The organism is Sphingomonas kyeonggiensis, assembly GCF_030812785.1.
GTDB lineage: Bacteria > Pseudomonadota > Alphaproteobacteria > Sphingomonadales > Sphingomonadaceae > Sphingomonas > Sphingomonas kyeonggiensis_B.
Map to the genome: position 1 here is coordinate 388,716 of NZ_JAUSTJ010000003.1, position 230,686 is coordinate 619,401.

The 230,686-nt window shown below is 67.8% G+C and carries 149 protein-coding genes and 4 pseudogenes (2 of these 153 only partly in view); 75 read left to right on the forward strand and 78 right to left on the reverse strand.

Going from position 1 to position 230,686, the window contains the following annotated elements; genetic code table 11:
• Window positions 1-102, reverse strand: partial view of a GntR family transcriptional regulator gene (locus tag J2W22_RS19690; RefSeq protein ID WP_307119980.1) — the start only. It extends 642 nt beyond the left edge of the window; only the first 102 of its 744 coding nucleotides appear in the window; its start codon is at window positions 100-102; its stop codon lies beyond the left edge, outside the window.
• A 232-nt stretch (window positions 103-334) separates the two neighbouring features.
• On the opposite strand from J2W22_RS19690, the gene J2W22_RS19695 reads away from it, so the two are divergent.
• Together J2W22_RS19695 and J2W22_RS19700 are read left to right on the forward strand one after the other, a co-directional pair.
• The gene (locus J2W22_RS19695; RefSeq protein ID WP_307119981.1) at window positions 335-2,992 is read left to right on the forward strand and encodes a TonB-dependent receptor; all 2,658 of its coding nucleotides are present in this window, start codon (window positions 335-337) and stop codon (window positions 2,990-2,992) included.
• Window positions 2,993-3,170: 178 nt separating this feature from the next.
• Complete coding sequence (locus J2W22_RS19700) at window positions 3,171-6,392, forward strand: PAS domain S-box protein (protein ID WP_307119982.1); 3,222 nt, start codon at window positions 3,171-3,173, stop codon at window positions 6,390-6,392.
• Window positions 6,393-6,396: 4 nt separating this feature from the next.
• Here the strand turns inward: J2W22_RS19700 and J2W22_RS19705 are convergent, their stop codons facing one another.
• Window positions 6,397-7,506 carry a tetratricopeptide repeat protein gene (locus J2W22_RS19705; protein ID WP_307119983.1) on the reverse strand — a complete coding sequence of 370 codons (1,110 nt, stop codon included), beginning with the start codon at window positions 7,504-7,506 and terminating at the stop codon, window positions 6,397-6,399.
• A 106-nt stretch (window positions 7,507-7,612) separates the two neighbouring features.
• Window positions 7,613-8,413: an SDR family NAD(P)-dependent oxidoreductase gene (locus tag J2W22_RS19710; RefSeq protein WP_307119984.1), complete on the reverse strand. Its 801-nt coding sequence runs from the start codon at window positions 8,411-8,413 to the stop codon at window positions 7,613-7,615.
• A gap of 82 nt (window positions 8,414-8,495) precedes the next feature.
• Here J2W22_RS19710 and J2W22_RS19715 point away from each other — a divergent pair, with 82 nt between their 5' ends.
• The gene (locus tag J2W22_RS19715; RefSeq protein ID WP_307119985.1) at window positions 8,496-9,491 is read left to right on the forward strand and encodes a LysR family transcriptional regulator; all 996 of its coding nucleotides are present in this window, start codon (window positions 8,496-8,498) and stop codon (window positions 9,489-9,491) included.
• Window positions 9,492-9,602: 111 nt separating this feature from the next.
• Here J2W22_RS19715 and J2W22_RS19720 read toward each other — a convergent pair.
• From J2W22_RS19720 to J2W22_RS19740, 5 genes and pseudogenes are all read right to left on the reverse strand, one after another.
• Window positions 9,603-10,631 (reverse strand): annotated as a pseudogene (locus J2W22_RS19720) (FAD-dependent monooxygenase); the annotation flags it as partial.
• Entirely contained in the window at window positions 10,585-11,376 is a 792-nt protein-coding gene (locus J2W22_RS19725) for an SDR family NAD(P)-dependent oxidoreductase (RefSeq protein ID WP_307119986.1), read from the reverse strand. The pseudogene J2W22_RS19720 and the gene J2W22_RS19725, both read right to left, overlap by 47 nt.
• A 47-nt stretch (window positions 11,377-11,423) precedes the next feature.
• On the reverse strand, window positions 11,424-12,302 hold the full coding sequence (locus J2W22_RS19730; RefSeq protein WP_307119987.1) for an alpha/beta fold hydrolase: 879 nt from the start codon (window positions 12,300-12,302) through the stop codon (window positions 11,424-11,426).
• 10 nt (window positions 12,303-12,312) lie between these two features.
• Window positions 12,313-13,212, reverse strand: coding sequence for a methyltransferase domain-containing protein (locus J2W22_RS19735; protein WP_307119988.1), 900 nt, complete (start codon window positions 13,210-13,212; stop codon window positions 12,313-12,315).
• Between the two features lie 492 nt (window positions 13,213-13,704).
• Window positions 13,705-16,011, reverse strand: coding sequence for a TonB-dependent siderophore receptor (locus J2W22_RS19740; protein ID WP_307119989.1), 2,307 nt, complete (start codon window positions 16,009-16,011; stop codon window positions 13,705-13,707).
• An 86-nt stretch (window positions 16,012-16,097) separates the two neighbouring features.
• Here J2W22_RS19740 and J2W22_RS19745 point away from each other — a divergent pair, with 86 nt between their 5' ends.
• Genes J2W22_RS19745 through J2W22_RS19755 form a run of 3 tightly spaced genes read left to right on the forward strand, consistent with a single transcriptional unit; the run spans window position 16,098 to window position 18,251 of the window.
• Window positions 16,098-16,388, forward strand: a complete 291-nt coding sequence (locus J2W22_RS19745; protein ID WP_307119990.1) for a ketohydroxyglutarate aldolase — start codon at window positions 16,098-16,100, stop codon at window positions 16,386-16,388.
• Window positions 16,385-17,956, forward strand: a complete 1,572-nt coding sequence (locus J2W22_RS19750; protein ID WP_307119991.1) for a PepSY-associated TM helix domain-containing protein — start codon at window positions 16,385-16,387, stop codon at window positions 17,954-17,956. Before J2W22_RS19745 ends, J2W22_RS19750 begins: the two co-directional genes overlap by 4 nt.
• Window positions 17,946-18,251, forward strand: a complete 306-nt coding sequence (locus J2W22_RS19755) for a DUF3325 family protein (RefSeq protein WP_307119992.1) — start codon at window positions 17,946-17,948, stop codon at window positions 18,249-18,251. Before J2W22_RS19750 ends, J2W22_RS19755 begins: the two co-directional genes overlap by 11 nt.
• A 22-nt stretch (window positions 18,252-18,273) precedes the next feature.
• Here the strand turns inward: J2W22_RS19755 and J2W22_RS19760 are convergent, their stop codons facing one another.
• The 10 genes and pseudogenes from J2W22_RS19760 to J2W22_RS19805 all read right to left on the reverse strand — a co-directional run bounded on the left by J2W22_RS19760 (window position 18,274) and on the right by J2W22_RS19805 (window position 44,778).
• Window positions 18,274-20,835, reverse strand: coding sequence for a sensor domain-containing protein (locus J2W22_RS19760; protein WP_307119993.1), 2,562 nt, complete (start codon window positions 20,833-20,835; stop codon window positions 18,274-18,276).
• A 129-nt stretch (window positions 20,836-20,964) separates the two neighbouring features.
• Window positions 20,965-21,678, reverse strand: coding sequence for a TorF family putative porin (locus J2W22_RS19765; RefSeq protein ID WP_307119994.1), 714 nt, complete (start codon window positions 21,676-21,678; stop codon window positions 20,965-20,967).
• Window positions 21,679-21,749: 71 nt separating this feature from the next.
• Window positions 21,750-23,867 (reverse strand): annotated as a pseudogene (locus J2W22_RS19770) (putative bifunctional diguanylate cyclase/phosphodiesterase); the annotation flags it as partial.
• Window positions 23,868-24,023: 156 nt separating this feature from the next.
• Entirely contained in the window at window positions 24,024-26,567 is a 2,544-nt protein-coding gene (locus J2W22_RS19775) for a hypothetical protein (protein ID WP_307119996.1), read from the reverse strand.
• A gap of 211 nt (window positions 26,568-26,778) precedes the next feature.
• Entirely contained in the window at window positions 26,779-27,147 is a 369-nt protein-coding gene (locus J2W22_RS19780; protein ID WP_307119997.1) for a hypothetical protein, read from the reverse strand.
• A gap of 188 nt (window positions 27,148-27,335) precedes the next feature.
• A complete protein-coding gene (locus J2W22_RS19785) occupies window positions 27,336-30,662 on the reverse strand; it encodes a TonB-dependent receptor domain-containing protein (RefSeq protein WP_307119998.1) in 3,327 nt (1,108 codons plus the stop codon).
• A 71-nt stretch (window positions 30,663-30,733) separates the two neighbouring features.
• Window positions 30,734-31,690 (reverse strand): FecR family protein, encoded by a 957-nt coding sequence (locus J2W22_RS19790; protein WP_307119999.1) that lies wholly within the window; start codon window positions 31,688-31,690, stop codon window positions 30,734-30,736.
• Complete coding sequence (locus J2W22_RS19795) at window positions 31,687-32,241, reverse strand: RNA polymerase sigma factor (RefSeq protein ID WP_307120000.1); 555 nt, start codon at window positions 32,239-32,241, stop codon at window positions 31,687-31,689. Before J2W22_RS19795 ends, J2W22_RS19790 begins: the two co-directional genes overlap by 4 nt.
• Before the next feature lie 284 nt (window positions 32,242-32,525).
• Window positions 32,526-42,851, reverse strand: a complete 10,326-nt coding sequence (locus tag J2W22_RS19800; RefSeq protein ID WP_307120001.1) for an autotransporter-associated beta strand repeat-containing protein — start codon at window positions 42,849-42,851, stop codon at window positions 32,526-32,528.
• 295 nt (window positions 42,852-43,146) lie between these two features.
• Window positions 43,147-44,778, reverse strand: a complete 1,632-nt coding sequence (locus J2W22_RS19805; protein WP_307120689.1) for a Na+/H+ antiporter — start codon at window positions 44,776-44,778, stop codon at window positions 43,147-43,149.
• A 558-nt stretch (window positions 44,779-45,336) separates the two neighbouring features.
• On the opposite strand from J2W22_RS19805, the gene J2W22_RS19810 reads away from it, so the two are divergent.
• From J2W22_RS19810 to J2W22_RS19825, 4 genes are all read left to right on the forward strand, one after another.
• A complete protein-coding gene (locus J2W22_RS19810; protein ID WP_307120002.1) occupies window positions 45,337-45,753 on the forward strand; it encodes a response regulator in 417 nt (138 codons plus the stop codon).
• Between the two features lie 158 nt (window positions 45,754-45,911).
• On the forward strand, window positions 45,912-47,786 hold the full coding sequence (locus J2W22_RS19815) for a PAS domain-containing sensor histidine kinase (protein ID WP_373423003.1): 1,875 nt from the start codon (window positions 45,912-45,914) through the stop codon (window positions 47,784-47,786).
• Window positions 47,783-48,430, forward strand: coding sequence for a response regulator transcription factor (locus J2W22_RS19820; RefSeq protein ID WP_307120003.1), 648 nt, complete (start codon window positions 47,783-47,785; stop codon window positions 48,428-48,430). The genes J2W22_RS19815 and J2W22_RS19820 overlap by 4 nt, the downstream gene beginning before the upstream one ends.
• Before the next feature lie 330 nt (window positions 48,431-48,760).
• Entirely contained in the window at window positions 48,761-49,204 is a 444-nt protein-coding gene (locus J2W22_RS19825) for a hypothetical protein (protein ID WP_307120004.1), read from the forward strand.
• 16 nt (window positions 49,205-49,220) lie between these two features.
• Here J2W22_RS19825 and J2W22_RS19830 read toward each other — a convergent pair whose 3' ends face one another.
• From J2W22_RS19830 to J2W22_RS19880, 11 genes are all read right to left on the reverse strand, one after another.
• On the reverse strand, window positions 49,221-50,228 hold the full coding sequence (locus tag J2W22_RS19830; RefSeq protein WP_307120005.1) for a hypothetical protein: 1,008 nt from the start codon (window positions 50,226-50,228) through the stop codon (window positions 49,221-49,223).
• Window positions 50,225-52,783, reverse strand: coding sequence for a fimbrial biogenesis outer membrane usher protein (locus J2W22_RS19835; RefSeq protein WP_307120006.1), 2,559 nt, complete (start codon window positions 52,781-52,783; stop codon window positions 50,225-50,227). Before J2W22_RS19835 ends, J2W22_RS19830 begins: the two co-directional genes overlap by 4 nt.
• Complete coding sequence (locus J2W22_RS19840) at window positions 52,758-53,516, reverse strand: fimbrial biogenesis chaperone (protein WP_307120007.1); 759 nt, start codon at window positions 53,514-53,516, stop codon at window positions 52,758-52,760. The genes J2W22_RS19835 and J2W22_RS19840 overlap by 26 nt, the downstream gene beginning before the upstream one ends.
• A gap of 31 nt (window positions 53,517-53,547) precedes the next feature.
• On the reverse strand, window positions 53,548-54,114 hold the full coding sequence (locus J2W22_RS19845) for a hypothetical protein (protein WP_307120008.1): 567 nt from the start codon (window positions 54,112-54,114) through the stop codon (window positions 53,548-53,550).
• Entirely contained in the window at window positions 54,111-54,695 is a 585-nt protein-coding gene (locus J2W22_RS19850; protein ID WP_307120009.1) for a hypothetical protein, read from the reverse strand. Before J2W22_RS19850 ends, J2W22_RS19845 begins: the two co-directional genes overlap by 4 nt.
• Before the next feature lie 13 nt (window positions 54,696-54,708).
• Window positions 54,709-55,272 carry a hypothetical protein gene (locus J2W22_RS19855; RefSeq protein ID WP_307120010.1) on the reverse strand — a complete coding sequence of 188 codons (564 nt, stop codon included), beginning with the start codon at window positions 55,270-55,272 and terminating at the stop codon, window positions 54,709-54,711.
• Window positions 55,273-55,312: 40 nt separating this feature from the next.
• A complete protein-coding gene (locus tag J2W22_RS19860; protein WP_307120011.1) occupies window positions 55,313-55,864 on the reverse strand; it encodes a hypothetical protein in 552 nt (183 codons plus the stop codon).
• Between the two features lie 68 nt (window positions 55,865-55,932).
• Complete coding sequence (locus J2W22_RS19865) at window positions 55,933-56,493, reverse strand: hypothetical protein (protein ID WP_307120012.1); 561 nt, start codon at window positions 56,491-56,493, stop codon at window positions 55,933-55,935.
• Window positions 56,494-56,610: 117 nt separating this feature from the next.
• Window positions 56,611-57,210 carry a hypothetical protein gene (locus tag J2W22_RS19870; RefSeq protein ID WP_307120013.1) on the reverse strand — a complete coding sequence of 200 codons (600 nt, stop codon included), beginning with the start codon at window positions 57,208-57,210 and terminating at the stop codon, window positions 56,611-56,613.
• Between the two features lie 405 nt (window positions 57,211-57,615).
• Entirely contained in the window at window positions 57,616-59,412 is a 1,797-nt protein-coding gene (locus J2W22_RS19875; protein ID WP_307120014.1) for an IlvD/Edd family dehydratase, read from the reverse strand.
• Window positions 59,413-59,422: 10 nt separating this feature from the next.
• Window positions 59,423-60,568, reverse strand: coding sequence for an aldose epimerase family protein (locus tag J2W22_RS19880; RefSeq protein ID WP_307120015.1), 1,146 nt, complete (start codon window positions 60,566-60,568; stop codon window positions 59,423-59,425).
• Window positions 60,569-60,713: 145 nt separating this feature from the next.
• Between J2W22_RS19880 and J2W22_RS19885 the strand changes: the two genes are divergently transcribed.
• The gene (locus tag J2W22_RS19885; protein ID WP_307120016.1) at window positions 60,714-62,021 is read left to right on the forward strand and encodes a sugar MFS transporter; all 1,308 of its coding nucleotides are present in this window, start codon (window positions 60,714-60,716) and stop codon (window positions 62,019-62,021) included.
• A 73-nt stretch (window positions 62,022-62,094) separates the two neighbouring features.
• Here J2W22_RS19885 and J2W22_RS19890 read toward each other — a convergent pair whose 3' ends face one another.
• Window positions 62,095-62,835 carry a FadR/GntR family transcriptional regulator gene (locus tag J2W22_RS19890; protein ID WP_307120017.1) on the reverse strand — a complete coding sequence of 247 codons (741 nt, stop codon included), beginning with the start codon at window positions 62,833-62,835 and terminating at the stop codon, window positions 62,095-62,097.
• A 158-nt stretch (window positions 62,836-62,993) separates the two neighbouring features.
• Here J2W22_RS19890 and araD1 point away from each other — a divergent pair, with 158 nt between their 5' ends.
• The 8 genes and pseudogenes from araD1 (at window position 62,994) to J2W22_RS19930 (ending at window position 75,002) form a co-directional block, all read left to right on the forward strand.
• Window positions 62,994-63,986, forward strand: a complete 993-nt coding sequence (gene araD1, locus J2W22_RS19895; protein WP_307120018.1) for an AraD1 family protein — start codon at window positions 62,994-62,996, stop codon at window positions 63,984-63,986.
• Window positions 63,986-64,915, forward strand: coding sequence for a Gfo/Idh/MocA family protein (locus tag J2W22_RS19900; RefSeq protein WP_307120019.1), 930 nt, complete (start codon window positions 63,986-63,988; stop codon window positions 64,913-64,915). The genes araD1 and J2W22_RS19900 overlap by 1 nt, the downstream gene beginning before the upstream one ends.
• A gap of 55 nt (window positions 64,916-64,970) precedes the next feature.
• Window positions 64,971-66,527, forward strand: a complete 1,557-nt coding sequence (locus J2W22_RS19905; RefSeq protein ID WP_307120020.1) for an alpha-N-arabinofuranosidase — start codon at window positions 64,971-64,973, stop codon at window positions 66,525-66,527.
• Complete coding sequence (locus tag J2W22_RS19910) at window positions 66,527-67,519, forward strand: arabinan endo-1,5-alpha-L-arabinosidase (protein WP_307120021.1); 993 nt, start codon at window positions 66,527-66,529, stop codon at window positions 67,517-67,519. Before J2W22_RS19905 ends, J2W22_RS19910 begins: the two co-directional genes overlap by 1 nt.
• Before the next feature lie 4 nt (window positions 67,520-67,523).
• Window positions 67,524-68,543 (forward strand): annotated as a pseudogene (locus J2W22_RS19915) (glycoside hydrolase family 43 protein); the annotation flags it as partial.
• A gap of 2 nt (window positions 68,544-68,545) precedes the next feature.
• Complete coding sequence (locus J2W22_RS19920) at window positions 68,546-69,898, forward strand: glycoside hydrolase family 27 protein (RefSeq protein WP_307120022.1); 1,353 nt, start codon at window positions 68,546-68,548, stop codon at window positions 69,896-69,898.
• Window positions 69,899-70,023: 125 nt separating this feature from the next.
• The gene (locus J2W22_RS19925; protein WP_307120023.1) at window positions 70,024-72,921 is read left to right on the forward strand and encodes a TonB-dependent receptor; all 2,898 of its coding nucleotides are present in this window, start codon (window positions 70,024-70,026) and stop codon (window positions 72,919-72,921) included.
• Between the two features lie 38 nt (window positions 72,922-72,959).
• Complete coding sequence (locus J2W22_RS19930) at window positions 72,960-75,002, forward strand: MGH1-like glycoside hydrolase domain-containing protein (protein ID WP_307120024.1); 2,043 nt, start codon at window positions 72,960-72,962, stop codon at window positions 75,000-75,002.
• A 2-nt stretch (window positions 75,003-75,004) separates the two neighbouring features.
• Here J2W22_RS19930 and J2W22_RS19935 read toward each other — a convergent pair whose 3' ends face one another.
• From J2W22_RS19935 to J2W22_RS19960, 6 genes are all read right to left on the reverse strand, one after another.
• On the reverse strand, window positions 75,005-75,802 hold the full coding sequence (locus J2W22_RS19935) for a MetQ/NlpA family ABC transporter substrate-binding protein (RefSeq protein WP_307120025.1): 798 nt from the start codon (window positions 75,800-75,802) through the stop codon (window positions 75,005-75,007).
• 8 nt (window positions 75,803-75,810) lie between these two features.
• Window positions 75,811-76,476, reverse strand: a complete 666-nt coding sequence (locus J2W22_RS19940) for a methionine ABC transporter permease (RefSeq protein ID WP_307120026.1) — start codon at window positions 76,474-76,476, stop codon at window positions 75,811-75,813.
• The gene (locus J2W22_RS19945) at window positions 76,473-77,438 is read right to left on the reverse strand and encodes a methionine ABC transporter ATP-binding protein (RefSeq protein WP_307120027.1); all 966 of its coding nucleotides are present in this window, start codon (window positions 77,436-77,438) and stop codon (window positions 76,473-76,475) included. Before J2W22_RS19945 ends, J2W22_RS19940 begins: the two co-directional genes overlap by 4 nt.
• A gap of 359 nt (window positions 77,439-77,797) precedes the next feature.
• The gene (locus J2W22_RS19950; RefSeq protein ID WP_307120028.1) at window positions 77,798-78,727 is read right to left on the reverse strand and encodes an alpha/beta hydrolase; all 930 of its coding nucleotides are present in this window, start codon (window positions 78,725-78,727) and stop codon (window positions 77,798-77,800) included.
• 5 nt (window positions 78,728-78,732) lie between these two features.
• Window positions 78,733-81,816, reverse strand: coding sequence for a TonB-dependent receptor domain-containing protein (locus J2W22_RS19955; protein WP_307120029.1), 3,084 nt, complete (start codon window positions 81,814-81,816; stop codon window positions 78,733-78,735).
• The gene (locus J2W22_RS19960; RefSeq protein WP_307120030.1) at window positions 81,813-83,156 is read right to left on the reverse strand and encodes a dicarboxylate/amino acid:cation symporter; all 1,344 of its coding nucleotides are present in this window, start codon (window positions 83,154-83,156) and stop codon (window positions 81,813-81,815) included. The genes J2W22_RS19955 and J2W22_RS19960 overlap by 4 nt, the downstream gene beginning before the upstream one ends.
• Window positions 83,157-83,372: 216 nt before the next feature.
• Between J2W22_RS19960 and J2W22_RS19965 the strand changes: the two genes are divergently transcribed.
• The 3 genes from J2W22_RS19965 to J2W22_RS19975 all read left to right on the forward strand — a co-directional run bounded on the left by J2W22_RS19965 (window position 83,373) and on the right by J2W22_RS19975 (window position 99,724).
• Window positions 83,373-85,157 (forward strand): sensor histidine kinase, encoded by a 1,785-nt coding sequence (locus J2W22_RS19965; RefSeq protein ID WP_307120031.1) that lies wholly within the window; start codon window positions 83,373-83,375, stop codon window positions 85,155-85,157.
• Window positions 85,154-86,497, forward strand: coding sequence for a sigma-54-dependent transcriptional regulator (locus J2W22_RS19970; RefSeq protein ID WP_307120032.1), 1,344 nt, complete (start codon window positions 85,154-85,156; stop codon window positions 86,495-86,497). Before J2W22_RS19965 ends, J2W22_RS19970 begins: the two co-directional genes overlap by 4 nt.
• Before the next feature lie 183 nt (window positions 86,498-86,680).
• On the forward strand, window positions 86,681-99,724 hold the full coding sequence (locus tag J2W22_RS19975; RefSeq protein ID WP_307120033.1) for a hypothetical protein: 13,044 nt from the start codon (window positions 86,681-86,683) through the stop codon (window positions 99,722-99,724).
• A gap of 124 nt (window positions 99,725-99,848) precedes the next feature.
• Here the strand turns inward: J2W22_RS19975 and J2W22_RS19980 are convergent, their stop codons facing one another.
• The 6 genes from J2W22_RS19980 to J2W22_RS20005 all read right to left on the reverse strand — a co-directional run bounded on the left by J2W22_RS19980 (window position 99,849) and on the right by J2W22_RS20005 (window position 119,222).
• Window positions 99,849-102,566 carry a M16 family metallopeptidase gene (locus J2W22_RS19980; RefSeq protein WP_307120034.1) on the reverse strand — a complete coding sequence of 906 codons (2,718 nt, stop codon included), beginning with the start codon at window positions 102,564-102,566 and terminating at the stop codon, window positions 99,849-99,851.
• A 68-nt stretch (window positions 102,567-102,634) separates the two neighbouring features.
• The gene (locus J2W22_RS19985) at window positions 102,635-106,051 is read right to left on the reverse strand and encodes a TonB-dependent receptor (protein ID WP_307120035.1); all 3,417 of its coding nucleotides are present in this window, start codon (window positions 106,049-106,051) and stop codon (window positions 102,635-102,637) included.
• A 110-nt stretch (window positions 106,052-106,161) separates the two neighbouring features.
• Window positions 106,162-107,109, reverse strand: coding sequence for a FecR family protein (locus J2W22_RS19990; RefSeq protein WP_307120036.1), 948 nt, complete (start codon window positions 107,107-107,109; stop codon window positions 106,162-106,164).
• Window positions 107,106-107,564 (reverse strand): RNA polymerase sigma factor, encoded by a 459-nt coding sequence (locus J2W22_RS19995; RefSeq protein WP_307120037.1) that lies wholly within the window; start codon window positions 107,562-107,564, stop codon window positions 107,106-107,108. The genes J2W22_RS19990 and J2W22_RS19995 overlap by 4 nt, the downstream gene beginning before the upstream one ends.
• A gap of 184 nt (window positions 107,565-107,748) precedes the next feature.
• Window positions 107,749-118,638: an autotransporter outer membrane beta-barrel domain-containing protein gene (locus J2W22_RS20000; protein WP_307120038.1), complete on the reverse strand. Its 10,890-nt coding sequence runs from the start codon at window positions 118,636-118,638 to the stop codon at window positions 107,749-107,751.
• 338 nt (window positions 118,639-118,976) lie between these two features.
• Window positions 118,977-119,222, reverse strand: coding sequence for a hypothetical protein (locus tag J2W22_RS20005; RefSeq protein WP_307120039.1), 246 nt, complete (start codon window positions 119,220-119,222; stop codon window positions 118,977-118,979).
• Between the two features lie 189 nt (window positions 119,223-119,411).
• Between J2W22_RS20005 and J2W22_RS20010 the strand changes: the two genes are divergently transcribed.
• The 7 genes from J2W22_RS20010 (at window position 119,412) to J2W22_RS20040 (ending at window position 127,038) form a co-directional block, all read left to right on the forward strand.
• Window positions 119,412-120,122 (forward strand): response regulator transcription factor, encoded by a 711-nt coding sequence (locus J2W22_RS20010; protein ID WP_307120040.1) that lies wholly within the window; start codon window positions 119,412-119,414, stop codon window positions 120,120-120,122.
• 5 nt (window positions 120,123-120,127) lie between these two features.
• Window positions 120,128-121,435, forward strand: a complete 1,308-nt coding sequence (locus tag J2W22_RS20015; protein ID WP_307120041.1) for an ATP-binding protein — start codon at window positions 120,128-120,130, stop codon at window positions 121,433-121,435.
• Window positions 121,436-121,518: 83 nt separating this feature from the next.
• Window positions 121,519-122,214, forward strand: a complete 696-nt coding sequence (locus tag J2W22_RS20020; protein ID WP_307120042.1) for a carbonic anhydrase — start codon at window positions 121,519-121,521, stop codon at window positions 122,212-122,214.
• A complete protein-coding gene (locus J2W22_RS20025; RefSeq protein ID WP_307120043.1) occupies window positions 122,211-123,719 on the forward strand; it encodes a SulP family inorganic anion transporter in 1,509 nt (502 codons plus the stop codon). Before J2W22_RS20020 ends, J2W22_RS20025 begins: the two co-directional genes overlap by 4 nt.
• 162 nt (window positions 123,720-123,881) lie before the next feature.
• Window positions 123,882-124,697, forward strand: coding sequence for a TorF family putative porin (locus J2W22_RS20030; protein WP_307120044.1), 816 nt, complete (start codon window positions 123,882-123,884; stop codon window positions 124,695-124,697).
• Window positions 124,698-124,834: 137 nt separating this feature from the next.
• The gene (locus J2W22_RS20035) at window positions 124,835-126,373 is read left to right on the forward strand and encodes a tryptophan halogenase family protein (protein WP_307120045.1); all 1,539 of its coding nucleotides are present in this window, start codon (window positions 124,835-124,837) and stop codon (window positions 126,371-126,373) included.
• Window positions 126,370-127,038: a DUF6445 family protein gene (locus J2W22_RS20040; RefSeq protein ID WP_307120046.1), complete on the forward strand. Its 669-nt coding sequence runs from the start codon at window positions 126,370-126,372 to the stop codon at window positions 127,036-127,038. Before J2W22_RS20035 ends, J2W22_RS20040 begins: the two co-directional genes overlap by 4 nt.
• Window positions 127,039-127,219: 181 nt before the next feature.
• Here J2W22_RS20040 and J2W22_RS20045 read toward each other — a convergent pair whose 3' ends face one another.
• Both J2W22_RS20045 and J2W22_RS20050 read right to left on the reverse strand, forming a co-directional pair.
• The gene (locus J2W22_RS20045; protein ID WP_307120047.1) at window positions 127,220-129,295 is read right to left on the reverse strand and encodes a hypothetical protein; all 2,076 of its coding nucleotides are present in this window, start codon (window positions 129,293-129,295) and stop codon (window positions 127,220-127,222) included.
• A gap of 85 nt (window positions 129,296-129,380) precedes the next feature.
• Window positions 129,381-131,930, reverse strand: a complete 2,550-nt coding sequence (locus J2W22_RS20050; protein WP_307120048.1) for a TonB-dependent siderophore receptor — start codon at window positions 131,928-131,930, stop codon at window positions 129,381-129,383.
• 245 nt (window positions 131,931-132,175) lie between these two features.
• Between J2W22_RS20050 and J2W22_RS20055 the strand changes: the two genes are divergently transcribed.
• Window positions 132,176-133,399, forward strand: a complete 1,224-nt coding sequence (locus tag J2W22_RS20055) for an MFS transporter (protein ID WP_307120049.1) — start codon at window positions 132,176-132,178, stop codon at window positions 133,397-133,399.
• Between the two features lie 145 nt (window positions 133,400-133,544).
• Here J2W22_RS20055 and pgmB read toward each other — a convergent pair whose 3' ends face one another.
• The 4 genes from pgmB to J2W22_RS20075 all read right to left on the reverse strand — a co-directional run bounded on the left by pgmB (window position 133,545) and on the right by J2W22_RS20075 (window position 138,875).
• The gene (pgmB, locus tag J2W22_RS20060) at window positions 133,545-134,186 is read right to left on the reverse strand and encodes a beta-phosphoglucomutase (protein WP_307120050.1); all 642 of its coding nucleotides are present in this window, start codon (window positions 134,184-134,186) and stop codon (window positions 133,545-133,547) included.
• A complete protein-coding gene (locus J2W22_RS20065; protein ID WP_307120051.1) occupies window positions 134,183-136,405 on the reverse strand; it encodes a glycoside hydrolase family 65 protein in 2,223 nt (740 codons plus the stop codon). Before J2W22_RS20065 ends, pgmB begins: the two co-directional genes overlap by 4 nt.
• Window positions 136,406-136,598: 193 nt before the next feature.
• The gene (locus J2W22_RS20070; protein ID WP_307120052.1) at window positions 136,599-137,633 is read right to left on the reverse strand and encodes a LacI family DNA-binding transcriptional regulator; all 1,035 of its coding nucleotides are present in this window, start codon (window positions 137,631-137,633) and stop codon (window positions 136,599-136,601) included.
• A gap of 219 nt (window positions 137,634-137,852) precedes the next feature.
• A complete protein-coding gene (locus J2W22_RS20075; protein WP_307120053.1) occupies window positions 137,853-138,875 on the reverse strand; it encodes a LacI family DNA-binding transcriptional regulator in 1,023 nt (340 codons plus the stop codon).
• 189 nt (window positions 138,876-139,064) lie between these two features.
• Between J2W22_RS20075 and J2W22_RS20080 the strand changes: the two genes are divergently transcribed.
• From J2W22_RS20080 to J2W22_RS20105, 6 genes are all read left to right on the forward strand, one after another.
• The gene (locus tag J2W22_RS20080; RefSeq protein ID WP_307120054.1) at window positions 139,065-141,896 is read left to right on the forward strand and encodes a TonB-dependent receptor; all 2,832 of its coding nucleotides are present in this window, start codon (window positions 139,065-139,067) and stop codon (window positions 141,894-141,896) included.
• Between the two features lie 60 nt (window positions 141,897-141,956).
• The gene (locus tag J2W22_RS20085) at window positions 141,957-143,456 is read left to right on the forward strand and encodes a tryptophan halogenase family protein (protein ID WP_307120055.1); all 1,500 of its coding nucleotides are present in this window, start codon (window positions 141,957-141,959) and stop codon (window positions 143,454-143,456) included.
• Window positions 143,457-143,563: 107 nt separating this feature from the next.
• Complete coding sequence (locus J2W22_RS20090) at window positions 143,564-145,330, forward strand: alpha-amylase family glycosyl hydrolase (protein WP_307120691.1); 1,767 nt, start codon at window positions 143,564-143,566, stop codon at window positions 145,328-145,330.
• Complete coding sequence (locus tag J2W22_RS20095) at window positions 145,327-146,946, forward strand: alpha-amylase family glycosyl hydrolase (RefSeq protein ID WP_307120056.1); 1,620 nt, start codon at window positions 145,327-145,329, stop codon at window positions 146,944-146,946. The genes J2W22_RS20090 and J2W22_RS20095 overlap by 4 nt, the downstream gene beginning before the upstream one ends.
• Window positions 146,947-146,956: 10 nt before the next feature.
• Window positions 146,957-149,041 (forward strand): glycoside hydrolase family 97 protein, encoded by a 2,085-nt coding sequence (locus J2W22_RS20100; RefSeq protein WP_307120057.1) that lies wholly within the window; start codon window positions 146,957-146,959, stop codon window positions 149,039-149,041.
• Window positions 149,038-150,504 carry an MFS transporter gene (locus J2W22_RS20105; RefSeq protein WP_307120058.1) on the forward strand — a complete coding sequence of 489 codons (1,467 nt, stop codon included), beginning with the start codon at window positions 149,038-149,040 and terminating at the stop codon, window positions 150,502-150,504. Before J2W22_RS20100 ends, J2W22_RS20105 begins: the two co-directional genes overlap by 4 nt.
• 120 nt (window positions 150,505-150,624) lie before the next feature.
• On the opposite strand, the gene J2W22_RS20110 is transcribed toward J2W22_RS20105, so the two are convergent.
• A complete protein-coding gene (locus J2W22_RS20110; RefSeq protein ID WP_307120059.1) occupies window positions 150,625-151,809 on the reverse strand; it encodes an MFS transporter in 1,185 nt (394 codons plus the stop codon).
• Window positions 151,810-151,826: 17 nt separating this feature from the next.
• Window positions 151,827-152,108 (reverse strand): UBP-type zinc finger domain-containing protein, encoded by a 282-nt coding sequence (locus J2W22_RS20115; RefSeq protein ID WP_246426039.1) that lies wholly within the window; start codon window positions 152,106-152,108, stop codon window positions 151,827-151,829.
• Between the two features lie 188 nt (window positions 152,109-152,296).
• Between J2W22_RS20115 and J2W22_RS20120 the strand changes: the two genes are divergently transcribed.
• The gene (locus J2W22_RS20120) at window positions 152,297-152,812 is read left to right on the forward strand and encodes a Dps family protein (RefSeq protein ID WP_307120060.1); all 516 of its coding nucleotides are present in this window, start codon (window positions 152,297-152,299) and stop codon (window positions 152,810-152,812) included.
• 68 nt (window positions 152,813-152,880) lie between these two features.
• Here J2W22_RS20120 and J2W22_RS20125 read toward each other — a convergent pair whose 3' ends face one another.
• From J2W22_RS20125 to J2W22_RS20140, 4 genes are all read right to left on the reverse strand, one after another.
• Window positions 152,881-153,489 (reverse strand): hypothetical protein, encoded by a 609-nt coding sequence (locus J2W22_RS20125; protein WP_307120061.1) that lies wholly within the window; start codon window positions 153,487-153,489, stop codon window positions 152,881-152,883.
• Window positions 153,490-153,579: 90 nt separating this feature from the next.
• Window positions 153,580-154,416, reverse strand: coding sequence for an alpha/beta fold hydrolase (locus tag J2W22_RS20130; RefSeq protein WP_307120062.1), 837 nt, complete (start codon window positions 154,414-154,416; stop codon window positions 153,580-153,582).
• A 188-nt stretch (window positions 154,417-154,604) separates the two neighbouring features.
• Complete coding sequence (locus J2W22_RS20135; RefSeq protein ID WP_307120063.1) at window positions 154,605-154,919, reverse strand: hypothetical protein; 315 nt, start codon at window positions 154,917-154,919, stop codon at window positions 154,605-154,607.
• Between the two features lie 43 nt (window positions 154,920-154,962).
• Complete coding sequence (locus J2W22_RS20140) at window positions 154,963-155,541, reverse strand: outer membrane protein (protein WP_307120064.1); 579 nt, start codon at window positions 155,539-155,541, stop codon at window positions 154,963-154,965.
• Between the two features lie 247 nt (window positions 155,542-155,788).
• Here J2W22_RS20140 and J2W22_RS20145 point away from each other — a divergent pair, with 247 nt between their 5' ends.
• Entirely contained in the window at window positions 155,789-156,832 is a 1,044-nt protein-coding gene (locus tag J2W22_RS20145; RefSeq protein WP_307120065.1) for a cupin domain-containing protein, read from the forward strand.
• 394 nt (window positions 156,833-157,226) lie between these two features.
• Here the strand turns inward: J2W22_RS20145 and J2W22_RS20150 are convergent, their stop codons facing one another.
• The 5 genes from J2W22_RS20150 to J2W22_RS20170 form a co-directional block, all read right to left on the reverse strand.
• Window positions 157,227-157,592 (reverse strand): response regulator transcription factor, encoded by a 366-nt coding sequence (locus J2W22_RS20150; protein WP_307120066.1) that lies wholly within the window; start codon window positions 157,590-157,592, stop codon window positions 157,227-157,229.
• Between the two features lie 66 nt (window positions 157,593-157,658).
• A complete protein-coding gene (locus tag J2W22_RS20155; RefSeq protein WP_307120067.1) occupies window positions 157,659-158,315 on the reverse strand; it encodes a response regulator transcription factor in 657 nt (218 codons plus the stop codon).
• A complete protein-coding gene (locus J2W22_RS20160) occupies window positions 158,312-159,829 on the reverse strand; it encodes a sensor histidine kinase (RefSeq protein WP_307120068.1) in 1,518 nt (505 codons plus the stop codon). Before J2W22_RS20160 ends, J2W22_RS20155 begins: the two co-directional genes overlap by 4 nt.
• A gap of 80 nt (window positions 159,830-159,909) precedes the next feature.
• Window positions 159,910-160,563 (reverse strand): sensor histidine kinase, encoded by a 654-nt coding sequence (locus J2W22_RS20165; protein ID WP_307120069.1) that lies wholly within the window; start codon window positions 160,561-160,563, stop codon window positions 159,910-159,912.
• 102 nt (window positions 160,564-160,665) lie between these two features.
• Complete coding sequence (locus J2W22_RS20170; protein ID WP_307120070.1) at window positions 160,666-161,487, reverse strand: TylF/MycF/NovP-related O-methyltransferase; 822 nt, start codon at window positions 161,485-161,487, stop codon at window positions 160,666-160,668.
• Between J2W22_RS20170 and J2W22_RS20175 the strand changes: the two genes are divergently transcribed.
• The gene (locus J2W22_RS20175) at window positions 161,479-162,330 is read left to right on the forward strand and encodes a polysaccharide pyruvyl transferase family protein (protein WP_307120071.1); all 852 of its coding nucleotides are present in this window, start codon (window positions 161,479-161,481) and stop codon (window positions 162,328-162,330) included. The genes J2W22_RS20170 and J2W22_RS20175 overlap by 9 nt on opposite strands.
• Here the strand turns inward: J2W22_RS20175 and J2W22_RS20180 are convergent.
• Window positions 162,308-163,081, reverse strand: a complete 774-nt coding sequence (locus tag J2W22_RS20180; protein WP_307120072.1) for a 2OG-Fe(II) oxygenase — start codon at window positions 163,079-163,081, stop codon at window positions 162,308-162,310. The genes J2W22_RS20175 and J2W22_RS20180 overlap by 23 nt on opposite strands.
• A gap of 132 nt (window positions 163,082-163,213) precedes the next feature.
• On the opposite strand from J2W22_RS20180, the gene J2W22_RS20185 reads away from it, so the two are divergent.
• From J2W22_RS20185 to J2W22_RS20195, 3 genes are read left to right on the forward strand one after another with little or no spacing between them, the layout of a single operon-like run.
• Window positions 163,214-163,981, forward strand: a complete 768-nt coding sequence (locus J2W22_RS20185) for a hypothetical protein (RefSeq protein WP_307120073.1) — start codon at window positions 163,214-163,216, stop codon at window positions 163,979-163,981.
• Window positions 163,981-165,015 carry a glycosyltransferase family 2 protein gene (locus J2W22_RS20190; RefSeq protein ID WP_307120074.1) on the forward strand — a complete coding sequence of 345 codons (1,035 nt, stop codon included), beginning with the start codon at window positions 163,981-163,983 and terminating at the stop codon, window positions 165,013-165,015. The genes J2W22_RS20185 and J2W22_RS20190 overlap by 1 nt, the downstream gene beginning before the upstream one ends.
• On the forward strand, window positions 165,012-166,472 hold the full coding sequence (locus J2W22_RS20195) for a lipopolysaccharide biosynthesis protein (RefSeq protein ID WP_307120075.1): 1,461 nt from the start codon (window positions 165,012-165,014) through the stop codon (window positions 166,470-166,472). The genes J2W22_RS20190 and J2W22_RS20195 overlap by 4 nt, the downstream gene beginning before the upstream one ends.
• A gap of 204 nt (window positions 166,473-166,676) precedes the next feature.
• Here the strand turns inward: J2W22_RS20195 and J2W22_RS20200 are convergent, their stop codons facing one another.
• Window positions 166,677-167,570, reverse strand: a complete 894-nt coding sequence (locus tag J2W22_RS20200; protein WP_307120076.1) for an SDR family NAD(P)-dependent oxidoreductase — start codon at window positions 167,568-167,570, stop codon at window positions 166,677-166,679.
• 76 nt (window positions 167,571-167,646) lie between these two features.
• The gene (locus J2W22_RS20205) at window positions 167,647-168,330 is read right to left on the reverse strand and encodes a TetR/AcrR family transcriptional regulator (protein ID WP_307120077.1); all 684 of its coding nucleotides are present in this window, start codon (window positions 168,328-168,330) and stop codon (window positions 167,647-167,649) included.
• 137 nt (window positions 168,331-168,467) lie between these two features.
• On the opposite strand from J2W22_RS20205, the gene J2W22_RS20210 reads away from it, so the two are divergent.
• Complete coding sequence (locus tag J2W22_RS20210) at window positions 168,468-169,748, forward strand: spinster family MFS transporter (RefSeq protein ID WP_307120078.1); 1,281 nt, start codon at window positions 168,468-168,470, stop codon at window positions 169,746-169,748.
• Window positions 169,745-171,361: a carboxylesterase/lipase family protein gene (locus J2W22_RS20215; protein WP_307120079.1), complete on the forward strand. Its 1,617-nt coding sequence runs from the start codon at window positions 169,745-169,747 to the stop codon at window positions 171,359-171,361. The genes J2W22_RS20210 and J2W22_RS20215 overlap by 4 nt, the downstream gene beginning before the upstream one ends.
• A gap of 491 nt (window positions 171,362-171,852) precedes the next feature.
• Here the strand turns inward: J2W22_RS20215 and J2W22_RS20220 are convergent, their stop codons facing one another.
• The 5 genes from J2W22_RS20220 to J2W22_RS20240 all read right to left on the reverse strand — a co-directional run bounded on the left by J2W22_RS20220 (window position 171,853) and on the right by J2W22_RS20240 (window position 179,540).
• On the reverse strand, window positions 171,853-173,451 hold the full coding sequence (locus tag J2W22_RS20220; RefSeq protein ID WP_307120080.1) for an AMP-binding protein: 1,599 nt from the start codon (window positions 173,449-173,451) through the stop codon (window positions 171,853-171,855).
• Between the two features lie 64 nt (window positions 173,452-173,515).
• Window positions 173,516-175,771 (reverse strand): TonB-dependent receptor, encoded by a 2,256-nt coding sequence (locus J2W22_RS20225; protein ID WP_307120081.1) that lies wholly within the window; start codon window positions 175,769-175,771, stop codon window positions 173,516-173,518.
• Window positions 175,772-175,948: 177 nt separating this feature from the next.
• Window positions 175,949-176,689, reverse strand: coding sequence for an EF-hand domain-containing protein (locus J2W22_RS20230; RefSeq protein WP_307120082.1), 741 nt, complete (start codon window positions 176,687-176,689; stop codon window positions 175,949-175,951).
• Between the two features lie 130 nt (window positions 176,690-176,819).
• Complete coding sequence (locus tag J2W22_RS20235; RefSeq protein ID WP_307120083.1) at window positions 176,820-177,938, reverse strand: hypothetical protein; 1,119 nt, start codon at window positions 177,936-177,938, stop codon at window positions 176,820-176,822.
• Window positions 177,939-177,980: 42 nt separating this feature from the next.
• On the reverse strand, window positions 177,981-179,540 hold the full coding sequence (locus J2W22_RS20240; protein WP_307120084.1) for a sulfatase family protein: 1,560 nt from the start codon (window positions 179,538-179,540) through the stop codon (window positions 177,981-177,983).
• 457 nt (window positions 179,541-179,997) lie between these two features.
• Between J2W22_RS20240 and J2W22_RS20245 the strand changes: the two are divergent.
• The 3 genes and pseudogenes from J2W22_RS20245 to J2W22_RS20255 all read left to right on the forward strand — a co-directional run.
• Window positions 179,998-180,396: pseudogene (locus J2W22_RS20245) on the forward strand (TonB-dependent receptor plug domain-containing protein); the annotation flags it as partial.
• A 565-nt stretch (window positions 180,397-180,961) separates the two neighbouring features.
• Entirely contained in the window at window positions 180,962-182,659 is a 1,698-nt protein-coding gene (locus tag J2W22_RS20250) for a TonB-dependent receptor (RefSeq protein WP_307120692.1), read from the forward strand.
• Window positions 182,660-182,748: 89 nt separating this feature from the next.
• Window positions 182,749-184,614, forward strand: coding sequence for a family 43 glycosylhydrolase (locus J2W22_RS20255; RefSeq protein WP_307120085.1), 1,866 nt, complete (start codon window positions 182,749-182,751; stop codon window positions 184,612-184,614).
• A 599-nt stretch (window positions 184,615-185,213) separates the two neighbouring features.
• Here the strand turns inward: J2W22_RS20255 and J2W22_RS20260 are convergent.
• A complete protein-coding gene (locus J2W22_RS20260; protein ID WP_307120086.1) occupies window positions 185,214-186,134 on the reverse strand; it encodes a Gfo/Idh/MocA family protein in 921 nt (306 codons plus the stop codon).
• A 118-nt stretch (window positions 186,135-186,252) separates the two neighbouring features.
• Here J2W22_RS20260 and J2W22_RS20265 point away from each other — a divergent pair, with 118 nt between their 5' ends.
• From J2W22_RS20265 to J2W22_RS20285, 5 genes are read left to right on the forward strand one after another with little or no spacing between them, the layout of a single operon-like run.
• Entirely contained in the window at window positions 186,253-188,055 is a 1,803-nt protein-coding gene (locus J2W22_RS20265) for an IlvD/Edd family dehydratase (protein ID WP_307120087.1), read from the forward strand.
• Window positions 188,055-188,909 (forward strand): SMP-30/gluconolactonase/LRE family protein, encoded by an 855-nt coding sequence (locus J2W22_RS20270; protein ID WP_307120088.1) that lies wholly within the window; start codon window positions 188,055-188,057, stop codon window positions 188,907-188,909. Before J2W22_RS20265 ends, J2W22_RS20270 begins: the two co-directional genes overlap by 1 nt.
• 12 nt (window positions 188,910-188,921) lie before the next feature.
• Window positions 188,922-190,076, forward strand: coding sequence for an aldose epimerase family protein (locus J2W22_RS20275; RefSeq protein ID WP_307120089.1), 1,155 nt, complete (start codon window positions 188,922-188,924; stop codon window positions 190,074-190,076).
• A gap of 11 nt (window positions 190,077-190,087) precedes the next feature.
• Entirely contained in the window at window positions 190,088-191,227 is a 1,140-nt protein-coding gene (locus J2W22_RS20280; RefSeq protein WP_307120090.1) for a cellulase family glycosylhydrolase, read from the forward strand.
• Window positions 191,227-192,153, forward strand: a complete 927-nt coding sequence (locus J2W22_RS20285) for a family 43 glycosylhydrolase (protein ID WP_307120091.1) — start codon at window positions 191,227-191,229, stop codon at window positions 192,151-192,153. The genes J2W22_RS20280 and J2W22_RS20285 overlap by 1 nt, the downstream gene beginning before the upstream one ends.
• Window positions 192,154-192,321: 168 nt before the next feature.
• On the opposite strand, the gene J2W22_RS20290 is transcribed toward J2W22_RS20285, so the two are convergent.
• The gene (locus tag J2W22_RS20290) at window positions 192,322-193,026 is read right to left on the reverse strand and encodes a FadR/GntR family transcriptional regulator (RefSeq protein WP_307120092.1); all 705 of its coding nucleotides are present in this window, start codon (window positions 193,024-193,026) and stop codon (window positions 192,322-192,324) included.
• 187 nt (window positions 193,027-193,213) lie between these two features.
• On the opposite strand from J2W22_RS20290, the gene J2W22_RS20295 reads away from it, so the two are divergent.
• The 4 genes from J2W22_RS20295 to J2W22_RS20310 all read left to right on the forward strand — a co-directional run bounded on the left by J2W22_RS20295 (window position 193,214) and on the right by J2W22_RS20310 (window position 197,476).
• The gene (locus J2W22_RS20295; protein WP_307120093.1) at window positions 193,214-194,857 is read left to right on the forward strand and encodes a sodium/sugar symporter; all 1,644 of its coding nucleotides are present in this window, start codon (window positions 193,214-193,216) and stop codon (window positions 194,855-194,857) included.
• Window positions 194,848-195,717, forward strand: a complete 870-nt coding sequence (locus J2W22_RS20300; RefSeq protein ID WP_307120094.1) for a 2-dehydro-3-deoxygalactonokinase — start codon at window positions 194,848-194,850, stop codon at window positions 195,715-195,717. The genes J2W22_RS20295 and J2W22_RS20300 overlap by 10 nt, the downstream gene beginning before the upstream one ends.
• A complete protein-coding gene (locus J2W22_RS20305) occupies window positions 195,714-196,343 on the forward strand; it encodes a 2-dehydro-3-deoxy-6-phosphogalactonate aldolase (protein ID WP_307120095.1) in 630 nt (209 codons plus the stop codon). Before J2W22_RS20300 ends, J2W22_RS20305 begins: the two co-directional genes overlap by 4 nt.
• A 92-nt stretch (window positions 196,344-196,435) precedes the next feature.
• Window positions 196,436-197,476, forward strand: coding sequence for a glycoside hydrolase family 43 protein (locus tag J2W22_RS20310; protein WP_307120096.1), 1,041 nt, complete (start codon window positions 196,436-196,438; stop codon window positions 197,474-197,476).
• Window positions 197,477-197,719: 243 nt separating this feature from the next.
• Here the strand turns inward: J2W22_RS20310 and J2W22_RS20315 are convergent, their stop codons facing one another.
• A complete protein-coding gene (locus J2W22_RS20315; RefSeq protein ID WP_307120097.1) occupies window positions 197,720-199,048 on the reverse strand; it encodes an MFS transporter in 1,329 nt (442 codons plus the stop codon).
• Between the two features lie 162 nt (window positions 199,049-199,210).
• Between J2W22_RS20315 and cyoA the strand changes: the two genes are divergently transcribed.
• From cyoA to J2W22_RS20395, 16 genes are all read left to right on the forward strand, one after another.
• On the forward strand, window positions 199,211-200,395 hold the full coding sequence (gene cyoA, locus J2W22_RS20320; protein WP_307120098.1) for a ubiquinol oxidase subunit II: 1,185 nt from the start codon (window positions 199,211-199,213) through the stop codon (window positions 200,393-200,395).
• A gap of 13 nt (window positions 200,396-200,408) precedes the next feature.
• A complete protein-coding gene (gene cyoB / locus J2W22_RS20325) occupies window positions 200,409-202,409 on the forward strand; it encodes a cytochrome o ubiquinol oxidase subunit I (RefSeq protein ID WP_307120099.1) in 2,001 nt (666 codons plus the stop codon).
• Between the two features lie 3 nt (window positions 202,410-202,412).
• Complete coding sequence (cyoC, locus tag J2W22_RS20330) at window positions 202,413-203,042, forward strand: cytochrome o ubiquinol oxidase subunit III (RefSeq protein ID WP_307120100.1); 630 nt, start codon at window positions 202,413-202,415, stop codon at window positions 203,040-203,042.
• Complete coding sequence (cyoD, locus tag J2W22_RS20335) at window positions 203,039-203,440, forward strand: cytochrome o ubiquinol oxidase subunit IV (protein ID WP_307120101.1); 402 nt, start codon at window positions 203,039-203,041, stop codon at window positions 203,438-203,440. The genes cyoC and cyoD overlap by 4 nt, the downstream gene beginning before the upstream one ends.
• A gap of 44 nt (window positions 203,441-203,484) precedes the next feature.
• Window positions 203,485-204,147, forward strand: coding sequence for an SURF1 family protein (locus J2W22_RS20340; RefSeq protein ID WP_307120693.1), 663 nt, complete (start codon window positions 203,485-203,487; stop codon window positions 204,145-204,147).
• Entirely contained in the window at window positions 204,144-205,436 is a 1,293-nt protein-coding gene (locus J2W22_RS20345) for an ATP-binding protein (protein WP_307120102.1), read from the forward strand. Before J2W22_RS20340 ends, J2W22_RS20345 begins: the two co-directional genes overlap by 4 nt.
• The gene (locus J2W22_RS20350) at window positions 205,433-205,966 is read left to right on the forward strand and encodes a response regulator transcription factor (RefSeq protein ID WP_307120103.1); all 534 of its coding nucleotides are present in this window, start codon (window positions 205,433-205,435) and stop codon (window positions 205,964-205,966) included. Before J2W22_RS20345 ends, J2W22_RS20350 begins: the two co-directional genes overlap by 4 nt.
• A gap of 397 nt (window positions 205,967-206,363) precedes the next feature.
• Window positions 206,364-207,968 (forward strand): SulP family inorganic anion transporter, encoded by a 1,605-nt coding sequence (locus J2W22_RS20355; RefSeq protein ID WP_307120104.1) that lies wholly within the window; start codon window positions 206,364-206,366, stop codon window positions 207,966-207,968.
• Complete coding sequence (locus J2W22_RS20360) at window positions 207,961-208,575, forward strand: ParB-like protein (protein WP_307120105.1); 615 nt, start codon at window positions 207,961-207,963, stop codon at window positions 208,573-208,575. The genes J2W22_RS20355 and J2W22_RS20360 overlap by 8 nt, the downstream gene beginning before the upstream one ends.
• Before the next feature lie 102 nt (window positions 208,576-208,677).
• The gene (locus J2W22_RS20365; RefSeq protein WP_307120106.1) at window positions 208,678-209,082 is read left to right on the forward strand and encodes a hypothetical protein; all 405 of its coding nucleotides are present in this window, start codon (window positions 208,678-208,680) and stop codon (window positions 209,080-209,082) included.
• A 66-nt stretch (window positions 209,083-209,148) separates the two neighbouring features.
• Window positions 209,149-210,498 (forward strand): glycoside hydrolase family 28 protein, encoded by a 1,350-nt coding sequence (locus tag J2W22_RS20370; RefSeq protein ID WP_307120107.1) that lies wholly within the window; start codon window positions 209,149-209,151, stop codon window positions 210,496-210,498.
• Between the two features lie 223 nt (window positions 210,499-210,721).
• Window positions 210,722-212,314, forward strand: a complete 1,593-nt coding sequence (locus J2W22_RS20375; RefSeq protein ID WP_307120108.1) for an ArnT family glycosyltransferase — start codon at window positions 210,722-210,724, stop codon at window positions 212,312-212,314.
• The gene (locus tag J2W22_RS20380; RefSeq protein WP_307120109.1) at window positions 212,271-212,906 is read left to right on the forward strand and encodes an RNA polymerase sigma factor; all 636 of its coding nucleotides are present in this window, start codon (window positions 212,271-212,273) and stop codon (window positions 212,904-212,906) included. The genes J2W22_RS20375 and J2W22_RS20380 overlap by 44 nt, the downstream gene beginning before the upstream one ends.
• Window positions 212,907-212,939: 33 nt before the next feature.
• Window positions 212,940-213,902, forward strand: a complete 963-nt coding sequence (locus J2W22_RS20385; RefSeq protein WP_307120110.1) for a FecR family protein — start codon at window positions 212,940-212,942, stop codon at window positions 213,900-213,902.
• Window positions 213,889-216,270, forward strand: a complete 2,382-nt coding sequence (locus J2W22_RS20390) for a TonB-dependent receptor (RefSeq protein WP_307120111.1) — start codon at window positions 213,889-213,891, stop codon at window positions 216,268-216,270. The genes J2W22_RS20385 and J2W22_RS20390 overlap by 14 nt, the downstream gene beginning before the upstream one ends.
• Before the next feature lie 212 nt (window positions 216,271-216,482).
• Window positions 216,483-217,631 carry a glycosyltransferase family 2 protein gene (locus tag J2W22_RS20395; RefSeq protein ID WP_307120112.1) on the forward strand — a complete coding sequence of 383 codons (1,149 nt, stop codon included), beginning with the start codon at window positions 216,483-216,485 and terminating at the stop codon, window positions 217,629-217,631.
• Window positions 217,632-217,734: 103 nt separating this feature from the next.
• Here the strand turns inward: J2W22_RS20395 and mprF are convergent, their stop codons facing one another.
• From mprF to J2W22_RS20410, 3 genes are all read right to left on the reverse strand, one after another.
• A complete protein-coding gene (gene mprF, locus J2W22_RS20400; RefSeq protein WP_444875421.1) occupies window positions 217,735-220,317 on the reverse strand; it encodes a bifunctional lysylphosphatidylglycerol flippase/synthetase MprF in 2,583 nt (860 codons plus the stop codon).
• Complete coding sequence (locus J2W22_RS20405) at window positions 220,314-220,742, reverse strand: DUF2147 domain-containing protein (RefSeq protein WP_307120114.1); 429 nt, start codon at window positions 220,740-220,742, stop codon at window positions 220,314-220,316. The genes mprF and J2W22_RS20405 overlap by 4 nt, the downstream gene beginning before the upstream one ends.
• Before the next feature lie 75 nt (window positions 220,743-220,817).
• Entirely contained in the window at window positions 220,818-221,549 is a 732-nt protein-coding gene (locus J2W22_RS20410) for an AcvB/VirJ family lysyl-phosphatidylglycerol hydrolase (RefSeq protein ID WP_307120115.1), read from the reverse strand.
• Window positions 221,550-221,667: 118 nt separating this feature from the next.
• Between J2W22_RS20410 and J2W22_RS20415 the strand changes: the two genes are divergently transcribed.
• The 3 genes from J2W22_RS20415 to J2W22_RS20425 are packed head-to-tail and all read left to right on the forward strand — an operon-like array spanning window position 221,668 to window position 224,150.
• On the forward strand, window positions 221,668-222,135 hold the full coding sequence (locus J2W22_RS20415; protein WP_307120116.1) for a PDZ domain-containing protein: 468 nt from the start codon (window positions 221,668-221,670) through the stop codon (window positions 222,133-222,135).
• On the forward strand, window positions 222,104-222,787 hold the full coding sequence (locus J2W22_RS20420; RefSeq protein WP_307120117.1) for a winged helix-turn-helix domain-containing protein: 684 nt from the start codon (window positions 222,104-222,106) through the stop codon (window positions 222,785-222,787). Before J2W22_RS20415 ends, J2W22_RS20420 begins: the two co-directional genes overlap by 32 nt.
• A gap of 1 nt (window position 222,788) precedes the next feature.
• Window positions 222,789-224,150, forward strand: coding sequence for a sensor histidine kinase (locus J2W22_RS20425; protein ID WP_307120118.1), 1,362 nt, complete (start codon window positions 222,789-222,791; stop codon window positions 224,148-224,150).
• A 165-nt stretch (window positions 224,151-224,315) separates the two neighbouring features.
• On the opposite strand, the gene J2W22_RS20430 is transcribed toward J2W22_RS20425, so the two are convergent.
• The 5 genes from J2W22_RS20430 to J2W22_RS20450 form a co-directional block, all read right to left on the reverse strand.
• On the reverse strand, window positions 224,316-224,660 hold the full coding sequence (locus tag J2W22_RS20430) for a hypothetical protein (RefSeq protein WP_307120119.1): 345 nt from the start codon (window positions 224,658-224,660) through the stop codon (window positions 224,316-224,318).
• Complete coding sequence (locus J2W22_RS20435) at window positions 224,657-228,022, reverse strand: glycosyltransferase (RefSeq protein ID WP_307120120.1); 3,366 nt, start codon at window positions 228,020-228,022, stop codon at window positions 224,657-224,659. Before J2W22_RS20435 ends, J2W22_RS20430 begins: the two co-directional genes overlap by 4 nt.
• Window positions 228,023-228,335: 313 nt before the next feature.
• On the reverse strand, window positions 228,336-228,461 hold the full coding sequence (locus J2W22_RS20440) for a hypothetical protein (protein ID WP_307120121.1): 126 nt from the start codon (window positions 228,459-228,461) through the stop codon (window positions 228,336-228,338).
• Between the two features lie 85 nt (window positions 228,462-228,546).
• Window positions 228,547-229,938: a PepSY-associated TM helix domain-containing protein gene (locus J2W22_RS20445; RefSeq protein ID WP_307120122.1), complete on the reverse strand. Its 1,392-nt coding sequence runs from the start codon at window positions 229,936-229,938 to the stop codon at window positions 228,547-228,549.
• A protein-coding gene (locus tag J2W22_RS20450) for a TonB-dependent receptor (RefSeq protein WP_307120123.1) crosses the window boundary here: on the reverse strand, window positions 229,926-230,686 show its final stretch. Its footprint extends 1,513 nt past the window's final position; the window shows 761 of its 2,274 coding nt (coding positions 1,514-2,274); the start codon falls outside the window, past its right edge — the gene reads right to left on this strand; the stop codon is at window positions 229,926-229,928. The genes J2W22_RS20445 and J2W22_RS20450 overlap by 13 nt, the downstream gene beginning before the upstream one ends.

A 230,686-nucleotide genomic window follows, 5' to 3' on the forward strand; every position in this document is an offset into this window, starting at 1 on the left:
GTTGTCGCGCAGCGCCTCGCGCAACGCGTTCTCGAGCTGCCGGTATAGCGGCCCTCTCCCCGGGCCATCGAGCGGCCTGATCTTTTCTGCCAGCAGCGGCATCGCTTCCCCATAATCGGCTGTGCGCCTTATGCAACACTAGTACCACTAACGTACCATTGTCAGCAGAAAATTGCACTGGACTGTAATCCCAATGTAAGAATCCGTCTTGACGACCCCCATTGGCTGAGGAATGGTACGGGTATTGGTACGCGACTGGTCTACCAGCGACGTACCACAAAGAATCAAAAGAAGCATAAGCAAGTTCAGAAACATCTGACCAAGGGGATGAGACATGGGGATCCGGGGATTTCTTATCGGCACGGCCAGCGCCATGGCGCTGCTCACCGGCGCCGCGCACGCACAGACCAGCGACACCACTGCCCAGCCCGCCGATGAAGGCGAGATCGTCGTCACCGGCTTCCGCGCCTCGCTCGCCCAGTCGATCGATGCCAAGCGCAAGGCCGATTCGATCATCGACTCGGTCTCGTCCGAAGATGTCGGCAAGTTCCCCAACACCAACGTCGCCGAAGCGCTGACGCTGGTTCCGGGCGTCACCGTCGATCGCCAGTTCGGCCAGGGCGAGAAGGTCTCGATCCTCGGCACCGATCCGGCGCTGAACCGCACCCTGCTCAACGGCCAGACCGTCGCTTCGGCCGACTGGTTCATTCTCGATTCGCCGGGCCGCACCTTCAACTACGCGCTGCTCGCGCCGCAGCTCGTCAACCGCGTCGACGTCTACAAGTCGCCCGAGGCGCGCATCGACGAAGGATCGATCGGCGGCACCGTCAACGTGCTCACCCGCAAGCCGCTGGAGCTGAAGCCCTTCGTGGTCGCCGGCTCGCTCGGCTATCTCTACAACGACCGCTCGGAGAAGGGCGACGTCCAGGGCTCGGCGCTGGTCAGCTGGCACAATGCGAGCAAGACCTTCGGCATCCTCGCCTCGTTCCAGCGCGCCAAGGATCGCCTGCGCCGCGACGGCCTGGAGAGCTATGGCACGATCACCGCGGACTTCTGGGCCGGCAAGAACGACGCCGGCACCAGCTCGATCACCACGGGCAACTGCACCGCCACCTGCGCGACCACGCTGACCGCGAACCCGGGGGCCAAGTTCCCGAACGCCTTCGGCACTTCCTATTTCGAGCAGAACCGCGAGCGCCTGACCTATTCGGCTACCGCCCAGTGGAAGCCGGTCGACGAGTTGACCATCACTGCCGACTGGCTGCGCATCGACGCGACCTATGACAATCTCAACCAGTCGATGTACGCCTTCCCGGGCAATGTCTGGAACAGCGCCGGTTCGCTGACCGGCCTGACCGTCGACAACGGCATCGTCACCAAGGCGAGCTTCAAGAACGCGCTGTCGGTGCTCGATGCGCAGTACCGCGTCGCCGAGATGCACTCGCAGACATTCCGCGGCCAGATCGGCTGGGACGACGTGCATTGGGACCTGAATGTCGAGGGCGGCGTGTCCGATGCGGACGGCGGCACCAAGAAGCAGGTGTTCCTCGAGTTCCTCAACTGGGCCGACTATACCGTCGATATCAGCGGCGCGCCCGACAAGCCCGGCACGCTGACCTATGGCAGCAACGTGCTCGGTAACCCCGCGGCCTTCGCCACCGATCCGGGCTGGAGCGGCAACCTCGTCAACAAGCCCACCACCGACAAGGAGCGCTACGGCCAGGTCGATCTCGGCCTGAAGTTCGACGGCTCGCTGAAGCGCTGGTCGTTCGGCTACAAGTATCGCCACCACGAGACCGGCCAGGAATATGCCGGCATCGCGCTGACCGGCCTCTCGGTGCCGGCGAGCAATTTCGACACCCGCCCGGTCAAGGACAATTACCTGTCGGGCTTTGACGGCATCAACGACCAGATGGCCGGCCGCTTCATCATCAACGGCGATTCGATGGTGGACTATGTCCAGGGCCGTCCGAACCTGCCGACCCCGTCGATGTTCGCCGCCGCCGAGTTCACCGCCGGCAACTGGAACATCAAGGAAGACATCCAGGCGCTCTACAGCCAGATCAACTTCGAGCAGGGCGCCCTGCGCGGCAATATCGGCGCGCGCTATGTCCACACCAAGACCGAGAGCGCGGGCTTCGTCTGCAAGCCGGGTGCCGCCTGCAACGCGCAGGCCGACTGGATCTGGCAGACCACGACCCGCTCGTACGACAATGTCCTGCCGAGCGTGAACATCGCGGTCGCGCTGCAGAAGGACCTGACCTTCCGCTTCGCCGCTGCGCAGGTGATCGCGCGGCCCAACTATGCCGACATGTCCAACTATTTCTGGCTTTCGGACCAGATCGGCACCGGCGGCGGCGGCAACCCGAACCTGAAGCCCTACGAATCGACCAACTACAATGCGTCGCTCGAATGGTATTTCGCGCCGCGCGCGATCCTGGCGGCCGAGGTGTTCTACAAGGACATCGGCAACTACATCCTGCAGAAGACTGCCCGCGAGCAGTATTTCAACCAGTTCGTCGGCGCCGTGACCACCTACAACATCAGCCGGCCGTTCAATGCGGGCTCGGCCAATGTGAAGGGCTTCGCGATCGCCTATCAGCAGAGCCTGCCGCTCGGCTTCGGCCTGCTCGCCAACTACACCTATGCGGACGGCAAGGGCGAGGCGGGGGCGGACCTGCCCTACAACTCGAAGCACCAGGCGAGCCTCAGCCCGTTCTTCGAGAGCGGTCCGGTCGCCCTGCGCGCAACCTATACGTGGCGTTCGAAGTACTTCACCGGTATCGACCGCGGTGACCAGATGTACGTCCGCGACAGCGCCAATATCGACGTGTCGGCGACGTACAACATCACCAAGGAGATCGGGCTGACCGTCTCGGGCATGAACCTGACCGACAGCCAGTACTACGCCTATGCCAACACGCAGGCGCTGCCGCGCGGCGTGTACAAGAACGGCCGCAAGCTGCTCGCGACCGTCAATGTGAACTTCTGACCCTCCAACCCCTGGGCCGGCGGCCGGACGCGCAATCGTCCGTCCGCCGGCCCTTTTTCTTTGCAATCATGCGCCGGCCGCCGAGCCGCCGGACCACCGGATTCGGATAATGCTATCCGTAGTGGCACCGAAGCATGGTTTATCAATCCGTTCATCTCACTGAATTTACTGGTTTTCGATGCTTCAGCACGCGCTCCCCCCGGAACGGGCCGAAAGTCACGACACCAGCACGCCGCCGACCTGGGACAGGGTAAGGCGGCTCGAGGCGCTTGCCCGCGCCCAGGTCCGGCTCGCCGAGACGCAGCTCGACCTTGACCATTTCATGCAGGTGGTGGTCGAGGAGCTCGGCCTCCTGATCGAAGGGGCCGGCGTGGTCGTCGAGCTGATCGACGGCCGCGATCTTGTTTACACGGCGGCGAGCCCGTCGATGCGGACGTTCCTCGGATTGCGGGTGAAGCGGGCGGGCAGCCTCTCGGGCCTTTGCGCGGCGCAGGGCGAATTGCTGCTCAGCAACGACACCGCGACCGACGATCGGGTCGACCGGGCCGCCTGCCAGCGCACCGGCGTGCGGGCGATGATCTGCGCGCCGCTTCTCGACGACGGGCTGGCACGCGGCGTGGTCAAGGTCTGCGCTTCGACGCCGCACCGCTTCGGCGAGGACGATGTCCAGGCGCTGCGCCTGCTCAGCGCCATGCTCTCCGCCGAGATGCGCAAGCAGCTCCGCTTCGACGAAACCGAACGCGATCTCGCGCAGCGGACGGCGGCGGTGGAGCAGCTCTCCCGCGAGGTCGGCGAGCGCGCCGCTCTCGAGGCCTCGCTGCGGGCGAAGGAAGAGCGCCTCTCCGGCATCATCGGCAACGCGCACCAGGCGATCGTCACGATGACGAGCGAGAGCATCATCACCTGCTGGAACCGCCAGGCCGAGCTGACCTTCGGCTGGTCCGAGCAGGAGGCGATCGGGCGCGACCTGGCCGAGCTGATCATCCCGGCGGAATTGCGGGACAGCCACCGAGCGGCGCTTTCCCGTTTCGTCGCGACCGGCGAAGGCACGCTGATCGGGAGCCGGATCGAGGTCCAGGCGCTGCATCGCACCGGGAAGTCCATGCCGGTGGAACTCGCGATCAACGCGGCGCACACCCAGGAGGGCTGGGAATTCACCGCGCTGCTGCACGACATCTCCGAGCGCAGGAAGCGGACCGAGCAGTTCGAGAACGCGTTCAACCACGCGCCGATCGGCATGGCGCTGGTATCGGCCGAGGGCGGCTTCCTCCGCGTCAACGAGGCGTTCGTGCGCATCGTCGGCTATGCGCCGGACGAGATCGCCGGGCTCGACTTCCAGACGATCACGCATCCCGCCGATCTGGAGGCGGATCTTGCGCAGCTGGCCGACCTGATCGCCGGCAGGATCGGCAGCTACAAGATGGACAAGCGCTATGTCCACAAGACCGGACGCGAGGTCTGGGTGCGGCTCTCGGTGTCGATGGTCGAGGCCGAGGACGGCAATCCTCCCCATTTCATCGCGCAGGTCGAGGACCTGACCAATGCGCGCGAAGTGGAGAACCGCTACCGGCTGATGGCGCGCAACTCGACCGACATGATCACGACGACCGATCTGGAGGGGCGCATCACCTTCATCTCGCCTTCGTGCGAGAAGATCATGGGGCTCAACCCCGCCGACCTGCTCGGCCGGCCGGCGTTTGATTTCGTGCACGCCGAGGATCTTCCGGCGCTGCGCCGCGAATATGGAACGCTGATCCGCACCGGCACCGCGGAGCGGGTGCGCTGGCGCTCGCAGCGCGCCGATGGCGAGTGGATCTGGCTCGAATCGAGCATCGGCATCCTGCACGACGCGCAGGATGCGGCGATGACCGGCTTCATCGATGTCGTCCGCGACGTGACCGACCGCAAGCGGCGCGAGGACGCGCTGGCCGCGGCGACGCTCAAGGCGGAGCAGGCGGTGAAGTCGAAGTCGGACTTCGTCGCCAATGTGAGCCACGAGCTGCGGACGCCGCTCAACAGCATCATCGGCTTTTCCCGCCTGCTGGACGAGGCGCCGGAGCTGCGCGACGAGACGCGGCAGCGCGTGCGGCTGATCCACAATGCCGGCCAGGCGCTGCGCGGCGTGATCGACAATGTGCTCGACTTCTCGAAGCTGGAGGCGGAGGCGCTCGAGCTGAACTCCGTCTCGTTCGACCTGCACGCATTCGTGCGAGAGACCGTGGCGCTGATGGAACCGCAGGCAGCCGCCCGGGACATCGACCTGCGTGCGCTTGTCGGGTCGGACGTCCCGGCCTGGATGGAAGGCGACGATGCCCGGCTGCGCCAGGTGGTGCTCAACCTGTTGTCGAACGCGATCAAGTTCACCCATGAAGGCTCGGTGACGCTCACCGCCTGGACGACCGGGAAGCGGAGCGACCAGCGCCTGCGCGTCGAGGTGCGCGACACCGGTGCCGGAATCCCGGCGGAAAAGGCCGCGACTTTGTTCAACCGGTTCGTCCAGGCGGGGCCGGCGATCGGCGCGCATTATGGCGGCACCGGCCTTGGTCTCGCGATCAGCCGCCAGCTGATCGAGCTGATGCAGGGCGCGATGGGCCTGTCGAGCGAAGTCGGCCAGGGATCGACCTTCTGGTTCGAAATTCCGTTGCGCGAAGGGCGCCCGATCGCCGTGCGGGGCAAGGCCGAGCGGCGACCGCTGCTCGACTTTTCCGGCAAGCGGATCCTGGTCGTCGACGATGTCGACCTGAACCGCGAGCTCATGCTGGCCACGCTGTCGCGCTACGGGTTCGACGTGTCGCTTGCGGCCGACGGGGCGGAGGCGGTCGAGGCGGTGCTCGGCGGCAGCTTCGATCTGGTGCTGATGGATTGCCAGATGCCGGTCATGGACGGCTTTGCGGCGACCAAGGCGATCCGCGCGGCGCAGGCGCCGCAGAGTTCGGTGCCGATCGTCGCGCTTACCGCGAGTGCCCAGGCGGCGCATCTCGACCGGTGCAGCCAGGCCGGCATGAACGACCAGCTCACCAAGCCGCTTGACGAGCGCCAGCTGGAACGGGTGCTGGCCGAGCAGCTGCCGCCGGCGGAAGAGGAGGCGCGGCCCGAGGCGGCTGTCGCGGAGACGCCGGCTGCGGCGCCCAAGCCCTCGCTCGAAGCGCGCTATCTCGCGCGCAAGATCGCCACGCTGACCAAGATCGCCTCCGCGCTCGAACAGGGCGCGATCAGCGATGCGGCGAGCGACGAGATTCACGCCCTGGCGCACCAGCTCGCGGGGATCGCCGGCATGTTCGGCCAGCCGGAACTCGGCGACCTGGCAAGCCGGCTCGAGGAAGGGCTGGAGCGCTGGTCGTGCGAGGAGCGGCTCGAAGAGGTGCGCGCTCTCTACCGCGAACTGCTGGCGGCCTGCTGACCGGCTACTGCGCCTGCCCATAGGATGCATAGTCCGCCGCGACCTGCGCTTCCATCCGCGTCGCGGCGGCGAGGTCCGCTTCCGCATCGGCAGTGCGGCCGAGGCGTTTGGCCGCGATCCCGCGGCCATAGAGCGCCGACGCCATCTTCGCGTCGCCCTTCACCGCCTTGTCGTACAAGGTCCAGGCATCCTGCCACCGCTTCTGCTGGAGCGCGACCAGGCCGGCGCTGTCGTAGCTGTTGGGTTCCGCTGCCAGCGCCAGGGCCTGATCGCATTGCGCACGGGCCTTGTCGAACTCGCGTTTCAGATAGGCGGCGCGCGTCCAGCAGGCGGAATTGAAGCCGACGGCGTATTTGGGTGCGCGCGCGGTGAGCGCATCATAGTCGCGCACCGCATCTTCGTGCCGTCCCAGATCCTGATAGAGGCCGGCGCGCCGTTCCAGCGCGATGGCAAGGGTCGGATCGATCGCCAGCGCGGCGGTGAAATCGGCGATCTGGCTTTCGGCCGGTCGCTTCAGCACGCCGCGGACGATGCCGCGACGATAAAGGGTGAGCGCGTGTTCGGCCGTATCCGCCATGCCGGCCTGAATCGCCCGGTCGAAATCGGCGAGCGCTGCCGGCCATTGCTGCTCGCTGCCGACGATCCGCGCGCGGACCGAATAGGCATAGCCGTTGCCGGCATCGAGCTTGATCGCCTTTTCCACCGCGATACGGGCATTGGCCTTGTCGCTGCGCCGCAGCTGGGCGTCCGCCAATCCCGCATGCACCATGCTGCGCCACTGGGCGGTGAAGCCGGACACGCCACGCGCGGCATCGAGCCTGGCCATCGCCGGATCCTGCGGGGCTTCGGCGATCTTGAGCGCACCGGTGAAGTCGGCCGCCGCATCGTCGGCCGCGTCGTTCCGCAACAAGGCTGCGCCACGAACCGCCAGCGCCCGGGCCCGAGTCGCATCGGGCACCCCGAAATCGGCCGCGATCAGTTCGCGGCACGCCGACACTTCCTGCTTGAGGCAGCGCTCCTCGTAGAGTCCGCGGACATAGTCCGACATGCGGCCCTGGGCGGCCGCAGTCCCGCTGACCAGCAGCGCAATCGAAACACAGGCGATCCGGATCATAAGGCCCCCCTCATCGGCAAAACGCCATTCCAGCCGCGATGCATAGCAAGGACGTCCGGAGCGGTCATTCAACCATGTAAGGGGGGCGAGGCATCTCCGCTCGCCGTCAGAACGCCGAGCGCACCGTGCCGCCATCGACCCGGATCGTCGCGCCGCTGACATAGGCTGCGAGCCCGCTGGCCAGATAGGTGACGGCAGCCGCGATCTCTTCCGGCCGGCCCAGGCGGCCGACATCGTTCGGCACCAGATCCTTGACGCAGCCGCGCTCGATCTCCTCCCAGCTCTCGCCCCAGCCCTGCTTGGGGGCAATCTCTTCGAGCAGTTTGCGCACCGACGGCACCAGGATGGCGCCCGGCGCGACGATGTTCGAAGTGACGCCCGTGCCCTTGAGCTGGCGGGCGAGCGACACGGCCAGATTGTGGCGTGCGGCGAGCGAGGCCTGATAGTCGGGATGCATGGTCGCCGGCTGCTCGGCGAGCCCGCCGCCGATCTGGATGACGCGTCCCCAGCCGCGCGCGACCATCGGCGGGACGATGCGCTGGATCATCCGGACGGCCGAGAAGACATTCACCTCGAAGGTCTCGGCCCATTTGTCCGGCGTCGCGCTGTGCCAGTCGAGATGATGATAATAGCCGGCATTGTTGACGAGGATGTCGATCGCGCCGCCGGCAAGGGCCTGCTCCGCGACGGCATCGGCGCCTGCGTCATTGGCAAGGTCGCCGATCGCGATATCGGCGACGCCGCCGGCTGCGACGATGTCTGCCGCGACCTTGCGGGTCCGCGCTTCGTCGCGGCCGTGCACGACCACCGCGGCGCCCTCGGCGGCGAGCATGCGGGCAATGGCTTCGCCAAGGCCCGACGATGCGCCGGTGACGAGCGCCCGGCGCGTTTCCAGTTCGGTCTTCATCCTCAAATCTCCTGATGCTTGCGATGCACTGGAGATGGGCCCAGATGATTGCCTTGATTAGCTTGCGCAATCGGGATGGGTTATGCGGCAGAACGGCACAATCGGCCGGAACGGCATCGGCGAGCTGATGGCCGCCATCCAGCTTGCCGAGCGGCGCAGCTTCCGCGCGGCCGCGGACTATCTGGGCATCTCGCCCACCGCGCTGAGCAGCAATATCCGGGCGCTGGAGGACCGGCTGGGCGTGCGGCTGTTCAACCGGACCACGCGCAGCGTCTCGCTGACCGCCGCGGGCGCCGAGTTCATCGCGCGGGTGGCGCCGGCGCTCGCCGAGATCGAGCGTGCCGCCGAAGAAGCCGGCAGCCGCTCCGGCGCACCTTCGGGCCTGCTGCGCATCAACAGCTCGGTGACCGGGGCGCATCAGGTCCTGGCCCCGGTGCTGCGCGATTTCAGCCGGCGCCATCCGCTGGTCTCGATCGAGCTCACCACCGAGACGCGGCTCGTCGACATCGTGCTGAACGGATGCGACGCCGGCGTCCGGCTGGAGGAATCCGTCCCCGCCGACATGGTCGCGGTGCCGCTGCCCTTCGGCCTGGATTTCTGCGTGGTCGCCGCGCCGGCCTATCTGCGCGAACACCCCGCGCCGGGCGTTCCCGCGGATCTGCTGCACCATCGCTGCATCCGCTCGGTGCTGCCCGGCGGCGGGACCTATCGCTGGGAATTCGAGCGGGGCGGCGAAGCGCTCGCGCTCGACGTGCCCGGCAATCTCACCCTCGACAACCAGCTGCTGCTGTTCAAGGCCGCGATCGAGGGCATGGGGATCGCCTATATCGCGCGCTCGATCTGCAGCGATGCGATCGCGGCGGGACAGCTATCGCTGCTCCTCGAGCCGTGGATGCCGAGATCCTCCCGGCTCTGCCTCTATTATCCGCACAACCGGAACACCTCCCCGGCACTACGCGCGCTGGTCGACACGATCCGTGCCGCCGTTCTGGAACGGGAGGAGGAGCGGGGCATAGCTGCGCCGATAGAGGCGGTCGCCGAGCAGCCGGAGGATGGCGATGCGGAGCGGCCGCGGTAGCGACCGGGTCGAATCCCGCGCCCGGCATTGCTTCTGGACCCAGCGCACACGCTCCAGCCGCTGCCGGTTGAATTCGGCCAGCGCGGCGCGGAGATCCTGCGCGCCGGCGAGGCAATCGGCGAGCACCAGCGCATCCTCGAACGCCATGCTGGCCCCCTGCGCCATGCTCGGCGAGCAGGCATGGGCGGCGTCGCCGACCAGCACCGCCGCCTCGTTGCTCCAGTCGCGCGCCGCGACTTCGCCCAGATAGCCCTTGTCGATCCGGTCGTCCGGCCCGAGCGCGGCGACGACCGGCGCGAGGGGTGCCGCGAAGCCGCCGAACAGGTCCTGCAGGTCCTGGCGATGGGTGGCCGGATGAGCGGGAAGCAGCACATTGTCCGCGTCTCCGTACAGATAGAGCAGCCCGTCCTCTACCGGCACGCCGAGCAGCGCGCGGCGCTGGCCGAGCATCACCGTCCAGTGGCGCAAGCCGATGCGGTTCGGCACCAGCGTCCGCCAGCAGGTGCGCGGATAGATTTCGGGCGGCTCATATCCGAACAGCTGGGTGCGCGTTGCGGAGGTGAAGCCGTCGGCGCCGATGACCAAATCATAGACAGCCTCGGCTCCGTCCGAGAAGGTCACCCGCGCCTTGTGATCCTCGATCGCGATAGCGTCGGTCCAGGTGCCGTAGCGGACCTGCGCCTCGACGCCCGAGCGGAGTATCCCGGTGAGCGATGCCCGGGTGAGCGACAGGCAGGGGCCGGCGCCTTCCCAGAAGCCGTCCACGTCCATGTCGTGCAGCGTGCCGCCGCCGACATCGAGGATGGTCTGGCGCCGATTGTGCCAGGCGATGTCCGCCACCCGCTCGTCCAGCCCCAGTCCGCGCAGCGCGACCATGGCGTTGCCGGGCAGGAACATGCCGGCCCCGCCGGTCAGGGGGCTCGGCGCGCGGTCGATGATGTCGAACGCGATGCCCCGGCGCTCGAATGCGCGGGCGAGTGCAAGGCCGGCGATGCCGGCGCCGATGATCAGAATATTCCTCGACATGGGTACTCCTGGACGGCCGAAGCCGGAGAATGCGCTGCCTATGGCATATGGCGCGCACTGGTTGCGGTTAGACGGAGACGCCGCCATCGACCCGGATATGCGCGCCGGTAACATAGGCGGCGGCGTCGCTGCACAGGAACTCGATGACGCTTGCGACTTCCGCCACCTTGCCGAACCGGCCCATCGGGGTGCCGCGGCGTACCGTGTCATAGGCCCCGCCCAGCACCTGGCGGAGCAGGCCGGTCTCGACTCGCCCGGGCTGCACCGTATTGATGGTGATGCCGCGCCCCGCCAGCTCGCGGGCCAGCCCGCGCGTCAATCCCGTCATCGCGGCCTTGGTCATCGTGTACGCCGCCTGGCCGGGATAGGGCATATAGTCGCTGCTGACGCTGCCGACATTGATGATCCGCCCGCCCGCCGGCATGTGCGGCAGGGCCTCGCGGATCGCGAGGAACGGCGCCTTCACGTTGACCGCCACCATTTCCTCGAGCGCGCCGAGATCATAGCTTTCGATCGCACCTGCACGGGCCAGCCCGGCATTGTTGACCAGCATATCGATGCGGCCGAAGCCTTCGATCAGTTCCCGGATACAGGCACGGGTCTCTTCCGCGGACCGCGCATCGACCCGCATCGCCATTGCCGTCCGCCCGGCGTCGAACAGCTCCCGTTCAAGCTCCCAGGCGGCATCGCGCGAGGCGAAATAGGTGAAGGCGACCGATGCTCCCTCCTCGGCGAACCTGCGCACGACCGCTGCGCCGATGCCGGTGCTGCCGCCGGTGACCAGCGCGATCTTGCCCGTGAAGCGCTGCTCGCGCCGGATCTCGCGCTTCGGGATGGTGAATTGTTCCGGATACGACATGCGCGGGTCCATTCGTTGCGGTGTGCAGGAGGAGGGAAGGCCGGCGATCACCCGCCCAGGCCGAACCCCAGCACCGCCGCATTGAAACCATCGGCCTGCTCGAGATGGATGAAATGCCCCGCATCCTGGAAGCGCAGGAACCGTGCGTCGGGCGCCAGCGAGGCGATGATCTCGCCATGGGCGGGCCCGCAGATGAAATCCTGCTCGCCCGCCAGCACCAGCGCCGGAACGCGCAGGCCGGGCAGCTCCGCCGTCACGTCGAACGGCGCACCGTCGCCGATCAGCAGGGTCGCGGTAATTGCGTCCCGGATCGCTTCGAAATGCAGGTCGGGGCGGCGGAAATCGGCGAAATAGACGGGCAACAGGCGTTGCAGCACGTGGAGATAATCGGCGTCGCTGCGCATCGAGCCGAGGCTCTGCCATGCCGGCAGCACGTCCTCGGCCAGCGGATCGCCGGCGTGGCGGGCGGCGAAGGCTGCCGCATTCTGTCCCGCCGATGCGATGAACGCCCCGCCGGTAATCGCCGCGCTCGCATAGAGGATGATGCCCTTCAGCCGCTCCGGGTGCCGCAGCGCATGATGCTGCGCGACGAAGCCGCCATGCGAATGGCCGAGCAGCAGCGCGTCCTGCAGGTCGAGGGCATCGAACAAGGCGCCGAGCTGCTCGCTGTAGCGCGCGACGCTATAGCCTCCGGGATGCGAGGGCAGGCGGCCGGAAGCGCCCGTGCCGATCGGCTCCAGATACAGCATGGTGAAATGCTGCTCGAGCGCCGGCATGCGCAGATAGCGCCAGCCGATCCCCGGGCCGCCGGAATGGACGACGCATAGCGGCCCCCGCCCGGCAATAGTGTAGTCCTGCCGGACGCCCAGCAGGTCGATGGCATGCGCGCCGGGGCTGAGCAGCTCGGATCGGGAATGGTCGGTCATCTACGCTTCCTCACAAACACGCCGGATGATCGGCATCCGGCAGGGAACTGGTCCTCGCCACCACGAAGGTCGCCACCGGGCCGCGGTCGACTTCGATGTCGCCAAAGCCTTCACGCGCGAGCATCGCAACAAGCTCGGCACTGTCGGTGATCTCGCCGCCGTTGCGCAGCGTGCGCAGTGCGGTGAACTCGGCGAGGAAAGGGTCCTGTGGCACCGTGTAGAGGCCGGCCACCAGAAAGGCGCCGGGGCGCGAGGCTGCGGCGATCCGAGCGATCGCCTCGCGCACCACCGCGCGCTGCAGGAACATGGTCGGCAGCCAGGCCAGGCTGTAGCGGGGCGTTGCCGGCAGATCGGCCACGTCGAGCAGGTCGATGCGGATGCGTGCGGCGAACGGGCTCGCAGCGACATTGCGTTCCGCGATGGCGAGTGCAGGCGGCCAGATGTCGATGCCATGCACCTCCAGCGCGGGACAGGCCTGCGCCGCGCGGAGCGCGATTGCGCCCACGCCGGTTCCAACGTCGAGGAAACGGCCGCGCAGGGCCTGCTTGAGCGGGGGGCGGGTCTCCGACAGCGCCAGGATCCGGTCGAACACGCTTGCCGAGGCCCGGCCCTGCGCCTGGAGTGTCTCCGGGTCGGTGATTTGCCAGCCAGGCCCGCGGGCGGGGTCGCGCAGCAATTCGCTGCCCTCCGCAAAGGCCATCGCGATCATGGTTTGCAGCCGCGGCAGCGCCGCCTCGGCCAGCGACGACGGTGCGATCCCGAGCGCGAGCCCGGCAGCCCGCGCGATCCGGTCGCGCATCTCCGTATCCATATCGGCGCGCGTGCGAAGCTTCAGGGCGGCGCCGATCGCTGCGAGCATGCGGACCGAACGGGCAAGCTCGGCCACCCGGGGCAAGGCCGATTCCGTCATCGCTGCCTGTTCCGAGCGACAGGCATCCTGGCCATCAACTTCCCGATCACATCCGGTCTCCGCGGCAACCCGCCCTGGCAGGCCATGTGGCGGAGACTGCGGCAAAGCGCCCGTTAGCTTGCGCGAGCGGTCGTTAGCGCAGCGCCGGCAGCACCCCGCTGACGGTCGCTAACATCGCATGCGCGTCGATAACGTGCCCCCGCCGTCGCCGGCTGGCTCCGCGGTGCAGCTATGAGGAGATCACCCGGCCCGTCCGCATCCCGCGGCTGCGCAGGACATCATCCGCATGGTGTCGACCGGCAACTTCTCGGCGGCGGCGAATGCCCCCGCTGCGGATTTCGAGTTGGAAGAAGCCGGGCTGGCCAACTGCCATAGCCCAGGCGGGCGGCCCGGACGAACCGGATCGCGTGCTCCTGGGAAGCCGGAATCCGGCGGCCCAGGAGCTTGTGCGTCAGGGGTTTGGGGATCAGGGCCGCGTTTCCGATTCTCCACTCACCACTGGAAGCGCAGTGATCCGATCACGGTCCGTCCCGCGCCATAATAGCAGCTGTTGCTGAACGGGCAGGCGGAGATGTAGCTCTTGTCGAACAGGTTCGACGCATTGAGCGCCAGCGAGGAGCCCCGCAGCGCCGGCGTCGCCTTGCCGAGATCATAGCCGAGCATCGCATCGACCAGGGTGAAGCTCTCGGTCGTGAAGCGTTCGAAGGTCGTGACGTTGCTGACCACCTTATAGGCGGTGGTGCCGTCCGATCCGCCGACATAGCGGACGCCGAGACCGGCCTTCAATCCGCTCAGCGGACCGGCGATGCGTCCGCTCTTTCCGAAATCATAGGAGAGGAAGGTCGAGGCGGTCCATTCGGGCGTACCGAGCTGGCGGGTCCCGGTGGTGGTCGGCGTGCCGCTGTTGGTCGCGGTCGGCGCGACGGCGGGCGCGCCCTGGGTGATGATCGCGTCGGTATAGGCGGCGGCGGCCACCACGTCGAAGCCCGGAGTCACTTCGCCGCGACCCTCGAATTCGAGGCCGCGCACGCGCACCTCGCCGATCTGGATCTGCGCGGTCGAGGGGATGCCGTTGGTCCCGGCCCGCGGATCGCCCACCGGCACCTTCTGGCGGCGCAGGTCATAGGCCGAGACGGTGAACAGCGCATTGGTGCCGCGCGGCTGGTACTTGATGCCCGCCTCATACTGGCGCCCGGTGACCGGATCGAACGGCACGCCGTCCCAGGTGGTGCCGGTCTGCGGCTCGAACGATTCCGAATAGCTGATATAGGGCGAGACCCCGAACGGCAGCTCGTACAGCGCGCCCAACCGGCCGGTGAACGCGGTCTGGCTGAACGGCGTCATCGCATTGTTGCGCTTGTTGAGCGTCGTCTGGTCGTACCAGTCATAGCGCCCGCTCGCGATCAGCTGGAGCCGGCCGATCGCGATCTGGTCCTGCAGATAGACGCCGACCTGATCGCGCTTGCTGTAGCTGTTGGTATAGGCGCCGGACAGCTGGGTCAGGTCGAAGCTCGGCAGCGTGCCGCCATAGACCGGGTTGAACAGGTTGAGGTTGGGAATGCTGGTGACCGGATTGGCCGTCACGCCGGTGTTGAACTGCTGGAAATTCTCGCCCGCGATGTGCTGATAGTCGATGCCCGCCAGCACATTGTGCCTGAGCGGCCCGGTCTCGAACTTGGCGTTGAAGCTGTTGTCGAGCGTCAGCGTGTCGAAATTCTCGTCCGCGCCGCCGCCGCCGCGGATGATCGTCGAATAATCGGTGTTGCGGTTCACGCCCGTGCCCGTCGTCGCGAAGCCTGCGACATAGAGCTGGCGATAGCTCAGCCAGTTGTTCTGGAAGCGCGCGCTTGAGCGGAACGACAGGTGCGCGTTGAAATCGTGGCGGAACAGCGCCTCGATCGACTTGGCGCGGTGGTCGTAGCGCTCATAGCCGGGATCGCCGGTATTGATGTCGCGCGGCAGCTTGCCATTGGGGTTGGGCAGCACCGAGCCATAGGCGGACACGCCCGAATAGCCGCCGCCGCTCGGCGAGCGCTGATAGGATGCGATCAGCGTCAGGCTGGTCGCATCGTCGGGCGCGAAGGTCAGCATCGGGCTGACATGATAGCGCTCGGAGAAGGTGCCGCGGGTCAGCCCGTCGCCCTTCTGCCAGCCGCCGACGATGCGGGCGAGCCAGCGCCCGTCGCCATCGAGCGGCTGGTTGACATCGGCCACCGCGCGGATCGTGTCGTAATTGCCCAGCTGCAGCTCGAACCGGCCGGATGCGGTCTTTTCGGGCATCTTGCTGGTCAGGTTGACCAGGCCGCCCGGCGTCGAGTTGCCGTACAGCACCGATGCCGGGCCCTTGACCACATCGATATGGTCGATGCGGTTGAAGTCGATCTGCGGCGTCGAATAGGGGCCTGCGAGCAGGCGCATGCCGTCGAGATACACGCCCGGCGCGAAGCCGCGCAGGATCAGCTGGTCGTAGCGCGTGACCATGCCGCCGCGCTGGTTGGCCGCGACGCCCGCGACATAGCCGAGCGCCTGGTTGATCGACAGCGCGTTGCGCCGGACCAGCTCGTCATTGTCGATCACCGTGATGGTCTGCGGCGTCTCCATCAGCGGCGTGTCGGTCTTGGTGCCCGAACCGGTTTGCTTCTCGCGCAGGCCCGTCACCAGGATCGTCGAATCCTGCGCCTTGTCGTCCTCCGGTCCATCCTCGGCATGGGCCGGTGCGGGAAGGAGCGCCAGCGCCGGCACCAGCGCCGAATGCATCAGGAACCCACGGAACAGCGAGCGACGGAAACTACCGGCCACAAAACCCCCTTTATTATTGATAACGATTCGCAATTGCTGCTAGGGGCGATCTGCAGCCGATGCAAGACGGGAAAAGGGGGATCGGAATGGCGAGTGCCCAGGATGCCGGGCGGGGATGGTCGATGGCCGGGCGCTGTCTGACCGCGCTGGTCGGCGGCTATGCCGCGGCGGCGGGTCTGGCGACGCTGCTCGCCCGTCTGCTGCCGGTCGCACGGGTCGAGGCGACCGCCTGGGGAATGATCCTTTCCTTCCTGTTCTATGCCGCGTTCGGGCTATGGGCGTTCCACGAGCCGCGGCTCGCGCGCGTCGCCGGCGTTATCTGGGGCATTGCCATCGTCACGGGTGGCGCTGCGCTGCTGCTGGGAGTCCGGCCGTGAAGGGCAATGGCGTGCGCCAGTCGATGGCGTGGATCCATGGCTGGCTCGGGCTGCTCGCCGGCTGGATCCTCTTCGCGATGTTCGTCACCGGCACCGCGAGCTATTTCCGTCCCGAGATCACCCGCTGGATGCAGCCCGAATATCGGCCGCGCCCGGTGGGCAATGCCGAAGCCGCGCGGACCGCTGTCGCCTGGCTCCAGAAGAACGCCCCGCACGACGAGCAATGGACGATCTACCTTCCGAACGACCGGACGCTCGCGACCCGGGTCTTCACCCGCGCCCGGCCCAGTCCCGATCCCAAGGCGCCACGCCCGCCGCGCCGGCCGGAGACGCGCCTCGATCCCGCCACCGGCGTTCCGGTCGAGGCGCGCGAGACCCGCGGCGGCGAGTTCTTCTACCGCTTCCATTTCCAGCTGCAGCTGCCGCATCCCTGGGGCCGGTGGCTCGCCGGGCTGTGCGCGATGTTCATGCTCGGCGCGATCCTGTCGGGGGTGATCACCCACAAGCGCATCTTCGCCGACTTCTTCACGCTGCGCTGGAGCAAGGGGCGGCGCAGCTGGCTCGACGCGCACAATGTCTCGGCGGTGCTCGCGCTGCCCTATCACGCGATGATCACCTATACCGGGCTGATCACGTTGGTCGCGATGTACACACCCTGGCCCATCCTCGCCAACTACGCCCAGCCCGCCGCCTTCTCCGCGAGTCTCTATGCCGATACCGCAAGCCAGAAGGCTTCGGGGCAGCCGGGCCGGCTCGCCGATATCGGCCGGCTTGTTGAGGCGGCGTCGGCGGAATGGCAGGGCGCCCGTGTCTCGCGCATCATTATCGGCAATCCTGACGATGCGTCCTCCACCGTCACGCTGCTCCGCTCGAGCGACGACAGGCTCAATGCCCGCAGCGCATCGATCACCTATGCCGGCGTGTCGGGCGAGCGCCTGTCCGCGTCTCCCCCGCTGGGGCCGGCGATAGAGACCGCGGGCGTGATGCTCGGCCTGCACCTGGGCTGGTTCGCCGGGCCGCTGCTGCGCTGGGTCTGCTTCCTGCTCGGCCTCACCGGCTGCGCGATGGTCGCGACCGGCCTGGTGCTGTGGGCGGTGAAGCGGCGCAAGCCCGGCGCTAAGCCCTTTTTCGGCCTGTCGCTCGTCGATCGACTCAATATCGGCGCGATCGCCTGCCTGCCAGCGGGCATGGCCGCGTTCCTGCTCGCCAACCGGTTGCTGCCGCCGATGCTGGCCAGCCGCGCCGACCTCGAAGTCTCCGCCATGTTCTGGACCTGGTTCGGGCTGGCCGGACTGTCGCTCCTCCGTCCGGCCCGCCGGGCCTGGATCGAGACGCTGGCGTTCAGCGCCCTGCTGTTCGCGGCGATCCCGATCGTGGACCTGGTCACTATCGGCGGGGGAGCGTTCGACGGCTTCTTCCTCGCGTTCGATGGCACGATGGTGCTGCTCGCGGCGGTGCTCGGCTTCGCGGCCTGGCGGCTGGCCCGGCGGCCGGTCGATGCGGCCCGGCCGCGCCGGCGCGTGTCCCTTGCCGTGTCCGAGGTCCGGGAGGCCATGGATGTCGCTTGAAGTGGCCCTGTTCGGCTATGCCGGTTTCGCTAATCTCGCACGCGGCAGGGGGCGGGAGCTCCGGACCGCGCCTGCGGAGCGTTCGCGCGCGCGGATCATCGGCTGGCTCCTGATCCTGGCTTCCTTCCTCGCCGCCTTGCTCCGCTTCGGGCCCTATCAGGCCGTTCCGGCATGGCTCGCCCTGCTGTCGGTGAGCGGCGTGGCCCTCGTTCTCGTTCTTTCGCGCTGGCCGGCGAGGGCCTCGGCACCGTGGATGCCGATGACCGCCGTCGCCCTGGCCCTCTGCTTCCTTTGAGGCGTAGGGAAGGGGCCGTGCCCTATTGGAGCGGGGCCAGGATCGCCGGGCTATCGGTAAGATAGCGCAGCTCGCCGGCGGGCACCGCGGGCGAGAAGAGGAAGCCCTGGCCGAAGCGGCAGCCCGCGTCCGACAGCCAATCGGCCTGGGCCTGGGTCTCGATGCCTTCGGCCACCACTTCGATGCCCAGGTTCCTGCCGAGCGAGATTACCGCCTCGGCGATGACCGAATGCTGCGCGTCGCTGCGGACGTCGGAGACGAAGCTGCGGTCGATCTTGATGATGTCGACGGGGAACTGCTTGAGATGGCTGAGCGAGGCATAGCCCGTCCCGAAATCGTCGAGCGCGACCCGTATCCCCTCGCGGTTCAGCATGCGCAGCGCGGCTTCGACGCGTTCTGGGTTTCGGGCTAGGAATACGGTTTCCGTCACTTCGAGCTGCAATAGTGCGGGGGAAAGCCCGGATTCGTGCAGCAATTCGAGGATCGAATCGCCGAAATCGGCGCGCTGGAGGTCGGCTGTGGAGGCGTTGAGCGCGACATGGCCGAACGCGAGTCCCCGGTCGCGCCATTCGCGCATCTGCGCGACGATCAGCCGGAGCATGCGCTGGGTGAGGGCGGTCGAGACCTCATGATCGTCGAACGCCGCGGCGATCGTGGCGGGCAGATGGACCTTGCCGCTGTCATCCACCCAGCGGGCAAGCGCCTCGAACCCGGCGATCTCGCCGGTGCGCAGATCGACCTTGGGCTGATAGAAGGCCCGGACGCGATCCTCCTGCAGCGCGGTCCGCGCGATGTTGGTCATCGTGACCCGCTGCTGCATCTCCTCGCGCATGTGCGGCGCGAAGACGAGCAGCTCGCCGCGGCGCAGCGCCTTGGACGAATAGAGCGCCAGGTCGGCATGCTTGAGCAGGTCGCCGGGCGTCGTGCCGTGGACGGGGAAGAGGCTCGCCCCGATGCTGGCGCGGCAATCGAGCTTGGCGCCGCGATGGAAGACGGGCTCGCGGAGCCGCTCTAGGATGCGCTCCGATATGGCGGTGGCTTCCTCGCGCGTGCCGACCCCCGGCAGGATCAGCGCGAACTCGTCGCCGCCCAGCCGCGCGACGGTGTCCATCGGACGGACGGAGGCGCGCAGCCGATCGGCCAGGGTCCGCAGCACGACATCCCCGGCATCATGCCCCATGGTGTCGTTGATCTGCTTGAAATGATCGACGTCGAGAACGAACAGCGCGAGCGCCTCGCCCTCGGCGTCGGCCATGGCGAGCTGCTCGGCGAGCCTTGTGTCGAACAGCCCGCGATTGGGCAGCTGGGTCAGCGCGTCATGGCTGGCGCTCCAGCTGATCCGGTCCTGCGCCACGGTCTGCTCGTCGATATCCTCGACCACGCCGTACCAGCGGAAGATCTCGCCATTCTCCGCATAGCGCGGCCCCGCGCGGACCCGGCACCAGCGATAGCTGCCGTCCCGCCCGCGCAGGCGATAGCGCAGGTCGACGCGCGCGCCGGTGCACAGCGAATGCCCCCATTGGGCGAGGGTGGCGTCGACATCGTCGGGATGCAGCGCCTCGACCCAGCGCTGGGGCGGCATGCCGATCAGCTCGTCCCATCGCGGCCCGGCATCGAGGATGTTGCCCTGCGGATCCGCGGTCCACGGGATCTGGGGATTAAGCTCGACCGTGTAGCGGAAATGCTCCTCGCTCTCGCGCAGCCTGGTCAGCGTCTGCTCCTGCGCGTCGACATCCTCGCTCAGCCCGTACCAGCGCACCACCTGGCCGGCGGAATCCAGCTTCGGGAAGGCGCGTGAGCGGAGCCAGCGTACCTCGCCATTGCCGCAGAGCAGGCGCGCCTTGACGTCGAGCGGCGCGGTGGTGGCCAGCGACTGGGCGACGGCAGCGACGAACGTCGCGCGGTCCTCCTCATGGATGCTCTCCAGCCAGCCCGTCCCCAGCGCCGCCGCCTCGGGGAGGCCGGTAAGCGCGATCCAGCGCCCGCTGACCGTCAGGACATTGCCCGCCGGATCGGCGGTCCAGGGGATGTGCGGGGAAAGCTCGACCGTGTTGCGATGATGCTCCTCGCTTTGCTCGAGCGCGAGGTTGGCCAGCCGACGCTCGGTCAGGTCGAGCAGCACGCCGCGGATGGCCTCCACCCGGCCGTTCCGGCTGATCGGGCTGATCCGCGCCCAGCAATGGCGCTCGCTGCCGTCCGGGCGCACGATCCGGAATTCGCGGCCGATGCGATCATATTCCTTCAGCGCGGCGAGCAGCCGTTCCCGCACCGGCTCACGGTCTTCGGGGTGGATGCAGGCCAGCGTGTTGTCGAGCGTCGGCGTGAAGCTGGAGGGATCGCGCCCGGCGATGCGGAACAGCTCGCGCGACCAGGCGAATTCGCGCGTCCCGACTCGCCAGCGCCAGACGCCCATCTGCGCGATGGCGAAGGCTTCTTCCAGGTCCTCGGGCGAAAGGCTCAGATCGTCGCCGTCCGCGGTGCCGGAACGCGAATCCAGATGGGCGGGCGGCACCGGTACGAATTCGGCCATGTCAGGCCGGTGAAGATACTCGCCCTGGCCGGGAACCCAATCATGCGTTTCCATTCGACACTCGCTGGTCGCAGTCCCCTCCAAGGACTTCGATAGAAGTAGAGCGGTTAAAAATCGCTCCACGACAATGCGTTAATCTCGAGAGAATATAAGAGCCGCACGACATGCACTTCCGCCGCACAGTCAAAGGCCTAGCCCCAGCGTCAGGAGCAGTGCGCGCTCGGAGCGGCGTCCGCCTACGGCATCGGCGCGCGCGGCGCCGACATAGCTGCCCGATAGGCGGAACCTGCCGCGCGTCGCCGTGACGCTCGCGCTCCAGTCGAGCTTGCCCCCGCGTGCGCTTCCGTCGAACGGGCCGGACTCATAGCCGGCGCGAAGGCCGATGCTGAGCGGAGTGCCCGCTATCGCCTGGTCGAGGCCGGCAAAGCCATAGGCATTGCCGCGCCGCGTTCCGCTCGGGTCGAGCAGCGCGCGCTGGGGCGGGGCATAGGAGATGCCGGCCCGAAGGGCGGTGCCGCCGCGCTCGCGGCTTAGCGCGAGCGTCGCCTCGCCATAGTCGCAGTCCGGCGCGCCCGGGTAATGATACCAGGCAACGCTGGCATCGACAGTCAGCCACTGACCAAGGGCGCGGCGATAGCCGAGCATCCCGTCGAGCTCGAGCCGGGCAGATTTCTGCCCGCCCTGTGCCCAGGAGCCGAAGGCGCCCACATACAGCCCGCCGCGCTCCGCCTCGATGCTCGCCTGGAGCGCCGGCCGGTCGCCGGACAGGGAGACGCCCCGATAGCGATAGTCCGACACTAGAGCCGCCTCGCCGCTTGCCTCCACCTGCGCAGCGGCGGGGCAGGGTAGTGCTGCGAGCCCTGCGGTGGCGAGGAACAGGGCCGGGCGCAGGTCCATCAGGCGGCGCGTAGCGCGGCGTTCCCGGTGCGCAGCTTCTCGATCTCGTCCGCGGGCACGGGCTGCGAGAAGAGATAGCCCTGCATCTGGTTGCAGCCGGCCTGGGTGAGGAAACGCTGCTGTTCGCGGGTCTCCACGCCCTCGGCGGTGACGGTCAGGCCGATGGCATGGCCGAGCGTCACCACCGCATGGATGATCGCGGCGGAATCGACCGTGTGCCCCAGATGCTGGATGAAGCTGCGGTCGATCTTGATCTTGTCGACCTCGAACTTGCGCAGATAGCTCAGCGAGGAATAGCCGGTCCCGAAATCGTCGAGCGCGATGCGGAGGCCGCCGGCGCGCAGCCTGACAAGCCCGGCGCGGACCAGATCGTCATCGTCGATCAGCACGCCCTCGGTCACTTCGAGTTCCAGCTGCTCGGGCCGCACGCCGGAGCTGCGTACGATATCGAGGACCCGGTCGACAAAGCCCGGGGTGCGGAACTGGACCGGGGACAGGTTGATCGCGACGAACAGGTCGGGCCAGCGCCGGGCGGCCGTGCAGGCCTCGCGCAGCACCCATTCGCCGAGCGGGATGATCAACCCCGTCTCCTCGGCGATCGGGATCACCTGGGCGGGCGGCAGCTGGCCATGCGCGGTGGTGGTCCAGCGCATCAGCGCCTCGACCCCGACCATGGCACCCTCGGCATCGACCAGAGGCTGGTAATGGAGCGCCAGCCCGTCGCCGGTCGCCAGCGCGCTGCGGAGATCCTCCTCGACCGCGCCGCGCAGCTGGACGGTCGCGTCCATCGATGCGTTGAAATGGCGGTAGCAGTCCCGGCCTTCGGCCTTGGCGCTGTAGAGCGCGATATCGGCTTTGCGCAGCAGGTCGATCCGCTCCGACCCGGCAAGCGGCGCCTGCACGATGCCGATACTGACGCCGACGAATGCCTGGTTGCCCAGCACTTCGAACGGCAGGTGCACGGCGTTCAGGATGCGCTGGCACAGCCGGTCGATCGCGTCGGCTCCGGCAAGCGTCGGCAGCAGGATGGCGAATTCGTCGCCACCCAGCCGCGCGATCGTGTCCTCCTCGCGAAGCAGTCCGCTCAGCCGGCTGGCGAATTCGCGGATCAGCGCGTCGCCTGCCTGATGTCCGAAGCTGTCATTGACATGCTTGAACCGGTCGAGGTCGAGCAGCAGCAAGGTGGCACCGCCACCGCGGCGTGCGCGGGCCAGCGCATGGTCGAGCCGGTCGTTGAACAGCGTGCGGTTGGGCAGCCCGGTCAGCGGATCGTGGAACGCCAGATGCTGCGCCTGGGCGCGGCTGGTCTCGAGCTGGAGCCGGGCCCGCAGGTTGCGGCCGAGCAGCCATGCCAGCATCGTGCCGACAAGGGCGAGGGCGAGCAGAAGCACCGTCGTCATGTGCTGCGCGACCGCCAGGCCGGGGCGGAACGGATGCCAGGCGAGATAGCCGATCACCGCTCCCTGTGCATTGCGCAGGGGAACGCTGGCCCTGGTGTCGGGCCGGGCGAGAATATGCGCGCCTTCGACGCCGTAGCGCACTGCCAGTTCGCCAAGGAAGCTGCCGTCGAGATAGCGGACGCTCACATGGAGATGCTCGGAGCCGGCCGCTTGCGGGACCTTGCCCGTCTCCGAGATGACCGGCTTCAGGCTCAGGATCGCGGGATGGCCGCGCACGATGGCGATCGTGCTGGCGCCCGGGGTCTGCTCCTGGGCGCTCGCGGGGCGCAGATCGCCGCGGCGCAGCTGCGCGCGCAGGGTGTGGATGAGGGGAACCGCGCGTGGTGCTACCGCCGCAAAGTCCGCCAGGCTGGCGCGCCGGCCATTCCGCATCGCGTAGATCGGGCGCTCTTCGGCATCGAGCAGATAGGTCTCGTCATGCTTGTAATAGCTGTGGAACCAGATGCCGAGATTCTGGTCGATCCAGGCAAGATCGAGGGGCCTGTGCCGAACCTGGCGGACGGCATCGTCCCAATAGGTGGAGGCTTCCTGATCCTTGCGCACGGCCACCACCGCGCTCGCGACCGCCATTGTGGCAATGCGGACCTGGCGCTGCTCCGCCGCGTCATCGGAGCCCGCCGTCGCGAAGTGCAGCACCGCGCCCACCATCAGCGCGAGGAGCAGCACGACTCCGGCGCTGGGCAGGAGCACCGCCTTCAGAAACAGACCTCGGGACCTCGATCCTGGCATTTCGCCCCTTGCACTCCTTGCGAAGGGCGCCGCGCAGCCAGCCGGACCAGACGTTCCCCCTCTTCCCTTGATAGAGGGGCAGGAGGTGGGCCGGATTTGTTATTCTATTTCTGATGCTTAATGCAGTAGAATTACGTACCGGTATCGGGCTTCCGGCTAGAAGCGCTTGCGGAGGGTGATGCGTGCGGTCCGGCCCAGCGGGTCGATCTCGTCGTGGCTATATCCCAGCGGAATGCTGCCGTCGGGCAGGCGTACCCGGCGATATCCGTTGAAGAGGTTCCGTACCTCCAAGGAGAGCTTGATGTCCTTCAGCCAGGCATGACCGGTCTTTGCCAGCAGATGTTCCGGCTCGACAAAGGCGGATAGATTGAGGGTCGACCAGGCGGAGAAGCGATAGTCGCTGCCGGGCGAGGCGCGGTTCCGCAGGCGCGCGGCGCCGCTCCAGCTTCCGTTCAGGCTTGCGCCGATACCCCGCTTGCCGGCGGTGAGCTGCAGCGACAGCCGGTCCCGCGACTGGCCGCTGTCGTCGCCGAGCTGGTCGATCACCGGAAGCCCCGGGCGGGTGCGCAATTCGCTCTTCAGGCGCCGGCGGTAATTGAGCGAGAGCGTCCAGTTGATCGGGTCCGCGGCGGCTTGCGGGGCCGGGCCGGCGCGGCGGCGCGGCAGGCGCAGCGCCACGCCCGAGCTGAAATCGGCGCTCGTCTCGCCGACAAGATTGATCGGGCGTGCATCGACCGAGACCAGTCGGCCCGCCGCGTCCCGAACGATGCGCTCCGGAAAGGCGGCCTCGATCGCCGGCGTCAGCTCCGGGAAGGGGGCGACGCCGCCCTTCGCGACCTGCTCCGCATAGCCGAAGTTCAGCGTCAGAATCTGGTCGGAAAGGGGACGCAGCATCGCCGTCAGCGAACGGTTCTGGCGCGTGCCGCGGCGCAGGTTGGGGTTACCGCCAAGGATCCACACCGCGTCCACTGCTTCCTGGCGCGCATAGTCGAAGATCCGGTTGATCGTCGTCACCGCCGGTGCGTCGAGCTGATCGGGCGTGGGCGCTGCATCGACATTCTCCAGCGTGCCGCGCAGCTGGACGAAGCGGGCGGGCGCCCAGGTGAAGCCCGCGCCGTAGCGCTTCTGAAGGCTGGCGCCCGAGATCGCCTGGCCCCCGGCGGTCAGATCGATCGTGAGGTCGCCCAGCGGCCCGAGCGTGCCCTGGGTACGCCCCGATATCGGCAGGTTGATCGACAGCTGGCCATCCACCCGGCTCGATTGCCGGCTCATGACCAGCGTGTCGGCGGACGAGGTGCTGATCCTGCTCTCCAGCGTGTTGTGGGCGAGATTGATCGTGGCATTTGCGGTGACTGGACCGGCCGGCAGGTCGAGCATTTTCCCGATCGCGTTCAGCCGGACGGAGATGCTCTGTCCTTGCGAATGGTTGCGGTTGGTCAGCAGCAGCTGGCGGCTCCATGGGCCATAGGGATTGAAGCCGGGCTCGCCGGCGTCGAGCAGGCCCTGCACCCGGGGCGCGTCGATGCCGCGCTCGAGAAGGCTGTCGCTCCAGTTGCGGGCATAGCTGGCGGACAGCGCCAGCTGCCAGCCCGAGACCCGGCCGGTCAGGCTCAGCGCTGCGCCCAGCATCTGCGCGCTGTTGTCGTTCCGCAGGGCGCGCGTGCCGGCCAGGGGGCGGACCAGCAGGACGTCGCCCGAAAAGGGCGACCAGGGATTGTCGGCGGGCAGCACGGCCGACGCCATCGGCAGGCCGCGCAGCGCGTTGCTGTCCGTGCTGCTCGCATTGAGGTTCAGCGACGCGGTGAATGCGCCGAGGGGATGGCTGACGCCTGCGTTGAACATCACGCCGCGCTTCGACGGTAGCAGCGTCTCGAACGCGTTGGGATCGACGGGGGCGGTGCGGTCGGCGGTCGCGGCGAAGTCGGTGAGGGTGGGTGGCTGCCATTCCGCGCCGGGCGGGATGGCGGCGCGGGTTATGGTCCGGCCGGCGGCGAGGCTGAGCGCCGGGTCGATCTCCCCGCCGGCCAGGCCGGTGACGATGCCGGTGCCGTCGAAGATGCCGGGGGCAGGTGCGATGTCCCGCGCGCTCTTGTGCAGCGCGCTGTCCTGGGTGACGCGGGCGGTGGCGCTCCAGCGGGTCGGCCCGTCGATCGCCACCCGCCCGGCGGAAAGCTCGCCGCCATATTGGCCTCCCCGTGTCGCGGTCCAGCCGCCGGCATCGAGGGTCGTGCTGGTGAAGTGCTTCTTCAGGACCAGGTTCACCACGCGCTTGCCGGCGGGATAGCCGTATCGGGCCGCGGCATCGGGCTTGAGGACGGCCAGGCGATTCAGTGCCTCGGCGGGATAGGACAGGATGGCGCGATCACCGTCTGCCGGCCGGCCGTTGATCAGCAGGACCGGCTCCTCCCCGCTGGGATCGATGAAGGGTGCCAGGCGATCGAGCAATCCCTGGATGCTGTCGGCGCCCTGGCCGGCGATCTCGTCCTCGCGGAACTCGGTCTCGGCGGCAACGCTGGCTTCGCCATAGCGGGGGGCGGTGACGACGATCTCGTCGCGGGGCGCGGGCGTTTCCGGAGCGGCGGGAGCCGGTGCGGGTGTCGCCGCGCCGCCGCCCTTGCCATCCGCCTGGGCCCGGGCCGCAGGGCATGATGCGACGGGCAGCGCGATGGAGAGCAACAAGGCGACGCGCGCCGGGATCATCGGGAAGCCAGCGTCTTTCGCACCTGTTTCACCTTGCCCGGCGAACGATATCCGGTTCCCGCAGGGGCGAACAGCCTTTGATCGGGCGACCGGGGCCGCCAACTTGCGAGGGCCTGCCCGCGCGCCCATGGTTAAGGCGGACGCGCGAGAGCGCGCGCCCGCCAGAACCGACCTGCAATGTCACATGCATGCCAGTGAAGTCACCGCAGGCTCAGGGAGCGGTAGCGGTTCCCTCGATCGAGCATTCCTGGTCGTCATTGACCGGCGGCAGGGTGGCGTCGATCGTGAACTGCGTCCCGTTCCAGGTGGCGCTGATGTCCCCCGCGCAATCGCCCGAAGTAATCGTGTTCACATAGACGTTGTGCACGATGAACTGGCCAGTCGTCGAGTTGAAGCTGTAGCTATAGGGGTTCCCGCTGAAGCTGAGGAACGCACAGAACGGGCTTCCCGAATTCAGCGATACGCTGACGGTGTCGCTGGTCGAGTTCACGTTGAGGCCGATTACGCAGGAAAAGGCCAGACCCTTCTGCACATCGACGTTGCCATGATAAGTTCCGCTCGGCTCTGCAATCTGTGCCATTGCTGGCGCGGTGATAATCTGCGCTCCAACAAAAGCAGAGGAAAGCATAATGAACTTCGAAAGATTTTTCACGGTCCATCTCCTGTGTTTTGTTTATGATTAGCGCATTTAGAATCATGCGCGACTCACTTATACATGAAGTGTATTGAGAATCAATATAAACAAGACTCAAATGACTTTATATTACTTTAGAATCTCTTCATCATGCTGAAGCCAATGATGCGCGGATCGAGCGTGAAGACATTGGTCGTCAAACCCGTGTCATCCGAGTTCGTGAAAAAATCCGTGATCGGAGAACTGTTGAGCAGGTTCTTGACGTAGAGCTGGAAAGTAAGATCGGACGCCGGTCGCGACAAAGTCACCGCGATATTGATATTATCCCATGCTCTCAGGCGATCATATTCGGTGTTGTAGATGCGAGCGAAGCTCTTGGACTGTCGGTAATAGTCGCCACGAAAGGTGAGGTCCCAGTTCCCGCCGTCCAGGAAGAAGGTATATTGGGCGCCGACATTGAGGGTCCAGCGCGGGGCGTTGGGGAGCTCGTTTCCGGTGAGATCCGCGGCAAAGCCGCGCCCGCCATTCGGCGCGCCGCTGCCGCCCTGCGCGATGTTCAGGCCCACCGTGTCCGGATTGTAAGGCGCGAACGGATCATAGGTGAAGCCGGTGAGCGCATAATAGGGAAACTTGCTCGCCACTGCCGGATTGTAGGTGCCGACCCGGGTCGCGCCGGGGCACAAAGATGCCAGCGCTGCCGTGTTGCCTATCGCCAGCGCCTTCTCCACGAAGACGCGCGGCGCGATGCAGTTCGAGGGAACCTGAATCCAGGGGCGCAGCACCATCCAGTCCGGGTCGCCCTGCGTCCGGTTCATCACGTCGATCGACTGCGATCCCTTTTTCAGCCGGGTCTTAAGCAAGCCCAGATTCCCGTCGATGCGAAAGGCGCGGGAGGGGCGCCAGGCCGCCTCGAACTCCAGGCCCATGCTGGTCGCGCCGAAATTCTCGTTGAAGGCGATCCGGTCGACGATCTGCGAGATCTGATAGTCCTTGTAGTCGTAGAAGAAGCCGGTGGCGTTGAAGGTGAAGCGGCCGCCGTCGAAGCTGTTCTTCGTGCCGATCTCGAACGCGTTGACGAATTCCGGCCGGAAGGTCTGCGGCAGGAACTGGTATTGCACGATCGCCGGATTGAAATCGACGCGGGGCGGGTTCGTGCCGCCGCCCTTGTAGCCGCGCGCGGCGGAGAGATAGACGAGCGTATCGTCGGTGAAGCCGAGCCTGGGCTTCCAGTCGAGCACGGCGCGGCCGGTGAACTCGCCCCATTTCTGGCGGATGTCGGGCAGGGCGGGGTAGCCGCTGTTCACCCGGCCGCCGGTGAGGTCGCCGGGAACTGCGGCCCCGGTGCCGCCGCCGAGCAGCAGCTGGCTGGGGACCTGGGTCGATACCTTCTCGTCCTGCGTGTAGCGCAGGCCTATCGTCAGCTTCAGGTTGCTTGCGAACTTCCAGTAGAGCTCACCGAAGCCCGCCCAGCTTTTGATCCGGATGCCGTTCTGGCTGAGGAAGTAATTATGTCCCTGGTTGTCGAGGCTATCCATCGGGTTGCGATCGACATAAGGGCATTCGCGCCCTTCATAGCCCAGTGCGCAGGGCAGCAGCACGCGCGCGCGGGGCGTGCCGCCGATGCTGTACCACCAGTCCGAAATCAGCGTGAACATGTTGTTGAAGACGTAGTAATCGTCTTGGGATTTGAAGTTGAGATAGTTGATGCCGACGTTGAAGTTGAGTGGTCCTTTGAAGCTGGACTGTAATCTGAACTCCTGGGACCATTGCTGGTTGCGCGATTTGCTGATGTCCGCCGACAGCATCCGGTCCGAGCACCCGAGCTGCGGGTCGCAATAGATGCCTCCCGGCGTGGGAAGCATCGACGTATCGACCGGCCTGCGCAGCGTGTCGGTGAGAACTTGCGAGGAATCGGTGAAGATCGGATTGCTGACGAACCGGTTATAGTCCTGCGAGGAATAGAAGCGGTCGCGGGCATAGGCGGTCTGCGAGACCAGCTGCAGTCCCTCCGACGGCTCGAACTCGAGGTTGAGCTGGAACACGTCGTTGCGGGCGCGGAAGACCGGGTCGTAGCTCGTCGAAATCTCGCGCAGGTCATGCGATTGCACCACGCCCGCATAGGGATCGCCCGGGCGAAGCGCGTTGACGATGGGACCCACGCGCGTGGGGTTGGTGGGGTTGGGCTGATAGCCCCAGGTGATCGAGGCGGGCACCTCCAGATAGACCAGGCTATAGGCATTGGGCACGCCGAATGCGGCGTCGTCATAGATGGATCCCGGCAGGCAGCCCTGGCTGAGCTTGCCGCGCAGGACCGGGTTCGTGATCGTGATATTGCCGACCTGCGCGGGCCCGGGATCGCTGGTGCACAGCTGCTTGCCAGTGCGCGAGCGGTTGTCCTTCTCCTCGAAATGCTGCCAGATCAGGTTGGCGCGGAGCCGGTCGCTCGGCTTCCACTGGACGATCGCGCGCGTCGACCACAGGTTGCGGCCATTGACGTCGCGCCGGGTGAAGCTGTTGTAGTCAAAGCCTTCGCGGCTGGTCCAGGCGCCGGCGAAGCGGACGCCGAGCGTGTCGCCGAGCGGCACGTTGACCATGCCCTGCGCCCGCATCGAGCCATAGTTGCCGCCTTCCAGCTTCAGCTCGGCGGCAAGGTCCTCGTCGGGCAGCGCCGGCAGCACATTGACCACGCCGGCGGTGGCGTTGCGTCCATAGAGCGTGCCCTGGGGGCCGCGCAGCACCTCGACGCGCTGGAGGTCGAAGAATTCGGATTCGAACAGCCGGTTGCGCACCAGCGGGGTGTTGTTGAAGCTCACCGCGACCGCCGGGTCGCTCGATGCGGAGACCGCCTTCGTTCCGATCCCGCGGATCGAGAAATTGTACATGCTGAAGTTGCTCTTCGAGAAGGTGACGTTCGGCACCGCGCGCAGCAGCTCGGAACCGCCCTCGATCTTCTTGTCGTTCAGCGCTTCGGCGGAGAATGCCGAGACGGCGATCGGCACGTTGCGGATCGATTCCTCGCGCTTCTGCGCCGTCACGATGATCTCGGTCGGCGCATCGTCCTGCACGGCCGGCCTGCCGGCATTGCTCTGGCCGGCCGCCGGGGCGGGGGTGGGCAGGGGGGCGGTGCTCGAGGTGGTGGCGACGGCTCCGGCGACGGGGACGACGACATAGGTCTTGGCGCCCGTCTGGCGCGCGACCAGCCCGGTGCCCTGGAGCAGCGATCGGAGCGCCTGGTCGATCCCCATCTCGCCGCGAACCGGCGCGGTGCGCTTGCCCCTGGTATATTTGCGGGCGGCGATGATCTGGATGTCGGCCTGATGGCCGAGCGCGACGATCCCGGTTTCCGCCGCCTGTGCCGATACGTCGAAGCTGCGCTTCTGCGCCGAAGCCGGCGGCGCCACCATCACGAAAACGCACGCGGTCGCCCCCAACAAGGCGGCCCGCCCCCTCACAATGCCCATGCTATCCCTCTCCCTTGCGGGCTTTTTCGCCCGTCATCCCGCAAGAGTCGCCGGCGCGATTTTTCCTTTTTCTATTTTCGCGGCCGGCCGACGCGGATCTCGTTCGGATCGCTCAGGTCGATCGGCACGCCGAGGCTCTCATGGACCGCCATTGCGAACCCCTCGAGGTCGTCGGTGCGCAGCGTGCCGTCGAAGCTTTCCTTGCCGATGTTCGGATCGACGATGACGAGCTGGCGATGATTGTAGCGGTTGAACTCGGCCGCGGCGTCGGCGAGCGAGACGCCGGCAAGGTCGATCTTGCCTTCCCGCCAGGCGAGCGCGCGATAGACCGAGGTCGCGCTGGTGGGGCTGCGCAGCACCGCGGCATTGTCGGCGACGAAGGCATGCTCGCCGGCGGCGATGCGGATGTGCGGCGCCGTGGCGTCCTCCGCCCAGGCCTCGACCACGCCTTCGGTAACGAAGATGTCGGCCCCCGCTTCGCGCCGCCGCACGGCAAAGGCCGTGCCCACCGCCTGCACGCGGATCCGCCCGGCCTCCACCAGAAAGGGGCGCTTCGCATCCTTGGCGACCTGGAACCACAATTCGCCCTGCCGGATCCGGACGAGCCGGCGCGCCTTCTCCAGGTCGACCGTCGCCTGGCTGGCGGTGTTGATCACCATCGTCGAACCATCGGCGAGCGGCACGCGGCGGATCTCGCCGACTTCGGTGCCATAGCGGGCGCCCTGGCCGATCAGGAATGCGCCCGCCGCGACCGATGCAGCGATCGCCGCGCCGCCGCCGATCAGGAAGCGCCGCCTGCCGGGCTGCGCGACGCGGCCATCCGCATCGTCGTCGTTCGAAGCCGTCGCCAGCGCGTCGAGCGTCGCCCAGGCCGCCTGCGCCTGGAGCAGCGCGCCCTGCCGCCGTGGATCCACGTCCAGCCAGCGCGCGAGATCGGCCTCGTCCGCCTCGCTCCAGTCGGCGCCGTCCATCCGCGCCACCCAGCGCGCGGCCGCGTCCTGGATCTCGCGGGCGCTCTGGTGCGTCATGACCGGCGTCCCACATCGATGCGCGGCTTGCCCGCCTGGGTGCCGTTCAGCCAGGCGGTCACCCGGCTGTCCTCGTCGCGCCATATCCGCAGGATCGTCTGGATGCCATGATAGACGTCGTTCTCGACCACGCTTTCGGTCACGCCGACGCGCCTGGCGATCTCCTTCTGGGAAATGCCTTCGATCTTGCGCATCTCGACGATGCGCCGGCAGCGCTCGGGAAGCTTCGCCATGATCGCGCGCAGCCGGGCATAGTCGAGCCGCCCTGCCGCCTCGCGTTCGGGCGAGGGGCTGTCGTCGATCGCATAGGTTTCGATCTCGGCGATCATGTCGATCGACACGATCCGGCTGCGCTTGATCCGCTGCAGCAGAAGATTGCGGACGATCGAGAAGAAATAGGCGCCGGGCCGCGTGATATGATCGACCGTGTCGAGCGCGGCGAGGCGGCAATAGGCTTCCTGAACGATGTCATCGATATCTTCCTCCGAGACACGGGCACGGGCAAGCCAAGCCCGTACTGTGCCCTCGTACGGGATCACCGTTTCTGCCACCCAGATCGCCCTCAGGCGGCGGCGCTCGAAGTTCGCCCCCTTCTTCGTCGGATCTCTCCTGGTCTTCGTTCTTCTCGTGCGGATTCTGTTGTCCGGACCTTCAGATACCTGACCGGCGAATTTCCTTATTGCAACGGGTCGTCCGCTGGACCGGCCCGTTACGGACCGGTTCGTGCGGGTGCATGCAATATCCAGGTGCAGCGGTTGGTTTAGCTGTTCCCCGGCGAAAGCCGGGGAACTGAAGAGCTGAATATCGATAGCCGGCGCGTGCCCCGCGCCCGCGATCAGAACTTCAGACTCAGCGTCGCCCGGCCGCCATGCTCGCGCACCCCGCTGCCCAGCATGCCGCTATACCCGATGCGCAGGTCGAGCTTGTCGCTGAGGTCGACGATGAGGTTGAGGTTCGCCGCCGCCGCGAAGCGGTCGATCTCCGCCGAGCGGACGGTGAACGCCTGGTCCGCCGCCGCGGTCAGGGCGATGAGCGGATTGGCGGCGCGGTCGCCAAAGGCGGTGCGCAGGCCGACATTGCCGCCCAGCCGCACGCCACCGGTGTCGCCGCCGGCCAGCGGGACCTCGCCGCGCAGGCCCAGCTCGGCAATGCCCAGCACGCTCTTCTGGTCGCGCACGATCAGCGCCACCGGGCCGCTGGTCTCGGCGAAGCGGCCGAACCGCACCCGGCTGACGCTGCCGGCCAGATAGGGCTCGACAAAGCCGTGCGCGCCGGTCTCGATCCGGTAGCTCAGCTCGGCAAGGGTCTGGAGCATCACGCCCTGCACCTTGCCGCGCTCGCTGGCGGTGAAGCCGGGCACGGCGATCTGGCGCCGGGCCTTGAGGTCGAGCAGCGCGAGCGAGGCACCCGCGCGGAAGCGCCAGCCGCCGATCGCGGCGCCGGCATAGAAGCCGCCTCCGGTCCGGTCGATCGTGGCGTGGCTGCCGCGCGCGGTCGCCGGCACGGTGATGCGAGTATAATGGCCCATCACGCCGGCGCGCCACGAACCGTCCTCGGTCGCCGCGCCCGCGTCCATGCCCAGGATCATGCCGGTGCGCTCGACGTCATAGCCGGCGGCGTTGCCGTCGCCGTCCACGCTGCCCCAACTGCCGATCACCTGCCCCCAGCCGCCATTGCCCGAAAGCCCGGCATCGGCCGCCGCGGCCAGTCGGCCGACCACCGCCTCGCGCACGATGCGCTCGTCCTCCAGCGCGGCGCGGGTGGCGTCGGCATAGATTTCGCCCGAAAGCTGGTCGAGCGCCGCCGGGATCGCGGCGGGGGCGAGGCTGTAGAGGGCGCTCAGCGGCGTCGGATCATAGTTGCCGCTCATCACCGCGGTATCGAGGCGGGTGATCGTGCTCAGCTGGTTGTAGCTGAGCGGAACCCCGGTGCCGAGGACCGCGGAGAGCTGGTTCGGCGCAAGGAACAACTGAACCTCGTTGGCGGTGTAGATGATCTTCGGCCGGAAGGCGAGGCCGAAGCTGTTGAGCCCGGAGACGGTGAAGGTCCCGCTCACCCCGGCATCGGCGTGGAGCAGCACGAAGCTGCTGTTCATCGCATAATTGCCGCCCAGGTTGAGGATCTGCAGCGTGCCGTTCAACGTTGCGCTGCCGCTCGCCTGAATCCGGTCGGCGCCGCTCGCCTGGACCTCGACCGCGAACAGCGAGCCGGCCTGGAACAGCACATTGCCGGCGACATTCAGCGTGCCGACGCTGTTGCCTGGTGCGATCGTGGCGCCGGTCTGCACGACGAGGCCGCCCACCGTGCCGGTGCCGCCCAGCGTCGCGCCGTTGCCCGCGGTGACGATCGAGCGCGAGAGCAGGCCGTTGATCGCCAGCCGCCCGGCAAGCACGCTGGTCGCGCCGGTGAAGGCCGAGCTGTCGCCGGTGAAGCTCAGGCTGCCCGTGCCGCTCTTCTCGATCAGGCCCGCGCCCGACAGGCTGCCGGCATAGGTGCCGGCGCCCGACTGGGCGAACTCCAGCGCGCTGTCGATCCGGATCGCGCCCTGCAGCGAGGCGGTGTCGCCGCGCAGCCTGCCGGCGGCGACGATCGTGCCGCCGCCATAGCTGTTGGCGCCGGTCAGCGTCGTGGTGCCGTTGCCCGCCTGCACGAAGCCGCCGGTGCCCGACATTGCGTTTGCGAACGTCACTGCGTCGCTGCGGTTGAGGATCAGCACGCCATTATTGGCGATCGCGCCCGAGAGCGAGCCGGTGGTGCCGCCCGTGCCGATCTGGATCGTGCCGCCCGCGATCGTCGTGCCGCCGGTCGGGGTGGCCGTGCCGGTCAGCACCAGCGTGCCGGTGCCGGCCTTGGTCAGGGTGCCGGCGCCCGAGATCGTGCCGGCGAAGGACGAGTTGCCGTTGCCTGCGCCGATGCTCAGCGCGCCGCCGCCCAGGGTGATCGCGCCCGATCCGGTGAGCGTGCCGAGCGACACGCCGAAGCCGGCCAGGTCGAAGGTGCCCGTGGCGACCTGCTGGAGCGCCGCGACCGTGGCGGTGCCGCTGAACGTCACCGCACCATTGTTGACGATGCCGGTGCCGACCGTGCCGGCCAGCGTCGCGGTGCCGTTGTTTGCCAGCCCGCCGGCCAGCGTGCCGGTGCTGGTCAGCGTCGCGTCGTTCTGCACCGCGCCGGTCACGGTGCCGGCATTGGTGAAGACCGCCTGGTTGACCACTCCGCCGGCCAACGAGCTGCCCGCCAGCAGGTTGAGCTGGCCGGCCGTGACCGTGGTCGTGCCGGCATAGCTGTTCGCCCCGCCCAGGCTGAGCGTGCCGGTGCCGGTCTTGGTCAGCCCGCCCGCGCCCGAAATGGCGGCGGCGATCGTCGCGGAGACGCCGCCCGAGACGTCGATCACCGAGAAGCCGCCCGTCGTCGCCAGCCCGTCCGCCGCGGTCGCGCCGGCGATCACATAGTCGCTGGTGGTGAAGCGCAGCTCCTGGAACGCCTGGGTGCCCTGCACAGTGACGTTGCCGCCGGCGCCGCCGCCGAACACCGCGACCTGCCCGCGCCAGGAATCGTTGACACCATAGCCGGTCGGGGCGGTCCAGTTGGTGCCGCCCGTGCTCCAGATGCCCGCGCCGCCATCGCCGCCTGCCGCGGTCGAGGCGCCGGTCAGGTCGCTGCCATCCCAATATTGGATCGCCTGGGGGCTGCTGGCGAACAGGATGTTCACTTGGCCCGCGATGTTGGTGAGCAAGGTCGGGGTATAGCCCGCCGGCAGCGCGCCGAGCGCCAGCCCGTTGTCGGTCAGCGTCCCGCCATAGTTGAACAGCCGGTAATAGCCCTCGCCGAAGCTCGGCTGGGCGAGGACGTTGAGCGTGCCGTCCAGCGTCAGGTTGCCGCCGATATTGACCAGGTCGTTGTTCGCCCCGCCGACGGTGCCGGCCTCGCCCAGCTCGAAATTGAGGATCGTCCCCGCGCCGAGCGTCAGGCTGCCGCCGATGTTGAGCGTGCCCGGGCTGTTGCCCGGATTGAGCGCGGCATTGCCGATGCTCACGTCGCCGTGGAACGTGCCGCTGCCCGCCAGCGTGCCGCCGTTCAGCACCAGGCTGGCGGCGTTGTTCGTCACGTCGCCGAACGCGCCGTTGATCACCAGCTTGCCGGCATCGACAGTCACCGCGCCGGTGAAGTCGGTGCCGTTGCCGTTCGAGCCGGTCAGCGTGACCGAGGCGCCCGCCGCCGTGTCCACCACGATCGAGCCGCTGCCCGCGATCACCCCGGCATAGCTGTAGTTGGTCGCATTGGCGAAGGTCAGCGACGAAGGGACCGGGTTCGCCTCGAACACCGTATCGCCGGTGCCGAGCGTGCCGCCTGCGCCGACGGTCAGCGCCACGCCGCCGCCGATCCGCGTATCGTCATAGCTGTTGGCCGCGGCCAGGGTGAACGTCGTGGACCCGCCGCCCGACAGGCCGAACCGCACCGTGCCGCCGCTGATCGCGCCGCCAAAGGTCGTGTTCGCGCCGTCCACGCCCTGCAGCGTCACCATGCCGGCGCCCTGGATGGCATTGGCCAGCGTGATGGCGGTTACGCCCTGGAGGTTGCGCAGGAAGGTGCCGTTGCCCAGCGTCACCGCGCCGCTGCCCAGCGCCTGGGCATTGTCGAAGCCGAGCGCGCCGCCCTGCACGTCGATTGCGCCCGAGAACGACCCGTTCGTCCCGGTCAGCACCAGCAGGCCGCTGCCCGTCTTGACCAGCGCGCCATTGCCCTGGATCGTGTTGGCGAAGGTCCGGTCGAGCGCGCCGTCGAAGCCCAGCGCCGCATTGTTGGTGACGGTCCCCGCGCCGATCGCACCGCCTTCACCCAGCACGAGTATCCCGCCGCTGATCAGCGTGGTGCCGCTATAGTCGCTGGCGCCGTTCAGCCGCAGCTCGCCAATGCCCGTCTTGGTCAGTCCGCCACTGCCGGTGACCACGCCGTCGAAGGTGGAGAAGGCGGCATTGTTCACCGTCAGCCTCGCCGTGCCCAGCTGGACCGTGCCGCCATTGCCGTTGAGCGCGCCGATCGTCGTGTCGAAGCCCGCGAGATCGAGCAGCGTTCCGGAGGAGCCGAAATAGTTGGTGATGCCGGTCACCGCGCCGCTCAGCGTGATGGTCGCGCCCACCTGCTGGTTGCTGAGCTCGCCATTGACCTGGTTGGCGATCGTCGCCGTGCCGAAATTGCCCAGCGCGCCGTTGATGATGCCCGTGCTGGCGAAGCTGCTGAAGGTCTGGACGTTGCCGTTGATCACGCCGGTGCCGTGGTTGACCGCGGTGCCGCCGAGCGACTGCAGCCCGCTCATCGTCCCGTAATTGTCGAAGCTGCCGAAATTCTGGGTCTGGCCGTTGATCACGCCGGTGGCCGCGTTGACCACCGTGCCGAAGGTCTGGAAGGTAACGAAGGCGGTGATCGTGCCGCTGTTCTCGATCATCGAGAAGTTCTGGATCAGGTCGGCGCTCAGGCTGCCGGTGCCGGTGATCTCCAGCGTACCGGCATTGACCTGCGCGAAGGACTTCAGCGCCCCCCCGCCATTACCCAGCGCGATGCTGCCGGCCAGGCTCAGCGTGCCGTTGCCGTTCTTGGTGAAGGTCGATTCGCTGCCATCGGCTCCCGTGACCGTACCGCTGAACAGCGTCGATATATTGTTGTAGCCGGTGTCGAGCCGGCCGCCGCCCAGCGTAATGGCGCCCGCACCCGCGATCGAGCCGACCTTGGTCTGGAAGCCGTCAAGGTCGAAGGTTCCGCCCGCCTGGACGTTGAGCGCCGATTGCTCTTGGATCGCCTGGTTGATCCCCAGCCGCAGCGTGCCCGCCGCCACGTCGGTGGCGCCGCTATAGGTGTTGGCGGCGGAGAGGATCAGCGTGCCGGCGCCGGTCTTGTTCAGGCCCGCGCCGCCCTGGATGATCACGCCGATATCGGCGGTGATGCCGCTCGCGACGTCGAGGATCGAGAAGCCGCCGGTGGTGTTCAGCCGCGCGCTGGCATCGGACGGGCTCAGCACATAGCCGTCGGTCTCGAAGCGCAGCTCCTCGAAAGCCTGGGTGCCCTCGACGGTGACGGTGCCGCCGGCCGCGCCGGCGAACACGCCGACCTGGCTCTTCCAGCTGTCGTTGATCGCGTAGCCGGTCGGCCCGGTCCAGTTGGTGTTCGCGGCGTGCCAGGTGCCCGATCCGCCATTGCCGCCGGCCGCGGCGCTGGCGCCGGCATCGCTGCCATCCCAATATTGCACCGCCTGCGCGCCGCCCAGCCGCACATTCACCTGGCCGTTGATGTTGGTCAGCACCGTCGCGTCGAGGCCGCCGGCGATCGAGCCGATCAGCAGCTCGTTGTCGGTCAGCGTGCCGCCATAGTTGAACAGCCGGTAATAGCCCGGGCCATAGCCCGCGCCCCAGGCGATGGTGTTGAGCGTGCCGTTGAGCGTCAGGTTGCCGCCCACCGTGACCAGGTCGTTGTTCGCTCCGCCCGGCGTGCCGGGCTCGCCCAGCTCGAAATTGAGGATCGTGCCCGCGCCGAGCGTCAGGTTGCCGGCGATGACCAGCGTGCCCGGGCTGTTGCCGGGGTTGAGCTCGGTATTGCCCAGCGTGACACTGCCGTGGAAGATGCCGCTGCCGCCCAACGACGGTGCGGTGCCGCCGCAGAAGCAGCTGTCGTCGATCAGCATCGTCGCGCTGTTGTTCACCACGTCGCCGAAGCTGCCGTTGATCACCAGCCGGCCGCTGAGCACTTCCACCGTGCCGGTGAAATTCTCGGTGGCGCTGTTCGAGCCGGTCAGCGTGACCGAGGCGTTGGAATCGGTCTCGACGCTGACGATGCCCGCGCCGATGATCTTGCCGCCATAGCTGTAGTCGATGTCGTTCTGGAAGACGAGCGCGGCGGGCGTGGTCGGGTCCGAAGGCGCGGCGTCGAAGGTGACGTTACCGGTGCCCAGCGTGCCGTCATAGACGATCAGCGCGACATTGGGGCCGATCTGCGTCGCGCCATAGCTGTTGGCGCCGTTGAGCCGGAAGATGCTCCCCGCGAACGGTCCCGAGACGCTGGTGGTGAAATGCACGTCGCCGCCGCTGATCGCGCCGTTCAGGTCGGTGTTGTTGCCGCCGCCGTCGAAGGTCGCAGCGCCGCCCAGCGCGACCTGGATCTCGTTGTCGATGTCGAGGCGGGTGCAGCCACAGGCGGCGTTGAGCAGGGTGGTGCCGTTCGCCAGCTTGATCAGGCCGGTGCCGCCCGCATAGTCGCTGCCCAGGCCGAGCGTGCCGGCGGTGACGTTGATCCCGCCGGCGCCCAGGCCTCCCTCGAACGTGTCGTCGATCAGCAGCGTGCCCGATCCGATCTTGGTCAGCTCGCCCTGGAAGTCGATCGAGCCGAGCAGCTCGAAGGTGAAGTTGCCGGTGTCGATCGTGCCGCCGCCCGACAGGATCGTCATGTCGCCGGCATAGGCGTTCTTGATCGCCTTCGTCGTCGCGCCATTGTCGATATCGACCATCTGGCTGGCGCCGAGCCCGAATTCGCCCACCGCCAGCGTGCCGGCCTGGACCGAGATGGCGCCGACATAGGGGCCGGACAGGCCGTTGAGATTGTCCCCGTTCAGCGTCAGCGTGCCCGCGCCGAGCTTGGTGATCAGGCCGTCGCCGGCGATCTGGTCCGCGACGACAAGGTCGTCCGAACGATTGAAGATCAGCGTGCCGCCGCCGATGACGATGTCGCCGGTGCCGAGCGTGCCGATGGTGCCGCCATCGCCCACCTGGATCGTGCCGGTGGGGTTGAGGATCAGCGTGCCGCCGGAATAGCTGTTGCTGGCGGTGAGGATCAGCGTGCCGGTGCCGAACTGGCCGAGCAGCCCGCTGCCGCCGACCGCGGTGGCGAGCGTGACGCTGTCCGACCGGTCGAAGGCGAGCATGCCGTCGGTGGTGATCGTGCCGGTGCCTAGCGTGCCGGCGGTGCCGCCATCGCCGACGATCAGCGTCGCGCCGAGGCCCACTGCCGTGTTGCCATAGCTGTTGGTGCCGGTCAGCCTGGTGGTGCCGCCGCCATAGCTGTCGGCGAAGATCAGGTTGCCGCCGGTGATGTTCCCGGCCAGCACCGTCTCGTAGCCGTCGGCGTCGATCGTCGCGGTGCCGCCCAGCGCGATCTGGATCGCATTGGCCAGCGTCAGCGGGGCGCAGCCGCACGAGGCGTTGAGCAGGGTGGTGGCGTCGGCCAGCTTGATCGTGCCGGTGCCCGCCGCGGTATCGCTGCCCAGCGCCAGCGTGCCGGCGAGGACGTTGATCCCACCGGCGCCGGTGCCCGCGTCGTTCTCGTCGCGCAGTTCCAGCGTGCCCGATCCGGTCTTGGTCAGCTCGCCCTGGTAATCGACGGCGCCGGACACGGTGAAGCGGTAGCTGTCGGTATCGATCGTGCCGCCATTGGCCAGGATGGTCACGCCGCCATCATGATCGACGTCCTCGAGCAGCCGGACCGCCGCGCCATCGTCGATCGCGATCAGCGGGCTGAAGCTCAGCCCCTGCTGGTTGAAGGCCAGCGTGCCGCCCGTGACCAGCGTGGTCCCGTCATAGGCGTTGACGGCGGTGATGTTGAGCGTGCCGCTGCCGATCTTCTCGAAGCCGAAGCCGCTGGCGATCCCCGTGATCGCACCGCTCTGCGTCGCGACATCGGTGCCCAGCACTTCGAGTTGCATCGCGTTCGAGGCGAGCAGGATGGTAGGGGCATTGTCGACGCCGTCGGCGAAGCTGATCACCGAACTGGCCGGGCCGACCGTGCCGATGGTATTGTTCGAGGCGCCCGCCGCACCGGTCTCGCCGATCACCAGCTTGCCGTTCACCGCGATGGTGCCGGTCAGCGCGTTGTTGCCGAACAGGCTCAGCGTGCTGCCGCTGGCGACCGTGATCTCCAGGTCGGACGCGATTGCGCCGCCCGTGCTGCCGAACACCGCGCTTTCCCCGGCGACGGTCGTCAGGGCGCCGGTGCCCGACGATTCGATCGTTCCGGTGCCGGTGATGCCGAGTGCCTGGCCGAGCGACAGGTCGTAATTCCCGATATCGAGCGTGCCGCCGCCCAGCACGATGTCCGCGCCGGCCAGGGCGTTCACGTTGCTCTGCAACAGGGTGCCGTCGTTGATCGTGATCGTGCCGGTGAAGCTGTTGCTGCCCGCCAGCGTCAGGATGCCGCTGCCGGCCTTGGTCAGCCCGCTGCCCGAGAGCGCACTCATCAGCAGCACGTTGTTGCCGTTGGTGTCGAAGACGCCGCCGGCGCTGCCGATCGGGTCCAGGCGCGCGGAAATGTCGGTCGTGGTGCCGGCGGCCCATTGCAGCCCGCCGCCGTTCAGCGTGATGTTGCCGCTGCCGAAATTGCCGCTGCCGGTGAAACTGATCAGCCCCCCGGTGATCCGCGTGCCGCCGGTATAGCTGTTGGCGCCGGTCAGCTCGAGCACGCCGGGACCGGCCTGCTCCACCGATCCGTCGCCGTCGATCGCGTTCGATACGGTCTGCGCGTCGGCACGGGCGAAGACCAGGCTGGCGCCGCTCGCGATGGTGACATTGCCGGTTCCCAGCGTGCCGCTGGTCGCGCCGCTGCCGCCCGCGCCGATCTGCAGCACGCCGCCATCGATCGTCGTGCTGCCGCTATAGTCATTGTCGCCGCTGAGGATCAGCGTGCCGATGCCGGCCTTGCGGATATTCTGGGTGCCGGTGACCGTACCGGCGAAATCGCCGCCATAGATCAGGGTCTCGGCGCCGTCGTTCTGCAGCGTGCCGGCGCCTTCGAGGCTCTGGAGCGTCGTGACGGGCTGCACGCCGTTGATGTCGAGCGTCGCGCCTGCGTCGATCTGCACGGAAGTGAAATTGGCGAGCGACAAGCTCATGAAGCCGGTCCCGGCCCGGAAGATTCCGCCGCCGAAGATGGCCTGCTTCGGCGGGCCGCCGCTCACCGATCCGGTGGAGAAGGAAGCGATGATCGTGCCGGTGTCGGCGGCGCTGCCGAACCGGACCTCGGTATCCCCGCCATAGTTCAGCGTGCCGGTGAGCGTCAGCGTCGTGCCCGTCGCCGCGGCCAGCGTGCCGGTCGCGCCGTCGTTCCAGAAAAGATTGTTGCCGAGCGCGCCGTCGAAGTTGGTGCGGAGCATGCCCGTGTTGAGTTCGACCGCGCCGCCGCCGATGCTCGCGGGATCGTCGATCTGCAGCGTGCCGCCGTTCAGGGCCGTAGAGCCGGAATAGCTGTTGGTGCCCGTCAGGATCAGGGTGCCGGTGCCGGTCTTGGCGATCGATCCGCTGCCGGAGATCGCATTGCCCAGCGTCTCGGTGCCGTCCACGTTGAAGCTGAGGCTGCTGCCGCTGTCGAGCTGGATGCCGCCGGTGATGCTCCATCCGGCAAGCAGGCTGAGGCTGTTGTTGCCGCCGGTGAAATGGAGCGCATAGCCGCGCGTCACGCCGTCGCCGCCCGTGCCGCCGGCGATGCTGCCGGCATTCTCGATCACGATGTCCGCGCCGCGGATGCCGGTCCCGCCGGCACCGCCGGCCCCGGCCAGGCCGCCACCGCTCGATCCCGCGCCGCCCAGGCCGCCAGCGCCGCCGGTGATCGACCCCGCCGACAGGTTGGTGATCACCGCGCCGGCATTGGCGACGATGCCCGCGCCGCCGTCGCCGCCCGCGCCGCCATTGGCGGGGCCGCCGGAGAAGAACGTCGCGCCGGCGGCTCCGCCATTGCCACCATTGCCGCCGGCCACGGTCGCGCTGTTGGTCAGTGGCCCGGTCAGGAGGACGCCGTTGCCGCCGCTGCCGCCACCGCCGCCGCCGGTGCTGTAATTACCGGCCTGTCCGTTGCCGCCATTGCCGCCATTGCCGCCGATCGGCGTGGCCAGGGAGCCGTTGGCGCCACCACCGCCGCCGCCGCCGGGGCCGCCGCTATTGACGTTGCCATCGGCGCCGTCCCCGCCGGGGTCGGTACCGGCGGCGCCGCCCGTCGTCTGGCAGGCGGCGACGGGGATGATCGAGCAGGTTGCCGTGCCGCCCGGCTGGCCGGCTCCGCCGCCTGCACCGCCGCCGCCGAAACCGCCGGAACCACCCGCGCCGCCCTGCTGGGCGAAGGCCGGCGTCGCGATCAGCAGCGCGGCCAGGCCGCCGCTCAGCGCGGTCACCGAGCGGATCGACCGCCTCACTTTGCGCGCCCGCTTCCCGGCTGCACTGAAGATTGCGAACGACTCGGTATTGCTCGGCATATTGGTTCCCCCCAGGAAACCCGAGAACCGAGTGCGAAATGAAGTCAATATACCATATGGGGGGTGCCGCGGGGCGGGTGGGGTGCTCCAGTGCTGAATTTCGGCAGGAATTTCGCCCAAGTCATTGCAATAAAACCATGGTTAACCTTGCGCCACGGCCCGGTCAAACGAACCGGGCGGCATGTTTTTTGTGCGCCGCACGGCGACGCAGTGCGCGATGTTCGCCATCCTTGCTTCAGCCCCGGTGGCGCGCCTCGGCCAGGTCGAGCTCGCGGGTCAGCTTGCGCGCCGTCTCGCTGCCCACCGCGCGGCTGCGGGCGAGCTCAAGCAGGCGGGCGCGCTCGGCCTGGATGCCGATCAGCCGCAGCTCGCTGACCAGCCGCTCCTGCGCCCGCGCCTCGCCGCCGCGCCCGTCGCCCAGACCCTCGATCCGCTCGCGATAGAAATCCATCACGCGCGTGCCGGCGCCCGCATAGAGATCGGGATCGTCATGCTCCTCGCCCAGCGCGTGCTGGCGCCGCTCGACTGCGCGGATCGCGGCCTCTGCGGTGGCGATCCGCGCGGCGTCCTCCTCGGCCTGGCGCGAAGGCTCGGGCGGCAGCACCAGGTCCTTGAGCAGGACCGGCAGCGCGACGCTGGCGATTACCAGCGACACGATGATCACCCCGGCGGCGAGGAAGATCGCCAGGTCGCGGGCCGGGAAGGGCGATCCGTCGTTGAGCGCCAGCGGCAAGGTCAGCACGCCGGCCAGCGTGATCGCGCCGCGCACGCCGGCGAACGAGGTCGCCGCGACCAGCCGCCAGTTGGGGCTGCGCATCTCCGCCAGCCCCTCGCGCTTGCGCAGGATGGTGAGCCGCAGCGACGTCCACACCCAGGCAAAGCGGAGCGCGGCGAGCCCCGCGACGATCGCCACGACATAGATGCCGAGCCACCAGGGCGAGTGATGGCCGGTCAGCAGCACGGTCTGTCGCGCGTCCGCGACGATGCCGGGCAGCTGCTCGCCGAGCAGCACGAAGATCACGCCGTTGAGGGTGAACTGGAGCGTGTCCCAAACCGAGTTGCGCCGCATCCGCGTGACCGCCATCGCCTGGCGTGAGATCTCCGCGAAGGTCATCGTCACGCCGGCGCTCACTGCGGCGAGGATGCCCGATGCGTGGAGATGCTCGGCGAGCAGGTACGAGCCGAACGGGATCAGCAGGCTGACGAGGATCTGCGAGCCGGTGTCCTCGCCCCAGCGCCGCGTGACCCAGGCCTTGGCGCGCGACACCGCCAGCGTGACGAGCACGCCGATTACCAGCCCGGCACCGGCAACCCACGCGAAGGTGAGGGCGGCCTCGCCCGCCGAGAAGCTGCCGGTCAGCGCGGCGGCGACGGCGAAGCGCAGGCAGACCAGGCCGGATGCGTCGTTGAGCAGCGATTCGCCTTCGAGGATGTGCATCATCCGCTTCGGGATCGGCACGCGCGCGGCGATTGCCGACACCGCGATCGGATCGGTCGGCGAGACGACGGCGGCGAGCGCGAAAGCGACGGCGAGCGGCATCGCCGGGATCATCCAGTGGATCAGCAGCCCCATGCCGATCACGGTCAGCAGCACCAGCCCGAGCGCCAGTTCGACCACGGTGGGAAGGTCCTTGAACAGCTCGTCCTTGGGGATGCGCCAGCCGTCGAGGAACAGCAGAGGCGGCAGGAAGAGGAACAGGAACAGCTCGGGATCGAGCGCGACCCGGTGCGACGTGGACAGGCCGATCGCCGCGCCGAGCAGGATCTGCACCAGCGGCGTCGGCACCGCGAAGGGCAACATGCGCGCCAGGGCGCCACTGACCACTACCGCGAGGAGGAGGAAGAGGATGATCGACAGGGTTTCCAAGGCATAATCCTGGTGAAACGCAGTCAACGCCGCGCCTTGTTGAACGTTCAGGGCATGTTTGCCAGCCGATAGCCGCCCGCGGGGCCGATGACGAGCGACGCGACGCCCCGAACGCAACCGACCTTTGGTCCGACCAATAAGTAAGACTACGAATCGCCGTCCGCCGGGCATCCGACCTAGTGTGGCGTCGCGCCGCAGACTGCGGCGGGGGGCTGGGAGAAGACGGGCAGACGCCCGGCCAATCCCGACAGGAACATCGGCGTGATACTCCGGCGGACCGCTGCCCGCCGCTCGATCGTTGGCACCCCCAAGACCTCGCAAGGGCCTGACCTTCGCCGGGCGGGCGGGATGCGCCTCCGGGCCGGGGCCACGTCACTGCAGGAGGTTGCTTCGGTGCCCGATCGCCCGCTCGACTGCATGACCATGGGACAGATTCGAATGATCCTGGGTCTGTTCGGCTGCCCTCGAACACTGATATGGTCGCACGGCGCTGCAATCGAAGGGACCGCCGGACCGGACGGCCCCGCCAGCGTAAGACCTGCAGAGAGGGTGTAGGGCGTGCTACTGTCGCGGAAGGAAAATCTGCCCCTTCTCCTCATCGAGGACAACGCTGCCGTACGCCGGGGATTGCAGCTGCTGCTGCAGGGCAAGGGCTATCAGGTCCATTCCTTTGCCAATGCGGTGACAGCGCTGGCAGACCCCGCCTCGGTGGAGACGGCGCATGTTGTGGTCGATTATTCGATGCCGGATTGCGACGGGATCGCGGCGCTGCAGACGCTGCGCGCGCGAGGCTGGCAAGGTATCGCCATCCTGATCACTGCATTCTTCTCGGAAGCCCTGCAGGCCGAGGCGATCCTGGCAGGTTTCGCGGCAGTGCTGCCCAAGCCGTTCCGAGACGACTCGCTGCTGGAAGTGCTCGCCGAGGCAGTGCCGATCGAGGCCGAGTCGCAGATACAAGTCGCGGAAACTTCCTAGATCAGTCTCATTTCTGCACCGCGACGGCCCGATTTTTTCGTTTCCGTGATGTTTCTGCACCATTTCCGATGAATTTCTTCCATGCTATCGTCCCTCAACCTGAGCGATGAAGCAGATGCGCTATCACGCGCATCGCCATCGTCCGGGGGGAGATTGCGGTGGCCGATGCCCCTAGTTCATCGGCGCGCGACCTGGTTGCCGCCTGCGGGGTGGTGGTTGGCTCGGTCGCTGTCGCCACGTTGCTGCGCTGGGCGCTCGCGCCCTGGCTGGGCGACTATGGACATTTCCTGCTCTACGCGGCGGCGGTGTTCGCCACCGGCTTCTTCGCCGGTGCCGGCCCTGCGCTTGCCGCTGCGCTAGCCTCGGTCCTGGCGGTTACCCTGGCCGGCTGGGCGAGCGGCCAGATGGCGCTCTTCGAACGCATCGTCTTCCTGCTCGCCTCCTCGGTCATCATCATCGTCGTGTCCTACATCATCCGCCTGCAGTGGCGGCTGCGCACCACCGAGCAGGTCGCCGAGCGCGGCGCCAGCCGGGCGGACGATCTCGCCGAGACGCTGAACCTGCTCATCGACGGCGCCGAGGGCTGCGCCATCTACATGCTCGATCCCCAGGGCCATGTGACGATCTGGAACAAGGCAGCCGAGCGGATCCAGGGCTGGAGCGAGCGCGAGGTGGTGGGGCAGCATTGCTCGATCTTCTATCCGGATGTCGCGGTCGAGGTCGAAAAGCCGCAGCACGATCTCGACAAGGCGCGTGCCGAGGGCGGGCTGGAGGAAGAAGACTGGTGCGTCCGCAAGAACGGCTCAGAATTCCTCGCCCACATCATGCTGACGCCGCTCTATGACGAGCGGGGCGCGCTGCGCGGCTTCGCCAAGGTGATCCGCGACGTGACCGAGCAGCGCGCGGCGGAACGGCACCTCCAGGCGAGCGCCTCGCAGTTCCGCTCGATCCTGGCGGCGGTGCCCGATGCGATGGTGGTGATCAACGAGGCGGGCAAGATCCTGTCGTTCTCCGCCGCGGCGGAGAAGATGTTCGGCATGCGCGAGGCGGATGTCATCGGCGCGAACGTCAGCTGCCTGATGCCCTCCCCGGACCGGGAGCGGCATGACGCGTATATCCGCCGCTACCTGACGACGGGCGAGGCGCGGATGATCGGGGTCGGCGGCATCGTGCTGGGCCGGCGCCATGACGGGACGACCTTCCCGATGGACCTGTCGGTCGGCGAGGCAGTGGCCGAGGGCGGGCGCGTCTTCATCGGCTTCATCCGCGATCTCACCGAGAAGGTGGCGGACGAGGAGCGGATCGAGACGCTCCGATCCGAGCTCATCCATGCCTCGCGGGTCAGTGCGATGGGCACGATGGCATCGACGCTCGCGCATGAACTCAACCAGCCGATCACCGCGGTGGTCACCTTCGTGCGCGGCGCCCGGAACCTGCTGCGGGAAGAGGATCCCGACAATCGCGACATGATCGAAGAGGGGCTCGACGAGGCCTTCGAGGAGGCGCTGCGCGCCGGCAGCATCGTCCGCCGGCTGCGCGAGTTCGTGGCGCGCGGCGAAGTCGAGAAGACGATCGAGTCGCTGGCCACCCTGGTCGAGGACGCGTCCGAGCTGGCCCTGATCGGGGCGCGGGAAAAGGGCGTGGAGGCAAGCTTCAGGCTGGATCCCGGCGCCGACAGCGTGCTGGTCGACCGGATCCAGATCCAGCAGGTGCTGATCAATCTGATGCGCAATGCGATCGAGGCGATGGCCGGCTGGCCACGCCGCGCGCTCACCGTTTCCACCGCGCCCGACGAGGCCGGGTTCGTCCGCGTTACCGTTGCCGATACCGGCCCCGGCGTGTCGGCGGAGATCGTCGAGAACCTGTTCCGCGCCTTCCACAGCACCAAGCTGACCGGAATGGGGCTCGGGCTCTCGATCTGCCGGACGATCGTGGAGGCCAATGGCGGCCGCATCTGGATGGAGCCCGCCCTGGATGGCGGTGCCCGCTTCATATTCACCTTGGTTCGTGCTGACACGGAGGCCCTGGAATGAATGACAAGCCGTTGGTCCACGTCATCGACGACGAGGAGAGCGTGCGCCGTGGCGCGAAATTCTTCCTGACCACCACGGGCTATGCCGTGCGCACCTGGTCGTCGGGCATCGCCTTCCTGAAGGAGGTCCGCCACGCCGAGCCGGGCTGCGTGCTGCTCGACATCCGCATGCCCGAGATGGACGGGCTGGAAGTGCAGCAGCGGCTCAATGCCCGCGGCGTGACGATGCCGGTCATCGTGCTGACCGGGCACGGCGACGTGTCGGTGGCGGTGAAGGCGATGAAGGCGGGGGCAGTCGATTTCCTCGAGAAGCCCTTCGACACCGACGCGCTGCAGGATGCGATCGACCGGGCCTTTGCCAGGGTCGCCGCCGGCAAGGAATATAGCGCGCGCGTCGCCGAGGCCGGGGTGGTGCTCGGCGTGCTGAGCTGCCGCGAGCGCGAGGTGCTCGAGGGCCTGGCGCGGGGGCTGCCCAACAAGACGATCGCCTACGACCTGGGCATCAGCTCGCGCACCGTCGAGGTGCACCGTGCCAACATCATGGCCAAGCTCCACGCCCGCAGCCTGTCCGACGCGCTGCGGATCGCCTTCGCGGCGGGGATGGGCCAGGGGCGCGCTGCGTTTCCGGCGGCGCCGGGGCAGTAGGACCGGCGCAGTCTCTACATTCAGATACAAGGTGTTCCCCGGCGAAAGCCGGTGCCCAGGGTCACAAGCGCACCCGCTCGGATCATCTCCTGCGGCGATCCCTGGAGATGCATGTTCAACCTGGCATTAGGCAGAGCAACCCTGGGCCCCGGCTTTCGCCGGGGAACTGAAAAGCCGCATATCGATAAGCGCTGGCGGCGCCTGCCGCCGCGCAATTCCCGCGGAACCCCGCTCCCGCGAATCCAATGCGTCAGGTTACGGAGAGCGAGTTTAACCCGACGTCAACCGCCTTTGAGGGAAAAGGAACCGTTCTGGCGGGAGTTTCTTATCATGCAGTACAACAACAGCGTTTCTTCCTTCGTGCGCCGTGCCGGCGCGGTCGCTGCCTTCGGCGCGATGCTCGCAGTGGCACCGACGGCCTTTGCCGACACCACGCAGGATGGCTATCGCCTGACGGTTTCGGGTTATGTCCCCGTGGTTTGCCGCGCGAACCTCGACACCATGGTTGCCCCGTCGGGCGGCAACCAGGTCGATCTCGGCACGCTTCACGAGTTCTGCAACAGCGCGAACGGCTACAAGGTCACGGTCGATCACTCGCCCGAGCTGGCCGGCGCGACTCTGATGATCGACGGCAATGCCGTGCGCCTTTCGGATGCCGGCTCGACCGTGATTTCGGGTGCCTCGCAGCCGGGTATCGCGGCGCACAAGGTGTCGCTGGTCACTGAGAACGGCCAGGCCAACGGCACCCTGTCGATCCGCGTCACCGCGCTCTGATCCGGCTCTAGCTGGATCAGGAGCAGATCGTCCCCGGCGTACCCGCGGCAAGCGGGGAGATGGTGACGGTCAAGATGTCCTGGTAAACGGAGGCCGGCGTTCGCGTCTGGCCTCCTTCCAGCAACCGTACTTCCAGGGGCAGCAATATGCCCTGGTTCGGCGGCGACCCGGCCAGGCCGGCACGCGTGCAGGTCTTGGTTATCGGCGTCGTGTTCGTCGGGTTGCGCGTCTGCGCGACAAAGGTCGCCGAATAGCCGAGCGACTGGGTGGGGTTCGTCGGATTGCCGCCGGAGAAGGTCATCCGGTAGTTGTTCTGCGACGTCATCTGGATCGAATAGGGGCCCGAGCTCGCGACGCGCACGAAGCCGGTGCGGATGATCGGCGTGGTCGTCACATCGGTATCGGTCTTGTCGCCTACTTCCCCGAAATCGAGCGCAGGCCCGGCATAGCTGGCCTGCAGCGCACTCAGCACATTGACGTTGATGTGGATCGCGCTGACCAGCTTGGTCGGCGTGACGACATCGGCCATGCCGCCCGTGCCGTTGCAGACATAGAGGATGTCGAAGTCGATCGGCAGGCCGGCCGACAGGTCGACATTGGCCGGCACGGTGACGACCAGGTTGAAGGGCGTCGACTGGTCCGGCTGCGAGGCACCTCCGAAATTATAGTTGATCTCGCCCGCCGACTGCGAGTTGATCGTCGGGTGGCCCATGGTGTTGCCCTCTGTGTAGAGGATGCTCGTGCCGTTGTAGAGAATCTGGTAGTTGGGCGTGCCCACCGGCTTGATCAGCACGAAATTGACCGTCTGGGTCTTGGCCGCACCGGTGCCGAACCGCGTCAGGATCAGCGGAATGGTCACCTGGGTCAGCCCGCTCGGCGAGAAGGGGTCATAGGTGATCGTCGGCGAGGCGAGCGCCTGGCCGGATACGCCGCAGGTCCCCTTTCCCTGTGCCCAGGCTGGCGCGGCTTCGGCGACGCAGAGGACGCCGCAGACAGCTGCGATCAGCTTTAGCTTCTTGCTCATTGCTTGGTCCCGTCCTTCGCTGCAGGCGTGAGCTCGCCAAGGCGCACGACGCCTTCGGCACTCTCCGCGATATCAATGACAAAGCTGCTCTTCTCGGTATCGAGCATGTCGATCCGCCAGCGCCCGGCAGCCAGGCCGGTGGCGGCGAAGCGGCCCTCGCGGTTGGTGAACACCACGACGGGTTCACGCTCCGGATGCGCCAGCTCGGTCGCCTTGCCGGTGACCAGCGAGACCGGATCGCCGTTGCGATCGGTCATCCGGCCCATCGCGGTCAGGTTGTAGCCCGAGCCGACCTCGAGCCGGTATCCGCTGCGATAGGGCGGGAAGAGGCGATAGGCGCCCTGGCCCAGGTCATAGCCCGCCGGCGCGTTCGGCGAGTCGATCTTGACCGTGCGCTCGGCATAGGAGCTGAGGCTCGGCTGCAGGGCGGTGCCCAGCGCTCCGGTCGAGGCGACATAGCCGAACTCGGTCGGGTCGACGCGGATATTGGCGCCCTTCAGGCTGTCATGGCCCTTCACCACCGCGAAGCTGTCATAGATCGGCCGGCCGATGGTCAGCGCGCCATCGGCCAGGGCGACCGCGGTGCCGAAGCGGAACGAAGTGCGCTGCCCGGTCGAGCGGCCGAAATCGTCGTCGAACGTGCCGAAATGGCTGAAGCCCAGGTCGGCGCGGTTGCTGACATAGTTGCCGGCGGCACTGATGCCCGCGCCGTTGCGGTCGCGCTCGATATCGGCCGCGAGGTTGTAGGAGCCGACGCCCTGGCCGTGCATCATGTTGTACGACAGGCGCGCCCGCTCGGTCCGCGTGTCGTAATCGGCGCGCAGGTTCGAATAGCGGCCGAGGCGCAGCGTCAGGCTGACCAGCCCGCCCAGCCCCTTGCGGACATTGTCGCGCTCGTAGCGCAGGTCGCCGGTCATGGTCAGGCGGTCGTTTATCCGCCAGCCCATGGTGGCGCGCGCGGTATAAAGGTCGCGCTGGCTGTCGCGGCCGCGCGAATAGCGCCCGTCGATGCCGCCATAGATATAATCGGTGAAGGTGTGCGAATAGCCGCCCCCGGCTTCCCAGGCGAAGGGGTTGCGGGGGATCACCGTGCCGATCGGGCCGAAATTCCGGCTGCGGCTCTCGAAGAACAGCGTGATGGAGTCCGAGCGGCCATTGGGGCGCTGGATCAGCCGCTGGAAGGTGGCCAGCGCCGCGCGCCCCGCCCCGATGCCGTCGATCTGCGAGAGCGAGAAGCTGCCGGAGAAGGTGCCGAGCTTGGTGCCCCACACCGCTTCCACGCCACCCATCACCACTCGGCTGTCGGCCTGGATATTGGCGCCCAGGGTGAGCGCGTCGCTCATGCCGTGGCGGAAGAAGGCGGAGGCCGCGGGCTTGCTGGTGTAGTTGGGGCCATAGGCCTGGAGTGGCGCCATCACGCCGGCATAAAGGCCGAACTCGCTCAGCCCCGACGCCAGCTGCGACTGGTCGAGGAAGACGTTGAAGCGCAGGACCTCGCTGCGGCCGGTATCGTCGAGGATGTTCAGGCGGATGTCGTTCGCGCCCTGGGTGAAGGGGAAGTCGCGCAGGTTGTAGGTGCCCGGCGCCAGCTGGAGCCGGCGCACCAGCTCGCCATTGACGTACACCTCGACCGTCGACGAGCGGGTGAGCTGGAAGCTGCGGTCGCCACGCGGCCGCACGATCTCCTGCGGCTGCAGCACGCTGTACGAGCGGAACACCGACAGGCCGGCGATGTCGGGCACCGACTGGAAGCCGCGCGTCACCGGCTGGAGGTCGCCCAGCGTCCAGCGGACCAGCCGCTTCTGGTCGTCATAGACCAGGCGCGAGCCGAGGCGCTGGAAATCGGTGCCGTTGCTGCCGGGCTGCCAGATCGCCTGGCTCTCGATCACGGCGCCCAGCGCCCGGGCCGCGCCGTCGAGGAACAGGACCGGGGACTGGACGCCCTTGTCCGGCCCGCTCCACAGATAATCGACATTGCCGCGGACGTTGAGATAGGCGCTGAACTCGGCCGGCTTCACATAGGTGCCGACGCGGTCGCGCTCGAGCGGGCTGACCAGCACCGTGCGGCTCGCGCGGCGCTCGCTGGCGATGTCGATCGCGATCGCCAGCTGCTGCGGATCGTAGCGAAGCTGGATGCCCGAGTCGCGGAACGCCTCCGGTCCGATTGCCGTCTTGCCCGCGAAGCTTGCCTGCAGGTTCCGCAGCACCTCGGGATCGAGCACGTTGGAGAGCAGGTCCATCAGCCGCCGCGACGAGAACTCGATCGAGTCGTCGGGCTGGATGGTGATGACCACGTCGCCGAGATAGACCGGCCCGTCCTTGGCCGCGACGGTCAGCGTCACCGGCTTGCCGGTCGGGTTGATCCGGGCCTGGGGTTCGCTGCCGCTGGAGGTCGGCTTCGGCAGCACGATGTGCCGTTCCTGCTCCTGCGTGGTCTGCTTGTCCTCGTCGGCGGCGCGGGCGACGGGCGACAGGGCCAGGGGTGCGCAGCCCGCCAGGAGGGCGAGTGCCGCGCAGCGCAGGGAGCGCTTAGCCTTCGGGCGTGAATTGGGCATCGATCGTGCCTTCACTGGTGGGAAGCTGGACGGGGATGAGCAGCCGACGGGTTTGCCCCGCACCGACCAGGCCGAAGCCTACGGTTTGCTGGATTTCCGGCCCGGCGAGCGTGCGGCGGAAGACTTCCTTGCCGCTGCGGTCGCGCTCGACGATCCGCAGCCGGCCCTTGGAGAGATAGCCATGCGCCGGGCTGTCGTTGCTCAGCGTGATCGCCGCTACCGGCTGGCCCTTCTCATCGCGCGCGACCTCGCTCTGCGTGATCTTGAGCTGCGCCTTGGCGCCCGCCGGCTTCACGCTCACCAGCACCTGGAAATTGTACAGGATCTGGATCGCGGACTGGCCCTGGGGCAGCTGCACCGGCAGCTGGGCGACGGTGACGTAATAATGCTTGCTGCGCGCCAGCGCCGGATCGCCGATATATTGCACGCGGAAGGACTGGGTCTGGCCCGGCTGGATGATCGCCTGGGGCGGGAAGATCAGCAGGTCGCCCGAATCCTTGCCGGTGCCGTGCAGCCCGGCCTGGTCGAAGGTCAGCTCCTCGACGCGCAGCTCGACGGGAAGCGGCTGGGTGAAGGTGTTCTCCACCGTGATCGTCTGGCTCATCCCGCTGCCGGTGGTGGACAGGTCGATCACCACGGGCTGCACGGTCTCCGCTTTCACCTGCGGACTGCTCGCGAGCATTGCGGCGGCGAGCACCGTGCCGAGAGCGAGACCATGGATCCACTTCTTCATCTGGGTTTCTCCTGGGAACGGGAGCGGAGCCTCAGTCGGCCACCTGGACCTCGAGGACGATCTCGTCGGTGTAGTTGCCGGCCACGAGCGGAGCCCCGCCGCTGGCCAGGGTGAAGAGCACGGCGAGTTCGCCCGAACGGGGGCCGCTCGCGTCGATCACGATCGGCGTGCCGTCATCGGTATTGCGATCGGTCTGGTCGGAACCCCAGCGGATGCCGAGCCGGTAGGGCAGCAGCTGGCGGAAGGGCGCGACACTGGCCACGGCGGCCCCTTCGCGGCGCAGCCCGCCATTGCCGCTGCGCAGGATGATCCGGTGCGGCGCGTTGCAGATGACCGGCAGGGCGACCTGGATCGCGGCCGCCAGCGGCGTCGCGTCGTTCAGGCTGGCGAGCTGGTCGATCCGGATGCGTCCGGTGCCGGACGATACGGGGTCGAAGCTGGCATTGGTGCCGCTGGTGCCGGCGGGCGGCTTCATCAGGCAGGCGGCAGGCGCCTCGCCGATGAGGTCGAGATGCGCGGTGACCGGCTGGGGCTGGCTCTGGGCCAGGGCAGCCGCCGGAAACAGTACCAGCGCTGCGGGTAGCAGGGGCCTGATCATTGCTGCGGCTCCAGGGTTATGCGCAGCGTGTCGCCATAGGTGCCGGCGACGAGCGGCGCGTTTGCGCGATGGTTGGTGGCGCCGGCGTCGATCTCCAGGCGGAGCTGCAGCGTGCCGGTCGCGGTATCGCTGACGAACAGCGTGCTCTCGGACATCCGGCGCAGCCGGGCATCGGCGAACAGCGCGAGCGTCTGCGATGCCCAGAGCAGCGTGGCGCGATAGGGCACCGCGTCGCCGAACCCCTCGGGTGCGCCGCCGCTGCGCTCGCCCGTGCGCCACAGCCCGTTGTTCTGGCTTTCCACCCGCAGCAGGTGCGGGAAGGCACAGACCGCGTCGAAGCTGATCTCCGTCGAAGCCGGCCGGGTCGACAGCGTGGTGCTGTCGACCAGCTGGTCGATCGGCAGGCTGTTGCCGTTGATGCCGCGGAAATTGGCCTGGGCGCCGCCCAGCCGCGGCGCGCCGAGTGTGCAGGTGCCGGGCACCTGGCCGGTGACGTCGAACGGCCGGACCTCGCTGGCCGTCTGTGCGACCGCGGGGAGCGGAAGCAGGACTGCGATCGCGAACAAGGGGAGACGGCGCATGTCGGGCACTCCCTCAATCGGCCACCGACAGCGTCACCGTGACCGCGCCGCGGTAAAGCGGGTCGGAGACGAGCCGCAGCCCGGTGCCTCCGCCAGTCAGGAAGTTGTCGAGCGTGATGGTGATGTCGCTCTGGAACGCGGTGTCGCGGTTCTGCGAGGCGGCGGGATTGGTGGCGGCGCCCGTGGTGAAGACCGCGGATGTCGGGCTCCAGCCGCTGGCGGTGGCGCGGTAGTTCACCGTCCGCGAGAAGCCGGCGGGCGGCGTGCCTGTGGCGTTCTGCGTCAGCAGCGGCGTCGCATCCACCGAGATCACGCTGCGGCTGCTGCAGAATGCGCCGGTCAGCGTCCGGGTCGGCGCGGGCAGGTCGGTGCGCAGCAATCCCGTGGAGGTATCGATGAGCACGCCGAGATCGATGTTGCTCCCGCCCGTCAGGGTCCCGCCGAAGCAGAGCGACGGCACGGTGCCGGTCACGGTCACCGTTCCGGTGGACGAGGTGCCGGTGGTCTGGGCAATTGCCGGTGCGCAGGTGACCAGCGAGGCGGTCAGGGCAGCGCGGAAGATCATATGCTTGTTCATGCTTGCCTCCCAAGGCGGTCTGGTGCGGTGCCCGGCGGGATCAGTCTCCGCCGCCACTGAAGTTGGGTGTGAGGGTCACGATGACCTGGCCGCCATAATTGCCGGCGACGAGCAGGCCGCTCCCCGGCGTCGAGGACTGGGACAGCGTCACCCGGATGTTGCCCGAGAAGAGCCCGACATTGACGGCGCTGCCCGCACCCGGGCTCGCGGCCAGCGAGCTGTCGTTTGCGGACGTGCTGTTGGCGGCGGCGGTGGCGAGATAATCGACTCGCGTGTCGAAGCCGGAGATCGCCGGGCCGCCATAGTCGAGGTTGAGCAGCGGCTGCGCCTCGACGGTCATCGTCGCGGCGGTGCCGTTGCACCAGCCCACCAGGTCGCGGAACTGGTTGTCGACACGGGTCGTGTCGAGCTTGCCGGCCGCGGCGCCGGTGCCGCTCTGCGAGATTTCCCCGAGCGCGATGACCGCGGAGGGGACGGTGAAGAGGCAGCGATCGGCGACGGATCCGTTCACGTTCACCGTGCCGCTCGACTGTGCCATTACCGGGGTCGCGACCAGCGCGGCCGGAACGGCGAGCAGGAAAGAGATGCGCATAGTCGTTCTCCCAGAGGAAATGTCTGGACGAGGGAGGAGAGGGGGCGGCCTCCCTCGCCCAGCACGGGTCAGGCGGAGGGGCTCACGGTGAGCGCAATGACGCCTGAGTAATTGCCGGCTTCCAGCATGTCGGTGGCGTTGGTGGTGTTGCCGTTGGAAACCGTGACGGTGATGTTGCTCGCCGTATTCGCCAGGTGATCGCCGACCAGCGCGGTGGTCGCGCCGACGACGTTCGACGTGTCGATTGCCGAGGTGGTGCCGCCACCTGCCTTCGAAGCGGCCATCGTCGCGGTATAGTGCACGGTGTTGGTGTAGCCCGCGGTCGGGGAGACGATCGCGGAGTTGACCAGCGCCGATGCATCGACCGAGATCTGCGGATTGGCACTCGTGCAGGTGACCGTGAACGAACGGCTCAGGCCGCCGACATTGCCCGAGAAGGTCGGGTTGACCTTGCCGTCGGCGACGGCGAGCTCGCCCAGGTTGATGCTGCCGTTCAGGCCGCCTGCCGAGGTGCACTTGGCGGCGACCGTGCCGGTCACCGTGACATTGCCCGACACGCTCTGCGCGGCTGCCGGGACCGCCGCGAACGCCGAACCGGCGAGAAGGGCGGTGAACAGTAGCTTCTTCATGTTGCTCTCCTTTGAAGTCGGACAGACGAGGCCGGGGCCGGCGCGACTGCCATTTTCACTTGCTTAGAAGCCCGGGGTATCTGGCGCCGGCCGCCGGGCCGAACCGGCAGGTCGCCGTCAGGGCGATGCGCTGAGCGTCACCGTCAGGACGTCGGAATAGGTACCGTTCACCAGCGCCAGGGCGCCGGCATAAGGGGGGGCGGCGACGCGCAGGTAGGAGCCCGCCTGCATCGTCGAGGGGGCCGGGAGGCGAAGTCCCTGCGAGGTGTTCGCCGGGCCGCGGAAGCTGCAGCTTGACCCGGTCGGCAGCGTCGATGCGGGGCAGGTGGCGTCCGCCGTCGTGCCGCCGCCGGTGCCGACCAAGTGCAGGCTCACATTATAGGGTGCGAGGACCGTGTATCCGGTCGGGGCGGTTCCCGTGGTCAGGAGTCCGCCATTCTGCGACACCACTGCGACACGCGAGGGGCCGGTGCAGTCGAGCACGAACGAGAAGTCGTGCGCCAGGCCGTTCACGTCGAAATCATTCTGGTTGAAGGAGCCGTTCGGGGCGCTAGCGAAGCCGCATCGGCCGCCGACCGAGGCCGTAACCGGGATCGACAGGACGATCTGATTGGGCGTGCGGCCCGAGTCAGGCGAATAAGCGGTGGTCTGGGCCGAGGCGGTGTTGATCCACGCCGTCGTGCATACCGCGATTGCCAGATGCGTACGTGTGCGCATGTCCTCACCCTTCTGGTACGCGAGGCCATCGGCACCGCGTCTGACAGAAGGAATGGTGAACAAACTGTTAGGTGGAACCTGTGGTTGTTCCCATGTCGGTAATTGCGTAGTGCGCGACTAATACACCGGGATAATATCTTGAGATTGCTGGATTTAAGGTCGGGCCCGGAATCCCGGGGAGAACCGCGTCCCGAATCGGTGCAAACCTGAAACTCAAATTCCGCCGAAATGGTGCAGTGCTGTTCGGGCCTGTTTTACGGCCTTGCTGCGAAAGGATGCGCGATTCCGCGCCCGGTTAACCAATTCGCACAGTAAACTCGGCGTGACCGTGGCAGATTTTGCCCTGGTCACGCCGGTTTTCGAGTCGCCGGCCGCCCCGAGTCGCGGAGCGGACTGACGGATGACTCAGTGATTGTCGCGGGGCAGCCCCCTGGTCTGTGCGATCTTCTGGTACTTCTCTGCGCCTTCCAGGATCGCGCCCGTCTCCATCTGGCCGACGATGCCGCGCTGGATCTCCTGCCAGGGCGTCTGCGAGGCCGGGTAGGGGAAGCCCCCTGCCGCGGCGAGCGCGCTGCGGCGCTCGGCCAGTTCCTCGTCCGGGATCAGCACATCGGCGGTGCCCTTGCGCAGGTCGATCCGCACGCGGTCGCCGGTGCGGATCAGCGCGAGCCCGCCCATCGCCGCGGCCTCGGGGCTGGCATTGAGGATCGAGGGGCTGCCCGACGTGCCCGACTGGCGGCCGTCGCCGATACAGGGCAGGGCGTGCACGCCCTCGCGGATCAGATAGGCGGGCGGGCGCATGTTCACCACTTCGGCCGCGCCCGGATAGCCGATCGGCCCGGCGCCGCGCATGAATAGCAGCGTCTCCGGCGTGATGCCGAGCGCGGGATCGTCGATCCGGTGGTGATAGTCCTCCGGCCCGTCGAACACCACTGCGGGGCCTTCAAAGGCTTCCGGGTCCTCGGGATTGGAGAGGTAGCGCGCGCGGAACGCCGCATCGATCACGCTGGTCTTCATGATCGCCGAGTCGAACAAATTGCCGCGCAGCACGATGAAACCGGCCTCTTCCCTGAGCGGTGTCTCGAACGGGCGGATCACCTTCTCGTCCTCGATCGTCGCATCGCGGCAATTGTCACCGATCGACTTGCCGTTGGCGGTGACCGCGCCTTCGTGGATCAGCCCCTGGCGCATCAGCTGCGCGACCACCGCGGGCACGCCGCCGGCGCGGTAATAATCCTCGCCCAGATACTCGCCCGCTGGCTGCAGGTTTACCAGCAGCGGCACGTGATGGCCCTTCTCCTGCCAGGTATCGAGCGGCAGCTCGACACCGATATGGCGGGCGATCGCATTGATGTGGATCGGCGCGTTGGTCGAACCGCCGATCGCCGAATTGACCACGATCGCGTTCTCGAACGCCTCGCGCGTCAGGATGTCCGAGGGCTTGAGGTCTTCGGCGACCATCTCGACGATGCGCTTGCCGCTCTCGTACGCGACTTCCTGGCGGTCGCGATAGGGCGCCGGGATCGCCGCCGAGCCGGGCAGCGACATGCCCAGCGCCTCGGTCAGCGAGTTCATCGTCGTCGCGGTGCCCATCGTGTTGCAATAGCCGGTCGAGGGCGCCGAGCTGGCGACGAGGCGGATGAACTCTTTCGCCTCGATCTCGCCCGCGGCGAGCATCTCGCGCGCCTTCCACACGATCGTGCCCGAGCCGGTCCGCTCGCCCTTGTGCCAGCCGTTGAGCATCGGGCCGACCGACAAGGCGATCGCCGGGATGTTCACCGTCGCCGCCGCCATCAGGCAGGCCGGGGTGGTCTTGTCGCAGCCCACGGTCAGCACCACGCCGTCGAGCGGATAGCCGTAGAGCAGCTCGACCAGCCCGAGATAGGCGAGGTTGCGGTCGAGGCCCGCAGTCGGCCGCTTGCCGGTCTCCTGGATCGGATGGACCGGGAATTCGAGCGCGATGCCGCCCATCTCGCGGATGCCCTCGCGCACCCGCTCCGCCAGCACCAGGTGATGGCGGTTGCACGGGCTCAGGTCGCTGCCGGTCTGCGCGATGCCGATGATCGGCTTGCCCGACTGGAGCTCCTCCAGGCTCAGCCCGAAGTTGAGGTAGCGCTCCAGATAGAGCGCGGTCATGTCGATATTGTCGGGATTGTCGAACCAGGCGCGCGAACGCAGCTTGGGCTGGGTGTCAGAGGTCATGCCAATTCCGTTACTGGGTTACCGAGAGGCGGTAGACCATGACGTGCCGATAGGGCTTGCCGGGGTCGACGCGCGCGGAGACGAAGCCCGGCTGGTTGGGGGCGTCGGGGAATTTCTGGGGCTCGAGCGCGATGCCGTCGCCCTGGCGGTAGAGATGGCCCGACTTGCCGTAGAAGGTGCCGTCGAGGAAATTGCCGGTGTAGAACTGCACGCCCGGCTCCGTGCTGAGCACTTCGAGCACGCGGCCGGAAGCGGGGTCCTCGAGCCGCGCGGCGAGCTCGGGCTTCGCCGTCACGCCCTTGTCGAGCGCGAAATTATGGTCGTAGCCCAGGCCGAAGCGGATCTGCTCGTCGCGGCCGTCGCGCAGGTCCTGGCCGATCAGCCGGGCCTTGCGGAAGTCGAACACCGTGCCCTCGACGGCGCGCAGCTCGCCGGTGGGGATCAGCTTGGCATCGACCGGGGTATAGGCCTTTGCCGGGATGGTCAGCAGATGCCCCATCGCGCCGGTGGGCGAGCCTTCGCCGGCCAGGTCGAAGATCGCATGGTTGGTCATGTTGACCACCGTCGGCTTGTCGGTCGCCGCGTCATAGCTGATCGTCAGCGCGCCGCTCTCGTCGAGGGCATAGGTGACCTTCACCTCGAGCTTGCCGGGATAGCCCGAATCGCCGTCCGGGCTGGTCAGCGCGAACACCACGCTGGCGCTCGGCCCGCTGTTCACCGAGACGATCCGCCACACCTGCTTGTCGAAGCCCTTGCCGCCGCCGTGCAGCGAATTGGTCTTGTCGTTGAGCGGCAGCTGGTAGCTCTTGCCGTCGAGCGCGAACTTGCCGCCGGCGATGCGGTTGGCATAGCGCCCCACGGTCACGCCGAAATAGTTCGGGCGGCTCTCATAGGCTTCGGCATCGTCATAGCCGAGCACGACATCGGCGATCTTGCCCGCCTTGTCCGGCCCCTTGAACGACTGGAGCGTGGCGCCATAGCTGAGGATCCGCGCCGACACGCCGTGCGCGTTGGAGAGGGTCACCGCCTCCACCACCGTGCCGTCCTTGAGCTTGCCGGCATTCTCGCGCCTGGCGTCCGCCGCCTGCGCGGCTCCCACCCATGTCAGCGCTGCCAGGGCCGTCGTTGCCAGTGCTGCCTTGCCAAAGCGACGCATAGTCTCTCCTAATGGTCCGAATGCGCGCCCGTTGACGCGCGCCACGGCTCTTTATAGTCTGACAAAAAATAGAAGCGCAAGCTGGCTCGAAGTCGCATATGCGAAGGCTCGACCAGCGGGTCCCACACAGGAGAAGATCAGGAAAATGCCAGCGCCCATCAATGCAGCCCCGGCGGCGGGCACCCAGTCGGTGCCGCGGGCCGGCGGCTACGGCCCCGCGCTATCGCTGCTCGCCAGCCTCTTCTTCATGTGGGGCTTCATCACCGTCATCAACAACACGCTGCTGCCGCACCTGCGCAGCGTGTTCGAGCTCAGCTACACCCAGACCACGCTGATTGAGAGCGTCTGGTTCATCGCCTATTTCGTCGCCTCGATTCCCTCGGCCAAGCTGATCGAGCGCATCGGCTACCAGAAGTCGCTGGTGATCGGCCTGCTGATCATGGCGGCGGGATCGCTGGGCATGATGCTTGCCGCGAGCATTCCCTCCTATGGCGTCACCCTGGCGATGCTGTTCGTGATCGCCAGCGGCATCACGCTGCTCCAGGTCGCGGCCAATCCCTATGTCGCGGTGGTCGGCAAGCCCGAGACCGCCTCGTCGCGGCTCAACCTCGTCCAGGCGATGAACTCGGCGGGCACGATGCTCGCCCCGGCGTTCGGCGCCTATCTCATCCTCGGCCGCTCCAAGGGCGGCACCGCCGAATCCGGCACGGTGCTGACTCATGCCGAGCGGCTGGCCGACGCCCAGTCGGTGATCCTGCCCTACGGCCTGGTCGCGGTGGTGCTGATCGTCCTCGCGGTCGTCATCGCGCGCTTCCCGCTGCCGGCGATCGGATCGGCGACCAGCCGCGTCTCGCGCGAGGAACGCAGGAAGCATTCGCTGTGGAAGCACCGCAACCTGGTGTTCGGCGTGCCGGCGATCTTCATCTATCTGATCGCCGAGATCGGCGTCGCCAACCTGTTCGTGAACTTCGTCAGCCAGCCCGACATCGCCAACCTCACCCATGAGCAGGCGGGCAAGTATCTCACCTTCCTCTGGGGCGGGATGATGGTCGGCCGCTTCGTCGGGTCGGCGCTGATGCAGCGCATCCGGGCGGAGACGGTGCTGGCAGGCTGCTCGATCGGCGCCTTCGCGGTGATGCTCGTCACCGTCTTCGCGCACGGCGAAGTCGCGATGTGGTCGCTGATCCTGGTGGGCCTGTTCCACTCGATCATGTTCCCCACCATCTTCACGCTCGGCATCCGCGGCCTCGGCCCGCTCACCGAGGAGGGCTCGGGCCTGCTGATCATGGCGATCGCCGGCGGCGCGCTGGTGGTGGTGCAGGGCTGGCTCGCCGACCAGTATGGCCTGCAGCTGTCCTTCCTGCTCACTGCGCTGTGCGAGGTCTATGTGCTGTTCTACGCGCTCTGGGGCGCCAAGCCGACCAACGCATTGCCCGATCAGCACGCCGCCTGATCCGGGCACGCGCCGAACAAAAAAGCCCCGCCGGCAACGGCGGGGCGTTTTCGGTTCAGCCTGTCGAAACGGCTCAGCCCATCGAGCTGCGGGTATCGTCCAGCGCCAGGTCGACGAGCAGGCGCATCGCTTCGCTGGCCGCATCGCCGTCGCCCGCCACTATCGCGTCATAGACGCGGACGTGATCGGGGATCGGGTTGCGCGGCAGGGTGCGCGAGCGCTGCTTGAACTGGGTGGTCCAGGCCACCGCCGCGCCGATGCTGGCGCTCAGCACGATCAGCGCGTCGTTGCCGGTCGCGTGCAGGATCGCATTGTGGAAGTCGCGGTCGGCCGAGCGTCCGGCATCGGTGGCCAGCGTCTTCTGGCGCATCTCGGCCAGCGCCGCCTTCATGATCTTCAGATCGTCCTTGGTCCGCCGCTCTGCCGCCAGGCGCGCAGCGGCGGGCTCGACGATCGCGCGCAGCTCGAACAGGTTGCGGATGAACTCGATATCGGGCTCGCCGGTGAACGCCCAGGCGAGCACGTCGGGATCGAGCAGGTTCCAGCGGCTGCGCGGCAGCACGCGGGTGCCGGCCTTGGTGCGGCTCTCCACCAGCCCCTTGGCGGCAAGCACCTGCACCGCCTCGCGATAGGCGCTGCGCGATACGTTGAGCGCTTCGGAAAAGGCGACCTCGGCCTCCAGCTTGTCGCCCGGCGCATATTCGCCCGAGACGATCGCCGATCCCAGCTTGTGCGCGATCGCGCCATGCAGGCGCCGTCCGGTGCCGCGCTTCGGCTTTTCGCCTTCGTTATCCTGGCCTTCGTCCTGCATCATTTGTCGTTGTCTGCCCTCTCTCCTGCATCCTTAACAGCCGCGACGAACAAGCGGAACGAAAGATTGCCTCTGGCGCTCGACTGAAATATGTCGGACTAATAATCGAGTCAAAGCGACCGGGGTAAAGCCGGCCGCCCAGGGTCCATCTAGGAGAGGTTATGCGTTTTCGCCTGTTGCAGCATCGTGATTCGGAAGGCGTGCGGTCGGTGATCGCGGCGCGGGATGCACGGGCGACTCTGGTTCCCGGTGTGGCGAGCGTGCGCGAACTGGCGCTCGACGCGATCGCAAAGGGCCAGACGCTGGCCGAGGCGGTGGCGTCGCGCGGCGAAGGCGCGGAGATCGACCTGGCCGCCGAGCTTGCCGCCGGCCGCCTGCTCGCGCCGATCGATCATGAAGATCCCGCGCATCTGGTGATGACCGGCACCGGCCTCACCCATCTCGGCTCGGCCGAGGGGCGCGACAAGATGCACCGCGAAGCCGTGTCCGCCGAGAAGCAGACCGATTCGATGCGGATGTTCCTGGAAGGGGCCGAGGGCGGCAAGCCTGCGCCCGGCCAGGTCGGCCAGCAGCCTGAGTGGTTCTACAAGGGCGACGGCTCCCAGCTCGTCGGCCCTGGCGCGCCGCTGACCATGCCCGCCTTCGCCCAGGATGGCGGCGAGGAGCCCGAACTGGCTGGCATCTACCTGATCGGTCCGGACGGCACCCCGCATCGCCTCGGCCTGTGCCTCGCCAACGAGTTCAGCGACCATGTGACCGAGCGGCACAATTACCTCTGGCTCGCCCATTCGAAGCTGCGCCAGGCCGCGCTCGGCCCCGAGCTGCTGGTCGGCGAGGCGCCGAGCGACGTGCGCGGCGCCAGCCGCATCCTGCGCGACGGCGCGGTGCTGTGGGAGAAGCCGTTCCTGTCGGGCGAGGACAATATGTCGCACAGCCTCGCCAATCTCGAGCATCACCATTTCAAATATGCCAGCTTCCGCCGTCCGGGCGACGTTCACGTCCATTTCTTCGGCACCGCGACTCTGTCCTTCGCCGACGGCGTGCGCACCGAGCCGGGCGACGTGTTCGAGATCGAGGCGGCGCCCTTCACCCTGCCGCTGCGCAACACGCTCGCCCGCGCCGACGAAGCGCCGGTCGAAGTGAAGGCACTCTGATGGCCGCGCCGATCCGCATCGCGATCGTCGGCATGGGCAAGATCGCCCATGACCAGCATCTTCCCTCGATCGCCGGCGACGACCGTTTCGAACTGGTCGCGACGGTCAGCTCGCGCGGGGAAGGGGTGGGCGCGCTGCCGCACTACCGCACGCTCGACGAACTGCTCGCCAGCGACATCGCGGTCGATGCCGTGTCGCTCTGCACCCCGCCCCAGGTCCGCTACGATCTCGCTTCGGCGGCGATCGCGGCCGGCAAGCATGTCTTCCTCGAGAAGCCACCCGGCGCGACGCTCGCCGAAGTGGCGATGCTCGAGGCGCAGGCGGCCGAAGCGGGCGTCACGCTCTTCGCCAGCTGGCATTCGCGCTATGCCGCCGGTGTCGCCCCGGCCAAGGCCTGGCTCGCCGATCGCAGGACCCTGGGCGCCGCGATCGTCTGGCGCGAGGATGTCCGCGTCTGGCATCCCGGCCAGGACTGGATCTGGGCGCCCGGCGGGCTCGGCGTGTTCGATCCGGGCATCAACGCGCTGTCGATCGCCACGGCGATCCTGCCGGCCTTCTTCCTGGTCGACGGCACGCTGTCGCTGCCCGCCAATCGCGAGGCGCCGATCGCCGCCGACCTGAAGTTCCGCGATGCCGCCGGCGCACCGGTGACCATGGACCTCGATTGGCGCCAGACCGGCCCGCAGAGCTGGGACATCAGCGTCGAGACCGATGCCGGCACGCTCAGGCTGGAGAAGGGCGGGGCGGTGCTCACTTTGCCGGGCGGCGAACCGCAGGTGGCCGCGGATCGCGAATATCCGGGCCTCTACGCCCGTTTCGCCGATCTGGTCCATGCCGGTGCGCGTGACGTCGATACCGCGCCGCTGCGCCTGGTCGCCGACGCGTTCCTGCGCGCGCACCGTAAGTCGGTCGAGCCGTTCGTCGAATGAATGCGGCCGTGGCGTGCCGCGGTCTTTCCGAGAACAGAATGTTGGGAGAAGAGGGATGAAGAAGCTCTGGAGCGCGATCGTAGTCGCGCTGCTGTCGACGGCGACGCCGGTCCTCGCGCAGGATGCGCCCGCGCCGGGCGAGGCGACTGCCACGCTGCATGCCGACACGCCGGGCCCGGTCTATGACCGGCGCATGTTCACCCAGTTCGCCGAGCATCTTGGCAATGGCATCTATGGCGGCCTGTGGGTGGGCCGCGATTCCAAGATCCCCAACACCCGCGGCTTCCGCAACGACGTGGTCGCGGCGCTCAAGCAGCTCGGCGTGCCGGTGGTGCGCTGGCCGGGCGGCTGCTTCGCCGACGAATATCACTGGCGCGAGGGCATCGGCCCGCAGGCCCAGCGCCCGGTGAAGATCAACACGCACTGGGGCGGCGTCACCGAGCCCAACACCGTCGGCACCCACGAGTTCATGGACCTGATGGAGCAGATGGGCGCCGAGCCCTACATCGCCGGCAATGTCGGCAACGGCACCGCGCGCGAGATGGCGGAGTGGGTCGAGTACATGACCTCGCCCGCCGGCAGCCTCGCCGACGAGCGCGCCAAGAACGGCCGCAAGGCGCCCTGGGCGGTGCCCTATTTCGGCGTCGGCAACGAGCTGTGGGGCTGCGGCGGCAACATGCGCCCGGAATTCGCCGCGGACGAGACGCGCCGCTACGTCACCTTCATCAAGGCGCCGGCCGGCACCAAGATCCTCAAGATCGCCTCGGGCGCCAATGTCGACGATTATCGCTGGACCGAGACGATGATCCGCGAGGCGGGCAATCTCGTCGACGGCCTGTCGCTCCATTACTACACCATCCCCGGCGGCTGGCCGCCCCGTGCCTCGGCCACCGATTTCGGCGAGGCCGGCTGGGCGGAGACGCTGTCCGAGGCCAATCGGATGGACGAGCTGATCACCAAGCATTCGGCGATCATGGACAAGTACGATCCGCAGAAGCGCGTCTTCCTCGCGGTCGACGAATGGGGCACTTGGTACAAGGGCGATCCGGGCACCAATCCGGGTTTCCTGCGCCAGCAGAACACGCTGCGCGACGCGCTGGTCGCCGCGATCCATCTCAACATCTTCGCCAAGCATGCCGATCGCGTGAAGATGAGCGCGATCGCCCAGATGGTGAACGTGCTCCAGGCGATGATCCTCACCGATGGCGCGAAGATGGTGAAGACGCCGACCTATCATGTGTTCGAGCTCTACAAGCCGTACATGGACGCGACGGTGCTGCCGATCGAGGTCAAGTCGCCCTGGTATGCCAAGGACCGTTGGACGATGCCCTCGGTCTCGGCCTCGGCGGTGCGCGACAAGGCGGGCCAGGTCCATGTCGGTCTCGCCAATCTCGATCCCAACCGCGCCGTGCCGGTGCGCGTGTCGCTCGCCGGGGTGAGCGCGGGCACCGTGTCGGGCCGGATCATCACGGCGCCGGCGATGAACGCCTATAACGACTTCGGCGCGCCGGAGGCGGTCACCGCGGTGCCGTTCAGCGGCGCGCTGCTGAGCGGCGGCGTGCTGACGGTGACGCTGCCGGCCAAGTCCGTGGTCATGCTCGACCTCAAGTGATGCGCTTCGAGCTCGCTATCGCGGGGCTGCTGCTCGCGGCACCCGCCGCCGCGCAGGACGCGTCGCCGCTCAACACCCGGTTGAGCGGCGACATCGCCCCCACCCACGATCCGGTGATCGCGCGCGAGGGCGACACCTATTATGTCTTCGGCACCGGGCTGAGTTCGAAGACCTCGAAGGACCTGGTCCACTGGACCGCGGGCAAGCGCCTGCTCGATGCATTGCCCGAATGGGCGGTGCGTGCGATCCCCGGCGCCACGGATGCCTGGGCGCCCGATATCGCCTTCGTGAACGGCCGCTGGCGCCTCTATTACGCCGTCTCCACCTTCGGTTCGAACCGCTCGGCGATCGGCCTGGCGACGAGCCCGACGCTCGATCCTGCCGCCCCTGGCTATGGCTGGCGCGACGAGGGGCTGGTCCTCCAGTCGAAGCCGGGCGACGACTACAACGCGATCGATCCCAATTTCGTGGTCGATCGCGAAGGGCGGCACTGGCTGTCCTTCGGCAGCTTCTGGGGTGGGCTCAAGCTCGTCCGGCTCGATCCGAAGACCGGCAAGCCGCTCGATCCCCGGGCCCCGCCGCTGGCGATCGCGCGGCGGCTCGTGCCTGCGGGTGCGCCGGCACCGGTCGAGGCGCCGTTCATCCTCGCGCATGGTGGCTGGTACTGGCTGTTCGCCTCGTACGACTATTGCTGCAAGGGCACGAATAGCACCTATTATACCGTCGTTTCCCGCGCGAAGTCCCTCAAGGGACCGTATCGGGGTAAAGACGGCAGCCCCATGTTGCAGGGCGGCGGCACCGTGTTCCTGCGGGCCGATCTGCCCGAGAAGCAGCGCTTCCGGGGGCCTGGCCATCCCGGTTTCCTGCATGACAAGGACGGCGCAGATTACGTCGTCTATCACGCCTATGATGTTGAAAACAAAGGGACGCCGACCCTGCGGATCGCCCGGATCCGCTGGGGCAAGGACGGCTGGCCCATAGCGGAGGATTGACCCGATGACCCTGCTTACCCGCCGCGGCTTCGCCGGCAGCGCCGCGCTGCTCGCCGCCGCCCCCGCGCTCGCCAAAAAGCCCGGCATTATCAATCCCCTGGTCCGCCAGCGCGCCGACGCCCAGGTGTTCCGCCACACCGACGGCAGCTATTATCTGACCGGCTCCGTACCCGAATATGACCGGCTGGTCCTTCGCCGCTCCAGGACCCTGGCCGGCCTCGCCACCGCACCCGAGCGGGTGCTCTGGCGCCACCTCGCCAGCGGTCCGCTCTCCGGCTTCATCTGGGCGCCCGAGATGCACCTGATCGACGGCCGCTGGATCATGTATTTCGCGGCGGGCCCGAGCGGCGGCGGCGAGGACGTGTTCCGCATCCGCACCTATGCGGTCGTATGCGACGGCGCCGACCCGATGACCGGAGAGTGGAGCGTGCTCGGCCAGCTCGAGACGCCCTGGGACAGCTTCAACCTCGACTCCACCTCCTTCGTCCACCGCGGCACCCGCTACCTCGCCTGGGCGCAGCGCGAGCCGGGGATCGAGACCAACAGCAATCTCTATCTCGCCCCGCTAAAGACACCGCTGACGCTCGCGGCCAAACCCGCGCGCCTCTCGGTCCCCACGCTCGACTGGGAGATCCAGGGCTTCAAGGTGAACGAGGCGCCAGCGCTGCTTGCCCGCCACGGCAAGCTCTTCATGACCTATTCCGCCAGCGCTACCGATGCGCGCTACTGCATGGGCATGCTCACCTGCCGCGACGATGCCGACATCATGGACCCGGCCAACTGGTCCAAGTCGCCGGTGCCGGTGTTCAAGTCCTCGCCGAAGAACAAGGTCTGGGGCCCGGGTCATAACAGCTTCACCACCGACGAGCGTGGCCGTGACATGCTGGTCTTCCACGGCCGCGATTACGAGAAGATCGAAGGCGACCCGCTGTTCGATCCCAATCGCCACACCCGCGTCCAGCCGATCCGCTACCGGCCCGACGGCATGCCCGATTTCGGCGAGCCGGTCGCCAACGGGCCGCTGCGGTGAGCGGGATCGCCCGCCGCGAACTGCTCGCGGCGGGGCTGGCGCTGCCCGCGGGCGCGCACGCCGCCGCGCGGGCAGGGGAGGCGCCGCGCCTGCTCGCGCCGACCCCGCCGATGGGCTGGAACAGCTGGAACAGCTTCGCCACGACGATCACTGAGGCGCAGGCGCTCGAGACCGCCGGCATCATGGCCGAGAAGCTGCTGCTCTCGGGCTATGAGGTCTTCACGGTCGACATCCAGTGGTACGAGCCCGGCGCGACGGGCTATGCCTATAGCGCCGCACCGGTGCCGGCGATGGACCAATGGGGCCGTCTCCAGCCTGCGCCCAACCGCTTCCCGTCCAGCGCAGGCGGCAAGGGCTTCGCTCCACTCGCCGCCCGCGTCCACAAGCTCGGGCTGCGCTTCGGCATCCATGTGATGCGGGGCATTCCGCGGCTGGCGGTGGAGCGCAACCTGCCGGTGCTCGGCACCCAGGTCCGCGCCCGCGACGTCGCCGACACCACGAGCATCTGCTCCTGGAACCCCGACATGTACGGCGTCGATATGCGCAAGCCCGGCGCCCAGGCCTGGTATGACGGGGTGTTCGCACAATATGCCGCTTGGGGCGTCGACTTCGTCAAGGTCGACGACATGAGCCGGCCCTATGACGCGCATGCCGCCGAGATCGAGGGGATCGCGCTGGCGATCCGCCGCTCGGGCCGGCCGATGGTCCTCAGCCTCTCGCCTGGCGAGACGCCGCTGGTCCGTGCCGACCATGTCCGTCGCCATGCCGAGATGTGGCGCATCTCCGACGATTTCTGGGACGAATGGCCGATGCTCGAGGCCCAGTTCACCCGGCTCGAGAACTGGAGCCCGCATATCGGCAACGGACGCTGGCCCGATGCGGACATGCTCCCGCTCGGCCGGCTGGCGATGGGCGCGCGCGACACCCGCTTCACGCCCGACGAGCAGCGGACGTTGATGACGCTCTGGGCGATCGCCCGCTCGCCGCTGATCATGGGCGGGGACCTGCGCCACCTCGACGCACCCACGCTCGCGCTGCTGACCAATCCCGAAGTGATCGCGGTGAACCAGGCGAGCAGCGGCAATCGTCCGCATTTCCTCACCGATCAGGCGCGTATCTGGTCGGCGACCGCCGCGGACGGGCGCAGCCCCTATGTCGCGCTGTTCAACAACTCCGGCCAGCCCAGGCAGCTCGGGCTGCCGCTGGCCGCGCTCGGGCTGCCGCGAGGAAGCGCCGTGCGCGATCTCTGGGCGCGAAAGCTGCTCCCTGACGTGGCCGAGGCAGTGCGCCTGACGCTCCCGGCGCATGGCGCGGCGCTGCTGCAGGTGATGCAGCCTAGCCACAGTTAGTCTGACTATTTTATGCTCCTGCTTCCTATATGCCTTGACGTCATCTCGGTGGCACCGGTAAGTCACCTAAAAATATGTCAGACTAAATAGCCGCAAATGACGGCTAGGCTAGGGGAGGTGTGAATATGCGAAAGTCCATCGTGCTCTGCTCGGCTTCGGTGCTGAGCCTGTTGATTGCCAGCCCGGCGCTCGCCCAGACGGCGCCCGTCGCCGCCGCGGATCCGCAGCAGGCGCCCAGCGACTCGGATGCGGCCGCGCAGGAAGGCGAGATCATCGTCACCGGCGTCCGCGCCAGCATCGTCGGCTCGCTCAACGTCCGCAAGAATTCCACCCAGATCGTCGACTCGATCGTCGCGGAGGATGTCGGCAAGCTGCCCGACAACAATGTGATCGAGGCGCTCCAGCGCGTCACCGGCATCCAGGTCACCAACCGCACCGGCGGCGAAGCGGCAGGCATCTCGATCCGCGGCCTTCCCGATGCGCTCACCACGCTCAACGGCCGCAACATCTTCACCGCGGCCGGCCAGGCGTTCTCGCTGCAGGACATCTCGGCGAACCTCGTCAAGCAGGTCGATGTCTACAAGACCCGCGCGGCCGACCAGATCGAGACCGGCCTTGCCGGCCAAGTCGATGTGAAGACCCGCCGCCCGTTCGACTTTGACGGTTTCGCCATCTCGGGCCTCGCCCGCGGCATCTACAACCAGCAGGCTGACAGCTATAATCCGAACGCCGCGCTGCTGGTCAGCAACCGCTGGCACACCGGCATCGGCGATATCGGCGTCCTTGCCAATGTCAGCTACAGCCGCACCAAATTCCGCGACATGACCACCACCGCCGGTGCGCTGGTGCCCTTCGCGACGATGGCGAATCTTCCCGTCGGCAGCGGGGCGGCGAACCTCTGCAATCCGTCCAACCCTGGCGGCTGGTCGCCTTTCGAGCGCATCTTCCCCACCGATTGCCGCGCACCCAATCTTGCCACCCCCGATCCGAACGACCTGGCGACTCTCTGGACTGTGGGCACCGATCGCGGCCTGTCCACCGCGGCGGGCTCGACGCTCAATATCAATGGCGTCGACGTGCCCTATTACCTCTCGCGCGACGCGGTGTTCAGCTCCGATCTCTACGGCAAGCGCGACCGGCTCGGCGCCAATATCGCGCTGCAATGGGCGCCGAACGAAAGTTCGGTCTACACCGCCGAAGCATTCTACACCGGCTTCCGCGGCGAGACGTTCAACAGCCTCCAGTTCAGCTTCGTCGATTTCTGGGCGAATGCGCAGGCGCCGACACTCTATGACGGCACCAACATCGTGAAGTCGCGCGTCGCCAATTCGGTCTATGGCTTCAACAGCGGCGACTACACCAGGAACAAGACCGACAGCTATGTCTATGCGCTCAACGGCGCCTGGGACGTGGCCGAGGGCCATGGCAAGATCGTCGCCGACATCGCCTATCAGACGAGCACCTACAACACCGCCTTCATCGCCATGCGTACCGATCGCGTCGCGGATTCGATCAATGTCGATTTCAACGCGGGCGGTGGCATCCCGTCCTTCCACTTCAACGACGACACCCAGCTCACCGATCCGAGCCGGTGGAACGTCGCCCAGCTCTACGACAATGGCGGCCGCGACAAGGGCAGTGCGCTCACCGGCACGCTCGACGGCGAGTACAAGTTTGACGAGGGCTTCCTGCGCCGGATCAAGGCGGGCCTGCGCGTCGACGATCGCAAGGCCTCCAGTTCGGTCTGTACCCAGGACGCCGGCAATCTCGGCGTGAGCCTGGCCACGCTCGGCACCGACGCGCAGTTCACCAATAGCGGCTTCTTCGACGGCCGCGCCGATGTGCCGACCACCTGGGTGCTGGCCAATGGCTATTGGCTGTACGACAATGCCGACAAGGTGCGCGGGCTCTACGGTCTGAAGACGTCGGACCAGCTCGCGCTGCAGAAGACCTTCGACATCGACGAAATCACGATGTCGGCTTACCTCATGGCGAACGCGGAGGTTTCGATCTTCGGCCGGCCGCTGCAGCTCGAAGGCGGCGTGCGCTACGTCACCGTCGATACCGACTCGCGCTTCTACGATCGCTACAACAATGGCGCGCTCACCCGGGCCTCGAACCATGCCGAGCGCTTCCTGCCGAGCTTCACCGCCCGCTACGCGTTCACCAACAATCTGCGCCTGCGCTTCAACTATGGCGAGACGCTGCGCCGCCCGAACTTCAACGACGTTAACCCGAACTACTCGCTGACGGGCGACCTCACCAATCTCGGCTATGGCAGCGGCACCGCCGGCACCGCCAATCTGAAGCCGACGCATTCGCGCAACTATGACGTAGCGCTCGAATGGTATTTCGACCGCGACAGCGCGATCACCGTCACCGGCTTCCGCCGCGAGATCGACGGGCTGGTGGTGCCGGCTACGGTCCGCGAATATATCCCGAACAACGGCATCGTCGCGGGCGCGACCGATTACTTCGCGATCACCCGGCCGCTCAACGCCTCCAACGGCGTGCTGAAGGGCGTCGAGGTCGGCGTCACCTACTTCCCGCACTATCTGCCGGGCATCCTCAAGGGCCTCGGCTTCGTCGGCAGCCTGACGGTGCTCGACTCGAAGCAGAACATCCCGCGCTTCGACAGCGCAGGCACGCTGGTCGGGCAGGACGAGTCGTCGTTCTTCGGCGTGTCGGACCTCTCGTACAACGCGACGCTCGCCTATGAGCGTGGTCCGGTGGGCGCCCGCGTCTCCTATGTCTGGCGCAAGGAGTTCCTCGCCAACAACGAGGCGCGGCTGTTCGCCAATCCGATCGGCGTGTGGCGCAACCCGGAGGAGAGCCTCGACGTCCAGCTCACCTACAATGTCACCAAGGACATCGGCATCACCTTCGACGCGGTGAACCTCACCAACTCGACCCAGCAGACCTATTACAAGTTCGCCGATGTGGGCGGTCCGAGCCAGTTCAACCTGGGGACGACCCTGCTCTCGCGCACCTTCGCGCTCGGCGCGCGCTTCACCTTCAAGTGAGGTCTCCAGAGCCGGTCCGGTCCCCATCCCCCTCTCCGATGGGGCGCCGGTTCCGGCTCGCCTCGCGGGCGCTGCTGCCATGGCTATTGGCGGCGGCGCCTGCGCTCGTTTCGGCGGCGAGCGCCGCGCCACGGCTGGATGCGCCGGCGATCCTGGCCAGCCGCTACGGCAATGACGCGGCCTGGTATGCGGACCGCATCCCGCTGTTCGAGAGCTCGGACGCGAAGCTCGACACGGTCTATTATTATCGCTGGGCGATATACCGCGCGCATCAGCGCGACCTTGGCGACAAGGGCTATATCACCACCGAATTCTTCGACGATGTCGGCTGGCAGCGCGAGCCCTATGCCAGCCTGAACGACGCGACCGGCTTCCACCTCTATGAGGGTCGCTGGCTGCGCGATCGCCGCTTCGCCGACGACTATATCCGCTTCCTCTATGACGAGGGCGGCAACGACCGCCATTTCAGCGAGGCGATCGCCGATGCGGTCTGGGCGCGCTATCTGGTCGATGGCGACCGGGAAGGGGCGCTGCGACACTTGCCGGCGATGCGCCATATCTACGGCCTGTGGGACGACCGCTTCGACTTCGCCAAGGGGCTCTACTGGATCGAGCCGCTGCTCGATGCGACCGAATATACCGTCTCCTCGATCGACGCCTCGGGCGGCAAGGACGGGTTTCGCGGCGGCGATGCCTTCCGCCCGTCGATCAACAGCTACATGTTCGCCAATGCCCGCGCGATCTCCCAGCTATCGGCGCTGGCCGGGGACGAGGCTACCGCGCGCGACTATGCCGCCCGGGCCGAACGGCTGAAGCAGCGGGTGGCAGAGGATCTGTGGAGCGCCCCGCTCGGCCATTTCATCGACCGCTACAAGGTCGACAACGAGCATGTGAAATATTGGACGCCGATCCGTGCCCGCGAGCTGGTCGGCTATCTGCCCTGGGCGTTCGGCATGCTCGACGACTGGGCGGAGTTCACCGGCGCCTGGACGCATCTGATCTCGGCGCAGGGCTTTGCCGGCGCGGCGGGCATGCGCACGGTCGAGCCCAGCTACCAATATTACATGCGCCAATATCGCTACGACACGCCGACCGGCGGGCGCGAATGCCAGTGGAACGGCCCCGCCTGGCCGTTTCAGACCACCCAGGCGCTGATGGGGCTGGCGCGGCTGCTCCAGCACGGCGCCCCGCAATCGGTGATCGGGCGCGGCGATTACCTCCGCCTGCTGCGCCAATATGCCCAGCTCCATTATCAGGGTGACCGGCTCGATCTCGAGGAGGATTATGATCCCGATAGCGGCAAGCCGATCGTTGGGCTGGCGCGCAGCCATCATTATTTCCACAGCGGGTTCGGCGATCTCGTCATCACCGGGCTGGCCGGCATCGAGCCCTCAGCGGACGACACGCTCACCCTCGACCCGCTGATCCCGGCCGGCGCGCACGGCCCCGAACGTATCCGCTATTTCGCGTTGCAGGACCTGCCCTATCACGGGCACCTCGTCTCGGTCTTCTATGACGAGGACGGCACGCGATACCGCGAGGGGCGGGGACTGCGCCTCTATGTCGATGGGGTGCTTGCCGGCAGTCGCGACACGCTCGGCAAGCTGAGTGCCGCGATCGCGCCGCGTGCCAATGCCCCGATCGTGCGCCCGATAAACCGTGCGACCAACCTCGTGCGCTCGGCCTATCCTCGTGCCGAGGCGTCCAGCGGTGCCGAACCCGAGCGGCTGCACGACGCGATCGACGGACGCGTCTCCTTCTTCCCGGAACTGCCCAATGGGTGGGACTCCGCGTCGGACGCGGCGGAGCAATGGTTCGCCGTGGATTTCGGCGCGCCGGTCCGGCTCACCGGTGCCGAGCTGTCCTTCTTCGCCGGCGAGGAGTTCGCCGCGCCGCGCGACTATCGGCTCGAATATCTGCGCGACGGCAAATGGCTTCCGGTCGCCGCCCGTTTCACCGGCAAGGGCGACAATGGCGTCGCCTCCGCTTCCTTCGGGCCGGTCACCGCCGGGAAGCTTCGCGTCGTGATGCGGAAGCTTCCCGGCAAACGGATCCGGCTGGTCGAACTGAAGGCGTTCTGAGGTCAGAAGGCGGGCAGCACCGCCCCGTCATATTTGCGCGCGATGAACGCCTTCACCTCGGGGCTGCGCAGCGCCGCGACCAGCTTCTGCACGCGCGGATCGCTCTTCGCGCTTTCCAGGCCCACCACGAAGTTCACATAGGGGCTGTCCTTGTCCTCGATCGCCAGCGCGTCGCGGGTCGGGTTCAGCTTGGCGTCGAGCGCATAGTTGGTGTTGATCATCGCCAGGTCGACCTGGTCCAGCACGCGCGGCAGCGTCGCTGCCTCGATCTCGCGGAACTTCAGGTTCTTGCGGTTCTCGACGATGTCCTTGGGCGTGGCGATCGCGCTCTTGGGATCGAGCAGGGTGATCAGCCCGGCCTTGGCGAGCAGCTGCAGCGCCCGGCCGCCATTGCTCGGCTCGTTGGGGATGGCGACGGTCGCGCCCTCGGGCAGCTCGGCGAGCGACTTCCACTTGCGCGAATAGGCGCCGAACGGCTCGACATGCACGCCGGCGATCGTCACCAGATGGCTGCCCTTGGCCTTGTTGTACTCGTCCAGATAGGGCTTGGTCTCGAAATAGCTGACCGGGATCCGCCCTTCCTCGACCTGGACGTTGGGCTGGACATAGTCGTTGAACACCCGGACATCGAGCTTCAGGCCCTGCTTGGCCAGCGCCGGCTTCACGAACTCCAGGATCTCGGCATGCGGCACGGCGGTCGCCGCAACGACAAGCGTACCCGGATCGTCGGTCTTGGCCGTCTTGCCGCAGCTGGCGAGCGCAAAGGCGGCGAGGGCGGTGAGGAGGAGGCGGCGTTGCATGGTCATTCCTATCGGCGCGTGAAGTGGCGGACGAGGCGGTCTCCCACCATCTGGAGAAACTGGACGAGGACGAGCAGCAGCACGACAGTGACTAGCATCACGTCGGTCTGGAAGCGCTGATAGCCGAAGCGGATGGCCAGATCGCCCAGGCCGCCGGCGCCGACCGCACCCGCCATCGCGGTGAACGAGACGAGCGCGATCGCGGTCACCGTCGCCGCCGCGATGATCCCGGGCAGCGCCTCGGGCAGCAGCGCGCGGAACACCAGGTCGCGCGTCGTCGCGCCCATCGCCTGCACCGCCTCGATCGTGTTGCGGTCGACTTCGCGCAGCGCGGTTTCGACCAGCCGGGCGAAGAAGGGCGCGGCGCCCACCACCAGCGGCGGGATCGCGCCGGCCACGCCGAGCGAGGTGCCGACCAGCAGCACGGTCAGCGGGATCATCACGATCAGCAGGATGATGAACGGCACCGAGCGCAGCAGGTTGACCACCAGCGCCAGCACGCCGCTCACCGCACGGTTCTGCCACACCTGGCCCGGGCTGGTCAGGAACAGCAGCACGCCGAGCGGCAGGCCGAGCAGGATGGTCAGCAGCAGCGAGCCGCCGAGCATCGCCAGCGTGTCGAGACAGGCCTGGCCGATCTCGCTCCAGTCGACATTGGCGAACCAGCCGCTCATTCGGAAACCTCCCCATGCTGGCGGAGCGCGGCGAGCGCCGCCACGGTGTCGCCGCCGGCCAGGCCCAGGGTCAGCTGGCCGAAGCTGGCATCCTTGAACCGCCCGATCCGCCCGTCGAGGATGGCGAAGTCGGTGCCGGTCTCGCGGGCGATGCGGGTCAGCACCGGCTGCAGGATCGCATCGCCGCGCAGGGTGAGCCGGACGATCGGGCCGTCGAACGCGATCGGGCCATGGTCGCCCCCTTCATCGAGCATCGCGCGGGTTTCCGCGGCCTTGGGATCGAGGAACACCTGCGCGACGCTGCCCGTCTCGACCACGCGCCCGGCATGGAGCACCGCGACCCGGTCGCACACCTGGCGGACGACTTCCATCTCATGGGTGATCAGCACGATGGTCAGCCCCAGCTCGCGGTTGAGGTCGGCGATCAGCGCCAGGATGCTGCGGGTCGTCTCCGGATCGAGCGCGCTCGTCGCCTCGTCGCACAGCAGGATGTCCGGGCCGGTGGCGAGCGCGCGGGCGATGCCGACGCGCTGCTTCTGCCCGCCCGAAAGCTGGGCGGGATATTTGGCGCCGTGATCGGCCAGCCCGACCCGGGCGAGCAGCTCGGGCACCCGCTCGGCGATCCGCGCCTTGTCGGCGCCGGCGATCCGCAAGGGGAGGGCGACATTGTCGAACACGGTGCGCGAACTGAGCAGCCCGAAATTCTGGAAGATCATGCCCACCCGCCGGCGCAGCGTCCGCAGGCCCTCGCCCGACAGGCTGGCGACATCGGTGCCGTCGATCGCGACGCTGCCGGTGCTCGGCCGTTCGAGCCCGTTGAGCAGCCGCACCAGCGTCGACTTGCCGGCGCCCGAGCGGCCGATGATCCCGAACACCTCGCCGCGCGCGACTTCCAGGTCGACGCCGGCCAGTGCGGCATGGCCGTTGGCAAAGGCCTTGTGGACGTTCTCCAGCCGGATCATGCGGCGATCCCCCGCGCCGGGCACGGCGGCAGGAAGCAGGCAGGATGCTCGGCGAGCGGGGCGGGACAGGTCATGGCATTCCGGTAGGGGAGTCGGGGCGGGAGGGCAAACCGCCAGGATAGCGGCCCTTCGCCCGAACGCGCCAGAGATGAGCTTTAGCGCCCCATAGCCGAAGTTGCTTTGTAAAGCATACTTATTTGATAGGAATTGTGCGTGTGCTGACGAAGCCGGTTGCCGCTCTCCCGGTTTCGTCGCGACCCGAGCAAGGAGTATCCCCTCCCCCCCGGCTCAGGCTCTTGGCCGCGCTCCTGTCCTGGGGAGCGCGGCCATTTTTTCATGCGATGGAGATCGGATGCGCCTTACTTCCCCGCGGGGATCAACTGGTGCGAGCGCAGCCAGTTGAGGAACAACTCCGGCCATTGCGACACCAGCGTGCCCGGCTTGCCCGCGCCCCAGCTGTGCCCGCCCTTCTCGAAGACGTGCATCTCCACCGGCCGTCCGGCGGCGCGCATCGCGGCGAACATGCGCAGGCTGTGCTCGACATTGGCGATCGGATCGTCGGCGGCGTGCGCCAGGAACACCGGCGGCGTCTCAGGGCCGACCTGCGCCTCGACCGAGTAGAAGTCGCGATAGTCGGGCAGGGTCGAGAGCTTCTTGCGCGTCTGGGTCGTGTCGATCGGCGGGCGCATCGATACGACGGGATAGATCATCCCGGCAAAGGCGGGGGCGGCGCTGAGCTTGTCCGCCTCGTCGATCGCCGGATAGAAATCATGCCCACCCTGCGTGGCCATCATCCCCGCAAGGTGGCCGCCGGCCGACATGCCGACCACGCCGATCCGCGCGGGATCGAGTCCCCAGCGCTTGGCGCCGGCCTTGAGCAGGCGGAGCGTGCGCTGGGCGTCCTGGAAGGGCGCATCGGCATTCCAGCCATCGCCGGGCAGACGGTAATAGAGGATCACCGGGGTGATGCCGGCGGCGGCGAGCTTCTCCGCGACATCCTTGGCCGAGCCGATCTGGATGCGGAAATAGCCGCCGCCGCCGAGCAGCAGTGCCGCCGCGCCATTGGGATGGGCGGGGCGATAGACTTCGTAGCGCGGCTCCGAGATGTTCGAGTACGACCCCGTCTGTCCGCCCTCGTTGCCGACCTTCTCGGGCCCCGAGGGCTTGCCGAAGCCGGGCGCCTTGCCCGGCCACACGGCATAGACTTCGGGCTTGCCGAGCCCGTCCTGGGCGAGGGCGGGTGTGGCCGCGACGAAGATCGCGGCCACGAGGGAGAGGAGCAGGCGCATCGGGATCAGAACCTCTTGCCGATCGTCATGTAGAGATAGCGGCCATAGGGGCTGTAGAGCGAGCCCAGATAGCCGTCCGCAGTGATCGGGGGCTGCTTGTCGAAGATGTTGCGCGCGCCGAGGCGGATGCGCGTGTCGTCGAGGATGCCGCCCTTGAACCGATACTGGACGTAGAGATTGTAGGTGGTCTGCCCGTCGAGCTTGTACGGGTTGCCGTTCGAATCGAGGAAGTTCGTGTCGTAGACCGAGCTGATATAGTTGCTGAACGCGCCGACCTGCCAGCCGTCGAGCGACCAGGTGAGCGATCCGGTGACGCGCCACTTGGGCTTGCCGCGCTGCTGGATCAGGTTGCTCGCATCGGTGAGCGGGGTGGCGACGTCGATGTCGCCGGCCGAACGCGCGTCGAACAGCTCCTGCACCGCCGGCGGCGTATCGCGCGAGAACTTGGTCAGCCGCGCGCCGTTCAGCGCGAAGTCGAACTTACCGATGCCGGTACGGACATTGTAGAGCAGCGCCAGGTCGATGCCCTGCACCGTCTGCGGCAGCAGGTTGACGAACTGGTCGTTGATCCGGGTCACCGCGCCGGCCGGGGCAAGGCCGCTGCCGTTGAAGAAGGTCACGTCGTCGGCATTGGCTGCGGCGCGCACCACGTTCGGATTGCTCGATCCCTGCATGCGCAGCAGATAGTCGAGCACCAGCGCGTTCTGCGGCCCGAACTGGCCGACGATGCCGGTCTGCTGGATCGACCAGAAATCGGCGGTGAGGGTCAGCCGGCCGGCGCTTTCGGGAATGAACTTGGGCTGGATCACCGTGCCCACCGACCAGTTGGTGCTGGTTTCGGGCTTCAGGTCCGGATTGCCGCTGACGAAGATCGAATAGCTGCTGCTCCGGCCGCAATTGGCCATGCTGGCGATCGCGCCCTTCGCCAGGTCGACGGCGCAACGATAGAAATCGTTGTTCGAGCCGAGGCGCGAATAGGCGACGGTGTTGGTCTGCTCGAGGTTCGGCGCGCGGAAGCCCTGCGACCAGGAACCACGGATTCGAAATCCGTCTACCAGGTCCCAGGCTGCGGCGACCTTGGGCTTCGCTACCGAGCCGAAATCGCTGTAATGCTCGTAGCGGCCGGCCAGCTGGACGTCGAGGCGATGGATCAGCGGCACGTGCATATCGGGCGAGACCACCGGCACGGCGAGCTCGGCAAAGGCCGAGAAGACGGTGCGGGCGCCCTTGCTGCTCGGCGTCGGGCTGACCGCGGCGACGTTGGAGAGGTTGGTCTCGCCGGTCACCATGTCGACGAAGCCGATCTCGCCGTTGAGATTGGGATCGCGATCGTCGCGCTGCGTCTCGCGGCGGCCCTCGATGCCGAAGGCGACGCCCAGGTTGCCGCCGGGCAGGGCGAGCAGCCGGCTGTTGGATACCTTGAAGTCGGCAAGGGCGAGGGTGGTCTTGGACCGACGCTTCAGGTCGAACTGGAAGGAGTCGATCGTCGTGGCCGAGGCGGGCGAGCAGTCGCCGAGGCTCGGCGTCGCCGCGCAACCGCCGCTGAACGGGTTGTACGCATCGGGCGTCGACAGCGCGAGGTTCTGCTGCAGCTTGGTCATGTTGATGGCATTGGAGACGTCGGTCGCCTGCGCCGCCGAATAGAGGATCGCGCTGTCGAAATCGAAGCTGCCGATCTGGCCCTTGAGCCCGCCCAGGAAGCGCGACTGCCAGTTGGTGACGTTCACCGTCTGCATGCCGGCATCGACGAAGCGATAGGTCGACAGGCGCACGGCCAGGCCGGCGGCGGGCACGTTGGTCAGGCCCGGGATACGGTTCGGGTTCGCCTGGCCATTGGCGAAGACCGCGCGGCCGAACGGATTCCAATAGTTGGAGGCCGGGACGACGATCGCGTTGAGGTTGATCGTCGGCGGCTGGATGCGGGTGGTCTCGGCATAATAGAAGCCCGCCTCGCCATAGACGGTCAGGCTGTCCGAGATGTCGTAATGCGCGCTGGCGAAGCTGTTGTAGCGGTCGATGCTCGGCGACACCGTGGTGCCGGGGCGCGTGTCGAAGCGCTCGTTGCGCAGCGTCGAGGCGGTGGCGCGGGTGCCGCTGCCCAGGCAGGTATCGGCATTGATCGCGACAAGGCAGCCCGGATTGGCGCTCGACTGGGTGTGGAAGGCGCCGGCCGAGGAGGTGAGCGCCTGGTTGCCCGGGCTGCGGCGGATCGTGCCGGGACCGTTGACCACCGCCAGGTTCGCCCAGGGCGACTGGGTGGCGCGGCCGTCGGCGGTCAGGTTGCCGGCAAAGGCGGGATCGTCGGCGAAATAGGACATGAGGTTGTCCGTCGCCGTATAGGGCTGGTCCTCGGCCAGCTGCGCGGTGCGGTGGGTATAGTCCACGTACAGCGAGATATTGCCGCGGCCGTCGGCGAAGTTGTCGCCGACCGTGCCGGTCACCTGGAACTCGCGGCGATGCGTGCCCTCGGCGCCGCCATAGCGGAAGTCGAGCGAGCCGCCGTTGATATTGTCCTTGGTCACCGTGTTGACCACGCCGGCCACCGCGTCCGAGCCATAGATGGCGGCGGCGCCGTCGCGCAGGATCTCGAGCCGCTGGATGCCCGCGACCGGCAGCGAATTGGCGTTGTAGCCGAGCACCGGCACGTTGCCGTCGCCGGCCTGGCTGGTCGGGTGGTTGACCAGGCGGCGGCCGTTGAGCAGCACCAGTGTGTTGCCCACGCCCAGGTTGCGCAGGTTGATCGAGTTGACGTCGCCGCGCGCCGCGTTGCTGGTCTGCGGGTTGTTCGCCTCGTTGAAGGCCACGTCGCCGGCCTGCGGGATCGATCGGAACAGCTCGTCGCCCGAAAGCGCGCCGGTCGCGTCGATCTGGTTGGCGTCGATCACCGAGACGGGCAGGGCGGCGGTGGTGCTCGCGCCCTTGATCTGGGTACCGACCACGACGATCTCGTCGGTCTTCTCGCTGCCTTCCTGCGCCGCCGGGGCGTCCTGCGGGGCGGCGGGAACCTCCTGCGCGTGCGCCTGTGCGATCATCAGCACGCTCAGCGCGCTGCCTGCGGCCAAGGCGATCTGCCTGTAGCTCTTGTTCATGCCCTCTCTCCCTGCTCCATTTGTTCTAGGTCTTCTGGTTTTGAAAATGTGCGACCCGAGAGCGCCGCATCGAGTGCTTCGCGATCGAGCTTGTTTTCCCAGCGTGCGACGACGATCGCCGCCACTGCGTTTCCGACGAAATTGGTGAGGCTGCGGCATTCGCTCATGAAGCGGTCGACGCCGAGGATCAGCGTCATGCCCGCCACCGGCACGCTCGGCACGATCGACAGCGTCGCCGCCAGCGTGATGAAGCCGGCGCCGGTGACGCCCGCCGCGCCCTTGGAGCTGAGCATCGAGACGAGGACGAGCAGGATCTGCTCCTCCCAGCTCAGGTGCACGCCGCAGGCCTGGGCGATGAACAAGGCCGCCAGCGTCATGTAGATGTTGGTGCCGTCCAGGTTGAACGAATAGCCGGTCGGCACGACCAGCCCGACCACGCCCTTTTCGCAGCCGGCGCCTTCCAGCTTGGCCATCAGGCTGGGCAGGGCGGCTTCCGAGGAAGAGGTGCCGAGCACCAGCAGCAGCTCGGCCTTGAGATAGGCGATCAGCCGCAGGATCGAGAAGCCGTGCAGCCGGGCGACGATGCCGAGGATCACCAGCACGAAGAACAGCGATGTCGCGTAGAAGGTCGCGACCAGCGTGCCAAGGTTGATCAGGCTGGAGGCGCCATACTTGCCGATGGTGAAGGCCATCGCGCCGAACGCGCCGATCGGGGCCACGCGCATCAGGATGCCGACGATGCGGAACACGACCAGCGCGAGCCGCTCGACCAGGTCGAGCAGCGGTTCGGCCGGCTTGCCGACCAGCACCATCGCGATGCCGAACAGCACGGCGACGAACAGGGTCTGGAGGATCGATCCCTCGGTCAGCGCCGAGGCAAGGGTGGTGGGAATGATCCCCATCAGGAAGCCGGTGACCGTGGTCTCGTGCGCCTGGTGGGCATAGCCGGCGACCGCGCCGGCATCGAGCGTGCGCGGATCGATGTTCATCCCCGCGCCCGGCTGGACGACATTGGCGACGATCAGGCCGAGGATCAGCGCGAGGGTGGAGAAGAACAGGAAATAGCCGAACGCCTTGGCGGCGACGCGGCCGACCGAGCCGAGCTCGCGCATGCCGGCGATGCCGCTGACCACGGTGAGGAAGATCACCGGTGCGATCACCATCTTCACCAGCTTGATGAAGCCTTCGCCGAGTGGCTTGAACGCCTCGCCCGTCGCCGGCCAGAAATGGCCGATCGTCACGCCGAGCGCGATCGCCACCAGCACCTGGAAATAAAGGTGCCGGTAAAAGGGCTTGCGCGCAGCGATGGGCTGCCCGTCGGGAATCGACTGGATGATCATACTCTCCTCTGTCGCGCCCGGTTGGCGCGGCGACCTCTTGTGCTGGGGCCTTGGTCGTGCACCATATCCCTCTCGTCGAGGCCCTCCAGTGCTTCGCTTGCTGTTGGATAAGTATTTGATATTCATGCTTTCATTCGGAAACGGCGTCGGAGCGGCCGCGCAAAACCGTGTGAAATTCCGCGCGGTTTTTTCCGAAATGTGCGAAAAACCGCACAAATGAGGATTCGCGCCCTTCTCGGCCGCCGGCGCCTGCTGCTCGCGTGCACGATGATCGCCACGATAGCGCTGCTCGCCTGGACGGGCAGCCGCTGGGCGACCGGCCAGGCGCGCGCCTCGGCCGACGCGGTGGCGCAGCAGACCGCCCGCGCGCATGTCGGCCTGCTCAACAGCGAGCTGCAGAAGTTCCGCCTGTTGCCGCTCGTGCTGAGCGAGAATCCAGAGATCGCGCCAGCGCTGCGCGGCGGCGATCCGGTCGCCGAGCGTCGCCTCAACGCCACGCTCGAGCTGCTCGCCGCCCGCACCGACGCCGCCGCGATCTATGTCATCAACCGCGGCGGGCGGACCGTCGCCGCGAGCAACTGGCGCCAGCCGACCAGCTTTGTCGGCCAGCTCTACGGCTTCCGCCCCTATTTCCGCGACGCGATGGAGCGCGGCGGCTCGGAGCTGTTCGCGCTCGGCACGATCAGCGGCCGGCCGGGCCTTTATCTGGCGCGCCGCGTCGACCGTGACGGCCAGGCGCTCGGCGTCGTCGTGGTCAAGGTCGAGTTCGACGATGTCGAGGCCGCCTGGGCGCGGGTGCCGGGGATCACCGTGGTCACCGACGCGCATGGCGTCATCCTGGTCACGTCGGTGCCGGCCTGGCGCTTCCAGACGACCCGCGCGCTCGATGCCGCCACGCTGGCCGATGCCCGCCGCACGCTGCAGTTCGGCGCGCGGCCGCCCCGGCGCGCTCCGGTGTCGATCGACGGCACCGATGCGAAGGTCGATGCCCGCGGCAAGGCGCAGCGCTATCGCGCCGTCTCGGAGCCCGCGCCGCTGTCCGGCGCGCATCTCGTCCATCTCGCACCGCTCGAACCGCCGCTCGCCGCCGCGCGCACCCAGGCGCTGCTGATCGCGATCGCGATCCTGCTCGCCGCCGGCATGCTGCTCGGCCTGGCGCTGCGCTCGGCGGAGAAGCGCCGCCTCCAGCGCCATCACCAGGCGCGGCTGGAAGCCGAGGTCGAGCGCCGCACCGCCGAGCTGCGCGACGCCAATGCCCGGCTGATCGTCGAGTCCGAGGAGCGGATCGAGGCCGATCGCCGCTATCGCGCCGCGCGTGAGGAACTGGCCCAGGCCAGCCGGCTCGGCTCGCTCGGCCAGATCACTGCGGGCGTGGCGCACGAGATCAACCAGCCGGTCGCGGCGATCCGCACCTTTGCCGAGAATGCCGCGACCTTCCTCGACCGCGCCGCACCCGACAAGGCCGGCGCGAACCTGAAGCAGATCGTCTCGCTGACCGAGCGGATCGGGACGATCACCTCGGAACTGCGCGCCTTCGCCCGGCGCAAGACGCCGGGCAAGGGCAGCGCCGAGCTCGGCTCGGTGCTCGACGGCGCGCTGTTGCTGCTCGGCGAGCGCGCGCGCGGCGTGGTGACGCTCAAAATGGCCCGGGCGCTGCGCCAGGTCGTCGTCCGGGGTGACCGGATCCGGCTCGAGCAGATCCTGATCAACCTGCTCCAGAACGCGCTCGACGCGGTGCAGGGGACGAAGGAGGGGCGGATCGTCGTCGAGGGCGTGCGCCAGGGCGACACGGTGCGCCTCTCGGTGATCGACAATGGACCGGGCGTGCCGGCGGAGATCGCCGACACGCTATTCACGCCCTTCACCTCGGCCAAGGAAGGCGGGCTCGGGCTGGGGCTCGCCATCGCCCGCGACATCGCCCGCGAGTTCGGCGGCGACATCGCCCATGTGCCGGCACCGGGCGGCGGCGCGGCCTTCCACCTCTCGTTGAAGGCCGCATGATGTTCGCCCCCGACAACGCCAGCGTGATGTTCGTCGAGGATGACGAGCAGCTGCGCCTCGCCACGGTTCAGACGCTCGAGCTGGCGGGGCTGAACGTGCTGCCGTTCGACCGTGCCGCGCCGGCGCTGGCGCGGCTGGCGCCGGACTTTCCCGGCGTGGTCGTATCCGACATCCGCATGCCGGGCATGGACGGGCTCGAGCTGCTCGGCCGGATCCGGGCGATCGATGCCGATATCCCCGTGCTGCTCGTCACCGGGCACGGCGATGTGCCGATGGCGGTCTCCGCGCTGCACGACGGCGCGTTCGACTTCATCCCCAAGCCCTTCGCGGCCGAGCGGCTGCTCATCGCGGTGCGGCGGGCGCTCGACCGGCGCGCGCTGGTCATGGAGAACCGCCGCCTCCGGGCTGCGGCCGCCGCGGTGGCGCAGGAGGAAAGCCCGCTGATCGGCGAGAGCCCGGCGATCGTGCGGCTGCGGGCGATGATCGGCCAGCTCGGCGAGACCGATGTCGACATCCTGCTCGAAGGCGAGACCGGCACGGGCAAGGAGCTGGTCGCGCGGATGCTCCACCGGAGCAGCAGGCGGCGCGGCAAGCCCTTCGTCGCGGTCAACTGCGCGGCGCTGCCCGAGGGGATCGCCGAGATCGAGCTGTTCGGCCACGCCGCCGACAGCGTGCCGCACACCAGGCTGTCGCGCGTCGGGCGCATCGCCTCGTCGAGCGGAGGCACGCTGCTGCTCGACGAGATCGATTCGATGCCGCTGGCGATGCAGGCGCGGCTGCTTCGCGTGCTGGAGGAGCGCGAAGTGCAGCCGATCGGGGCGGAGCGTCCCGAGGCGGTCGACCTCAGGGTGATCGCCACGGCCAAGGAGGATGTCGGCAGGGCGGTCGCCGAGGGGCGGTTCCGGGCCGACCTCTATTACCGGCTGGCGACGATGCGGCTGCGCGTGCCGGCGCTGCGCGAATGCGGCGGCGACGTGTTCCTGCTGTTCGCCGCGTTCATCGAGGAGGCGAAGCAGCAGCTTGGCGTCGGCGAGGTCGCGCTCGATGCGGGAACGCACGCCCATCTCGCCGGCCATCCCTGGCCGGGCAATGCCCGCGAGCTGCGCAACTTTGCCTTCGAGGTCGCGTCCGGCCGCAGCGTCGAAGCCCAGGCCGGGGCGGGGCAGGACCTGCCGACGCGCCTTGCCAGGTTCGAGGAGAATCTGATCCGGGACGCGCTGCGGCGGCATGGCGGGCGTGTGGCGCGGGCGCTGGACGAGCTCGGCGTGCCCCGCAAGACGCTGTACGACAAGATCGCCCGGCTGGGCATCGACCTGGCCGAGCTGCGGCGACCGGACTAACCTAGATTAAGATGTGCTGCTGTCCCGTAACGGGAGGGCGTCTTCCTTTGCGACATCCATCCAAATCGGTGGAACATCGGTTCAACGGCTATCCGGCGAACATGCTCTAAGGGATTTCCCCTATCGCCCACGGCGTTGCGTGTTCCTTGCACCTGGGCGCTTACATTCTTCGGGGGTTTCCAGATGGTTGGTCGTGGTAACGGCGTGGGTACGTCGCGTGGTTCGGTGCGCGTGGGTCGTGAGGCGCTACTGCGCAAGGCACTGCTCGGATCGACCGCGCTGATCGGCATCACGCTGGCAACGCCGGCGCTGGCCCAGTCGACCAGCCCCGCGGGCGGCGGCACGATCTCGGGCTCGGGCACCTATACCGACGATACCGCGACCAATGGCGGCGTGATGGTGGACAACACCCAGAGCTCCGGCGTCACCATGACCGGCGTCACGATCAACAACACCACCGGCAACCCCAATGGCAGCGCCTACCGGCAGAACGCCGCCGGCGGTCAGAGCGCGGTCCTTTACACCGCAGGCGCCAACTCGCTGCGCAGCGACCAGAACGGCGCGGCGCTGTTCATGCAGGCTGGCGGCGGCAACCTGACCTGGGCGATCGGCCAGACCGACACCAGCTCGACCACCGACCTGAACGCGACCTTCGGCGCCTATCTGGTCGCCACCGGCTTCATCAACGTCGTCGATTTCGGCACGGTCAGCAGCCTGCGCAACGTCACCGGCATCAGCGGCGACACCGGCATCTATGCGACCTCCACCACCTCGACGGTGAACCTGTCGCTCAAGGCGCCGACGATTTCGGGCTTCGCCACCGGCATCAACGCCCTGTCCGCCACGGGCGCGAATGTCACCACCACGGGCGGCACGATCAGCACGCTTGCCAACGGCACCGGCATCGCCGCTTCGGCCAGCAACGCCAGTGCCGGCGTTACCGTCTCGTCGGGCTCCGCGATCACCACCAGCGGCACCGGCATCGGCATCAACGTCACGTCGAGCAACACGGCCAACAGCGTCACGACCACGACCGGCGGCACGATCAACGGCGGCAGCGTCGGCATCCAGATGAAGTCGGCGCAGTCCGGGCAAACGAACACGGTGACGGTTGGCGCCGCGATTGGCAATTCGACCCGCCCGAGCGCGGGCGTCCTGTTCAACACCGCCGGCGCGATCGGTGGGATCAACACCGTCTACGCCAATGCGGATATCCTGGCGGGCAATGGCAGCTACGCGATCGGATCGGGCTGGATCAACACCGACCTGGTCGTGAACGTTGCATCCGGCGTCACGGTATCGAGCCAGGGCAGCAGCGCGATCGGCGCCGGCCATGACGTCACCATCGTCAACAACGGCACGATCAGCGCGACCGCCGCCGGCGGCACCGGTGTGCGCAATTCGCAGGGTCCCTCGACGGTCACCGTGACCAACAACGGGACGATGACCGCCGGCAGCGTCGTCGTCTGGGGCGCGGCGACGACCAACATCACCAACTCGGGCATCATCACCGCGACGAACAATTCGGCGATCATCTCGGGCCGCGGCGGCACGATCACCAACAACAGCAGCGGCATCATCACCGGCGGCTCGGCCGCCAATGGCTGGGCGATCCGCTTCGACAGCAGCGCCTTCTCGCCGGGCCAGACGATCAACAGCGACGGCCAGATCACCGGCGGCGGCGCCGGCGCGATCAGGATCGATGCGACCACCGCCTCGACGCTCAACCTCAACGCCCCCTCCTATACGACCGGCCTGATCAGCGTCCTCGGCACCGGCGCGACCACCGTCAACCTCGCCGGCACGCTTGTCGGCGACTATGACGGCAGCGGCTCCACCGGCGCCCAGAACTTCCGGCTCGGCGCGAACGGATCGATGCAGAGCGCGGATTTCGGCTCGGGCAACGACACCTTCACCTGGGCCGGCGGCGCCTTCAGCGGCACGATCGACGGCGGCGCGGGCACCGACATCTTCGCGGTGGATGTCGGCTCGTCGACCAACAAGACGCTCAATCTCACCACCGACTTCGCCAACCTCACCAATTTCGACGCCTACAGCCTGCTCAGCGGCAACCTGACCCTGACCGGCAGCCGCAACGGCGGCGCGGGCTGGACCGTGGCGGGCGGCAACGCGACGACCTTCATCCTCAACGGCGCGCTGACCAACATCGCCGGCGTCGGCGTCACGCTGACCACGCCGGACCTGATGTTCGTCCAGTCGGGCGCGCAGCTGAGCGCGACGGGCGACGTCATCTATTCGAGCGGCAACGGCAACAACATCCAGAACAGCGGCACGATCACCTCGGGCACCGGCGCGTCCTCGGCCATCGCGATCGGCAGCGGCACGGTCGATAACTACGGCACGATCACCTATGCCGCCGGCGGCTCGATCACGACGCAGGGCAACGGCGTCCTCGCCAGCAGCAACCAGCTCAGCCTCAGCAACCACACCGGCGCGACCCTCATCGGTCGCTGGGACGGCGCGCGCGCCAACAACGGCGCCTATGTCGTCAATGACGGTCTGATCCAGGGCGACCGCTTCGCGGGCGTCGAAATCACCGGCACCAGCGTCGTGGAGAACAACAGCACCGGCCGCATCTATGGCGCGACCGGCGAAGGCGCGGGCCTGCTGATCAACAACGGCGCGGTGCAGGTCACCAATGCCGGCCAGATCGTCGGCGCGGGCACCGCCGGCATCTATAATGCCGGCAGCGGCCTGCTCAGCCTCAGCAACTCGGGCACGATCGGCACCGGCACGCTCGACGGCTCGAACAACTATGTCCAGGGCGGCACCACCACGGCAATCCGCACCGGTACCGCCAACATCACCAATACGGGCTCGATCCGGGGCGCATCGGGCGGCATCGCTGCCACCGGCGCGCTGACCCTCGTCAACATCGGCATGGTCAACGGCGTCGGCACCGGCACGCTGGCCCTCAATGCCGTCGATGTCGGCGGTGTCGCGAGCATCCTCAATGCCGGCACCATCAGCGAAGGGACGAACTTCGCGATCAGCGCCACCGGCGGCGGCACCGTCACCAATGCGGTGGGCGCCTCGCTCGGCGGCGGCAGCGACGCGACGAACGGCTATGCGGTGTTCCTGAACGGCGGCACGACCTTCAACAATTACGGCCAGGCGGGCAGCGGGACCGGCGGCACCGTGCTGACCGGCAGCACCGGCGGCACGATCAATCTGTTCGCCGGCTCGGCCAGCGGCCGGATCACCGGCGGCAGCGGCAACGACACGCTGGCGATCTACACCGGCCAGACCAACGCGAGCGCGGTCACGCAGGGCTATACCAACGCCGTGACCGGCTCGGCCGGCACCGTGACGCTGCAGAACAGCGGCGCGCTGGCGGCGGCGACCTATGGCGCGATCGACCTGGGCGGCGGCAGCGACACGCTGCAGCTGCGCGGCACCGGCACCGGCGCGTCGCAGGGCATCTTCTCGCTCGCCACCTCGACCGGCGCCGAGACGATCACCAAGCTCGACAGCGGCACCTGGGTGCTCTCCGGTGCGGCAGCGGTGCCGGGCATCACCGTCAATTCCAATGGCGGCACCCTGCTGTTCCAGGGCACCAGCGGCATCGGCACGATCAACGCGAATGGTGGCATCGTGCTCGCCAACGGCGCCGGCGCGTTCGGCAGCGCGGTCGTCCACCTGCTCTCGTCGAACGTCCAGTTCGGCGCATCGGGCGCCTATGCGAACAACTTCGTGCTCGACGTTCCGGCGGTGCTGAACGGCCAGCCGGCGGTGTTCGAGAACCTGTTCGGCGGCAACGCCATCCTGAGCGGCAGCATCACCTCGGGCAGCGGCACCAACGCCGCCGGCCAGGCGATCGGCGCGTCGCAGGCGGTTACCTTCGCCGGCATCGGCGGCAGCCTGTTCAACCTGACCGGCACCGGCAACAGCTGGACCGGCATCACGACGATCAACTCGGGCGTTACCGTGCGCGGCTCGACCAGCGCGATCTCGGGCAGCAGCATCACCAACAACGGCACGCTCACCTATGCCCAGTCGGGTGCCAGCTCGAGCGGCAAGGTGATCTCGGGCAGCGGCGCGCTGCGCGTGGAGAGCGGCCAGGTCACGCTGACCGGGTTCAACACCTATACCGGCGGCACCACGGTCGCCGGCGGCACCCTCCAGGTCGGCGATGGCGCCGCCAGCGGGCGCATCGCCGGCGCGATCACCGTCGATGCGGGCGGCACCCTGGTGTTCAACCGCACCGACAATTACGACTTCACCAGCGCGATCAGCGGCGCGGGCAACGTCCAGGCGCTCGGCACGGTCTCGCTGAGCGGCGCGATCACCACCACCGGCAACCTCACCGTGGATTCGGCCACCGGCGGCCAGGTCACGCTGACCGGCGCGCGCAGCGGCGCGGCTGTCTCCGCCGTGACGCTGGCGGGCGTAGGCAACGTCCTGCGCGTCGGCCTCTCCGGCTCGGTCGCGGGCGGCCAGTATGTCGGCGTGCGCCTCGGCGGCACCAATGACGGCGTCGACAATTTCGGCGCCATCACCAACATCGGCACCGGCGGCGACAATGGCTATGGCGCCGCGATCGCGGTGGTCGCCACCACCGGCACCAGCACGATCAACAACGGCTCGGCGAGCAACTCGACCGCGACGATCAGCGGCCAGAATGCCGGCATCAACCATGTCGCCTCGGGCGGCGTCGTCGCCACCGGCGCGTTGAACGTGAACAACTACGGCCTGATCGCCGGCAATCTCTACAACGCGATCGAGAACCAGGGCGGCTCGGGCAACCTCTCGATCAACAACTATGCCACCGGCCGCATCGTCGGCCAGGGCAATGCCGGCGGCGGCAACGGCATCGGCATGGGCGGCGTGGGCACGCTCGGCCTGGACAATGCCGGCCTGATCGTCGGCCGCTCCAACGGCATCGCGACCGGCGGCTCGGTCGCGATCACCAACCGCGGCACGATCGCCACCGGCACGCTCTCGGGCGGCACCACCGGCACGCTCACCGCCGGCGGCGGTACCGGCATCCAGGCCATGGGCGGCACGATCACCAACCAGGCCGGCGGCGTGATCCAGGGTTCGTTCCTGAACGGCAGCGGCACCGACACCAACGCGATCAGCTCGTTCGCGGCGACCACCGTCAACAATTCCGGCCAGATCCTCGGCGCGTCGCTCGGCTCGACCTCGACCGCACGCGCCAACGGCGTCTACATCGGCAGCGGCCTCGGCACGGTGACCAACAATGCCACCGGCCTGATCACCGGCAGCTGGGACGGCGTCTATCTCGCCAGCGGCGGCTCGGTGACCAACACGGGCACGATCTCCGGCTACAGCGTCAACGGCATCGAAGGCGCCGGCACCGTCACCAACAATGCCGGTGGCCGTATCTTCGGCGGCGGCGTGGGCGTGAAGCTGGCCGCAGGCGGCACGGTGAACAACAGCGGCCTGATCGCCGCGGCGACCTATGACTCCCTGGCCAACACCTACACCGCAAGCACCGGCATCGGCGTGTCGCTCACCTCGGGCACGGTCATCAACCAGTATACCGGGACGATCACCGGCGCGACCGGCGTCAGCGCGACTGGCACGCTGACCTTCAACAACAGCGGCGGCACGATCATCGCGAGCACCAATGCCGGCGTGAACGTCGCGGGCACCAGCAGCCAGCTCTACAACTCCGGCACCCTCACCGGCGGCAGCAACGCCACCCAGGGCTATGGCGTACGCTTCACCAGCACCTCGACCGGCAGCTTCAACAACCAGACCAACGGCCTGGTCAGCGGCGGCACCGGCGGCGTCCTGGTCGGCGCTGCCTCCGGCGTAGGCATCGACAATGGCGGCGCCATCGTCGGCCTCGACAGCGGCAGCCGCGGCATCTACTTCTCGAGCGGCAGCGCCATCGTCACCAACCAGGCGGACGGCACGATCGTCGGCCAGGGCTGGGGCATCCAAGTCGCCACCACCGCGAATATCAACAATAGCGGCTTCATCGGCTCGGGCACACTCTCGGGCGGCACCACCGGCACCTTCACGGTGAACGGCACCGGCAACGGCGTCGTCTTCAACGGCGGCTATCTCAACAACGGCAGCGGCGCGACGATCGTCGGCGGCAATTACGGCGTCGCCTCGGGAGGCACCACTGCGGCGAACATCGGCAATTCCGGCACGATCACCGGCGGCGCCTATGCGATCTACCTGACCGGCACCAACGCCGACACGGTCAACCTCTACGCCGGCTCGACAACCAACGGCGCGATCGCGCTCGGCGGCGGCGACGATACGCTCAACTGGTATGGCGGCAGCTTCACCAGCATCAATGGCGAGGGCGGCAACGACCGGTTCGCCGCGAGCATCTCCGCCCCGACGACGCTCGACCTCTCCACCATCACGGGCTTCGAACAGCACAGCCTGAACGGTGGCGACACGCTGACGCTGACCGGCACCCAGACGCCGACTGATGGCGGCTGGACCGTGACCGGCAGCAACCTGGCGCTCGGCGGCACCGCGAAACTCGAGATGACCGGCACGGGGGTGACGCTCGTCAACGCCAGCGCAAGCCTGACCGTCAGCGCCGGCGGCCAGCTGATCGCACACGACGACTATGGCGTCGCCGCGTACGCCGGCGGCAGCGTGACCAATGCCGGCCTCATCAAGTCGACCGGCGGCTTTGACGGCGTGATCACCAATGGCGGCACCGTCGACAACCAGGCCGGCGGCCGGATCATCGCGGCGGGCAACGGCGTCACGCTGCAGGCCTATGGCACCACCCTCACCAATGCCGGTGTCATCGCCGGCCAGACCAATGGCGTGGTGGGCAGCGACGACTATCAGACGCTGACCAACACGGGCGTCATCGTCGCGGGCACCGCCGGCGACAACGCCACCGCATATTGGCAGACCAATGCCAACCTCAGCACCGGCGACGGCGTCCGCTTCACCGCGGGCGGCTCGGTCACCAACGTCGGTGGCTATGTCAACGGCAACACCACCGGCATCATCGTCGGCGGCGCCAATGGCGTGACCATCTCGGGCGGCGCGGCGACGATCGAGAACTCGGGCACGCTTCAGGGCAATAGCGGCTACGGCATCTCGATCGACACCGCCGGCGGCGTGACCTCGACGATCACCAATCGCAATGGCGGCGCGCTCGTCGGCGGCACCGCCGCGGCGCTGCTCTCGGGCGACGGCACGGTCAACATGACCAACGAGTACGGCTCGTACATGTACGGCAGCATCGTCTCGACCGGCAACGGCACCCGCAACATCGACCTGTCGGGCGTCGTCTATGGCGACTATGACGCGACCTCGGGCGCGGGCGTCGACAATGTCACCCTCCGCTCGGGCACGATCACCAACGTCAACCTGGGCGATGGCGACGACACGTTCGTCTATATCGGCGGCAATATCACCGGCATGGTCGATGGCGGTGCCGGCCGCGACATGCTGTTTGCCGATTTCGGCGCCGGCACGAGCTACGATGTCAGCCTCGCCAATTTCTCGAACTTCGAGGGCTTCGGCCTCACCTCGGGCGACGTCACCCTCACCGGCACTGGCACGAATACCGGCCAGGCGATCTATGCCGGCTATAACGGCAACCCGGCGGGCACGATCACCTTCCAGGACACGGGCGACCTGACCGGCGACATCTATGTCAATGGCGGCTCGATCCGCGCGAACACCGCGGGCGCCTTCGGCTCGGGCACGATCCACATGATCGACCCGACCGCGACGTTCGGCGCGACCGGCACCTATGCCAACAACATCTCGCTCGAAGTCGTCACCCCGTCCTCGGCGAATCCTTCGACCCTCAATACCACCGCCGGCGTGATCGCCACGCTCACCGGCGCGATCACCACCGGCACCGGCGCGGGCGTCGATCCGGACCAGCAGCTGGTGATCGGCGGGCAAGGGACGATCATCCTCGCCAATGCCGCGAACAGCTGGAGCGGCACGACGATCGTCAATGCCAGCGCGACGCTCCAGGGCACGAGCGAGACCATCTCGGGCAGCGCCATCACCGCGCAGGGCACGCTCGCCTATGTGCAGCCGGGCTCGGGTACCGTCGGGCAGAACATCACCGGCGGCGGCCTGGTCACGGTCTCGGGCCTCGCTGCAGGCGAAGCGCTCACCTTCGGCGGCGCCAGCACGGTGGCGGGCGGCATCAAGGTGCTGGACGGCTCGGCCGTCATCAACAGCGGCACGCTCGCCGCGACGGGCGGCACCAGCATCACCCTGACCAATGGCGGTTCGTTCACCAATGACGGCACCGTCACCGGCGAGGTGCGCGGCACCGGCGCAGCGGCGACCAGCGTGACCAACAACGCCACGATCAACGGCACGGTCTACAATGCCGGCACTGCGACGATGACTGTTGCCAACCAGGCCGGGGGCCTGATCAACGGCGGCAGCTATGCCGTCTATGCGAGCGGCGGGCTGGCGCTTACCAATGGCGCCGGGTCGACGATCCAGGGCGATCTGGCGGTGGTCGCCCATGACGGCGCCCAGATCACCAATGCCGGTACCATCCGCAGCACGGGCACCGACTTCGCGATCGGCCTGCTCTCGGGCGGCACGATCCTGAACTCGGGCAGCATCGAGGGCGGCTCCAGCACGACCGACGGCTGGGGCGTCAACTCGACCGGCACGCTCGTCTTCACCAACCAGGCCGGCGGCATGATCGGCGGCGCAAAGGGCGCGATCCTCAGCTTCGGCGGCGCGACGATCGACCTGCAGGCGGGTTCGACGACCAATGGCGCGATCCAGGTGGTCGGCAGTGACGCCGCCAGCGTGACGGTTGCCGGCAACTATACCGGCATCATCGGCCTCGGTGCCGGCGACGACACGCTGACGCTGGACAGCGGCGCCACGATCGGCGCGGGCTCGATGTTCAACGGCAATGGCGGTAGCGACGCGCTGGTGTTGACCGGCACCGGCAATGCCAGCCTCGACATCGGCACGACGCTCAACTTCGAGACCCGCGCGATGAACGGCACGGGCGTGTGGACGCTCACCGGCAGCGACGGTTCGAACGGCGCCTGGCAGATCAATTCGGGCACGCTTGCGGCCTCGGGCGGCTCCGCGATCGGCAACGGCGCGCTGGTCACCATCGCGGCACCGGGCACGCTCCAGCTGCTCGCCAGCGAGCAGGTCGGCAACATCGCCGGCAGCGGCGCCATCCAGCTCGGCGCGAACGCGCTGATGCTCGGCGGCGGCACCAGCAGCAGCTTCGACGGCACGATCTCGGGCACCGGCAGCCTCGCCATCTTCGGCGGTACCAGCCTGACGCTCACCGGCGCCCAGGCCTATACCGGCGTCACCCAGGTCGGCGGCACGCTGACCCTTGCGGGGTCGAACCTGCTGGCCGACGCATCGTCGCTGTCGATCCAGGCCGGCGGCACCGTCGATCTCGGCGCCGGCAACGACACCGTCGCCGAGGTGACGATCGCCGGCACGCTGAACGGCACCGGCACGCTCACCACGACGGGCTACGCCTTCCTGACCGGCGGCATCGCCAATGCCAATCTGGCCGGCGACGCGCTGTTCCAGGATGCCGGCACCTCGACGCTGAACGGCACCGCGGCCTTCTCCACGGTCTCGATCCGCGGCGGCACGCTCGCGCTCGGCGCCTCGAACCGGCTGGCGGACAACGCCCAGCTCGGCATCCTCGCCGGGGCGGCACTCGATCTGGGCGCGTACAGCGACACGATCGGCACCGGCGTGGTCTTCGGCACGGTCAACGGCACGGGCACGCTCACCGCGAACCTGCTCCAGCTGAACGGTGCGACGATCAGCGCGAACCTGGGCGGTTCGGTGATGAATATCGGCGGCACCTCGGTGCTGAACGGCACCGCTTCGGGCAATGTCGAAGTGGGGGCGGGCACGCTGGTGCTCGGCGCGGCGAACCGCCTTGCCGACACCGCCACGGTGCTGATCGACGGTGGCGCGACCCTCGATATCGGTGCGTTCAACGACACCGTTGGCATCGCGGCGATCGGCGGCACGCTGGCCGGCAGCGGCACGCTGACCGCCGGCGAGTATCAGCTCGGTGCCGCGACGGTGAACGCCAACCTGGGCGCGGGCATTGTGTACAACCTCGCCGGTACCTCGACGCTGAACGGCACCGCCGCGGGCGACGTCTCGGTCCAGGGCGGCACGCTGGTGCTCGGCGCGGCGAACCGTCTTGCCGACAATGCCACGGTGGCGGTCGCCTCGGGCGCCACGCTGGATATCGGCGGGTTCAGCGACACGATTGGCGCGCTCGCGCTGCTCGGCACGCTGAACGGTTCCGGCACGCTGACGGCAGGCCAGTACCAGCTCACCGGCGCGGTGGTGAACGCCAATCTCGGCACGGGCACGCTGGAGAATCTGGCGGGCGTCTCGACGCTCAACGGCACCGCGGCGGGCAATGTCCTGGTCAGCGGCGGCACGCTCAGGCTGGCTGCGGCCGAGCACCTGGCGGACACCGCCACGCTGGCCGTCGCCACGGGCGCCACGCTCGATCTCGGCGCGAACGGCGAGACGGTCGCGCTTGCCGGCCTGAATGGCACCCTGGCCGGTACCGGCACGCTCATCGCCGGCGAATACCAGCTGACCGGTGCAACGGTGAACGCCAATCTCGGTGCGGGGACCCTCTACAATCTCGGCGGCACCTCGACCCTGAACGGCACCGCTGCCGGCGATGTCTCGGTCCAGGCCGGCACGCTGGCGCTCGGCGCTTCGAACCGCCTTGCCGACACCGCCGTGGTGGCGGTCGCTTCGGGCGCGACGCTGGACATCGGCGCCTTCAACGACACGGTCGGCGCGCTTGCGCTGCTCGGCACGCTGAATGGCACGGGTACGCTGACGGCCAGCCAGTACCAGCTCACCGGCGCGACGGTGAACGCGAACCTGGGAGCGGGCAGGGTCTTCAACCTTGGCGGCACCTCCACCCTCAACGGCACCGCAGCAGGCGACGTCTCGGTCCAGGCCGGCACGCTGCGCCTCGGTGCGGCCAACCGTATCGCGGACACGGCGGTGCTCGACATCGGCTCCGGTGCGACCTTCGATCTCGGTGCGTTCAACGAGACCGTGGCGCTGGCGGGCATCGGCGGCACGCTGGCCGGCACCGGCACGCTGACGGCTAGCCAGTATCAGCTGAGCGGCGCGACGGTGAATGCGAACCTGGCAGCAGGCACCCTCTTCAGCGTCGGCGGCGTCTCGACGCTGAACGGGACTTCGGCAGCCGGCACCGCTATCGTCCAGGCCGGCACGCTGCGCCTGGGTGCAAGCGAGCGCCTCGCCAACAACGCGGCCGTCGCGATCAACACCAACGCCGTCTTCGACCTGGCGGGCTATACCGAGACGATCGGCAGCCTGTCGAACGGTCCGGGCGGCGGCGGCACCATCGCGCTGGGCAGCGGCAAGCTGGTCCTTTCCGGCAATGCGGACTCGAGCTTCTCGGGCGGCATCACGGGTTCGGGCGTATTCGAGAAGCAGGGCACCGGCCGCCTGAACCTGGCGGGCAACCTGGCGATGACCGGGCGGATCGACCTGACCGCAGGCACGCTTGCCTATGCCGGCACCAGCGCCGGTGGCATGCGTGTCCAGGGCGGCACGCTGATCGGTCAGGCGAGCTTCGCGGGCAACCTCGCGCTGGCTTCGGGCACGCTCTCGCCGGGCGGCCTCGCCACCGGCCTGGTCGGCACCACGATCCAGCCGATCGGCTCGTTCACCGCGGGCAGCCTCAACGTCACCGGCGGCACGCTGGCCTTCGACTTCGGCGGCACGAGCATGAACTTCGCATCGGACAGCATCCGCGTCACCGGTGCGGCGACGCTCTCGGGCGGCACGGTCGCAGTGAACTCGCTTAGCCAGGCGGCGAGCGACTATCGCTTCAACCAGCTCTACACGATCGTCCAGGCGGGAAGCCTGACCGGCACCTTCGGCAACGGCGCGACCTTCACCAATGTCGCGAACAACCCGAACCTGCGCTGGCGCCTGCGCTACGACCTGCTCGCCAATGCGGTCGTCCTGCAGGTGCAGAAGAATGTCGACTTCGCCACCGATGTGCCGGCGGGCTCGGGCAATCTCTCCGCAGTCGCGGGGGCGCTCACCAGTGCCACCACCGGCAATGCCACCGATGAGTTCTCGAACACGCTCAACACGCTGGCGGCGCTCAGCCAAGCCCAGCGGATCGAGGCGTACAAGAGCTTCAGCGGCGAGTCGCTGACCGACATCTCGACGGCGACGATGTCCGCGAACAACCTGTTCGCCGACCTGCTGCGCGACCGTGTCGGCAATGGTGGGGATTCGCTGGTCGGCGGCGGCTTCGGCGACACCAGCCTTTCGCAGGTCCGTTCGACCGCGACGGCGGGCACCGGCTTCGCCAGCCGCCTCGCCAATGCCGATGCGCCGGGCGGCTCGGGCAATGGCGGCGGTATCTGGGGCCAGGCTTACGGCGGCTATCAGAAGCTGCTCGGCGGCGCTGGCCATGTCGGTGTCGAGAACACCACTGCCGGCGTCGCGATGGGCGCCGAGCTGCGGCTGGATGGCTTCACCGCCGGCGTGGCGGGGGGCGTCGCCGAGATCGACGGCGATGTGAATGCGCGCAACTCGACGGTGACCGGCAACCAGTATCAGCTGGGCGGCTATGCCAGCTATGATGCCGGCAGCCTGTTCGTCAGCGCCTCGGGCACCTGGTATTCGGCCGACTTCGACACGAAGCGGACGATTGCGCTCGGCGGCAGCACCAGCCTGGCGACCGGCGACGCGCATGCCGATGGCTATTCCTTCGGCGCCTCGGCCGGCTACCGCGCCGAGCTGGGCGGCGGGCTGCACGCTGCGATCGTCGCCAGCGCCAGCCAGACGCATGACAGCCGCGACGGCTTCACCGAGCGCGCCTCGGGCGGGCTGGGGCTGAGCGTGGCCAAGGCGAGCCGCGACGTCTTCACCGCCACTGGCGAGCTGCGGCTCGCCGCCAAGGTGAAGACCGGCAGTGGCTATGCGATGCCCTGGGTCAGCGCCGGCGTGCGCTACAATACGGGCGACCTCGATAGCCTGGGCAACATGCGCTTCGCCGGCGCACCGACCGGGACCGGCTCGTTCCTGGTCGAGGGCGCGCGGATGGCGCCGGTGCTCGGCACGCTGGGTGTCGGCATCGACGCGCATGCCAGCGACAATGTCCGCCTCGGCATCGCGCTCGAAGCGGCGGCCGGCGACAAGACCCGCGAGGGCCGCGCCTCGGTGCGGGTGAAGATCGGCTTCTAGGAGCCGCGACGCGGCGCGGGGTTTGGGATCCCACTTTCCCCCGCGCCGCGTTGATTTCGAGAGCTATTCGTCACCCGGGACGGTGGAGCGGGGGACCGCTCCACCGTCCCGGCGTACCGAGCGCCTAGCGCAGCTTGCGGCCCTCCGCGTCCCAGATCTCGACCGTGCCGAGATTGAGCGCGCGGACCTTCGCCTCGATCTTCGAAAGATCGCCTACGACCACCCAGGTCATCGCGTCTGGATGGAGCAGCTGGGCGGAGCGGGTGATGGTGTCGGTGCGGAGCGCCGCATATTGCGCGGGCAGGGTGGTGATCCACTCGTACGGGCGGCCGAGCCGGTTCACATATTGGAGATAGCCGACCATCGCGTTGTTGGTCTCAAACCGGCCGGGCAGGGAGAGCACTTCGCCCTTGCTCAGCAGGTCGAGCTCCGCCTGGGTCGCCGGCTTGGTGCCGCGGATGCCGCGGATCTCCTTGTCGATCTCGCTCAGCGCCTCGGCCGTCTTGTCGGTCTGGATGCCGGTCGCCACGCCGAAGGCCTGGGGTCCGCGTGCCTCGGCGACATAGGAATTGGCGCCATAGGTCCAGCCCTTGCCCTCGCGCAGGTTCATGTTGAGCCGCGCGGTGAAGCCGCCGCCCAGCACGTCGTTCATCGCCCCGATCTCGAAATTGCGCGGATCGGTGCCGTCGGGCAGGATCTCGCCGACGCGGATCACCGACTGGATCGCGCCGGGCTTGTCGATCAGCACGACGCGCGAAGCGGTCACGGCGGGGACGGGATCGATATGCTTGCTGCCCTTGGCGCGCGCCGGGGCCTTCCAGCTGCCGAAGCCCTTTTCGAGCGCGGCGGTGAGCGTGGCTAGATCGGTGCCGCCCGCCGCATAGATCACGGCGTTGTCCGGGCGGATCCAGCTGTCGTGGAACGCCACCAGATCCTCGCGGGTGATCGACTTGAGCGTCTCCGCCCGGCCCGCCAGCGGCACGCCGTACGCGTGGTCCGGGCCATAGACGATGCTGGTGAAGGTACGCTGCGCGATCTCGTCCGGATTGACCAGCGCTTGGGACAGGCCCGAGAGATGCTGCTGGCGGTCGCGCTCCAGGTCGGCGGGCCGAAAGCCGGGATTGCGGATGTAGTCGGCCCAGAGCGCCACGGTGTCGGGCAGCGACTTGGTCATCGCCGAGGCCATGAAGTCTGTCGTGTCGACATCGCTATAGCTGTAGATGCGCGCGCCGAGCATCGCCTGGCGCTCCGCGAACTGCTGGCCGGTCAGCGTCACCGTGCCTTCGTCCATCAGCCCCAGCGTGAACCCGCCGACGCCGTGCTTCGCGCCCTTTTCCGCAGCCTGGCCGGCATCGAAGACCATCGTCATGTCGACGGTCGCCGTCCCCGGCCGCTCGGCGAACACCACGCGGATGCCGTTGGAAAGCTTGGCCTCCTGCACCTGGGGCAGCTTGAGCGCGGGCGACGGGCCGAGCGGCGGCAGCTTGGTCCGGTCGGCGCCGTCCACCACCGCCTTGTGGCTGCCGAAGGGGAGCACGGTGAGCTTGTAGCTGGGCTTGCCCAGCCAGGTGCTGGCGACGATACGGATCTCGGGCGCGGTGAGCGCCTGGAAGCGCCTGTCGTCCACCGCATATTGGCCGGGATTGTCGGCGAACATCGCGCCGCTGGCCAGCGCCATCGCCTTTACGTAGATCGATTCCATCGCACGGGCATTGTCGGCCGATCCACTCGCCTTGACCCGGGCGAGCTCCGCCGGGGCCGGCCCCTTGGCGAGGAACTCGTCGATCACCTGCTTCACCGCCGCCTCGGCCACGGCGCGATCGACGCCGGGCTTCAGCCGCACATCGACCGAGAAGACGCCCGCAACCGCATAGCCGGCATATTGCGCCGAGGCATAGGTCGCGAGCTGCTTCTCCTGCACCAGCACCTGGTGGAGCCGCGAGGTCTTGCCGCGGCCAAGCGCCTGGGCGGCGAGCTGCAGCGCCTGGGCTTCGGGCGAGCGATTGCCCGGCACCGCCCAGTTCCAGGCGATGGCGAGCTGCGGCACGTCGTCCTGCATCACCTCGCTCTTGTCGCGCTCGAGCGCCGGCACCCATTCGGTCGTGCGGCTGACCGGCGATCCGGCGGGCACGCTGCCGAAATACTTGGCCATCAGCGTCTTGGCCTGCTCCAGCGTCACGTCGCCCGAGAGCGAGACCACCGCGTTGCTGGCGCCGTAATATTGGCCGAACCAGCCCTTCACGTCGTCGAGCGAAGCGGCGTTCAGGTCCTCCATCGAGCCGATCGTCGGATGGTGATAGGGATGGCCGAGCGGGAACAGCGCCGCTGCCTCGCGCTGGTCCATCAGCGCATAGGGCGTGTTCTCGCGGGTGCGCTTCTCGTTCTGGACGACCTTGCGCTGCTCATCGAGCTTGGCCTGGCTGATCGCGCCCGAGAGATAGCCCATGCGGTCGGACTCGAGCCACAGCACGCGCTCCAGCCCGCCGGTGGGGACGATCTCGTAATAATAGGTCTGGTCGAGCGACGTGGCGCCGTTGACGCCGGATACGCCGATCTCTTGGAGCGGCGGCATATATTCCTTGTCGTGATGCTCGGAGCCGTTGAACATCAGATGCTCGAACAGGTGCGCAAAGCCCGACTTGCCGGCGGGCTCGTTCATCGAGCCGACGTGATACCAGACCGCGACCGCGATCTTGGGCGTCTTGTGGTCCTCATGGACCACGACGCGCAGGCCGTTGGGCAAAGTGAACTGCTGATAGGGAACCAACTCCTGCGCGCTGGCGGGAAGCGCCGCGGCAATGGCGAGCGTCGCCGCGGCAAGGAGCAACCTTGTGGCCTTCATGGGGATATCCTCGAACAGAAAAGAGCCGGCTCCCCGCGCACGAAGGAGCCGGCAGGAGCGTGCAGTCGTCAGAAGATCGCGGCGGCGCCGATCTTGAACTTGCGGCCGCCCAGATAGGTGGCGCGGGTGTAGGTGCCGTAGATCAGCTGCTGGACATCGGGAGTCTCGGTGCCCTTGAGCAGGTCCGAACCCTCGATGTAGAGTCGGTACTTCCGGCCCTTGTCGATGTAATATTCGCCGCGCAGGTCGAGCGTCCGGACGCCCTGGTTGTAGACCGACAGGCCGCGCGGGTAGAAATTGTCCAGCGACTTCGACTGGAAGCTATAGGCCAGCGTGCCGTCGAAGCCGTACTTCTGATAGGTCAGCGCGACGGTGCCCGAATGCTTGGGCTGCTGGTTGAACGGCAGGCCGCCGAATTCATAGACGGCGTCCTGGCCGGCGGTCGCATAGGCCCAGCTGTAGCGCTGATAGCGGCTGCTCTTGGTGTAGGTATAGTTGGCGATGATGCCGAGGCCGCCCAGCGCGCCGGGGAGGAATTCGAACTGCCGCTCAAACCGGCCTTCCACGCCCCAGATGGTGGCGGCGTGGGGGCTGTTGATCGGCGATCCGCCGGTGATGAAGTAATTCTCCGGGTGTGCCGGATCGAAATAGGGTGCGCCCTGGAAATAGGGGTGATTGGGCAGGGTGACATTGGCCAGGTTGGCCGGGCCATCGGTCCGGTTGGACTGGAGCAGGTTGTCGATCCGCTTGTAGAAGCCGCCCAGCTTGATGATGCCGATCTTGTGATAATATTCGGCGCTCAGGTCGAAATTGTGCGTGGTCGCCTGCTTCAGGTTGGGATTGCCCGAATCGATCTGCAGTCGCGGCTGTATGCCGTTGGGCCCCGGGATCGGCAGGTTGATGAAGGCGATCCGGGTCTGCGACGAGAGTTCGCCGATCTGCGGCCGTGCGACCGACAGGAAATAGCCGCCGCGGAAGATCAGATTGTCGCTCTGGCGGAAGTTGAACAGCACGCGCGGCAGGAAATCCTCGGACTTGGCCGTTTCCGTCACCAGCTTGCTGAACGCGTTCTGAAACGGAACGTCGGCGCCGATGATGCCGCCACTGTTCAGCAGCGGGCCGACATAGGTCGGGAACACCAGGTTGGTGGCGCGCAGGTCGGTGCGATTGTAGCGCACGCCGCCAATCACCTCGAGCTTGCCGAACTGCAGCCGGCTCTGGACATAGGCGGCGTAATTGTCCTCGCGCGTGCCCTGCTTGTCCTGGCCGATCGCCGGGGCGATGGGCGCAAGGGTGAACTGCGGATATTTGGCGAGATAATCGCGCATGTTGTTGAAGAAGCCGATCGCCGTGCCTTCGCTCATCGCCGTGAAGTTGGCGCCGGTGACGCCCACGCGGGTCAGGTCGGTAGGCGAGAAGGGCAGGCCAAGCTCCTTGATCGACGCGCTGCCGCCGAACTGGGTGCGCAGCAGGTCGCTGCCGAACTCGGTGCGCTCGTAGCGGGCGCCGACCTGGACGTATTTCAGGAAGCCCCAGTCCATGTCCCAGCGCAGGCTGACATCGCCGGTATAGCGATTGTTGCTGCCGGTGGTGGTGTCGATCCCCCCGGTTCCCGCGGTGATGGTGTAGCGTGACGGATCGTTGATCAGCGCCCAGCCGGCGCTGCTCAGCAGCGGGATGGGGATATCGCGGCCGCTGCGCCGGCCGAACGGGGTCACGATATAGCCGAGCTTGGCATCGGTGGCACTGGGCTGGAACAGCGCAGCGGTCGCGTCGCTGTCCGGCATGCGCAGGTCGAGCGTGGTGTTGCGGTCGTGGTTCTCGCTGCCATGGGCATAGCCGGCGAGATAATTGAAGGTCAGCTTGCCCGCCGTGCTCTTGCCCGAGAAGCTGTAGGTGTCGGTGATCGTCTTGGCGTTCGGATCATAGCTGTACTGCTGCTCGCGCTGGATCGCGGCATTGCCGGGCGCAAGGCTCAGATTCAGCGCGGAGACGGCGTCGCCGCCGGGCATGTCCGAATATTTGCTCAGCCCGCCGAAGATGTCGGTCATCGAATAATAGGTGCGGTCGCTCTCGGCGTGCTGGAAGTCGAACTTCAGGTTGGTGTGGTTGCCGATGTTCCATTCGGCCGAGACCGTCGCCGCCAGCGTGGTCTGCTTCACATGATTGAAGCTCGCGAAGAGCTGGGTGACATAGGCGCCGTCGTCGCCCGGCACGTAGGGAAAGCTGGTGTGCGGATCCACCGCGTCGGGCGAGGTCAGCGTCGGCGTGCCGTTGGCGGCGTTGGGCAGCAGCGCGCCGAACTTGGTCACCGTGTTGTAGGAGATGTTGCGCACCGAGTTGCGGCGATACTGGACCGAGGCGCTCAGGCCGAAATTGTCCTGCGCGCCGAAGCGCCCGGCGACGGTGCCGGAGACGAGGAAGTCCTTGCTGAAGTCCTTGCCGCTCAGCCCGCCTTCGATCTGGAGGCTGGCATAGCGATGCGGCCGGTTGAGCGGCGACAGCGTCTCGATCTCGATCAGGCCGCCGGTGCCGGCGCTGTCCTGGCTGGGGAGCAGGCTCTTGCTGATCGTGATCTTGCCGACCGAATCCGCGAGCAGGTTGCTGAGGTCCGCCGAGCGGCCGGTGCCGTTGCCGACCGGCAGCTGCAGGCCGTTGAGCTTGACGTTGTTCATGTCCGGATCGAGGCCGCGGACGATCACGTTGGTGCCGTCGCCGGTCACGCTGTCCCGCTGGAACGAGACGCCGGCGGTGCGGCGCAGCGCGTCGGAAAAGGTGGTGCCGGTGAAATTGCCCAAATCGTCTGCGGAGACGACTTCGGTGTTGTTCTCGGCCGAGCGCTGCAGGTTGAGCGCGTTGGCGCGGGCGCTGCGCGTACCATAGACGACGATCGGCACGCCTTCCTCAGCGCCCTCGTTCAGCGCCAGATCGACGGTCGACGCGTTTCCCGATCCGACCGCCACCAGCTGCGAGCGGGTCTCGAAGCCGAGAAAGGAAATCTCCACCGTATATTGGCCGGGCGCGATGCTCGGAAAGTTGAAGTCGCCATTGTCGTCGGCGGTGGTGGTCTGGCCGGTCTCGACGATGCGGACCAGGGCGCCGGCCAGGGCGCGGCCGCCCTCGTCGCGGGTCAGGTGCCCGGAGATCGACCCTTTGTCGCCGCTGGTGCGGTTCTGCGCGGCGGGGGCGACGACGATGTACGATCCGCCCTGGGTGACGTTGAGCGACAGGCCCGAACCCTGGAGCAGCGCCTGGAAGGCGTCACGGGCGGTGAATTCCCCGTGCAGCGCCGGCGCGGCGCGGCCGCGCAGCGACGGGCCGTCGAAGATGATGTTGGTCGAGGTACGCGTGGCGACCGAGCGGAGCGCCGCTTCGAGCGGCTGTGCCGCCATGTCGAAGCTGTAGCGCGTCTGCGCCTGGGCGGCCGGGATGACGAAGACGCAGCTGCTGGCTGCGAGCATGGCAAGCGTGAGTTTGGACGGCATTGCTTTCCCCCCGGGAGCGCGACCCCTTCGCTTGCTCCCTCATGGGTCTAGACGATGCTGCGTTGCGAAACCGACATGGCAAAGAAACAAAAATGTCACCCCGCGCGAAATCAGCGCACGATGTGCATAGTCTGGCCGTTCTGCTCGACCCGCAGCCCGTGGAGCGCGGCGACGGCGCGGGCGAATTCCGCGGTGTCGTTGGTGGCGAACACGCCGGAGACGCGCAGCCCGGCAAGGCGGGGATCGTCGATGACGAGGCGCGGGCCGCCATAGCGGTTGAGCTCGGTCACCGCGTCCCCCAGCGGGGTGTCGGCGAACATCGCCTGGCCGCGGCGCCAGGCGGTGGCGGCGTCGGCGGTCTGTGCATCGATCCGCGCCGGGCCTTCCACCGGTGCACGCAGCCGGTCGCCGGGGTTGAGATAGGTGGGGGGCAGCTTGACCGGCGCGGGCCGGATGTCGGTAACCGCCACCTTGCCCTGGAGCAGGGTGACGATCACTTCGCCGCGGTCGCGCCGCACCACGAAGCTGGTGCCGACCGCCCGGATCTGCTTGTCGCCGGCACGCACGATGAACGGGCGGGCGCTATTGTGCGCGACCTCGAACATCGCCTCGCCGCGGTCCAGCTCGACCAGCCGCTGGGCGGGATCGTAGCGCACCTCGACGCTGCTGTCGGTATTGAGCGCGATGCGGCTGCCGTCCTCGAGCGTCGCGACCTTCTGCTCGCCCATGGTGGTGGAATAGGCGGAGGGCTCGGACAGCCAGAAGAAGGAACCGATCCCGATCGCGAGCAGCAGCGAGGCGGCGAGGGCCAGCTCGCGGATGGGCAGATGCCGCCGCGCGGGCAGGGGGCGAGGCGCGGGGCGTTCGCCCATCAGCGCCGCGGCGCCGGGCAGGTCGGCCCAGATGTCGGTAGCCTGCTCGAACGCCTTCTGGTTCGCAGGATCTGCGCGCAGCCAGTCCTTGAACGCAGCTTCGCGCGCGGCGGTTCGCGCATCGCCTTGCAGACGTGCGAGCCACGCTGCGGCTTCGGCCGAGGCACGGGGAGGGGAATGGCTCACCAGCCGTCCATCCATTGCATCAGCTGGAGCGTCGCACGCGCCACCTGCTTCTCCACCGCCGCCACACTCATCCCCTCGTCCGCCGCGATCTCGGCGTAGCTGCTTCCCTCGAGCCGCCGCCGCAGCAATATGCGGCGGGTTCGTTCCGGCAGTGTTTCCAGACCGGCCCTGGCATGTTCGAGCCGCTTTTGCTGCTCCATGATCTGCGCCGGGTTCGGTGTCGAGTCGGCAATGTTGGCGAGGTCGCTGACATCGGCGAAGGGGGCGCGCGCATCGCGCCGCCGGCGATCGATCGAGAGGTTGACCGCGGCCGTCACCAGCAGCGCCTCGCGCGAGCGGGCGGTCTGGTCGCGCTCGTAGCGCTCGATCCTGAGAAACGCCTCCTGCACCAGCTCGTCCGCATCCTGTTCGGCGACACCACGCCGCACGACCGCGCGCTTTGCCTTGGCGAGCATGTTCGCAAGGTCCCGCACGGCCTTCCCGGCTAGCTAGACGTGCGAGAGGTGGAAACCCGACAGGGAGATCGGGCCAGATTGGGAGAATCCATCATTTTGTAATGTGTGGACCGGCGCCGCGCCGATGCCAAGTCCCGAACGCAAGCAGCGGCCGGCCACCCTGGGGGGTGCCGGCCGTGCCCGATCAGAAGGCGAGGCGCAGGCCGCCGGTGCCCTTCAGGCTGTAGCTCTTGCCGAAGTCGCGGAGCGCGGTGTCCGCCGAGACCTGGCTGTATAGCGTCACCCTGCCGAGTTGCACGCTGCCGCCCAGCCCGAACTCGCCCCACAGCCGCTCGTTGCTGCGCGCGATCGGCGTTCCGGAGACCTGGGTGACCGTGCCGTCCAGCCACTCATAGCTGAGGTTCGCCACTGCATAGAGGTGGCTGCCGGCGTCCTGGCGATCGAGCGAGATGCCCCAGCGCGTCTTCAGGCTGTCGCCCAGGCGCGACGAGACTTCCGCTCCGTTCGGATCGGTGAAGCGATCGAAGCCGACGGTCGAATAGGTCATCTGGATCTGCGGCGTCACCGACAGCTTGCTCGAGAGCGGCGAGCGCTTGCCGACCTCGACGCTATAGGCCTGCCCGGTGCCGTCATTGCCATCGGCCAGCTTGCCGAGCACGCTCGACTTCAGCTTGCTGTCGAACCAGGTGAACTGCGCCCGGCTGTCGACATAGAAGCCCTGCGGCCCGAACCAGCTGAGCGTCGCGCCCGCGCCATAGCCGCGGGTCTTGATGCTGCCATTGCCGAAGGGCGAGGCGATGTTCGCCCGCGCCTCGCCATAGCTGCCCAGCACGCCGACCACGAGGGTCGAGCCGTCGCCACGGGTGCTGACCGCCCGATCGACGCCGAGCTCGACCTTCCAGCTGTCGACATTGACGTCGGACAGGCTGGTCGACTGCACGGCATTGGGCCGGGAGCGGGCGCTCTCCATCCGGCCCCAGATCCCCGAGATGCCGTCGCTGCCCGAGGACCAGCGGCGATTGCCGACGCGCTCCTGCATCGTGCCGATGGCGTTGAGCGTCGCCAGCGTCTGGCCATAGGCCTCATAGACCGGCACGCCCGGCTGGTAGAGCGGGGTGGCCGGCGGAGCCACCGGGCTCAACAGGGCCGAACGGAGATACCAGTCGCCGTCGGCCGGGTTGGCGACGCCGTTCTTGTAGAGCCGGTAGCCATAGGCGCCGGCGATAAGCGCCGGGGCGCCTTCGAAGACATAGTCGCCTTCGAGCGTGAACACGCCGTTCGAGGCGCCCGCCACATCGACGATCTTGATGCCCTCGACAGTGGGGGCGCCGGTGCCGCCAAGGTTGGTCACCTTGACCAGCGTGGTGCCCGCCGTCGCGCCGCCCACCACCAGCTGGTCTGCGCGTGCTCCGTCGCCGCCCAGCTCCGCCTCGATCTCCAGCGTGCCTTTGGCGCCGGTATAAGTGCCTGTAAGAGTGAGCGTGCCGACCCCGGAGAGGCCGGGCGCGATCGTGCCGGAATTGGTGACGTTGCCCACCGTTCCCGTGCCCTCGAGACGGCCGGCTGCATCGACATTGACCGAGCCGCCCAGCACGCCCGTCACCGCCAGCGTGCCTGCCGACACGCGCGCGATACCGGCATAGCCGGCGCTGGCGCCGCCCAGCACCAGCGTGCCGGTGCCGGCCTTGGTGAGGTTGCCCGTGCCCGAAAGCACGCCGCCCAGCGTGAAGCTCGTGCCGGTTGCGGTCGAGAGGGTGCCCGCGCCCTGCAGGACGAGGTTGCGGGTGCTGGCCAGCGTGGCGGTGGTGACGAGGGTGCCGCCATCGAGAGTCAGACCGCCCGAAGCCGCGCCCAGATTGGCGTCGCTCGCGATCTGCACGGTGCCGCCGGTCACCAGCGTGCCGCCGGTGTAGCTGTTGGTGCCGCCGAGGACGAGCGTGCCCGCATCAGTCTTGACCAGCTGGCTCGCGCCGGTGAGCGCCGCGTTGATCGTGGCGGTATAGCCCGCACCCGCGGTGCTGCCGTCGCCGACCCGGATCACCGCCTGCGCGCCGGCAAGGGCGATGGACCCGCCGGTGACGGTGTAGCCGCCGACAGCGAACTGCATCCCCGAAGCGGCGACCTGGCCGGGACCGTTGTCGACGGTGACCGTGCCGGCGGTTCCGCCGAACACCGCAAAGGCGCCGTCGCTATAGGCCGCGTTGATCGCCCCCGAGGCGTCGGCCCAGTTGTCGTTGCCGGTGCCGTTCTGCCAGATGCCGGTGCCGCCGTTGATTGAGCCATTGTTCTTCGGGCCGGCGGCGCCGTCCCAGAAGTTGAGCGTAAGGCCGGCGAAGTTGACCAGGTTCACCTGGCCGGCGACCGAAGTCTGCACTGCCACGTTGCTGCCTGCCGGCAGCGCACCGAGGGTCAGGCCATTGTCGGTGAGCGTGCCGCCATAGTTGAACACGCGGTAGATGCCGGCGCTGAAGGCGCCGCCGGCGGGAACCGACACGTTGATCGTGCCGTCCAGCACCAGGTTGCCGCCGACATTGACCAGGTCGTTGAGCGCGCCTCCGGCGACGTTCGCCGAGCCGAATTCATAGGCGAGCGTCGCGCCCTGGGCGATCGCCAGATTGCCGCCGATGGTCAGGGTTCCGGCACCGCCGGCGCCCGGCGACAGCGTGCCGTTCAGCGTCACATTGCCGCCGATCGTGCCGGTGCCGCCAAGGGTTGCGCCCGCCGCGACGGTGGTGACGCCGGTGGTCGCGGCGAAGTTGCCGTTCACCAGCAGCGTGCCCTGGGCGACCTGGGTGCCGCCGGTGAAGCTGCCGGTTCCGCCGAGCACCAGCGTGCCGGTGCCGGTCTTGGCGAGATTGCCCGCGCCGGTGATCGCGCCGCTCAAGGTCAGCGTCGTCCCCGCATCGGTGGCGAGCACGCCCTGTCCGTCGAGCGTGACGGCGCGTGCCGAGCCGATGTCGGCGGTGGTGTTGAGCGTGCCGCCATTGAAGCTGAGACCGCCCGAGGCCGCGCCCAGATTGGCGTCGCTCGCGATCTCCAGCACGCCGCCATTGATTGCGGTACCGCCGGTATAGCTATTGGCGCCGGCCAGGATCAGCCGGCCGATATCGGTCTTCACCAGCTGGGTGTTGCCCGCGATCACCGACTGGATGTTGGCGCTATAGCCGATGCCCGCCACGCTGCCGTCGCCGACGCGGATCACCGACTGCGGGCCGGTGAGGGTCAGCGTGCCGCCCTGGATGACATAGTCGCCATGGGCCGCGAACTGGAGGCCGGCCGCGGTCACTGCGCCCTGGCTGTTGTCGATGGTGACATTGCCCACCGCGCCGGCGAAGATCGCGATGGCGCCATTGTCGAACGCCGAGTTCACCGCGCCGCTGACATCGGTCCAATTGTCGGTGCCCGTAGCACGCCAGATGCCGCCGCCGCCGGCGATAGCGCCGTCGAACTTCGGACCCGTGTTGCCGTCCCAGAAGTTGAGCACGGCCGAGCCGGTGTTGACCAGATTGACCTGGCCCGCGATCGAGGTCTGCACGCTCAGCTCGGCACCTGCCGGCATGGTACCGATGGCGAGGCCGTTATTGGTGAGCGTGCCGCCATAATTGGCGATCCGATACAAGCCGATGTCGAACGCACCGCCGGCCGAGACCGAGACGTTGATCGTGCCGTCGAGCACCAGGTTGCCGCCGACATTGACCAGGTCGTTGAGCGGGCTGCCTACCGAATTGGCCGCGCCGAACTCATAGGCGAGGGTCGAACCCGCCGACAGGGTCAGCCCGCCATTGATGGTGAGCGTGCCCGGGCTGTTGCCTGGCGACAGCGTGCCGCCGTCCGCGATCAGCACGTCGCCACCGAGGATGCCCGAGCCGCCCAGCGTCGCGCCGCTGGCGACGGTGGTGAGGCCGGTCGCCGCCGACTGGTCGCCATTGACCAGCAGCGTGCCGGCAGTGACGCTGGTCGTGCCGGTGTAGCTGTTGGCGCCGGTCAGGGTGAAGCTGCCCGTGCCGGACTTCACCAGCCCGCCGCTGCCGGCGATCGTGCCGGTGAAGCTGGTGCCGTTGGCGGTGCCGAAGCGCAGTGTCTTGCCGCCGAGCGCGACCGCGCCGGCACCCGACAGGTCGCCGATCGTGGTGCCGGAGCCAGTAAGGCCGCTGATGTCGAACACCGTGCCGGCATTCACCGTCACTGCGCCGCCCGCATAGAGCGCGCCATTGCCGACCAGCGCCAGCGTGCCGCCATTCACGGTCGTGCCGCCGGTATAGCTCTGTGCCTCGAGGAAGCGCACCGCACCGCTCGGCGCCTGGATCACCACGCTGCCGCCGGTACCGCCGCCGATGCCGCCATCGGCGATGCTGCCCGACCAGTCGGAGAAGGAGAGGGTGGCGCCCAGCGTCAGCACTTTCGAGCCGAGCGCGATCGTGCCCGCCGCGCCGCTGTTGAGCTGGATCACCCGCGCGCCGGCATTGGTCTGCGAGATGTCGAACACCGTGCCCGCGCCGACGATCAGATTGCCCGCGCCGATCGTGCCATTGCCCGCCAGCGCCAGCGTGCCGGCGGCGATCAGGGTACGGTTCGAATAGCTGTTGACGCCGGTCAGCGTCAGCGTGCCGGTGCCGATCTTGTCGAGGAAGTTCCCCGACATGTTGCCCGCGCCATTGCCGATCACGCCGCTCAGCGTGACGTCGAAGCCCTGCGTGTCGATGCGGTTCGAGGTCGCGCTGCCGAGCGTGATCGCGCGGCCCGAGCTGAACGAGGCGCCGGCCTGGAACGTGCCGCCCTGGAGCGCCAGCACGCCTGCTGCGGCGCCCAGATTGGCGTCGCTGGAGACCTGCACGATGCTCGCGCCGGTGACGGTGGTGCCGCCCGCATAGCTATTGACCCCGCCCAGGATCAGCGTGCCGCCGCCCGTCTGGGTCAGCGTGCCGCTGCCCGAGATCGCCCCGCCCAGCGTCAGCGTGCCGGTGCGGTTCACCACCAGCGCGGCGTTGTTCACCACGTCGCCGGTGATGCTGCCGCCATTGCCGATCTGGAGCGTGCCACCCTCGATCCGCGTGCCGCCGGTATAGGCATTGGCGCCGGTCAGCACGAGCGTGCCAAGGTCGGTCTTCACCAGCTGGCTCGCGCCGGTGAGCGCGCTGGCGATCGTCGCGGTATAGCCTGCGCCTGCCGCAGTGCCGTCACCGACCCGGATCACCGCCTGCGCACCGGTCAGCGTCACCGCGTCGCCGGTGATCGCATAGCCGTTGGTGGCGAACTGCATGCCCGACACCGTGACCGCGCCCAGGCTGTTGTCGACCGTCACCGTGCCCGCGGTGCCGGTGAAGATCGCGATCGCGCCGTCGGAGAAGCCCGCGTTGAGCGCGCCGCTCAGGTCGGTCCAGTTGTCGTTGCCGGTGTGCGCCTGCCAGATGCCGGTGCCACCGGCGATCGCGCCGTCGAATTTCGGGCCGGCCGCGCCGTCCCAGAAGTTCAGCGTAAGCCCGCCGATATTGACCAGGTTGACCTGCCCGGCGACCGAGGTCTGGACGAAGGCTTCCGCCCCCGCCGGCTGGGTGCCCACCACGAGCCCGTTGTTGGTCAGCGCGCCGGCATAGTTGAGCAGCCGGTAGATGCCGACATCGAAGCTGCCGCCCGCCGAGGTGGTCACGTCGACCGTGCCGTCGAGCGTGAGGTTGCCGCCGACATCGACCAGATCGTTTAGGGGTCCGCCGACCGTATAGGCCTGGCCCAGCTCGAAGCCGAGATGCGAGCCCGCGCCGAGCGTCAGGTTGCCGTTGATCGTCAGCGTGCCGACGCCGTTCGAGCCCGCCGCCAGCGTGCCGCCGGCGCTCATGTCGACATTGCCGCCGATGATGCCGGTGCCGCCGAGCGTGCCGTTCGCGCCCACCGTGGTGAGCCCGGTCGCCGCGGACTGGTCGCCATTGATCAACAGCGTGCCGCCGGTGACGTTGGTGGCGCCGCTATAGCTGTTCGCCGCGCTCAGGATCGTCGTGCCGGTGGTCTGGTTGAGGCTGCCCGCGCCGCTGATCAGAGCGGCGAAGGCATAGGCCGGGTTCGTATGATTGAAGTTGATCCGCGAGGTCGCGCTGCCCAGGTCGAGCGCGGGCAGGGTGAACAGGCCGGCCGCCGCTGCCGCCGCGGCCTCCGCACCACCGATGTTGAGCACGCCGGTCGCCCCGGCATTGTCGGCCAGGGTGAAGGTGCCGCCGACCGCGATGCTGCCGCCATCGGCCAAAGTGAGCACGCCGGTGCCCGTGCCGGTGCCGATGGTCAGGTCGCCGCTCGTCGTGAATACCGATGCCGGCCCCGAGACCAGCAGCGCGGCCGGCCGCGTGGTCGCCGATCCGATCACCGCCGAGGCGAAGCTCGCCGCGCCGCCGTTCAGCAACGAGAAGCTGCCATTGGTCATCGCCAGCGTGCCGGTGCTGGTCCAGTTCGAGCCGGCGCCGGTGATCGTCAGGGTGGGGGCGGTGACGTTGCCGACCGCGGCACCCATCTGGTTGGCGCCGGTCGAACGCAGCGTGCCGCCCCCGCTGATCGTGACGTTCGCGATCGAGGTTCCGCCGCTGCTGGCGATGGCGAGCGGGCCGAGCAGGTCGGCCAGCGAGCCGGCGCCGGTCACGTTCAGGTTCGCCGCAGCGAGGGGCGCCGCGGGGCCGGAGCGGAGCGCCAGCCCGCTCACCGTGGTCCGCAGCACGCCGCCATTCTCGACATTGATCGTCGATGCTGCGCCGCTCGTGCCGGATGCGGTGATGAACCCGGTCGTGAAGGTCGATCCGATGCCGGAGACGGTCAGGGTGCCGCCATTGCTCAGGCTGGTCTGGTTCGCCGCGGTGACCGTGTTGCCGCTGGCGATGCGAAGCTCGCCCTGCTGGATCTGCGCCGAACCGGCCCAATTGCTGCTGCCGGTCAGGTTGAGCTGCCCGGCGCCCGCCTTGCTGAAGCTGCCCGAGCCGCTGATCGAGCCGGCATAGCTGGAGGCATCCGCGCGGTCGAAGCGGATATTGGCGTTGTTGACGATGTTGCCCGCGATCGTGCCGCTGGTGCCGCCATTGCCGATCAGCAGCGTGCCGATGCCGGTAATCGTGGTGCCGCCGCTGTGCGTGGCATCGCCGGTCAGCGTCACGGTGTTGCTGGTGTTGATCGTGAGCGCGCCGGTGCCGCCGATGTCGCCGCCCAGCACCCAGTCCGAGCCGGCGGTCGTGGTGACGGTGGCCGCGCCTGCCAATACCACGTCGCGGTTCGAGGTCATGTCGCCGGCGATCCGCAGCGTGCCGTTGTTGAAGCTCAGCCCGCCCGCAGCGTCGCCCAGATTGGCGTCGCTCGCCACCTGCAGCACGCCGCCGTTGATCGCGGTGCCGCCGGCATAGCTGTTGGCGCCGGTCAGCACGAGCGTGCCGAGATCGGTCTTCACCAGCTGGCCCGATCCGCCCAGCGCGCTGGCGATCGTCGCGCTGTAGCCGGCGCCCGCTGCGGTGCCGTCGCCCACGCGGATGATCGACTGCGGCGCGACCAGCCCGATCGTCCCGCCGGTGATCACATAGCCGCTGCGTGCGAACTGCATGCCCGATGCGTTGATCGCGCCCAGGCTGTTGTCGACCGTCACCGTGCCGGCCGCGCCCATGAAGATCGCGAAATTGCCGTCGGTATAGGGGCTGTTGATCGAGCCGTCGAACAGCGTCCAGTTGTCGTTGCCCGTCGCGGCTTGCCACACCCCGGTGCCGCCGGTGATCGTGCCGTCGCCGCGCGCGCCGTTGCCGTCCCAGAAATTGAGCGCCGCGCCGGCATAGTTGACCAGGTTGACCTGCCCGCCGACCGCGGTCTGGACCTGGACGATGCCCCCCGGCGTCGTGCCGAGCGCCAGGCCCTGGTCGTCCAGGGTGCCGCCATAGCTGAGCACCCGGTAGACGCCGACGCCGAACTCGCCGCCCGGCGTGACCGTCACGTTGATCGTGCCGTCGAGCCGCAGGTCGCCGCCCACCTCGATCAGGTCGTTCATCGGCCCGCCGACCACGTCCGACTGGCCGAACTCATAGTCGAGCAGCGAGTTGGTCCCCAGCGTGAGGTTGCCCGCGATGGTGAGCGTGCCCGGGCTGTTGCCCGGCGCGATCGTGCCGTCGGCGACGATCACGCTGCCGCCGATCGTGCCGGCGCCGCCCAGCCTGCCGCCGTTCAGCACATTGACCACGCTTGCGGCATTGCCCAGCGTGCCGTTCACCCGCAGCGTGCCGCCCGTGACATTGGCCACGCCGGCAAAGGCGCCGCTGGCGCCGGTCAGGTTGGTGGTGCCGGCCACCTGGTTGATCGCGCCCGCGCCGGAGATCGCGGCGCTGAACAGATAGTCGCTGTCGGTGTGGTTGAAGTTGAGGCGCGAGGTGCCGCTGCCCAGCGTGACCGTCGGCGCGGTGAAGGCGCCCGTCGCGGCGGCGGCCTGGCCCTCGGCACCGCCGATGCTGAGGATGCCGGTCGCAGTGCCGGCATCGGCCAGGACCAGCGATCCGGCAAGGTCCACCGCGCCGCCATTGCTCAGCACGAGCTCGCCGGTGCCCGCGCCGCTGCCGATCACCAGATCGCCGCCGGTGGTGGCCAGCGTCGAGCCGGCACCCGAGACGATGAGCGTCGCCGGCAGCGTCGCCGTTCCGAAGGTGGCGCTGGCGAAGCTCGCCGTGCCGCCCTGGCTCAGGATGAAGTCGCCATTGCTCATCACCAGCGAATTGGTGCTCGTCCAGTTCGATCCCGCGCCCGAGATCGTGGCCGACGGCACGCCGCGGGTATTGCCCGTCGCGAAGCCGATGATGCTCGTACCCGCGGTGCGCAGTGCGCCACCGCCGCTGATCGTCAACTTGCCGTTGGTGACACCCGAATTCGCGAGCACCAGCCCGCCCGCCACATCGGCCCGCGAGCCCGCGCCGTCGACGATGAGTTCTGCCGTGTTGGTCGAAGCGGCCGAGACGGTCGAAGCCCGCAGCGAGATGTCGCCGGTCGTGGTTGTGAGATGCCCGCCATTGGTGACGCTGACGGTCATCGTCCGGTTGAGGTTTGCGGCTCCGGTGATAGCAGTGGTGCTGAAGGCGGAGCCCGCCCCGTCGATGCCGAGAATGACCGGCACGGCGGTGTTGACGTTGATCGAGGTGGCGCCGCCGGAGATGGTCGTTCCGCCCCCCGCAATGAGGAACTGTCCTCCTGAGATGGTGGTCCCGCTGCCATAATTGTTCTGACCGGTGAGCGTGAGCGCTCCGGTGTTCGGCTTGGCCACACCGCCGGTGCCGGTGATCGAACCGGCATAGGTGAAGGCATCCGTACGATTGAACGCCACGGTGCTGTTGTTGAGGATGTTGCCCAGCACCGAGCCGGTGGTTCCGCCATTGCCGATGTTCAGCGTGCCCGAGGCGATCGTCGTGCCGCCCGTGTAGGTGTTATCGCCCACCAGGGTGAGCACGCCCGCGCCCGACTTGACCAGCGCACCGCCGCCCAGCAGCGGCCCTCCGATGGTCAGGTTGCTGCCGACAGTAGTGATCTCGAAGCCGCCGCCGCTCGCTCCCCAGTTGATCGTGCGCGCTATGCTGCCGCTTGCGCCAGTCCATTGGAGCGCGCCGCCATTGATCGTGAGCGCGCCGGACACGTCCCCGAGCGCGCCGTTCGAGGCCACCGAAAGCGTGCCGCCGGTGATCGTCGTGCCTCCGCTATAAGTGCTATTCGCGAGCAAAGTCGTCGTGCCCGATCCGCTCTGGCGGATCGATCCGGTGCCGCTGATGCTGCTGCTCACGGTGTTGGCGGCGCTGCTGTTGAAGACGAGGGCACTGTTGTTGGTCACCTGGCGGAACGCCACGCTGGCCGCACCGCCATCGCCGACCTGTAACGTGCCCTGGTTGATGGTCCAGTCCATCAGCATCGCGTTCGTGCCGGTCAGCGTCCAGGTGCTGGTGCCGTTCTTCTCGAACTTGTCGGACGTGTTGAAGTTGCGATACTTTCCCGTGGGCGAGACCTGCGAGATGTCGAAGCTCGCATCGGTGGGGCCGCCAAAGCCAAGGACTTCGGTGCCGCTCACGCTCGCGGTCACATTCCCCTCGATGTTCGAGGTCGCCCACAGCTCGAGGTACAGGCGGGTGCCGCCATTGGTGTCCATGCGGATCGCATCGGTGCTGCCGGCGCCGGCCCGGATCGTGCCCGTGTTGATGATCTTGACCGACCAGGCCTGGTCGAAGCTCTGGATCGCCGCGGCGCCGTTGCCGCCTTCGATCGTGCCCGCATTGGTGAGCGTCAGCAGCGAGGAACCGATGCCACGGATCGCCGCGCCGCCGGCAAAGGCCGGATCGCTGTTCGATCCGCCGCGGATCGTACCGTTGTTGATGATGAAAGAGGTCTGGCCGATGTTGCGCGAATAGATGGCGAAACCATCGCTGCCGCTCTGGCCGCTCGAGCCCTGGATCAGGCTGTTGTTGATCAGCGTGCCGCCGGTGTTGATCGATACGGCCACGCCTGCGTTGCCGCCTGTCGTGAAGTGCGTATAGGAGATCGAATCGCCGGCAATGATGGTGCCGTTGTTCACGAAGGTACCGGTGTCGTTCAGGCTGAGGGCGATGCCCGGCTCCTGACCCGCGCTGTTCACCGTGCTGCCGCGGATCGTCGCGCTGCTGGTGACGGTGCCCGTGCCCGTCAGCGACAAGGTTCCCGAAGTCACGCCGTTGTTGCCGGCGAAATTGCCGGCCAGGACCAGGGTATTGGTGCCTGAGGGACCGGCGATGAGCGTGCCCGGGCCGGTCGTCGGGCCGGTCAGCACGAAGCCCTGCGTATCGATGGTGACCGGCTTGTTCGGCAGGGTGAAGGTGGCGGTCGATACGCTGAAGCTGGAGCCCAGCACGATGCGGGGGGCATTGTCCGAATTGCCGGCGATGGTGGCGAGCGCCGCCTGCAGCTCCGCCTCGCTGTTCACCACATAGTCATCGGCCCAGGCCGCCCCGGGGAAGAGCAGGGAGAGTGCCAGCGCCGCGCCGCCCGCGCCTGCCAGCAGCTTGCGGCGGCGGCCGGCGGCGGCATGGTCGATCTCGTGGCCCGGCTTCGCGTTCGTGATCATGATAAGCTTACTCCCCGACGGCATGCGGACGTGACGAAACACCCCGCCGGAAGGCAGAGTGTGCAGAAATCTGGCGAACCCATCGATGATACGAAGTCGGATTACGGCCCCTGAATGCCGCGTCCTTGCACTCCTCGTGACTCAGGCGAAACGTTCACTTCTCGCGGTGCAGCAGGGCGCGTTAACGATTCGTTACCGGGGCGTATACAAAAGCATTTCCGCTACGTTTCCCGTGGTTTTTGGGCGGTATCTCATGGATTTGCGGCTGTCGGAAAATACGACAAAGCCCCCGGCCGGTGGGCCGGAGGCTTTGCAATTGGCGTGTCGAAAGGGTGGGCTTAGCGACCGGTCGAGGGCGTAGCCTGGACGGCGCATTTCGCGCGCACGGGCAGGGCGGTCTTGCCGGCCTGGTGATGGCTCTGCACCGGCTGGCAGGCCGGACGGTCACGTAGGCGCCAATGGGCGACAGGGGTCTTGCCGGACGGCGCCCAGACGAGCTGGTGGGTTTCGTGCAGCGACTGGGCCTGGACGGCGGGGGCGGCGAGCAGGCAGGCAGCGGCTGCGATCGGGAGGATGAACTTCATGGGGAATCTCCTTTGCAGCCGGAAATAATGCGCGCGTCCGATCGGCGCTTTGCGCGGCTGTAAGGAAGCTTTTCCCGTGCGTTACGAAGCGCTGCTCCCGTGTGACAAAGCATTGCCCGACAGGGGCTCTCTTGAGCAGAAAGGGCAGGAGCCCTAAGTGCCAGCCATGAATGCATGCGAGACCATGAAATGACCGCGCCCGTCATCGTTCTGGTCGAGGACGATCCCGCGCTTCGAACCCTCACCGCCCGCGCGCTCCAGGAAAACGGCTATTCGGTCCGCCTGGCATCGACCGCGCCGGAGATGTGGGTGGCGTTCGACAATGGCCCGGTCGACCTCGTCCTGCTCGACATCATGCTGCCCGGCACCAGCGGCATCGACCTGTGCCGCGAGGTGCGGCGCAAGAGCGACGTGCCGATCATCTTCATCAGCGCGCGCGGCAACGAGCATGACCGGGTGCTAGGCCTCGAGCTGGGCGCCGACGACTATCTCGCCAAGCCGTTCAGCACCCGCGAACTGATCGCCCGGATCCGCGCGGTGCTCCGCCGCGGCGGGCTCGAGCGGATGGCGGGCGGCGACCGCGAGACCCAGGCACATTTCGACGGCTGGACGGTCAACTTTCCCCGCCGCGAGGTAAAGTCGCCTAGTGGCGCGGTGGTCGAGCTGACAGGTGCCGAGTTCGACCTGCTCGCCGCCTTTCTCGGCCAGCCCCAGCGGGTAATCGCCCGCGAGCGCCTTGTCGAGCTGTCCCGCGTCCGCCTGGGCGACAGCTCGGACCGCAGCGTCGACGTGCTGGTCAGCCGGTTGCGCCGCAAGATCTCCGCCGCCGGGCACGAGCCGCCGATCGGCACGGTGCGCGGCATCGGCTATATCTTCCGCGCGGAGGTAACCCGCTCCTGAGCCTGTTGCCGCGCCATCCATTGGGGCTGCTCGGCAGGATCCTGCTTATCCTGCTGCTCACCGTCGCGATCGAGTTCGGGGCGAGCACCTTCCTGTACGAGCGCGCCTCGCGCTACTCGATCGAGGAGAGCGACGCGCACCGGCTCGCCGAGCATCTGGTGATCGCCGAGAAATTGCTCTCCGAGCGCCCGCCCGCCGCCCGGGCGGAGGCGGCGCAGGAGCTGACCACCGATCGCTACGTCGTCCGCTGGTCGCCCGCCATTCCCCAGCGCCCCGCCTTCCCGCCGCGCCAGAAGCGGATGGAGGCGCAGGTGACCAATTGGGAGAAGGGCCTGAAGGAAGCGCACCTCCAGCTCCGCCTGGCACCCAGCGCGCATGGCCAGGTCGTCGCCGGCGAGATGCGCATGCCCGATGGCAGCTGGATCGTGTTCAAGACCCGCGAAGCCGTGCAGGTCTGGCAGTTCGCGATCGAGCGCACCTTCGTCGCGCTCGTGCCGGCGCTGCTGCTGCTCACGCTCGGCGCGCTGCTGATCCGCAGCACGCTATTGCCGCTGCGCAAGCTGATCCATGCGATCGGCCATGTCGGCTCCGGCAAGCGGGTGACGGTCGAGGAGGAGGGGACCGCCGAGATCCGCGGGCTGATCCACGCCTTCAACGGCATGCAGCGCCGCATCCACGAGCTGATCGAGAACCGCACCCAGGCGCTGGCCGCGGTGGGGCATGATCTGCGCACCCCGCTCGCCCGGCTCCAGCTGCGGCTCGAGGATGTGCACGACGAGGAGAGCCGCCGGGCGATGCTCGACGATATCGGCGAGATGGACGACATGATCGCCTCGCTGCTTACCTTCCTCAAGGGAGAGGACGATCCCGAGCCGGCAGTGGCGGTGGACATTGCGGTGATGGCGGCGACTCTGGTGGAGGACGCGACCGATCGCGGGCGCGACGCGACCTATACGGGCCCGCCGCACCTCGAATGGGTGGTGCGTCCCTCGATGCTCCGCCGGGCGCTGAGCAACCTGATCGAAAACGCGCTGCACTACGGCAAATCGGTGCAGGTCCATGTGGCGCAGGAGGAAGGCGAGCTGGTGCTGTGTGTGGCCGATGACGGCCCCGGCATCCCGCCTGAGAAGATCGAGGAGGCGCTGCAGCCTTTCGTCCGCCTCGACGTCGAGCGGGGCCGCAATACCAAGGGCATGGGGCTTGGCCTTGCCATCGTGCAGCAGGCCGTCGCGCTGGAGAAGGGGCGGCTCAGCCTCACCAATGCAAGCCCCCCGAACACAGGACTCATCGCGGAAATCCGTCTGCCGGGCTGACGGCAACACTTCCTCACAGTAGCGCTGCGCTGCGGCAAGATTGACCCCTTAGGTTGCACTCCGAGTAAAAAGGAGTTGCAACCGTGAACGAGTTGATTGGCCGGGTCTTCAGCTTCGAGAAGACCGTCTTCCCGAACCAGAGCGACCTCTACGGCAAGCTCGCTACCCAGGGGCAGAGCCCCAAGGCGCTGATGATCTCCTGCGCCGATTCGCGCGTCGTGCCCGAGCATATCATGCAGGCACAGCCGGGCGACCTGTTCGTCTGCCGCAACGCCGGCAACATCGTGCCCCCCTTCGCGCAGAAGATCGGCGGCGTCTCGGCGACCGTCGAATATGCCGTGATGGCGCTCGGCGTGCGTGACATCATCGTCTGCGGCCATTCGGACTGCGGCGCGATGAAGGCGGTCGCCCATCCCGAGATGGTCGCGGCCATGCCGAACGTCGCCGTGTGGCTGAACCATTCGGACGCCGCGCAGAAGGTCGTCGCCGATGCCTATCCGGGCCTCGACGAGAACGCCCGCGTCCGCGCGATCAGCCTCGAGAATGTCGTGGCGCAGCTCGCCCATCTCCGCACCCACCCGTCGGTCGCCTCGGGCATCGCGCGCGGCGAGATCGCGCTGCACGGCTGGTTCGTCGACATTCATGCCGGCCAGATCCTGGCGCTGGATGGCGAGACGAACCGCTTCATCGTCGTCCGTGACGATCAGCCGCTTCCCGTCGCCGTGAAGTCGGCCCAGCGCCGCGCTGCCGACTTCGAGCTGGTGGAGGCCGCCGAATGACCTCCGCGCTCCCCAAGGGCTGGGTCGTCCGTGATTTCACGGCTTCGATCGTGGTCTTCCTCGTCGCGATGCCGCTCTGCATGGGCATCGCCGTCGCCTCGGGCATGCCGCCCGAAAAGGGCCTGCTGACCGGTATCATCGGCGGCGTGGTCGTCGGCCTGATCGCCGGCTCGCCGCTCCAGGTGAGCGGCCCGGCGGCCGGCCTCGCGGTCATCGTCTTCGAGCTGGTGCGCGAGCATGGCCTCGCCGCGCTCGGCGCGATCCTCGTGCTCGCCGGTGCGCTTCAGGTGCTGGCCGGCGTGGTCAAGGTCGGCGGCTGGTTCCGCGCGATCTCGCCCGCTGTGGTACACGGCATGCTCGCCGGCATCGGCGCGCTGATCGTGGTGGGCCAGTTCCACACCCTGTTCGACGCCAAACCGCTCTCCAGCGGCCTCGAGAACCTCGCGGCGCTGCCGAGCCGTCTGTTCGGCCTCGAGCCGACCAACATCGCCGGTACCGAGCTGGCGCTGGCGCTCGGCGTGCTGACCATCGTGCTGATGATCGGCTGGGACAAGCTCAAGCCCACTGCGCTCAAGCTGATCCCGGGCGCGCTGGTCGGCGTGGTCGGCGCGACGCTGGTCGCCTTCGGCTTCGGGCTCGATGTGGTCCGCGTCGCGGTGCCGGACTCGCTCGCCTCGGCGGTGACCCTGCCGGGCAGCGACTTCCTGAGCTCGTTCCTCAGCCCGACGATCATCATCGCCGCAGTCGCGGTGGCGTTCATCGCCAGTGCCGAGACCTTGCTCTCGGCCGCCGCGGTCGACCGCATGCATGACGGCGTGCGCACCGACTATAACAAGGAACTGCGCGCGCAGGGCGTGGGCAATCTGCTCTGCGGCATCGCGGGCGCGCTGCCGATGACCGGCGTGATCGTCCGCAGCTCGGCCAACGTCCAGGCGGGTGCGATCACCCGCATGTCGGCGGTGCTGCACGGCGCCTGGCTGCTCGGCTTCGCCGCCCTGCTGCCCTGGCTGCTGCGCGAGATCCCGATGGCGGCGCTGGGCGGCGTGCTCGTCGTCACCGGCTGGAAGCTGGTGAGCGTGAGTCATGTTCGCCATCTTTTCCACCATTACGGCCTGTTGCCGGCGGCGATCTGGGCGGTGACCTTCGTGCTGGTGATCGCGACCGACCTGCTGACCGGCGTGCTGGTCGGCCTGGCGCTCTCGGTGCTGGAGCTGCTGCCGCACTTCCGCCGCCTGCGCCTCAAGGTCGATGCCGAGCATGGCGAGGACGCGCATCGCATCAACCTCGACGGCGCGGCGACCTTCGTCACGCTGCCGAAGCTGAACAGCGCGCTCGACGCGGTACCCGGCGACAAGCCGGTCCATCTCGATTTTGAGAAGGTGCCGGCGATCGATCACACCAGCGCCGAAACCCTTCGCGACTGGGTGCAGCGCCGCCGGGCGCGGGGCCTCAAGGTGGAGCTGAGCGGCAACCCCGATCAGCTGCGCAGGCTCCAGCCGGCCTGACGTCCAGCAACATTTCCTTACGAAGGAGCAACCCGCCGGCCAGACTGGGCCGGCATGTTGAAGGTCGGAAAGCAGCGTCCCCCGTCCACTCCCATCCCGGATGAGAGGGCCGCACTTTCCGACCGCAGGCGGGAACATTCTCGATCAAAGGGGAATACCCGCATGAAACAGTACCTGATCGCGGCCGTGCTCAGCTGCACGGCCGCTCCGGCTTTCGCTCAGGAAGAAGCGCCGCCCAAGCCGGTAACCGTTTCCGGAAACGTCGCGCTCGTATCCGACTATCGCTTCCGCGGCGTCTCGCAGAGCGACAAGGGCATCGCCGTCCAGGGCGGCATCACCGTCAGCCATGAAAGCGGCCTCTATGGCGGCGTCTGGGCCTCCAACCTCGCCGGCTGGGGTACGTTCGGGGGCTCCAACACCGAGCTGGACCTGATTGCCGGCTACAAGAGGGACCTGGGCGACGGGCTGGCGGTCGATGTCGGCGTGACCTGGTACATGTACCCTTCGGGCGCGGACAAGACCGACTTCGCCGAGCCCTATGTGAAGCTCAGCAGCTCGATCGGCCCGGTCTCGATGCTCGCCGGCGTCGCCTATGCCCCCGCACAGGAAGCGCTGGGCAACTGGAGCAACACGCCCGAGAGCACGCCCGGCGACAAGGAAGACAATCTCTATCTCTGGGCCGATATCAGCAGCGGTATCCCCAACACCCCGATCACGCTCAAGGCGCATCTCGGCGGCTCGAAGGGCAATCCGGGCCTTGGCCCGAACGGCACCAGCGTGGCGCCTACCGGCTCCTATCTCGACTGGCTGATCGGCGCCGATGCTGCCGTCGGCCCGCTCACCATCGGTGTCGCCTATGTCGATACAAGCATCACCAAGGCGGATTCGGCCTATATCCAGCCGAACTTCTCGCGGGTGAAGGACGGCAAGTCGATCGCGGACGCCGCGGTGGTCTTCTCGGTCAGCGCGGCTTTCTGAGGCAGGCGCAGACCTGCGGGAGGGGGTGATTTCACCGGAGCGGCAGGTCCGCTCCGGTGATCCCCTTGCTGAAGAAATGCATTTCAAGGATGGGCGCGGCGCGCTAATCCCGGGCTTCGAACCAAGCGAGAAGCCCGATGCCTGCACCCAGCGACGCGATTTCCTCCAAGGCAGGCGGCGCACGGCGCGTCCGCTCCGTCGTCATCCTGGGCGGAGGCACCGCTGGCTGGATGACCGCAACCGCACTGGCCAGCCAGTTCGGGCGGACGCTGGACATCACCCTGCTCGAATCCGAGGAGATCGGCATCGTCGGCGTCGGCGAGGCGACGATCCCGACGATCCACTGGTTCAACCAGCTGATCGGCCTCGATGAAGGCGCCTTCCTCCGCGAGACCAAGGCGAGCTTCAAGCTGGGCATCGAGTTCGTCGACTGGGTGCGCCCGGGCTATCGCTATTTCCACCCCTTCGGGACCTTCGGCGTGCCCTTTCCGGGCGTCGCCTTCCACCATCGCTGGATCAAGGCACGGGGCGAGGGGCTCGATCTGCCGCTCTCCGCCTTCTCGCTGGCCGAGGAACTGGCGAAGCAGGGCCGCTTTGCCATGCCGACCGGCGATTCCCGCTCGATCCTCTCGACGCTCGGCTATGCCTATCATTTCGACGCCAGCCTCTATGCCCGCCACCTGCGCGGGCTGGCCGAGGCGGCGGGCGTCACCCGCGTCGAGGGCAAGCTGCAGGATGTCGAGCGCGACGCCGATACCGGCAACGTCACCGCGCTCACCACCCAGCGCGGCGACCGGATCGAGGGCGACCTGTTCATCGACTGCTCGGGCTTTCGCGCGCTGCTGATCGACGGGGCGATGCGGAGCGGTTTCGAGGACTGGTCGCACTGGCTGCCTTGCGACCGCGCGGTGGCGGTGCCCTGCGAGCGGGGCGAGCATACCACGCCCTTCACCCGCTCCACCGCGCGGGCGGCGGGCTGGCAGTGGCGCATCCCGCTCCAGCACCGGATCGGCAACGGCCATGTCTTTTCCAGCCGCTTCATGAGCGAGGATGAGGCGACAGGCATCCTCATGGCCAATCTCGACGGCGAAGCGCTGGCCGAGCCGCGTACGCTGCGCTTCAAGGCAGGCACGCGGCGCAAGGCCTGGGTGGGCAATGTCGTGGCGCTCGGGCTTTCCTCGGGCTTTCTCGAGCCGCTGGAATCGACCTCGATCCACCTGATCCAGAGCGGCATCGCCAAGCTGCTGACCCTGTTCCCGGACCGCGACATGGATCCGGCGCTGGCCGATCGGTACAACGCGCTGCTGAACGCCGACATGGACAACATCAAGGACTTCCTGATCCTCCACTACCACGCCAATCCCGGCCGCACCGAGCCGTTCTGGGTCGAGCGGCGGGAGATGGCGCTGCCCGAGAGCCTGGTGGCGCGCGAGGAGCAGTATCGCCGCTCGGGCCGGCTGATGCTGGGCAGCGAGGAGCTGTTCCGCGACGCGAGCTGGCTGGCGGTGCTCAACGGGCAGGAGATCGTGGCGGAGGATTACAACCCGCTTGCTGACGTGCTCGATGCGGCCACCAACAGTGCGCAGGTCCGTCAGGTCGCCGAGGTGATCCAGCGCGCCGCGCCCACGCTGCCGCTGCATGACGCGGCGCTGGCGGCGATCATGGGCGAGGGGTGATCAAGCCCGACATCGTCGCGCGGCGAATCGGTGCCGAGGGGCAGCCGATCGCGATCGTCGATGGCTTCCATCCCGATCCGGAGAACCTGCGCGCGGCAGCGCTGGCGGCGGTGTTCGAGCCTGGGCGGCACCATTATCCGGGTATCCGCGCGCCGCTGCCCGCCGACTATTTCGCCCAAGTGCGCGCCGGGCTGGCGCCGGTGCTTCGCGAAGTGCTGGGGGCGGGGAAGGGCGTCGAGCTGCTCGATGCCAGCTTCTCTATCGTGATCACGCCGCCCGCCGAACTCGGTATCGAGCAGCGGCTGCCGCACGTCGATGCGGTGCAGCCGGGGCGCATCGCGCTGGTCCATTATCTGGCGGAGGGAGACGGCACCAGCTTCTTCCGCCACCGCGCGACGGGTTTCGAAACGATCGACGCGGCGCGCTCGCCGGCCTATCTGGCGGCGCTCAACGCCGAGCTGCGCGCCGATCCGCCGGTGGCTGCCTATCCATTTGGGGACACGGCTCTGTTCGAGCGGATCGCGCATGTCGAGGCCCGGCCCAATCGCGCGGTGATCTACCGGAGCGCGCTGCTCCATAGCGGGGCGATCTCGCCCGGGGCGGTGCTGGATAATGATCCGGCGACGGGGCGGCTGACGGTTACGGCGTTTCTGGCCGCCAACTGACTCTTTCATCGTCATCCCCGCGAAGGCGGGGATCCAGAGTCACGAAGGATGACGCTCTGTTACCCTGGATCCCCGCCTTCGCGGGGATGACGGCTGTTGAGGACGGGGGTGAGGGCCCAAAAAATTGCCCGCCATGCCGGGGAGGAATGGCGGGCGAGTGGGGTGTTCGGTTGAACGCGGCTCAGCGCTTCTTCTTCGCTGGGGCTGCCTTGGGCGGCTGCACCGCAAGATAGACCGTGCTCCACAGCTGGGCTGCGTTGGACTCATCGACGTCCGCCTTGCCGGCGCCGAAGGCGACGACCTTGTAGCGGCCATTCTCGAACGCCCAGGACCAGAGCTCCGAGCTCTGCGTCGCGCGGGTCGCCTGGATCGCGCGCCACAGCTTGGCCTGCGCGTCCTTCAGCACCGCGCGGGTGGCGGGGGGCAGGTCGGTGCGGGCGAGCTGGCGCTCGAGGCCGGCAGCGAACAACGCCTGCTGCCACGACCAGACGACCGCGCCGTGATAGGCGGCCGGCGTGAATCGGTCCTGCACCTCGGTGCTGGCCAGCGCCGGATTGGCGACCAGCAGGCCGATATCGGTCATCAGACCGGCCGGAAAAGGCCTTGCCAGCGCGCCGACATAAGCCTGGAGATCGGCCGGATCGGGATGGCCGAACAACAGGCTAAAGCCTTCGTCCGAGTTGATGATCGGTACCGGCTTGCCGTGATCGTCGAGCGCGATCGCATGGTAGCGCAGGGGCTGCCCCTTGAGCGCGGCGAGGGCCGGGGCGGCGGGGACGCCGACACGGGCGGCATAGGCGCGGACCTGGGCCGCGGCCTCGGGGCCGGGGGTCTCGACCGCGAACAGGCCGGGGGCATTGCTCCGCCAGGTCGCGGCTATGGCATGGGCGCGGGTGAGCGCGGCGCGGTCATCCGGGGTCAGATAGCGATCGAGCAGCCCGGCGCGGAGCAGCTTGTCGGCGGACTCCAGTGCCGCGGGGACAAAAACCGCATTCACGTCATAGGGATAGCGGCCTCGGCCGAGCCCTTCCTCGCTGTCGCGCCACTGGCCGGTGAGGCGGCCCTTGTGGATCGCGACGAGGTTGCTCCAGCGTGGGTCCTGCGCGAACGGACTCACTTGATCGATAACGTAGCGAAGGTTGCGCACCAGGAGCGTTCCGGCCGTCTCGGCTTCAGCCGGATTCGCTTCGCTGCGGATCCTTTTTGCCAGGAAAGTTTGCGCGTCCGCACGGGTAGCCGAACCGAGCAGATAATCGGCGGAGACGGGACCGAGCATGTAATCGTCGTCGATCATACCATAATCGAGCGTCGCAGCGGCACCGCCCGGCTGCTTGTGCTGGGCATGGTCGATCAGCGCGAATTCGGAGAGCCCCTCCTCATGCGCGACTTCGCCGTCAGGGTTGAGCCGGGCGAGCACCGCGCCCAGGCCTGCTTCCACCGCAGCGCCCTTGAGCGCAGGCATCAGCAGGCGAACCGACATCAGCGTGTCGCGGCCGAAATAGGTGTCGAAGCGCCACGAGCCGGCCAGGAACTTCTCGCGGTAGCTGAGGAAAGCGAGCGCGTTACGCGCTGCCGGATCGGCGGCTGCTTTGCTATTGAGCAGTTCGGCCTTGCTGAGGCCGGTCAGCGGCGTGTCGCCGGTCGCCGCAACGATCCGCAACTGGATGCGTCCATTCGCGCCCGCGACGATCTCGCCCTTGTCGACCCGGCCGCTCAGCACCTGGATCTCCAGGCTGTAGCCCGGCGCGCCATCGACGCGGTCACGGGCATAGAGGATGCGGTTGCCCTCGATGCGGACCGGGGCCGCCACTTCGGCGGGGAAGCGGCCGACCGACTGATAGTCGCGCAGGAAGCGGACATTGGAGAGCACGGCCTGCTTGGGCGCGAGCCGGGGCGCGTCGATCGTCGCGATGCTCTCGATGCCGTGGAGCGGGCGCCCCTTGGCATCGGCGAAGGTCACCGGGCGCGGCGCCTGGTTGAGCCGCCAGTTGGCGGGCCGTTCGAGCGGCTGGAACCACAGGCCGACGCCGCTGTTGCCCGCCGGGAAGGCGACCAGGACGCGTGGATCGTTGCCGTTGCGCAGCAGCAGGTGCGCGGCGACCTTGCCGTCGCGCACGAAGGCATTGAGATTCTGCCCCTCGGTCAGGCTATAGGCCAGCTCCGGCGCTCTGGCGGCGCGCTTCTGTGCCAGCGCCGCCGTGCTCGTGCCCGCGAGCAGCAGCCCACTCATCAGCAGCAACCGCATCGAACCTCGCATCCCTCTCTCCTCTTAAATCCGGATATGGAAAGGCGCGGCCAACCTTTCAGCTGCCGCGCCCTCCCTTTGCGACCCTTGCGGGGTATCAGAACTTGAACGTCACCGAGCCGCCATAGGTAGCGCCGACGATGCCGCGGGCATAGAAATAGCCGTCGGTGATCGCCTGCGTCTGGCCCTGGCGGGGATTACCCTCGGTCAGGCCGATGACGTTGAAGATGTTGTCCGCGTTCACGCTCACCTGCAGCTGCTTGCTGAGGTTGAACGAGGCACCCACGCTGGTCACGCCGTAGCTCGGCAGCGCCACGCCGTTGCCGGCATCGGCGTAGATCTTGCCGATATACTTGTAGCGGCCATAGATCTCGCCGAGACCGTTGGGCAGCTTGTAGCTCGGCGTGATCGTGAACAGCCGCGCCGGGGTGCGCTCGGGGCGATTGCCCTCGAAGCCCGCCTGGTTGGCGCCGTTGATCGCCAGGTTGACGAGCTTGGGATCCTGGAACACGCCCTGGAAGTCGATGCTGAAGGCATTGACCGGACGGAGGTTCAGGTTGAGCTCGACGCCGTTTGTGCGCAGGTCGGCATTGATGTTGCTCTGCACCGACGGGTTCACCGGATCGGCGAAATTGTAGTTCTGGTTGCGGAAGTTGGTGCGGAACACCGTTGCCGAAGCCGAGAGCAGGCGACCCATCTGGTAACGCAGGCCGGCTTCGTACAGCTCGATCCCGGTGATGGGATCGACATTGTTCATCTGGAAGCCGTTGGCATAGCGCGCATAGATCGAGAAGTTCGGCGTGATCAGGTAGTTCGCGCCGACGGTGTAGGCCACCGCCTTCTTGTTCGCCTTGCGCACCGTGTAGGTGCCGTCCCAGGTCGAGCCGACCGTGGCCAGCACGCCGCCGGTGCCCGGCTGGACCGGCTGGTTCACCGCGGCCTGGTTGCCGTCCCACGCCGTCGCGCTGTCATGCTCCCAGCGCACGCCGGCATCGACGTGCAGGTCGCCGATCGAGAATTCGTCGTTCACATAGAGCGACAGGCTCGAATCCTGGCGGCTGCGGATGCCCGCGCCCCAATCGCCGTACGAGACCAGGCCGTTGTCCGACAGGGTGCCGATCACCTGGTTCGAGCCGTTGAGCGCGACGATGTCATAGACGTCGCTGTTGGTGCGCACGTCGTTGACCACGCTGGCGGTGGCCGACTGGTCCTGGTCGCGCTTGGTCTTGTAGTACATCACGCCCGCGGTGAGCGAGTTCTTGAAGCTGCCGCTCTCGAAGTTCCAGCGGCCGCCGACGTTGAAGCCCAGGTCATAGGCATCGATCGCGTCGTGGTTGAGCGTGGTGCGCTGCAGGAAGCCGTTGCCGTTCAGCGCGTTGAGCAGCGCGGTCTGGTCCGAGCCGATCACCTGGCCGGTGCGCAGGTTCTTGATGCCGTAGCGCACGGTGGTCGGGAAGGCGGCCTGGCCGAGCGTCAGCAGGTCGTTGATCGGCGAAACGGCCGGCACGCCGTTGGGCGTGTAGGTCAGATAGTTCACCGCGCTGGTCAGGCCGGCATTGCCGGTGCCCGAGCCCGGGAACAGGCCGTTGAAGTCGTAGCTATAGTCGAGATAGCGGCCATGGCCGAACAGCGTGACCGAGTCCGATACCGGCTTCTCGAAGTCGAGGCGGGCCTGCCAGGTCTTCGAGACGATGCCGTCGTCATAGTTGAACTCGCGATAGCCGCTCGAATGCGCGAAGGTCGAAACCGGCACGGCGATGTTCGAGAAGCTGCGGCCGCCGACATTGCCGAACTGGGTGTCGAGGCTCGGCACGCCGCCGGGCTCGCCATCGGTGAACTTGTAGGGCTGGTCGGCATAATAGGCGTTCTTCAGGTTGCCGCCCTTGCCCGACAGGCGGATGTAACCGCCGTCGTCGAACTTGTACTCGAGCGCGCCCTTCAGCCGCCAGCCGGTATAGTCGTTGGTGTTCTTGCGAACGCCCGGGCTCGACTGGAAATAGCCGCCGATGCTGAACGCCAGCTTGTCGGTGATCGGCTGCGAATAATAGCCGTCGGCGCGCTTCAGGCCGTAATTATAGCCGGTGAAGCGGACGGCGCCCTCGGCCTGCTCATGGTTCACCGCTTTCGAGATGAAGTTGATCGTCGCGCCCGCGCCGTTGACCGTGAGCACGCCCGACGAGCCGCCCTTGACCGCTTCGAGGCGATCGATGGTCAGGTCCTGGTCGAAGAAGAAGTCGGCGCCGCCGCCGCCATAGAGGATCGGCATGCCGTCTTCTTCGAGCTGGACGAAGCGCTGGCCGCCGCCCTGAAGGCCGCGGACCGAATAGTTGTTCGAAACCGCGCCGGCGGTCGCCTCGACGAAGATGCCCGGGACCATCTCGAGCAGGTCGGCGGTCGAGCGCGGGGCCTTCTGGTCGATCAGCTCGCGATTGGCGAGCGTGATGTCGGCCGAGGCGGTGATCAGCGGGCGGTTCGGCGTGGTCTGGCCGGTGACGACGATCTGGCCTTCATCGGCGGCGGCATCGTCCTGCGCGGCCGGCGCGGGCGTGTCGGCGGCCGTGGTCTGCTGCGCCTGGGCGGCGAACGGCAGCAGCGCGGCGCTGGCCAGAAGCGCGGCGCGAACGCCAGCGCGAGCGGAAAGCAACATATATCCTCCCCAACCGAGTTATGCCGGACTATCCGGCGGGTTGATCCCGCTCGACTAGTCGCGACGGGGGTATAATGAAATCGTTTTCTGCAACTGTCACGAAAATTCTGTAGGGGCTGGTGCCAGGGCGCAACACTGCCCGATTCCGCGGTTTTCAGCGGGCCTTGCCATGTGTATTCGTTGAAAAGGATTGCATCAGCGGGTCGGCTTCGCCGGCAACGCATGAAAAGGCAGAGAGGATCCCTATGAAGCGCGCAGCCTGGGCGGTGCCCGCCCTGATCACCAGCTACGCCCTGCTCGGGCTGCTGATGAACAGCGTCGGCACGGTGATCCTCCAATCGATCGCCCATTACGGCGTCACCAAGACGCATGCCGCGACGCTGGAGGCGTGCAAGGACCTGTCGGTCGTCCTCGCGTCCTTCCTGTTCGCGACCAATCTGCCGCGCTTCGGCTTCCGGCGCGCGCAGATCGGGGTGATGCTCGCAGTGGCGGCGGGGGCGCTCGCCATTTCCTTCGCCAACAGCTTCGTCGCGATGCAGGGTTTCTTCGTGCTGGTCGGCCTGTGCTTCGGCGTCGCCAAGGTGGCGACCTACAGCTCGATCGGCCTGGTCCGCCCCGATCCGGCGCGCCATGCCAGCCTGACCTCGCTGATCGAGGGCGTGTTCATGGTCGGCATCCTGGCCGGCATCTGGCTGTTCGGCTGGTTCATCGGCGAGGATGCGACGGGCCATGACTGGCTGGGCGTCTACCGCGTCGTCGCGGTGCTCGCGCTGGCCACGGTCGTGCTCTGGTGGTTCGCCGATCTCGACGAGGGGGCGGCAAAGGCCGTCGAGGGCCAGTCGGGCGCCGGCTATCGCGACGCGCTGGCGCTGCTCGTGCTGCCCTCGACCATCGCCTTCCTCACCGCGATCTTCCTCTATGTGCTGATCGAGCAGGGCGTCGGCACCTGGCTGCCCACCTTCAACAACCAGGTGCTGCATCTGCCGGGCGCGATGAGCGTGCAGGCATCGAGCATCTTCATCGCCGCACTCGCGGTGGGGCGGCTGAGCGCCAGCGGGCTGGTCGCCAGGCTCGGCTGGCTCAGGATGCTGCTCGGCTGCCTGGCGCTGATCGCGGTGCTGGTGCTGCTCACCCTGCCGACCACCCGGGGGCTGCAGCCGCGCGCCGAGATGGGTTGGCTCGATGCGCCGATCGCCGCCTACATCTTCCCGCTGATCGGGGTGTTCATGGCGCCGATCTACCCGATCGTCTCCTCGGTGGTGCTGAGCGCGCTGCCCCGCGAGCGCCATGCCTCGATGGTCGGACTGATGGTGATCTTCTCGGCGCTGGGCGGCACGATCGGATCGTTCATCACCGGCTTCACCTTCGATCGCTTCTCGGGCCAGACGGCGTTCTACCTGGTGCTGGTGCCGCTGGTGCTGATCGCAGTGGCGCTGGTGCGGCTGGAGCGGCTGACGCGGAAGGGGTGACAACCGTCATCCCGAGGATCCAGGGTTTCCCTGCGAACCCAAATTCCCCTTCCGCTTGCGGGAGGGGCTAGGGGAGGGGCTGTCCTGAAAGCTGCCAACGGAGTACCATCCCCTCCCCCGACCCCTCCCGCAAGCGGAAGGGGAGCTAGAAGGCGTAATTGCGTAGATCGAAATCCGCGATCGCCGGGATGATCCAGTCGGCGTCCGGAAGCGCGGCAGGGTCGCCGACGCCGAGCGCCTTCATCCCGGCCGCATGGATCGCCTGCACGCCGGCGGGGGCATCCTCGACGCCCAGCATCGCGGCGGGATCGACGCCCAGCGCTTCGGCGGCGGCGAGGAAGATGTCCGGCGCGGGCTTGCCGGCGGCGAGGCTGGCGGGGTCGATGATCGTGTCGAACAGATCCGCCACCTGCATCCGCGCGATCAGCAGCGGCGCGTTGCGGCTGGCCGAGGCAAGCGCGATGCCCAGCCCGGCGGCGCGGCATTGCTCGAGCGCTTCGCGGGCGCCGGGGAAGAGGTCGCCGGGGCCGAAATGGGCGATTTCCTCGAGGTACCAGTCGTTCTTCAGCGTCGCGAGGCGGATGCGCTCGGCATCGTCATAGCCGGGGCGGTCGCCGAGGATCAGCTTCAGGCTGCCCATCCGGTCGACGCCCTTCAGCGCCTCGTTCGCTTCCTCGTCGAACGGGATCGCCAGCATGTCGGCGAGCTTCTTCCAGGCGCGGTAATGCGCGCGGGCGGTGTCGGTCAGCACCCCGTCCAGGTCGAAGGCGACGCCCCGGAAGTTCATGCGGCCAGCGCCCCGGTCCAGCTCTCGCCGGCGGCGAGGCGGATCTCGGTGTCGTGATGGCCGATCACGATGTCGGGCCCGGAGACGGTGCGATAGGTGACCTGCTCGCCCGTCACCTCGACGCGCACCAGCGTGCCGCGCCAGCTGAGGCCGAAGGCATAGCCCTGCCAGTCGGCCGGGCGGGTCGGGCGGAAGCGGAGCTGCGGGCCATGGGGACGGAAACCCGCGAACCCCCAGACCAGTGCCAGCCACGAGCCGGCTAGCGCGGCCATATGGACGCCGTGGCCGGTATTGCCGTGGCGGTCGTCGATGTCGACCAGGCTGGTCTCGGCGAAGAACTTCAGCGCCTGCGTCTCGTGCCCGACTTCGTTCGCCAGTATCGCGAAGGTGGAGGCGGAGAGGGTGGAATCATGCGTGGTGATCGGCTCGTAATGGTCGAACACCCGACGCTTGCGCTCCAGCGAGACGTCCTCGCCGCCCAGCACCATGGCGAGGACGATGTCGGCCTGCTTCGACACCTGGTGCCGGTAGAGCGTCATCGGGTGATAGTGGAGCAGCAGCGGGAATTCGCTCGCGGGCGTGCCGGCGACGTCCCAGCGCGGCTTGTCGAGGAAGCTGGCATCCTGCGCGTCGAGGTCGCGCGCGGCGTCGAAGGGCAGGTGCATCGCGTCGGCGGTGCGGGCGAACTCGGCGAGCTCCGCCGGGGTGAGCTGCATCTCGGCGGCGAGCCAGCCCCAGGCTTCGGGGTCGATCCCGGCGACGCGCTCGGCGGCGGAGACGGCGAGGCGGAGATGCTTCTGCGCCATCCGGTTGGTGTACCAATTGTCGTCAACCAGCGCGGTGTACTCGTCCGGGCCGGTGACCCCGCGCAGGTGGAACCGCCCCTCGGCCCAGTCGCCCAGCGCCAGCCAGATCCGCGCGGTCTCGACCAGCATGCGCATGCCATGCTCTACCAGGAAGCCCTCGTCGCCGGTCGCATCGACATAGGCGCCGATCGCGAAGGCGATGGCCGAATTGATGTGGTACTGCGCCGATCCGCTCGGATAATGGGCCGAGCATTCGCGGCCCTCGATCGTCCGCCAGGCGTAGAGCGCGCCCTGTTTGTGGTCGAGCGCGCGGGCATTGGCGAAGGCGGCGTCGAGCGTGCCGGCGCGGTAGACCAGCATCGCGCGGGCGATCTCGGGCGCCAGCACCGAGAGCACCGGCAGCATGAACACTTCGGTGTCCCAGAAATAATGGCCCTCATAGCCTTCGCCGGTCAGGCCCTTGGCCGCAGCGCTCGAACGGCCGTCGCGGCCGGCCGAGGCGAAGAGATGGAAGAGGTTGGCGCGCAGCGTCGCGGCGAGGCGGGGCTCGCCGGCGATGGTCAGGTCGGCGGCGGCCCAGAATTTGTCGAGCAGGGCGCGCTGGGCGGCGGCGGCGGCCTCGAAGCCGTCCGAGAGCGCGGTGCCGGCAAGGGCGCCGGCATCGGCGGCCAGCGTCTCCGAAGCGTCGTGGCCCGCGGCATAGCCGGTGGCGACGAGCAGCCAGCCGGCATCCTCACGGGTGCGCTGGACGGCAGCGACGCCGATGCCGCTGCCGGGCAGGCGCTCGACGATTTGCTCGTCGCTCGCCTGCTCGGTCGCGAAGCCGCGCGAGGCGAGGTTCACGCCGATGCGCGGGTCGTCGGACTGGGCGGCGCCGCTCGGGGCGGGGGCGAGGCGGGGGTGGAGGGTGACCGCGCCTTCACCGTCGATCTCGGCCTGGAAGCGGCGGAGCAGCAGGGTGCTGCCGTCGAGCGGCACGATCCGCTCGCTGCGGATGCGGAGCAGGCGGCCGTCGGGGAAGGACCAGCGCGTCTCGCGGCGGAGCATCCCGGCGCGCAGGTCGAGCGTGCGGCGGGTGGCCGAGCGGAGCCGCGTGAAATCGATTGCTTCGCCGTCGAGGCGAACCTCCAGCCCCAAAGCCTCGACCACCGGCACGCGCGAATCGGAGCGGGTGGCGAAGCCCTTGAGCTTCTCGTGGTAGTGGATCTCTGCCTGCTCATAGGCATGGGCGAGGAAGGTGCTGGCCTGAGCCCGCTCCTCGATCGCCCCGCGCACACCCAGCGCACCGTTGGAGAGGGCGAGAATCGTCGCGGCCCAGCCTTCGCGCGCTGGGTCGTCGCCGATCACGTCGAGCGACCAGCCATCCTCCGCGAAGAGCACCCCATCGTCCGCGCCGTTCAATAGTCGAGCCAACACCCGCTCCCCAAACTCATGGAAAGTTGCGTTACAGGCTCTTTGATATCGTTTTCAAGAACAAAGGCGCCGACCCCTTCCGTCATCCCGGCGAAAGCCGGGATCTCGTGCGGCTCTTGTCCCGCCGTTCGCGCCTTCGCCTGAGATCCCGGCTTTCGCCGGGATGACGGAAAGGGGGAAGGGCGGATGCGCCTCAGGTATCCCGGACAACGATCTCGGTCGGCAGGGTGGTCGAGCGGGCGCGGCCGCCGTCGACCTGCTGCATCAGCTTCTCCACCAGCAGCGCGCCGGCGACATCGGTCTTCTGGTTGATCGTGGTGATCGCCGGGCTGAAATGCGCCGCCGGCGGGATGTTGTTGTAGCCGACCAGCGCATAGTCGCGCGGGGCGGTGAGGCCGCGCTCCTTGAACGCGCCGATCACCGCCATCGCTGCGGTGTCGGAAAAGGCGAAGACCGCGTCGGGCAAACGCCCGGCGGCGAGATAGGCGGTCACCGTGTCGGCAGTGGCGTGGAAGGCCATCGAGGCGATCGGCAGGAAGTCGACCGTGACGTCCTCCTGCGCCTTCGCCGCCGCGCAGAGTCCCTCGTAGCGCAGCCGCAGTTCCTCGTGGCGGATGTCGCCGACGAACAGCCAGTGCTTGCGCTGCTTCGCCAGGAAGTGCCGCCCGGCGAGCTCGCCGCCGAGGAAATTATCGCTGCCGATTGCGCAATAGCCGGCGTCCGGGGCGACCGCGCCCCATACCACCAGCGGCACGTCGGCGCGGCCCAGCTCGCGCAGCATCGCGTCGCGCGTGCCCTGGCCGAGCACGATGAACCCGTCCGCCCCGCGCGCCTGGTAGAAGTCGCGGAAGGCGCGGACGTCCTCCAGCCCCGGCGGGGAGAGCAGCAGGTCCTGGTTGCGGATCGACAGCGCCTCGGACACGCCGGCGAGCAGCTCGAAGATGAAGGGATCGCCGATCGCGCCATGCCGGTGCGAGCCGAAATCGAGCATCACCGCGACGGTGTTGGTGCGGGTGTGGCGCAGCTTGGCGGCGTTGCGGTTGACCGCATAGCCATGCGCCTGCGCCACCGCCATCACCCGCTCGCGCGTTTCCTCGGTCACCAGCGGGCTGCCGTTCAGCACGCGCGACACGGTCGGCGTCGAGACCTGCGCCAGGCGCGCGATATCCTGCATGGTGAGCCGGGCACCGGGCTTGGGCGAGCGTTCCTTGGCGGTCTTCTTCGTCATCGGCTGCTTTATGGTCAGACAAGGGGCGCGCAGTAAACCGCAAGAGGTCTACCGGTTCGCCTTAATTCTCTCCCCTCCCTGCAAGGGAGGGGTTGGGGGTGGGTGGCGAGCGTAGCGAGCTCAGCTACCGGCCCGAGATAAAGAAAAGGCCGGGCATCGAGCCCGCCCTTTTCTAACCCACCCCTAACCCCTCCCTTGCAGGGAGGGGAATTGAAGTACCTAGCTCGTCTTCCGCACGATCAGCCGTGGCGGCAGCAGCTGGATCTCCGAGGAATGGTTGCCGATCTCGCCGATCAGCGTGTCGACCAGCATCTCGCCCGCCGCGTTATAGTCCTGCGCGACGGTGGTGAGCGGCGGGTGTGTCAGGCTGGCGGCGGGGATGTCGTCGAAGCCGACCACCGAGACATCGCCCGGCACCGACTTGCCCGCTTCCTGCAGCGCCCTGAGCGCGCCGATCGCGATCAGGTCCGATGCGGCGAAGATCGCGTCGAACGGCACGCCGCCCAACAGTAGTTCCTGCGCCGCGACATAGCCCGATTCCTCGATCGACAGCGCGCCGATCTGCAGCCGCGGATCGGGCTCGATCCCGGCGGCGAGCTGGGTGTCGCAAAAGCCGTGATAGCGGTCGCGGAACTCGGGATAATGGCTGGTCGCGTCGCCGATGAAGGCCAGCCGCCGCCGGCCGCGCTCGAGCAGATGCTCCGCCGCCAGCCGCCCGCCCAGCATGTTGTCGCAGCCGATCGTGGTGCCGAGCCCGTTGAGCTCCACCGATCCCCAGCGCACGAAATGCGTGCCCTGGCGCACCAGGTCTTGCAGCCGGGCGCGGTACAGCTCGTAATCGCCATAGCCGAGCAGGATCAACCCGTCGGCCTTGCGCGCATCCTCATAATCCTTGTGCCAATTGGACGAGAGCTGCTGGAACGAGGTGAGCAGGTCGTAGCCGCGCTTGGCGCAGGTGCGCAGGATCGAGCCGAGCATGGCGAGGAAGAAGGGGTTGATCGCCGTGCCGTCGGGCAGGGGATCCTCGAAGAACAGCAGGGCGAGCGTGCTGCTCTGCCCGCGCCGCAGCGAAGAGGCGTTCTTGTCGACCTTGTAGCCCAGCTGCGCCGCGATCGCCTCGATCCGCTTGCGCGTGCCTTCGTTGACGGTGGGGTCGCCGCGCAGCGCACGGCTCACCGTCGGCTGCGAGACTCCCGCCAGTGCCGCGATGTCGAACGATGTCGGCTTGTCCGGCGAGGCCATGCCGTTTCCGTCTCCCGTGCCGCGCAATGTCTGCGCGTTCCCCTGAACTACCCTGCCTGTCCCCAAATCGGAAGTCGCTGCTGAATACGTATGCGCTTGCCTTCCCTTGTCCGCCGCATGCGCCGAATTGGGGGAGGCTTAGAAAAACCGTCGCCAGTGAAGGCGATGCGGATATTGGGGAGGTTGAAGATGGCTTTGTCCAATCACGCAGCGATTCTGCGTATGCTTTCGATGGGTGCCAGCACCCGTACACTTGGCGCCGCGCTGCTGATGCTGGGCGCGACCCCGGCCTTTGCGCAGGACGCCAATCCGGCGCCGGCCCCGGCCGACCAGCCGGCGGGCGACGAAGCCCAGCTGGTCGTCACCGGCATCCGCGCCTCGCTGACCTCCTCGGCGAACATCAAGCGCAACAACGTCACCATCGTCGACTCGGTCTCGTCGGAAGACATCGGCAAGCTGCCCGACGTCTCGATCGCCGACTCGCTGGCCCGCATCCCGGGTGTCACCGCGCAGCGCCTCGAAGGGCGCGACCAGCGCCTGTCGATCCGCGGCCTCGGCCCCGACTTCTCGACCACTTTGCTCAACGGCCGCGAGCAGGTCACCGTCGGCGACAATCGCGGCGTCGAATATGACCAGTATCCGTCGGAATTCTTCAAGAACGTCAATGTCTACAAGTCGGCCGACGCCTCGCTGATCGCCGCGGGCATCGCCGGCACCGTCGATCTGCGCATGCTGCGCCCGCTCGACCAGAAGAAGAACACCTTCGTCGTCTCCGCCCGCGGCCAGATGAACGAGACCGACAAGCTCAACCCGGACGGCACCCGCTTCGGCTATAAGGCTTCCGCTACGTACGTCGGCAAGTTCGCCAACGACACGCTGGGCATCGCCATCGGCCTGTCCGCGCAGAACACGCCCACCCAGATCGAGCGCTATGCCGCCTGGGGCTTCCCGAACGATCCGGCGGTCGGCGGCAACCTGCTGCTCGGCGGCGCCAAGCCCTATGTCCAGTCGAACCTGCTGAAGCGCTATGGCGGCGTCGCGACGATCGAATGGGCGCCGAGCGACAATTTCCACTCGACCTTCGACGCGCTCTATTCGAACTTCAAGGAAACCCAGCACCTGCGCGGCATCGAGTTCGGCATCGCGCCGACCTGGGGATCGAGCGGCGTGATCGCGCCGGGCTATACCGTGCAGAACGGGCTGGTCACCGATGCGACGATCAGCAACCTGGTCAACGTCCAGCGCAACGACCTCAACGAGCGCAAGGCCGAGAACATCTCGCTCGGCTGGAACAACGATTTCAAGCTGAGCGACACGATCCACTTCAACGTGGACGCCAGCTGGAGCCGCGCCACCCGCACCGACTTCCTGCTCGAGACCTATTCGGGCACCGGCTACAATTCGTCCGGCGTCAAGGACACGGTGAAGATCCACCAGAACAGCGACGGCACCTTCAACATCGTGCCGACGCTCGACTATTCGAACACCAGCATCATCAGCCTGACCGATCCGCGCGGCTGGGGCTATAACGGCACCACCGCAGTGGTGCAGGCCGGCTTCCTCAACCGTCCGGACTTCACCGACGACCTCAAGTCGCTGCGCGCCAGCTTCAAGGGCGAGATCAGCGGCAGCGTGCTGAGCGCCTGGGAAGTCGGCGGCAATTTCAGCCGCCGCGAGAAGCAGAGCAAGTACACCAGCTATTTCCTCTGCCCCAAGGGCGGTGGCACGGGCTGCACCGTCGCCAGCGGCACGCCGACCAGCTTCGCGGTGCCCAACGACGTGCTGCTCGATGAGAAGGTGAGCCTCGACTATCTGGGCGTTCCCCAGATGCTGACCGTCGATCCGATGAAGGTCTATGGCCTGCTCAACTCGGTGTTCGACAACCGTCCGGACTCGCTGGTCCGCGACAACACCGTGACCGAGGACGTGCTGACCGGCTATGCCAAGCTCACGATCGACGGCACGGTGGGCGGCAAGGCGCTGCGCGGCTCGCTCGGCCTGCAGGTGGTCCACACCAAGCAGGGCGGTGACGGCCAGATCGCCGCGCTGAACGGCGGCGTGGTGACGATCTCGCCGGTGAGCAGCTCGGAGAGCTACACCAACTTCCTGCCCTCGGCCTCGTTCAGCCTCGAGCTCCAGCCGAACTTCTTCATCAAGCTGGGCGCCGCCCAGACGATGGTGCGCCCACGCCTCGACCAGGAGCGCGTGACCCAGGCGGTATCGATCGACATCTCGAAGATCGGGCAGGGCAGCCTGCCGCAGAACAGCCCGTTCAGCTCGAACGGCGGCAATGCGCGCCTGCGGCCCTATCAGTCGACCAATATCGACATCTCGTTCGAGAAGTATCTCGGCAACAGCGGCGGCTATCTGGCGCTGACCGGCTTCTTCAAGCACCTGACCGACTTCGTCGATCCGAACAACTCGGTGCTGTACGACTTCTCGGCGCTGCTCCCGGCGCTCACCCCGGCGCAGCAGGCGATCGTCCGCGGCCAGAACGCGCAGTTCGGCCTGGTCAGCTCGCCGGCGAACACCGGCCGGGGCGACATCCTGGGCGTGGAAGCCACGGCCTCGCTGCCCTTCACCGTGTTCAGCAGCGCGCTCGACGGCTTCGGCGTCTTCGCCAGCGGCACCTATGTCGACAGCAAGATCCGCTACGCCAACAACGTGAACCCGATCACGCTGCCCGGCCAGTCCAAGTGGGTTGCCACCGGTACGGCCTATTTCGAGAAGAACGGCTTCCAGGCGCGTGCCACCTATCGCTGGCGCGACAGCTTCCTGGCGGAACTGGCGGGTCTCTCGGCCAACCCGGAATATCGGCAGGGCCGTGCGGAAGGCGTGCTCGACGCGCAGATCGGTTATGAGTTCAAGAGCGGTCCTCTGGCCGGCCTCTCGATCCTCGCCCAGGCGAAGAACATCACCGACCAGCCCTTCGTCACCACCGAGGCGACCGATCCGCGCCTGGTGCGCGAGTATCAGCGCTACGGCCGCGACTATTATCTCGGCCTGACCTACAAGTTCTGATCCCCCCGAGCTGTGGCCCGGCTTCCCGGCCGGGCCACCTGTTTTTTAGAGGGCGCCGACGTGCAGACTGAGCAGCCGATCCGGATCGTGATCGCCGGCGGCGGCACCGCGGGCTGGATGGCCGCGGCGGCCTTCGCGCGCTTCCTGGGCAAGAGCCACCGCATCACCCTGGTTGAATCCGAGGAGATCGGCACGGTCGGGGTGGGCGAGGCGACGATCCCCCAGCTCCGTTTGTTCAACGCCAGCCTGGGTATCGACGAGAACCGGTTCATCGCCGCCACCCAGGCGAGCTTCAAGCTGGCGATCGAGTTCGTCGGCTGGACGAAGAGCGGGCGCTACATGCATGCGTTCGGCGATGTCGGGCGCGAGAATGGCCTGCTCGCCTTCCAGCACAGCTGGCTGCGCGGGATGGCGGAGGGCGTGGCCAAGCCGCTCGCCGCCTATTCGCTGGGCAACCAGGCGGCACTGGTCAACCGGATGCAGCGCGGCCCGGCGCGGACGGCGAAGCTGCTGCCCGAAATGCCCTATGCCTTTCATTTCGACGCCGGGCTCTATGCCCGCTTCCTGCGGGGGCTTGCCGAGAGCGGCGGGGTGGAGCGGATCGAGGGCAAGATCGTCTCGGTGGAGCGCGATGGCGAGAGCGGCGACGTCACTGCGCTGAAGCTCGACGGCGAGCGCGAAGTGGCGGGCGACTTGTTCATCGACTGCACCGGCTTTCGCGCATTGCTGCTCGGCGAGACGCTGGGGGCGGGGTTCGAGGCGTGGAGCGACCTGCTGCCCTGCGACCGCGCCATGGCGGTGCCGTCCGAGCGCGCCCGCGACTTCACCCCCTATACCCGCGCCACCGCGCACGGCGCCGGCTGGCAATGGCGCATCCCGCTCCAGCACCGCACCGGCAACGGCATCGTCTATTCCAGCAGGCATCTCTCGGACGACGAGGCGGCAGCGCGGCTGCTCGCCGGGCTGGACGAGAAGCCGCTGGGCGATCCGCGGCCGCTGCGCTTCACCGCGGGCAAGCGGCAGAGCTTCTGGAAGCACAATGTCATCGCGCTCGGCCTGGCGAGCGGGTTTCTCGAGCCGCTGGAATCGACCAGCATCCACATGATCCAGTCGGGCATCGAGCGGATCCTCAAGCTGCTGCCGGGCCGCCATGTCGCGCAGGTCCAGCGCGACGAATATGATCGCCAGGCGCATCTCGAATATGACCGCATCCGCGACTTCCTGGTGCTGCACTACTGGGCGAACGACCGGGACGAGCCCTTCTGGGCCGAGCGGCGCACGGCAGCGCTGCCGGAGAGCCTGAAGCACAAGATCGCGCTGTGGCGCGCCTCGGGCGGGATCGTGCGTGGCGAGGCGGATCTGTTCAGCGAAGTCGCCTGGTTCCAGGTGCTGGCCGGGCAGGGGATCGCAGCGGAGGGATACCACCCGCTCGCCAATGCGCCTTCGCATGAAGAGATGGCGGAATATCTCGAGCTGATCGAGCTGCTTGGCGCCCGCGAGGTGGGGCAGATGCCGGATCATGCGGCGTTCGTGGCGCAGCATTGCGCGGGGAGGGCCTGATGCGCGGCGGGTTCACCCAATCTTGTTCCCCGGCGAAAGCCGGGGCCCAGGGTCACAAGCGACACGGCAGAGAAACCCTGGGCCCCGGCTTTCGCCGGGGAACGGCTCTGGCTTTGGCATTACTGTCCGCGCTGCCCGCCGCGGCGCAGGACTTTCGCGAGCGCCTCCCCCAGGACGAGGTGATCTACTTCGTCCTCCCCGATCGCTTCGCCAATGGCGATCCCTCGAACGACCGCGGCGGCCTCACCGGCGACCGCAGCACCACCGGTTTCGATCCCGGCGACGCCCGCTATTATCATGGCGGCGACCTCAAGGGGCTCACCCGGAAGCTGCCCTATCTCCAGAAGCTCGGCATCACTGCGATCTGGGTCGCGCCGATCTTCGTGAACAAGCCGGTGCAGGGCGGGCCGGGCCAGCAGAGCGCCGGCTATCACGGCTATTGGATCACCGACTTCACCCATGTCGATCCGCATCTCGGCACCGACGCGGAGTTCGCGGCTTTGGTCGCAGCGGCACATGCGAAGGGCATGAAAGTCTACATGGACATCGTCGTGAACCACACGGCGGACGTCATCCAGTATCGCGAATGCGGCACCTGCGCCTATCGCGGCCGGGCGGACTATCCGTACCAGCGCCGCGGCGGGGTGGGCGGGGCGGCGATCAACCCGGGCTTCGCCGGCGACGATGTCGCCACCGCGGAGAACTTCGCGAAGCTGACCGATCCGAGCTACGCCTACACCCCCTTCGTCCCCGAGGGCGAGAAGGCGATCAAGCACCCGGCCTGGCTCAACGACCCGCTCTACTACCACAATCGCGGCGACTCGACCTTTGCCGGCGAGAGCTCGCTGATGGGCGATTTCGTCGGGCTCGACGACCTGATGACCGAGCATCCGCGGGTGCTCGAGGGGATGGTCGAGATCTATGGCGGCTGGATCGACCGGTTCAAGGTCGACGGCTTCCGCATCGACACCGCAAGGCACGTGAATCCGGAGTTCTGGCGCGCGTTCGTGCCCAAAATGCGCGAACGTGCCGAGGCGAACCGTATCCCGCATTTTCACATCTTCGGCGAAGTCGCCGATCCGGCCGCCCAGGCCGCGCACACGATCACCGCGAAACTGCCCTCGGTCCTCGACTTCGCCTTCCGCCAGGCGCTGCTCGACAGCATCGCCGGGACCAGGGGCACCGACGTGTTCGAGAAGCTGTTCGACGGCGACGTGCTCTATGCTCAAGGCACTGATACAGCGGCGATTCTGCCGACCTTCTCGGGCAATCACGACAATGGCCGCTTCGCCTGGTTCGTCCGCAAGGCGTTCCCCGAGGCGAGCGAGGCGGAGGTATTGCAGCGCGTCCTGCTCTCCAACGCCCTGCTGCTGACCCTGCGCGGCGTGCCGACCATCTATGCCGGCGACGAGCAGGGATTTGCCGGTGGTTCCAACGACATAGATGCGCGCGAGGACCAGTTCGGCAGCAAGGTCGCGCAGTACAACGCCCGCAAGCTGGTCGGCAGCGACACCACCACCGCCACCCCGCGCTTCGACGAGAATGGGCCCATCTTCAAGGAGATAGCGGCACTGTCCCGGCTGCGCACGGCAACGCCCGCGCTCACCCGCGGCCGCCAGCTGCTCCGCGCCCGCGAGGACAAGCCCGGCCTGCTCGCCTTCTCGCGCTTCGATCCGGTTACCGGCGCCGAAGTGCTGCTCGCCTTCAACACCTCGACCGATCCCCTGACCCGTCAGGTGCAAGTCGAAGTGAAATCAACGAATTTTCGTTCCCTCGCCGGAAGCTGCGCGCCTCGCGCCAGTGCCCCCGGCTCCCTGACCATCACCCTGCCACCGCTCGGCTATGCGGTGTGCGCGGCGGAGACCCCGAAGTGACCCAGCTTGCCGCGAAAGCGGAAACTCTCGACGCCCAACCCTGGTGGAAGGGCGCCTCGATCTACCAGATCTACCCACGCAGCTTCTTCGATTCGAATGGCGACGGCATCGGCGACCTGCCGGGGATCACCGCGCGGCTCGACTATGTCGCGAGCCTGGGCGTCGATGCGATCTGGCTCTCGCCCTTCTTCAAGTCGCCCATGGCCGATTTCGGCTATGACGTGGCGGACTATCGCGACGTCGATCCGATCTTCGGCACGCTCGCCGACTTCGACGCGCTGATCGCCCGCGCCCATGCGCTCGGCCTGCGGGTGCTGATCGACCAGGTCTGGGCGCATACTTCGGACCAGCACGCCTGGTTCGTCGAGAGCCGCGCCAGCCGGGATAACCCCAAGGCCAACTGGTATGTCTGGCACGACGCCAGGCCCGAGGGCTCGCCGCCGACCAACTGGCAGTCGGTCTTTGGCGGCCCGGCCTGGACCTGGGACGCGCGGCGCGGCCAATATTACATGCACAATTTCCTCAAGGAGCAGCCCCAGCTCAACTGCCACCTGCCGGAGGTGCAGGAAGAGCTGCTCGCTATCACCCGCTTCTGGCTCGATCGCGGCGTAGACGGCTTCCGCATCGACGCGATCAACTTCTCGATGCACGACCCGGAATTCCGCGACAATCCGCCGGCGCCGGATTCGAACACGCCGCGCACCCGCCCGTTCGACTTCCAGCTCCACATCTATAACCAGAGCCATGCCGACATCCCCCCGTTCCTCGAGCGGCTGCGCGGCGTGTTCGACGAATATCCCGATCGCTTTACCGTCGCCGAAGTCGGCGGGGCGGATGCCGACCGCGAGATGAAGTTGTTCACCGCCGGCAACAACCGGCTCAACACCGCCTATGGCTTCGACTTCCTCTACGCGGCCCAGCTGACCGGGTCGGCGGTGCGCGAGGCGCTGGAGAACTGGCCGTCGGGCAGCAGCTGGCCGAGCTGGGCGTTCGAGAACCATGACGCGCCGCGCGCCGTCTCGCGCTGGGCCGCGCCCGAGCAGGCGGACGCTTTCGCGCGGATGAAGATGCTGCTGCTCGCGGCGCTGCGCGGCAATATCTTCCTGTACTACGGTGAGGAGCTGGGCCTCGACCAGGTCGAGATCGCGTTCGAGGACCTGCAGGATCCCGAGGCGATCGCCAACTGGCCGCGCACGCTCTCCCGCGATGGCGCACGGACGCCGATGCCCTGGGAGGCACAGGCCCCGCAGCTCGGCTTCACCAGCGGCAAGCCCTGGCTACCGGTCGGTCCCAATCATGCGAAGCTGGCGATCGACGTACAGAATGCCGATGCCGGCTCGCTGCTCGCCTGGACCCGCCAGGTGCTGGCGCTCCGCAACGCCTCGCCCGCGCTGCGGACCGGCGACATCGCCTTCCTCGACACGCCGGGCGGACTGCTCGCCTTCGAGCGCGAAGGCGAGGGGGAGCGCTTGCTCTGCCTGTTCAATCTGGGCGACACTGCGCAGCAATTCGCGCCGGCGGATGCCGGGCAGTGGCGCCCGCTGCTCTCGACCGGCGAGGTCTCGGACTGGACCTTCGCCCCCTATTCCGGGTTGATCGCCCGCACCGAAGCTTGAGGAGTACCCCATGAAACTCGCCCCCCTCGCGCTGGCGCTCGCCACTTTCAGCTTCGCAGCCCCCGCGCTCGCGCAGGACGACCTGTCGCAGAAGACCGACGGCAATGTCGTCGCCCGCGCGGCGTCGCCCGATGGCAAGCTCACCGTCACGATCAGCCTCGATAACGAAGGCCGCGCCAGCTACGCCGTCCAGCGCGCCGGCAAGCCGCTGCTCACCGACAGCCGCCTCGGCTTCCTGTTCACCGATGCGCCGAAGCTCGACCGGGGCATGGGCGTGGTCGAAGTGAAGCGCGACAAGTCGGACACGACATGGAGCCAGCCCTTCGGCGAATGGTCGACGATCCGCGACAACCACACCGAGATGACGGTGCGCCTGCAGGAGAAGTCCGATCTCAAGCGCGAGATGGACGTCACCTTCCGGATCTTCGACGACGGCGTCGGTTTCCGCTACACGCTGCCGGCCCAGGCCAACCTCAAGCACGCCAACATCGCCGACGAGCTGACCGAGTTCGCCTTTGCCGGGCCGGGCACCGCCTGGTGGAAACCGGCCTATCTGTGGAACCGCGAGGAATATCTCTACAACAAGACCCCGCTCGACGCGGTCGGCACCGCGCAGACGGTGATGACGGTCAAGCTCGCCGACGGCACGCATGTCGCGCTGCATGAGGCGGCGCTGGTCGACTATGCCGCGATGAACCTGCAGCGGGCCGAGGGGAACACCTTCAAGGCCTCGCTCACGCCAGGCGCCGGTGCACCCAAGGTGTCGCGCGACGCCGGCTTCTCGACGCCGTGGCGCACCATCGCGATCGCCGATGACGCCGGGGGCCTCTACAATGCCAGCCGGATGACCCTCAACCTCAACGAGCCGAACAAGCTCGGCGACGTCTCCTGGATCAAGCCGGGCAAGTTCGTCGGCGTGTGGTGGAACATGATCAAGGGCGAGTGGACCTGGTCGCGCGGCCCCAAGCACGGCGCCACTACCGCGCATGTGAAGCAATATATCGACTTCGCCGCCGCGAACGGCATCCCCGGCGTGCTCGTCGAGGGCTGGAATGTCGGCTGGGACGGCAACTGGTTCGGCAACGGCAAGGACATGAACTTCGACCAGCCGACCGAGGATTTCGACGCCGCCGAGCTGGCGCGCTATTCCAAGGCCAAGGGCGTGTATCTGATCGGCCATAACGAGACCGGCGGCTCGGCCAGCCACTATGACGGCCAGCTCGACCGCGCGTTCAAATATGCGCAGGACCACGGCATCCCGGTCGTGAAGACCGGCTATGTCACCGATGCCGGCCAGATCGAGCGCATCGACCCGGACGGCTCGCAGCACCGCGAATGGCATGAGAGCCAGTGGATGGTGAACCACCATCTCCATGTCGTCGAGACCGCCGCCAAATATCACGTCTCGATTGACAGCCACGAGCCGGTCAAGGACACGGGCCTGCGCCGCACCTACCCGAACTGGGTGGCGCGCGAGGGCGGTCGCGGCATGGAATATAACGCCTGGGAAGGCGGCAAGAACCCGCCCGAGCACGAAGCCAACATGGTCTTCACCCAGCTGCTCGGCGGCCCGATGGACTTCACCCCGGGCGTGCTCAGCCTGAGCGGCTCGAACGGCTCGGCGATCAAGTCGACCATCGCCAAGCAGCTCGGCCTCTATGTCGTGCTCTATTCGCCGGTGGTGATGGCGGCCGACACGCCCGAGAACTACGCCAAATATCCGTGCGCGATGAAGTTCATCCGCGACGTGCCGACCGACTGGAGCGACACCCGCGTGCTGAACGGCGAAGTCGGCGACTATGCGACGATCGTCCGCAAGGCCAAGGGCAGCGACGACTGGTATCTCGGCGCCGTCGGCGACGAGGAGGCGCGCAGCTCGACCGTGACGCTCGATTTCCTCGATGCCGGCAAGACCTACACCGCCGAGATCTATCGCGACGGCCCGGGCGCCGATTATCGCACCGATGCCCGCCACTCGATCACGATCGAGACCAAGGCGGTGAAGAAAGGCGACACGCTCAGCATCGCGCTGGCGCCGGGTGGCGGCGAGGCGATCCGCTTTGTCGCACCGGGCAAGAAGGCACGCCGCCGGTGAGCAGGGCAGGGGGGCGGCCGCGCCAGGGATTTGCCGGGCTGTGGAACATCAGCTTCGGCTTCCTGGGCATCCAGATCGGCTTCGCGTTGCAGAACGCCAACATGAGCCGCGTCTTCCAGTCGCTGGGCGAGAGTATCGACAATCTCCCGCTGCTGTGGATCGCCGCCCCCCTGACCGGCCTGCTCGTCCAGCCGGTGATCGGCCATTATTCGGACCGGACCTGGGGCCGGTTCGGCAGGCGGCGTCCCTATTTCCTCGCCGGTGCGGTGCTGGCGACGCTGGCGCTGATCGGCATGCCCAATGCGCCGGTGCTGCTGGTCGCGGCGCTGCTGCTCTGGGTGCTCGACGCCTCGCTCAACGTCTCGATGGAGCCGTTCCGCGCGTTCGTCGGCGATATGCTCGACAAGGAGCAGCACACCGCCGGCTATGCGATCCAGACCGCCTTCATCGGCGCGGGCGCGGTGATCGGGTCGGCTACGCCGTTCCTGCTCGACCATTTCGGCGTGTCGAATGTCGCACCGGGCGGAGGCCTGCCCGATACCGTCCGCTGGAGCTTCTATCTGGGCGGCGCGGCACTGCTGCTCGCGGTGCTGTGGACCGTGTTCACCACGCGCGAATATTCGCCGGAGGAGATCGCAGCTTTCGATGGTCCGGCACCCGAGCCGCAGCCGGCGCCGTCTGCTTCGGCGGATGCGGGTGTGCCCTGGCTGGCCGCGGGCGCGGCGCTGGGCGTGGCGGTGTTGGCGCTCGGGCTCGAGAAGGAGCTCTACCTGCTCGCCGGCTTGCTCGCTGCCTATGGCGCCGCGCGGATCGTTACGGCGGTGACGCGGGGCGGGGGCCTGCTGGGCGACCTGATGGCCGATTTCTCGGGCATGCCGCTGGTGATGAAGCGCCTTGCGGTCGTCCAGTTCTTCAGCTGGTCCGCGCTGTTCATCATGTGGATCTACACCACGCCGGTAGTCGCGCAGTATGTCTTCCACGCGCCCGATCCGGCGAGCGAGGGCTATAATGATGCGGGCAACTGGGTCGGCATATTGTTCGCCGCCTATAACGCCGTCGCGACCTTCGCAGCGCTGTTCCTGCTGCGCCCGCTCGCCCGCCGCTTCGGCAAGACGCGGACCCATGCGATCGCGCTGGGCCTGGGCGCGCTCGGCTATGCGAGCTTCCTGGTGATCCGGGATGCGAACACGCTGCTGCTCGCCGAGATCGGCATCGGCATTGCCTGGGCCTCGATCCTCGCCATGCCCTATGCGATTCTCGCCTCGTCGCTGCCCCAGGCCAAGCTTGGCGTGTACATGGGCCTGTTCAACGTCTTCATCGTCATCCCGCAGCTGCTGGTGGCGACGGTGATCGGCACGGTGATGCGGCACGTCTTCCCGGGCCAGCCGATCTGGACGATGGCGATCGCGGCGGCGGTGATGGCGCTGGCGGCGCTGGCTACGCTGCGGGTCAAAGAGGCCTAACCCTTCTCCCAATGGGAGAAGGGAGGGGCCCGCCGCCGAAGGCGGTGGGAGGGATGAGGGTCGAAGCGTCTTGCGCGTGGATAGCTACCCTCACCCAACCCTCTCCCAGAGGGAGAGGGCTTAGCGCTGCCGGTGCGTGAACTGGATCGCCACCGCCACCGCCGCAAACCCCGCGCCGAGCGCCGACACCGCGCTCCAGCCGCCCACCGACCAGGCCCAGGTCGCCGCGCCCGAGCCCACCGCGCCGCCGACGAACATCGCGCCCATGAAGATGGTGTTGAGCCGCGCCCGTGCCTCGGGCCGCAGCGCGAAGACGATGTGCTGGTGCGAGACCAGCGCGCCCTGCACGCCGAAGTCGAGCAGGATCACGCCGATCACCATGCCGGCGATCGAAGCCCAGAGCCCGGTGAATGCCCAGCCCACCAGCACGCAGGCCGCGCCGAGCAGGATCACCGGCCGCGGTCCCTTCCTGTCGGCGATGCGGCCGGCGATGGGGGCGGCGAGCACGCCCACCGCGCCGATCACGCCGAACAGGCCCGCCACTTCGGAGCCGAGCCCGAAGGCGGGCTCCTGCAGTCGCAGCGCCAGGATCGTCCAGAAGCCGCTGAACGCAGCGAACAACAGGCCCTGGGTGATCGCGGCGTGGCGCAGCGCGCCGAACTCGCGCCACAGCCCGCCGAGCGAGCGCAGCAGCTGGGGATAGCGCAGCTCGGAGTCCGGGGCGCTGTGCGGCAGCGTCAGCGCCATCACGCCGCCTGCGGCGAGCGCCAGCGGCACGCCCAGCCAGAACATCTCGCGCCAGCCGGCATGGGCGGCGACGAAGCCCGCCAGCGTCCGGCTGAGCAGGATGCCGCAGAGCAGTCCGGCCATTACCGTGCCGACCACCGCGCCGCGCTTCTCGGGCGGGGCGAGGTGCGCGGCGAGCGGCACGATCTGCTGCGCCACCGTGGCGGCGAAGCCCACGGCGACCGATGCCGCGATGATCATCGCCGCGCTCGGCGCGATGGCGGCCAGCGCCAGCGCACCGGCCAGCACGACGAACTGGATCGCGATCAGCCGCTTGCGCTCGACCAGGTCGCCCAGCGGCACCAGCAGGAACAGGCCCAGCGCATAGCCGATCTGGGTCGCGGTCGGCACCAGCACCGTGCCGCTGCCGGGCAGGTCGCGCTGCATCACGCCCAGCATCGGCTGGTTGTAGTAGATATTGGCGACCGCGATGCCCGCGGCGGCGGCCATGGCGAAGATCAGCGGACGGCCGAGCGCGTCCGGTGCCGCGGTGGCGGCCTGGGGGGCGGTGCTGCTCATGAATGTCTCCGGGGGGATCAGTAGTAGCGCGGGATCGGCCCCAGCTGGGGTGTCTGGTCGGGCAGATCAACCACCACTTCGTCGACATAGCACCAGCCCCAGCCTTCGGGCGGGTCATAGCCCTCGATGATCGGGTGGCGGGTCGCGTGGAAATGCGCGGTGGCGTGGCGGTGCGGGCTCTGGTCGCAGCAGCCGACATGGCCGCAGGCGCGGCACAGGCGGAGGTGCAGCCATTCGCTGCCGATCTTCAGGCATTCCTCGCAGCCGCGGGCGCTTGGCGTGACTTCGTTGACGGTCATCCCGTGCCGGCATTCCATGGTCGCGCCCTTTCCTATAGTCCCGCCGCCTTCTCGCAGCTGCGAAGGCGGCAGCCAATCATACGAAGATGTTGCGCCCCGGTCTGCCCCCCAAGGGATCAAACCATGGTTTGGGTTGGCGCGCCCCGGGCACCTCCCGATCTCCGGCTCGACTTCCAAGGAGACCGGAAATGACCTTCCTCACCGCCGCCGAGCGCAAGCTGGGCACGCCGACCGACCTGGGCGAAAGCGCCACCCGCGACATCTCGGCCGGGCTCAAGAAGCTGCTCGCCGACGTGTTCGCGCTCTATCTCAAGACCAAGAACTTCCACTGGCACATGAGCGGCCCGAACTTCCGCGACTATCACCTGCTGCTGGACGAGCAGGGCGACCAGATCTTCGCGATGACCGACGTGATCGCCGAGCGCGCCCGCAAGATCGGCGGCACCACCATCCGCTCGATCTCGGACATCGCCGGCAACCAGCGGCTGCTCGACAACAATGAAGCCTATGTCGATCCGCAGGACATGCTTGCCGAGCTGCACGGCGACAACAAGCAGCTGGTCGCCGCCCTGCGCCGCGTGCACGAGCTTTGCGACGCCTATTCCGACGTCGCGACGACGAGCCTGCTCGAAGTGTGGATCGACGAGAGCGAGCGCCGCGCCTGGTTCCTCTACGAGGCCTGCCGAACGCCCGAGATGGTGTAAGCCGGCTTCGTTCGTCTCACGACACGAAAGGCCGCCCGCGCAAGCCGGCGGCCTTTTGCGTGCGCGTGTCAGAGCGGCTTGCCGTCCTTGTCGAGTATCTCCATCCGGTAGGAGCAGCCATAGAGCGTCTTGCCCGGATGGCTGGTCGCGTTGGAGATGCTGCGCGCCACTACCATGTGGGTACCGAATTCCTCGCCCTTCGCGGGCTCGGTCACGTCCTTCACGATCCGTTCGCCGAGGAACTTGCGGAACTTCATCTCCGCCGCGACCTCCGCATAGCGCCTGCCGCTCGTGCGGGCGAGGTCCTCGATCATCGGGTCGGAATCCATCGCGTTCGGGACATTCTCCGCGCGTGCGATCGGCGCGGGATCGGCGACGTCGAGGATCGCCAGGATCGCGTTGGCGGAAAAGGCGATCCGGGTGGTGCGGTAGGTGCCGGCGACCGTGATCGGGCCTGGAAGTTCATATTCGCTCAGGAAGGGATTGGCCGAATCGATCTTCTTCCAGTGGCGCGCCTGGGCGATGCCGTCCGCCTCGCCCAGCGACAGGGCGAAGCCGTTATAGTCGGGCACGGAGATGCGGCACTCGATCGCGTCCGTCTCGCTGATCCGGGCCGGATCGGGCGCGTCCTGAAGCGGGAGGAGGGCGAGGGCGGAAAGGGCAAGCAGCGGAACCATGCCGCCCGCATAGCAGCGATCCGTCCGCCGGATAAGGAAAAGGGCCCGTCCCCGCAGGACGGACCCTTCCCATTGGAGCCCTGAGGAGCTTCAGGCCTTGATGAACGCCAGCAGGTCGGTGTTGATCACATCGGCATGGGTGGTCAGCATGCCGTGCGGATAGCCTTCGTAGATCTTGAGCTGGGCGTTCGGGATCAGCTCGGCCTGAACCAGCGCGGCTTCCTTGTAGGGCACGACCTGGTCGTCATCGCCCTGCAGCACCAAAGTCGGCACGGTGATCGCCTTGAGGTCCTCGGTCTGGTCGGTCTCCGAGAAGGCCTTGATGCCGAGATAATGGGCATTGGCCGCGCCCATCATGCCCTGGCGCCACCAGTTGCGGATCACGCCTTCGGAGATCGCCGCGCCCTCGCGGTTGAAGCCGTAAAAGGGGCCCGAGGCGAAATCGAGGAAGAACTGGGCGCGGTTGGCGGCGAGCCCGGCGCGGATCCCGTCGAACACTTCGATCGGCAGGCCGTTCGGATAGGCTCCGGTCTTGAGCATGATCGGCGGCACCGCGCTGACCAGCACCGCCTTGGCGACGCGACCCTGGGGCTGGCCGTGGCGGGCGACATAGGCCGCGACTTCGCCGCCGCCGGTCGAGTGGCCGATATGGACGGCGTTGCGCAGATCGAGATGCTCGGCGACGGCCGAGGCGTCGGCGGCGTAGTGCGCCATGTCATGGCCCTCGCTCACCTGCGCCGAGCGGCCATGGCCGCGGCGGTCATGCGCGACGACGCGGAAGCCCTGGCTGAGGAAGAACAGCATCTGGCCGTCCCAGTCGTCCGACGACAGCGGCCAGCCATGATGGAAGACGATCGGCTGGGCGTCCTTGGGGCCCCAGTCCTTGTAGAAGATCTCGGTGCCGTCCTGGGTGGTGATGGTAGCCATGTCGAATACTCCAGCGTCAGAGATTGGGCGAAGCCGGGGCGGGGAACCCCGGCCGGCGCGATCGATATCGGACATGTCGAAAGTGACGGCCATCATACGCTAGTTTCGGTTGCGCGACGAACGGATACGAAAGCGCGCCGGAAGCCCCTGGGCCGCCGGCGCGCCGCGCGTTCCGCCTGTGCGTCAGGTCACTGGCGCTGGCGGCAATTGTCCTCGCGGCCCGGCTTGCACGCCGGATAGGCCCTGAGCGGCGCCGGTGCGGGATAGGCCTGGCTGGGGGTCAGCGTCTGCGGCACGAACACCACCTGGGTGCTCGGCGTGACGGGCCCCGAGAAGGGCGAGCTGGCCGGCTGGTAGCCGCCCGGCGTCTCCTCGGCGCGGAAGCCGCTGGCGTCGGTGAAGATGCGGGCGTCTTGGGGGGCGTTCTGCGGCACGTCCTGTGCCTGGGCAATGCCGGTGCCGAGCGCGAACAGGGCCGCAGCGGCGATCATCATCTGCTTCATGGTTTTGCTCCTTGCTTGGGGGGGGGCGGAGTGCCGGGGGAAATCAGAAGCGCAGGCCGACGCCAGCGAGCAGCTGGTTCTGGTGGATGCTGCTCGACCAGTGCGAGTAGCGATACTCGCCCGAGACATAGACATTGCGGGTCACCGCATATTCGGCACCCGCGCCGATCCGGTAGCCGCTGCGATTGTCGGCGCTGTCCATGTCGCTCGCGCCGGCATTCTCGATCCGGTCGGAGAAGCGGGCATTGGTATAGCCGCCCTTGCCGTAGAGGAGCAGCGAAGGAGCCGCGACATAGCCGATGCGCGCGCCGGCATAGAGGTCGCGGTCCGCGCGCTCGCAGTCCCTGCCGCCCGTGGCGATCGCGCGGCATTCCTTCTGGGTGGAGTCCGAGACTTCGATCTCGGGGCCGAAGCGGAGGTTGCCGGCGGCAACGTCATAGCCGAGCGTCGCGCCATAGGTGAAGCCGTCGCCGCCCGCGCGATGCTCGCCGCCGACCCGGCTCCAGCCGCCCTCGACGCCGATGCGCGGACCCGTGAAGCTGGTCGAGTCCTGCGCCATCGCCGGCACCGCAAAGGCGGCCGAGGCGAGGATGGCGAGGGTGGCGTGCTTGATCATTCCCATTTCAAATTCCTCCAAAACCGTGGTTGGCAATGCGGAGATAGGGGAACAAAAAGCGGGTGTTCAGAAATACGATGGTTTGCATAAACCATTGTATTACCTGCCTTGTTTGCCTCGCATCGGTGCTTGTCTCGCCGGGCCAAACCAAGGTTTGCCCTACCTTGATAGGGGTGGGAGCCGGTGCCCCGCGGCCTAGCTCTGGCGCTCCGGCCGCGCGCGAGGCGCGGCCAATGCCCCAGGAGGAAAGACCATGGCCGCATCCCGGCATGTCCGTTCGCTGCTCCACGCTGTCCCCGCCTATGAAGGCGATCTCGGCTCGGCCCGCCGGCTCACCGCCGACGAGTTCCCGCTGCTCAGGCGCATGGCGATGAAGCGGCTGGTGATCGCCCCCGGCGCCATCCGCGAGCCGCACTGGCACGCCAATGCCGACGAGCTGGCCTATTGCCTGTCGGGCACTTTGCTCGTCTCGGTGCTCGACAATGCCGATGTGTTCGGCCGCTTCACCATCTCCGCCGGCGAGATGTTCCACATTGCCACCGGCTCGCTCCACACGATCGAGAATGTCGGCGACGCCGAGGCGGAGCTGATCATCGTGTTCAGCAACGAGCAGCCCGAGGACTTCACCCTCCAGGCCGCGTTCGGCGCGATGAGCGACGCGGTGCTCGGCAACACCTTCACCTTGCCGGCCGCGGACTTCGCCCCGATCCGCCGCGACACATCGAGCGCGCGCTATCTGGTCAAGCGGACCGGTCCGGTCGCAGTGCCGGAATCGGCCGCCTTCCCCGATCCGCACAAGTTCAGCGTCGCCACCCAGACCCCGCCGATCGACTTTCCCTATGGCACCGCCCAGCTCGCCCGCGCGCAATTCTGGCCGGCGCTGAAGCATTTGGCGATGTACTCGATCGACGTGCGCGAGAACGGCATGCGCGAGCCGCATTGGCATCCCGACACGGCCGAGATGGGCTATGTCCACAAGGGCCGTGCCCGCATGTCGATCCTCGATCCGGACGGCAGCGTCGACACCTATCTGCTCGAGCCGGGCGACGCCTATTTCATCCCGCGCTCCTATCCGCACCAGATCGAGGTGCTGGGCGAGGACGACATCCATTTCCTGGTGTTCTTCGACCAGCCCATGCCCGAGGATGTCGGCTACCGCGCGGCGGTGTCGTCCTTCTCTAGCGAAGTGCTGGCGGCGACCTTCGGCATGGCGCCGGACGCCATCCCGGCGCTGCCGGTCACGCCGGTCGATCCCCTGATCGTGTCGCGGGTGAACCCGCTCGATCCGGTGGGGTGAGGACTGGGGCGAGGGCGGCAACCCTTTCGCCCCACGTTCACATCGTCACCCCGGCCTTGTGCCGGGGTCCACCAGGAAGCGGGCAATGGACAAGAAGCTCAAGGTCAATCGATGCGGCACAGTGGACCCCGGCACAAGGCCGGGGTGACGGGGAGGCGGGGTTCCCTGCAAATCCGTCATCCCGGCGAAGTCGGGATCTCATGCGGCTCCTTCCCCGCGCCACCTCCTAAGATCCCGGCTTTCGCCGGGATGACGTATGGGCTGTTGACGTGGAGGAGGTGAGGTATTCGCACTCCCGCCCCTTTTTCAGCGCTCCTGCGAAAGCAGGAGGCCAGGATGGCGAAGCACCGGACAATCCTGGGTTCCTGCTTTCGCAGGAACACGGCGTAATGCCCTAAACTCCCTCGATCGCCTCGAGCAGCAGGTCCGGGTCGATCGGCTTGGTCAGGAACGCCCGCGCGCCGGCGCCCAGCGCCTGGCTCTGCGACGCGGGAGTCGGAAACGCCGTCATCACGATCATCTCGCAGGCGCAGCCGCGCCGGCCGATCTCGGCCTGCAGCTCCAGCCCGGTCATCCCCGGCATGTGCAGGTCGGTGATGATCCAGCCGAAGCGCGCGGGATCGTCGGCGAGCAGCGCCTCGGCGCTCTCGAACGACACGCTGGCAAGGCCCGCCGAACGCAGCAGGCTGTTGAGGCTTCCCCTTATGCCGGGGTCGTCATCGACGACCGCGACAAGCGGGGCGGGGGACAGGTCGGTCACGCTGGTTACTCGAATAGCTCTATGGACTACCCATTTGGGCTAGTCGGCCCGCACACGCCATCATACTCAGATGTTAAACCGCTGGACCTTCGCGTCGCGCACGCCGAGCAGCTCGGCCATGCGGACCAGGTCGGCGAGCGACTGCGCCTCCATCTTGCGCATCACATTGCCGCGATGGATCTTCACCGTGATCTCGGACAGCTCCATCTTCGCCGCGACCTGCTTGTTCATCAGCCCGGCGACGACCAGCCCCAGCACTTCCCGTTCCCGGGGCGTGAGCCGGGCATAGCAGTCCTTCAGCTTGGCATCGCTCTGCGCGCCGGCCTGGCGCTCGCGGTCCTTCGCCAGCGCGGTGGCGACGGCGGCGAGCATCTGGTCGTCGCTGAACGGCTTGGGCAGGAAGTCGACTGCGCCCATCTTCATGCCGCGCACCGTCATCGGGATGTCGCCATGTCCGGTGATCAGGATCACGGGGATGTCCTTGCCCTCGGCCGCCAGCCGCTCCTGGAAGTCGAGCCCGTTGGTGCCGGGCAGGCGCACGTCGAGCACCAGGCAGGCCGGGCCCTGGGGCGGGCCGGCGATCAGGAACGCCTCGGGGCTGTCGTGCAGCGCCACCGCCAGCCCGGCCGAGCGGAACAGGCTGTCGAGCGAGCCGCGAATCTCCGCATCGTCGTCGATCACGCAGACGCAGCCGTCGAGGATGGTCTCAAGCACATCGGTCATGCCGCACTCTCCAACTGGCCGGCCAGGGGCAGGCGGAAGCTGAACACCGCGCCGCCCTCGGGATGATTGGCGGCCCCCAATGTACCGCCATGGCTCTCGATGATCGAGCGGCAGATCGACAGGCCCATGCCCATGCCGTCCGCCTTGGTGGTGAAGAAGGGGCTGAACAGGCTCTCGGGCTCCACCGCGATGCCGCTGCCGCTGTCGCGGACATGGACGGCGACGCCCCCGGTCTCGGTCACCACCTCGACGCGGAGGATCCGCGCGTCGGGAGCGACCTGGGCCATGGCCTGCTCGGCGTTGAGCATCAGGTTCATCAGCACCTGCTGCATCTGCACCCGGTCGCCCGTCAGCGGGGGCAGGGCGTCGGGGATCGTCACCGCGACGGTGACGTCATGCGTGTTGAGGTCGCGGCGGAGCAGCTCCACCGTCTCGGCGACCAGCGATCCCAGGTCGATCGCGTCCTGGCGCGGATCGGCGCGCCTCGCGAGCGCGCGGATGCGGGCGATGACATCGGCGGCGCGGGTGCCGTTCGACACGACATGGTCGAGGCAATCGGCCACTTCCGCCGCATCGGGCGCCTCGCGCGCCAGCCAGCGCTTGCCCGACTTGGCATAGGTGATCAGCGCCGAGAGCGGCTGGTTGACTTCGTGCGCGATCGACGCGGCGAGCTGGCCGAGCGTGGTGATCCGCGAGACATGGGTGAGTTGGGCCTGGGCCTGGGCAAGCCGGGCATGGGTCTGGTTCCGCTCGGTCACGTCGAGCGCCATCACCAGCACCTGCTTCCATTCCTTGCGGTGCGGCGGGAGCGTCACGCGCAGCAGCACGTCGACCGGCTCGCCCTGGGCGGTGACGAAGCGGGTCTCCTCCTCGATCTCGGTCTCGCCGGCGATCATCGCCTGGAGGATGCGGCCCAGCGTCGCCTCGGCAGCGGGCGTGTGGAAGGGCAGCAGCGTGCCGCCGACCAGCTCCTCGCGCCGGGTGAGGCCGAACAGCGCGGCGGCGGCGTTGTTGGCGTCGCCGATCACTGCGGTGCGCGCGGCCAGGTCGATCGTCTCGGCATCGGGGGAGCGCCCGCCCTGCAGCATCGCAAAGGCCTGCGACCAGTCGCCCTCCCAGATCGGGAAGCCGGCGGCATTGAAGATCGTGCGGTAGCGCTGGTCGGCGATGCGGCGATGCTCGGCCGCCACCTGGTGCCGCACCGAGACCAGGGTGGTGACCGCGATCGCGACCAGGCTCACCGCCAGCCGCACCGCGGGCGATCCCAGCGGCTCGCCGTCATGGCTGATGAAATAGCCGGCTACCGCCAGCAGCGCGCAGACGAAGCCGGCGGACAGGGTCAGCTCGCGCGAATGCGCCCGCGTCGCGAGCAGCACGACGGTGGTGTAGAGCACCGCCACCGCGCCCTGGAGCGGGCTCAGCACGTCGAGCGCGAAGATGCCGAGCGCGAGCAGCACCGTCGCCACCGACTGTGCCTGCGCCGCCAATCGCCGTCGCTCGGCTTCGTGTCCCATCTCGCCCTCTTGCATCGATCCGTCGGAATCGGACCAGTACAGAAGGCTGAACGACTTGCGTATGCCCTGCAACATGAAGCTCAACGGGCACCCACAAAGAGCAGGCAGCGGGTACCCGGCTGGGCATCGTGATAGCTGCACCGGGCGCCGAGCCGCGTCGCCATCAGCTCGACCAGCCGGCTGCCGAAGCCGGTGCCGCGGACCGTGTCGGGCAGCCGGCCGCGGCCGCGGTCCGACACCTCGACCATGTAGCCGCCCATCGGCAGGCTGCGCAGCATCACCCGCACCTTGCCCGGCGCGCCGGGGGCATAGGCATATTTGAACGCGTTGGTGACCAGCTCGGAGACGATGATCCCGATCGAGGTCGCCTCGTCGGAGCGGACCGAGACCGCCGTGGCATCGACCAGCACCGGCCGGCCGGTGGCGCTCGCCTCCAGGTCGGCGGCCAGGCTCTCAAGATAGGCGCGCAGATCGACCGTCCGGCTCTCATGCGCCTGGTAGAGCTGGCGGTGGACGCTGGCGACCGCGGCGATGCGCCGCTGGGTCATGTCGAGCGCCGCCTGCGCCGCCGGGTCGGCGATGCCGCGCGCCTCGACCGAGACCATCGCCGAGAGCAGCTGCAGGCTGTTGGCGATGCGGTGGTTCATCTCGTCCGTCTCGCTCACCTGGCGGGCGGCGGGCAGGATTTCGATCGTCGTGCCGCTGTCGGCAAGCGTATTGGCCATGTCGAGCATCGGACCGTCCTCCGAGGGAATTTCTGCAAGGAGAAATCCCGCATCCGCCGGTCCGGCGGTATCATACGCTCGTTTAGGGTCGGCTGGTGGAGCGGCCGGGCATCATTGCCGGACGATGTGTACCCGGGTCCTGCGGATCATCGCGAAGGCCGGATTGGCTTCCAGGAACTCGTCGACGGCGAGCCTGCATCCCGATTTGAAGTCGTAATCGTCCACCACCATCACGCCGCCGGCGGCCAGGCGCGGGGCGATCCGCTCGAGGCAGGTGCGCACCGATTCATAGCGGTCGCAGTCGATATGGGCGAGCGCGACAGGCTCGTCGCCGTCGAGCGTGTCCTGCACCAGCCCCTTCACGAAGCGTATCCGGTTCCGCTCGGGCGGCAGGCCATAGCGGCGGAAGGTCGCGACGATCGTGTCGAGCAGGCCGTCGACATAGCCATAATAGGTCCGGGAGCCGATGCCGCCCGATCGGCCGCTGGCGATCTCGTCCCAGCGGCGATGCACGTCCGGGCCGTCCTTCGCGCTCGGCCCCGGCGGCATGCCGAACACGTCGAAGACCAGCAGCTCGCGGTCCGGCGCCTTGGCCGCGGCCATCACCAGCGCGGAGCCGCCGCTGCCGCAGCCGGCCTCCAGGATCACGCCTGCCACCTCCTCGCGGTCGACCCGGCGGACTTCGTCGTGCAGCTCGGTCAGCGTGTCCCCGCCGCTATAGCTGAGCTGGTCCCACACCACCCGCCGCACCGCCGCCGGCTCGCGCCAGCCGCGCAGCACCAGCCGGGCACCGCGGCGCAGGCCATTCGGAAACTTCTCGCGAAATCGATCTAACACCTTGATCCTCGGCAGGTTGCGCCCGAAAGCGGCGGTGCGCGGGCCGGCCGCCATGGCGCAATTGGGGGCATGATGGAATTCGGAATCTTGCAGCACGAAACCGATAACCTCGGGGACGAGATCCAGACGATCGCGGCGCGCCGGTTCATGCCGCGGGTCGATCACCTGGTGCCGCGCGAGGGGAGCGATCGCCCGATCGCCGGCGACGGGCCGATCCGGCTGATCCTCAACGGCTGGTTCATGCACCAGCCCCGCGCCTGGCCACCCCATGCGCGGATCGACCCGCTGTTCGTCTCCTTCCATGTCACCGATGCCGGCGGGCGTCGCCGCCTGCTCACCCGCACGCGGCCGCGCGACCTGATCCTCGGCCGCCATCTCGTCTATCTGAAGGCGCACGAACCGATCGGCGCGCGCGACCGGGACACGCTGGCGGCGCTCCGGGCGAAGGGCATCGACGCCTATTATTCGGGCTGCCTCACGCTCACCCTGCCGCCGCGCGACATGCCGAAGACGGGCGAGGTCATCGCGGTCGACCTTTCCGAGGCGATGCTCGCCGAGCTCGAGCGCCGGATCGGCCGCAAGCCGGTCATCGTCACCCACAATGCCGAAGGCGGCCTCGATCATGACGAACGCGTGCGGCAGGCGGAGGCGCTGCTCGACCTTTACGCCGGTGCGGCCTGCGTGGTCACCACGCGCCTCCACTGTGCACTGCCCTGCCTGGCGTTCGGCACCCCGGTGCTGTTCGTCAACAAGGGCGACGCCAATAGCCGCGTCCAGCCCGCGCTCGACCTCGCCCGAAACTGCACCGCGGCCGAATTCCTGGCCGGGGAGGGCGGCTATGACCCGCTCGACCCGCCGCCCAATCCGGACGATTTCCGCCCGCTCGCCGCGGCGATGGAGGCGCGCTGCGAGGCGTTTATCGCTGGATCTGCCGCCTGACCGCCTTCTCGACCCGGTCCTGAAGCGCTTCCCAGCGCGTCGGCTGCGGCCCCGCGCCACCCTGCCACAGGTCGCGGGTACTCGACACGGTCACCTGCACGAAGTTGCGCGGCGCGCGCTGGCGGCGGATCGGCGATACCGAATGGACCGACGCCTCGTTGCAGGGGAACACCACCATCCGGTTGTGCTTCGGGCGCACCGCCAGCGTCTCGTCCCCGGCGCCGTGCAGCACCAGGTCGCCGCCGGCCATCGCATTCTCCTCGGCGTCGCAGAAATAGATCAGCAGCGAGATCGCCCGGCGGCGATGGTCGAGGTGCGGACGGCGGCGATAGCCCGCCAGGCCCTGCATGATGTCCAGCCGCACCCACAGCTTGTCGGCCTCCAGGTCATGGCCGGTCAGCTCGAGCTTCTGCTTGTCCTCGCGATTCTCGAGGAAGGGCACATAGCTGGCGTCCGACAGATCGACGATCGTCTCGTCGCGGAACACTTCGGGGAATGCCGCGAGGCAGGCGCGGATGAAGTCGTCCGAATGGAAGCGCTCGAACATGGCCCGCCAGCTCGGATCGCGCTCGACCAGCTGGTCATATTCGGCATCGCCCCAGAACAGCGTGTAGCCGGTCGGGCCGGTATTGGCCGGGCATTTCGGGAAGGAATCGCGCAGGCGCGCATAGAGATCGGGCTCGAGCCAGTCGTCGACCAGGATATGGTCGAAGGGCGCCTTGCGGACCTGGTTGAACTGGAAGTCGAACACAATCGATGCCCCGTATCGTAAAGATGAACGTCCTCAACCCCGGAACCGAATCGATGTCAATTCGACAGGAGCGCGCTTGAGGCCGCGGGGCCTTCGTGCAATGTGAACATGGGGTTAGGCAATGGGGTTCCTGTGTCGGTCGAATGTGTTGCGCTGTGGGTCGGGGGGCATCTCGGCCCCGTCGAACGAGCCTGCCTGCGCTCGGCGCTGCGCCACGGCCACCGCGTAACCCTCTATCATTACGAGCCCGTAACCGGCGTGCCCGAGGGCGTCGAACTGCGCGACGGCGCCGCGATTGTCCCTGCCGAGCGGATGATCCGCCACCAGAGCGGCAGCCTGGCGCTGTTCTCCGACCTGTTCCGCTTCGCGCTCCAGCGCCGCGGCCTCGGCACCTGGATCGACTGCGACATGTATTTCCTGCGCCCGCTCGATCCCGTGCAGCCTTATCTGTTCGGTCGCGAGGACGATCATTTCATCAACACCGGCGTGCTCCGGATCCCGGGCGGGTCGCCGTTGCTCGCCGATCTGCTCGGCATCTTCGATCAGCGCGAGATTCCCTTCTGGCTGCCGCTGCGCCACCGCGCGCTGGCCTGGCTGCGGCGTGCGCTGACCGGCCGGACGGCGGTGGAGCGCATGCCCTGGGGCGCCGCCGGGCCCAAGGCGCTGACCGCGCTCGCCGCCCGGCACGGCGTCGCCAGGCTGGCCCTGCCGGTCCAGGCCTTCTGCCCGGTCAGCTACCGCGATGCGCGCTGGATCCTCGATCCGTCGGTTGCGTTGGAGGACAAGGTCGGGCCGGAGACGGTGGCGGTCCATCTGTGGAACGATCGCATCGCCGCCTTCAAGAACCTGCCCGCACCTCCGGGGAGCTTCCTTGCCCGGTTGCAGGAAGAGGGCAGCTAGTGTCGCGACCCAGTGTCAGTGTCGTGATGCCGGTGCACAACGCGCTCCCCTATCTGGACGAGAGCGTCGAGAGCATCCTCGCGCAGAGCTTCGCCGATTTCGAGTTCGTGATCGGCGACAATGGCTCGGTCGACGGCACGACCGAGCGGCTTGAATATTGGGCGCAGCGCGATCCGCGCATCCGGCTGTTCCACAATCCCCGCCGCCTCGGCCCTGCCGGCAGCTCGAACTGGGTGGTCGAGCAGTCCCGGGGCGAGCTGGTCGCCCGCATGGACGCCGACGACATCGCCCATCCCGAGCGGCTGCTCCGCCAGGTCCGCGCGATGGAGCGCCGGCCCGATGCCAGCCTGATCGGCACGCTGTTCGACACGATCGACGAGGCCGGCCGCCCGGTGCGCCCGCCCGCCTATTTCCGTGTCGGCGGCATCTCGCCCACCCCGGCCTTCTGCCATCCGACGATCCTGCTGCGCCGCACTGCCTTCGATCGCGTCGGCGGCTACCGCGCCGCTGCCGATTATTGGGAGGACACCGATCTCTACTGGCGGCTGGCCGGCGAGGGGCGGCTGTTCGTCCTGCCCGAGAATCTGATGACCGTGCGCCACTCGACCAGCAGCAGCCGGGGCGAGGCGCGGCTGCGCGAAGTCGATGAAGCCGTCGACGATTTCTGCCGCTCGCTCATCGCCTATCGCGCGGGCCGCGATCCCGCCGAGCTGCCGCTGCCCGCGCCCCGCGAGGACGGCGCACCGCGCAAGCTGTTGCCGCTCACCTTCGCCTATCGCGCCGCGGTGCCGGTCTGGGCCGGCAAGCGCCCCGATGTCGCGCGGCGCATGGCTGGCCGTGTAGACATGCGCTTCGATTTCCGGTCGCTGCTCGCGGGCGCCTCGATCCTGTGGGGCACGCTCGCGCCGCGATCGATGCGCTGGTTCCTGGTGAAGATGATCCGGCTGCGCAACGCCCGCACCGGCAAGGTGCCGGCCGAACTGGTCGAGTGGCAGCCCCGTCCGGCGCAGGGCGGGCGCGGGGAGGCGGCGTGAGCGGCGCAGGCGGGCGCTTCGATCCGCGGCCCCTGCTCCGTACCTCTGCCTTGCCCTTCGCGATCGCCAATTCGGTGGCGGGCGTCGCCGCGATCGGATCGGTCTTCCTCTTCACTCGCCTGCTCACCCCGCACGATTATGGCGTCTACGCCTCGGCCATCGCCGCGGTGCTGCTGCTCCAGAACCTCGCCTTCTTCTGGCTGCAGAGCGCCGCGCTCCGTCTCCATAGCCGGATCGGCATCGACCGGGACGCGGCGCAGTTCGGCTCGGCGATCCGCGCGAGCTATCTGCTTTGCGCCGGTTTCGCCTCGCTCGCCTGGATCGGTATCGCCGCCTGGCTGCTCGCTTCGGCCGGCGTGGCGGTGATGCTGCTCGGCTGGCTGCTGCTGGTGCTGCGCGGCTGGCTCACCCTCGCCAATGCCTGGAACCGCGGCCATCATCGCGACTGGCGCTATGCAGCCAGCGAAGTCGCCGCCTCGGGGGGAGGGCTGCTGCTCGGTGCCGCCGCAGTCTGGCTGCACCCGGCCGATCCCAGCGCGCCTTTGCTTGGTGCCGTGGCGGCGGCGGCGCTGGCCGCACTCCTCACCCCCGGCCTGGCCTTCGGCCCGGTCCGGCTGCGCGCCTCGGCGGAGCAGGTCCGCGCCTTCTGGCGCTATGGCGCGCCGCTCGCCCTGGTCTCGCTCACCGCGACGATGCTCGCGCTGTCCGACCGGCTGCTGCTCGCCGGCCTGCTCGGGCCGGTCGCGGTCGGCGCCTATAGCGTCGGCTATGCGCTTGCCGAGCGCCCGCTCAACCTGATCCTCCAGCCGATCGGCCTTGCCTCCAAGCCGAGGCTGTACAAGGCCTATGAGGCGGAGGGCTTCGCCGCCGCGCGCCCGCTGCTCGCGCGCGATGCCCGCTGGTTCATGCTGCTCGGTTTCCCGGTCACCGTCACGCTGATCGCCGCGCCGCACCGGATCGCCACGATCCTGGTCGGTCCGGCCCTGTCGGCGATGGCTGCCCAGGTGATGCCCTGGGTCGCGATCGGCTCGCTCCTATCCTGCCTGACGGTGCTCCACTTCGCGCTCGCCTTCCAGCTCTCGAAGAAGACCGGCTGGACGATCGCCGCCATCGCCCCCGCCGCACTGGTCAACCTGGTCGCCAACCTCGTCTTGATCCCGCGCTACGGCTTCATCGCCGCAGCCTGGACGACCGCCGGCTGCTATGCGCTTGCGCTGGTACTGATGGTCCTGCTTGGCCGGCGGCATCTGCGCGTGCCGTTCCCGCCGGGGACCTTCCTCTGCACCGGCCTGTCGAGCCTGGCGCTTGCCGCGTTCCTGCGCAGCTCGGACTGGGCAGGGCTGCTCGGCCTGGTCGAGATGGTGGCTGGCGGCGCGGCGGTCTATGCGGTGTGCTTGGGCCTGACCCTGGGGATTGGACACTGGCTGAGAGGGCGGACGCGCTCGGTCGCGGGCTAGGGCGTATCGACCTTCTTCTTCCGTTCCCCGGCGAAAGCCGGGGGCCAGGGTCACAAGCACATCGACTCGAACATCTGCTGGACCTGTTCAATCTTGGCACTCGGCAGAGAAACCCTGGGCCCCGGCTTTCGCCGGGGAACAGCTAGCTACCCTCTGTATCCGGTACCGCCGACAGGGCGCGCCGCCCCAGCCGGAGCGGATCGCTCAACGCACCGCCGCTGCGACCGGCGCCTTGCCGGTGGCGGCCGCCACTTCGCGCTCGGCCTGGGTGAAGCCGTAGGCAGGGACGATCTCGCCGGTCCGGTCAACGACGTCGGCCCAGCCCGCGACGACCTGCTCGCCGGCATCGGCCGCGCGGCCTATCTGGATGCCGTCGGTCAGCGTGATGTGCGCGGCGGCGAAATGCCCAGCGCCGGCGCAAAGGATCGCGCGGGTAGGGGCGTCGTCGCCGACCAGGGCGAGCAGGCCGGGACTCACAAGATCGGGTGCCAGCATCCCCAGGCTCTCCGCCGAGAGCACCCCCTCGGTCATGCCGGTCGCGGCGGTGGGGGCCAGGCTGTTGACCCGGATGCCGTATTTCTCGCCTTCGATCGCCAGCGTCTGCATCAGCCCGACCAGCGCCAGCTTGGCCGCGCCGTAATTCGCCTGGCCGAAATTGCCGTACAGGCCCGAGGAGGAGGTGGTCATCACGATGCGGCCAAAGTTCTGCGCGCGCATCTGCTCCCACACCGCCTTGCAGCAGATCGCCGCACCGATCAGGTGGACGTCCACCACTAGGCGGAAATCGTCGATGCTCATCTTGGCGAAGCTCTTGTCGCGCAGGATGCCGGCATTGTTGACCAGGATGTCGATGCGGCCCCAGCGGTCGACGGTCTCGGCGACCATCGCGGCGATGCGCGCTTCGTCGGTCACCGATGCGGCGAAGGCGAGGGCCTCGCCCCCCGCGGCGCGGATCTCGGCGGCGACGGCATCGGCTGCGGGCTGGGACAGGTCGTTGACCACCACCCTTGCTCCCTTGCTCGCCAGGTACAGCGCATGCGCGCGCCCCAGTCCCCCGCCCGAACCCGTCACCACTGCTACACGACCCGCCAGCGACATCCCGCTCTCCGTTCCTGATTTGACGGGAGGCTTGGTAGCGCTGCAATCATTCACTCGCAAGAGAGCGAATTGAAGTCTACTTCCCGCGCCTGCAGATCTCGAGGAAACCGGCGGCCATGAACGAGGCCATCCGCTCCTTCACCGCGGCGAAGTCGTCCGAATGGCACAGGCCGTGGGAGAGCTTGTCGATGCGGCCCGTGCGGGCGAGGGTGAGCATCAGCGCGCCGGTGACGAAGTGATAGCCCCAGAAGATGTCCTCCTCGGCGCAGTCGGGCAGGGCCTGCTTGAGCAGCCCGATCAGGCGGAGCACCACGGGGTCGAAATGCGCGTCCATCAAATCGGCGCCCCAGGCCGGGGTGTTGGCGACCTGCGCGCCGAGCTTGGCATAGTTCTTCCAGCCCTCGCCGCCCTGGATATAGGTGTCCAGGTCGGTATCGAGGAACGCCCGCAGCGCACCCTCGACGGTCGGCTTGCCCTTGGCCTCTGCCTCGTACGCGTCGAGCGCCTGCATCCGCCGCTCGCTGGTCACCACCGCCCGCCTGGCGAACACGGCGTCGAACAGCGCTTTCTTGTCGGCGAAATAGTAATTGAGCAGCGTGTGGTGGACGCCCACCTGCTTGGCGACGTCCTTCAGCGTGACGCCATAGAGCCCGTGCTGCGAGAACAACTCCTCGGCAGCGTCGTAGATCTGCTCCATCGTCTCGGCGCGCTGCTCGGCCTTGCGCGAGCGGCGAACGGGCTTGGCGGTTTCGGTCACCACCCGTCCATCCTGTCTGGCGCGGCCATCGTCAAGCCTTCGTGCGGATATTCACACGCGTGATAGTGTATGTTGACAGCATTGCGCGCTTGCCCGCATGATGCACCCAAGGCGGAAAATCCGCCAGGGAGAGAGGACGCGTGGAAACTCAGGCAGGCGGCGCGCGCCGCTGGATCGTGCTCGTCACGCTCACTTTCGTCTATGTGCTCAACTTCCTCGACCGGCAGCTGCTCGGCATCCTCGCCAAGCCGATCCAGGACTCGCTCCACGTCACCGACAGCCAGCTCGGGCTGATCGGCGGGCTCTATTTCGCGATGTTCTACTGCTTCATCGCGATCCCCGTCGGCTGGCTCGCCGACCGCACCAGCCGCGTGACCATCCTCTCGCTCGCCTGCGCGATCTGGAGCGCCGCGACGATCGCCTGCGGCCTCGCCACCAGCTACACCCAGCTGGTCGTCGCCCGCATGACCGTCGGCTTCGGCGAGGCGGGCGGGGTGCCGCCCAGCTACGCGATCATCACCGACACCTTCCGGCCCGGCGAGCGCGGCACCGCCTTCGGCATCTTCAACCTCGGCCCGCCGATCGGCGCGGCGCTGGGCATCGCGTTCGGCGCCTCGATCGCCGCGCTGCTCGACTGGCGTATCGCCTTCATCGCGATCGGCGCGGTCGGCGTGGTCACCGCGATCCTCGTGCCGCTGATCGTGCGCGAGCCGAAGCGCGGCGCGACCGACCTTAACGCACCCGTCCAGCCCGCTGCCGCCAAGGCGCCCTTCTGGGGCACCTGCACGATGTTCTTCGGCCACCCGGTGCTGATGCTCGCCGCGCTGGGCAGCGGCGCCACCCAGTTCGTCACCTATGGCCTGGGCAATTTCGCCGTGCTGTTCCTGATCCGCGAAAAGGGCATGACCCTGCCCGAGATCGCGATCTGGTATGCGCTGGTCGTCGCGATCGGCATGGGTGCCGCGATGCTGATCTCCGGCCGCGTCATCGACCGGCTGAGCCGTCGCAGCCGCACCGTCTACGCGCTCGGCCCCGCCATCTCGCTCGCCGTGGCGCTGCCCTTCTACCTCGCCTTTGTCTGGGCGCCCGGCTGGCCGCTGGCGCTGCTGCTGCTGACCATCGTCAACTGCTTCAACTATTTCTACCTCTCCGCCTCGGTCGCCCTGGTCCAGGAGGAAGTCCGCCCCGACCAGCGTGTGCTCTCGGGCGCGCTGCTGCTGCTGGTGATGAACTTCATCGGCCTCGGCCTGGGACCCACTTATGTCGGGGCCGCCAGCGACTGGTTCAAAAGCCATGGCTACGAACACGGCCTCCAGCTCGCCCTCTACACACTGTCGCCCTTCTACCTGATCGCGATTGCGCTCTTCCTCACGCTCGCCCGGGTCCTCCGCGCCGAGCAGACCGCAAAGGTGCCCGCATGAAGCCCTTCCGCCACGCCGCCCTTGCCACCGCCCTGTTGCTCTCGGGCACCGCGCTCGCGCAGGAGCCCGTCGTCAACGCACCCTCGGGCAGCGTCAGCGGTACGCTCGAGGGCAGCATCCGCGCCTTCAAGGGCATTCCCTATGCCGTCCCTCCGGTCGGCGGGATGCGCTGGCGCCCGCCCGCGCCGATGCAGCCCTGGACCGGCACGCGTGCCGCGAAGGACTTCGGCCCCGCCTGCGTCCAGCCCCAGGCCAAGGCGCCCACCTCGGTCTATTCCCCGGCCGCCCCGATGCCGGTCAGCGAGGACTGCCTGACGCTCAACATCTGGGCGCCAGTCAATGCGAAAAAGGCCCCGGTCTTCTTCTGGATCCATGGCGGCGCGCTGTCGGGCGGTTCAAGCCGCGAGCCGATGTATGACGGCAGCAAGCTCGCCGAGCAGGGCGTGGTCGTCGTCTCGATCAACTACCGCCTCGGCGTGCTCGGCTGGCTCGCCCATCCCCAGCTCTCCGCGGAATCCCCCCAAAAGGTCTCGGGCAATTACGGCCTGCTCGACCAGATGGCCGCGCTCGCCTGGGTGAAGCACAATATCGCTTCCTTCGGCGGCGACCCGGCAAAGGTGACGATCGCAGGCGAATCCGCCGGCGGGCTCAGCGTGATGTTCCTGATGGAATCGCCGCTCGCCCGCGGCACCTTCCACCAGGCGATCGCCCAGAGCGCGTACATGGTGACGATGCCCAACCTCAAGAAGGAGGCCTATGGCACCCCCTCGGCCGAGGCGATCGGCACGATGCTCTCCGCCGGCCTCCAGGCGCCCAACCTCGCCGCGCTGCGCGGGATGGACGCCCAGGCGATCACCGACGGCGCCGCCAAGCTCGGCTTCTTCCCCTTCGGCGTGGTCGACGGCCTCGTCCTGCCCAGCCAGATGGTCGAGGCGTTCGACCAGGGCAAGCAGGCTCCGGTGCCGATCCTGACCGGCTTCAACCAGGGCGAGATCCGCTCGCTCCGCATCCTCGCGCCCAAGGCCCCGGCGACGCCCGAGGAGTATGAGAAGGCCATTCGCGAGAAGTACGGTGAGTTCGCCGACGCCTTCCTCAACCTCTATCCCGCGGCGACCTACAAGGAGAGCATCCTCGCGACCACCCGCGACGCGCTCTATGGCTGGACCAGCGAGCGGCTCGCCCGCAGGCAGGGTGCGCTCGGCAAGCCGGCCTATGTGTATCTCTGGGACCACGGCTATCCGGCGATGGACGACAAGGACCTCCACGCCTTCCACGCCAGCGAGCTGCCCTATGTATTCGGCAACCTCACCCCGCTGCCGCCGCTCTGGCCGGCCATCCCCGAGAGCGACCGGCCGCTGTCCGACACGATGCTCGGCCATTGGGCGAGCTTCGTGAAGACCGGCAACCCGGGCGCGGCCTGGCCGGCCTTCGGCAAGGACCGCGCCTATCTCCACATCACCGACGCGCCGAAGGCCGAGACCGGCCTGATGCCCGGCATGTACGACCAGTATGAGGCGGTGGTCTGCCGCCGCCGCGCGGCGGGGGTTGCGTGGAACTGGAATGTCGGCCTGGCCTCGCCCAAGCTGCCGGCCAAGGCGAAGGGGTGCGATTGAGCCTTAAAAAGCCCCTCCCCTTCAGGGGAGGGGTTGGGGTGGGGCATGTGTCTCACCGAGACTTTCGCCCGCGGACAGCCCCCACCCCAAACCCCTCCCCTGAAGGGGAGGGGCTTAAGGAGACAAGTAACAGATTTTCCCCGGCGAAGGCCGGGGCCCAGACTAAGCAGTGCGCGGCGAAGACGCGCCAAGGCGCGTGATTTCAAGGACTGGGCCCCGGCCTTCGCCGGGGAAAAGGGAGGAAGTCTGCGCACTGCTCACCCTATCCGTCATCCCGGCGGAAGCCGGGATCTCAGGCGAAGGCGAGGGGAAGGAGACGCACGAGATCCCGGCTTTCGCCGGGATGACGGGAAGGGGCCAGTACCACCCCATCGTCACCCCGGCCTTGTGCCGGGGTCCACCGGGAGGCGAGCACTGGACAAGAGGCTCGCAGACAGGAATTGCGGCACAGCGGACCCCGGCACAAGGCCGGGGTGACGGGTGGAGGGAACCTACCGCCCCACCTTCCGCCCAGCGATCCGCCCCTCCGCATACTCCTCCCGCAGCCTTTTCTTGTCGATCTTCCCCGAAGCCGCCAGCGGCATCGCCGGAACTTCGGCGACCTCGCCCGGGATCCACCAGTCGGCGACCTTGCCCCGCAGCATCTCGAGCAGCGCGCGCGGGTCCTCGCCCTGGCTCTCGACGATCAGCACCGGCCGCTCGCCCCATTTATCGTCCGCCCGCGCGATCACCGCGACATGCCGCACGGCCGGGTGCGTGCCGACGATCGCCTCGATCTCGTTGGGGTTGATCCACTCGCCGCCCGACTTGATCAGATCCTTGGCCCGCCCGCAGATCGTCAGGTTGCCGGCGGCGTCGAGCATCGCCAGGTCGCCGGTGTCGAAATAGCCCTCGCCATCCAGCGCACTCTCCTCGGCGCGGAAATAGCGCTCGATCACGCTATGCCCCTTCACCTTGAGGTGCCCCAGCACGTTCCGTTGCGGCACCAGCGTGTTGCCCTCCGCATCGGTCAGCTTCAGGTCCAGCCCCATGATCGGCCGCCCCGAAGCCGGTGCCGCATCCGCGGGCAGGTCCCGGGGCGCAATCGCGCCGACGGGGGAGAGCTCGGTCATCCCCCAGCTCGTCTGCACCCGCGCGCCTAGCTTCTCCTCCAGCCGGCGGAGCAGTGCATCGGGGCAGCTCGATCCGCCGATCAGCACGCGCTCCAGCGCCGGGAAGGCCTCGCCGCTCGCCTCGGCCTGGTCGGCCAGCGTCAACCAGACGGTCTGGACGCCGACAGCGACAGTCACGCCTTCGTCGCGGATCAGCCGCGCCAGGCTCGGCCCGTCGAGCGTCCGCCCGGGCAGCACCAGCTTGGTCCCCGCCGCCGGCGCGGCGAAGGGCATGCCCCAGCCATTGGCATGGAACATCGGCACGCCGAGCAGCAGCGTGTCGCGCGCGGTGATCGCCACCGCGTCCGCCTGCAGCGCGCGCAGCGTGTGGAGATAGTTGGAGCGGTGGGTATAGACGACGCCCTTGGGGCTGCCCGTCGTCCCGCTGGTATAGCAAAGGCCGGCGGGGGCGTTCTCGTCGAACGCCCCCCAGGCCGCCGCGGCACCATGCGCCTCCAGCAAGGCGTCATGATGCCAGACCTGCACCCGGTGCGACCCGAGGGTGCCGATATCCGCGGCCGGTGCGTCCAGAACGATCACATGCTCGATCGTCGGGCACTGCGCGACCAGCTCGCATGCCAGCGGCACCAGGTCGGCAGACACCGCCAGCACCCGGTTCTCCGCCTCGTTGACCATCGCCGCCAGATGCGCCGCAGTCAGTCGCGGGTTGAGCGTGTGGCACACCAGCCCCATGCCCATCGCGGCATAGTAGATCTCGAAATGGTGGATCGTGTTCCAGGCGAGCGTGCCGACCACCTCGCCCTGGCGCAGCCCCAGCGCGGCGAGCGCGCCCGACATAAGGTTGCTCCGCGCGCGCAGCGCCGCATAGGTCGAGCGCCTGACGACACTGCCCGCATCGGCCTCGACGACCTCGCAGTCCTGGAACCACTTGGCGGCATGATCGAGGAACTTGTCTACTGTCAGGCCGAAGGGCTGCATGAAGTCTGGGACGCTTTCGACAGAAGGAAAGGCCGCCGGAGAGGCGCCGGCGGCCAGGGTGGGATCAGAAGGTCTTGAGCAGCTTGACGCCGTACTGGCGGGGCGGGCCCGCGAAATAGAGGCCGGAGTTCAGCGCCGCCGGATAATGCTGGTCGGTCAGGTTGGTGCCGTACAGGGTCACCGTCCAGCTCTTGTGCTGGTACGCCAGCTGCGCGTTCAGGATGTTGCGGGCCTCGAGATGGTCGCCGCGCGCGCTGTTCTGGAACAGGGTCGCCCACTGGTCGCCGACATGGCCGAAATTCGCCCGCGGGGTGATCTTGTCGCCATTGCCCAGTTCGATCTCGTACTGCGCGCCCAGGTTGAAGGTCAGGTTGGGCGCATAGGTCTGGCGGCGGCCGGTCAGGTTGAGGCACTTGGCGCTCGCCGGGCCGGTCGCCGGGCGGCATGGCAGCACCGGATCGGCGGGCGTGCCGGCCGGCGGGTTGCGCGTGTCCACCGCATAGAAGGTGCCCAGCTCGCTGTGCAGCACGTTGATGCCGGCATCGAGCTGCAGCTTGCCGAAGTGGAACTCGGTCTCCGCCTCGAAGCCATAGATCTTGGTCTTGCCCGGCACGTTCAGCTCGATGCCGAAGGTCGGGAAGTCGGGATAGCCGATGATGACCTGAAAGTTCTTGTAGTCGTTGTAGAAGCCGGTGAGCGTCGTGCGCACCTTGCCGCCCGCCCAGTTTGCCTTCCAGCCCGCCTCGAACGACGTGACCTCCTCGGGCTTGAACGGCGCGGGCAGGCCCAGGCCCACCGGCACGTTCAGGCCGCCCGGGCGGAAGCCGGTGGCGACGAAGCCATAGAGATACTGGGTGTCGGTCGCCTTCCAGCCCAGCGAAACCTTGTACGAGACATTGTCCGACTTCACCGTCTGGTCCTGCCGGATGTACGCGCCATACTGCAGCACATCGACATGGTTGGTCGACTGGCTGTCGGTGTAGCGGATGCCCGCATCGATCTTCAGCCGCGGCGTGATCGCGAAGCCGATCTGGCCGAATGCCGCGAGCGACCGCGTCGGGTTGGTGCCCTGCAGCTTGTACTGCGCGGTCGGCAGGTTGAACGGATAGGCCAGGTCGATGACGAACTGGTACGGCTTGCGGAAATAATAGTCGTTCCACAGGCCGAAGGCGCCGAGCAGCCAGGTGAAGCGGCCGGTATCGGGCGAGATCAGGTTGAGCTCGGTGGTGACCTGCTGCTCGTCGACGCTGTCGTAGAAGGTGCTGATACCGGTCGCGGTGCCGTCGAGGTCCGCGCGGTACATGGTGTTCGCCCATTGATAGCTCGAGACCGAGCGCAGCTTCACCCCGCCGGCCAGCTCGTACTCGGCTTTCAGCGTCGAGCGGACGAACTCGTCGCGCGCCGCCTGGGGCGCGTTGAACGACACGTCGAACAGGTCGCGGTGGTTCGGGTTGGGCGTCGAGGTGCCGGGCAGCGTCTCGAAATAGGTCGAGAACGGCGTCGCCGGATAGGCGCCCATGTCGAGATGGCCGGCATCGGTCTTCCACAGGATCGACAGGCGGTCGGTCGGCTTCCACAGGAAGCTGATGCGGCCGGCCATGATGCCGACATTGCCCTTGTCATAGGGGTAGGGCGATCCGTTCGGGCCGGTGATGTTGTAGAAGGTGTCGCGGCGCGAGGCGTAGAGCGCGACGCGCGCGGCGAAGGTGTCGCTCAGCGGCAGGTTGACCGCGCCCTGGAAGCCGGCGTCGTTGTAGTTGCCATAGTTCAGGTTGAAATAGCCGTGGATGCCGCCGCCGATGATCGGATCGTTGGTGTTGACGAACACCGCGCCGCCGGTGGCGTTCTGGCCGACGATCGTGCCCTGCGGTCCCCTCAGGACCTGGATGTTGGCGATGTCATAGTAAGGCTCGCCCTGCACGTACCCCGGAAAGGTCGGCACCCCGTCGCGGTACGTGATCACGCCCGTGGTGGTCTGGGTGTTGTGCTCGGCCTTGCCGATGCCACGGACGTTGAAGTCGTTGCCCTGGCCGAAATTATTCACGACGACGCTGGGCATCGCGAACTGCAGCGCATCGACATTGGCGACGCCCTTGTTGTCCAGCTGGGTGCCCGACAGGACCGAGGCAGAGACCGCGGTGGTCATCAGATTCTCGTTGCGGCGCTGCGCGGTGACGACGATCTCGCCATCTTCCGTGTCCGCAGCGTTCGCTTGGGCAGGGGCATCCTGCGGTTCGGGGGCAGCGGTCTGCGCCGCGGCCGCGCCGCTCCAGACCAGGGCCAGCGCCGATGCGCCGGCCAGCAACGGGCGATAGTTCATTCGGGTCCCTCCCACATCCATCTCCAGACGCGCTCTTCGTCGCGATGGCGGGAAGGATGCCGCAAAGCCGGAGGGCTTGCAACACTAATTCACTCATGAGTGAATATGTGGGTCCGGACAGTCGACCGGCGCCAACTTAGCGCCTTTCGGTGTCCGCAATGTCCTGTTTCCCCGAGGTCAGTCTTCGTCGCGCGGAGGACGTCCCATAGGGCCGCCAGGCCCGCCGGGCCCACGGTCGCGCGGCTCGAGGGCACGCAGCTCCTCCATGGTCAGCATGCCGTCATGATCGCTGTCGGCCGCATCGAACTTCCTGCGCTCATAGGCGAGCAGTTCGTCGAGCGAGACGCCCTTGTCGTAGTTGGTGTTGGCATTGACGATCACCATGGCGCTCAGCGGCTCGATCAGCCGGCGCAGCGCCCCGTCGTCCTCGTCCAGCTCGGGCATGATGCTCTCGGAGACCGGTCCGCCGATCTCGGCGACGGGCTGGTGCTCGGACGAGGCGACCGATCCCATGTCGTGCTGCCAGGCGAAGAACTCGGCGGCGCTGATGCTGCCGTCATGGTCGCTGTCGATCCGCTCGAACCGTGCCTTGATCCGCGCGTCTCGGCGCGCGTCGATCACCGACTTCAGCTCCTCGAAGGTGACTAGCCCGTCGCCATTCCTGTCGGCGATGCGGAACATCTCGGTGGTCGCCTTGTCGAGCCTGTCGCGCTTGACCGGCTTCATCACCTTCGGACGTCCGTCACCCGGGCCGCCGGGAGGACCGCCACGGCCATGGCCGCCGGGGCCTCGACCCCCGCCACCGGGAAAGCCGCCGCCACCGCCGCCCGGTCCCATCTGGGCAAAGGCCGGCGCCGCCATGGTCAGCGCCGCACCGAGCAGAAGCGCACGCACTGCGCCGGATTTCGAAACTCGCATCAAATTCCCCGTGAAAACCGTGCCTTCCGCTTTCCGGGGCCGGTCTCGCGCGGGAATTTCGGTTTGTTGCAAGGTGGAGAAACACAGGGGTGGGCGGAGGGGCGCACCTCATTCCCTCCGCCCGAGCGGGTTACTTCTGGAGCGCCTTGAAGTCGTCGATCCAGGCACAATTGGGCTGGGCGCTGCCATCGGCATTCGGCTTGATGGTGCGCGGGGCGAACACGCTGTTGAGCAGCCAGGGCGTCTTCTGCGGCCCGAAGTCCGCCGACATGGAGCTGCCCTGCTTGAAGCCATAGGTGGCGACGGCAAGGCGGCCGGTGTCGCGGAACATCTTCACCTGGTTGCGCAGATAATGCTTCCGCCCCTCGAACCACGGGCTCATCGACAGGAAGTCGTCCCATTGCTGCCTGGGGAAGGGCGTCTCCAGCGCGGCCTTGATGATCTGCCAGTTCTGCGCGTTGCGTGGCGCCTGATACTTGTCGGCAAAGGCCGGCGGGACCGGCTTCTGCATATTGGCCTGCCACCACCAGACCAGCGAGAACTCGGTCACCAGGAACTTCTGCTCGGGGCGCATGCGCGGCAGGATATAGTCGAGGAAGGGCCTGGCCGCCTCGAGTGCCGGCAGGTGCGGATGGATGTCGACCCCGTCGATCTCGGGCGTCGCCTTCACATATTCGAGCCAGCGCTCGACCGATTTGGTGCGGTTCTTCGCCAGGTCGAGCCGGGTGAGCGAGCCCATGTAGAGCCTTGTCCTGCAGCCGCCTGCGCAGTGCGCTGCACGCCAGGCGATCACATGTGCCGCCATGGCTTCGTAAAAGGCATTGAGGTCGAGGTCGCGGTCCTGCTCGCGGCTCTCGATATAGGGTTCGTTGCCGATCACCAGGATGTCGATCTTGCCCATCACGATCGGCAGTAGCGCGTCGAGCCGGGCGATCTCGCGCTGAAACCCAGGCGTGCCGGCCCTGGGGAAGTCGCCGCGCATATAGGGCCATTTGAGCGACAGGATCGTCTTGCGGCCATGCTGTCCGGCATCGAGCACCGCGCGCACCGCGCCGTGCTCGGCGGCCCCCCGGTCGAGCTGCGGCATCGGCACGAACAGGCGCAGCCACCGGGCGTCCGCCTTGTCGAGGTCGCGATAGTCGATGTCCTCGAAATGCTCGTTGTAGTTGGCGCCGAGCGCACCCTGGGCCAGCGCGCCGCCGGGCAGGCTCAGCAGCGCAGCAGCACCCGCTGCCAGAAGCTTCCGCATCGTATCTCTCTCCCTGTATGAACTTTGTCGGCTTGCGTCCGCTCAGGGCCGGCTGCGGCCCGCGCGTTCGATCCTGTCGAGCCAGGCGGCCATGCGCGCGGTGCGCTGCGGCTCCTTCGACGCCAGATCCGCCCGCTCGCCCGGATCCTGCGCCAGATTGTAGAGCTGGTGGCGGGGCAGGGTGCCGATCGCGTTGCCATGGAATGCGTGTGGCTCGACGCTGGCGCGGATCAGCTTCCAGTCGCCCGCCCGGATCGCCAGGATACGCGCGCCGCTGCTCGCCACCTTGGTGCCGGTGGTGACCATCAGCTTGGTATCCTCGATAACATGATCCCGCCCGCGATCGGTCTTGCCGAGCAGCGGTGCCAGCATGTCGAAACTGTCGACCGCGGAATCCTGCGGCATCGACCCGCCGACCAGCTTGGCGAGCGAGGCGGTCAAGTCGACATGGTCGACGAGCGCGGTCGAGACATGGCCGGCCCGCACATGCCCCGGCCACCAGCTGATCATCGGCACCCGCGTGCCGCCTTCGTAGATGCTGTACTTGCCGCTGCTGAACGGTCCGGCGGGGCGGTGCTTGCCGGCGCGCTCGACCGCCTGATCCTGATAGCCGTCGAACAGGATCGGGCCATTGTCGCTGCTGAAGAGGATCATCGTGTCACTGGCGATGCCCAGCTTGTCGAGGCTGCGGAGCAGCTCGCCCACCGTCCAGTCGAGCTGGAGGATCGCGTCGCCTCGCGGTCCCATGCCGGACTTGCCGACGAAGCGGGGATGCGGCGCCCGGGGCACGTGCGGTTCGTTGACGGCGTAATAGAGGAAGAAGGGCTTGTCCTTCCGCGCCGCCATGAAGTCGACCGCCTTGCCGAGCAGCACGTCGCTCAGCTCCTCGTCCTTCCAGCGCGCCCGTTTGCCGCCGGTCATGTAGCCGATGCGGCTGATGCCGTTGACGATCGTGTTCGAATGCTCGGGATCGGCGCCGAATTTGAGCATCTCGGGATGATCGAAGCCGGTAGGCTCGTCGCCGATCCTGTCGTGGTAATTCACCTGGATCGGATCGGCGGAATCGAGGTTCACCACGCGCCGGTTCTCGATCAGCACGGTCGGCACGCGGTCGAGCGTGGCCGGCATGAAGAAGCCATAGTCGAAGCCGATGTCGAGCGGGCTGGGGGCGATCTCGCCATTCCAGTCGACCTTGCCGTCGCCCAGGCCGAGATGCCATTTGCCGACAAGCCCGGTGGCGTAGCCCGCCTGACGCAGCATGGTCGGCAGGGTAAATTTCCCCGGCCGGATCAGCGCTGGCGCATCGCCCGGCAGGATCTGGATGCCCGAGGCGCGCCAGGCATAGTCGCCGGTCAGCAGCGCATAGCGCGAGGGCGTGCAAGTGGCCGAGGGGGAGTGCGCGTTGGTGAAGCGCGTGCCGCCCGCCGCTAGGCGATCGATGTTCGGCGTGCGGATCGTGGTCGAGCCGTAGCAGCTCAGATCGCCATAGCCGAGATCATCGGCATAGAGCACGATGATGTTCGGCTTGCGGGCAGCGGGGAACGCGGCGCCGGGCAGGGCAAGTGCTGCCGCGCTGGCCAGCAACATTCCGCGACGTGTCATCGCTGCCTTCACGATCATCTCCCCTCGTTCTCGCTATAAAAGAACGATACTATTTATAATATCACAAGCAAATTATCATATCACGAAAGCAAAGCTTGTTTGAGGGCCGGGCTCCTCAGGAGGCAGGGTGATGTTCTTCGCTCGCGGTGCCGGGTGATGCCTTGAGTGCGGCGCGATGAGGCATTGCTATTCGATGCCCCACGCAAATGCCCTTGCGCCTTCTGGCGTAGCTCTTGGAAGCGGTGGGGACGTTATTTCCGGTGACGCCGGCCAGCCAACTCAACCTCTCCACCGGACTGCTGTCCAGGCAATTGGTCCGAAATGGACCAGCTTGCCAGCGGATTTATGATATGATAATTAAGATAGATAAGTTTCAAATAAAAGAATATATGGGGGAGGCTAAGTGACTAATCGTGCACGTTTTCTGCTCGCGACCACCTCGGCGCTGGGCTTGATGATGATTCCGAATATCGCCGCGGCGCAGGAAGCACCGGTGGCTGTTCCGGCCCAGCAAGGCGAAGGATCGGGCGAGATCGTGGTCACCGCGATCCGGCGCAGTCTCGAGACGGCTGCGGCGATCAAGCAGAATTCCGACCAGATCATCGATTCGGTCGTCGCCGAGGATATCGGCAAGCTTCCCGACGTGACTGCGGCGGAATCGCTCGCGCGCGTCACCGGCATCCAGGTCGATCGCGCGCAGGGCGAGGCTTCGGGCACCCGCCTGCGCGGCCTGCCGGACCTCACCACCACTTATAACGGCCGCGAGATCTTCACCGCCGAGGGCCGCGCCGTCGCGCTCCAGGACTTCCCCTCGGCCAGCATCGCGCGGATCGACGTCTACAAGTCAGCCAGCGCCAATCTGATCGAGCCGGGCATCGCCGGCCTCATCGACGTACGCTCGCGGATGCCCTTCGACTTCAAGACCGGCCGCATCGCCGGCAGCCTCACGGGCGTGCACTGGTACCAGTCGCAGAAGCTCGGGCTCGATGCGAACCTGCTGGTCAGCCAGCGCTGGAACACCGGCCTGGGCGAGATGGGGCTGCTGATCGAAGGCTCCTACGCCGACGTCAACTTCCTCGATTCCTCGCGCAACGTCAGCCAGTCGATCCTCTATCGCACCACAGCGCCGGGCTCTGTCGCCGCGCCGATCCGCTATCCGTCGTTCGTCAACATCGACTATGCGACCGCAAAGCGCTGGCGTCCTTCGGCGCATGCCTCGTACCAGTGGCGGCCCAGCAGCAATCTCGAAATCTATCTCGACGGCCTGTTCCAGGGGTTCCGCGGCCGCGGTTCGGGGCGCAATCTCACCATCGGTACCGGTCCCGCGGCCAATCTCTCCAACGTCACCTATTTCCCGGGAACCAACCTCGTCCAGAGCATGACCGCGACCGCCGGCGCGCTTCCGACCGCAGCAGAATGCGATCGACGCCAACACCGACACCTATCAGTTCGGCGGTGGCTTCGTGTGGAAGGCGGATCGGCTGAAGGTCACCGGCGACGTGGCGTGGACCGATTCGACCTACACGCAGAACAATCTCAACTTCAATTACACGCTGACCACCCAGCCGACCCGTACCTTCAACTTCGACACCCCGGCTGGGGCCGGCGGCGGCGTGGTGACGCTCACCAATTTCGACCTGTTCAATCCTTCGCTCTATCGCCTGACCACCTTCACGGACTCGGGCACCCGCACGCATGGGCGTGACATCCAGGCGCGGCTCGACCTTGACTATGCGCTGGGGGACGAGGGTATCACCAACCTTCAGGCCGGCATCCGCTTCAACAGCCGCGATGCCGATTCCCGTGCCTATACGCGTACCGGCACGGCACCTGCGAACCAGTTCTTCTCGGTGCTGCCGCTGGAATACAGCTCGGTACCGGGCGGCTTCCGCGGCGACGAGGCGGAGACCGTCCGCTCCTGGTTGACGCCGACGCGGGAGAGCATCATCGCGCAGGTCGACTATCTGCGTACCCTCACCGGCCTGACCAAGGGCCGCCCCGGCTGGAACGCACCGACCTATACCGGCAATGAGAAGGCCTATGCGGGCTATGTCCAGGCGCGCTACGCCTTCGACATCGGTGTGCCGGTCGATGGTCTGATCGGGCTGCGGGCGATCCGCACCGAGGACCAGATCAACGGCATCGCCACGGTGACGACGGCGGGCGTGACGACCAATGCGCCGATAGCACGCGACAACAGCTACACCGACTTCCTGCCAAACGTCAGCGCGCGGCTGAAGTTCTCGCGCGAACTGCAGCTTCGTGTCGCCTTTACCAAGACGCGCACGCGGCCGGGCTTCGGCAGTCTGAATCCCTCGGTCACCGTCGGCGCCCCTTCGACGATCTGCGCTACCGAGCCGACCAGCGTCGATTGCCTTCGCACCGCATCGGGCGGCAATCCGGACCTGAAGCCGATCGAATCGACCAACTATGACGCGTCATGGGAATATTACTTCACCCGCGACGGCTCGATCACGCTGGGTGCGTTTCACCGCGACCTGACCGGCTTCATCAACACCACCACTACGCAAGTCATCGACCCGACCTATGGCCGCCTCAACATCACCCGCCCGGAAAATGGTGGCAAGGGGCACATCCGCGGCATCGAGGCGGGCTTCCGCACCTTCTTCCGGGCGCCCTGGTTGCCGAATTGGACGCGCGATTTCGGCGTGCTGGCGAACTACACCTATCTCGACCACAAGTCCGAGCTGGCGCCTACGCTGGCGAAGACGCTGCCCGGGATGCAGCCGCTCTCCGGCGTGTCGAAGCACCTCGCCAATGCCTCGATCTTCTACGAGAACCGCTTCCTGTCGCTGCGCGCCGCCTACAACTACCGGTCGGACTTCGTGGTGAGCTATGGCCAGGTCGCCGACCCGGCGCTGAACAACGCGCTCGGGCCGACGCTGCCGGTGAAGGAGAAAGGCCGCGGCACGCTCGACCTCTCCGCCACGCTCAACCCCACCAGCAAGATCGCGATCAACTTCAGCGTGTCGAACCTGCTGGGCACCGCGGCGACCAATACTCGCCAGTTCGACTATAACAGCCCGGACGACGTCTATGCGTGGCAGACGCGCTTCCTCGAGAGCGTCTACCGCCTGGGCGTCCGCTTCCGGCTCTGATCGGCGCAACCGGCAATGGGCGGCGCCGCGACGGAAGGCCCTTCCCGAGCGGCGTCGCCCTTCGTTCGAACACCCATGGGGAAGCAAGCGTGAAGCATCTTCTGGCCGCGGCGCTGGCCGCCACTTCGCTGATCCCGGCACAGGCACTTGCCCAGCAGGCGGCGCCCGCGGCGCGGCCGCCCGCCGACGACATCTTCCTCGACCACCCGTCGCAGGACCGGAACGCCACGGTGATGCCGGCCGCCGATGCGATGCCGGTGAAGTCCTTCTTCAACGCCCATGCGATCACCGACGCATCGGTGGCGCAGAGCCCGGACGGGCGCTGGTTCGTCACGGGCACGGTGATCCGCGACGGCCGCCGCGACGGCATCCAGCTCTGGTCCTCGGCCGATGAGGGCAGGCACTGGGCTGCGCTCGGCGTCGTGCACGGCGCCGGCCACCGCTATGTCGCGCCGGACATCCAGATCCGGGGCGACCTCGTCCAGCTCGCCTTTGCCGACGACAATGGCTGCGCGCATATCGCCCGCGGCTCGCTCGCCAACCTCACGGGCGGGTTCAGCGAGAGCCCGTGCCTGGTGCCGGACGTGGCGGACGTCTCGTCTTTCATCGACAGCGACGGCACCAGCTACCTGCTGTGGGGCGCTGGATATATCGCCAAGGTGGCGCCCGACTTCTCGAAGCTCGCCGATGCCCCGCGCTTCCTCAAGCCCGACCCCGCGCTGTTCAAGGTCGATCCGCCGGCGGGCAAGGACTGGCCGGTGCGGCTGCGCATCGGCAAGACCGGCGCCTCGATGTTCCGGGACGGCGACCAGTACGTCATCACCGCCAGCGAGGTGACGGGCCGGATGCGCACCGCCACCGACGACCTCTACATGGCGACAGGCCCGACGCCCTATGGCCCGTTCAGCAAGCGCATGCTCGCCGTGCCGCATGCCGGGCAGAGCAACGTGATCCGCACCCGCGACGGCAAGCTGGTCGCCAGCTACAATCCGCGCTGCGAGGACGACTTTGCGATGTTCTGCGAGCAAGTCGGCCTCGTGCCCCTGGAGCGCGCTGAGGATGGCCGCATCCGCCAGGCGGCTTCGGTGCTGACCGAGAACAGCGCGGTCGCCGATCGCCAGGCGCTGGTGACCGACGAGATGATGCGCGACCCCTCGGTCACGCTGGGCGGGGACGGCGCCTATTATCTGGTCGGCACGCAAAAGGGCTTCGGCTTCCAATATCCGGACGGCGGGGTGAACCTCTACCGCTCCACCGACCTTAAGACATGGGTCTCGCAGAAGAAGATGATCTTCGACTGGAAGGGCCTGGGCTATGACTTCAAGAATGTCGCCGAGCTCTGGGCGCCGGAGATCCATTGGTCGGCCCGGGACAAGACCTATTACCTCGCCTTCTCGGTGATGGAGCGCGGGGTAGGGGGCAAGTCCTGGCTGTTCCGATCGACCAGCGGCAAGGCGATCGGGCCCTATGTCAACACCCGCACCAGCTATGCCGTCGAAGGGATCGACGCCTTTCCGTTCGAGGACGAGAGCGGCTTCTACCTGCTCTGGGGCGGCGGGCGGATCGGCAAGCTCAATGCGAAGCGCGACGGGTTCGAGGGCGAGGTGACGCGCCTGGTCGATACCGATGGCGAGAATGTCGGCTATGAGGGCAATGGCCTGATCAAGGTGAAGGGCACCTATTTCCTCACCGGCGCCGAGTGGAACGGGCCGCTGCGCACCGACGGCACCTACGACATGATGTACGGCACCTCGAAGTCGCTGATGGGGCCGTACAGCAAGCGCCGGCTCGCGGTGCCGCATGGCGGGCACGGCACCGCCTTCCGCGATGCCCAGGGCCATTTCTGGTACACGCTGTTCGGCAACGACACGACCGCGCCCTGGCGCCGCCACTTCGGCCTGGTGCCGATCGAAGTGAGCGAGGACGGCATCCGCGTCCCCCAGATCGAGCGCTGATCCCCGATATCGGACCGAGCCTCTCCGTCGGCTCCACACTCGGGCCCCGGCGCTTTGCCGGGGCCTTTTTGTTGTTCCTACGCCTGGCGCCCGGGCGACTCGTCAAAGGACACGAAGTACACGCCCAAAGCGGGTTTTCGCGGCGCCAAAGTTGACACAGTTCCCGCGGACGCGCCGCATCTCGCAAGATTCTTACGCAGGCGGGATCCTATTTTTCCTACGGTTTGAAAGAGCGGCGGGAACGAGCCCGACCGCGCGAGCCAAGCAGGCGAAATCCTACATTGCAATCCGGCCTGTCATCTCGGTGCAGTCCTTCCGTCATCCCGGCGAAAGCCGGGATCTCAGGCGAAGGCGCAGGGAAGGAGCCGCACGAGATCCCGGCTTTCGCCGGGATGACGATTGGTGGGGAGGGGACTCTCCTTCGTCACCCCGGCCCTGTGCCGGGGCCCACTATGCCTCGAGGATTGAAGCCAGAGCCTCTTTGTCCATGGCTTGCCTCCCGGTGGACCCCGGCACAAGGCCGGGGTGACGGTGGTATGGGGCAAAGGCGGGGAAAGAGCCGCCTGATATCCCGGCTTTCGCCGGGATGACGGGCAGTGTCAGAATTCGAACGGCTCGGTTTCGCGGCGTTCGGCGAGGAGGAAGGCGTCGGCGACCAGGCGCATCGGGCGGACATCGACTTCGCTGGTGCCGTTGGCGATGAACTCGGCGAAGCGGGCATAGAGGCGCGGATATTCCTGATCCGGCTCAGTGCATTCTGCCTCGCCCGGCAGCTGGAGCACGCTGCCGCCGAGCGACAGGCGCAGCGTGCCGGCATCGGTATCGACTTCGATGTCCCAGGTCTGCGGGCCGGTCTGGAGGAAGTCGAACGAGGCGCGGCCCTTGGCGTCGCCGCAGCGCAGCTGCAGCTCGGCGGCGAGCGGGCCGGCGCGGCCGATCGGCACGTCCATCGTCGCGGCTTCGACGAACAGCGGGGCGGGAAGGATCGCGGTGGCGATCGACAGGGCGTTGATGCCCGGATCGAAAACGCCGAAGCCGCCTGGCGCGAGGATCCATTCCTGGCCCGGATGCCAGCGGCGGATGTCCTCGCGCCAGTCGATCCGCACCGCCTTGATCTCGCGGCGCGACAGCCAGGCACGCGCCGGGCCGACGCCGGCCGCCTCGCGCGAATGCCAGCTGGTGAACAGCGTGACGTCCTTCTCGCGGGCGAACTCGGCCAGCGCCTCGATCTCCGAAAGCGTTGCGGCAGGGGGCTTTTCCAGCATCACATGCTTGCCGGCGGCGATGGCGATGCGGGCCAGGTCGTGGCGGCCCTCGGGCGGGGTGCAGAAGGAGACCGCATCCAGTTCGGTGCCGGCGATCATCGCCGCGGTATCGGGATAATTGGGCACGCCATCGACCCGGCCGTGGCGGCTCGCGATCGCCGCCAGCTCGAAGCGATCATTCCCGGAAATGGCCGGAAGATGCTGATCACGCGCGATTTTTCCGATGCCGACCAGGCCTAGGCGAAAGCGGTGCACCCTTAACTCCCTTTTATACGATATATATGCTTCCTATCCGCGGCGAACCACTCTATCAAGTGCGACACGCATTTGAACGAGCCGAGCGACGACGGCTGATTTGGGAAGAGGGTAGAATATGGCCGGGGCCGGTGGAGTCGAAGCGAAGCGCACCAATTTGCGGTCGCGCGCCTGGTTCGACGACCCCTCCAACCCCGACATGACAGCGCTGTACGTAGAGCGCTACCTCAACTTCGGCATCAGCCTGGAGGAGCTGCAGTCGGGCCGGCCGATCATCGGCATCGCCCAGACCGGCAGCGACCTGACGCCGTGCAACCGCCACCATCTCGAGCTCGCCAAGCGGGTGCGCGAAGGCATCCGCGACGCAGGCGGCATCGCGCTCGAATTCCCGACCCACCCGATCCAGGAGACCGGCAAGCGCCCGACCGCCGGGCTCGACCGCAACCTGCAGTACCTCAGCCTGGTCGAGGCGATCTTCGGCTATCCGATGGACGGCGTCGTCATGACCATCGGTTGCGACAAGACCACCCCGGCCTGCCTGATGGCGGCGGCGACGGTGAACATCCCGGCGATCGCTTTGTCGGTCGGCCCGATGCTCAACGGCTGGTTCAAGGGCGAGCGCACGGGCTCCGGCACGATCGTGTGGAAGGCGCGCGAGATGCTCGCGGCCGGCGAGATCGATTACAAGGGCTTCATCGAGCTGGTCGCCAGCTCGGCGCCGTCGACCGGCTGGTGCAACACCATGGGCACCGCGACGACGATGAACTCGCTGACCGAGGCGCTGGGCATGTCGCTCCCCGGTTCGGCGGCGATCCCCGCGCCCTATCGCGACCGCGCCGAATGCGCCTATCACACCGGCGTGCAGATCGTCGAAATGGTGCATGCCGACCGCAAGCCCTCCGACATCCTGACGCGCGAGGCGTTCCTCAATGCGATCCGCGTCAATTCGGCGATCGGCGGATCGACCAATGCACCAATCCATCTCAACGCAATCGCCCGCCATATCGGTGTCGAGCTGAGCCTGGCAGACTGGGAAGCACATGGCGCCGACGTGCCGCTGGTGGTGAACCTGCAGCCGGCGGGCAAATATCTGGGCGAGGACTTCTATCGGGCCGGCGGCGTGCCTGCGGTGATGGGGCAGCTGTTCCGGGCCGGCATGCTCGACGGCAGCGCGCTGACCGCCAATGGCAAGACGGTGGAGGAGAATATCGGCACTGCCACTGCGAGCGACGCCGATGTGATCTACCCGCTCGACGCGCCGCTCAAGCAGGCAGCGGGCCTGACCGTGCTTTCGGGCAATCTGTTCGACAATGCGGTGATGAAGCTGAGCGTGCTCTCGGACGAGTTCCGCAACCGCTATCTGTCCGACCCCGAGAACCCCGATGCGTTCGAGGGCACCGCGATCGTGTTCGACGGGCCGGAGGATTATCATCGCCGCATCGACGATCCCGCGCTCGGTGCCGACGATCATTCGATCCTGATCATGCGCGGGGCCGGGCCGGTCGGCTATCCGGGCGGTGCCGAGGTGGTCAACATGCGCCCACCGGTGGCGCTGATCCGCGCCGGCGTGCATGCGCTGCCCTGCCTGGGCGATGGTCGCCAGTCGGGTACCAGTGGCTCGCCTTCGATCCTCAACGCGGCGCCCGAGGCGGCGGTGGGCGGCGGCCTTGCGCTGGTGAGGACCGGGGACCGCATCCGCATCGACCTGAAGAACCGCACCGCCGACATGCTGGTCGATGACGCGGAGCTGGCCGCGCGCCGTGCCGCGCTGGCGATCGACTATGTGCCCGAGGCGCAGACACCCTGGCAGGAGATCCACCGCGACCTGGTGGGCCAGTTCGATGGCGGTGCGGTGTTCGAGAATGCCGTGAAGTACCAGCGCATCGCGCAGAAATACGGCGTGCCCCGGGATAGCCACTGATGTCGCTCCTCCGCATCGTCGAGCGCGACCGGCGCGACCGGCTGGGCGAGGGGCCGCTCTGGTCTACCCGCGACAATGCGCTCTACTGGACCGACATCCTCTCGCACCGGCTGAACCGCCTGTCGCTGGACAGTGGCGTGGTGCGCAGCTGGGAGTTCGACGAATATCTCGGCTGGGCCGTCGAGCGCGAGAAGGGCGGGCTGGTGCTGGGGCTCGGCCGCCGGTTCATGCGCTTCGATCCCGAGACCGGCGTGACCCGGGAAGTCGCCGCGCCCGAGCCGGACCGGTTCGGCAACCGGATCAACGATGCCAAGGCCGATCCGCAGGGGCGGATCTGGGCGGGCACCATGTCGATCAACTGCGCGGACCCGACGGGCAGCTTCTACCGGCTCGACACCGACGGCACCGCGACGCGGGTGGATGGCCCCTATACGATCGCCAATGGTCCGGCGATTTCCGCGGACGGCAGTTTCCTGCTCCATACCGATACCGCGCTGGCGACGATCTTCCGCTTCGACATCCATGACGACGGCTCGCTGGGGCCGCGCGCGCCGTTCATCACGTTCGAGCCCGAATGGGGCAATCCCGACGGCATGACCTTCGACGCCGAGGGCTGCCTGTGGGTCGCCTGCTGGGGCGGGAGCTGCGTGACGCGCTTCTCGCCCGAGGGCGTGCGCGAGCGCAGCATCGCGCTGCCGGCGAGCCAGATCACCAGCTGCACCTTCGCCGGGCCGGCGCTCGACCGTATGTTCGTCACATCGGCGAGCGACGGGGTGGACGAGCCCCAGGGCGGCGCATTGTTCGAGGTCGATCCGGGCTGCCGCGGCCTGGCGACCCAATACTATCGCGGTTGAGGAGGAAAAGGGATGACCCTGCGGAAGAACGCATTGCTTGTGGGAGCGGCGCTCGCCTGCGCTCTCGCATCGAATGCCGAGGCGGCGACCGCCAGGCGCGGCAGCTTCGGCAAGCTGCCCGACGGACGTTCGGTCGAGGCGGTGACGCTGTCGAACGCCAAGGGCGTCTCGGCGAAGATCATCGCCTGGGGCGCGACGATCCAGTCGGTGATCATGCCCGACCGCAACGGCAAGAAGGCCGATGTCGCGCTCGGCTATGACAGCATCGACCAGTATCTCGCCAAGCCGCAATATTTCGGCCCGATCGTCGGCCGCTTCGGCAACCGCCTGGCGGCGGGGCGCTTCACGCTCGACGGCCAGACCTATCAGACCCCGGTGAATAACGGGAAGAATTCGCTGCACGGCGGCACCACCGGCTTCGACAAGGTGCTGTGGGACGTCGTCTCGGTGAAGAACGGCCCGACCGCCTCGGTGACTTTGCGCTATGTCAGCCCGGACGGCGACCAGGGCTATCCCGGCACGATGACCGTGGACGCGACCTATTCGCTCGACGAGCAGAACAACCTGACGATCGAGTATAGCGCGACCACCGACAAGCTGACGATCGCGAACCTGACCAACCATGCCTATTGGAACCTGTCGGGCGAGGGCTCGTCCAACGGCGCGATGGGGCATGTCGTGACGATCCCGGCGCAGACCTATCTGCCGACCGACGACGGCGCGATCCCGACCGGCGAGTTCAAGCCAGTCGCCGGCACCGTGTTCGACTTCCGCAAGCCGACTGCGGTCGGGCTGCGCGTCCGCGACGCCAGCGACCAGCAGATCGTCTGGGGCCGCGGCTATGACCATAATTGGGTGATCGGCCGCGAAGTGACCAAGAGCCAGCACCTGATGGCGAAGGTCTATGACCCCGCATCGGGCCGCGGCTTCGAGCTGTGGTCGAACCAGCCGGGCCTGCAATTCTATTCGGGCAACTTCCTCGACGGCACGTCCTACGGCAAGTCGAAGAAGGTCTACCGCGAGGGCGATGCCATCGTGATGGAGCCGCAGATCTTCCCGGACTCGCCCAACCAGAAGGGCTTCCCGGACGCGCGCCTCGCGCCGGGCCAGACCTATCGCAACGTAATGACCTATCGCCTGACCACGGGTCAGGCGGCCAAGCGCTGAGAGAGGATGCAATGAAGACCAGAATCCTGTTCCTCGCCGCGACGATGCTCGCGGCGACCCCGGCCATGGCACGCGACCAGTGGACCGCCGCCCAGGCGAACGCCTGGCACGCCAGGCAGCCCTGGCAGGTCGGCGCCAACTACACGCCGGCCACCGCGATCAACCAGCTCGAGATGTTCCAGGCCGAGACCTGGGATCCCAAGCGCATCGACCTCGAGCTCGGCTGGGCCGAGGCGATGGGGATGAACGTGATGCGGGTGAACCTGCACCACCTGCTGTGGGAAACCGACGCCGCCGGCCTGAAGCGCCGGATGGACGAGTTCATGACGATCGCGGCGAAGCACAAGATCAAGACGCTGTGGATCTTCTTCGACAGCTGCTGGGATCCGAACCCGGTCGCCGGGCCGCAGCATCCGCCGATCCCGGGCGTGCACAATTCGGGCTCGGTCCAGTCGCCGGGCGAGGCGCGGCTCAAGGACGTGTCGCAGTATGGCAAGCTCGAGGCCTATGTGAAGGACCTGGTGACGACCTTCGCCAAGGACGAGCGCGTGATCGGCTGGGACGTCTGGAACGAGCCGAACAATGGGGGCGGCGGCAGCTACAAGCCGACCAAGGACAAGAACAAATACGTTGCGACGCTGCTCCCGCGGATGTTCGCGGCGGCGCGCTCGGCCGATCCGATCCAGCCGCTCACCTCGGGCGTGTGGATCGGCGAGAATTGGGACGACCAGAGCAAGCTCGACGCGGTCGAGAAAATCCAGATCGCCGAATCCGACGTGCTGAGCTTCCACGACTATAACTGGCCCGAGACTTTCGAGAAGCGGGCCAGGCAGATGCTCAGCTATGGCCGCCCGGTGTGGTGCACCGAGTATATGGCGCGGGGCAACGGCTCGACCTTCGACGGCTCGCTGCCGATCGCGAAGAAGCTCAACATCGCGATGTACAATTGGGGCTTCGTCGACGGGAAGATGCAGACGCGCCTGCCCTGGGACAGCTGGAAGAAGCCCTATACCTTCGACGAGCCGACCATCTGGTTCCACGACATCCTGTATTTCGACGGCAGGCCCTATCGCCAGGCCGAGGTCGACCTGATCAAGCGGATGTCGGCGGCGCCCAAGGGCGTGGTTCCGGCGGCTCCGGCCGCGAAGTAATGCGGCACCTGGTGAAGGCGGCGCTGGCGGGGTTCGTCCTCGCTGCGCTGCCCGCGCATGCCCAGGACGCGCCTTCCTTCTTCGACGGCGCCGATCCCGACTTCGAGGTCGCGGAAGGGCAATATTGGCTCTACCCGACCTTTGGCGAGAAGACCCTGGTCGCCTGGCATTCGCTCGACATGCAGAAATGGGAGAAGGGGCCCGTCCTCCTCGACCACAGCATGATCCCGTGGATCGATGACGACAAGGCGCCCGAGCATCGGCTCTGGGCGCCCGACATGGTCCGCGCGAACGGGCGCTATTATTTCTATTACTCGATCGGACCGCAGAACCCGACACCGAGCCGCATCGGCGTGGCGACCTGTGAGGGGCCGGCGGGGCCGTGCAAGGACAGCGGCAAGCCGCTGGTCAATGACGGCGGCCCTGGCTTCGAGGCGATCGATCCGGCGGTGTTCGTCGATCCCAGGAGCGGCAAGCGCTACCTCTATGCCGGCGGCAGCGCCGGGGCGACGCTGCGCGTGTGGCTGCTCAAGCCCGACATGGTCAGCATCGATCGCGAAGTGAAGGTGAAGACCCCGCCGCACTTCACCGAGGGCTCGTTCCTGTTCGAGCGCAAGGGCATTTATTACCTGTCCTACTCGTCGGGCAATTTCCGCGACACGACCTATTCGGTGCACTACGCCACGGCGTCGACGCCGGTGGGGCCGTGGAAGTATCGCGGGGCGATCCTGGTGAGCGACGCCAAGTACAAGGGGCCGGGCCACCACGCCTTCCTGCGCGATCCCAAGGACGGGCGCTGGTACATCGCCTATCATCGCTGGGAAGGACAGCCGCACGACGGCCCCTATACCGGCTCGCGCCGGGTGGCGATAACCGGGGTGACCTTCGGCAAGGACGGCTCGATCCTGCCGATCAAGATGGACTGAGATGGAGAAGGGGCGCCGGCCCCTCCTGCGTCACCCCGGCCTTGTGCCGGGGTCCACTAAGCCTCCCGTCATGCGGGTGAGCCTCTTGTCCATGACTCGCCTCCCGGTGGACCCCGCCACAAGGCCGGGGTGACGGATTTGGCGGGGGCCAGTCCTGGCCTGGAGAGTTCAGCCCGCGGTGTTCTCGTAAGTATCGATCAACTCGAGCACGTCGGAGATCAGCGCGCGCATGGCGATGCGGGCGGCATCGGGATCGCGGGCCTTGATCGCCTCGAGCACGCGGCCGTGATCGGCGACATTGGCGGTGCGGCCCTTCACCCGGTTGGTGAAGCGGATCGAGGTGCGCAGCGCGGTGCCGACCACGTCGCGGAACTGGACGTAGAAGGGATTGCCCGAGGCGCGCAGGATCGAGACGTGGAAGGCGATGTCGGCCTCCAGCGTGTCGTCCAGGCCCTTCTCGGCGGCTTCCATGCGGGCGAGGCCCTCGCCGATCACGGTGATGTCGCCATCGTCGGCAAAACGTGCGGCGAGCGCGGCGGCTTCGGGCTCGATCGCGACGCGGAGCTGGTTGAACTGCTTGAGCAGGTCGACCGAGAATTGCCGCTCGAGCAGCCAGCGCAGCACATCGGTGTCGAACAGGTTCCAGGAAGAGGTCGGCTCGACCACCGTGCCCTGGCGCGGGCGGGCGCTGAGCAGGCCCTTGGCAGTGAGCATCTTCACCGCCTCGCGTGTAACCGAGCGGCTGACGCCGTGCTGCTTGGTCAGCTCGGCTTCGGTGGGGAAGGGCTGGCTCTCATACTGGCCGGTGACGATCGCCCGGCCGAGCCGGTCGAGCAGGCCATAGGTGAGGTTGCGGCCAAGCTGGGGACGCATCTCGTCACTAGACCGGGATAAAGACGTTGCCACGCGCGGGTTTTCCTTTTCTGTCGAGGCGACGATCGTCGCTTGCCCTCTGCTTCCTAGCTCTATCCCAAACTCGTAGCTAGACAAGACCAATTAATACGATAAATGAACCATCAAGGCCGCCCAATAGCGCGCGGCGCTGAGGGAGGGAGTGCCCGTGACAAGTCTGTCGCAAATCGACCTGATCGTGGTCGTTATCTACGCCATCGGAATCTTCGGCCTTGCGCAATGGGTTAGCCGCGAGAAAGCGGGCCATGCCAAGGATACGTCGGATTATTTCCTCGCCTCCAAGGCGCTGCCCTGGTGGGCGATCGGCGCGTCGCTGATCGCGGCGAATATTTCTGCCGAGCAGATCGTCGGCATGGCCGGATCGGGCTACAAGATCGGCCTGGCGATCGCATCCTATGAATGGATGGCGGCGCTCACGCTGCTGATCGTCGGCAAATATTTCCTGCCGATCTTCCTCAAGAACCAGATCTACACCATGCCGCAGTTCCTCGAGCAGCGGTATGGCAAGGTGCTGCCGGTGCTGATGGCGGTGTTCTGGCTCGCGCTCTACGTGTTCGTGAACCTGACCTCGATCATCTGGCTCGGCTCGATCGCGGTGCACAAGGTGGCGGGCGTCGACCAGACCGCGGCGCTGATCGGGCTCGGCGGCTTCGCTTTGCTCTACCAGCTCTATGGTGGCCTGAAGGCCGTGGCGCTGACCGACATCGTCCAGGTGACGCTGCTGGTGATGGGCGGGCTGATCGTCTCGTACCTGACACTCGACCAGATCGGCGGCGGGCAGGGCGTGTTCGCCGGCTTCCACACGCTGATGAACGCGCATCCCGAGAAGTTCGACATGATCCTCTCGCCGGACAATCCCTATTACAAGGACCTGCCCGGCATCGCCGTGCTGGTTGGCGGCATGTGGATCGCGAACCTGAGTTATTGGGGTTTCAACCAGTATATCATCCAGCGCGCGCTGGCCGCGAAGAGCCTGGGTGAGGCGCAGAAGGGCATCACGCTCGCGGCGTACCTCAAGCTGCTCATGCCGGTGATCATCGTGCTGCCGGGTATCGCCGCGGTGATGCTTGCGCCGAACCTGGCGGTGGGCGACGAAGCCTATCCGACGATGCTCAAGCTGCTGCCGCCGGGCCTGCTCGGCCTGGTCTTTGCGGCGCTGGTCGCGGCGATCATCGCGTCGACCGCCTCCAAGATCAATTCGATCGGCACGATCTTCACCCTCGACCTCTACGCCAAGGCCCGGGGGATCAACACGCGCGGTGAGAACGGCACCGGCAAGACCGGGCAGGAAAAGCATCTCGTGCTGGTCGGCCGCATCGTCGCCGCGGTCGCGGTGGTGATCGCGATCATCGCCGCCAGGCCGCTGATCGGCCAGTCGGACCAGGCCTTCCAGTTCATCCAGGAATTTTCGGGCTTCTTCACCCCGGGGATCACCGTGATCTTCCTGCTCGGCCTGTTCTGGAAGCGGGCGACCGAAGCGGGCGCGATCGTCGCGGCGGTGACGTCGGTGGTGCTGTCGTTCGTGCTGAAGTCGATCATTAGTATCGAGCATCCCGCGGCCTATATTCCGCAGGCACTCAACACCTGGCTGTTCCCCTTCATGAACCGCATGCTGTTCGTCTTCCTGGTCAGTCTGGCGCTGGCGATGATCGTGAGCCTGGCCTTCAAGGGGCGCGGCGACGCCAACCGCGTGACCATGGAGGACGTGAGCTTCAAGACGCCGAACGTTTTCAACGTGGCGGGCGTGGGCGTTATCCTGATCCTCATCGCGCTGTACGCGGTGTGGTGGTGAGCTTCTCCGGCACCTTCCTCGCCGTCGACTGGGGGACGACCAATAGGCGCGTCTTCCTGGTCGAGGGCGGCCAGGTCGTCGGCACCGAGCGGGACGATCGCGGTGTCACCTCGGTCGGCGACTTCGCGGCAGAGGCGGCGGGGATCCGCGAGCGGTTCGGCGACCTGCCGATGCTGATGGCGGGCATGGTCGGATCGAATATCGGCTGGCAGGCGGCGCCCTATGTGCCCGCACCCGCCGGGATCGAGGACCTGGCTGCCAAGCTGCTGCGGATCGACGACCGCACCGCGATCGTCCCCGGCGTCTCGGTGACGGGGCCGGCGGACGTGATGCGGGGCGAGGAGGTTCAGTTGCTCGGCGCGGTTGCGGCCGGGCTGGTGCCGGGCGATTCGCTGCTCGCCCAGCCGGGCACGCACTGCAAATGGGCGGAGATGGAGGGCGGGCGCATCGCCGGCTTCACCACCGCGATGACCGGCGAGCTGTTCGCGCTGCTCCGCAAATATGGCCTGCTTTCCTCGCAGCTTAGCGACGAGGTTAACCCCGGCCGGGCGTTCCTCGACGGGGTGGAGGAGGGGCGCAAGCGCGACCTTGCCGCCTCGCTGTTCGGCATCCGCGCCGCCAAGCTGCTGGGCGAGCGGGCCGATACCGACGCGGCGAGCTATGCCAGTGGGCTGCTGATCGGCAGCGACGTCGCCGCCCGGCTCGAGCGGGTGGGGCATGACGAAGTCCATATCCTCGCCGACCGCGTGCTCGGGGGCCTTTATGTCGCGGCGATCGAGGCGCATGGGCGCCGCGCCGTGCTGGTCGACAGCCACGCCGCCTTCATTGCCGGCATCATCGCAATCGGGAGAATATCGTGAGCCATATCGCCGCCTTCGACGCCAGTTTTGCCCGCTGCCCGCTGGTCGCCATCCTGCGCGGGGTGAAGCCGGACGAAGTCGAGGAGATCGGCGAAGCGCTTGTTTCCGCTGGCTTTACCCTGATCGAAGTGCCGATGAACTCGCCCGATCCGCTCGACAGCATCGCCCGGCTCGCGAAGCGGTTCGCAGGGCGGGCCCAGATCGGCGCCGGCACGGTCCTGACCGTGGAGCAGGTCGCCGCGGTCGAGGCTGCCGGGGGCACGATGATCATCTCGCCCAATGCCAACCTCAAGGTGATCGCCGCCAGCGCCGCGCGGGGGCTGGTGTCGCTGCCCGGCATCTTCACGATGAGCGAGGCCTTTGCCGCGCTCGAGGCCGGCGCCACCGCGCTCAAGCTGTTCCCGGCCGAGGCGGCGAGTCCCAATGTTCTCAAGGCGATGCGCGCCGTCCTCCCCAAGGAGGCGCGGGTGCTGCCGGTGGGCGGCATCGCCCCCGACAACATGGACCCCTGGCGGGCCGCCGGTGCCCCGGGCTTCGGGCTTGGCTCGGCGCTGTACAAGCCGGGGATGAGCGCCGAGCAGGTGGGGGCGAACGCCCGGGCCTTCGTGGCGGCGCTGGCAGACTGACGCGGACACCTAAGTTCGCCAAGGTGGCGCCCACGGGTTGCCCTGGGGCCAATATTATATGATAAGTCATCTCATATAATGGGAGAGACGAGATGACCAAGCGCAGCCTCTGGACCGGGGCGATGATCGGCGCGGCCCTGTGCCTGGGCACCGGGACCGTATCCGCGCAGGACGGTCCGGCCACGGAAGTTGTCACCACCTATACCAACCCGCTGCTCCCCTCGGGGCCCGACCCCTGGATCACCCAGGTCGACGGCACCTATTACTATATGCACACCCAGCGCGACGGCATCACGCTCCACCGGACGCGGAACATCGCGGACCTGGCCCATGCGGAGCAGAAGCTGGTGTGGACGCCACCCAAGGAGGGGCCGAACGCGCATCTGGTGTGGGCGCCCGAGCTGCACCGCATCGGCAAGAGCTGGTTCCTCTACTATACCGCCACCGCAAGCGGTTACAGCGACGACGCCCACCGGGCAGTGTTCGTGTTGGAGAACAAAGCGTCCGATCCGCTCAGCGGGACGTGGATCGACCGCGGACGGATCAACACTGCCCATGCCGGAATCGACGGCACCAGCTTCGCCTACAAGGGCAAGCGCTACTTCGTCTATTCGCCCTATCTGGGCCCGGACTCGGGACTTGCGATCGCCGAGATGGCCAACCCCTGGACGCTCAAGGGCAAGGAGCAGGTGATCGCCATGCCCGACCAGCCCTGGGAGCGGCTCGACGGCCGCCAGATCCTGGAGGGGCCGGAATTCCTGCAGGGGCCGAAGGGAGACTTGTTCCTGACCTATTCGGCGAGCCCCTGCTGGTCGGACGACTATGCGCTGGGGCTGCTGCGTGCGGCGCCGGGGGCGAACCCGCTCGATCCCAAGGCGTGGAGCAAGTCGCCCGTGCCGGTGCTCCACAAGGGGAACGGAGTGTACGCGACCGGGCATAACGGCTTCTTCAAGTCGCCCGACGGCAAGGAGAACTGGATCATCTACCACGCCAATTCGGCGGCGGGGATGAAGTGTACGCTGAAGCGTGCACCGCACATCCAGAAGTTCGGCTGGACCGCGGACGGGCGGCCCGACTTCGGGCTGCCGGTGCCGGAGGGCGTGGCGCAGAAGGTGCCTTCGGGGACGCGGTGAACTTCTCCCTCTCCCCTCCGGGGAGAGGGTCGGGGAGAGGGGCAGTGCGTCAAGGCGGAGCGTTGCTCCGCGCGGCTGCGATGCAGCCGCCCACCCCTCTCCCAGCTCCGACTAAGCCTTCGCTGCGCGAAGACTAAGTCTGCGCAACCCTCTCCCCTCCGGTGGAGGGGAGAGGGAGAATATGAAAAGAGCCGGCAACCCCTGGGGGCTGCCGGCGCCTTTTCTGTCCGCTGCCCGGATCGATCAGTCGATCGTCTTGGCGAGCTCGCGGTTGAACCAGAGTGCCACCAGGGTGCCGATTGCGCCTGAGAGCAGATAGGCACCCGCAGCGAGCAGGCCGAAGGCGCTGCCGAGCCAGAGCGCGATCAGCGGGGCGAAGGCGGCGCCGAACAGCCAGGCGAGGTCCGAGGTGAGCGACGAGCCGGTGTAGCGGTGCGACTTCTGGAACATCGACGAGAGCGCGCCCGAGGACTGGCCGAACGAGATGCCGAGCAGCGCGAAGCCGAACAGCATGAAGACGATCTCGCCCAGCTCGCCAGCCGAGAGCAGCTGCGGGGCGAAGCCGCTGAACACGGCGATCGCGACCGCCGAGCTGCCGAGCAGGGTACGGCGGCCGACGCGGTCTGCCAGCGTGCCCGAGAGGACGATCGCGATCGTGCCGACCACGGCGGCGACCGCCTCGATAACCAGGAAGTCGACCGGGCTGTTCTGGGTGTAGAGGAACACCCAGGACAGCGGGAACACGGTGACCATGTGGAACATCGCGAAGCTGGCGAGCGGGGCGAAGGCGCCCATCACCACAATCCGCCAGTCGGCGCGCACCGTCTCCGAGATCGGCGCGGGCTGGAGCTCGCGATCCTCGAACAGGCGGGCATATTCCGGCGTCACCACGATGCGCAGGCGGGCGAACAGCGCCACCACGTTGATCGCGAAGGCGACGAAGAACGGATAGCGCCAGCCCCAGGCCAGGAAGTCCTCGGCCGGCAGGGCGCTGACGAAGAAGGCGAACAACAGGCTGGCCACGAACAGGCCGAGCGGCGCGCCGAGCTGCGGGATCATCGCATACCAGCCGCGCTTGTCGCTCGGCGCGTTGAGCGCGAGCAGCGAGGCGAGGCCGTCCCACGAGCCGCCGAGCGCGACGCCCTGGCCCATGCGGAACAGCGCGAGGAGCAGTGCCGCCGAGATGCCGGCATCGGCATAGCTGGGGAGGAAGGCGATCGCCGCGGTCGAGCCGCCGAGCAGGAACAGCGCGATCGTCAGCTTGGCGCCGCGGCCATAGGCGCGGTCGACGGCAGTGAAGATCAGCGTGCCGAACGGGCGGGCGATGAAGGCCAGCGCGAAGATCGCGAACGACCAGAGCGTGCCCTGGAGCGGATCGAGGAAGGGAAAGAACAGCTTCGGGAACACCAGCACAGAGGCTATGGCGTAGACGAAGAAGTCGAAGAATTCGGAGGTGCGGCCGATGATCACGCCGATCGCGATCTCGCCCGGATGGATTCCGTGGCCGTGCGAGGCGTTGAGGACGCGTGCATCCCGTTCGGCTTCAAGGGTGGGGACGGTATCGCCGCTCATCGAATTGGAACTTTCTGCAACACGCGCCGCGCGAGCGCGTTTCCTAATGCCATGGAGGGCCGGGTAGTTCCCGGCGCGGCGCATTTGCGTCATAGCAGACAAAGCGGGGATTGGACAAAATGTCCTATGTGCGCTGCAACATGAGACGCCTAGGCGCCCGCCATGCCTAGACCCCGTCCGCTCTCCGCACGCCTCCGTGCGCTGCTGACCCTGCCGGCTTTCGCGCTGTTGTGCGGATGCGACATGGTCGTGCTCAACCCCGCCGGCGACGTCGCCCGTCAACAGGGCGACCTGGTGATCGTCTCGACGCTGCTGATGCTGCTGATCATCGTGCCGGTGATGGCGCTGGTCGTCCTGTTCGCCTGGCGCTACCGCGAGTCGAACAAGGAAGCGACCTATTCGCCGGACTGGGACCACTCGACCAGCCTGGAGCTGGTGATCTGGTCGGCCCCGCTGCTGATCATCATCTGCCTGGGCGCGATCACCTGGGTGAGCACGCACCTGCTCGATCCGTACCGGCCGCTGTCGCGCACCGGCCCGAACCAGCCGGTGGCGGCCAATGTGAAGCCGCTCGAGGTGCAGGTCGTCGCGCTCGACTGGAAGTGGCTGTTCATCTATCCCGAGCAGGGCATTGCCACGGTAAACGAGATGGCCGCACCGGTCGGCCGCCCGATCCGCTTCCGGATCTCGGCCTCGTCGGTGATGAACTCCTTCTACATCCCCGCGCTGGCCGGGCAGATCTACGCCATGCCGGCGATGGAGACGCCGATGAACGCGGTGTTCGACAAGACCGGCGTGTTCCAGGGCCTGTCGGCAAACTATAGCGGGCACGGCTTCTCGAAGATGCGCTTCAAGGCGCACAGCCTGGACCAGGCCGGCTTCGACGCCTGGGTGGCCGAGGCCAAGAAGGCGGGCGGCAATCTCGACCGCGCCGGCTATCTCCAGCTCGAGCGCCCGAGCGAAGGCGAGCCGGTCCGCCGCTTCGCCGGCGTCGAGGCGGGGCTGTTCGACCGGGTGGTCAACATGTGCGTGCAGCAGGGCAAGATGTGCATGCACCAGATGATGATGCTCGATGCCCAGGGCGGCACGGGCAAGGCCGGGCTGCACAATGTCCACCACAGCGAGGACAAGACCAGCGCCACCGGCACGCACATGCATGGCGGCAAGAGCTTCGTCGGCGAGCTCTGCGCCGACCAGCAGGACGTCGCCGTCGGTGCCAAGCCCCAGACGGCCAGGCCGGTGAAGCAGGCCACGCTCACCGGCGCGGGCCTCAAGCAGCCCTCGGCCAAGCCGACTCCGATCGCTCCCAGCGTCGCGTCCGAAACCCGGCCGCGTCCCTTCTCCTGATTGCGAAGCAGATATGATCCCGCAACCCGCACCCGTTAGCCCGATCCTGGGCAAGCTGTCGCTCGACGCGCTGCCGCTGCACGAGCCGATCGTCGTCGCCACTTTCTGTGGCGTCGCGATCGGCGGCATCGGCCTTGTCGCCGCGCTTACCTATTTCAAGCTCTGGGGCTATCTGTGGAAGAACTGGTTCACCAGTGTCGACCACAAGAAGATCGGGATCATGTACATGATCCTCGGCCTCGTGATGTTCCTGCGCGGCTTTGCCGACGCGCTGATGATGCGCCTCCAGCAGGCGCTCGCGTTCAACGGGTCCGAGGGGTACCTGAACGCGCATCACTTCGACCAGGTGTTCACCGCCCACGGCGTGATCATGATCTTCTTCGTGGCGATGCCGTTCGTCACCGGCCTGATGAACTACATCGTGCCGCTGCAGATCGGCGCGCGCGACGTGTCGTTCCCGTTCCTGAATAACTTCAGCTTCTGGATGACGACCGGCGGCGCGGTGCTGGTGATGGCCTCGCTGTTCGTCGGCGAGTTCGCCCAGACCGGCTGGCTGGCCTATCCGCCGCTTTCGGGGATCCTCTACAGCCCCGGGGTCGGCGTCGACTATTATCTATGGGCGCTGCAGGTCGCGGGTGTCGGCACGACGCTTTCCGGCATCAACCTGATCGTGACGATCCTCAAGCTGCGCGCCCCCGGCATGTCGCTGATGAAGATGCCGGTGTTCACCTGGACCTCGCTCTGCACCAACGTGCTGATCGTCGCCTCCTTCCCGGTGCTGACCGCGGCGCTCGCGCTGCTCGGCCTCGACCGCTACGCCCACACCAATTTCTTCACGAACGACTTTGGCGGCAGCGCCATGATGTACGTGAACCTGATCTGGATCTGGGGCCACCCGGAGGTCTACATCCTGATCCTGCCGCTGTTCGGCGTGTTCTCGGAAGTCACCTCGACCTTCTCGGGCAAGAAGCTGTTCGGCTATTCGTCGATGGTCTACGCCACGATCGTCATCACGATCCTGTCGTACCTCGTCTGGCTGCACCACTTCTTCACCATGGGCTCGGGCGCCAGCGTCAACAGCTTCTTCGGCATCACGACGATGGTCATCTCGATCCCGACGGGCGCGAAGATCTTCAACTGGCTGTTCACCATGTATCGCGGCCGCATCCGTTTCGAGCTGCCGATGATGTGGACGATCGCGTTCATGCTGACCTTCGCGATCGGCGGCATGACCGGCGTGATGCTCGCCATCCCGCCTGCCGACTTCGTGCTGCACAACTCGCTGTTCCTGATCGCGCACTTCCACAACGTGATCATCGGCGGCGTGCTGTTCGGCCTGTTCGCGGCGATCAACTTCTGGTGGCCCAAGGCCTTCGGCTTCAAGCTGAACGAGTTCTGGGGCAAGGTGAGCTTCTGGTGCTGGGTCCCCGGCTTCTGGCTCGCCTTCCTGCCGCTCTACATCATGGGCCTGATGGGCGTGACCCGCCGCATGCGGGTGTTCGACGATCCCAGCCTGCAGATCTTCTTCGTCGTCGCGGCGCTCGGCGCTGCCCTGATCGCCGCCGGCATCGGCGCGATGCTGGTCCAGTTCGCGGTGAGCATCTGGAAGCGCGAGGAGCTGAAGGACGTGACCGGCGACCCGTGGGGCGGCCGTACCCTGGAATGGGCGACCAGCTCGCCGCCGCCGGAGTACAACTTCGCCTTCACCCCGGTCATCCACGACCTGGATGCCTGGTACGACATGAAGAGCCGCGGCTGCGAGCGTCCGCTCACCGGCTTCAAGGACATCCACATGCCGAGCAACACCGGCGCGGGCGTGATCCTTGCCGGCATCAGCACCCTGATCGGCTTCGCGCTGATCTGGCACATCTGGTGGCTGGTCGGGGTGAGCTTCGTCGCCCTGATCGGCGGCGCGATCTTCCACACCTTCAACTACAACCGCGATTTCGACATTCCCGCCGAAACCGTGGCCGAGACCGAGGCGGCGCGCACGCGCCAGCTTGCCGGAGCCTGATCGATGAGCACCACGACGATTCCCGCCGCGGACGAACCGGTCCGCTTCTACGACTTCGACGAGCATCCGCACCCGGAAGGCTACAGCACGATGCTGGGCTTCTGGATCTACCTGATGAGCGACTGCCTCATCTTCGCGATCCTGTTCGCCTGCTACGCCGTGCTCGGCGGCAATTTCGCCGGCGGCCCGGGGCCGAAGGACCTGTTCGACCTGCCGCTGGTCGCGCTGAACACGGCGATGCTGCTGTTCTCGTCGATCACCTATGGCTTCGCGATGCTGGGCATGGCGAAGGGCAACAAGACCCAGGTGCTGATCTGGCTGGCGATCACCCTGGTGTTCGGCGGCTGCTTCCTGGGCATCGAGCTCTACGAGTTCAGCGAGCTGATCCATGAGGGCGCCGGCCCGTGGCGCAGCGCGTTCCTGTCGAGCTTCTTCACCCTGGTCGGCACGCACGGCCTGCACGTCACCTTCGGCTCGATCTGGCTGATCACGCTGATGGTGCAGGTGAGCCGCTTCGGCCTGACCGCCGCCAACCAGCGCCGCCTGGCCTGCCTGAGCCTGTTCTGGCACTTCCTCGACGTCATCTGGATCGGCGTCTTCACCTTTGTCTATCTGATGGGAATGCTGCGATGAGCCACGATCCGCACGCGCACGACGCGCACGCACACGGGGATCATGGCGATCACGGCCATGGCCACGGCGTCGAGATCCCGCACGGCTCGATGCGCGACTATGTCATCGGCTTCGTGCTGTCGGTGATCCTGACCGCGATCCCCTTCTACCTGGTGATGGAGCGTCCCTTCTCGAACGGCGTCACCGCCGCGGCGATCATGGGCTTCGCGGTGATCCAGATCCTGGTCCACATGGTCTATTTCCTCCACCTCAAGCCGAGCGCCGAGGGTGGCTGGACGATGACCGCTTTGGTGTTCACCATCATCGTGGTGGCGATCATGCTGTCGGGTTCGCTGTGGGTGATGTACCACCTGAACGCGAACATGATGCCGATGATGGACCCGAGCCAGCTTCCGTGACGGACGACCCGCGGCCCCGCGCGAGATGGGTGATCGCCGCGGCGATGCTCGTCTGCGCCGGGCTGCTGGCCGGGCTCGGCATCTGGCAGCTCGAGCGCCGGGCCTGGAAGCACGAGCTGATCGCGGCGGTGGATGCCCGCATCCACGCCGTCCCGGCCGCCGCGCCGGGACCCGACGCCTGGAGCGGGATCGCCGCCAGGACCGACGCCTATCGCCGCGTCACCGCCACCGGCACCCTGCTCAACGACCGCGCCACGCTGGTGAAGGCGGTCACCGAGCGCGGATCGGGCTATTGGGTGATCACCCCGCTCCGCACGCGCGACTTCACCCTGCTGGTCAATCGCGGCTTCATCCCCGATGCCATGCGCCAGCGCATCCCCGCCGGGCCGGACTATATGCAGGTGACCGGCCTGCTGCGCGTCACCGAGCCGGGCGGCGGGTTCCTGCGCAGCAACGATCCCAAGGCCAATCGCTGGTATTCGCGCGACGTCGCGGCTATCGCCCAGGCCCATGGGCTCGGACAGGTCGCTCCCTATTTCATCGACGCGGACGCCACGCCCAATCCGGGCGGCTGGCCGGCAGGCGGGCTGACCGTGGTCCGCTTCAACGACAATCACCTGGTCTATGCGCTGACCTGGTTCGGGCTTGCCGCCATGGCGCTGTGGGGCGCCTGGTTCATCGGCTGGCGGCGCGGAGCCGCCGCATGATCCACGCCGGGGGGCTGGAGGACACCGACCCCGGACGGCGCAACATGTGGCTGCTCGTCCAGCTGCGCTGGATCGCCGTGGGCGGACAGCTCGCCACGATCGGCTTCGTCCATTTCGTGATGGGCGTGCACCTGCCGCTGGTGCCGCTGTTCATCGCGCCGCTGCTGCTGGCGGGCATCAACCTTGCCACCTATCCGCTGCTCGACCGGCGTGCCGCGATCACCAACTGGGAGCTGACCGTGGCGATGCTCGCCGATGTCGGCGCGCTGGCCTGGCAGCTCCACTTCACCGGCGGCCTCGCCAACCCCTTCGCCTTCCTGTTCCTGCTCCAGGTGGTGACCGGCGCGATGCTGCTCCAGCCGGGATCGAGCTGGATGATCGTCGGCGCGGCGAGCCTTGCGCTGTTCACCATCGCGATCAACCCGGTGCCGCTCGACCTGCCGCCGAGCTCGCGCGACCCGTTCCGCCTCTACCTGGCCGGCAGCCTGATCTGCTTCGCGCTGATCGCGGTGCTGCTGGTGCTGCTGATCACCCGCATCGCCCGCAACCTGCGCGAAGGCGACGCCGAGCGCGCCGCGATCCGCCAGCGCGCGGCGGAGGAGGATCATATCGTCCGCATGGGCCTGCTCGCCACCGGCGCGGCGCACGAGCTGGGCACGCCGCTCTCCTCGCTCTCGGTGATCCTGGGCGACTGGCAGCACATGCAGCGCATCGCCGGCGACAAGGACCTGGCGCAGGACGTGGCCGACATGCAGGCCGAGGTGGCCCGCTGCAAGACCATCGTCAGCGGCATCCTGGCCTCGGCCGGCGAGGCGCGGGGGATCGCCTCGGAATTCACCACCGTGCGCCATTTCCTCGACGACCTGGTCGCCGACTGGCGCGACAGCCGGCTGACCGGCACGCTGGAATATGCCGACCGGTTCGGGCCGGACCTGGCGATCGTCTCCGACACCGCGCTGCGCCAGGTGCTGAGCAACGTGATCGACAACGCCGCCGAGGTCTCGCCCGAATGGATCGGCATCACCCTGCTGCGCGACCGCGACGAGATGGTGATCGAAGTCGCCGACCGCGGCCCGGGCTTCGCGCCCGAGATGCTGGCGGGCTTCGGCCAGCCCTATCGATCGAGCAAGGGCAAGGCGGGCGGCGGACTGGGCCTGTTCCTGCTGGTCAACGTGCTGCGCAAGCTGGGGGGCACCGCCGAGGCGGAGAACCGGGTGCCGCGCGGGGCGCTGGTGCGCATCCGCCTGCCGCTTGACGCGATCGCCCGGGGCGGGGAGGAACAGGCATGAGCGCGGTTCGCAAGCTGCTGATCGTCGAGGACGACGAGTCCTTCGCCCGGACGCTGCGGCGCTCGTTCGAGCGACGCGGATACATGGTCGAGGTGGCGGCGAGCCATGAGGACCTGACCGCGCTGATGGAGACATTCCATCCGGCCTATGCGGTGGTCGACCTGAAGCTGGGCGGGGCATCGGGGCTGGTCTGCGTCCAGACGCTGCGCGCGGCGGATGCCGGGATGAAGATCGTCGTGCTGACCGGCTTCGCCAGCATCGCCACCGCGGTGGAGGCGATAAAGCTGGGTGCGTCCTATTATCTCGCCAAGCCTTCCAACACCGACGATATCGAGGCGGCGTTCGGGCGCGAGGAAGGCGATGTCGATGCCCCGCTCGCCAGCCGGCCTTCGTCGATCAAGACGGTGGAGTGGGAGCATATCCACCAGACCCTGGTGGAGACGGACTTCAACATCTCCGAGACGGCGCGGCGGCTGGGGATGCACCGGCGGACGCTGGCGCGGAAGCTGGAGAAGCGGCAGTTGCGGTAGGGGGCTGGCGGTTTTTTGTCCCTTTCGTCATCCCCGCGAAGGCGGGGATCCAGAGCCAAGGGCGGGATGCGCGCGGCGCGCTTTGGTCTATCCGGAAAGCGGGTGCTCGATTGCATTCCACGTACTGCGCTACCCTGGATCCCCGCCTTCGCGGGGATGACGATCGGGAGGGCGGGTTTCCCCTCATTTCGTCACCCCGGCCCCTTCGACGCCGCCTGCGGCGTCGCTCAGGACAAGCTTGTGCCGGGGCCCACCGGGAGGCGCGTTCTGGACAAGAGGCTCCTGCATCTCCGGTGCGGCATAGTGGACCCCGGCACAAGGCCGGGGTGACGGATGTGCTGGGTGGCTTCCCATCCGCTGCGGCCGGGCGCAGCATGGCCGGCTTCGGGAGGGCCTTTTGAAGATTCGTGCCGACATCGTTGCGGGGCTTGCCATTTCGGGGCTGATGTTGCCCGAGGCGGTGGCCTATGCCTCGATCGCCGGGGTCGCGCCGGGGCATGCGATCCTCGCGGCGATTGCCGGGGCGCTGGTCTATGCGCTGGCCGGGCGCAGCCGCTTCGCGATCGTCTCCGCGACCTCCTCCTCCGCGGCGATCCTTGCCGCCTCGCTGGCGACGCTGCCGGCGGGGGAGGGGATGCGGACGCTGTTCATGGTGAGCGCGGTGGCGATCACCGGCCTGTTGTTCCTGCTCGCCTGGGCGGGCCGGCTGGGCGGGCTGACCGGCTTCATCTCGCACCCGGTGCTGCGCGGCTTCGCCTTCGGGCTGGCAATCACGATCAGCGTCAAGCAGCTGCCGGTGCTGACCGGCACGCACCCGCCCGCCGGCAACCTGATCGAGACCGGCATCGCGGTGCTGCGGGCCGCGCCGCACTGGCACTGGCCGAGCCTGGCGGTGGGGCTGGTCGCGCTGGCGATCTTGCTGGTGCTGCGCCGCCTGCCGATGGTGCCGGGCGCGCTGATCGTGCTGGTCTCGGGCGTCGCGGCATCGGGCCTGCTCGATCTCGCCGGACACGGCGTGGCGGTGGTCGGGCCGATCGTGCTGGCGCCGGAGGCGCTGGCGCTGCCTGCACTTTCCTATGCCCGGATGCTGGAGGCGGCGCAGCTCGCCGTGCCGCTGGCGCTGATCCTGCTCGCCGAGAGCTGGGGCACGATGCGCGCGCTGGCGCTCCGGCACGGCGACATTCTGGATCCGGGCCGCGAGCTGCGCGCGCTCGGCCTCGCCAATCTGGGCGCGGCGCTGGTCCAGGGCATGCCGGTCGGTGCCGGGCTCTCGGCAAGCGCGGCGAACGAGGCTTCGGGCGCCGGATCGCGCGTGGCCGGGGCGATCGCGGCGGCAGCGCTGGGCGTCCTCGTGCTGTTCGCCATGCCGCTGGTCGCGCTGCTGCCCCAGCCGGTGCTGGCCGCGGTGGTGATCGCCGCGCTCGCCCATTCGCTCGACCCGCGCCCGCTGCGGCGGCTATGGGCGCTCGACCGCGACCAATATATCGCGCTGGCCGCGGCGCTGGGCGTGCTGCTGCTCGGCGTGCTCGACGGGATGCTCTGCGCGATCCTGCTCTCGCTCGCCGCCCTGGTGCAGCGCTTCGGCAATGCCCAATTGGGCCGCCTCGGCCAACTGGGGGACAGCCACAACTTCGTCGATGCCGATCGCCATCCCGAGGCCAGGCCGATCCCCGGCATTGCGATCTGGCGGCCGGCGGCGCCGCTGTTCTTCGCCAATGCCGAGCGGATGTTCGCCGAGATCGCCGCGCGCACGCTCGCCCAGCCGGGCGTACGGGCCGTGGTGATCAGCCTGGAGGAGAGCATCGACATCGACAGCACCGCGCTCGACGCACTGCTCGATTTCGACCGGGCGATGCAGGCCAAGGGCTTCCGCGTCCATTATGCCCGGATGCACGATAGGGTGCGCGACCTGCTCCATGCCGCCGGCGCGGCATCGGTGGCGGCGCGCAGCGACTATAGCGTGGCCGATGCGGCCGCCAGGCTGGAGAGCCAAGATGCGTGAGCCCGAACCCTTTCTCCGCCCCGTCTCGATCGACGCGCTGCGGCCGACCCAGATCACCGTCGGCTTCCGCGAAGTCGCCCGCAAGCGGCGCGACTGGCGCGAGCGGGCGGAGCGCGATGGATCGGAGTTCCTCGGCCGCCACATGATCCCGGCGGTGAAGGGGCCGAAGGACCGGTTCTGGATCGTCGATGCGCATCATCTCGCCCGGGCGCTGCACGACGAGGGTGTCGAGCGGGTGTTCGTCCGCGAGATCGCCGACCTCTCCGAGCTGCCGGGGCGGGCCTTCCGCACCTTCATGGACAGCCGGGGCTGGCTCCATCCCTATGATCCGGAAGGGCGGCGGCTCGATTCCCGGCACCTGCCCAAACATGTCCGCGGGCTGCTCGACGATCCCTGGCGCTCGCTGGCCGGGGAGCTGCGCCGCGGCGGCGGCTATGCCAAGGACCCGACGCCCTATGCCGAGTTCCTCTGGGCCGATTTCCTGCGGCGGCGCATCCCGGCGAAGCTGCTCGACGGGGATTTCGAGGAGGCGCTGGGGCGCGCGCTCGACCTCGCCCGGCACAAGGATGCGGCCTATCTGCCGGGCTGGTCGGGGCCCGAGGATTGAGCGGCGCGGCGCTGGATTTCCGGTGCCTGGTGGGTGATAAAAATACGGTTCGAGCCTATATACTCCGTCATCCCCCTGAAGGGGGATCGAAAGGACTGAGCCATGAACAGGATCTCGATGAGTCTGCTCGGCGCCTCGCTGCTCGCCGCGCTGGCCGTGCCGGCCGCCGCGGCGCCGCGTGACGGCGAGGCCGAGCTCGCCAAGGCCATTGCCGGCCGTACCGCCGGAAAGCCCGTGGATTGCATCCAGCTGCGCAACATCCGCTCCTCGCGGATCATCGACCGTACCGCGATCGTCTACGAGATGAACAACGGCACCATCTATGTGAACCGGCCAAGGAGCGGTGCGGAATCGCTCGACTGGACCGATGTGCTGGTGACCGAGACCTTCACCTCGCAGCTGTGCAGCATCGATGTGGTGAAGCTCTACGACACCGGCACCCGGATGACGACCGGCTGGGTCGGGCTGGACGAATTCGTACCGTACGCCAAGCCGCCGCGTAGTTGAGCTTCGCCCTCTCGATGTTACCGGTGTCATGCGCTAGGCTCGGCACCGATAGCGAGAGGAGAGGGCATGGAACGGCGTGCGGTGTTGAAGCTGGCCGGCGGGCTGGGCGTGGCGGGTGCGGTGCCGCCGGCATGGGCCGGGCGTGACGGTGCTCCCGCCGGCGGCGTCTCGCTCGATGTGCGCGATTTCGGAGCGAAGGGCGATGGCGGCAAGGACACGCTCGCCTTCCAGCAGGCGCTCGACCGCTGCGCGATGCTCGGCGGGGGCGAGGTGGCGGTGCCGCCCGGGACCTGGCTGACCGGCGCGATCGCGATCGGATCGAACACGCTGCTGCGCGTGCGGGAGGGGGCGACGATCCTCGGCTCGCCCGACCTGGCCGATTATCCGCTCCGCCAGGTGCGCTGGGAAGGCAAGTTCGTGAAGGGCCATATCGGCCTGATCTCCGCCGAGAATGCCGAGCATCTCGGCATCGCCGGCAAGGGGCGGATCCTCGGCAATCCGGCGATCGACACGCGGATCGACCGCGCCACCGGCAATCGCAATCCGGCGCTGATCGAACTGGTCTCGTGCCGGCACGTCCACGTCCGCGAGGTCTTCACCCGGCAGAATGCGATGTGGTCGATCCACCCGATCTTCTGCAGCGACGTGCGCTTCAGCGACATGGTGGTCGAGGGCGGGGCGGACGGGATCGATGTCGATTCCTGCGAGCGGGTGGTGATCGAGCGGTGCAGCTTCGACACCGGCGACGATTGCATCGCGATCAAGTCGGGCCGGGGCGAGGAGGGCAACCGCATCGCCCGGCCGACGCGCGACGTGCACATCTCCGACTGCAGCTTCCGCGACGCGCACTGGGCGTGCATCGGCATCGGCAGCGAGACCTCGGGCGGGATCGCCGGGGTGCTGGTCGAGCGCTGCCGCTTCCTCGGGGCGAAGACGCATGCGGTCTATATCAAGAGCCGGCCCGGGCGCGGGGCGTTCATCACCGACATCGTCATGCGCGACCTGGAGGTGTCGGGCGTGGGGCAGGGCTTCCTGCGGCTCAATTTCCTGAGCAGCGGCAAGCAGGACGAATATCCGGTGCAGGGACTGGCGGGGCGGCCCAGGGTGGCGCGCTTCGCTTTTTCGGACGTGCGGGTGCACGGCGTGCCGATGCTGGTCGACGGCCGCGAGATCGATCCCGAGCGGCCGCTGGAGGGGCTGGTGCTGGCCGGCATCCGCGGCACCTGCGGCAAGGGGATCGCGCTGGCGCATGTCCGGGGCGCGAAGCTGCGCGACATCGCGGTGACCGGGCAAGCGGGGCCGCTGCTCAGCCTGTTCGACGTCACCGGGACCGGGCTGGCGGGTGCGGTGCCGCTGGAGAAGCCGGCCCCGGGCGCGCCGGTGCCCGTGCCGGCGAGGCCCTATCGGCTGGGATAGGATGGGGTTGAGGGTTCAACTTTCCGTCATCCCGGCCTCGCGCCGGGATCCCGCTTCTTCGGCCGGTTCGAGGTAGCGGGACCCCGGCTCAAGGCCGGGGTGACGAAGAAGGGGGAACAATTCGGACAACCCATCGCCGCGCGCACCCGCTTGATCGCGTTCGCGTTGCGGAATTGCCGCCGGGGCTCCGTCACGACCTGCAGCCATTTGTCGGGTCGTGAGTATGCAGCGTTCCCCAGCCCGGGCCTGGCCCGAGGCTTCTACCTTCCGCCAGCTTCGCCTGGTCGAGCCCGAGCATGTGCCGTGGACGGCGCGGCTCGCTGCCGCGACCCGGGCCTGGGCGGGCAATCCAGCGCTGCTCGCCGCGCTGCTGCTCGTCGTCGCGGTGGCGGCGCGGGCGGCACAGTTCGGCAATCCGGTGGTGCAGGTCGATGACGAGTTCTACCTGCTCACCGGCGACCGGATGCTGCACGGCGCGCTGCCCTATGTGGACATCTGGGACCGCAAGCCGATCGGGCTGTTCCTGATCTATGCCGCGATCCGGCTGCTCGGCGGCGCCGGGGTGCTCGAATACCAGATCGTCGCGATGCTGTTCGCGGTGGCGACCGCGCTGGTGGTCGCGCGGATCGCCCGCAACCTTGCCGGCCCGCACGGCGCGGCGGCGGCGGGCGTGGTCTATATCCTCTATCTCGGCATCTTCGGCGGCGAGGGCGGCCAGTCGCCGGTCTTCTACAATTTGTTCGTCGCGCTCGGCGCCTGGGCGATGGTCGGCGTGGTGCGGCGGCCGAATTTCGATGCGGTCTCCTTTGCCGGCGGGCTGCTGGTCATGCTGCTGGCCGGCGCGGCGATGCAGGTGAAGTACACCGCGCTGTTCGAAGGCGTGTTCTTCGGGCTGACGCTGCTCTGGCTGGGACGCAAGCGCGGACTCGGCTGGACGATGCTGGGGGCGATGGCGCTGGCCTGGGTAGTCGCGGCGCTGCTGCCGACGCTCGCTGCCTGGGGCTGGTATGTCTCGATCGGCCAGGGCGATGCCTTCGTCCAGGCCAATTTCCTCTCGATCCTCGAGCGCAGCTCGGACGGGCTGGGCATCGCGCTCAAGCGGCTCGGCTGGATGATCGCCTGTCTGGTGCCGCTCGGGCTCGCCGCCTGGCTGGGGCGCGGCATGGCGCGGCCGGCGAGCGACGAGGTGCGGCGCTTCCTCGACGGCTGGGCGATCGCGGCGATCACGGGCGTGCTGCTGTTCGGCACCTGGTTCGACCATTATGCCCTGCCGCTGATCGCGCCGCTCTGCGTGCTCGCCGCGGCCTGGTTCGGCGACGGCGCGGCGGGACTGGTGCTCGCCTCGGGCCGGACGCGCTGGCGGATCCCGGCGGGCATCGCGATGATGGCGCTGGCCACTTTGGTCTCGCTCCAGATCGTCAACGAGAATCGCCGCTCCCGGGGCTGGGGGCCGCAGGTCGAGCAGATGGCCGATTTCATCCGGCCGCAGCTGAAGGACTGCCTGTACGTCTTCGACGGCGAGCCGGCGCTCTACCGGCTTACTGGCAGCTGCCTGCCGACGCGCTGGCCCTTCCCGAGCCATCTGAGCCTGACCCGCGAATCGCGGGCGATCGGTGCCGACCCGATGGCCGAGGTGAAGCGGATCATGGCGGCGCGGCCCGAATTCGTCGTCGCCAACACCCGGCCGGACCGCGACCTCAATCCGCAGGTTCTGGACTACATGACCGGGCTGCTGGCGCGCGACTATGCGCCTGCGCTGGAGGTGCCGGTGGGTGGCCGCAACCGAGTCGTCTATCGGCGGCGGCCCGGTGCCTGAGCTCCTTTCCGTCGCCGCAATTGCGCCATCTCTCAGCCAAGGCTTGGCAAGAGAAGCGCGCAATGCTTTGGCATCGGGCATGACCTCTCTCGCGTCGACCAGCGGCTTGCAGCGCGTGCTCGAGAGCGAGCGGCCGCGGCTGCTGCGCTTCCTTGCCGCGCGCGGGGCGGGGGACGATGCCGAGGACGTGCTGCAGGACCTGTGGCACAAGATTTCCGGCGCCGAGGCGCGGCCGGTCGCCGACCCGGTTTCCTACCTCTTCCGCGCCGCCGAGAATGTGCTGCGCGACCGCCAGCGCGCCTCGCTGAGCCGCGACCGGCGCCAGCATGAATGGCAGGACCTGGCCAACAGCGACGATTCGCCGCAGGGCGAGCGCGTGCTGATCGCGCGCCAGCGGCTGCGCGAGGCGGAGCAGACGCTGCTTGCGCTCGGGCCGCGAGTCGATCAGGTTTTCCGACGCTACCGGCTGGATGGGCTCGGCCAGGCAGCGATTGCTCGCGAACTGGGGATAAGCTTGAGCTCCGTGGAGAAGGATCTGCAGAAGGCCTATCGGGCCCTCGCGCAACTGAAGGACAAGTTCGATGCGGAATGAGCGCGTCGACTCCGTCGTTGATGCGAGGTGGGCATGAACGGGCAGGTTTCGGATATTCTGGCAGAGGACGCCCGGGGGTGGGTGATCCGGCTGCAGGACTCGGCTTTCGCCGATTGGGACGGCTTCGCCGACTGGCTGGAGCGCGATCCCGCGCATTTGGCCGCCTATAACGCCGCGCTGGAGACCGACGAGGCGATGGCCGGGCTGTTCAGCCTGCCGCCTGCGCCGGTGACGGTGCCGGTGGTCGAGCCGGAGCCGGTGACGGCGCGCCCGTCGCGGCGGCTGTTCCTGATCTCGGGCGGCGCCATCGCCGCGGCGGTGGCAGGCGTGATCGGCTGGGCCAGCCTGGACAGCGGCCCGGGCATGCGGATCGAATATGCCACGCGCGCCGGCGAGCGCCGCGAGGTCGCGCTGGCCGACGGATCGAAGATGGTGCTGAACGGCGCCACCCGCGTCGCGATGCTCGACAAGCGCCATGCCGAGCTGATCGAGGGTGAGGCGCTGTTCACCGTGCGCCACGATGCCGCCGACCCGTTCATCGTCAGGACCGGCGACGTGACGCTGGAGGATGCCGGCACCGTGTTCAACGTGGTGCGCGATGCGACCGGGCTACGCGTATCGGTGGCAGAGGGTGCGGTGATCTACCAGCCCCAGGCCGATGCGGTGCGGCTGACGCCGGGCGACGCGCTGAGCGTGGCCGGCGGCGCGAAGCCCGAAGTGACGCGCACCGTCACCACCGATGTCGGCAGCTGGCGTGGCGGCCAGCTCGTCTATCGCAACGCGACGCTGGAGCGTGTCGCGGCCGATGTGTCCCGCAACCTCGGCGTCCGGCTGCGGGTGGGCAAGGGGACGGAGGATATTCCGTTCACCGGCACGATCTCGACTCAGGGCGGCCCCGGTGCCGTGATCGAGCGCATCGCCGCGCTCACCGGCACCCGGGCGACCCGCGCAGGCAATGGATGGATGCTGGACACGATCGACGGTGCGCCGCGCTGATCTGATCCTTCCGCTGGCGCTGCTGGCCGCTCCGCCCGCGCTGGCGCAGGAGAAGCGGCACAGCGTCTCCGTGCCTGCAGGCCGGCTCGACGCCGCGGTGTTCACGCTCGGCCGCCAGACCGGCAGCAGCATCGGCCTGCGCGAGCCCGGGCTCGGCGGGATCACCGTCCGCCCGGTCAAGGGCAAGCACACCATCGACGGCGCGCTGGCCGAGATGCTGAGGGGCAGCAACGCCCGTGCCCGCCGCGTCGCGCCCGGCACCTGGCTGATCGAGCGCGCGCCGCCGGTGCGCCCCAAGCCGCGCCCTGCGCCGCCGCCCGAGGAGCCCGATGCCCCGCCGGCCGAGATCCTGGTCACCGGCAGCAAGCGCGACATCCCGCTCAAGGCCTATCCGGGCGGCGTCCAGATCGTCGAGGGCGAGGATATCCCCGTCTCCGAAGGCGGGCAGGGCAGCGACGTGATCGCCAACCGGGTGGCCAGCCTCGCCTCCACCCATCTCGGGCCGGGGCGCAACAAGCTGTTCATCCGCGGCATCGCCGATTCGAGCTTCGTCGGCCCGACCCAGGCGACCGTCGGGCAATATTGGGGCAACAGCCGGATCACCTACAGCGCGCCCGATCCGGACCTGAAGCTCTACGATATCGGCCGGGTCGAAGTGCTCGAGGGACCGCAGGGCACGCTCTATGGCGCCGGATCGCTGGGCGGCGTGGTCCGCGTGGTGCCGCGCGTGCCGGACCTGTTTGCCAGCGGCGGCCAGGTCTGGGGCGGCGGCTCGGTCACGGAGCATGGCGCGCCGGGCTGGGACGTCGGTGGGATCGTCAACGTGCCGATCAAGGAAGGCGATGTGGCGCTGCGCGCGCTCGTCTTCAGCGCGCTCGACGGCGGTTATATCGACGACCGCGAGCGCGGCCTCAACGACGTCAACCGCGTACGCACCACCGGCGGCCGCGTGGCGCTGCGCTGGAACCTCGACGGCTGGACCTTCGACCTGGGCGGCGTCGGCCAGAGCATCGAGGGCCGCGACGCGCAATATTCGGATGGCGAAGGCGACGGGCTCACCCGATCGAGCGCGATCGCCCAGCCCTTCAAGAACGACTTCTGGCTGGGCGAGTTCGTCGTCCGCAAGCATTGGGGCGACCTGGAGCTGAGCTCGGCCGCGGCTTATGCGAGGCAATATGTGTCGGAAGTGTTCGCCGGTGCCTCGGTCGCCGACATCAACCAGGGCTTTCCCTTGCCGGCGGTCGGCGCGCCGCTGATCGGCTATCGGCAGATCAACCGGGTCAGCATGCTGACCAGCGAGACGCGGCTCTCGCGCCGCGGGCCGCGCGGTACGGGCTGGCTGATCGGGGTGAGCTTCCTGCAGAATCGCGGGCGAGTGAACCGCAATTTCGGTGCGATGCGCGCGGCGCTGACCGGCGTGCGCAACAGCGTCGACGAGGCGACCCTCTATGGCGAGGGCACGATCGAGCCGGTGCGCGGCGTTACGATCACCGCGGGCGGGCGGCTGACCAATTCACATCTGACCGGCAATTCGGAGGATGTGGACCGCTATCTCGCCTTTCGCGAGGATCCGCGCGCCCGCGCGGCACGCACCGAGACGCGCTTCCTGCCCTCCGCCGCGATCGCCTGGCGGCCCGCGGACGGGCTGACCCTGTTCGGCCGGTTCGAGCAGGGTTTCCGCCCGGGCGGCCTGGCGGTGCGCCGCGACGTGATCCAGCGCTTCCAGGGCGACCGGCTATCCACCGTCGAGGCGGGCGGGCGCTATACCGAGAGCGGGCTTTCGGTATCGGCCAACGCCTCGATGACCTGGTGGACCAGCATCCAGGCCGATTTGATCGACGGCTTCGGCTTCCCGACCACCGCCAATATCGGCGACGGGCGGGTGCTGTCGCTCGGCGTGGCGGTGCGCTGGCAGCCGCTACCCGGGCTCGACCTCGACGGTTCGCTCTACCTGAACGACAGCAAGGTCACCGATCCCTCGCAAGCGGTGTTCCCGCTGGCAGAGGGGCCATCGGACTTCAACCGGCTGCCCAATGTCGCCGATGCGAGCGGACGGCTCGGCGCGGCCTATCGCCACGCGCTGGGCGACGCTGTAGAGTTCTCCGCGAGCTCCTATCTCCGCTATGTCGGCCGCTCGACATTGGGCATCGGCCCGGTGCTCGGCCGGCCGCAGGGCGATTATGTGGATACCGGCATGGAGCTCCGCCTGGAGCATGGGCGGCGGGCGATCACGCTGACCGCCACCAACCTGTTCGACACCCGCGGCAACCGCTTCGCGCTGGGCTCGCCGCTGCTGATCCGCGACGAGAAGCAGGTCACGCCGCTGCGCCCGCGCACCGTGCGGCTGGGCGTCGAAATCGGCTTCTGACCTTTTCCGAAATTTTTTCGCGCGGCGTTGCGGGATCGCCACACCTGCTCCGTCTCAACCATGCCCCCGAGGCAAGCCACGAGCGTCGTCCCCCGGCATCGATGGCATGTCTCGACCCCCGGGAGGGCCGCGCCATGCGTATCTGTGCCCCGGCGCGTACCCCTCCCGGGGCCCATTCGGGACCCGACAAACCGGGCCCATAAAGGGATCGCATGAAGCTCTTCCTCGACAGCGAGATCGCACGGTTCGCTCGCGTCGCCCCCGGCACCGCCCTCGAACTCGCGGTCGTCATCCCCACCTTCAACGAACGCGCCAATGTGCCGCTGCTGATCGAAAAGCTCGATGCGGCGCTGGCCGGACGGCACTGGGAAGCGATCTTCGTCGACGATGACAGCCCCGACGGCACCGCCGATGCGGCGCGGGCGCTCGGCCTGCGCGATCCGCGCGTGCGGGTGATCCAGCGGATCGGCCGGCGGGGGCTTTCCAGCGCGTGCATCGAGGGGATGTGTGCTACCGCCGCGCCGATCGTCGCGGTGATCGACGGCGACCTGCAGCATGACGAGACGCTGCTGCCCAGGATGCTCGATGCGCTGGCGGGCGATGCCGGCCTCGACCTGGTGATCGGATCGCGCTTCGTCGTGGGCGGCGGCACCGGCGAATGGGACGACGACCGGGTGGCCAAGTCCGCCCTGGCGACCCGGCTCTCGCGCCATGTGCTCAAGGCCGACCTGTCCGACCCGATGAGCGGCTTCTTTATGATCCGCGCCGGCGTGGTGCGCGAGCTGGTGCCCAGGCTCTCGGCGATCGGTTTCAAGATCCTGCTCGACATCATGACCGCCTCGCCGCGGCCGCTGAAGTTCCGCGAGCTGCCCTATGTGTTCCGCACCCGGGCGCTGGGCGAGAGCAAGCTCGATCATGTCGTGGCGATGGAATATCTGATCGCGCTGTACGACCGGATGTTCGGCAAGGTCGTGCCGGTGCGCTTCGCGATGTTCTCGGCGATCGGCGGGCTGGGCGCGGCGGTGCATTTCGCGGTGCTGGCGGCGCTGTTCTGCGGGTTCGGCTGGACCTTTGTCGGTGCGACGATGCTGGCGGTGCTAGCGGCGATGACCTTCAACTTCCTGCTCAACAATGCGCTGACCTATCGCGAGCAAAGGCTGAAGGGCGCGGGAAAATTGCTACGCGGCTGGGCGCGCTTCTGCGTGGTGTGCGGTGCGGGGGCCGCGGCGAATGTCGGCGTCGCGACGTTCCTGCATAATGTCCAGCACGGCGACTGGCGGCTGTCGGCGCTGGCCGGGATCGCGGTGGCGGCGGTGTGGAATTTCGCGCTATCGTCGCGGTTCGTGTGGGGGCGGTACTAGGTCGCCACCTTCCAGTTCCCCGGCGAAAGCCGGGGCCCAGGGTCACAAGCGAGTCGGCAGAGAAACCCTGGGCCCCGGCTTTCGCCGGGGAACTGGTATTTGGCTACGCCACCAGCCGCAGCCGCTTCCTGAGCGCCGCGCTCCGCGAGCTTCCGCCCACCAGCGTCTGCAGGTCGATCATCCCGCGGGCCAGTCCCAGCCCTGGGGGCGCCGCGATGTAGCGCGCGGTCCAGACCGGAGAGAACTTGTCCTTGTAGGCGCGCAGGCCCTCGAAGCCGTAAAAGGCGTCGCCGTGGCGATAGAGCAGCGCCCCGATCCGCGCCCACATCGGCGCGAGGCGGCGCGATTCGATGCCCGACAGCGGCGCCATGCCGAGGTTGAACCAGCGATAGCCCTGGTCGCGGCCCCATAGCATCAGCTGGACGAACAGATAGTCCATCGTGCCATAGGGCATCTCGGCGAGGTGGCGCATCAGGTCGACCGACAGCTCCTCGCGATTCTCGGTCGCCCAGATATTGGCGAAGGCGACGATGTGGCCGTGCTGGCGGACCAGCGCGCAATCGAAGCGGGCGAGATAGGCAGGGTCGAACCGGCCGACCGAGAAGGTCTTCTCGCCATGCCCCTTGTCCTGCAGCCAGGCGTCCGAGACGGCGCGCAGCTCGGGCATCAGCGCGGGAACCTCGGCGGCGGGGACGATCTCGAAGCTGGCGCCCTCGCGCGCGGCGCGGCGCTCGGAATGGCGTAGCGAGCGCTTCTCCGAGCCTTCCATCGAGAAGCCGGGCAGGGAGACGCGGGCTTCCTCGCCATATTTGACGAGCTGGAGGCCGAGGTCGATCGCGATCGGCAGGGCCTCGGCCGAGATCTGGTAGAGGAGCAGCCGGCCCTGCGCCGCATCCGCCATCTCGCGGATACGCCAGAGCAGGTCGCCCCATTCCTCCTTGGGGCCGACCGGATCGCCCATCACGATCCAGCTCTGGCCCTGCACCTGGTACATCAGCAGCGTCTCGCCGCTCTCCGAGCGGAGGAAGCGCTTGTCGCCGGCATAGGCGAGCAACGCGTCGGTGCGGTTGGCATGGACCAGGGCGGTGCGCGGCAGCTCGGTATCGGGGGCATGCTCCTCGCGCTTCGGTTGGGCATAGCCGAACCACTGGGTGACCGCGACGCAGGTGAGCGCGACTGCCGTGGCGAAGCTGGCGCGCAGGAAGCGCGAGGCGTCGCCGCGCCAGGCGAACTCCCACCACAGATCGTCCTGATAGGGCACGTGCTTGAAGGCGAAGAAGCCGATCCAGGTGGCGAGGCCGGCAGCGACCGCGACCGAGACCAGGGCGCGGCCGGTGAGCGCGCTGGTCAGCGCGGTCTTGCGGTAGAAGGCGGTGCGCGAGAGCTGGAGCAGCCCGGCGATGACCAGCAGGATCGCCGCTTCCTCATAGTCGACGCCCTTGACCAGCGAGAACAGCGCGCCGGCCAGCAGGAGCGTGCGGCAGAGATGGAAGGCGGCATCGAGCCGGCGATAGAGCGCAGGGGCGATCAGCAGCAGCGCGGTGCCGGCCAGGCTCGCCGCGATGTGCGAGGCCTCGACGAACGGCAGGGGGACGAAGGCGTGGAGGTCGCGCAGGCGGGCCGGGATCGCCGGGAGCGAGCCCGAGACGAGCAGGACGATGCCGCCGACGAAGACCAAAGCCGCCAGGAAGGTCGGGGCGAGGCCGTGCATGGCGAGTCCGACGGCGCGGATCGCGGCGAGCGGCTTCCGCAGCTGGCGGCGCTCGTGCACCGCGAGCAGGGCGGCGGCGACGAGCAGCGGGAGGACGTAGTAGATCAGCCGGTAGAGGATCAGCGCCGCGAGGATGCGTGAGGGGTCGGCACCGGGCAGCACCGCCAGCATCACCGCCTCGAACACGCCGACGCCGCCGGGGACGTGGGTCACCAGCGCGGCGATGATCGCCAGGGCATAGCCGAGGAAGAAGGCGGGGAAGGCGTGGAGGCCGGCGCCGGGGACGAGGACCAGCAGCGCGGCGCTGGCCAGGGCCAGGTCGATCGCCGAGGTGGCGATCATGCCGAGCGCCTGGGGCAGGCTGGGCGCGCGGAAGTGCCAGCGCCACAGCTTCACTTCGCGGGCGGGGCCGCGCAGCAGCGCGAGGACGCCGAGGGTAGCGACCAGGATGGCGATGCCGATCCCGCGCTGGATGCTGGCGGAAATGGTGAAGCCGGCAAGCTCTAGCCCGCCGCCGTGCAGCGCAAGCGCGGCGCCGGCCATGACGACCACGCCCGACCAGAAGGTGATGCTCGCAGTGGCGATCACCTTGACGACGTCGGCGGTGTCGAGCCCGGCGGCGTGATAGACGCGGTAGCGCGCCGATCCGCCGGTGAGCAGCGCGAAGCCGAGATTGTGGCTGAGCGTATAGCTGGTGAACGAGGCGAGCGCGGCGGTGCGATAGGGCAAGGTCCGGCCGATGATGCGCAGCGCCAGCACGTCGTACAGGGTCAGCATCGCATAGCTGCCGGCGGTCAGCGCCAGCGCGGCGGCGATCTGCCAGGCGCCGATCGCGTGGAAGGCGATGCGGACGTCGTGCCAGCGCACTTCGTGGAGGAGGCCGCGCAAGGCCGCGAAGGCGAGCGCGACGATGCCGATCACCGCGCCGACCTGCAGCGCGGTCCTGTGGGCGGGGCGCAGGGTCACGGCGCTCAGCCGCGCTGCCAGACCTGCGACTTGCAGATCCAGCCGCCGAGGATGCACCCGCTGATCTTCAGGCTGTTCGGGCCCTGCTGCTCGATCTTCGAGTAGAAGGTCTGGCCCATGTCGGGGACGAAGACCCGGCCCTGCCACTTGCCGTTGCCGGTGGGGTGATAGTCCTGGAGCAGTTCGGTGCCGATCAGCTTGGCGACGCCGCTGTCCTTGGCGTCCTGCTGCGCCTCGGCATTGGCCCAGACCACCCAGCCGCACAGCTTGTCGCCGCAGGCGCCGGTCTGCACCTTGACGGTGCCGCGCGGGTTGACCCAGGTGCCGACCACGCCGGTCGATGCGGCGGCGACCGGGGCCTGGGCGGAGGCCTGAACGGTGCCCAGCACCGTGGCGGCGAGGCCGATGCCGGCCAGGATCTTGCCGAAGCGCATGTCGAATTCCCTCTGTTGGTCCGTTGTCGCGGCCAGCTCTAGCTAGGCGCGGCTGTCCGCTGCGTGATCCCAAACCTAAATATTGGTAATGTTGGCGATGCCGGCGCGGAGCGTCTTGAACAGCGTGTCCGGATCATGGTGGAGCATGTGCCCGCCGGGCAGCGCCACGCGCCGGACATTGGGCTGGGTCAGCATCGGGCAGAGGCTGTCCTTCTCCTCCACGCCCTGCACGCAGAGCGTCGGCACCCAGGTCAGCTGGCGGCCGGTGGGCAGCGCCATCGCATCGGGCTTGGCCCAGTTGAACAGCTCGGACGGGCTGGCGCGGTAGAAGACCGTGTCTGTCGGCACCACGAGCGCGACCATCTTCACCCTGGCCCGCAGGTCGGCGGGCAGGCCGGTCAGCCCGACATGCATCATGTCCGCGCCGAAGGACTGGCCGACCAGCACCAGCCGGTCCGCGTGACCAAAGGCCAGCGCGCGGCGCGCCGCGTCGGCGATCAGCGCCTGCACCTCGGCGGGGGTACGCTCGTGCCGGAAATAGGCGAGCGAGCTGACGCCCACCACCGGCACGCCCTCGCCGGCGAAGCGCCGGGCGATCTCCGGCCCCATGCCGATCCTGAAGCCCATGTCGCCCGAGACCAGCACCACCGCCAGACCCTTGGCCGCGGGCGGCGTCGGGCGGGTGGGGGCGATGTCGAAATAGACCGGCCCGCCCAGATAGCCGATATAGCCGAGCCAGCCGGTGAAAGCGGCGAGCAGCAGCGCCAGCGCGGCGAGCGTGACCTTCAATTTGCGATGGCGGCGCATGCGCGAACTCCTTGAAACTCCACGCCGTGTAGCTCGTCGCAACTCGCGCTCCGGTGACCGGATCATGACCAAAGCTTAACGTGACTTGGCCCCGCCCCACAGGCATCCCGACGCTGCAATGACGAGTACCGACATTCCGGAAAACGCCACGACCAAAGGCCGCGCCAGCCGCGGGACCGACGGGTTCGTGCTGATTCTGGTCCTTTCCTTCGCGCTGAGCGCCATGGTGATCCTGGGCTGGGCCTGGCGATCGGGCGTCAACCACATCTTCGCCGCGCAGACCGGCGCGAGCCTGTTCCCCGGCTTCACCGCCGAGACGCCGGGCAACGCCGCGCACGGCCTGATCGTCACCAGCCTGCGCTCGGGCAGCGAGGCGGCGCTGGACGGCATGGAAGTGGGCGACGCGATCGTCGCGATCGACGGCCGCAACGTCGACACGCTCGACCAGGCCCGCCGCTACCTGCGCGACGACCATCATCCAGACGTATATCTCGACTTGGTCCACCAAAAGCAGCTACGCCATCTCAAGCTCTTGCGAACCGCAGGTGGAGAGAATGGGGCACAAGCTGCTGCTGGTGGAGGATGACGAGGCGACCGCCGCGTACATCGTCAAAGGAATGACCGAAGAGGGGTTCACGGTCGATCGTGCCGACAACGGTCGCGACGGCCTGTTCCTCGCCAGCGACGGCAGCTACGATGCGATCGTGCTCGATCGCATGCTGCCCGGCATGGACGGCATGGCCGTGCTCGGCGCGTTGCGCGCCGCCAAGATCGAGACGCCCGTCATCATCCTCTCCGCGCTCGGCACGCCCGACGACCGGGTCGGCGGCCTGACCTCGGGCGCCGACGATTATCTGGTGAAGCCCTTCGCCTTTGCCGAGCTGCTCGCCCGCGTCCGCCTGCTGCTGCGCAAGCGCGGCGCCGTGGAGGGCGCTGTGACCAAGCTCATTTCCGCCGATCTCGAGATGGACCTGCTCTCGCGCCGGGTGAAGCGGGGTGCCCGGGTGATCGACCTGCAGCCGCGCGAATTCCGCCTGCTCGAATATTTCCTGCGCCATCCCGACCAGGTGATCACCCGCACCATGCTGCTCGAAGGCGTGTGGGACTATCATTTCGATCCCGGGACCAATGTGATCGACGTCCATATCAGCCGGCTCAGGAAGAAGCTGGACGACGGCGGCGAGCCGATCCTCCACACGATCCGCGGCGCCGGCTATCGCCTGGGCCCGGCGGCCTGACGTGACTCTCCGCTGGGGACAGCTCGCGCGCTCGGTGACCGCGCGCTTCGTGATCGTCGCCTTCCTGGTGCAGCTCACCGTCACTGGCGGCATCCTGCTGTTCGTCCAGCAATCGAGCGAGCGCGCGCTCGCCGCCGAGCAGAAGACCCTGGTGACCGAGCTGCGCGACGACCTGGTCTCGGCCTGGCATGCCGGCGGCGATGCCGGGCTGCGACGGATCATCGACGTGCGGCTGGAGCAGGCACATGCGAGCCCGCCGGTGATCCTGCTCGCCACCGCGAAGCAGGACCCGATCCGCGGCAACCTAGGTGACTGGCCGACGGTGATCCCGGCCGAGACCGACTGGCAGGCGATCGAGCTCTACCGCACGGGCAGCGACCGGCCCGAGCTGATGGGGGTCTCCTCGACCACGCTGCCGAATGGCGAGCTGCTGCTGGCCGGCCATGTCATCAGCTCGAGCGTCCGGCTGGCGCGGGTGAACGAGGAGGCGATCACCGCGGCGCTGGTGATCGGCGTGATCTTCGCGCTGCTGAGCGCGCTGCTGATCGGCCGGGTGCTCTCCAACCAGATCCAGGGCGTGGTGACCACCGCGCGCGAAGTGGGCGAGGGGCGGCTCGGCCGCCGCGTGCCGACCGACGGCAGCGGCGATGCGTTCGACGCGCTGGGCGAATCGGTCAACGCGATGCTCGACCGGATCGAGGCGCTGGTCTCGCAGCTGCGGATGATGACCGACGGACTGGCGCACGACCTGCGCTCGCCGGTGACGCGCATCAAGGTGTCGCTGGAGCGCGCGATCATCGAGACCGAGGACGATACCGCGCTGGCGGCGCTGGAGCGTGTCTCGGGCGAGGCGGAGACCCTGCTCGGCATGCTCTCCACCGCGCTGCTGATCAGCCGGGCCGAGGCGGGGATCGGGCGCGACCGCTTCGTCGACACCGACATCGCCGCGCTGCTTGAGGACCTGGCCGAGGTCTATGGCCCGCTGGCCGAGGATCGCGGCTTCGAGATCGCGGTCGAGGCCGAACCCGGGCTGCACGCGCCGCTGCACCGCGAGCTGGTCGGCCAGGCGCTGGGCAACCTGATCGAGAACGCGACCAAATATGCCGAGGGCGGGCACCATATCGTCGTGCGCGCCGCGCGCGAGGGAGGGGGGATCGCGCTGTCGGTGGCCGATGACGGGCCGGGCATTCCCGAGGAACGCCGGGCCGAGGCGATGAGCCGGTTCGGCCGGCTCGATCCGGCGCGGCACGAGACGGGTTCCGGGCTGGGGCTGTCGCTGGTCGAGGCGGTGGCGCGGCTGCACCAGGGGAGCTTCGCGCTGGAGGATGCCGGGCCGGGGTTGCGGGCGGTGATGCGGTTTTAGATTTCCCTCTACCGCTTTTGCGGGAGAGGGAGGGCGAGCATCGCGAGCCAGGGTGAGGGTGTGTGCTGGCCGCAAACGATCGGCTTGCCGCTCTTACAGCCCCTCACCCTTCCGCCGCTGCGCGGCTCCCTCCCTCTCCCGCAAAAGCGGGAGAGGGAATTGGTGCTACACCGCCAGCGCGTAGGTCATCACCAGCGCGGCCACCGTCATCAGCGACATCGCGGCGATGAAGGTGACGTCTGCCATCCGCTCCAGCTCGTGGAGCCGCTTGGCCGGGCCGTGGCGGATCGCGAAATAGCTGGTCAGCGTCGCGATCAGGAACAGCACCGCGTCGAGCGCCAGCATGTCGTCGGCCAGGGTGTTGGCCTTGCGTACCGCGATCACCACGCGGAGGATGCCGATCGCGGTGAGGCAGACGCCGACCATCGCGGCCGCGATCGGGCAGATCATCCGGCAGGCACGCTCGTCGAGCGTGTAGGCGCTGTGGTGCTCCTGCGGCGGTCCCTTCACTCGGCGGCAACCGGGATCCGGGTTTCCTCCTTGCCTTCGGGCGCGGCGACGGCCTGGGCCTCCACCCGGCCGCTCCGCTCGAGCTTGCCCCAGCCGACCCAGGGACCGCGGAGCGCATTGGCGACGGCGCGGATCACCACCCAGTACATCAGCTGGCGATAGACGAAGCGCTGGGCGAGCAGCAGCAGCCCGGGATAGCGCTTCTCGCGCGCCTCCATGCGATAGGCGACCCAGCCGCACAGGAAGTCGATCCCGGTGAAGGCGATCCAGTAGATGCCCATGCGGATCACGTCGCTCTCGGTCTGCGCCCAGCCATGCTGCCAGACGCGGAGCGCGGTGCCGAGGATCGAGGCGACCAGCGCCGCGTCGATCAGCGGCGAGATCAGCGCGAAGGCGATCTGGAACACCCAGGCCTGCGGGATGCCGACCAGCGCGAGCCCGGCGGGCTTGCGGGTGCGCAGGATCGCGCGGTGCTTCCACAGGCACTGGAGCGTGCCGAAGGCCCAGCGGAAGCGCTGCTTGGCGAGCGCGCCGAAGCTCTCCGGCGCCTCGGTCCAGGCGACCGCCTCGATGTCGTAGCCGACGCGCCAGCCCTTGCGCTGGATCGCGATGGTCAGGTCCTGGTCCTCGGCCAGCGTGTCGACCGGATAGCCCCCGACATCGTCCAGCGCCGCCTTGCGCCAGGCACCGACCGCGCCGGGGACGACCATGATCGCATCCAGGCTGGCGAGCGCGCGCCGCTCCAGATTCTGCGAGGTGACGTACTCGACCGCCTGCCAGCGGGTGACCAGGTTGATCCGGTTGCCGACCTTGGCATTGCCGGCGATCGCGCCGATCTCGTCATCCTCGAACCAGCGGGCGAGGCGGGCGATGGTCAGCGGCTCGAACTGGGTATCGGCATCGAGCGCGATGACGATGTCGCCCTTGGCGAACTTCAGGCCCTGGTTGAGCGCGCGCGCCTTGCCGCCATTCTCCAGGGTGAGCAGCTTGACCCGCGACTCGTTCGAGAAGGCAACGCGGACGACGTCGCTGGTGCCGTCCTTCGAGCCGTCGTCGAGCACGATGACTTCGACATCGACCTGCTCGCTGGCGAGGACGCGGCGGATCGAGCTCTCGATCACCTTGGCCTCGTTATAGGCAGGGATCAGCACCGAGACGAAGCGGCCGGGATCGATCGCGGGGGCGACCGGGCGGTTCTTCCTGCGGTTGCCGTTCACCGCCAGCGCGGCGAGGACGATGGCGCGGGCGATGCCCAGCGCGATCGCGGCGAAGAACAGCCACTTGAGCGCGAAGCCGATCATCGCGAGGACCAGGAAGATGCCGACATCGGTGCGCACGGCGACGAGGTCGGCGCCCTGCACCTTGGGCATCACCTGGTCACGGCTGAGGCCGGCGAGCTGTGAGACGGGGACGAACTGATAGCCCTTCGCCTTCAGCGCATCGATGATCCGCGGGAGCGCGGCGATGGTCTGCGAACGGTCGCCGCCGCCGTCGTGGAGCAGGATGATCTGGCCCGACTGCTCGTAATTGCCGACCTCCACCTCGCGCAGCACGGTATCGACGATCGCGTCGACGCCCGGACGCTGCCAGTCGTTCGGGTCCACGTGCAGGCCGACATTGGTGTAGCCGGCGCGCTGGGCGGTGAGCGCGGGGATCAGCTCGTCCGCGGTGGTCGGCTCGGCGTCGCCGAAATAGGGCGCGCGGAACAGCCGGACCGAGCGGCCGGTATAGGCCTCGATCAGCCGCTGGGTGGCGTTGAGCTCGATCCGGGTGCCGCGCGCCGAGGCGAGCGCCAGGTTCGGGTGGGTGAAGGTGTGGCTGCCGATCTCGTTGCCCTCATCGACGACGCGGTTGACGAGGAAGGGCTCCGCCATCGCATTCTCGCCGATCATGAAGAAGGTGCCGGTGACCTGCTTCGCCTTCAGGATATCGAGGATCTTCGGCGTCCATTCGGGATCGGGGCCGTCGTCGAAGGTCAACGCGACCTTGCCGGGCATGTAGCCGGTGCGGGTGACGACATAGGGCGTCGGGAGCGACTGGAAGACCTCGTCGACGATCAGGCCATTGGGGTTCTGGACGATCGTGCGCGTGCCGGTGCTGGGCGTGCTGGTGATGCGCAGGATCTCGCCCGATCCCTCGACATCGACGTCGCCGACCGCCTCGATCCGGCGCAGATCGGGGATCCTGCCCGAATGCGCGGCGGCCAGCGCCGGCCAGAAGTTCGAGTCTTCGGAGCCGAGGCGCCACAGCGCGACACCGCCGACGCCGCGCAGATTCGCCGCGCGCAGCTGGTTCCAGGCGGTGGTGGCGTCGGCCATCCACACGGTGTGGGAGACGCCATTCTCCTCATAGGCGAAGCTCTGGTTGCCGCTCGCCTTGTCGAAGGTGACGGTCGCCTCGCTGTCATGCGCGATCAGCCAGGCTTCTTCGATCGAGATCGGATCGGCCTTGCCGGGGGCGGTCCAGTTATAGCCGTAGTTGGCGATGCCGACGATCAGCTTGTCGGCCGGTACCTGCTTCAGCGCGGCGTTCATCTGGTTGACGAACCAGGCCTGGCTGGCGATTGGACCGGGCGCGGTGACGGGCGCGTGCTCGTCATAATCCATCAGGATCAGCTTGTCGGTCGCGGCGGCATAGGCCTTCATGTCCCAGTCGTCGTCCTGGGCCGGCACGGTGACCGAGATGCTCATCTTCGCCGCGGCGAAGCGGGCATGGGCGTCGCGCAGCAGCGCCAGATAGCCGGGCTGGGCGGCGGTCGGCAGCTCCTCGAAGTCGAACACGGCGCCATCAGCCTTGCGCGCGACCAGGGTGCGCTGGAGATCATCGAGGAAGGCGGTGCGCGCCTTGGGATCGCGCAGCAGCGCGGCGGCGCCGGCGCTGTCCCAATTGTCGCCGGTGGCGTTCTGCACCATCGGCAGCACCTTGGGGCGCTTCGTCGCTGCGGCGATGATCGTGTCGAACTGCGGATCGGGGGTGACCGTGATCGCATGCTTCGCGCCGGTGACGCTGTAGAGCGCGGGCACGACCCAATCGAGATCGTTGACATGGCGGCGCAGCGAGGCGCGGCTGGCATCGTCCCAGGGCACATAGAAGCCGACCGAGAGCGGCGCACTCGACGCGCTCGCCTTGCCGCGCGGCAGCCAGGAGGCGAAGCTGTGGCGCAGGTGATTGGCCTGCTGCTTCAGCGAGCGGGGCTGGGGATGCTCGCGGATCAGGGCGAGCGGGCCGGGGATCGGCACGCGCACGACCGTCATCGCAAACGCACCCGCCGCCAGCACGATCACCAGCAGCAGCGCGAAGAAGGCGCGCATCGTCCAGCGGTTCCGTCTGCCGCTCGCATCGAAGAAGATCGGACGTTCCATCGCCTCTGTGCCCTGTTCGCAATGTCTGGGTGGTGCGACGCCCGGCCCGAGGAGTGCAGGAGGGCCGGGCGCCGCTGGTTTGCCGGCCATGAACGCGAATATGGCCTGCCCTCTCCGGATAGCCCCGCCAGTCCTTCCCGGACCTGCCCGCGGCATTAACTTCCTGTCATGTCCGCTTTTCCGAAAAACGAAACGGCCGGCGCGAGGGGAGCGCGCCGGCCGTTCAGATGTTGCGGGTGCAGGCTAAAGAGGGTTGCCTGCACCCGCTGGCATCGCCCGGAACAGGGTAAGTCGGACGATACCGAATGCGGGGTCAGCGATGCGCCTGCGCTGCCGCCGATACATGCGCGATGCGTGCGTCGGCGGTGGACAAGGCGGCGGTGCCGGAGACGAGCGTGGCCAGCGCCAGCAGCGCGATCGCAATGCGGGGATTGGCCATCTCTTGTCTCCTGTCTCACCGGTTCGCTTGCCGACCGTGAGACAGGAGATAGGCCCTGCAAGATGTAACGGCGCTGGCCGGCGGGTTACAATTTGGACAGGCGGAGACCCATCCAGCGGGAAAGCTCCGGCGCCGTCCGGCGCGCGATGACTTCGAAGGCTATCGCGAGAGCCAGGGTGATCCCGAACAGCGGCATCAGCATGCCCAGCGCCACGGTCAGCCCGACCAGCGCCCAGCTGTGCCGGAGCGGATCCTTCGCCGCCGGGGCGCCGAGCGCGCCCTCGGGGCGTCTCTGCCACCACAGCACCACGCTGGATACCGCCAGCGTCACCAGCCCGATCAGCACGAGCAGATTGACCAGCTGGTTGAGCAGGCCCAGCCACGCGCCTTCGTGCACCGCTACGCCGAAGCCCACCGCACGGTCGACCCAGTGGCGGTCGCCGAAGCTCTGCGATCCGATGACCGCGCCGTCGTCGCCGATCTCGACCGAGACACGCCTTGTGCGGTCCTCGGCCTGGGACTGCACCAGCCAGCGGCCGCCGGCCTTGGTCGGCGGGCTGACCTCGGCCGGGGCGGCGAGGCCGAGCGTCATCGCCTTGTCGACCACCCGGTCGAGCGCCGGGCCCTTGGGGGCGACATGCGCCATGGTCATGCCCTGGTGCTCTGCATGCTCGTCGAGCATCGCCCGCACGCCCTTGTCGAGATCGGCGCGCGCCTGAGCGTCCGCCACCGATCCCGCCGACCAGTCCTGGCGGACCGCGGCGGTGCCGGTCACCACGCGGACCTGCTTGAGATAGTCGCCCCAGTTCTTCGCCCAGGGCAGGCCCGAGGCGATCAGGAACACCGCGCCGATCGACACCCACAGGCCGGTCACCGCGTGCATGTCGCGCCAGAAGACGCGCTTGCCGCCGCCGAGGCGCGGCCAGAGGATGCCGCCCAGTCCTTTCCCCTTGCGTCCGCGCGGCCACCACAGGAACAGGCCGGTGACGATCATCACGATCGTCCAGCAGGCGGCGATCTCGACCAAGGCCGAGCCCCAGTCGCCGGCGAGCAGCTCGCCGTGCAGCCGGAAGATCACCCGCATGAAGCGATCCTCCTCGGGCACTGCCTTGAGCACCGCGCCGGTCTGCGGATGGACCCAGACCCGGCTCTCCTCCGCCCCTGCGCCGACCAGGAGCTGCACGGCATCGTCGGGCGCTTCGGGCAGCACATATTTGTGCAGCGCCGATCCCGGCACCTCTGCCGTGCCTGCCGCGACGATCTTTTCGGGCGCGAGCATCGGGACGCCCGGTTGCGCTACATGGGTGTATGGCGCGTAGAGCCAGCCTTCGATCTGCGGCTTGAACAGATAGATGCCGCCGGTCACCGACAGCCACAGGATGAAGGGCACGCAGAAGATGCCGGCATAGAAATGCCAGCGCCACACCGCGCGGAACCAGCGTTCGTGGCGGATCGCCTTCTCGCTCACAGCGTCCACCCCGCCTCGACCAGGAAGCTGCGCTGCGGATAGGGGTGATAGACCCAGGCGCGATCGTTGGTGATATTGTCCACGCCTGCGCTCAGCCGGAAATCGTCGGTCATCTTCCAGTTCACCTTGGCATCGAGCGCGAACAGCTCAGAGGTATAGCCGAACGTATCGCCGCGCTGGAGCCCGAACAGATCGGTATTGGGCCGCGTGGCATAGCGCATGCCGACAGAGGCGAGCACGCGCGGGGTCACCTGATAGCGAAGATTGGCATTGAGCCGCCAGCGCGGGATGCGCGGGAACTGGACGCCTTCCGCCGCTGGCGCGCTGTCGTTGCGCACGGTCTTCGAGTCGATCCAGGCGGCATTGGCGTCGATGTCCAGCCCGCGAATGCCGACATCGCGCGCCTCGGCGATCAGCTCGAGGCCATATTGGCGGGTGCGGTCGATGTTCTTGTAGTTCGATATCTGGATGCCGTTCTGGTTGACCCCGTAGAACGAGAAGATCGTGTCATTCACCCGCTGCCAGAAGGCCGAGCCGGTGAGCTTCAGCCTGCCAAAGTCGTGCGCGACGATGAGGTTGGCGTCGCGCGATCGCTCGGGCTTCAGGTTCGGATCGAAGCTGTCTTTGTCGAAGGTCCCGTTGCCGTTGAAGCTGCCCTGGAACAGTTCGCCTACCGTCGGATAGCGCGTCGCCTCGGCCAGGCTGAGCTGCGCGCTGGTGGCGCCGCCGTGCCATTCGACCGAGAATTTGGGATCGA

Coding starts and splice junctions, on each gene's coding strand:
- J2W22_RS19695 (WP_307119981.1), top strand. CDS start 335: ATGGGGATCCGGGGATTTCTTATCGGCACGGCCAGCGCCATGGCGCTG.
- J2W22_RS19700 (WP_307119982.1), top strand. CDS start 3,171: ATGCTTCAGCACGCGCTCCCCCCGGAACGGGCCGAAAGTCACGACACC.
- J2W22_RS19705 (WP_307119983.1), bottom strand. CDS start 7,506: ATGATCCGGATCGCCTGTGTTTCGATTGCGCTGCTGGTCAGCGGGACT.
- J2W22_RS19710 (WP_307119984.1), bottom strand. CDS start 8,413: ATGAAGACCGAACTGGAAACGCGCCGGGCGCTCGTCACCGGCGCATCG.
- J2W22_RS19715 (WP_307119985.1), top strand. CDS start 8,496: ATGCGGCAGAACGGCACAATCGGCCGGAACGGCATCGGCGAGCTGATG.
- J2W22_RS19725 (WP_307119986.1), bottom strand. CDS start 11,376: ATGTCGTATCCGGAACAATTCACCATCCCGAAGCGCGAGATCCGGCGC.
- J2W22_RS19730 (WP_307119987.1), bottom strand. CDS start 12,302: ATGACCGACCATTCCCGATCCGAGCTGCTCAGCCCCGGCGCGCATGCC.
- J2W22_RS19735 (WP_307119988.1), bottom strand. CDS start 13,212: ATGACGGAATCGGCCTTGCCCCGGGTGGCCGAGCTTGCCCGTTCGGTC.
- J2W22_RS19745 (WP_307119990.1), top strand. CDS start 16,098: ATGGCGAGTGCCCAGGATGCCGGGCGGGGATGGTCGATGGCCGGGCGC.
- J2W22_RS19755 (WP_307119992.1), top strand. CDS start 17,946: ATGTCGCTTGAAGTGGCCCTGTTCGGCTATGCCGGTTTCGCTAATCTC.
- J2W22_RS19760 (WP_307119993.1), bottom strand. CDS start 20,835: ATGGAAACGCATGATTGGGTTCCCGGCCAGGGCGAGTATCTTCACCGG.
- J2W22_RS19765 (WP_307119994.1), bottom strand. CDS start 21,678: ATGGACCTGCGCCCGGCCCTGTTCCTCGCCACCGCAGGGCTCGCAGCA.
- J2W22_RS19775 (WP_307119996.1), bottom strand. CDS start 26,567: ATGATCCCGGCGCGCGTCGCCTTGTTGCTCTCCATCGCGCTGCCCGTC.
- J2W22_RS19780 (WP_307119997.1), bottom strand. CDS start 27,147: ATGGCACAGATTGCAGAGCCGAGCGGAACTTATCATGGCAACGTCGAT.
- J2W22_RS19785 (WP_307119998.1), bottom strand. CDS start 30,662: ATGGGCATTGTGAGGGGGCGGGCCGCCTTGTTGGGGGCGACCGCGTGC.
- J2W22_RS19790 (WP_307119999.1), bottom strand. CDS start 31,690: ATGACGCACCAGAGCGCCCGCGAGATCCAGGACGCGGCCGCGCGCTGG.
- J2W22_RS19820 (WP_307120003.1), top strand. CDS start 47,783: ATGAATGACAAGCCGTTGGTCCACGTCATCGACGACGAGGAGAGCGTG.
- J2W22_RS19825 (WP_307120004.1), top strand. CDS start 48,761: ATGCAGTACAACAACAGCGTTTCTTCCTTCGTGCGCCGTGCCGGCGCG.
- J2W22_RS19830 (WP_307120005.1), bottom strand. CDS start 50,228: ATGAGCAAGAAGCTAAAGCTGATCGCAGCTGTCTGCGGCGTCCTCTGC.
- J2W22_RS19835 (WP_307120006.1), bottom strand. CDS start 52,783: ATGCCCAATTCACGCCCGAAGGCTAAGCGCTCCCTGCGCTGCGCGGCA.
- J2W22_RS19840 (WP_307120007.1), bottom strand. CDS start 53,516: ATGAAGAAGTGGATCCATGGTCTCGCTCTCGGCACGGTGCTCGCCGCC.
- J2W22_RS19845 (WP_307120008.1), bottom strand. CDS start 54,114: ATGATCAGGCCCCTGCTACCCGCAGCGCTGGTACTGTTTCCGGCGGCT.
- J2W22_RS19850 (WP_307120009.1), bottom strand. CDS start 54,695: ATGCGCCGTCTCCCCTTGTTCGCGATCGCAGTCCTGCTTCCGCTCCCC.
- J2W22_RS19855 (WP_307120010.1), bottom strand. CDS start 55,272: ATGAACAAGCATATGATCTTCCGCGCTGCCCTGACCGCCTCGCTGGTC.
- J2W22_RS19860 (WP_307120011.1), bottom strand. CDS start 55,864: ATGCGCATCTCTTTCCTGCTCGCCGTTCCGGCCGCGCTGGTCGCGACC.
- J2W22_RS19865 (WP_307120012.1), bottom strand. CDS start 56,493: ATGAAGAAGCTACTGTTCACCGCCCTTCTCGCCGGTTCGGCGTTCGCG.
- J2W22_RS19870 (WP_307120013.1), bottom strand. CDS start 57,210: ATGCGCACACGTACGCATCTGGCAATCGCGGTATGCACGACGGCGTGG.
- J2W22_RS19875 (WP_307120014.1), bottom strand. CDS start 59,412: ATGACCTCTGACACCCAGCCCAAGCTGCGTTCGCGCGCCTGGTTCGAC.
- J2W22_RS19880 (WP_307120015.1), bottom strand. CDS start 60,568: ATGCGTCGCTTTGGCAAGGCAGCACTGGCAACGACGGCCCTGGCAGCG.
- J2W22_RS19885 (WP_307120016.1), top strand. CDS start 60,714: ATGCCAGCGCCCATCAATGCAGCCCCGGCGGCGGGCACCCAGTCGGTG.
- J2W22_RS19890 (WP_307120017.1), bottom strand. CDS start 62,835: ATGATGCAGGACGAAGGCCAGGATAACGAAGGCGAAAAGCCGAAGCGC.
- araD1 (WP_307120018.1), top strand. CDS start 62,994: ATGCGTTTTCGCCTGTTGCAGCATCGTGATTCGGAAGGCGTGCGGTCG.
- J2W22_RS19900 (WP_307120019.1), top strand. CDS start 63,986: ATGGCCGCGCCGATCCGCATCGCGATCGTCGGCATGGGCAAGATCGCC.
- J2W22_RS19905 (WP_307120020.1), top strand. CDS start 64,971: ATGAAGAAGCTCTGGAGCGCGATCGTAGTCGCGCTGCTGTCGACGGCG.
- J2W22_RS19910 (WP_307120021.1), top strand. CDS start 66,527: ATGCGCTTCGAGCTCGCTATCGCGGGGCTGCTGCTCGCGGCACCCGCC.
- J2W22_RS19925 (WP_307120023.1), top strand. CDS start 70,024: ATGCGAAAGTCCATCGTGCTCTGCTCGGCTTCGGTGCTGAGCCTGTTG.
- J2W22_RS19930 (WP_307120024.1), top strand. CDS start 72,960: ATGGGGCGCCGGTTCCGGCTCGCCTCGCGGGCGCTGCTGCCATGGCTA.
- J2W22_RS19935 (WP_307120025.1), bottom strand. CDS start 75,802: ATGCAACGCCGCCTCCTCCTCACCGCCCTCGCCGCCTTTGCGCTCGCC.
- J2W22_RS19940 (WP_307120026.1), bottom strand. CDS start 76,476: ATGAGCGGCTGGTTCGCCAATGTCGACTGGAGCGAGATCGGCCAGGCC.
- J2W22_RS19945 (WP_307120027.1), bottom strand. CDS start 77,438: ATGATCCGGCTGGAGAACGTCCACAAGGCCTTTGCCAACGGCCATGCC.
- J2W22_RS19950 (WP_307120028.1), bottom strand. CDS start 78,727: ATGCGCCTGCTCCTCTCCCTCGTGGCCGCGATCTTCGTCGCGGCCACA.
- J2W22_RS19955 (WP_307120029.1), bottom strand. CDS start 81,816: ATGAACAAGAGCTACAGGCAGATCGCCTTGGCCGCAGGCAGCGCGCTG.
- J2W22_RS19960 (WP_307120030.1), bottom strand. CDS start 83,156: ATGATCATCCAGTCGATTCCCGACGGGCAGCCCATCGCTGCGCGCAAG.
- J2W22_RS19965 (WP_307120031.1), top strand. CDS start 83,373: ATGAGGATTCGCGCCCTTCTCGGCCGCCGGCGCCTGCTGCTCGCGTGC.
- J2W22_RS19970 (WP_307120032.1), top strand. CDS start 85,154: ATGATGTTCGCCCCCGACAACGCCAGCGTGATGTTCGTCGAGGATGAC.
- J2W22_RS19975 (WP_307120033.1), top strand. CDS start 86,681: ATGGTTGGTCGTGGTAACGGCGTGGGTACGTCGCGTGGTTCGGTGCGC.
- J2W22_RS19980 (WP_307120034.1), bottom strand. CDS start 102,566: ATGAAGGCCACAAGGTTGCTCCTTGCCGCGGCGACGCTCGCCATTGCC.
- J2W22_RS19985 (WP_307120035.1), bottom strand. CDS start 106,051: ATGCCGTCCAAACTCACGCTTGCCATGCTCGCAGCCAGCAGCTGCGTC.
- J2W22_RS19995 (WP_307120037.1), bottom strand. CDS start 107,564: ATGCTCGCCAAGGCAAAGCGCGCGGTCGTGCGGCGTGGTGTCGCCGAA.
- J2W22_RS20000 (WP_307120038.1), bottom strand. CDS start 118,638: ATGATCACGAACGCGAAGCCGGGCCACGAGATCGACCATGCCGCCGCC.
- J2W22_RS20005 (WP_307120039.1), bottom strand. CDS start 119,222: ATGAAGTTCATCCTCCCGATCGCAGCCGCTGCCTGCCTGCTCGCCGCC.
- J2W22_RS20010 (WP_307120040.1), top strand. CDS start 119,412: ATGACCGCGCCCGTCATCGTTCTGGTCGAGGACGATCCCGCGCTTCGA.
- J2W22_RS20025 (WP_307120043.1), top strand. CDS start 122,211: ATGACCTCCGCGCTCCCCAAGGGCTGGGTCGTCCGTGATTTCACGGCT.
- J2W22_RS20030 (WP_307120044.1), top strand. CDS start 123,882: ATGAAACAGTACCTGATCGCGGCCGTGCTCAGCTGCACGGCCGCTCCG.
- J2W22_RS20035 (WP_307120045.1), top strand. CDS start 124,835: ATGCCTGCACCCAGCGACGCGATTTCCTCCAAGGCAGGCGGCGCACGG.
- J2W22_RS20045 (WP_307120047.1), bottom strand. CDS start 129,295: ATGCGAGGTTCGATGCGGTTGCTGCTGATGAGTGGGCTGCTGCTCGCG.
- J2W22_RS20050 (WP_307120048.1), bottom strand. CDS start 131,930: ATGTTGCTTTCCGCTCGCGCTGGCGTTCGCGCCGCGCTTCTGGCCAGC.
- J2W22_RS20055 (WP_307120049.1), top strand. CDS start 132,176: ATGAAGCGCGCAGCCTGGGCGGTGCCCGCCCTGATCACCAGCTACGCC.
- pgmB (WP_307120050.1), bottom strand. CDS start 134,186: ATGAACTTCCGGGGCGTCGCCTTCGACCTGGACGGGGTGCTGACCGAC.
- J2W22_RS20070 (WP_307120052.1), bottom strand. CDS start 137,633: ATGACGAAGAAGACCGCCAAGGAACGCTCGCCCAAGCCCGGTGCCCGG.
- J2W22_RS20075 (WP_307120053.1), bottom strand. CDS start 138,875: ATGGCCTCGCCGGACAAGCCGACATCGTTCGACATCGCGGCACTGGCG.
- J2W22_RS20080 (WP_307120054.1), top strand. CDS start 139,065: ATGGCTTTGTCCAATCACGCAGCGATTCTGCGTATGCTTTCGATGGGT.
- J2W22_RS20100 (WP_307120057.1), top strand. CDS start 146,957: ATGAAACTCGCCCCCCTCGCGCTGGCGCTCGCCACTTTCAGCTTCGCA.
- J2W22_RS20110 (WP_307120059.1), bottom strand. CDS start 151,809: ATGAGCAGCACCGCCCCCCAGGCCGCCACCGCGGCACCGGACGCGCTC.
- J2W22_RS20115 (WP_246426039.1), bottom strand. CDS start 152,108: ATGACCGTCAACGAAGTCACGCCAAGCGCCCGCGGCTGCGAGGAATGC.
- J2W22_RS20120 (WP_307120060.1), top strand. CDS start 152,297: ATGACCTTCCTCACCGCCGCCGAGCGCAAGCTGGGCACGCCGACCGAC.
- J2W22_RS20125 (WP_307120061.1), bottom strand. CDS start 153,489: ATGGTTCCGCTGCTTGCCCTTTCCGCCCTCGCCCTCCTCCCGCTTCAG.
- J2W22_RS20130 (WP_307120062.1), bottom strand. CDS start 154,416: ATGGCTACCATCACCACCCAGGACGGCACCGAGATCTTCTACAAGGAC.
- J2W22_RS20135 (WP_307120063.1), bottom strand. CDS start 154,919: ATGAAGCAGATGATGATCGCCGCTGCGGCCCTGTTCGCGCTCGGCACC.
- J2W22_RS20140 (WP_307120064.1), bottom strand. CDS start 155,541: ATGGGAATGATCAAGCACGCCACCCTCGCCATCCTCGCCTCGGCCGCC.
- J2W22_RS20145 (WP_307120065.1), top strand. CDS start 155,789: ATGGCCGCATCCCGGCATGTCCGTTCGCTGCTCCACGCTGTCCCCGCC.
- J2W22_RS20155 (WP_307120067.1), bottom strand. CDS start 158,315: ATGACCGATGTGCTTGAGACCATCCTCGACGGCTGCGTCTGCGTGATC.
- J2W22_RS20160 (WP_307120068.1), bottom strand. CDS start 159,829: ATGGGACACGAAGCCGAGCGACGGCGATTGGCGGCGCAGGCACAGTCG.
- J2W22_RS20165 (WP_307120069.1), bottom strand. CDS start 160,563: ATGCTCGACATGGCCAATACGCTTGCCGACAGCGGCACGACGATCGAA.
- J2W22_RS20200 (WP_307120076.1), bottom strand. CDS start 167,570: ATGTCGCTGGCGGGTCGTGTAGCAGTGGTGACGGGTTCGGGCGGGGGA.
- J2W22_RS20215 (WP_307120079.1), top strand. CDS start 169,745: ATGAAGCCCTTCCGCCACGCCGCCCTTGCCACCGCCCTGTTGCTCTCG.
- J2W22_RS20220 (WP_307120080.1), bottom strand. CDS start 173,451: ATGCAGCCCTTCGGCCTGACAGTAGACAAGTTCCTCGATCATGCCGCC.
- J2W22_RS20225 (WP_307120081.1), bottom strand. CDS start 175,771: ATGAACTATCGCCCGTTGCTGGCCGGCGCATCGGCGCTGGCCCTGGTC.
- J2W22_RS20230 (WP_307120082.1), bottom strand. CDS start 176,689: ATGCGAGTTTCGAAATCCGGCGCAGTGCGTGCGCTTCTGCTCGGTGCG.
- J2W22_RS20235 (WP_307120083.1), bottom strand. CDS start 177,938: ATGCGGAAGCTTCTGGCAGCGGGTGCTGCTGCGCTGCTGAGCCTGCCC.
- J2W22_RS20240 (WP_307120084.1), bottom strand. CDS start 179,540: ATGACACGTCGCGGAATGTTGCTGGCCAGCGCGGCAGCACTTGCCCTG.
- J2W22_RS20265 (WP_307120087.1), top strand. CDS start 186,253: ATGGCCGGGGCCGGTGGAGTCGAAGCGAAGCGCACCAATTTGCGGTCG.
- J2W22_RS20270 (WP_307120088.1), top strand. CDS start 188,055: ATGTCGCTCCTCCGCATCGTCGAGCGCGACCGGCGCGACCGGCTGGGC.
- J2W22_RS20275 (WP_307120089.1), top strand. CDS start 188,922: ATGACCCTGCGGAAGAACGCATTGCTTGTGGGAGCGGCGCTCGCCTGC.
- J2W22_RS20280 (WP_307120090.1), top strand. CDS start 190,088: ATGAAGACCAGAATCCTGTTCCTCGCCGCGACGATGCTCGCGGCGACC.
- J2W22_RS20285 (WP_307120091.1), top strand. CDS start 191,227: ATGCGGCACCTGGTGAAGGCGGCGCTGGCGGGGTTCGTCCTCGCTGCG.
- J2W22_RS20290 (WP_307120092.1), bottom strand. CDS start 193,026: ATGCGTCCCCAGCTTGGCCGCAACCTCACCTATGGCCTGCTCGACCGG.
- J2W22_RS20310 (WP_307120096.1), top strand. CDS start 196,436: ATGACCAAGCGCAGCCTCTGGACCGGGGCGATGATCGGCGCGGCCCTG.
- J2W22_RS20315 (WP_307120097.1), bottom strand. CDS start 199,048: ATGAGCGGCGATACCGTCCCCACCCTTGAAGCCGAACGGGATGCACGC.
- cyoA (WP_307120098.1), top strand. CDS start 199,211: ATGCCTAGACCCCGTCCGCTCTCCGCACGCCTCCGTGCGCTGCTGACC.
- cyoB (WP_307120099.1), top strand. CDS start 200,409: ATGATCCCGCAACCCGCACCCGTTAGCCCGATCCTGGGCAAGCTGTCG.
- cyoC (WP_307120100.1), top strand. CDS start 202,413: ATGAGCACCACGACGATTCCCGCCGCGGACGAACCGGTCCGCTTCTAC.
- cyoD (WP_307120101.1), top strand. CDS start 203,039: ATGAGCCACGATCCGCACGCGCACGACGCGCACGCACACGGGGATCAT.
- J2W22_RS20340 (WP_307120693.1), top strand. CDS start 203,485: ATGCTCGTCTGCGCCGGGCTGCTGGCCGGGCTCGGCATCTGGCAGCTC.
- J2W22_RS20345 (WP_307120102.1), top strand. CDS start 204,144: ATGATCCACGCCGGGGGGCTGGAGGACACCGACCCCGGACGGCGCAAC.
- J2W22_RS20350 (WP_307120103.1), top strand. CDS start 205,433: ATGAGCGCGGTTCGCAAGCTGCTGATCGTCGAGGACGACGAGTCCTTC.
- J2W22_RS20360 (WP_307120105.1), top strand. CDS start 207,961: ATGCGTGAGCCCGAACCCTTTCTCCGCCCCGTCTCGATCGACGCGCTG.
- J2W22_RS20365 (WP_307120106.1), top strand. CDS start 208,678: ATGAACAGGATCTCGATGAGTCTGCTCGGCGCCTCGCTGCTCGCCGCG.
- J2W22_RS20370 (WP_307120107.1), top strand. CDS start 209,149: ATGGAACGGCGTGCGGTGTTGAAGCTGGCCGGCGGGCTGGGCGTGGCG.
- J2W22_RS20375 (WP_307120108.1), top strand. CDS start 210,722: ATGCAGCGTTCCCCAGCCCGGGCCTGGCCCGAGGCTTCTACCTTCCGC.
- J2W22_RS20385 (WP_307120110.1), top strand. CDS start 212,940: ATGAACGGGCAGGTTTCGGATATTCTGGCAGAGGACGCCCGGGGGTGG.
- J2W22_RS20395 (WP_307120112.1), top strand. CDS start 216,483: ATGAAGCTCTTCCTCGACAGCGAGATCGCACGGTTCGCTCGCGTCGCC.
- J2W22_RS20405 (WP_307120114.1), bottom strand. CDS start 220,742: ATGCGCTTCGGCAAGATCCTGGCCGGCATCGGCCTCGCCGCCACGGTG.
- J2W22_RS20410 (WP_307120115.1), bottom strand. CDS start 221,549: ATGCGCCGCCATCGCAAATTGAAGGTCACGCTCGCCGCGCTGGCGCTG.
- J2W22_RS20415 (WP_307120116.1), top strand. CDS start 221,668: ATGACGAGTACCGACATTCCGGAAAACGCCACGACCAAAGGCCGCGCC.
- J2W22_RS20420 (WP_307120117.1), top strand. CDS start 222,104: ATGGGGCACAAGCTGCTGCTGGTGGAGGATGACGAGGCGACCGCCGCG.
- J2W22_RS20435 (WP_307120120.1), bottom strand. CDS start 228,022: ATGGAACGTCCGATCTTCTTCGATGCGAGCGGCAGACGGAACCGCTGG.
- J2W22_RS20440 (WP_307120121.1), bottom strand. CDS start 228,461: ATGGCCAATCCCCGCATTGCGATCGCGCTGCTGGCGCTGGCCACGCTC.